Origin of the sequence: Salinicola sp. CR57, from assembly GCF_003206585.1 — a bacterium.
Lineage (GTDB): Bacteria > Pseudomonadota > Gammaproteobacteria > Pseudomonadales > Halomonadaceae > Salinicola > Salinicola lusitanus.
This window is the reverse complement of record NZ_PZJL01000005.1, coordinates 473510-700980: the sequence shown is the minus strand read 5'-3', so window position 1 is coordinate 700980 and position 227471 is coordinate 473510. Positions and strand designations below refer to the sequence as shown.

Annotated in this window: 219 protein-coding genes and 5 tRNA genes (2 of these 224 running past the window's edge); 134 read left to right on the top strand and 90 right to left on the bottom strand. The window is 64.2% G+C overall.

From position 1 onward, the window contains the following. The 4 genes from DOM56_RS09950 to tssJ form a co-directional block, all read right to left on the bottom strand. Positions 1-773: the 5' end (the start) of a type VI secretion protein IcmF/TssM N-terminal domain-containing protein gene (locus tag DOM56_RS09950; protein ID WP_110708605.1), read on the bottom strand. The gene continues 3208 nt to the left of window position 1, outside the view; 773 of the gene's 3981 nt are visible here — the first part of the coding sequence; the start codon lies at positions 771-773; its stop codon lies beyond the left edge, outside the window. Positions 774-788: 15 nt separating this feature from the next. Beyond that, complete coding sequence (gene icmH / locus DOM56_RS09945; protein WP_110598239.1) at positions 789-1502, bottom strand: type IVB secretion system protein IcmH/DotU; 714 nt, start codon at positions 1500-1502, stop codon at positions 789-791. Then, the gene (gene tssK / locus DOM56_RS09940) at positions 1499-2845 is read right to left on the bottom strand and encodes a type VI secretion system baseplate subunit TssK (RefSeq protein ID WP_110598240.1); all 1347 of its coding nucleotides are present in this window, start codon (positions 2843-2845) and stop codon (positions 1499-1501) included. Before tssK ends, icmH begins: the two co-directional genes overlap by 4 nt. 93 nt (positions 2846-2938) lie before the next feature. Further along, entirely contained in the window at positions 2939-3481 is a 543-nt protein-coding gene (gene tssJ / locus DOM56_RS09935) for a type VI secretion system lipoprotein TssJ (protein WP_280951291.1), read from the bottom strand. Positions 3482-3669: 188 nt separating this feature from the next. Between tssJ and DOM56_RS09930 the strand changes: the two genes are divergently transcribed. From DOM56_RS09930 to DOM56_RS09850, 17 genes are all read left to right on the top strand, one after another. Then, on the top strand, positions 3670-4152 hold the full coding sequence (locus DOM56_RS09930; protein ID WP_110708603.1) for a copper resistance protein NlpE N-terminal domain-containing protein: 483 nt from the start codon (positions 3670-3672) through the stop codon (positions 4150-4152). Between the two features lie 289 nt (positions 4153-4441). After that, positions 4442-5197 carry a hypothetical protein gene (locus DOM56_RS09925; protein ID WP_110708602.1) on the top strand — a complete coding sequence of 252 codons (756 nt, stop codon included), beginning with the start codon at positions 4442-4444 and terminating at the stop codon, positions 5195-5197. Positions 5198-5268: 71 nt separating this feature from the next. Beyond that, entirely contained in the window at positions 5269-5802 is a 534-nt protein-coding gene (tssB, locus tag DOM56_RS09920; protein WP_110598244.1) for a type VI secretion system contractile sheath small subunit, read from the top strand. A 12-nt stretch (positions 5803-5814) separates the two neighbouring features. Then, complete coding sequence (gene tssC, locus DOM56_RS09915; RefSeq protein ID WP_110598245.1) at positions 5815-7314, top strand: type VI secretion system contractile sheath large subunit; 1500 nt, start codon at positions 5815-5817, stop codon at positions 7312-7314. Between the two features lie 122 nt (positions 7315-7436). After that, positions 7437-7919, top strand: coding sequence for a type VI secretion system baseplate subunit TssE (gene tssE, locus DOM56_RS09910; RefSeq protein ID WP_110598246.1), 483 nt, complete (start codon positions 7437-7439; stop codon positions 7917-7919). Then, positions 7919-9754: a type VI secretion system baseplate subunit TssF gene (gene tssF / locus DOM56_RS09905; RefSeq protein WP_110708601.1), complete on the top strand. Its 1836-nt coding sequence runs from the start codon at positions 7919-7921 to the stop codon at positions 9752-9754. The genes tssE and tssF overlap by 1 nt, the downstream gene beginning before the upstream one ends. Next, the gene (gene tssG, locus DOM56_RS09900; RefSeq protein ID WP_110598248.1) at positions 9718-10794 is read left to right on the top strand and encodes a type VI secretion system baseplate subunit TssG; all 1077 of its coding nucleotides are present in this window, start codon (positions 9718-9720) and stop codon (positions 10792-10794) included. Before tssF ends, tssG begins: the two co-directional genes overlap by 37 nt. Then, a complete protein-coding gene (tssH, locus tag DOM56_RS09895) occupies positions 10791-13466 on the top strand; it encodes a type VI secretion system ATPase TssH (protein WP_110708600.1) in 2676 nt (891 codons plus the stop codon). Before tssG ends, tssH begins: the two co-directional genes overlap by 4 nt. A 195-nt stretch (positions 13467-13661) precedes the next feature. Next, complete coding sequence (locus DOM56_RS09890) at positions 13662-14528, top strand: MaoC family dehydratase N-terminal domain-containing protein (protein ID WP_110708599.1); 867 nt, start codon at positions 13662-13664, stop codon at positions 14526-14528. Further along, positions 14525-15694 carry an acyl-CoA dehydrogenase family protein gene (locus tag DOM56_RS09885; RefSeq protein WP_110708598.1) on the top strand — a complete coding sequence of 390 codons (1170 nt, stop codon included), beginning with the start codon at positions 14525-14527 and terminating at the stop codon, positions 15692-15694. Before DOM56_RS09890 ends, DOM56_RS09885 begins: the two co-directional genes overlap by 4 nt. 8 nt (positions 15695-15702) lie before the next feature. Next, positions 15703-16101 carry a VOC family protein gene (locus DOM56_RS09880; protein WP_110708597.1) on the top strand — a complete coding sequence of 133 codons (399 nt, stop codon included), beginning with the start codon at positions 15703-15705 and terminating at the stop codon, positions 16099-16101. Continuing rightward, positions 16094-17458: an MmgE/PrpD family protein gene (locus DOM56_RS09875; RefSeq protein WP_110708596.1), complete on the top strand. Its 1365-nt coding sequence runs from the start codon at positions 16094-16096 to the stop codon at positions 17456-17458. Before DOM56_RS09880 ends, DOM56_RS09875 begins: the two co-directional genes overlap by 8 nt. Before the next feature lie 49 nt (positions 17459-17507). Then, entirely contained in the window at positions 17508-18707 is a 1200-nt protein-coding gene (locus tag DOM56_RS09870; RefSeq protein WP_110708595.1) for a CaiB/BaiF CoA-transferase family protein, read from the top strand. A 93-nt stretch (positions 18708-18800) separates the two neighbouring features. Further along, positions 18801-19625, top strand: a complete 825-nt coding sequence (locus tag DOM56_RS09865) for a CoA ester lyase (protein ID WP_110708594.1) — start codon at positions 18801-18803, stop codon at positions 19623-19625. Between the two features lie 530 nt (positions 19626-20155). Continuing rightward, positions 20156-21133 (top strand): TRAP transporter substrate-binding protein, encoded by a 978-nt coding sequence (locus tag DOM56_RS09860; protein WP_198655747.1) that lies wholly within the window; start codon positions 20156-20158, stop codon positions 21131-21133. 11 nt (positions 21134-21144) lie between these two features. Next, positions 21145-21786, top strand: coding sequence for a TRAP transporter small permease (locus tag DOM56_RS09855; RefSeq protein ID WP_110708592.1), 642 nt, complete (start codon positions 21145-21147; stop codon positions 21784-21786). Then, on the top strand, positions 21783-23066 hold the full coding sequence (locus tag DOM56_RS09850; protein WP_110708591.1) for a TRAP transporter large permease: 1284 nt from the start codon (positions 21783-21785) through the stop codon (positions 23064-23066). The genes DOM56_RS09855 and DOM56_RS09850 overlap by 4 nt, the downstream gene beginning before the upstream one ends. A 121-nt stretch (positions 23067-23187) precedes the next feature. Here DOM56_RS09850 and DOM56_RS09845 read toward each other — a convergent pair whose 3' ends face one another. Further along, positions 23188-24903, bottom strand: a complete 1716-nt coding sequence (locus DOM56_RS09845) for a bifunctional protein-serine/threonine kinase/phosphatase (protein ID WP_110708590.1) — start codon at positions 24901-24903, stop codon at positions 23188-23190. A gap of 200 nt (positions 24904-25103) precedes the next feature. On the opposite strand from DOM56_RS09845, the gene ppa reads away from it, so the two are divergent. Continuing rightward, on the top strand, positions 25104-25634 hold the full coding sequence (ppa, locus tag DOM56_RS09840) for an inorganic diphosphatase (RefSeq protein ID WP_110598259.1): 531 nt from the start codon (positions 25104-25106) through the stop codon (positions 25632-25634). Between the two features lie 109 nt (positions 25635-25743). Here the strand turns inward: ppa and DOM56_RS09835 are convergent, their stop codons facing one another. Beyond that, entirely contained in the window at positions 25744-26775 is a 1032-nt protein-coding gene (locus DOM56_RS09835; protein ID WP_110708589.1) for a DUF2333 family protein, read from the bottom strand. 288 nt (positions 26776-27063) lie between these two features. Between DOM56_RS09835 and dsbD the strand changes: the two genes are divergently transcribed. The 8 genes from dsbD (at position 27064) to purH (ending at position 35866) form a co-directional block, all read left to right on the top strand. Further along, the gene (dsbD, locus tag DOM56_RS09830; protein ID WP_110708588.1) at positions 27064-29070 is read left to right on the top strand and encodes a protein-disulfide reductase DsbD; all 2007 of its coding nucleotides are present in this window, start codon (positions 27064-27066) and stop codon (positions 29068-29070) included. A gap of 217 nt (positions 29071-29287) precedes the next feature. Beyond that, positions 29288-29731, top strand: coding sequence for a type II 3-dehydroquinate dehydratase (gene aroQ, locus DOM56_RS09825; RefSeq protein ID WP_110598262.1), 444 nt, complete (start codon positions 29288-29290; stop codon positions 29729-29731). Between the two features lie 80 nt (positions 29732-29811). Continuing rightward, a complete protein-coding gene (gene accB / locus DOM56_RS09820; RefSeq protein WP_110708587.1) occupies positions 29812-30279 on the top strand; it encodes an acetyl-CoA carboxylase biotin carboxyl carrier protein in 468 nt (155 codons plus the stop codon). Between the two features lie 21 nt (positions 30280-30300). Then, positions 30301-31644 (top strand): acetyl-CoA carboxylase biotin carboxylase subunit, encoded by a 1344-nt coding sequence (gene accC / locus DOM56_RS09815; protein WP_110708586.1) that lies wholly within the window; start codon positions 30301-30303, stop codon positions 31642-31644. Positions 31645-31726: 82 nt separating this feature from the next. Continuing rightward, positions 31727-32626 (top strand): 50S ribosomal protein L11 methyltransferase, encoded by a 900-nt coding sequence (prmA, locus tag DOM56_RS09810; RefSeq protein ID WP_110708585.1) that lies wholly within the window; start codon positions 31727-31729, stop codon positions 32624-32626. Positions 32627-32814: 188 nt separating this feature from the next. Continuing rightward, complete coding sequence (gene dusB, locus DOM56_RS09805; RefSeq protein ID WP_110708584.1) at positions 32815-33849, top strand: tRNA dihydrouridine synthase DusB; 1035 nt, start codon at positions 32815-32817, stop codon at positions 33847-33849. A gap of 59 nt (positions 33850-33908) precedes the next feature. Next, positions 33909-34154, top strand: coding sequence for a DNA-binding transcriptional regulator Fis (gene fis, locus DOM56_RS09800; RefSeq protein ID WP_110708583.1), 246 nt, complete (start codon positions 33909-33911; stop codon positions 34152-34154). 110 nt (positions 34155-34264) lie between these two features. Beyond that, complete coding sequence (gene purH, locus DOM56_RS09795; RefSeq protein WP_110708582.1) at positions 34265-35866, top strand: bifunctional phosphoribosylaminoimidazolecarboxamide formyltransferase/IMP cyclohydrolase; 1602 nt, start codon at positions 34265-34267, stop codon at positions 35864-35866. 95 nt (positions 35867-35961) lie between these two features. Here purH and DOM56_RS09790 read toward each other — a convergent pair whose 3' ends face one another. The 5 genes from DOM56_RS09790 to DOM56_RS09770 all read right to left on the bottom strand — a co-directional run bounded on the left by DOM56_RS09790 (position 35962) and on the right by DOM56_RS09770 (position 40682). Next, positions 35962-37431, bottom strand: a complete 1470-nt coding sequence (locus DOM56_RS09790; protein WP_110708581.1) for an NAD-dependent succinate-semialdehyde dehydrogenase — start codon at positions 37429-37431, stop codon at positions 35962-35964. Between the two features lie 254 nt (positions 37432-37685). Then, positions 37686-38138: a hypothetical protein gene (locus DOM56_RS09785; protein WP_110708580.1), complete on the bottom strand. Its 453-nt coding sequence runs from the start codon at positions 38136-38138 to the stop codon at positions 37686-37688. 68 nt (positions 38139-38206) lie between these two features. Next, positions 38207-38764: a GTP cyclohydrolase I FolE gene (folE, locus tag DOM56_RS09780; protein WP_110598270.1), complete on the bottom strand. Its 558-nt coding sequence runs from the start codon at positions 38762-38764 to the stop codon at positions 38207-38209. Between the two features lie 135 nt (positions 38765-38899). Beyond that, positions 38900-39886, bottom strand: coding sequence for a serine/threonine protein kinase (locus DOM56_RS09775; RefSeq protein ID WP_110708660.1), 987 nt, complete (start codon positions 39884-39886; stop codon positions 38900-38902). 40 nt (positions 39887-39926) lie between these two features. Continuing rightward, entirely contained in the window at positions 39927-40682 is a 756-nt protein-coding gene (locus DOM56_RS09770; protein WP_232822239.1) for a ComF family protein, read from the bottom strand. A 140-nt stretch (positions 40683-40822) separates the two neighbouring features. Between DOM56_RS09770 and DOM56_RS09765 the strand changes: the two genes are divergently transcribed. Continuing rightward, positions 40823-40907: transfer RNA gene (locus tag DOM56_RS09765), tRNA-Leu, on the top strand. A 137-nt stretch (positions 40908-41044) separates the two neighbouring features. On the opposite strand, the gene DOM56_RS09760 is transcribed toward DOM56_RS09765, so the two are convergent. Next, positions 41045-41716, bottom strand: a complete 672-nt coding sequence (locus DOM56_RS09760) for a hypothetical protein (RefSeq protein WP_110708579.1) — start codon at positions 41714-41716, stop codon at positions 41045-41047. A gap of 1004 nt (positions 41717-42720) precedes the next feature. On the opposite strand from DOM56_RS09760, the gene DOM56_RS09755 reads away from it, so the two are divergent. The 4 genes from DOM56_RS09755 to DOM56_RS09740 all read left to right on the top strand — a co-directional run bounded on the left by DOM56_RS09755 (position 42721) and on the right by DOM56_RS09740 (position 45911). Continuing rightward, positions 42721-43473, top strand: coding sequence for an amino acid ABC transporter substrate-binding protein (locus tag DOM56_RS09755; RefSeq protein ID WP_110708578.1), 753 nt, complete (start codon positions 42721-42723; stop codon positions 43471-43473). Positions 43474-43574: 101 nt separating this feature from the next. Next, complete coding sequence (locus DOM56_RS09750; protein ID WP_110598273.1) at positions 43575-44249, top strand: amino acid ABC transporter permease; 675 nt, start codon at positions 43575-43577, stop codon at positions 44247-44249. Continuing rightward, positions 44246-44992, top strand: coding sequence for an amino acid ABC transporter ATP-binding protein (locus tag DOM56_RS09745; RefSeq protein WP_110708577.1), 747 nt, complete (start codon positions 44246-44248; stop codon positions 44990-44992). The genes DOM56_RS09750 and DOM56_RS09745 overlap by 4 nt, the downstream gene beginning before the upstream one ends. 94 nt (positions 44993-45086) lie before the next feature. Next, positions 45087-45911, top strand: a complete 825-nt coding sequence (locus tag DOM56_RS09740) for a DUF1206 domain-containing protein (RefSeq protein WP_110708576.1) — start codon at positions 45087-45089, stop codon at positions 45909-45911. 138 nt (positions 45912-46049) lie between these two features. Here the strand turns inward: DOM56_RS09740 and DOM56_RS09735 are convergent, their stop codons facing one another. From DOM56_RS09735 to DOM56_RS09665, 15 genes are all read right to left on the bottom strand, one after another. Further along, positions 46050-46487, bottom strand: coding sequence for a hypothetical protein (locus DOM56_RS09735; RefSeq protein ID WP_110598276.1), 438 nt, complete (start codon positions 46485-46487; stop codon positions 46050-46052). A gap of 131 nt (positions 46488-46618) precedes the next feature. Further along, complete coding sequence (locus DOM56_RS09730; protein WP_110708575.1) at positions 46619-47224, bottom strand: HupE/UreJ family protein; 606 nt, start codon at positions 47222-47224, stop codon at positions 46619-46621. 32 nt (positions 47225-47256) lie between these two features. Then, a complete protein-coding gene (ureG, locus tag DOM56_RS09725) occupies positions 47257-47919 on the bottom strand; it encodes an urease accessory protein UreG (protein ID WP_110598278.1) in 663 nt (220 codons plus the stop codon). Positions 47920-47942: 23 nt separating this feature from the next. Further along, positions 47943-48626 (bottom strand): urease accessory protein UreF, encoded by a 684-nt coding sequence (locus tag DOM56_RS09720; protein ID WP_110708574.1) that lies wholly within the window; start codon positions 48624-48626, stop codon positions 47943-47945. 6 nt (positions 48627-48632) lie between these two features. Beyond that, entirely contained in the window at positions 48633-49229 is a 597-nt protein-coding gene (gene ureE, locus DOM56_RS09715) for an urease accessory protein UreE (protein ID WP_110708573.1), read from the bottom strand. A 92-nt stretch (positions 49230-49321) separates the two neighbouring features. Next, on the bottom strand, positions 49322-51028 hold the full coding sequence (gene ureC, locus DOM56_RS09710) for an urease subunit alpha (protein ID WP_198655735.1): 1707 nt from the start codon (positions 51026-51028) through the stop codon (positions 49322-49324). Continuing rightward, entirely contained in the window at positions 51028-51387 is a 360-nt protein-coding gene (locus DOM56_RS09705) for an urease subunit beta (RefSeq protein WP_110708572.1), read from the bottom strand. The genes ureC and DOM56_RS09705 overlap by 1 nt, the downstream gene beginning before the upstream one ends. 129 nt (positions 51388-51516) lie before the next feature. Beyond that, the gene (locus DOM56_RS09700; protein ID WP_110708571.1) at positions 51517-51819 is read right to left on the bottom strand and encodes an urease subunit gamma; all 303 of its coding nucleotides are present in this window, start codon (positions 51817-51819) and stop codon (positions 51517-51519) included. Positions 51820-51928: 109 nt separating this feature from the next. Then, positions 51929-52864, bottom strand: a complete 936-nt coding sequence (locus DOM56_RS09695) for an urease accessory protein UreD (RefSeq protein WP_110708570.1) — start codon at positions 52862-52864, stop codon at positions 51929-51931. Further along, positions 52861-53571, bottom strand: a complete 711-nt coding sequence (gene urtE, locus DOM56_RS09690; RefSeq protein WP_110708569.1) for an urea ABC transporter ATP-binding subunit UrtE — start codon at positions 53569-53571, stop codon at positions 52861-52863. The genes DOM56_RS09695 and urtE overlap by 4 nt, the downstream gene beginning before the upstream one ends. Continuing rightward, positions 53571-54428 carry an urea ABC transporter ATP-binding protein UrtD gene (gene urtD, locus DOM56_RS09685; RefSeq protein ID WP_110708568.1) on the bottom strand — a complete coding sequence of 286 codons (858 nt, stop codon included), beginning with the start codon at positions 54426-54428 and terminating at the stop codon, positions 53571-53573. The genes urtE and urtD overlap by 1 nt, the downstream gene beginning before the upstream one ends. Continuing rightward, entirely contained in the window at positions 54425-55516 is a 1092-nt protein-coding gene (gene urtC / locus DOM56_RS09680; RefSeq protein WP_110708567.1) for an urea ABC transporter permease subunit UrtC, read from the bottom strand. Before urtC ends, urtD begins: the two co-directional genes overlap by 4 nt. Continuing rightward, positions 55513-57147: an urea ABC transporter permease subunit UrtB gene (gene urtB, locus DOM56_RS09675; protein ID WP_110708566.1), complete on the bottom strand. Its 1635-nt coding sequence runs from the start codon at positions 57145-57147 to the stop codon at positions 55513-55515. Before urtB ends, urtC begins: the two co-directional genes overlap by 4 nt. 85 nt (positions 57148-57232) lie before the next feature. After that, a complete protein-coding gene (gene urtA, locus DOM56_RS09670) occupies positions 57233-58540 on the bottom strand; it encodes an urea ABC transporter substrate-binding protein (protein WP_110708565.1) in 1308 nt (435 codons plus the stop codon). Between the two features lie 339 nt (positions 58541-58879). Further along, positions 58880-60679: an acyl-CoA dehydrogenase C-terminal domain-containing protein gene (locus tag DOM56_RS09665; RefSeq protein ID WP_110708564.1), complete on the bottom strand. Its 1800-nt coding sequence runs from the start codon at positions 60677-60679 to the stop codon at positions 58880-58882. A 373-nt stretch (positions 60680-61052) separates the two neighbouring features. On the opposite strand from DOM56_RS09665, the gene DOM56_RS09660 reads away from it, so the two are divergent. Next, positions 61053-62684, top strand: coding sequence for a BCCT family transporter (locus DOM56_RS09660; RefSeq protein ID WP_110708563.1), 1632 nt, complete (start codon positions 61053-61055; stop codon positions 62682-62684). Positions 62685-62780: 96 nt separating this feature from the next. Here the strand turns inward: DOM56_RS09660 and DOM56_RS09655 are convergent, their stop codons facing one another. The 4 genes from DOM56_RS09655 to serS form a co-directional block, all read right to left on the bottom strand. Continuing rightward, positions 62781-63506 carry a 3'-5' exonuclease gene (locus tag DOM56_RS09655; protein WP_110708562.1) on the bottom strand — a complete coding sequence of 242 codons (726 nt, stop codon included), beginning with the start codon at positions 63504-63506 and terminating at the stop codon, positions 62781-62783. Next, complete coding sequence (locus tag DOM56_RS09650; RefSeq protein ID WP_110708561.1) at positions 63503-65455, bottom strand: DUF294 nucleotidyltransferase-like domain-containing protein; 1953 nt, start codon at positions 65453-65455, stop codon at positions 63503-63505. The genes DOM56_RS09655 and DOM56_RS09650 overlap by 4 nt, the downstream gene beginning before the upstream one ends. A gap of 180 nt (positions 65456-65635) precedes the next feature. After that, positions 65636-66463 (bottom strand): uroporphyrinogen-III C-methyltransferase, encoded by an 828-nt coding sequence (gene cobA, locus DOM56_RS09645; RefSeq protein WP_348627106.1) that lies wholly within the window; start codon positions 66461-66463, stop codon positions 65636-65638. Positions 66464-67018: 555 nt separating this feature from the next. Continuing rightward, positions 67019-68296: a serine--tRNA ligase gene (gene serS, locus DOM56_RS09640; RefSeq protein ID WP_110708560.1), complete on the bottom strand. Its 1278-nt coding sequence runs from the start codon at positions 68294-68296 to the stop codon at positions 67019-67021. Between the two features lie 318 nt (positions 68297-68614). Between serS and DOM56_RS09635 the strand changes: the two genes are divergently transcribed. The 4 genes from DOM56_RS09635 (at position 68615) to DOM56_RS09620 (ending at position 75037) form a co-directional block, all read left to right on the top strand. Further along, entirely contained in the window at positions 68615-71761 is a 3147-nt protein-coding gene (locus tag DOM56_RS09635; protein WP_110708559.1) for an FAD-binding and (Fe-S)-binding domain-containing protein, read from the top strand. A gap of 131 nt (positions 71762-71892) precedes the next feature. After that, positions 71893-72516 (top strand): LysE family translocator, encoded by a 624-nt coding sequence (locus DOM56_RS09630; protein WP_110708558.1) that lies wholly within the window; start codon positions 71893-71895, stop codon positions 72514-72516. Between the two features lie 190 nt (positions 72517-72706). Then, positions 72707-73150, top strand: coding sequence for a thioredoxin TrxC (gene trxC / locus DOM56_RS09625; RefSeq protein ID WP_110708557.1), 444 nt, complete (start codon positions 72707-72709; stop codon positions 73148-73150). 87 nt (positions 73151-73237) lie between these two features. After that, on the top strand, positions 73238-75037 hold the full coding sequence (locus tag DOM56_RS09620) for a sodium:proton antiporter (protein WP_110708556.1): 1800 nt from the start codon (positions 73238-73240) through the stop codon (positions 75035-75037). Between the two features lie 112 nt (positions 75038-75149). Here the strand turns inward: DOM56_RS09620 and trpC are convergent, their stop codons facing one another. The 5 genes from trpC to DOM56_RS09595 all read right to left on the bottom strand — a co-directional run bounded on the left by trpC (position 75150) and on the right by DOM56_RS09595 (position 78688). Then, positions 75150-75962, bottom strand: coding sequence for an indole-3-glycerol phosphate synthase TrpC (gene trpC, locus DOM56_RS09615; RefSeq protein ID WP_110708555.1), 813 nt, complete (start codon positions 75960-75962; stop codon positions 75150-75152). 34 nt (positions 75963-75996) lie between these two features. After that, positions 75997-77016, bottom strand: coding sequence for an anthranilate phosphoribosyltransferase (gene trpD / locus DOM56_RS09610; RefSeq protein ID WP_110708554.1), 1020 nt, complete (start codon positions 77014-77016; stop codon positions 75997-75999). Between the two features lie 22 nt (positions 77017-77038). Further along, positions 77039-77626, bottom strand: coding sequence for an aminodeoxychorismate/anthranilate synthase component II (locus DOM56_RS09605; protein WP_110708553.1), 588 nt, complete (start codon positions 77624-77626; stop codon positions 77039-77041). 357 nt (positions 77627-77983) lie between these two features. Further along, positions 77984-78298 carry a hypothetical protein gene (locus DOM56_RS09600; RefSeq protein ID WP_157958202.1) on the bottom strand — a complete coding sequence of 105 codons (315 nt, stop codon included), beginning with the start codon at positions 78296-78298 and terminating at the stop codon, positions 77984-77986. A gap of 314 nt (positions 78299-78612) precedes the next feature. Next, a tRNA-Ala gene (locus tag DOM56_RS09595) sits at positions 78613-78688 on the bottom strand. 382 nt (positions 78689-79070) lie between these two features. Here DOM56_RS09595 and DOM56_RS09590 point away from each other — a divergent pair. The 6 genes from DOM56_RS09590 (at position 79071) to DOM56_RS09565 (ending at position 82804) form a co-directional block, all read left to right on the top strand. Continuing rightward, on the top strand, positions 79071-79718 hold the full coding sequence (locus DOM56_RS09590) for a response regulator (protein WP_110598303.1): 648 nt from the start codon (positions 79071-79073) through the stop codon (positions 79716-79718). Between the two features lie 70 nt (positions 79719-79788). Next, positions 79789-81630, top strand: a complete 1842-nt coding sequence (uvrC, locus tag DOM56_RS09585) for an excinuclease ABC subunit UvrC (protein ID WP_110598304.1) — start codon at positions 79789-79791, stop codon at positions 81628-81630. Positions 81631-81691: 61 nt separating this feature from the next. Beyond that, complete coding sequence (pgsA, locus tag DOM56_RS09580) at positions 81692-82240, top strand: CDP-diacylglycerol--glycerol-3-phosphate 3-phosphatidyltransferase (RefSeq protein ID WP_110708551.1); 549 nt, start codon at positions 81692-81694, stop codon at positions 82238-82240. Between the two features lie 63 nt (positions 82241-82303). Continuing rightward, positions 82304-82378: transfer RNA gene (locus DOM56_RS09575), tRNA-Gly, on the top strand. Positions 82379-82541: 163 nt separating this feature from the next. Beyond that, a tRNA-Cys gene (locus DOM56_RS09570) sits at positions 82542-82615 on the top strand. 102 nt (positions 82616-82717) lie between these two features. Beyond that, a tRNA-Leu gene (locus tag DOM56_RS09565) sits at positions 82718-82804 on the top strand. A gap of 6 nt (positions 82805-82810) precedes the next feature. Here the strand turns inward: DOM56_RS09565 and DOM56_RS09560 are convergent. From DOM56_RS09560 to DOM56_RS09465, 18 genes are all read right to left on the bottom strand, one after another. Further along, entirely contained in the window at positions 82811-83842 is a 1032-nt protein-coding gene (locus DOM56_RS09560; protein ID WP_110708550.1) for a site-specific integrase, read from the bottom strand. A 253-nt stretch (positions 83843-84095) separates the two neighbouring features. After that, positions 84096-84326, bottom strand: a complete 231-nt coding sequence (locus DOM56_RS09555) for a hypothetical protein (protein ID WP_110708549.1) — start codon at positions 84324-84326, stop codon at positions 84096-84098. Positions 84327-84537: 211 nt separating this feature from the next. Next, complete coding sequence (locus DOM56_RS09545; RefSeq protein WP_110708547.1) at positions 84538-85191, bottom strand: J domain-containing protein; 654 nt, start codon at positions 85189-85191, stop codon at positions 84538-84540. Further along, positions 85188-85640 (bottom strand): hypothetical protein, encoded by a 453-nt coding sequence (locus DOM56_RS09540; protein WP_110708546.1) that lies wholly within the window; start codon positions 85638-85640, stop codon positions 85188-85190. The genes DOM56_RS09545 and DOM56_RS09540 overlap by 4 nt, the downstream gene beginning before the upstream one ends. After that, positions 85633-86229, bottom strand: coding sequence for a hypothetical protein (locus tag DOM56_RS09535; protein ID WP_157958201.1), 597 nt, complete (start codon positions 86227-86229; stop codon positions 85633-85635). The genes DOM56_RS09540 and DOM56_RS09535 overlap by 8 nt, the downstream gene beginning before the upstream one ends. Continuing rightward, entirely contained in the window at positions 86226-87311 is a 1086-nt protein-coding gene (locus tag DOM56_RS09530; protein WP_110708544.1) for a hypothetical protein, read from the bottom strand. Before DOM56_RS09530 ends, DOM56_RS09535 begins: the two co-directional genes overlap by 4 nt. Before the next feature lie 51 nt (positions 87312-87362). Next, positions 87363-88289, bottom strand: a complete 927-nt coding sequence (locus DOM56_RS09525) for a recombination-associated protein RdgC (RefSeq protein ID WP_110708543.1) — start codon at positions 88287-88289, stop codon at positions 87363-87365. A 2-nt stretch (positions 88290-88291) separates the two neighbouring features. Beyond that, positions 88292-89119, bottom strand: a complete 828-nt coding sequence (locus DOM56_RS09520; protein WP_110708542.1) for a DNA cytosine methyltransferase — start codon at positions 89117-89119, stop codon at positions 88292-88294. A gap of 29 nt (positions 89120-89148) precedes the next feature. After that, positions 89149-89370 carry a hypothetical protein gene (locus DOM56_RS09515; RefSeq protein WP_110708541.1) on the bottom strand — a complete coding sequence of 74 codons (222 nt, stop codon included), beginning with the start codon at positions 89368-89370 and terminating at the stop codon, positions 89149-89151. A gap of 346 nt (positions 89371-89716) precedes the next feature. After that, the gene (locus DOM56_RS09510) at positions 89717-90148 is read right to left on the bottom strand and encodes a hypothetical protein (RefSeq protein WP_110708540.1); all 432 of its coding nucleotides are present in this window, start codon (positions 90146-90148) and stop codon (positions 89717-89719) included. Between the two features lies 1 nt (position 90149). Beyond that, positions 90150-91124 (bottom strand): hypothetical protein, encoded by a 975-nt coding sequence (locus tag DOM56_RS09505; protein WP_110708539.1) that lies wholly within the window; start codon positions 91122-91124, stop codon positions 90150-90152. Further along, positions 91117-91947: a hypothetical protein gene (locus tag DOM56_RS09500; RefSeq protein ID WP_110708538.1), complete on the bottom strand. Its 831-nt coding sequence runs from the start codon at positions 91945-91947 to the stop codon at positions 91117-91119. The genes DOM56_RS09505 and DOM56_RS09500 overlap by 8 nt, the downstream gene beginning before the upstream one ends. Next, positions 91944-92270, bottom strand: coding sequence for a hypothetical protein (locus DOM56_RS09495; RefSeq protein ID WP_110708537.1), 327 nt, complete (start codon positions 92268-92270; stop codon positions 91944-91946). The genes DOM56_RS09500 and DOM56_RS09495 overlap by 4 nt, the downstream gene beginning before the upstream one ends. A gap of 1 nt (position 92271) precedes the next feature. After that, positions 92272-92532, bottom strand: coding sequence for a hypothetical protein (locus tag DOM56_RS09490; protein ID WP_110708536.1), 261 nt, complete (start codon positions 92530-92532; stop codon positions 92272-92274). Continuing rightward, positions 92529-92729: a hypothetical protein gene (locus DOM56_RS09485; protein WP_110708535.1), complete on the bottom strand. Its 201-nt coding sequence runs from the start codon at positions 92727-92729 to the stop codon at positions 92529-92531. The genes DOM56_RS09490 and DOM56_RS09485 overlap by 4 nt, the downstream gene beginning before the upstream one ends. A gap of 426 nt (positions 92730-93155) precedes the next feature. Continuing rightward, positions 93156-93764 carry a hypothetical protein gene (locus DOM56_RS09480; protein WP_110708534.1) on the bottom strand — a complete coding sequence of 203 codons (609 nt, stop codon included), beginning with the start codon at positions 93762-93764 and terminating at the stop codon, positions 93156-93158. Between the two features lie 563 nt (positions 93765-94327). Further along, positions 94328-95191 carry a P63C domain-containing protein gene (locus DOM56_RS09470; protein WP_110708532.1) on the bottom strand — a complete coding sequence of 288 codons (864 nt, stop codon included), beginning with the start codon at positions 95189-95191 and terminating at the stop codon, positions 94328-94330. A 66-nt stretch (positions 95192-95257) separates the two neighbouring features. Then, entirely contained in the window at positions 95258-95950 is a 693-nt protein-coding gene (locus DOM56_RS09465; RefSeq protein WP_110708531.1) for a S24 family peptidase, read from the bottom strand. Positions 95951-96054: 104 nt separating this feature from the next. Between DOM56_RS09465 and DOM56_RS09460 the strand changes: the two genes are divergently transcribed. The 44 genes from DOM56_RS09460 to DOM56_RS19670 all read left to right on the top strand — a co-directional run bounded on the left by DOM56_RS09460 (position 96055) and on the right by DOM56_RS19670 (position 127104). Beyond that, entirely contained in the window at positions 96055-96279 is a 225-nt protein-coding gene (locus DOM56_RS09460) for a YdaS family helix-turn-helix protein (protein WP_157958200.1), read from the top strand. A 32-nt stretch (positions 96280-96311) separates the two neighbouring features. Beyond that, positions 96312-96923, top strand: coding sequence for a hypothetical protein (locus DOM56_RS09455; protein WP_110708530.1), 612 nt, complete (start codon positions 96312-96314; stop codon positions 96921-96923). Positions 96924-96985: 62 nt separating this feature from the next. Beyond that, a complete protein-coding gene (locus tag DOM56_RS09450; RefSeq protein ID WP_110708529.1) occupies positions 96986-97462 on the top strand; it encodes a GIY-YIG nuclease family protein in 477 nt (158 codons plus the stop codon). A gap of 858 nt (positions 97463-98320) precedes the next feature. Continuing rightward, entirely contained in the window at positions 98321-99112 is a 792-nt protein-coding gene (locus tag DOM56_RS09440) for a replication protein P (protein WP_348627105.1), read from the top strand. Next, entirely contained in the window at positions 99109-99348 is a 240-nt protein-coding gene (locus tag DOM56_RS09435) for a hypothetical protein (protein ID WP_110708526.1), read from the top strand. Before DOM56_RS09440 ends, DOM56_RS09435 begins: the two co-directional genes overlap by 4 nt. Further along, entirely contained in the window at positions 99345-99686 is a 342-nt protein-coding gene (locus DOM56_RS09430) for a hypothetical protein (protein WP_110708525.1), read from the top strand. Before DOM56_RS09435 ends, DOM56_RS09430 begins: the two co-directional genes overlap by 4 nt. Beyond that, positions 99683-100138, top strand: coding sequence for a recombination protein NinB (locus tag DOM56_RS09425; protein WP_110708524.1), 456 nt, complete (start codon positions 99683-99685; stop codon positions 100136-100138). The genes DOM56_RS09430 and DOM56_RS09425 overlap by 4 nt, the downstream gene beginning before the upstream one ends. Next, positions 100135-100575 carry a DUF968 domain-containing protein gene (locus tag DOM56_RS09420; protein ID WP_110708523.1) on the top strand — a complete coding sequence of 147 codons (441 nt, stop codon included), beginning with the start codon at positions 100135-100137 and terminating at the stop codon, positions 100573-100575. The genes DOM56_RS09425 and DOM56_RS09420 overlap by 4 nt, the downstream gene beginning before the upstream one ends. Then, positions 100572-100916 (top strand): DUF1064 domain-containing protein, encoded by a 345-nt coding sequence (locus DOM56_RS09415; RefSeq protein WP_110708522.1) that lies wholly within the window; start codon positions 100572-100574, stop codon positions 100914-100916. The genes DOM56_RS09420 and DOM56_RS09415 overlap by 4 nt, the downstream gene beginning before the upstream one ends. Then, entirely contained in the window at positions 100913-101101 is a 189-nt protein-coding gene (locus tag DOM56_RS09410; RefSeq protein ID WP_110708521.1) for a hypothetical protein, read from the top strand. Before DOM56_RS09415 ends, DOM56_RS09410 begins: the two co-directional genes overlap by 4 nt. After that, positions 101098-101829, top strand: a complete 732-nt coding sequence (locus DOM56_RS09405; protein WP_110708520.1) for a hypothetical protein — start codon at positions 101098-101100, stop codon at positions 101827-101829. Before DOM56_RS09410 ends, DOM56_RS09405 begins: the two co-directional genes overlap by 4 nt. 229 nt (positions 101830-102058) lie before the next feature. Then, complete coding sequence (locus DOM56_RS09400; protein WP_110708519.1) at positions 102059-102586, top strand: glycoside hydrolase family 104 protein; 528 nt, start codon at positions 102059-102061, stop codon at positions 102584-102586. Then, positions 102583-102900 carry a hypothetical protein gene (locus DOM56_RS09395; RefSeq protein ID WP_110708518.1) on the top strand — a complete coding sequence of 106 codons (318 nt, stop codon included), beginning with the start codon at positions 102583-102585 and terminating at the stop codon, positions 102898-102900. The genes DOM56_RS09400 and DOM56_RS09395 overlap by 4 nt, the downstream gene beginning before the upstream one ends. A gap of 9 nt (positions 102901-102909) precedes the next feature. Continuing rightward, positions 102910-103248, top strand: a complete 339-nt coding sequence (locus DOM56_RS09390; RefSeq protein ID WP_110708517.1) for a hypothetical protein — start codon at positions 102910-102912, stop codon at positions 103246-103248. Further along, positions 103245-103568, top strand: a complete 324-nt coding sequence (locus DOM56_RS09385) for a hypothetical protein (protein WP_110708516.1) — start codon at positions 103245-103247, stop codon at positions 103566-103568. The genes DOM56_RS09390 and DOM56_RS09385 overlap by 4 nt, the downstream gene beginning before the upstream one ends. Further along, on the top strand, positions 103565-104077 hold the full coding sequence (locus tag DOM56_RS09380) for a hypothetical protein (protein WP_110708515.1): 513 nt from the start codon (positions 103565-103567) through the stop codon (positions 104075-104077). Before DOM56_RS09385 ends, DOM56_RS09380 begins: the two co-directional genes overlap by 4 nt. Positions 104078-104238: 161 nt before the next feature. Further along, positions 104239-104826 carry a terminase small subunit gene (locus DOM56_RS09375; RefSeq protein ID WP_110708514.1) on the top strand — a complete coding sequence of 196 codons (588 nt, stop codon included), beginning with the start codon at positions 104239-104241 and terminating at the stop codon, positions 104824-104826. A gap of 3 nt (positions 104827-104829) precedes the next feature. After that, a complete protein-coding gene (locus DOM56_RS09370) occupies positions 104830-106434 on the top strand; it encodes a TerL protein (protein ID WP_110708513.1) in 1605 nt (534 codons plus the stop codon). A 50-nt stretch (positions 106435-106484) separates the two neighbouring features. Next, a complete protein-coding gene (locus DOM56_RS09365; protein WP_157958198.1) occupies positions 106485-107852 on the top strand; it encodes a phage portal protein in 1368 nt (455 codons plus the stop codon). Next, positions 107785-108720, top strand: coding sequence for a phage minor head protein (locus DOM56_RS09360; RefSeq protein WP_110708511.1), 936 nt, complete (start codon positions 107785-107787; stop codon positions 108718-108720). The genes DOM56_RS09365 and DOM56_RS09360 overlap by 68 nt, the downstream gene beginning before the upstream one ends. 148 nt (positions 108721-108868) lie before the next feature. Continuing rightward, positions 108869-109057, top strand: coding sequence for a hypothetical protein (locus DOM56_RS19675; protein ID WP_232822238.1), 189 nt, complete (start codon positions 108869-108871; stop codon positions 109055-109057). A 73-nt stretch (positions 109058-109130) separates the two neighbouring features. Next, on the top strand, positions 109131-110258 hold the full coding sequence (locus DOM56_RS09355; RefSeq protein WP_110708510.1) for a DUF2213 domain-containing protein: 1128 nt from the start codon (positions 109131-109133) through the stop codon (positions 110256-110258). 3 nt (positions 110259-110261) lie between these two features. Then, positions 110262-110705 carry a hypothetical protein gene (locus DOM56_RS09350; protein WP_110708509.1) on the top strand — a complete coding sequence of 148 codons (444 nt, stop codon included), beginning with the start codon at positions 110262-110264 and terminating at the stop codon, positions 110703-110705. Between the two features lie 9 nt (positions 110706-110714). After that, positions 110715-111794 carry a major capsid protein gene (locus DOM56_RS09345; RefSeq protein ID WP_110708508.1) on the top strand — a complete coding sequence of 360 codons (1080 nt, stop codon included), beginning with the start codon at positions 110715-110717 and terminating at the stop codon, positions 111792-111794. A gap of 64 nt (positions 111795-111858) precedes the next feature. Continuing rightward, complete coding sequence (locus DOM56_RS09340) at positions 111859-112320, top strand: hypothetical protein (RefSeq protein ID WP_232822237.1); 462 nt, start codon at positions 111859-111861, stop codon at positions 112318-112320. A 3-nt stretch (positions 112321-112323) separates the two neighbouring features. Further along, on the top strand, positions 112324-112716 hold the full coding sequence (locus tag DOM56_RS09335) for a hypothetical protein (RefSeq protein ID WP_110708506.1): 393 nt from the start codon (positions 112324-112326) through the stop codon (positions 112714-112716). Continuing rightward, positions 112713-113060 (top strand): hypothetical protein, encoded by a 348-nt coding sequence (locus DOM56_RS09330; RefSeq protein ID WP_110708505.1) that lies wholly within the window; start codon positions 112713-112715, stop codon positions 113058-113060. Before DOM56_RS09335 ends, DOM56_RS09330 begins: the two co-directional genes overlap by 4 nt. Positions 113061-113230: 170 nt before the next feature. Further along, positions 113231-113728 (top strand): KilA-N domain-containing protein, encoded by a 498-nt coding sequence (locus DOM56_RS09325; protein ID WP_110708504.1) that lies wholly within the window; start codon positions 113231-113233, stop codon positions 113726-113728. 8 nt (positions 113729-113736) lie between these two features. Continuing rightward, entirely contained in the window at positions 113737-114099 is a 363-nt protein-coding gene (locus tag DOM56_RS09320) for a hypothetical protein (protein ID WP_110599837.1), read from the top strand. Continuing rightward, positions 114096-114461 carry a hypothetical protein gene (locus DOM56_RS09315; RefSeq protein ID WP_110708503.1) on the top strand — a complete coding sequence of 122 codons (366 nt, stop codon included), beginning with the start codon at positions 114096-114098 and terminating at the stop codon, positions 114459-114461. Before DOM56_RS09320 ends, DOM56_RS09315 begins: the two co-directional genes overlap by 4 nt. Before the next feature lie 13 nt (positions 114462-114474). Continuing rightward, positions 114475-114969, top strand: a complete 495-nt coding sequence (locus tag DOM56_RS09310; protein WP_110708502.1) for a phage tail tube protein — start codon at positions 114475-114477, stop codon at positions 114967-114969. Next, positions 114969-115556, top strand: a complete 588-nt coding sequence (locus DOM56_RS09305; protein WP_110708501.1) for a DUF6246 family protein — start codon at positions 114969-114971, stop codon at positions 115554-115556. The genes DOM56_RS09310 and DOM56_RS09305 overlap by 1 nt, the downstream gene beginning before the upstream one ends. 1 nt (position 115557) lies before the next feature. Then, entirely contained in the window at positions 115558-115773 is a 216-nt protein-coding gene (locus DOM56_RS09300) for a hypothetical protein (protein WP_110708500.1), read from the top strand. A gap of 427 nt (positions 115774-116200) precedes the next feature. After that, a complete protein-coding gene (gene bamE / locus DOM56_RS09290; protein ID WP_157958195.1) occupies positions 116201-116587 on the top strand; it encodes an outer membrane protein assembly factor BamE in 387 nt (128 codons plus the stop codon). Between the two features lie 18 nt (positions 116588-116605). Further along, positions 116606-116980, top strand: a complete 375-nt coding sequence (locus tag DOM56_RS09285) for a hypothetical protein (protein WP_110708497.1) — start codon at positions 116606-116608, stop codon at positions 116978-116980. Positions 116981-117044: 64 nt separating this feature from the next. Beyond that, positions 117045-120197, top strand: coding sequence for a tape measure protein (locus tag DOM56_RS09280; RefSeq protein WP_110708496.1), 3153 nt, complete (start codon positions 117045-117047; stop codon positions 120195-120197). 2 nt (positions 120198-120199) lie between these two features. Beyond that, positions 120200-120790: a hypothetical protein gene (locus DOM56_RS09275; RefSeq protein WP_110708495.1), complete on the top strand. Its 591-nt coding sequence runs from the start codon at positions 120200-120202 to the stop codon at positions 120788-120790. Beyond that, complete coding sequence (locus DOM56_RS09270) at positions 120790-121386, top strand: hypothetical protein (protein ID WP_198655733.1); 597 nt, start codon at positions 120790-120792, stop codon at positions 121384-121386. The genes DOM56_RS09275 and DOM56_RS09270 overlap by 1 nt, the downstream gene beginning before the upstream one ends. 2 nt (positions 121387-121388) lie before the next feature. Continuing rightward, positions 121389-121802: a hypothetical protein gene (locus tag DOM56_RS09265; RefSeq protein ID WP_110708494.1), complete on the top strand. Its 414-nt coding sequence runs from the start codon at positions 121389-121391 to the stop codon at positions 121800-121802. Next, positions 121786-124629: a DUF1983 domain-containing protein gene (locus tag DOM56_RS09260; RefSeq protein WP_110708493.1), complete on the top strand. Its 2844-nt coding sequence runs from the start codon at positions 121786-121788 to the stop codon at positions 124627-124629. The genes DOM56_RS09265 and DOM56_RS09260 overlap by 17 nt, the downstream gene beginning before the upstream one ends. Beyond that, positions 124629-125000, top strand: coding sequence for a hypothetical protein (locus DOM56_RS09255; RefSeq protein ID WP_110708492.1), 372 nt, complete (start codon positions 124629-124631; stop codon positions 124998-125000). Before DOM56_RS09260 ends, DOM56_RS09255 begins: the two co-directional genes overlap by 1 nt. Positions 125001-125038: 38 nt before the next feature. Continuing rightward, positions 125039-125704: a hypothetical protein gene (locus tag DOM56_RS09250; protein ID WP_157958194.1), complete on the top strand. Its 666-nt coding sequence runs from the start codon at positions 125039-125041 to the stop codon at positions 125702-125704. Positions 125705-125709: 5 nt separating this feature from the next. Next, positions 125710-125985 carry a hypothetical protein gene (locus DOM56_RS09245; RefSeq protein WP_157958193.1) on the top strand — a complete coding sequence of 92 codons (276 nt, stop codon included), beginning with the start codon at positions 125710-125712 and terminating at the stop codon, positions 125983-125985. 57 nt (positions 125986-126042) lie between these two features. Further along, complete coding sequence (locus DOM56_RS19670) at positions 126043-127104, top strand: hypothetical protein (RefSeq protein WP_157958192.1); 1062 nt, start codon at positions 126043-126045, stop codon at positions 127102-127104. 1132 nt (positions 127105-128236) lie between these two features. On the opposite strand, the gene DOM56_RS09230 is transcribed toward DOM56_RS19670, so the two are convergent. From DOM56_RS09230 to DOM56_RS09210, 5 genes are all read right to left on the bottom strand, one after another. Then, entirely contained in the window at positions 128237-128551 is a 315-nt protein-coding gene (locus DOM56_RS09230; RefSeq protein ID WP_110708487.1) for a hypothetical protein, read from the bottom strand. Continuing rightward, positions 128548-128724 (bottom strand): hypothetical protein, encoded by a 177-nt coding sequence (locus DOM56_RS19665; RefSeq protein ID WP_157958191.1) that lies wholly within the window; start codon positions 128722-128724, stop codon positions 128548-128550. The genes DOM56_RS09230 and DOM56_RS19665 overlap by 4 nt, the downstream gene beginning before the upstream one ends. 72 nt (positions 128725-128796) lie before the next feature. After that, positions 128797-129258: a thermonuclease family protein gene (locus tag DOM56_RS09225; protein ID WP_110708486.1), complete on the bottom strand. Its 462-nt coding sequence runs from the start codon at positions 129256-129258 to the stop codon at positions 128797-128799. 1068 nt (positions 129259-130326) lie between these two features. Continuing rightward, complete coding sequence (locus DOM56_RS09215; protein ID WP_110708484.1) at positions 130327-130695, bottom strand: hypothetical protein; 369 nt, start codon at positions 130693-130695, stop codon at positions 130327-130329. A 239-nt stretch (positions 130696-130934) separates the two neighbouring features. After that, complete coding sequence (locus DOM56_RS09210) at positions 130935-131807, bottom strand: arylamine N-acetyltransferase (RefSeq protein WP_110708483.1); 873 nt, start codon at positions 131805-131807, stop codon at positions 130935-130937. 492 nt (positions 131808-132299) lie between these two features. Between DOM56_RS09210 and dusA the strand changes: the two genes are divergently transcribed. Then, complete coding sequence (gene dusA, locus DOM56_RS09200; protein ID WP_198655732.1) at positions 132300-133352, top strand: tRNA dihydrouridine(20/20a) synthase DusA; 1053 nt, start codon at positions 132300-132302, stop codon at positions 133350-133352. On the opposite strand, the gene DOM56_RS09195 is transcribed toward dusA, so the two are convergent. From DOM56_RS09195 to DOM56_RS09185, 3 genes are read right to left on the bottom strand one after another with little or no spacing between them, the layout of a single operon-like run. Then, on the bottom strand, positions 133349-134371 hold the full coding sequence (locus tag DOM56_RS09195) for a succinylglutamate desuccinylase/aspartoacylase family protein (RefSeq protein ID WP_110598310.1): 1023 nt from the start codon (positions 134369-134371) through the stop codon (positions 133349-133351). The two genes, dusA and DOM56_RS09195, sit on opposite strands and share 4 nt — an antisense overlap. A gap of 54 nt (positions 134372-134425) precedes the next feature. Further along, a complete protein-coding gene (locus DOM56_RS09190) occupies positions 134426-135028 on the bottom strand; it encodes a YceI family protein (RefSeq protein WP_110708480.1) in 603 nt (200 codons plus the stop codon). A gap of 55 nt (positions 135029-135083) precedes the next feature. Further along, on the bottom strand, positions 135084-135845 hold the full coding sequence (locus DOM56_RS09185; RefSeq protein WP_110708479.1) for a CDP-alcohol phosphatidyltransferase family protein: 762 nt from the start codon (positions 135843-135845) through the stop codon (positions 135084-135086). Positions 135846-136199: 354 nt separating this feature from the next. Between DOM56_RS09185 and DOM56_RS09180 the strand changes: the two genes are divergently transcribed. From DOM56_RS09180 to DOM56_RS09160, 5 genes are all read left to right on the top strand, one after another. After that, positions 136200-137171 (top strand): zinc-binding alcohol dehydrogenase, encoded by a 972-nt coding sequence (locus DOM56_RS09180; protein WP_110708478.1) that lies wholly within the window; start codon positions 136200-136202, stop codon positions 137169-137171. Between the two features lie 120 nt (positions 137172-137291). Continuing rightward, positions 137292-137690 carry a 6-carboxytetrahydropterin synthase gene (locus DOM56_RS09175; RefSeq protein ID WP_110708477.1) on the top strand — a complete coding sequence of 133 codons (399 nt, stop codon included), beginning with the start codon at positions 137292-137294 and terminating at the stop codon, positions 137688-137690. After that, positions 137687-138751, top strand: coding sequence for a glycosyltransferase family 4 protein (locus DOM56_RS09170; RefSeq protein ID WP_110708476.1), 1065 nt, complete (start codon positions 137687-137689; stop codon positions 138749-138751). Before DOM56_RS09175 ends, DOM56_RS09170 begins: the two co-directional genes overlap by 4 nt. Further along, positions 138751-139677: a class I SAM-dependent methyltransferase gene (locus tag DOM56_RS09165; RefSeq protein ID WP_110708475.1), complete on the top strand. Its 927-nt coding sequence runs from the start codon at positions 138751-138753 to the stop codon at positions 139675-139677. The genes DOM56_RS09170 and DOM56_RS09165 overlap by 1 nt, the downstream gene beginning before the upstream one ends. Further along, on the top strand, positions 139674-140660 hold the full coding sequence (locus DOM56_RS09160) for a lysylphosphatidylglycerol synthase transmembrane domain-containing protein (RefSeq protein ID WP_157958190.1): 987 nt from the start codon (positions 139674-139676) through the stop codon (positions 140658-140660). Before DOM56_RS09165 ends, DOM56_RS09160 begins: the two co-directional genes overlap by 4 nt. Positions 140661-140665: 5 nt before the next feature. On the opposite strand, the gene DOM56_RS09155 is transcribed toward DOM56_RS09160, so the two are convergent. Beyond that, the gene (locus tag DOM56_RS09155; RefSeq protein ID WP_232822235.1) at positions 140666-141565 is read right to left on the bottom strand and encodes a RibD family protein; all 900 of its coding nucleotides are present in this window, start codon (positions 141563-141565) and stop codon (positions 140666-140668) included. 181 nt (positions 141566-141746) lie between these two features. On the opposite strand from DOM56_RS09155, the gene ribA reads away from it, so the two are divergent. Then, positions 141747-142886, top strand: coding sequence for a GTP cyclohydrolase II RibA (gene ribA, locus DOM56_RS09150; RefSeq protein ID WP_110708472.1), 1140 nt, complete (start codon positions 141747-141749; stop codon positions 142884-142886). Positions 142887-142889: 3 nt separating this feature from the next. Here the strand turns inward: ribA and DOM56_RS09145 are convergent, their stop codons facing one another. The 4 genes from DOM56_RS09145 to recC are packed head-to-tail and all read right to left on the bottom strand — an operon-like array spanning position 142890 to position 153476. Then, positions 142890-143699: a creatininase family protein gene (locus tag DOM56_RS09145; RefSeq protein ID WP_110708471.1), complete on the bottom strand. Its 810-nt coding sequence runs from the start codon at positions 143697-143699 to the stop codon at positions 142890-142892. After that, the gene (gene recD / locus DOM56_RS09140) at positions 143696-145774 is read right to left on the bottom strand and encodes an exodeoxyribonuclease V subunit alpha (RefSeq protein ID WP_110708470.1); all 2079 of its coding nucleotides are present in this window, start codon (positions 145772-145774) and stop codon (positions 143696-143698) included. Before recD ends, DOM56_RS09145 begins: the two co-directional genes overlap by 4 nt. Further along, the gene (gene recB / locus DOM56_RS09135; protein ID WP_110708469.1) at positions 145771-149730 is read right to left on the bottom strand and encodes an exodeoxyribonuclease V subunit beta; all 3960 of its coding nucleotides are present in this window, start codon (positions 149728-149730) and stop codon (positions 145771-145773) included. Before recB ends, recD begins: the two co-directional genes overlap by 4 nt. After that, a complete protein-coding gene (gene recC, locus DOM56_RS09130; RefSeq protein ID WP_110708468.1) occupies positions 149727-153476 on the bottom strand; it encodes an exodeoxyribonuclease V subunit gamma in 3750 nt (1249 codons plus the stop codon). The genes recB and recC overlap by 4 nt, the downstream gene beginning before the upstream one ends. A gap of 172 nt (positions 153477-153648) precedes the next feature. Between recC and DOM56_RS09125 the strand changes: the two genes are divergently transcribed. The 3 genes from DOM56_RS09125 (at position 153649) to DOM56_RS09115 (ending at position 156379) form a co-directional block, all read left to right on the top strand. After that, positions 153649-154491 (top strand): EamA family transporter, encoded by an 843-nt coding sequence (locus DOM56_RS09125; RefSeq protein ID WP_110598324.1) that lies wholly within the window; start codon positions 153649-153651, stop codon positions 154489-154491. Positions 154492-154631: 140 nt separating this feature from the next. Continuing rightward, complete coding sequence (locus DOM56_RS09120; RefSeq protein WP_110708467.1) at positions 154632-155636, top strand: amidoligase family protein; 1005 nt, start codon at positions 154632-154634, stop codon at positions 155634-155636. Next, positions 155636-156379, top strand: a complete 744-nt coding sequence (locus DOM56_RS09115; RefSeq protein WP_110708466.1) for a type 1 glutamine amidotransferase — start codon at positions 155636-155638, stop codon at positions 156377-156379. The genes DOM56_RS09120 and DOM56_RS09115 overlap by 1 nt, the downstream gene beginning before the upstream one ends. Positions 156380-156415: 36 nt before the next feature. On the opposite strand, the gene DOM56_RS09110 is transcribed toward DOM56_RS09115, so the two are convergent. From DOM56_RS09110 to DOM56_RS09090, 5 genes are all read right to left on the bottom strand, one after another. After that, positions 156416-157738, bottom strand: a complete 1323-nt coding sequence (locus DOM56_RS09110) for an MFS transporter (protein ID WP_110708655.1) — start codon at positions 157736-157738, stop codon at positions 156416-156418. A 130-nt stretch (positions 157739-157868) separates the two neighbouring features. Further along, complete coding sequence (locus tag DOM56_RS09105) at positions 157869-159176, bottom strand: MFS transporter (RefSeq protein WP_110708465.1); 1308 nt, start codon at positions 159174-159176, stop codon at positions 157869-157871. Positions 159177-159387: 211 nt separating this feature from the next. Next, positions 159388-159819 carry an OsmC family protein gene (locus DOM56_RS09100; RefSeq protein WP_110598337.1) on the bottom strand — a complete coding sequence of 144 codons (432 nt, stop codon included), beginning with the start codon at positions 159817-159819 and terminating at the stop codon, positions 159388-159390. 113 nt (positions 159820-159932) lie between these two features. Continuing rightward, on the bottom strand, positions 159933-160436 hold the full coding sequence (gene tpx, locus DOM56_RS09095; RefSeq protein WP_110708464.1) for a thiol peroxidase: 504 nt from the start codon (positions 160434-160436) through the stop codon (positions 159933-159935). 92 nt (positions 160437-160528) lie between these two features. Further along, complete coding sequence (locus DOM56_RS09090) at positions 160529-161134, bottom strand: DUF1415 domain-containing protein (protein ID WP_348627104.1); 606 nt, start codon at positions 161132-161134, stop codon at positions 160529-160531. Between the two features lie 144 nt (positions 161135-161278). Here DOM56_RS09090 and DOM56_RS09085 point away from each other — a divergent pair, with 144 nt between their 5' ends. Continuing rightward, entirely contained in the window at positions 161279-162178 is a 900-nt protein-coding gene (locus DOM56_RS09085; protein ID WP_110708463.1) for an aldo/keto reductase, read from the top strand. Between the two features lie 57 nt (positions 162179-162235). Here the strand turns inward: DOM56_RS09085 and DOM56_RS09080 are convergent, their stop codons facing one another. Beyond that, entirely contained in the window at positions 162236-163078 is an 843-nt protein-coding gene (locus DOM56_RS09080; RefSeq protein ID WP_280951286.1) for a formylglycine-generating enzyme family protein, read from the bottom strand. Positions 163079-163335: 257 nt separating this feature from the next. Between DOM56_RS09080 and DOM56_RS09075 the strand changes: the two genes are divergently transcribed. From DOM56_RS09075 to DOM56_RS09065, 3 genes are all read left to right on the top strand, one after another. Then, on the top strand, positions 163336-164331 hold the full coding sequence (locus DOM56_RS09075) for a LacI family DNA-binding transcriptional regulator (RefSeq protein WP_198655731.1): 996 nt from the start codon (positions 163336-163338) through the stop codon (positions 164329-164331). A 214-nt stretch (positions 164332-164545) separates the two neighbouring features. Next, entirely contained in the window at positions 164546-165904 is a 1359-nt protein-coding gene (locus tag DOM56_RS09070) for a sulfatase (protein WP_110708460.1), read from the top strand. Then, positions 165901-167277 (top strand): sugar porter family MFS transporter, encoded by a 1377-nt coding sequence (locus DOM56_RS09065; protein ID WP_110708459.1) that lies wholly within the window; start codon positions 165901-165903, stop codon positions 167275-167277. Before DOM56_RS09070 ends, DOM56_RS09065 begins: the two co-directional genes overlap by 4 nt. Positions 167278-167309: 32 nt before the next feature. On the opposite strand, the gene nfi is transcribed toward DOM56_RS09065, so the two are convergent. Beyond that, the gene (gene nfi / locus DOM56_RS09060) at positions 167310-168041 is read right to left on the bottom strand and encodes a deoxyribonuclease V (protein ID WP_110708458.1); all 732 of its coding nucleotides are present in this window, start codon (positions 168039-168041) and stop codon (positions 167310-167312) included. Between the two features lie 194 nt (positions 168042-168235). On the opposite strand from nfi, the gene DOM56_RS09055 reads away from it, so the two are divergent. The 3 genes from DOM56_RS09055 (at position 168236) to DOM56_RS09045 (ending at position 174402) form a co-directional block, all read left to right on the top strand. Then, positions 168236-169474 carry an exonuclease SbcCD subunit D C-terminal domain-containing protein gene (locus DOM56_RS09055; RefSeq protein WP_110708457.1) on the top strand — a complete coding sequence of 413 codons (1239 nt, stop codon included), beginning with the start codon at positions 168236-168238 and terminating at the stop codon, positions 169472-169474. After that, the gene (locus DOM56_RS09050) at positions 169471-172770 is read left to right on the top strand and encodes an AAA family ATPase (protein WP_110708456.1); all 3300 of its coding nucleotides are present in this window, start codon (positions 169471-169473) and stop codon (positions 172768-172770) included. Before DOM56_RS09055 ends, DOM56_RS09050 begins: the two co-directional genes overlap by 4 nt. Before the next feature lie 336 nt (positions 172771-173106). Beyond that, positions 173107-174402 (top strand): citrate:proton symporter, encoded by a 1296-nt coding sequence (locus tag DOM56_RS09045; protein ID WP_110708455.1) that lies wholly within the window; start codon positions 173107-173109, stop codon positions 174400-174402. Positions 174403-174408: 6 nt separating this feature from the next. Here the strand turns inward: DOM56_RS09045 and DOM56_RS09040 are convergent, their stop codons facing one another. After that, on the bottom strand, positions 174409-175599 hold the full coding sequence (locus DOM56_RS09040) for an ROK family transcriptional regulator (protein ID WP_110708454.1): 1191 nt from the start codon (positions 175597-175599) through the stop codon (positions 174409-174411). Between the two features lie 187 nt (positions 175600-175786). Here DOM56_RS09040 and DOM56_RS09035 point away from each other — a divergent pair, with 187 nt between their 5' ends. The 4 genes from DOM56_RS09035 (at position 175787) to DOM56_RS09020 (ending at position 181107) form a co-directional block, all read left to right on the top strand. Next, a complete protein-coding gene (locus DOM56_RS09035) occupies positions 175787-176521 on the top strand; it encodes an SDR family oxidoreductase (RefSeq protein WP_110708453.1) in 735 nt (244 codons plus the stop codon). Further along, the gene (locus DOM56_RS09030; RefSeq protein ID WP_280951289.1) at positions 176521-177975 is read left to right on the top strand and encodes a sugar porter family MFS transporter; all 1455 of its coding nucleotides are present in this window, start codon (positions 176521-176523) and stop codon (positions 177973-177975) included. Before DOM56_RS09035 ends, DOM56_RS09030 begins: the two co-directional genes overlap by 1 nt. Positions 177976-178054: 79 nt before the next feature. After that, positions 178055-179473 carry an MFS transporter gene (locus tag DOM56_RS09025; RefSeq protein WP_110708452.1) on the top strand — a complete coding sequence of 473 codons (1419 nt, stop codon included), beginning with the start codon at positions 178055-178057 and terminating at the stop codon, positions 179471-179473. 23 nt (positions 179474-179496) lie between these two features. Continuing rightward, positions 179497-181107, top strand: a complete 1611-nt coding sequence (locus tag DOM56_RS09020) for a glycoside hydrolase family 43 protein (RefSeq protein ID WP_110708451.1) — start codon at positions 179497-179499, stop codon at positions 181105-181107. A 63-nt stretch (positions 181108-181170) separates the two neighbouring features. Here the strand turns inward: DOM56_RS09020 and wrbA are convergent, their stop codons facing one another. Next, positions 181171-181776: an NAD(P)H:quinone oxidoreductase gene (gene wrbA / locus DOM56_RS09015; RefSeq protein ID WP_110708450.1), complete on the bottom strand. Its 606-nt coding sequence runs from the start codon at positions 181774-181776 to the stop codon at positions 181171-181173. A gap of 259 nt (positions 181777-182035) precedes the next feature. Between wrbA and argE the strand changes: the two genes are divergently transcribed. Both argE and DOM56_RS09005 read left to right on the top strand, forming a co-directional pair. Next, a complete protein-coding gene (argE, locus tag DOM56_RS09010; RefSeq protein ID WP_110708449.1) occupies positions 182036-183196 on the top strand; it encodes an acetylornithine deacetylase in 1161 nt (386 codons plus the stop codon). A 43-nt stretch (positions 183197-183239) separates the two neighbouring features. Next, positions 183240-183668 (top strand): gamma-glutamylcyclotransferase family protein, encoded by a 429-nt coding sequence (locus tag DOM56_RS09005; RefSeq protein WP_110708448.1) that lies wholly within the window; start codon positions 183240-183242, stop codon positions 183666-183668. A gap of 36 nt (positions 183669-183704) precedes the next feature. On the opposite strand, the gene DOM56_RS09000 is transcribed toward DOM56_RS09005, so the two are convergent. After that, entirely contained in the window at positions 183705-184460 is a 756-nt protein-coding gene (locus tag DOM56_RS09000) for a FadR/GntR family transcriptional regulator (RefSeq protein ID WP_110708447.1), read from the bottom strand. Positions 184461-184764: 304 nt separating this feature from the next. On the opposite strand from DOM56_RS09000, the gene DOM56_RS08995 reads away from it, so the two are divergent. From DOM56_RS08995 to DOM56_RS08950, 10 genes are all read left to right on the top strand, one after another. Then, positions 184765-185505, top strand: coding sequence for an SDR family oxidoreductase (locus tag DOM56_RS08995; protein ID WP_110708446.1), 741 nt, complete (start codon positions 184765-184767; stop codon positions 185503-185505). 83 nt (positions 185506-185588) lie between these two features. Then, the gene (locus DOM56_RS08990; RefSeq protein WP_110708445.1) at positions 185589-186431 is read left to right on the top strand and encodes an ureidoglycolate lyase; all 843 of its coding nucleotides are present in this window, start codon (positions 185589-185591) and stop codon (positions 186429-186431) included. A 102-nt stretch (positions 186432-186533) separates the two neighbouring features. Continuing rightward, complete coding sequence (locus tag DOM56_RS08985) at positions 186534-187577, top strand: zinc-binding alcohol dehydrogenase family protein (protein WP_110708444.1); 1044 nt, start codon at positions 186534-186536, stop codon at positions 187575-187577. Next, positions 187574-189235 (top strand): altronate dehydratase family protein, encoded by a 1662-nt coding sequence (locus tag DOM56_RS08980; protein ID WP_110708443.1) that lies wholly within the window; start codon positions 187574-187576, stop codon positions 189233-189235. The genes DOM56_RS08985 and DOM56_RS08980 overlap by 4 nt, the downstream gene beginning before the upstream one ends. Beyond that, positions 189232-190362 (top strand): mannitol dehydrogenase, encoded by a 1131-nt coding sequence (locus DOM56_RS08975; RefSeq protein ID WP_110708442.1) that lies wholly within the window; start codon positions 189232-189234, stop codon positions 190360-190362. Before DOM56_RS08980 ends, DOM56_RS08975 begins: the two co-directional genes overlap by 4 nt. Positions 190363-190436: 74 nt before the next feature. Then, positions 190437-191432, top strand: coding sequence for a C4-dicarboxylate TRAP transporter substrate-binding protein (locus tag DOM56_RS08970; RefSeq protein ID WP_110708653.1), 996 nt, complete (start codon positions 190437-190439; stop codon positions 191430-191432). 180 nt (positions 191433-191612) lie between these two features. Further along, a complete protein-coding gene (locus tag DOM56_RS08965; protein ID WP_110708441.1) occupies positions 191613-192146 on the top strand; it encodes a TRAP transporter small permease in 534 nt (177 codons plus the stop codon). A gap of 5 nt (positions 192147-192151) precedes the next feature. Then, positions 192152-193435 (top strand): TRAP transporter large permease, encoded by a 1284-nt coding sequence (locus tag DOM56_RS08960; protein ID WP_110708440.1) that lies wholly within the window; start codon positions 192152-192154, stop codon positions 193433-193435. A 159-nt stretch (positions 193436-193594) separates the two neighbouring features. Beyond that, on the top strand, positions 193595-194368 hold the full coding sequence (locus DOM56_RS08955) for an FCD domain-containing protein (RefSeq protein ID WP_110708439.1): 774 nt from the start codon (positions 193595-193597) through the stop codon (positions 194366-194368). Between the two features lie 49 nt (positions 194369-194417). Continuing rightward, positions 194418-195206, top strand: a complete 789-nt coding sequence (locus DOM56_RS08950) for an SDR family oxidoreductase (RefSeq protein ID WP_110708438.1) — start codon at positions 194418-194420, stop codon at positions 195204-195206. Positions 195207-195474: 268 nt separating this feature from the next. Here DOM56_RS08950 and DOM56_RS08945 read toward each other — a convergent pair whose 3' ends face one another. Together DOM56_RS08945 and araD1 are read right to left on the bottom strand one after the other, a co-directional pair. Next, complete coding sequence (locus tag DOM56_RS08945; protein WP_110708437.1) at positions 195475-197274, bottom strand: IlvD/Edd family dehydratase; 1800 nt, start codon at positions 197272-197274, stop codon at positions 195475-195477. 55 nt (positions 197275-197329) lie between these two features. Further along, entirely contained in the window at positions 197330-198322 is a 993-nt protein-coding gene (gene araD1 / locus DOM56_RS08940) for an AraD1 family protein (protein WP_110708436.1), read from the bottom strand. 487 nt (positions 198323-198809) lie between these two features. Between araD1 and DOM56_RS08935 the strand changes: the two genes are divergently transcribed. From DOM56_RS08935 to DOM56_RS08915, 5 genes are read left to right on the top strand one after another with little or no spacing between them, the layout of a single operon-like run. Further along, positions 198810-199787, top strand: a complete 978-nt coding sequence (locus tag DOM56_RS08935; protein ID WP_110598367.1) for a tripartite tricarboxylate transporter substrate binding protein — start codon at positions 198810-198812, stop codon at positions 199785-199787. A 28-nt stretch (positions 199788-199815) separates the two neighbouring features. Continuing rightward, complete coding sequence (locus DOM56_RS08930; RefSeq protein WP_110598368.1) at positions 199816-200289, top strand: tripartite tricarboxylate transporter TctB family protein; 474 nt, start codon at positions 199816-199818, stop codon at positions 200287-200289. 14 nt (positions 200290-200303) lie between these two features. Further along, positions 200304-201821, top strand: coding sequence for a tripartite tricarboxylate transporter permease (locus tag DOM56_RS08925; RefSeq protein ID WP_110708435.1), 1518 nt, complete (start codon positions 200304-200306; stop codon positions 201819-201821). Next, on the top strand, positions 201818-202873 hold the full coding sequence (locus tag DOM56_RS08920; protein WP_110708434.1) for an Ldh family oxidoreductase: 1056 nt from the start codon (positions 201818-201820) through the stop codon (positions 202871-202873). The genes DOM56_RS08925 and DOM56_RS08920 overlap by 4 nt, the downstream gene beginning before the upstream one ends. A gap of 43 nt (positions 202874-202916) precedes the next feature. After that, positions 202917-204116, top strand: a complete 1200-nt coding sequence (locus tag DOM56_RS08915) for a fumarylacetoacetate hydrolase family protein (protein WP_110708433.1) — start codon at positions 202917-202919, stop codon at positions 204114-204116. 65 nt (positions 204117-204181) lie between these two features. Here the strand turns inward: DOM56_RS08915 and DOM56_RS08910 are convergent, their stop codons facing one another. Beyond that, on the bottom strand, positions 204182-205111 hold the full coding sequence (locus tag DOM56_RS08910; RefSeq protein WP_198655730.1) for a LysR substrate-binding domain-containing protein: 930 nt from the start codon (positions 205109-205111) through the stop codon (positions 204182-204184). 270 nt (positions 205112-205381) lie between these two features. Between DOM56_RS08910 and DOM56_RS08905 the strand changes: the two genes are divergently transcribed. From DOM56_RS08905 to DOM56_RS08880, 6 genes are all read left to right on the top strand, one after another. Next, positions 205382-206683: an L-fuconate dehydratase gene (locus tag DOM56_RS08905; protein ID WP_110708431.1), complete on the top strand. Its 1302-nt coding sequence runs from the start codon at positions 205382-205384 to the stop codon at positions 206681-206683. 129 nt (positions 206684-206812) lie between these two features. Continuing rightward, positions 206813-207907, top strand: a complete 1095-nt coding sequence (locus DOM56_RS08900) for a TRAP transporter substrate-binding protein (RefSeq protein ID WP_110708430.1) — start codon at positions 206813-206815, stop codon at positions 207905-207907. A 62-nt stretch (positions 207908-207969) separates the two neighbouring features. Further along, entirely contained in the window at positions 207970-208458 is a 489-nt protein-coding gene (locus DOM56_RS08895; protein ID WP_110708429.1) for a TRAP transporter small permease, read from the top strand. After that, positions 208455-209711 carry a TRAP transporter large permease gene (locus DOM56_RS08890; RefSeq protein WP_110708428.1) on the top strand — a complete coding sequence of 419 codons (1257 nt, stop codon included), beginning with the start codon at positions 208455-208457 and terminating at the stop codon, positions 209709-209711. The genes DOM56_RS08895 and DOM56_RS08890 overlap by 4 nt, the downstream gene beginning before the upstream one ends. A gap of 56 nt (positions 209712-209767) precedes the next feature. Continuing rightward, on the top strand, positions 209768-211195 hold the full coding sequence (locus DOM56_RS08885; protein ID WP_110708427.1) for an FAD-binding oxidoreductase: 1428 nt from the start codon (positions 209768-209770) through the stop codon (positions 211193-211195). A gap of 40 nt (positions 211196-211235) precedes the next feature. After that, the gene (locus DOM56_RS08880) at positions 211236-212159 is read left to right on the top strand and encodes an NAD(P)-dependent oxidoreductase (protein ID WP_110708426.1); all 924 of its coding nucleotides are present in this window, start codon (positions 211236-211238) and stop codon (positions 212157-212159) included. A 36-nt stretch (positions 212160-212195) separates the two neighbouring features. On the opposite strand, the gene DOM56_RS08875 is transcribed toward DOM56_RS08880, so the two are convergent. Then, positions 212196-213176 (bottom strand): GntR family transcriptional regulator, encoded by a 981-nt coding sequence (locus DOM56_RS08875; protein ID WP_110598960.1) that lies wholly within the window; start codon positions 213174-213176, stop codon positions 212196-212198. Between the two features lie 258 nt (positions 213177-213434). Further along, the gene (locus tag DOM56_RS08870; protein WP_110708425.1) at positions 213435-215159 is read right to left on the bottom strand and encodes a DEAD/DEAH box helicase; all 1725 of its coding nucleotides are present in this window, start codon (positions 215157-215159) and stop codon (positions 213435-213437) included. Positions 215160-215632: 473 nt separating this feature from the next. Here DOM56_RS08870 and DOM56_RS08865 point away from each other — a divergent pair, with 473 nt between their 5' ends. Then, positions 215633-216100, top strand: a complete 468-nt coding sequence (locus DOM56_RS08865; protein ID WP_110708424.1) for a YaiI/YqxD family protein — start codon at positions 215633-215635, stop codon at positions 216098-216100. 50 nt (positions 216101-216150) lie between these two features. On the opposite strand, the gene DOM56_RS08860 is transcribed toward DOM56_RS08865, so the two are convergent. Together DOM56_RS08860 and DOM56_RS08855 are read right to left on the bottom strand one after the other, a co-directional pair. Continuing rightward, complete coding sequence (locus DOM56_RS08860) at positions 216151-217155, bottom strand: glutathione S-transferase family protein (protein WP_110708423.1); 1005 nt, start codon at positions 217153-217155, stop codon at positions 216151-216153. Positions 217156-217253: 98 nt separating this feature from the next. Continuing rightward, positions 217254-218180 carry a LysR family transcriptional regulator gene (locus DOM56_RS08855; protein ID WP_110708422.1) on the bottom strand — a complete coding sequence of 309 codons (927 nt, stop codon included), beginning with the start codon at positions 218178-218180 and terminating at the stop codon, positions 217254-217256. 455 nt (positions 218181-218635) lie between these two features. Here DOM56_RS08855 and DOM56_RS08850 point away from each other — a divergent pair, with 455 nt between their 5' ends. Beyond that, the gene (locus DOM56_RS08850) at positions 218636-220309 is read left to right on the top strand and encodes a peptidoglycan DD-metalloendopeptidase family protein (RefSeq protein WP_110708421.1); all 1674 of its coding nucleotides are present in this window, start codon (positions 218636-218638) and stop codon (positions 220307-220309) included. 325 nt (positions 220310-220634) lie between these two features. Further along, complete coding sequence (locus tag DOM56_RS08845) at positions 220635-222050, top strand: PhoH family protein (protein ID WP_110708420.1); 1416 nt, start codon at positions 220635-220637, stop codon at positions 222048-222050. 80 nt (positions 222051-222130) lie between these two features. Here DOM56_RS08845 and DOM56_RS08840 read toward each other — a convergent pair whose 3' ends face one another. The 3 genes from DOM56_RS08840 to DOM56_RS08830 all read right to left on the bottom strand — a co-directional run bounded on the left by DOM56_RS08840 (position 222131) and on the right by DOM56_RS08830 (position 223783). Continuing rightward, positions 222131-222373: a hypothetical protein gene (locus DOM56_RS08840; protein WP_110708419.1), complete on the bottom strand. Its 243-nt coding sequence runs from the start codon at positions 222371-222373 to the stop codon at positions 222131-222133. A gap of 103 nt (positions 222374-222476) precedes the next feature. Next, positions 222477-223106, bottom strand: coding sequence for a DUF938 domain-containing protein (locus tag DOM56_RS08835; RefSeq protein ID WP_110708418.1), 630 nt, complete (start codon positions 223104-223106; stop codon positions 222477-222479). Between the two features lie 11 nt (positions 223107-223117). Next, positions 223118-223783, bottom strand: a complete 666-nt coding sequence (locus DOM56_RS08830; protein WP_110708417.1) for an alpha/beta fold hydrolase — start codon at positions 223781-223783, stop codon at positions 223118-223120. Positions 223784-223970: 187 nt separating this feature from the next. Here DOM56_RS08830 and DOM56_RS08825 point away from each other — a divergent pair, with 187 nt between their 5' ends. Further along, positions 223971-225650: a sulfatase gene (locus DOM56_RS08825; RefSeq protein ID WP_110708416.1), complete on the top strand. Its 1680-nt coding sequence runs from the start codon at positions 223971-223973 to the stop codon at positions 225648-225650. On the opposite strand, the gene DOM56_RS08820 is transcribed toward DOM56_RS08825, so the two are convergent. The 3 genes from DOM56_RS08820 to purU all read right to left on the bottom strand — a co-directional run. Next, positions 225607-226608, bottom strand: a complete 1002-nt coding sequence (locus DOM56_RS08820) for a TerC family protein (protein ID WP_110598389.1) — start codon at positions 226606-226608, stop codon at positions 225607-225609. The genes DOM56_RS08825 and DOM56_RS08820 overlap by 44 nt on opposite strands. Positions 226609-226851: 243 nt before the next feature. Continuing rightward, entirely contained in the window at positions 226852-227169 is a 318-nt protein-coding gene (locus tag DOM56_RS08815) for a hypothetical protein (RefSeq protein WP_110708415.1), read from the bottom strand. 115 nt (positions 227170-227284) lie between these two features. Continuing rightward, positions 227285-227471: the final stretch of a formyltetrahydrofolate deformylase gene (gene purU, locus DOM56_RS08810; RefSeq protein WP_110708414.1), read on the bottom strand. It continues 680 nt past the right edge of the window; only the last 187 of its 867 coding nucleotides appear in the window; the start codon falls outside the window, past its right edge; the stop codon is at positions 227285-227287.

Genomic DNA, 227471 nt, shown 5'->3' with positions numbered 1-227471 from the left:
AGGTCCGTCTTGCTGAAGAAGAGGTAGACGGGGGGATTGATCCCCAGGCAACGACGATACTCCACCACCCGACTCACCAGCTGCTCGGCAAGGGCATGAGCCTCCTGCCGAGACTGTTCGAGCAGCTCGGGCAGGCTGACGACCAGCACCAGCCCGTTGATCGCCGGCTTGCGACGCTGCTTGCGCAGGGTCTTGAGGAAGTCGGCGAACTCGCTGGCCGGCCGATCCTCGACCAGGTAGCGCCCGGCGGTATCGACCATCACCGCCTCGCGACTGAAGTACCAGTCGCAGTGCTGTGTCCCGCTGACCGCGGAGAGATTGCTGCCACCGGCCATGGTCGCCGCCAGCGACGAACGGGTCAGCAGAGAGGTCTTGCCCGAGGCTGCCATGCCGATCACCAGATACCACGGCAGTTCGTAGAGCGACGCCTTGCCGCCATCCACCGAACGCGCCGCGCGCTGCATCGCCATGGCGTGCTTGAGGCGGTCGCTGAGGATCTGGTAGTCGCCGGATTCGCTTTCGGCCGCTTCGCGATGCACCTCGAGCTCGACCAGGTTCTCGATACTGCGCTCGGCGCGGATGCGATGATATTGACGCATGACCACGACCAGCAGCCACACTGCGGTCACCAGCGCCATGGCAATGAAGATGAGCTCGCGCTCTTGCGTCAGCAGCGGCAGGATCAGGACGCAAAGTGCCAGCCCCATCAGCAGCAGCACGATGGAGAGCGGCCAGAAGCCTTTCAGCGAGCGCAGGAATCGAAGAAAACGCATCGTCAGACTCGCTTGTCAGCGGGTGGAATTGAAAAGCTGCCGAATCTGCTCGATCAGCGAATCGGTCTCGCTGCCCAGCCACCAGCGCAGTCCGCCGTAGACGATCAGGCAGACCAGCACGATCCCCAGCAGATAGACCCACAACGGGATCTCGTAGCGCAACAGCTGGCCAACCTGATCCGGCAGCTTCCAGCTTTCGTTGCGCTCGTCGCTCTGCTGTCGATAACGGGCGATGTCCTGCCCCAGCGTGTTGGCGATGTAACGCAGCTGGTCCCGGTTCTCCAGGCTGTACTTGCCTTCGAAACCGAGCGCGAGACAGAGGTGGTAGACCTCGAGCACGTCCAGGTTGGCGCGCACGTCGCTGCGCAGACTGTCGAGACGGTCATAGAAGCCTTCGCCAGCGAGATGCACACCGAAATAGCGGTACTGGAACGGATGCAGCTCGACATGCTCGCGAATGTTGCCCACCCCGCCCTTGAGCACGCTCTCGTCGAGGAAGGCGCAGAGTGCGTACTGGGCGTCCTTCACCGCATCGGCGCTGTAATTCTCGGCCCTGGCCTTCTCCTCGAATTCGCGCAACCACTGATCGACACGTTCGAGAAAGCGCTCGACGCTTTCGGCCTGCTGACCGCGGCGCACCATCAGGACCATGGAGATGAAGTCGCGCGACAGTGTCTTGAGCGTTTGGGGCTCGGCGATCTCGGAGGGATGAGCAAGGGCTTCGGTCATTTCATTACCGCCATCAGTTCAATGCTGAGATTCTTGAATCCGCTGGGGACGTAAAAGGCGATCGCCTGGGCGTCCATCATCCGTTCGTAAACGGCGCCATGGGGTTCGAGCGCGAAATAGTGGTTGTCCAGCCGCACCGGGATCGCGCTGGGCATGCGGGAGGCGTGCGTCAAGGTACCGCCCGGCATCGCGGTGTTGACCACCACCTCGATATCCTCCGGCGATCCGACCTTGAAGGCGCGAGGCACCAGTTCGAGGATCTGCGCGCCGGGCATGTCGGCGTGGACGCTGATGTAGAAGTCGGCGTTCTTGAGCCGAGCGTCATTGAGCCGCCCGACATAGTAGGAAGGTCGCGTCTGCTCGAGGGGGATCGGAATGTACTGGTTGGGCACCACGATCTCGAGCAACTCCCGCACCACGCTTTCCAGCCCCAGCAAGGCCGGCGCCGGATCACGATGATCGTAGTCCGGGATGTCCCCCAGCTTGTGGGACATGGAGAACGTCATCAGGCTGGCGGCGAATTCGGCCAGAAAGCGATAGAGCGTTTCGGGATGCAGCCGCGGATGCGCCAGCAGGTGCGCCAGCTGCGGGTAGGCACGATTGATGGTGTAAAGCAGCCAGAACAGGGTGACATCGCTGGAGCCGAACTCCGCCACCTGGTCGGCACGCTCGCGGCGACGGCCGGAGAGCGCCTCGCTTCGCGCCTGCAGCATGCCGATCAGGCGATTGGCGATATCGAAAGGCAGCGCGACGGAATCGATATGCAGTGCCGGCGGCATGAAGCGTTCGCTTTCGAGATTGAAGCCACCGGCAGCGTTGCGCTTGAGCAGCGCGATCGGGCAGTGGGTGAAACCATCCAGGCTGTCCCCTTCCATCAACAGGGTGGCGTTGAGTTCGAGCGTGCCCAGCTCGTTCTCCAGCGAGCCCTCGTTGAGATCGGGTCGCGTCTCGAAGCGCTGGACATAACGGCGCCCGCCGTGGCGCGGGGCGTCCTGGTCGAGATAACTTGGCGACCACGGCTCGAGCGTGCGCAATGCAGCGAATATCCTGACCTCTCCATTGCGCGCCAGCTCGTCGAGACTTCGCCCTGGCGGAAGCGGGTCGTGCTGAGGCGCATCAAGCAAGGTACCGTCGGGGAAGACCAGCTTGAGGCGGCTCAACCGCAATGTGCCCTGCTCGAGCGCACCCTCGTCAAAGGCGATCTCCTGCACACCCCACTGGAACGGGTGCTGGACCTGGCGCGACTCGGCCTGCTGGCGCTGATGGAATTCGTCCTGGTACTGAAAATGCTGGGGCAGAAGGAACATCCCTTCCGACCACATGATGCGGTTGTGTTTGCTCACGTCCCTGTCCCGTGCCTCTGAATACTGACGCCCGCCGCGCGGCCGTCCTCCGAATCACAAGCCCCGTTGGCTGCCGGCCCGACGCCGGATGGATTACCGACCGAGCAGATCGTGACCACGCTCGACTTCGACGCGATCATCGAGGAGGCGCAGCCGGACACCTTCCGAGGCGCTCAACAGGCCGTCGTTCCTGAGCTCTTCGGCGTCGAAGACAACGTGCCAATTGTCACCGACGACATTTCGGAAAAAGGCGGCAACACCGACGAACTGGGTATTGGGCGCCAAGGCGGCGACGTCCACCTCTTGCTCACCCGGCAGCAGAGTCACTTCGCGCTGGGACAACAGAGTGTTTCCCAGCACGCTCTCGCCCTCGCTCCAAAGCTGCCTTGGCGAGGCCGTGGCGAAGGGAGCCTGCTCGCTCAGCTGGTAAATTCTGACGACGACGGACAAGGGCTCACCATTGACATCCGGGTTGACCGATTCGTCGCTATCGATGGTGACTCGCACCCGCTCCTGGTTGCCGAACAGATCCCCCGCCCAGGTATCACCGAAGCGGTTACCGACACGATCGGCCACACCACAACCCGCCAGCAGAGCCATGCATAAACCCACTACCACAACGCGTACGGACGCCATCATTGCCGTCTCATTCACTCTATTATTTAGTCCCGAGAAAGCTCACGAAGTCTGAATACCAAAGAAGATTCGGCATCAATTTGTCTCGTGCGCCACACACCCTACCAGATTTAATGGCTATAATAAGCGTCGAATTTAACATTAGCTTACTCAGAAACATTTATTTACAAAAAGTTTGAGATCGACACATGAAAGTACAGTCTGTCAAATGGGCTCCGGTAGCGGCTTGCCTATTGTTGAGTGCTTGCGCAGCCGGCCCTCAATCCAAGGTCAATTATGTCAAGGCTACCGAACGCTTCGAAGGCACCCTGCCCTGCAATGACTGCCGCGGGATCAATACCGACCTGATATTGCAGCGTGACGCCATTACCGGAGCCCCTCAGGGCTTCTACCTGCACGAGGTCAAGATCGACGCGCCCGGAGGAGAGAGAGTCAATTCAACTTGGGGAAAATGGTATAAAAATCAAGATATTAATGATTTCAAACGGCAGCTTTATGTGCTCAGGCCAGAGGTGGGCGAGGTGCGCGCCTACGTCAGAATGGACAACGGCAATCTGCAGCCGCTGACAAATCAGGGCATGCCGGCAATCGACGACGAAGGCAAGAGCGTGGCCCTCGAACTGTTGACCCCGGATCTATCCCCCGCGACGGAGATGGATAAGGACAATTGAATCACGACTCGTGCTAGAGTGACGAGATAACCTTTAATTACACGAGATGTAAGAGATCGCCTACAACATTAATAGCAGATAACCTCGGAGCACCGTCTCGATTCTCCGATACAATACTTTGCGATTTCTGTTACCGGGTAGAATCTTGATCGTTAATCTATTGAGTCTTTCGGCGTCCTCGGCACAATGGGTCGCGAGCCGATGTTCAATGGAATGACACGACTGGCCTCGATAACCCAATCGATGCCAAGTCCATCTCGACGATATGACGTCGCACCGGGAATCGATCATGACGCAGTCCTTCGATGTTGATAGCTTCATCCGCTCGCGCAAACAGACGCGAGTGGTGTCGGATTTGCTCAAGGCGCAGGCAGCGGACTATCTCACGACCTTGGCGCCACTGGTGCGACCCCAACCGCTGTTCGGCGAGTACCTGCAGGGGGCGCCCCGCGGTAGCGGCCGGGAGACTCAGCATCACTTCAAGGAGTTCCGCACCCTGTTCGACAAGCATGCGGCGCAGCGTCCGTTCAACCTGATGAACGAGCTCGAGGTACCGCTCAACATCATCAACTCCACGCCTGAGCTTTTCCCACTCGAGTACGACCATGACCTGCCGGGCGGCAGCACGGTGCGCGTGACCAGCCCTGCACGCTGGGTGGTGGGTTATTCGTCATTCGACTTGAGCCGCTTTCGTCAGGTCGTCCGCGACCCCAATCGCAGCGGCTCGGAGCTGCACCGTTTCGTGGTGCACTACCTGATGCTGTTTCACTGCTTCAGCCGCGCCGCCGGCCTGGGTCGCCTTTTCAGGGGGCTGCGCTTCCCGGTCGGCTTCCAGCAACTGGACGATTTCGGCGAGCTACCTTTCTGCGTGATCAGCTCGCCGGTCGCCTCGACCCTGCCGGCAGACGACGTGATCCGCCACAGCACCGAAATCTCCGGAAGTCGCAGCTTCGAGGAGCTGATCTCCGAAGATGCGATCAATGCCATGCAGGACGATCTGCGGGAGCAACTGATATCCGCCGTCAGGGAGGCGCCGTCCGCCTGACCGCGAGGCGCAAACCGGGCACGACCCATTCGAACCCCAACGAAGCCGCCATCTCAAGGGAGGATCCTTTCATGGCCAAGAACGAGAGTACTCAACACAAGCTGTCGCGCGTCAGGGCACCGCGAGTTCACCTGACCTACGACGTCGAGATCGGCGACAGCATCGAGAAGAAAGAACTGCCGTTCGTGGTCGGCGTCATGGGTGACTATTCGGGCAACCCGCTCGAGCCACTGCCGCGACTGAAGGATCGCAAGTTCGTCAATGTCGACCGCGACAACTTCGACAGCGTCATGAAGGGCGTCAAGCCGCGCTTGAGCTATCGCGTCGACAACACTCTCGCCAATGACGGCTCACAGTTGCCGGTCGAGCTCAACTTCAAGCGCATGGAGGATTTCGAACCGCAGGAAGTCGTGCGCCAGGTCGAGCCGCTGCGCAAGCTGCTGGAGGTCCGCAACAAGCTGGCCGATCTGCGCAACAAGATGGGTGGCAACGACAAGCTCGAAGAGCTGTTGATGGACGTGCTGCAGAACACCGACAAACTCCAGGCCCTGGGTGAAGAGCTGGGTCGTGAAGCCGCTGCGAAACCGCAGAGCGACAAGGAATAACGGGAGTCTTCCATGGCCGACAATCAGACCGACAACACGTCACAGACCGAAACCCAGGAAGTCTTCGCACCGGAGACTTCACTGCTGGACAGCATCATCTCCGAGAGCCGCGTGGCTCGCTCGGAGACCGAGCGCACCCGTACCCGTGACCTGATCGACGAGCTGGTCAATCAGGTGCTGGAGGGAGAAGTCACCCCGAGCAAGGACCTGATCGCGGTGCTCGACTCGCGTATCGCCGAGATCGACTCGCTGCTCTCGGATCAGTTGAACGAGGTCATGCACGCCAGCGAATTCCAGCAGCTAGAAGCGTCCTGGCGCGGCCTCAAGTATCTGACGGATCAGTCCGAGACCAGCACCAACATGAAGATCCACATGTTGAACGCGTCCAAGAAGGACCTGGTCAAGGATCTCAAGTCGGCCTCCGAGTTCGACCAGAGCGCGCTGTTCAAGAAGGTCTACGAGGAAGAGTACGGCACCTTCGGCGGCGCCCCGTTCGGCATGATGATCGGCGACTACGAGTTCGGCCGCCATCCGCAGGACATGTACCTGCTGGAGCAGGTTTCCCATGTGGCGGCGGCGGCGCATGCGCCTTTCATCTCTTCGGCCTCGCCGGAGCTGTTCGGCTGGGATTCGTTCACCGACATGACCGGGCCGCGGGATCTTTCCAAGATCTTCGATACCGTCGAGTACGCCAAGTGGAAGTCCTTCCGCAATTCGGAAGATGCCCGCTACGTGGGCCTGACGCTACCCCACGTGCTCGGCCGCCTGCCCTACGGCGAGGAAACCACGCCGGTGGAAGAGTTCAACTTCACCGAGAGCGTCGACGGCCGCGACCACAACAAGTACCTGTGGATGAACGCCGCCTACACCATGGGCGCGAGGGTCACCGATGCGTTCTCCAAGTATGGCTGGTGCGTTGCAATTCGTGGCGTCGAGGGCGGCGGCCTGGTCGAGGACCTGCCGACCCACACCTTCCAGACCGATGACGGCGAGGTGGCATTGAAGTGCCCCACCGAGATCTCGATCACCGACCGCCGCGAGAAGGAGCTCTCCGACCTGGGCTTCATTCCGCTGGTGCACTGCAAGGGCACCGACTACGCCGCCTTCTTCGGCACCCAGTCCGCCCAGTTGCCCAAGCAGTACAACACCGACGTGGCCAACGCCAATGCGCGGCTCTCCTCGCAGTTGCAGTACATCTTCGCCACCTCGCGCATCGCTCATTTCATGAAGGCGATCATGCGCGACAAGGTCGGCAGCTTCGCCTCGCGCCAGAACGTGGAGGATTACCTCAACGAATGGCTGTCTCAGTACGTGCTGCTGGACGACAACGCCGGCCAGGAAGCCAAGGCCAAGTACCCACTGCGTGAAGCGCGCGTGGAAGTCGCCGAGGTCCCCGGCAAGCCCGGCGCCTACAAGGCGGTCACCTTCCTGCGGCCGCACTACCAGCTCGATGAGCTGACCGCGTCGCTGCGTCTGGTGTCGGAGCTGCCGCAATCCACTCGCGGCTCCTGATCCGCACGACCGAAGGCGGGCATCGGTCAAGTACCGATGCCCGCTGGCGAATCCGAGGCGATATCCGGGAGGCACGGCGCGCAGGACGGCGCCGCCACGATCCATCGTGAGATGAGGATGAGATGAGCGAACCCTTACAGATGGTTCCGACCCTGCTCGACCGTCTACTCGACGATGAGCCGCAGCACTCGACCGAAGCGCAACCCGGCCATCGCTGCTCGCTGGCTGACTACAAGAGCTCGGTGGTGCGCGATCTCGAACTCCTGGTCAACACCCGCCGGGAACTGGTGGCCGACGGGCTGGATGGCTGGCCGTCACTGCAGGGCACCCTGCTCGACTACGGCCTGCCGGACTTCATCAGCCGTGGCGTCCGCAGCACCGAGGATCGCCGGCTGATCCAGCGCCAGCTCGAACGCACCATCGAACAGGGCGACAAGCGCTTCAGCAGCGTGCGCGTGCAACTGCTCAACCAGGACAGCCACGACCGTATTCTCCAGTTCCGCATCGAAGCCGTGCTGTCGCTGAGCGAAGCGAGCCAGCGCGTGGCCTTCGATGCCGTACTGCAAGTCAACACTCGCCAATACAAGGTGCAGAACCTGATCTGATGCTCGACGACCTGCTGCCCTACTACGAGAAGGAACTCTCCCACCTGCGTTTTCTGGGTCAGGAGTTCGCTCAACGGTATCCGAAAATCGCCTCGCGACTGCTGCTCGAGGGGGACTACTGCGAGGATCCCCACGCCGAGCGGATGATCGAGTCCTTCGCCTTCCTCAGCGCCCGGGTTCACAAGAAACTCGACGACGACTTTCCCGAGATCGTCGAGGCGTTTCTCGACGTGCTCTACCCGCACTACCTGCGTCCGACACCGGCACTGTCGATCGTCGAGTTCGACCCGGGGGCACAGACCTCCCTGACCGGCGCGTATCACCTGCCCCGACATACGGCGCTGCACTCACGCCCGGTGGAGGACTCCTTCTGCCGCTTTCGCACCTGCTACCCGGTGGATGTCTGGCCGGTGGCGGTGAGCGGCGCCGAGCTGACCCGGCTGGAGCGCTCGTCGTTCAATGCCCATGGCAACGACAACGTCGCCAAGCTGACCTTGTCGCTCGAGAGTCTCGGCAACACCGATTTCGGCAAGCTGGGCATGGATCGCCTGAGATTCTTCCTCGATGGGGAAGGCACACTCATGCACCCGCTCTACGAGCTGCTGTTCAACAACGTGGCGCGCATCTCGGTCAGCTTCGTCGATGCCGGGCAGCAGCGCGAGATCGGGTTGGCACCGGATGCCATCGCTCCGGTCGGCTTCGGTCACGACGAAGGGCTGATCGACTACTCCGAGCGATCGTTCCTGGGCTACCGCCTGCTTCACGAGTACTTCACCTTTCCCGAGAAATTCCTGTTCTTCGACCTGAACGGCCTGGCCCGCCCCCTTGCCGGCAAGCCGGTGACCCAGGTCCAGATTCACTTCCTGTTCCGCGACTACGATCAGCACGAGCGTCTCGCCCGGCTGGCGCAGACCGTGGGGCGCCACAATTTCCGTCTCGGCTGCACCCCGGTGGTCAACCTGTTCCCGCAGCAGGCCGAGCCGATCAAGCTCAGCCACACGCGCCATGAATATCCGGTGGTGCCGGACGTGCGCCACTCCCGCTCCACCGAGATCGTCTCGATCGACGAGGTCACGCGGGTCATTCGCACCGCGATGCAGGACGAGGTCGCGCCCTGCCTGCCCTTCTTCGAGCCGCGGGACAGTGAAAAGCAGGCCCGCCAGAGCTACTGGATCGCGCGGCGGGTCGCCTCGGAAAACGCCCGCGACCCGGGCACCGAAATGCGCCTTAGGGTGGTCGATCGCGAACTGGAGATGCTCGACGCCAGCAGCGACACCCTGAGCCTCAAGCTCACCTGCAGCAATCGCGACCTTCCGCAGTTGATGACCTTTGGCCACCCGCAGGGGGATTTCACCCTCAAGCGCGAACAGGTGGTGCAGCAGATCCGCTGCCTGCGCAAGCCGACGGCCCCGGTACGCCCGCCCATGGGCAAGGGCCTGATCTGGCGCCTGGTCTCGCACCTGTCGCTCAACCATCTTTCGCTGGTCTCCGACGGCCGCGAAGCGCTGATGGAGCTGCTGACGCTCTACAACTATCGCCAGGCCTCGGCGATCCGCAAGCAGATCAACGGCATCGCCTCGATCGCGAGCGAACCGGTGATGACGCGCATCGGTCATCCGCGCCCCGCCTTCGTGCGCGGCACCGGCATCACCCTGGAGCTCGACGAAAGCCAGTTCACCGGTAGCGGTATCTACCTGTTCGGCACGGTGCTGGACCACTTCTTCGGCCAGTACTGCAGCCTCAACAGCTTCACCCAACTCACCCTGCGCTCTCGTCAGCGCGAACAGCGAGTCGCCCAATGGAAGCCGAGAACCGGTACTCAGCCCCTGGTCTGATCGATCAGGCCCGCGCCGAGCCCTGGCGATTCGGGTTCTTCCAGCTCGTGCGCCTGCTGCGGCTGCACTACAGCCGCACCGGGCGTATCGATCCCGAAAACCGCCCCCATCAGGACCCGTTGCGGTTTCGCTCGCTGCTGTCGCTGAACTTCCCGCCCAGCGAGATCAGCGACCTCTCCTTCGAGAGCGACAAGGTCCGTTCCGCCAGCGGCGATCCGCTGAGCGAGATCCAGGTCACGTTCATGGGGCTGGTGGGGCCGTCCGGCGTCCTGCCGCGCCCCTATACCGAACTGCTGATCAACCGCCACATCGAGAAGCGCGACGATGCCGCCCACGCGTTCATGGATTTCTTCTCGCACCGCATGACGGCGCTGTTCTACGAGGCGTGGCAGAAGTACCGCTTCCATATCGAATACGAGCGCAAGGGCAGCGCGGACTTCGAGGAGTGGCTGCTGCACCTGGTGGGTTTCACGCCCACCACGCTGGAGAAGAGTCTCGCCCGCGACGACGCGCCCGGCTCGCTGCGTCGTGACCTGTTCAGCTGGTTTTCCGGGCTGTGGTCGCAGCGGCCACGCAATCCGAGCAACCTGCAGTCGATCCTGGAATACACCTTCCAGCTGCCCTGCCGGGTCGACTCGTTCGCTGGCCGCTGGATACGCCTCGATCCGGCGCAGTACACCCGCCTCGGCCAGGCCAACGCCAGGCTCGGAGAGAGCGCCGTGGCCGGCACCCGGGTGCGTGACTATCAATCCGCCTTTCGCGTCTCGTTCGGGCCGCTGAGCCTGAGCGCCTACCGTTCGCTACTGCCGGACACCGAAGCGCACCGGAAGCTGATCAAGCTGGTGCGTTTCTACGCCGGCATCGAACTCGACTTCGAGATCGAGTTGATTCTCGACAGGCACAGCATTCCCGCCCCCCAACTGGGTGCGGGCGGCAGTATCAACCTGGGGCGGCTGGGTTGGCTCCAACCCGCCGACCGACCGGCCGCCTCCCACGGCCATGCACTCTTCGACATTCCCTACGACGGAGCCACGGCGTGAGTCTCAAATCCCTTTTCGACAAGCTCAACGATCCCTGCCGCGAAGCCACCGAAGGCGCAGCGGCACTGTGCCTGGCCGAGCGCCAGTACGATGTCGATATCGAGCACCTGCTGCTCAAGCTGCTCGACAGCGACGACAACGACTTCCTGCGCATCGCCCGGCACTACGACGTGTCGCTCGATCGCCTGGCGACGCAGCTCGAGGAGACGGTCTCGACCTTCAAGACCGGCAATACTCGAACGCCCGCCCTGTCGCCGCGCATCACCCGGCTGATCGAGCGCGCCTGGGTGATCGCCTCGATCGATCACGGCGAGGCCCAGATTCGCGGTGGCCACCTGCTGCTGGCGCTGCTCAAGGACGACGAACTGCGCCGGGTATTGCTGGATGGTGCCCGTGAGCTCGAGCGGATCAACGTCGACGACCTGCAGGCACATCTCGATGACCTGATCGGCGGCAGCAGCGAAGATCAGCACGTGCGCCCGCTCGGCGAGGGGACGAACGCCAGTGGCCCGAGCCAGAGCGCCGGCCACTCCTCGGACACCCAGGCCGGCGGCGGGCGCCCCGGCAAGAGCAAGACCCCGGCGCTCGACCAGTACACCATCGACCTGACCGGCAATGCCCGCGCCGGTCGCATCGATCCGGTGCTCGGCCGCGAGGAGGAGGTGCGCCAGATGGTGGACATCCTCACCCGACGCCGCCAGAACAACCCGATCCTCACCGGCGAAGCGGGTGTCGGCAAGACCGCCGTGGTGGAAGGTCTGGCACTGCGCATCGTCAACGGCGATGTGCCACCGCCGCTCAAGAACGTCGAGCTGCGCACCCTCGACCTGGGGCTCCTGCAAGCCGGCGCCGGGGTCAAGGGCGAGTTCGAGAGCCGACTCAAGAACGTGATCGAGGAGACCAAGCGCAGCCTGCATCCGATCATCCTGTTCATCGACGAGGCCCATACCCTGATCGGCAGCGGCGGACAGGCCGGCCAGGGCGATGCCGCCAACCTGCTCAAGCCGGCGCTGGCGCGCGGCGAACTGCGCACCATCGCCGCCACCACCTGGGCGGAGTACAAGAAGTACTTCGAGAAGGACGCGGCGCTGGCCCGTCGCTTTCAGGTGGTCAAGGTCGAGGAGCCGGCCGAGCCGGTGGCCATCAACATGCTGCGCGGCCTGAACGAACGGATGCAGGATCATCACAAGGTGACCATTCTCGACGATGCCATCGTCCAGGCCGTTCGCCTGTCGCACCGCTATATCACCGGCCGCCAACTGCCGGACAAGGCCGTCAGCGTGCTCGACACCGCCTGCGCCCGGGTCGCCCTGGCGCAGTCCTCGCAGCCGGCGGCGCTGGAGGACGCCCATCGTCGCGTCGACAACCTCAACAGCGAGATCGCCGTTCTCCAGCGCGAACAGCGCGAAGGCAGCGATCATGCGGAAACCCTCGCCGCGCTCGACGAACAGCTCACCGCGACCCGCAGCGAGATCGACGATCTCAGCGCACGCTGGGAGCGCGAGCAGGAGATCGTGACGCACCTCAAAGGCTTGGAGGCGGAGCGCGAATCCATCGAGACCGGCCAGCAGGATGGCGATGGCGACGCGCTGAGCCGGCAGATCGGCGAGGTCCGGCGAGAGCTGGCCGCGATTCAGGGCGAGCACTCGCTGGTGCACGGCCATGTCGACGGCAACGTGATCGCCGAGGTGATCTCCAACTGGACCGGCATTCCACTCGGCAAGATGATGCGTGACGAGATCGCCACCGTGCAGCGCCTGCCCGAACTGCTCGGCGAGCGCGTGCTGGGCCAGGATCACGCACTCGCCGAGATCGGCAAGCGCATCGCGATCTCGCGGGCGCGGATGGAGGACCCCAACAAGCCGATCGGGGTCTTCCTGCTGCTCGGCCCCAGCGGCGTCGGCAAGACCGAAACCGCGCTATCGCTGGCCGACACCCTCTACGGTGGCGAGCGCAACGTCATCACCATCAACATGTCCGAGTACCAGGAAGCGCACACCGTCTCCAGCCTCAAGGGCTCGCCCCCCGGCTACGTCGGCTACGGCGAGGGCGGCGTGCTGACCGAAGCGGTGCGCCGCAAGCCCTACAGCGTGGTGCTGCTGGACGAAGTGGAGAAAGCCCACCCGGACGTGCTGGAGCTGTTCTTCCAGGTGTTCGACAAGGGCGTGCTGGACGATGGCGAAGGTCGCGAGATCAATTTCCGCAACACGGTGATCCTGCTCACCTCCAACGTCGGCACCGACGACATCATGCAGCAGTGCCTGGGCGTCGAGTCCCTGCCCGCGCCGGATGCGATCGTCGAAAGCCTGCGCGATCAGCTCAACGGCGTGTTCAAGCCGGCGTTCCTGGGCCGGTTGAACATCATCCCCTACTACCCGGTACAGAAAGAGATTCTGCACAACATCGTGCGGCTCAAGCTCGACCGCATCAAGCACCGCTTCGAATACAACCATCGCGCCGAGTTCGAGTACGACCCAGCGATCATCGAAGCCGTCGCCGAGCGCTGCACCGACAGTGACAGCGGCGCACGCAATATCGACAACATCCTCTCCGGCAGCCTGATGCCGACCGTCGCCGCCCAGGTGTTGGACAAGATGGCCAATGGCGAGACAATCGAGAAACTGACGGTCAGCCTCGACGACCAGGGGGAATTCGCCTACGCGCTGAGCTGAGTCGGCAGCGTAGCAAGACGATAGCGTCCCCGGCGGCCGAGCGTGCCGTCGGGGACGTTTGCCATTCGGCGCGCGACGGTCATCCACCAAAGTCGTATTCAGCGAAACCAAAGCCCCCTGCCACGAAAGACAGATTTCCCCCGATATCGAGTCCGGCCATGCTGGCGATACCTTCCCAGATTGGTAAATCGCGTCATGCCCGACAATCTGCCTCAAGACACGCTCCAGCGGTGGCTCGGCAACCGCGAGCAGAGCACGGATCGTCTCGATAGCGCCCTGGTTGCCAGGGTCGCGGCGACGTTCAGCAAACCCTGCCCAGAACCAGGCGAGCCCCTGCCCCCCTTGTGGCACTGGGCGTTTTTCCAGAATCCGCTCCCCGGCGCGCAGCTCGGCGGTGACGGTCATCCGACTCGTGGCGGTTTCCTGCCGCCGGCGGACGACCGCAACCGGATGTGGGCCGGTGGCCGCGTCGAGTTTCTCAATCCGTTGAAAGTGGGTATCGAAGCACAGCGCGTCTCCACCGTGACCGATATTCAGGAGAAGCATGGCCGCACCGGCTCGCTGCTGTTCGTGACGGTACAGCACGACTACTCCCAGGCTGGCGAGCTCGCCATTCGCGAAGCCCAGGATATCGTCTACCGCCAGCCTTCCCCGCCGAAACTGTCGCTCGACGAGCCGATGCCGGAAGCCGACTGGTCGCAGACCCTCGACCCCGACCCGGTGCTGCTGTTCCGCTACTCGGCGGTCACCTTCAATGGTCACCGGATCCATTACGACTGGCCGTATGTCACCGGGACCGAGGGTTATCCGGGGCTGGTAGTCCATGGCCCGCTGATCGCGACGCTGCAACTGCAGGCGTTCTGCGACGCCAATCCTCAACTGTGCCCGACGCGCATGCAGTATCGCGGTCTGCGTCCGCTGATCGCCGACAAGCCGTTTCGGACCACCGGCCGGATCACCGACCACGGCACGGCCGAGCTGACCGCCGGCAACGACGACGGGCCGGCCCATCGCGCCACGGTTGAATTCCACGACATTGAAGACCAGGAGTCTCGAGCATGAGCCTCAACCCCATCGACCACGAGGCGCTGGAAGCGATCCGCGACGGCGTTCGCAGTCTGTGCCAGCAATATGATGGCGAGTATTGGCGCGACATCGACAAGGCCCAGGGCTTCCCGGAGCAGTTCGTCACCGAACTGACCGAAGCCGGCTGGCTCGGTGCGATGATCCCCGAGGCGTTCGGCGGCTCGGGTCTGGGTCTGGCGGAAGCCAGCGTGATTCTGGAGGAGGTCAACCGCTGCGGCGGTAATGCTGGCTTCGTTCACGGCCAGATGTACAACATGGCGACGCTGCTCAAGCATGGCAGCGAGGCGCAGAAAGCCGCCATCCTGCCCCGGCTGGCCAGCGGCGAGCTTCGCCTGCAGTCGATGGGCGTCACCGAGCCCACCACCGGCACCGACACCACCAAGATCAAGACCACGGCCGTCAAGCGCGGCGACAAGTACGTGATCAACGGCCAGAAGGTGTGGATCTCGCGGATTCAACACTCTGACCTGATGATTCTGCTGGCGCGCACGACGCCGCTGGCCGAGGTCAAGCGCAAGTCCGAGGGCATGTCGATCTTCCTGGTCGACCTGCATCAGGCAATCGCCAATGGCATGACGGTCCAGCCGATCGACAACATGGTCGGCCACGAGACCAATGAGCTGTTCTTCGACAATCTCGAGCTGCCGGCGGATAGCCTGATCGGCGAGGAGGGCAAGGGCTTCCGCTACATTCTCGACGGCCTCAACGCCGAGCGGACCCTGATCGCGGCGGAGTGCATTGGCGACGGCCGCTGGTTCATCGACAAGGCCAGCCGTTACGCCAACGAGCGCGTTGTGTTCGATCGCCCGATCGGTCAGAACCAGGGAGTGCAGTTCCCCATCGCCGAGGCCCATATCGAGGTGGAAGCCGCCGATCTGATGCGCTGGCGTGCCTGTCAGGAATTCGATGCCGGTCTGCCGGCCGGGGCCAGCGCCAACATGGCGAAGTACCTGGCGGCCAAGGCCTCGTGGGAGGCGGCCAATGTCTGCCTACAGACCCACGGCGGCTTCGGCTTCGCCACCGAGTACGACGTCGAGCGCAAGTTTCGCGAGACTCGCCTCTATCAGGTCGCTCCGATCTCCACCAACCTCATCCTCTCCTACGTCGCCGAGCACTTGCTCGACCTGCCACGCTCGTTCTGAGGTTACCCATGAAGATCTCACAGCTGGATCATCTGGTGCTGACGGTCGCCGATATCGATGCGACCTGCGATTTCTACGGTCGTGCGCTGGGGATGAAGCGGATCGCCTTCGGCAACGGGCGTAGCGCGCTCGTCTTCGGCCAGCAGAAGATCAACCTGCACCGTCACGGCCAGGAATTCGAACCCAAGGCGCACCGCCCCGTGCCGGGTTCGGCGGATCTCTGTTTCCTCAGCGACACACCGCTGGAGCAGGTGATCAACCACCTCAAGACCGAACAGATCACGATCATCGAAGGTCCGGTGGATCGGACCGGCGCCACCGGCCCGATCCGTTCCGTCTACGTTCGCGACCCTGACGGTAACCTGATCGAGATCGCCAATCGCATGGAGGAGCCTGGCAATGAATGACCTGACCCATGATCGAACGCGAGAACTGGCAGGCTTTCTGGCCGAGCTTAGTTACGCCCACATCCCGCAAGAGGTCGTCGAGCGCTGCCAGGCCTACTACCTGGACTGGCTGGGCTCGGCGTTGGCCGGCAAGAACCACGCACCGATCCCGCTATTCGAGCAGTACAGCCAACTCATGGGGCCGAGTGATGGCGGCTGCCAGCAGTTGACCGACCGGCGCATGACGTCGCCGCACTTCGCCGCCCTCGTCAACGCGGCCGCCTCGCATGTGGTCGAGCAGGACGATCTGCACAACAGCTCGGTGCTTCACCCGGCGACCGTGGTCTTTCCTGCCGCCCTCGCCACCGCCCAGGATCTGGGCAGCAGCGGCGAGGCGCTGATCACCGCCGCCGTGGCCGGTTACGAAGCGGGCATTCGGATCGGCGAGTTTCTGGGTCGCTCCCACTACCGTGTCTTCCATACCACCGGCACCGCCGGGACGCTGGCCGCCGCCGTGGCCGCAGGCAAGCTCATGGAACTCGACACCGACGGTTTCGTGAACCTGCTCGGCAACGCCGGCACCCAGGCGGCGGGGCTATGGGAATTTCTGCGCGACGCCGCTGATTCCAAGCAGTTGCACACGGCCAAGGCAGCCTCCGATGGTCTCCTTGCCGCCTACATGACCCACAGCGGCCTGACCGGTGCCAGGCACATTCTCGACGGCCCCCAGGGAATGGCTGCCGGGATGTCGACCGATGCCGATCCCAGCCGGCTGACGGATCGTCTCGGCGAGCGCTGGGCGCTGGTCGAGACGTCGTTCAAATTCCATGCTTCCTGCCGACATACGCATCCGGCGGCGGACGCCCTGCTGGCATTGATGCAGCGAGAAGCGCTGACCCACGACGCCATCGAGACCGTCACGGCGAGAGTCCATCAGGCGGCGATCGACGTGCTCGGACCGGTGGTCGACCCGCGCACCATTCATCAGGCCAAGTTTTCGATGGGGAGCGTGCTGGGGTTAATCGCGGTTCATGGCGATGCCAGCCTGGCCAGCTTCCGGGATCACGCCCTGCAGGACGAGGCGGTGGCCAGTTTCCGCCAGCGTGTGTCGATGGTACTGGACCCGGAGGTGGATGAGTCTTACCCCCAACGTTGGCTGGGTCGGGTCGAGGTCACGACCCGCGACGGCCGCCGCTTGAGCGCGGCCATCGATGAACCCAAGGGCGATCCGGGCAACACCCTGAGCCGGGACGAGCTGGAGGCGAAGTTCCGCCGCCTCGTGACCTTCTCGGGTGCCGCCAACGATGAAGAAGTCGTCAGGCTGATCGCCCACGCCTGGCACCTGCCCTCGGTGGCACGCCTCGAGCCACTGCTGTGAGCCGGCGACCCGCCGGCATCGCATCTCCATTTCGCGAACAGGATCCCTCATGACTGCTCAACCGCCTCGTCCGCTGGATGGCATTACCGTCGTCAGCCTGGAACACGCCATCGCCGCGCCCTTCTGTACCCGCCAGCTCGCCGACCAAGGGGCTCGGGTGATCAAGGTCGAACGCCCCGGTGTCGGCGATTTCGCCCGCAGCTACGATGAACGGGTTCACGGCCTGTCGTCGCACTTCGTCTGGACCAACCGGTCGAAGGAGAGCCTGACGCTCAACCTCAAGCACGAGGCTGCCGCGCCGATTCTCGACGATCTGCTCGGCGAGGCGGACGTGCTGGTGCAGAACCTGGCGCCCGGCGCCGCTGCCCGAATGGGGCTCGGCTTTGATGCATTGCACGCGCGCTTCCCCAAGCTGATCGTGTGCGACATCTCCGGCTACGGTGAAGGCGGCCCCTACGAGACCAAGAAGGCGTACGACCTGCTGATCCAGAGCGAGGCAGGATTTCTCTCCGTCACCGGCGGCCCGGAACCCGATGCCATGGCCAAGGCGGGCTGTTCGGTCGCCGATATCGCCGCCGGCATGTACGCCTACAGCAACATCCTTGCCGCACTGCTGCTTCGCGGGCGAACCGGCGAGGGCTCGCACATCGATGTCTCGATGCTGGAGAGCCTGGTCGAGTGGATGGGTTATCCGATGTACTACGCCTTCGACGGCGCAACACCACCGCCTCGCGCCGGCGCGTCCCACTCCACGATCTACCCCTATGGCCCCTTCCCGACCGGCGACGGCGGCACGGTCATGCTGGGTCTGCAGAACGAGCGGGAGTGGCAGCTGTTCTGCGAGAAGGTGATGGAACAGCCCGCGCTGGCCACGGACGAACGCTTCGATGCCAACTTCAAGCGCTCGGCAAATCGCGACGCCCTGCGCGAGCTGATCGACACGGTCTTCTCCGAACTCACGGCAGAGCAGGTGATCGCCCGTCTCGATCAGGCCCAGATTGCCAATGCCCACGTCAACGACATGGCCGGTGTGTGGAACCATCCGCAGTTGGCCGCGAGAGATCGCTGGCGCGACGTGATCACCCCTGGCGGGCAGGTGCCGGCAGCGTTGCCGCCCGGACGCAATGCAGCGTACGAGCCACGCATGGACGCGGTCCCCGCATTGGGCGAACACAACGCAACTATCCTCAAGCAGTTGGGCTACGCCGACGAGCAGGTGAACGCCCTGCGCCAGGCCGGTACGATCTGACGGGTACCCGCTCGGAGACCGGCTGACACCCGCCATCCATCGCTCACGCAGCCATTCATCCACCACGCATTCGCCACCGCAAGGAACCGGCTCATGACCTTGACCACCCCACCTCGCTCGGCCCTGTTCGTCCCGGCCAATCGCCCCGAGCGCATTCCCAAGGCGCTGGCCAGCGGCGCCGACATCGTTATCGTCGATCTGGAGGATGCGGTCGCGCCAGCAGCGAAACCGATGGCACGTCAGGCGCTGGGTGACTTTCTCGAGACGGCATCGCCGGGCGCCGTCTGGGTGCGGATCAATGCCGCGGACACCGATGATTTTCTCGAGGATCTCGCGTTATGCCGTGACCGGCCGGGCATCGCCGGGCTCGTCGTTCCCAAAGCGGAAAGCACCAGGAGTCTGGCCCAGGTGAAAGCACTCGGTTACCCGATGATTCCGCTGATCGAGAGCGCCAAGGGCCTGGACCATCTGGAAAAGCTGGCGCGGGTCGAGGGTGTCGTCCAGTTGAGCTTCGGCGCACTGGATCTCAGCCTGGATCTTGGCATCGAGCCGGGTAGCGAAGGGGGAAACTGGATGCTGGACCAGGCACGCTATCAGATCATCCTGCAGTCGCGCCTGGCCGGGCTCGCGGCCCCCATCGAGACCGTGCATCCCGAATTTCGCGACATGGGCGTCATCCAGCATGCCGCCAGGCGTGCCGTCGAGATGGGCTTTGCCGGCATGCTCTGTATTCACCCGAGCCAGGTCACGGTGGTCAACGACACGTTTCTGCCTACCGCCGACCAGTTGGCATGGGCGAAGCGCGTGATCGCAGCGGCCGAGCAGGACGCTGGAGCCGGGCAGATAGACGGCCAGATGATCGACGCGCCGGTCATGGCCCGCGCCCGACGGCTCGTCGCCAGTGCCGACCGGGGCTGAAAGACCCCAACCGAAACAGTTGGCGGCGCGTATCACCACCGCGCCGCCAGCTCATGCAATACCGCTGTCCTGGCGGCGATGATCCACGTTAACTTCTGTGACCTCGAGCTTGACTGCCGTGGCAACCTGACGGAATAGCCGCGATCCTGCGACGATGATTGAGCATGAAATTTCGTCGATGACGAGCCATGAACTGCACTTCAAAGAATTCATAAAAATAACATTACTATTTGAATTTAATACTATTTTTGTTTTTGACATCATATCAAAACCGGCATTCTCCAACTTTCCAGCTTCGACTTTTTAAACTTTTTAAACCAGAGAAAGGCGTTATCTTTATCGCCCTAATGGTCCCGAGTCCCGCCGAAGGTTGAATATACGAATCGAGATAATTATCCGCATACTCCGCCTGGCATCGCCAATAAGGCGTTATTACAGACGCCAAGACGACAGAACAAACCCAGGAGTGAAATGCCATGTCCCTCATCAATCCAAAAACAGTATTTGGCGCGATCGGAGTTGCCATCCTGATGGGTGGCGTTGCGACTGCTCAGGCGCAGGATCCCATCGTCATCAAGTTCTCCCACGTCGTGGCCGAGAACACGCCCAAGGGCCAGGGCGCGAAGATGTTCGCCGAGGAAGTGAAGGAGAAGCTCGGCGACCGGGTCAAGGTCGAGGTCTATCCCAACTCATCGCTCTACGGCGATGGCAAGGAGATGGAAGCATTGCTGCTCGGCGACGTGCAGATGCTGGCCCCCTCGCTCGCCAAGTTCGAGCAGTACAGCCCCAGCCTGCAGCTCTACGACCTTCCGTTCCTGTTCGACGACATCAATGCCGTCGACCGCTTCCAGCATTCCGACGCCGGCCAGGGCCTGCTCGACTCGATGCAGGATCGCAACATCCAGGGGCTGGCCTACTGGCACAACGGCATGAAGCAGCTCTCTGCCAACAAGCCGCTGCGCGAACCCAAGGATGCCCGCGGCCTCAAGTTCCGCGTACAGGCTTCCGACGTGCTCGACGAGCAGTTCAAGGTGCTCCGCGCCGTTCCCCGCAAGATGAGCTTCGGCGAGGTGTACCAGGCGCTACAGACCGGCGTGGTCAACGGTCAGGAGAATACCTGGTCGAACATCTATAGCCAGAAGATGCACGAAGTGCAGCCCTACATCACCGAGTCCAACCACGGCATCATCGACTACATGGTGATCACCAACGCCGACTTCTGGAACGGACTGCCGGACGATATCCGCAGCCAGCTGGAAGAGATTCTCGCCGACGTCACCAAGAAGGTGAACCAGCAGGCCTACGACCTCAACCAGCAAGCCAAGCAGGCGATCATCGACGCCGGCACCAGCGAGATCATCCAGTTGACGCCGGAAGAGCGCGAAGACTGGCGCGAAGCGGTTCGTCCGGTATGGAAGATGTTCCAGGACGACATCGGTGAAGACCTGATCGAGGCTGCCCAAGGCGCCAATCAGTCCGATACCGCCCAATCTGAAACTTCCCAGTAACCGAGCCGACCATGACACGTTTCCTGCGTGCCTGGGCGCATCTGGAGGAGGGCCTGGTGGCCTTCCTCCTCGCCCTCATGACCTTGGTGACCTTCAGCTACGTGATGGTCAATAACCTCTATACCGTCTTCTATGATGCAGCGGACCTGTTTCCGTTCGCGGAAACGCCGCTCTTCGCGATTGGCGATTTCATCATCGACCTGGCCCAAGAGATGACCTGGAGCATCGCCCTGACCAAAGCGTGCTTCGCCTGGCTGATCTTCCTGGGGATCGCCTACATCGTGCGCATCGGCGCCAACATCGGCGTCGATCTGATCGTCAGACTGCTGCCGGAGCGTGCGCGACGTGGCGTTGGCATCATCACCTGCCTGATCTGTATCGCCTACACCGCGCTGTTCGCCATCTCCAGTTATAGCTGGGTCATGGCGCTGATGCGGGCCGGCATCGGTGCCGAGGATCTCGACCAGTACGGGGTTCTGCAGTGGCACATCACGATCATCGTGCCGATCGGTTTCACGCTGGTGCTGATCCGCCTGATCGAGGTGCTGATACGGATGTTGCGTGGCCAGCAGATCACCATGGAACTAAGCAACGAGTCCACCGACGCCCTGAAGCTCCAGGACGAGGCCGGCACTGAGGAGAAGCCGACATGACCATCGCCTTTCTGTTCGTGGTGCTCTTCGGCCTGCTCTTCCTCAACGTGCCGATCGCGTTCTCTCTGGGCATTGCCAGCTCGCTGACCATCATGCTGTTCAGCCAGGATTCGCTCAGCTCGCTGGCCATCAAGCTGTTCGAGACCTCCGAACATTACACCCTGCTGGCGATCCCGTTCTTCATCCTCGCCGGCGCCTTCATGACCAGCGGCGGCGTGGCGAAACGCCTGATCAATTTCGCCAATGCCTGCGTCGGCCATATCCGCGGCGGCCTGGCAATCGCCTCGGTGCTCGCCTGCGTGATGTTCGCGGCCCTTTCGGGTTCGTCCCCGGCCACGGTCGCTGCCGTCGGTTCTGTGGTCATCGCGGGAATGGCGCGATCCGGCTACACCAAGGACTTCGCCACCGGCATCGTCTGCAACGCCGGCACCCTGGGCATCCTGATCCCCCCCTCGATCGTGATGGTGGTCTACGCCACGGTCACCGAAAGCTCCGTCGGCAAGATCTTCGTCGCGGGCATCGTGCCCGGCCTGTTGCTGGGCCTGATCCTGATGGTCGCGATCTACATCGTCGCGCGGATCAAGAAGATGCCGGCGCTGCCGCGGCCGTCGGTCAGCGAGTTCCTCGCCACCGCCCGCAAGGCGAGCTGGGGACTGCTGACCATCGTGATCGTGCTGGGCGGTATCTACGGCGGGTTCTTCACGCCCACCGAAGCCGCTGCCGTGGCCGCGGTCTATGCCGGTTTCGTCGCGCTGTTCGTCTATCGCGACATCACCCTCAGGCAGTGTCCCGGCGTGCTGCTCGATGCCGCCAAGCTCTCGGTGGTGCTGATGTTCATCATCGCCAACGCGATGCTGTTCGCTCATGTCCTGACCACGGAGCAGATCCCGCAGACCATCACGGCATGGGTCGTCGAGCAGGGTTTCTCGCCGATCACCTTCCTGCTGGTGGTGAATATCGTGCTGCTGGTGGCGGGGTCGTTCATGGAACCGTCGGCGATCATCCTGATCCTGGCCCCGATCCTGTTTCCGGTCGCCACCCAACTGGGCATCGACCCGATCCACTTCGGCATCATCATGGTGGTCAACATGGAGATCGGCCTGGTGACGCCACCGGTAGGCCTGAACCTGTTCGTGGCGTCGGCCGTCACCGGCATGCCGCTGACCCGCACGATCCGGGCCGCAACGCCGTGGCTGTTCCTGCTGCTGGGCTTCCTGCTGCTGGTGACCTACGTGCCCTTCCTCTCGCTCGGCCTGCCGAACTGGCTGGGAATGCCGTAGCGGCCCAGACGAGCCATCACAGCATGCCATTGTCGAGGGCGCCGTCACGGCGCCCTCTCTCTTTGCGGGGAGCCGCACTCCCCGCGCGTTCCGACCTCGTTGCCCGACCCATCGAGAGCGACTACTTCAGCCACCAGGACAGGATCAGCAGCAGCAGCAGCACGGTGGCGATGGCCTGCCACACGTTAGCCGGCTCCCGCCACGGCCGCCGCCCCTCTTCGTCGCCTTTCGGTGCGGGACGGAGATGGTAGGCAAGCTCCGTGATCCGGCGGAACCTCAGCGCCCGCAGCGGATCGAGCGAGCGGCGCAGCGCATCGTCGAGATCGCCGCTGATCGCCGGGTTGCTCAACTGTGCGCGCCGGTAGGTCATCTGCTCCAGGTCGGTATGGCTGCGCAGATGATTGGGCAGGAGGGTATAGGGCAGGTGGCCGGTGAGCATCCAGTAGATGGTGGAAGCCAATGAATACTGGTCGCTGCGCCGACCGACCTCGGTGTCCAGCGCATACTCCGGCGCGCTGTGTTCGGTCAGCCCGACCTGACGCGCGAGTTGACGTGCCTCGCCCTGGGCGTCGCCCTCGCGCTTGTGACAGGCTCCGAAATCGGTCAGCAGCAGGTTGCCATGCCGGTCGATCAGGATGTTGTCGGGATGAATGTGCTGGTGCAGCACGTCGTGGCGATGTAGCGCCTGAACCGACTTGACCAATTGCCGTGCAATCTCGAGACGCTGCTCGAGACTGGCCTGGGGATGTCGTCCCAGCCACTCGGTCAGCGTCTCCCCATCGACGTAGCTCATCAGATAGTAGAGATAACGTCGTGGCCGGGCCGGCTCCATCACCTTGACCACGAACGGCGAGTTGACCCTTTCGACGACCCACTGCTGCAAGCCGAAGTGCTCGAGATAGACGTTGCGCGTGGAGAGCTCGGGGCTGGGCGCCTTCATCACCATGTCGCGTCCGCTGCGCACGTCGCGCACCCGGTAGAGTCGTGCCTTGGCGGTTCGGGAGAGCACATCGACGACCTCCAGGCCGTCGAGCCGTTCGCCCTTGGCCAGCTCCGGCGGCACCGGCAGATGATGATAGGCGCGCGGCGGCTCGTCCGGCTCGTCGTCCGAGAGCCGGTCGACACGCACCAGTTGGAAACAGAACTGGTTGGCGTTGTAGCCACGCTCGATCGCCCGCTGGTTGGCCGCCTCGGCAAGCCGCTCGCAGGCGGCGTCCAGATCGCTGACATCGGCCCGGATCAGTTGCACGTACTCCGACGGTACCAGGGTGCCGCGGACCGCCTGGGTCATGAACAGGAACAGATCGCCCTGCTTGAGCGAAAAGGTCGAGTAGTCGATGTCCACGTGGCCATCCATCCCCAGCGCCCGGGAGGGATAGCGATACCCGCCCAGGTCGGTGACGTGATCCCGTGTCAGTTGCTCGAACTCCGCCCCCCGAATGCGGTAGACCAGGGTATCGCCCATGTGGAACAGGTGAGCGTCGTGCTGATGAAAGATCATCGCCGACAGCGAGCAGATGTAACTGCCTCCTTCGATATAGCCGCTCTGGCTGTGACACCAACTGTTCAGGGCACGCAGTACGCGGGTCGCGGAGGTCTTGATGTCCCAGTGCTCAGGGGTCGAGTAGTAGTCGGCGAGGAACCCCCGCACACTGAGATCGCCGGCCTGCTTGGCGATCGAGTTGCGCCAGGTGGAGTCGCTGATCAGCGCACAGCCACCCTTGGAGACCAGTTGCTCGCCCTGGGGAACCTGAACCGACATCGAGCTACGATGACGATGCAGATCCGGTGCGACGAAGGCCTGACCGTAGGTCAACGACAGTGAGCTTTTCGACAACGGCTTTCTCCCGGTTGATCGACGAAGGGCGATGGATGCTCCTGTCCCGGGACCGACACCTCCGGTGACATCGGCGTCTCCACGTCGAGGTTTTCGGATGGCGGTTCTTGGCCCGGGTTGGTAATCGGCCTAGCCTATTCGTATAATTCCCCGGATTTTCGCCCGCTGGTGTTCAACCTGCAAACCGCAAGGACTCAACGATGAGTTTCGACAAGATTCCCGCCGGAAAGGATCTCCCCAACGACGTGTACGTGGCGATCGAGATTCCCGCCAACCACGCACCGATCAAGTATGAAATCGACAAGGAGATGGACGCATTGGTGGTCGACCGCTTCATGGCCACCCCGATGTTCTATCCGGCCAACTACGGTTTCATCCCGAACACGCTGGCCGATGATGGCGACCCCCTCGACGCGCTGGTGGTCACGCCCTACCCGGTCCAGCCCGGCAGCGTGATCCGCGCCCGCCCGGTGGGTGTGCTCAACATGTCGGACGAAGCCGGCGAGGACGCCAAGCTGGTGTGCGTGCCCCACGAGAAACTGAGCGCGCTCTACGACGACGTTCATGAGGTCACCGATCTGCCGGAGCTGCTGCGTCAGCAGATCGCCCACTTCTTCGAGAACTACAAGGATCTCGAGAAGGGCAAGTGGGTCAAGATCGACTCATGGGACGGCGCCGACGCCGCCCGCAAGGCGATCGAGAAAGCCGTCAGCGCCTACGAGAACGAGTAAGCGTCACGCCCTCGGGCCTCTCCGTTAGCGGCACTGACGAAAAACGCCGCTCCGGCATCCATCCCGGGGCGGCGTTTGACGTTGTGGCGCAGGCTCCGAGACCCGGCGATCAGAGCTGATTGCGGATCTTCTCGACGAGCTGGGAAGCCCGCACCGTGTAGTTGGCCATCATCAGCGAGTGGTTGGCGAACAGTCCAAATCCGGAGCCGTTGAGGATCACCGGGCTCCAGACGCGGGCCTGAGAGCTCTCCAGCTCCGCGACCAGCTGGTCGAAATCGCCACCGACGCCGCTGCTTTCGATCACGTCGGCATAGTCGATCCTGGCGGCCTGCAGCAGTTGCGCCAGCGCCCAGGTGGTGCCGCGCGCCTCGAAGAACACATTGTCGATTCGAAGCCAGGGCGTGCTGTCGGTCTGCTGGTCGCCACTCGGCGACTGGCCGACGTTGGCGGCCAGGTGCTGGGTCTGGGTCTGCAACCGCTGCTGGACCTGGCCCAGCCAATCGGCCAGCGCGGCGGAATCGGGCGCTGCCGCCGGCTCGGTCGAGGCGGCCGCGTCCTGGGTCGGGGCACCCGGCCCGGCACTGTTTTCCAGTGCGGTGAAGGCTTCGCCCAGGTTGTTGCGCGCCGACTTCAGCAGGGTCTCGGACGCCGGCCAGCGCCAGCTGTCCAGATCGCCGCCAAGCGACTCGTTGGCCTGGTTCAACGGCGCACTGCCGACGCTCAACGCGCCGCCCAGCATGGCGACCGCGTCGCGAACCTGCCGCGTGACGCCCTTCTCCCAGTTGGGCATGTTGTCGAGCCACAATCCCGGGGGCATGACATCATTGCGCAGGTAGCCGCCAGGCTTGTGGAGCAGCGTGTCGAGAATCGAGATATTGGTGGCCAATAAGGCCTCCCCCGGCGGTACCGGTTGCTGCTCTCCGCCGGTATCGACGCTCTGGGGGAAGCCACGCTGCATCTCTACCGCCTGTCTCGGGTCCGTGGGCGCGGGCGTCCAGCTCCACCAGATACCGAGCACGATACAGACCAGCAGGTAGATGACGACCAGCGCCACCAGCGGTTTCCAGATCCAGCCGTACTGGGGCGTCTCGAGAACCTCGGTACGCGACAGCGGCGCCTTGTTCCTGCGAAATAGAGCCATGGACGATCCTTGTCATTTCGGGAGGTTGGAAATCATGTCGAGAAAGGCCGCCTGCGGCAGCCAGGCCCGACCGGAACGGGGTTGGGAGATGATATGACTCTATCCTATCATGCTCCCCGTGACGCGCAGCCCGCCTTTCGCTGCATGCCGGGCCTGGCCCACCGGCGCGATCGATGGCACTTTTCCGTTACTAAGCGATCGAAAGACGCGTCGTTTCACGCGGCTTTGTCGTCAACGCCCAGCCCGTCAGGGCCAAGCCTCATTCGTCGTCGGGATACCCATTAGAGCATGTCGCGTTTCTACCGGTTGGTTTTGCTGTTTTGCTGTTGTCTGTCGGCACCGCTGGGCGCCGCCCACGCCGATCTCCTTCAACGGGAGCGACAGCCCTTGTTCGCCCAGGGCAACGCGCAGTTTCTGGCCGTCGATCAGGCGTTTCACGCTTACGCCTGGCATGACGATGAACGCGTCTATGTCGGCATCCGCAATGAACCCGGCCACTATCTCTATCGCCACCGCTTTGCGCTGGAGAGCCGCCAGCCCGGCGTGACGCTGGGCACGCTCGAGCTGCCGCCGGGAGAGTTCAAGCACGACCCGTATCTGGGCGATGTGCATGTCTTCCACGACCAGGTCGAGATCAGCGCGCCGCTATCGAAGGTCGAGGATGCCGCCGATACCCGAGGCTCGATCCCCGTCACCCTCACCTTCCAGGGCTGCGCCGACGCCGGACTCTGTTACCCCCCCGAACACTGGACGCTGGAGGCCAAGGCCGGCCCACCGCCAGCGGCATATACCGACGCGACCCGTGATGCCATGTCGTCCCCGATCGAACAGGCCGCCGGCAATCCGTTCTCGGCATCCGGCGATGACGCTCCGCTGGCCAACCCGGCCCGCCCCCCCGATAGCGTCCGGACGATCCCGGGCCCGATGCCTTCCGCCGGCGACACGCCGACGCTCGCCCATGCCAGTGCCGACGGCCGGTTCCGGTCACTGCTCGACGCGGGCATCGGCCTGAGTGCGCTGGGTCTCTTCTTCCTCGCCGGTCTGGGGCTGACCTTCACCCCCTGCGTGCTACCCATGCTGCCGATCCTGACCGCCATCATCGTGGGCCAGAACGCCCGACGCGGGCGCGCACTGGCACTGTCGGCGAGCTACGTTGCCGGCATGGCCGTGACCTTCACCCTGCTCGGCACCCTGATGGGCATGTTCGGCGCCTCGCTCAACCTGCAGGCCCGGCTCCAGTCGGGCTGGGTCCTGATTCCTTTCGCGTTGCTGTTCGCGCTGTTCGCGATCGCGATGTTCGGCGCTTTCGACCTGCGCCTGCCCAGCGCGATCGGCCAGCGGGTCGACGCCTGGCAGAACCGGCTCCAGCGTAGCGGCCCGGCGGGCCTGGCAGCGGCCGGCGCCCTGTCGGTACTGGTAGTGTCGCCGTGCGTTTCCGCACCCTTGGCCGGCGCGCTGGTCTTCATCTCGACCACCGGCGAGACGCTGGGCGGCGCGTTGGCGCTGCTGTCACTCGCGCTGGGGATGGGCGTACCGCTGATTCTGGTCGGTACCTTCGGTGGACAATGGTTGCCGCGTACCGGCGCCTGGATGCAGGGCGTCAAGGCAGTGTTCGGCGTGATGCTGCTCGGCGTCGCCATCTGGCTGATCGAACGCTTGCTGCCGGGCCCTGTCGGCCTGCTGCTGTGGGGTGCGTTGACGCTGGGATGCGCCTTGGCACTCGGCGCACTGGACATGAGAACCACTGCCGGCTGGCCACGGGCACGCCAGGCGGCGGGCTGGGCGCTGCTGGTCTGGGGCACGGCGATGATATGGGGCGCTGCCCAGGGCGGCGGTGACCCGTTGCAGCCCCTGGCCGGAACGGATGCCCAGGCGGCTGACGACGTGACGCGCCCCGCCTTCCAGACCGTCGACGATCTCGATCAGCTCGATGCGGCGCTGGCGTCGGCCCGCGCCCAGGGGCGCCCGGTCATGGTCGACGTCAGCGCCGACTGGTGCGTCTCGTGCAAGGTGATGGAGCAGCGGGTATTCCCCGCGCCAGCGGTGGCCGAACGCCTGGCCGACTTCACCCTGCTCCGCGCCGATGTGACCCGGGATGTCGCCGCCAGCCGAGACCTGCTCGACCGCTACGGCCTGTTCGGCCCACCGGGGCTGCTGTTCTTCGCCGGCGGCCAGGAGCTCCACGACGCTCGCGTCCAGGGCGAGATCGATGCCCCGGCACTGGCCAGTCACCTGGAAGCGGTACAGCAACGGGTGCGGGACAATGGGCCTGCCGACACGCCGCGAGACTCTTGACCGGTGGCAAGTCGCTCGCGGCCCGTGATCCGTGATCCGTGATCCGTGATCCGTGATCATGCATTAGCGAACATCGTTCGGCGGTCAGGGTGGACACTCTCAGTCTTTTTCGGCAAACTTCGACACCAACGAAAAACGGTGCGCCGAAGACGCTATCTTGCAGCAAAGTGACGCGATCTCGGCAATTCACGAACGGGTTAACAGCGCAAGGACTGTCATGGCTAGACTCCTGGTTCTCAATGGTCCCAACCTGAATCTGCTCGGCACTCGCGAGCCGTCGGTATATGGCACGACCACGCTGGAGGATATCCGGGTGCGCCTGACCGAGCGGGCCCTGAGCGCTGGCCATCAACTCGAGTGGCTGCAATCCAACGCCGAACACGAGCTGGTCGAGCGCGTACATCGCGCCCGGCAGGAGAACATCGATTTCATCCTGCTCAACCCGGCCGCTTTCACGCACACCAGCGTGGCGTTGCGCGATGCGCTGACCGGCGTCGATATTCCGTTCATCGAACTGCACCTCTCCAACGTGCACGCACGCGAGCCTTTCCGCGCCCACTCCTATTTCACCGATGTCGCCCGAGGCGTCATTGCCGGATTTGGTGCCGAGAGCTACACCCTCGCGTTGGAAGCCGCACTCTCGCAGTTGGGTCGCAACTGACGCCCTTCACGCCCGTGAACACTCGCTGAAACGACACCGTCACCGTCAACTTTCACATTCAACCAACCCGAGACATCGCCATGGATATACGCAAGGTCAAGAAACTCATCGAACTCCTGGAAGAGTCCAACATCAGCGAAATCGAAATCCAGGAAGGCGAGGAGTCGGTTCGCATCAGCCGTCATCCCAATGGCTTCGGTGCCATGCAGCAGCCGATGTACATGCCGCAGTCCATGGCACCGGCGGCCCAAGGGCCCGGCCCGGCGGCCACGCCGGCCCCGGACCCTGCAGAGCCGGGCCCCGTGCAACCCACGGGCCACGCCGTGACCTCCCCCATGGTCGGAACCTTCTATCGGTCGCCGGCACCGGGCGCCAAGGCGTTCGTCGAAGTCGGCCAGAGCGTCAAGAAGGGCGATACCGTTTGTATCGTCGAAGCGATGAAGATGATGAACCAGATCGAAGCCGACAAGGATGGCGTGATCGAAGCGATCCTGGTCGAGGATGGCGAGCCGGTCGAGTTCGACCAGCCGATGATCATCATCAACTAAGGCCACACGAGCGAAACCATCATGTTGGACAAGGTACTCATCGCCAACCGCGGCGAGATCGCCCTCCGTGTCCTGCGCGCCTGCAAGGAACTGGGGATCAAGACCGTCGCGGTTCATTCCAAGGCCGACCGGGAACTGATGCATGTGCGCCTGGCAGACGAGGCCGTCTGTATCGGCCCCGCCGCCTCGGCTCAGTCCTATCTCAATATTCCCGCCCTGATCAGTGCAGCGGAAGTCACCGACTCGAGCGCCATCCACCCCGGTTACGGCTTTCTGTCCGAGAACGCCAACTTTGCCGAGCAGGTCGAGCGCTCCGGCTTCACCTTCGTCGGGCCGCGGGCGGAAACCATCCGCCTCATGGGTGACAAGGTCAGCGCGATCAATGCCATGAAGGCCGCCGGCGTACCGACGGTGCCAGGCTCCGATGGCCCGCTGCCGGACGACGACGCCGAGATTCGCCGCATCGCCGGTCGTATCGGCTACCCGGTGATCATCAAGGCCGCTGCTGGCGGCGGTGGCCGCGGCATGCGCGTCGTGCGTAACGACGACGAGGTCGCCAAGGCAGCCAGCGTGACCCGTTCGGAGGCGGCGGCGGCGTTCGGCGACGGCACTGTCTACATGGAGAAGTTCCTCGAGAACCCCCGCCACGTCGAGGTACAGGTGCTGGCCGACGGCCAGGGCAATGCCATCCACCTCTACGACCGTGACTGCTCCCTTCAGCGTCGTCACCAGAAGGTGCTCGAGGAAGCGCCTGCACCGCACCTGGATCCCGAGGCGCGCGCCAAGGTGCTGAAGTCGTGCACCGATGCCTGTATCGAGATCAACTACCGTGGCGCGGGGACGTTCGAGTTCCTCTATGAGAACGGCGAGTTCTTCTTCATCGAGATGAACACCCGGGTTCAGGTGGAGCATCCGGTGACGGAGATGGTCACAGGCGTCGATATCGTCAAGGAGCAGTTGCGTATCGCCTGCGGTCAGCCGCTGTCGATCAAGCAGTCCGATGTCGAGCTGCGCGGCCATGCGTTCGAGTGTCGCATCAATGCCGAGGACTCACGCACCTTCATGCCCTCCCCCGGCAAGATCGACCTCTATCACCCGCCCGGCGGCCTGGGCGTGCGCATGGACTCTCACATCTATACCGGCTATAGCGTGCCGCCCTACTACGATTCGCTGATCGGCAAGCTGATCACCTGGGGCGCGGATCGGGATATCGCCCTGGTCAGGATGCGAAACGCACTCGATGAACTGCTGGTCGAAGGCATCAAGACCAATATCGACCTGCAGAAGGACCTGGTTCGCGATAGCGCCTTCCAGCGCGGGGGTGTCAACATCCACTATCTGGAGAAAAAGCTCGGGCTGAGTTGAACCCGAGTCATCCCGGCGGGGCGGTCTATCCAGCGATAGCCCGCCCCGTTTTCGTCACCACCATCATTCCGGAGAGCGACCCATGGCGTGGCTACAACTCAAGGCATCCATTGTCCCCGAGCAGGCCGAGTGGCTGGAAGAGCTGCTGCTAGCCGAGGGTGCCAGCGCGATCACCCTGCAGGATGCTCACGACGAGCCGCTCTTCGAGCCCGACCGAGGAACCACGCCGCTATGGCGCGAGACCGTGCTGACCGGCCTCTACGACGATCTTCCCGGCGTCGAGGCGATGATCGAGCGTGTCCAGCGAGCCTGGTCCGAGGGATCTCCCGACGACCCCGCCCCGCAGATCGAGTACGAGCTGTTGGCCGATCGCGACTGGGAGCGTGAGTGGATGGATGGCTTCGAGCCCCTGCAAATGGGTCACCGGTTGTGGATCGTGCCCAGTTGGCACCAGGCCCCGGATCCCGAGGCCGTCAACCTGCTGCTCGATCCCGGCCTCGCTTTCGGCACCGGTACGCACCCCACCACGGCGCTCTGCCTCGGCTGGCTCGACGCTCAGGATTTCGCACAGCGACAGGTGCTGGATTACGGCTGCGGTTCCGGCATTCTGGCGATCGCCGCGCTCAAGCTCGGTGCCGACACCGCCGTCGGTGTCGATATCGACCCGCAGGCGCTGCAGGCGAGCCGGGACAACGCCGAACGCAACCAAATCGATGAGTCCCGCCTGATCCTGGACTATCCGGAAAGGATCGGACAGGGCCAGTTCGACGTGGTCGTCGCCAACATCCTCGCCGGCCCCCTGGTCGACATGGCGGCAACGATCGCCGAGCGGGTCAAATCCGGTGGCCACCTGGCCCTCTCCGGCATTCTGGCCACCCAGGCGGATACCGTGCTGGACGCCTACCGGGCCCAGGGCCTGTCGATGGACGAGCCCCGCGAGCGGGAAGGCTGGGTTCTGCTCACTGGACATCGCGCGGCCTGAACGCCGCTCGTCCGGTCCGTCGCAGGCCGCTCGCTGCCCGATTTCATGCCCGGGCGGCCTGACCTGAACGCCGTTCATACACTCCCGGCGCGCTTTGCGGCTTAGGTCGTGAGTCGGCAAACAGCGCTTCAACAAACCCGGGGTGACCGGTATCATAGCCTCCCCGTTTTGCCTGAGCCCCTGTAACGATGCGTGATTCCGTGTCACCGCAGACCGATCGCCCGTTACCCCGCATCGGCCATCACACGCTACCCAATCGCGTGATCCTGGCCCCCATGGCCGGGGTGACCGACCGCCCTTTTCGCCAGCTTTGTCGCGAACTGGGCGCAGGTCTCGTGGTGTCCGAAATGGTCACCGCCGACAGCCGGCTCTGGCATACCCGGAAATCCCGGCAGCGCATGATCCATCGCGGCGAGCCGGGGCCGAGATCGGTGCAGATCGCCGGCGGCGACCCGCAGATGCTTGCCGAAGCAGCACGGCTCAATGCCGAAGCCGGCGCCGAAATCATCGACATCAACATGGGTTGCCCGGCCAAGAAGGTCTGCAACAAGGCGGCGGGATCCGCGCTGCTGCGGGACGAACGCCTGGTAGCCGATATCCTCGGGGCCGTGGTCGCGGCGGTGGACATCCCGGTCACGCTGAAGATTCGCACCGGCTGGTGTGCCGAGACCCGCAATGCGGAGCGCGTCGCCAGCCTCGCCGAGGACGCCGGCATCGCGGCCCTGGCCGTCCATGGCCGGACCCGCGAGCAGCGCTATACCGGCGCCGCGGAGTACGACACCATTGCCGCGATCAAGCAGCGCGTATCGATACCGGTCTTCGCCAACGGCGACGTGACCACACCGCAGCGCGCTGCCGAAGTGCTCGCCTACACCGGTGCCGATGCCGTGATGGTCGGGCGCGGTGCCCAGGGCAATCCGTGGCTGTTTCGGGAGATCGAGCACTACCTGCGTACCGGCCGTGAGCACGCTCCACCGAGCGCGGACGAGATCGCCAGCACCATGGGGCGCCACCTGCGTGCGCTGCACGAGCACTATGGCGACTATCTCGGCGTCCGGGTGGCTCGCAAGCACGTCGGCTGGTATCTCGCCTCGCACGATCCCAGCCGGGCATACCGCTCCCGTTTCAATCGTCTCGAGCAGGTCGAACAACAATTCGAGTTTCTTCATGAACTCTTTCGCGGTGACGCCGCCGCGATCGGTAACGGAATCCACGCAGCATGAATAGCCGGCAACCTTTAGCTCTCGATGGTGAGTCAACCTCGGAGGCCGACTCCCTCCAGATGCCCGACGCGCTATCTCACACGACTCTTCGAGAGTGCGTCGAGCGTGTCATGGAGCGCTACTTCTCCCATCTTGAGGGTGAATCCGTATCCAACCTCTACGGGATGGTGCTGGCGGAGGTCGAGGCACCGCTCCTCGAAGTCGTGATGCGCAACGTCGAAGGCAATCAGACCCGAGCCGCCGAGCTGCTCGGTCTCAATCGCGGCACGTTGCGCAAGAAGCTCAAGCAGTACGATCTGATGTAAATTCTCTCTCGCTTCGCCCGAGCGAAGCGCCACCTGGACGCGCGACGCCGCCGCCGACTCGAGAGTCTCCTGGCTGCGCTTGCCGTCTCATCGCACAAGAGTGGACTGGCATGTCTCAACCCCCTGCTTCTACCGCCCCCCGCGCCGTCCGTCGCGCCCTGCTCAGCGTGTCCGACAAGACCGGCCTCGTCGAATTCGCTCGCGAGCTGACCTCGCTCGGCGTCGAGCTGCTGTCGACCGGCGGTACCTATCGCCTGCTGCACGAGAATGGTATCGCGGTCATCGAAGTCTCCGAGCACACCGGCTTTCCGGAGATCATGGATGGGCGCGTCAAGACGCTGCATCCCAAGATTCACGGCGGCATTCTCGGACGTCGCGGCCAGGATGACGCGGTCATGGCGGAGCACGGCATCGACCCGATCGACATGGTGGTCGTCAACCTCTACCCCTTCACGCAGACGGTTGCCAATCCGGACTGCACCCTGGAGGACGCCGTCGAGAACATCGACATCGGCGGACCGACGATGGTTCGGGCTTGCGCCAAGAACCACGAGCACACCACGATCGTGGTCAGCGCCGAGGACTATTCGCGGGTGCTGAAGGACATGGCCAGCCACGACGGCGGCGTCAGCCACAAGACCCGCTTCGACCTGGCGATCAAGGCGTTCGAGCACACCGCCGCCTACGACGCCGCCATCGCCAACTATTTCGGCCAGCGGGTGGGCAGCGGCGAGCCCGACTTCCCGCGCACGCTGTCGATGCAGTTCACCAAGAAGCAGGGCATGCGCTACGGCGAGAACCCGCATCAGAAGGCGGCCTTCTACGTCGAGCCGGAGAGCAGCGAGGCCAGCATCGCCACCGCCAGCCAGCTCCAGGGCAAGGCGCTCTCCTTCAACAATGTCGCCGATACCGACGCCGCGCTGGAGTGCGTCAAGTCGTTCACCAAACCAGCCTGCGTGATCGTCAAGCACGCCAACCCGTGCGGCGTGGCGGTGGTTCCGGAAGACGAGGGTGGTATCCGCAAGGCCTACGACCTGGCCTTCGAGACCGACAGCGAATCCGCTTTCGGCGGCATCATCGCCTTCAACCGGGAGCTGGATGGCGATACCGCCAGCGCCATCGTCGCCCGCCAGTTCGTCGAGGTGATCATCGCACCGCGCATCTCTGCCGAGGCCCGCGAGGCAGTCGCCAGCAAGACCAATGTGCGCCTGCTCGAGTGCGGGGAGCTGCCCGCGAAGACTGGCGACGGATGGGACTACAAGCGCGTCAACGGCGGTCTCCTGGTACAGAGCCGCGATACCGGCATGATCGGTGCGGATGACCTCAAGGTCGTCACCCGGCGCGCCCCCACCGAACAGGAGCTGAATGACCTGGTGTTCGCCTGGAAAGTCGCCAAGTTCGTCAAGTCCAATGCGATCGTCTACGCCAGGAACCGCCAGACCGTGGGCGTTGGCGCCGGCCAGATGAGCCGCGTCAATTCAGCGCGTATCGCGGCCATCAAGGCCGAGCAGGCGGGCCTGGCAGTGACCGGCTCGGTCATGGCATCGGATGCGTTCTTCCCCTTCCGCGACGGCCTGGACAACGCCGCCGCCGCCGGCATCACTGCCGTCATCCAGCCCGGTGGATCGATGCGCGACGAGGAAGTGATTGCCGCGGCCAACGAGGCAGGCATCGCGATGGTGTTCACCGGTATGCGCCACTTCCGGCACTGAGCCGCGAACCGCGGAAAACAGCCTGACCGCAAAAAGAAGAACGCCAGCGACATTGTCGCTGGCGTTCTTCGTTCGAAGCTGGAAAAGCTCGAAGCTCAGTCTGGCTGTTCGCCCAGATCGATGCAGAGATACTTTGTCTCGAGATACTCGTCGAGCCCGTACTTGGAGCCTTCGCGGCCCAGCCCGGATGCCTTGACGCCGCCGAAAGGCGCGCTAGCGTTGGAGATCAGCCCGGTGTTGATGCCGACCATGCCGTACTCGAGCGCCTCGGCGACCCGCCATACGCGCCCCAGATCCTTCGAGTAGAAATAGGACGCCAGCCCGAACTGGGTGTCGTTGGCTAGCCGCACGGCCTCCTCCTCGGTCTCGAACGGGAACACCGCCGCCAGCGGGCCGAACGTCTCCTCGCGCGCCACCTTCATCTCCGGCGTGGCGTGGCTGATCAGCGTGGGCGAGAAGAAGCGCCCGCCGAGGGAGTGTTCGTGGCCGCCGAGCAGCAACTGGGCGCCTTTGTCAGTGGCATCCTTGACGTGCTCACTCACTTTGGCCACCGCATCCTCATCGATCAGCGGCCCGATATTGATCCCTTCCTCGAAACCGTCTCCGACCTTCAGTTCACTGTTCATCGCCGCCGCGAGCTTCTCGCTGAAGGCGTTGATCACGCTGGACTGGACCAGGAAGCGGTTGGTGCAGACGCAGGTCTGGCCGGCATTGCGGAACTTGGAGGCGATGGCGCCTTCGACCGCGGCGTCCAGGTCGGCGTCCTCGAACACCAGGAACGGTGCATTGCCGCCGAGCTCCAGCGAAATCTTCTGGATATGCTGGGCAGCACCGGCCATCAATGAACTCCCGACCTCGGTGGAGCCGGTAAAGGTGACCTTGCGCACCACGGACGACTCGGTCATTGCCTTGGCGATCTCGCTGGCCTTGCCCGGCACGACGTTGAAGACGCCACGCGGCACACCGGCCTGTTCGGCCAACGCGGCCAGCGCTGTCGCCGAGAACGGGGTCTGGCTGGCAGGCTTGATCACGATGGTGCAGCCGGCCGCCAGCGCGGCGGCGGCCTTGCGGGTGATCATCGACGAGGGGAAGTTCCACGGCGTGATGGCGCCGACGACGCCCACCGGCTGCTTGGTGACAACGATCCGCTGCCGGGTGTTGGCGGCTGGAATGGTGTCGCCATAGATACGGCGAGCCTCTTCGGCGAACCAGCGCATGAAGCTCGCAGCGTAGACGATCTCGCCCGCCGCCTCCTTGACCGGCTTGCCCTGCTCGGCGGTCATGATCGCAGCCAGCTCATCCTTGTGCTCGAGCATCAGCTCGTACCACTTCATCAGGATATCGGCACGCTCCAGCGCCGTGTGATTGCGCCAGCCCGGCAGTGCCGCCTCGGCGGCCTCGATGGCGCGCTCGGTCTCAGCTCTCCCCAGGCGCGGCATGCGCCCGAGAATCTCGCCGTTGGCAGGATTGTCGACATCGATCTGCTCGCCGCTGTCGGCAGCGACCCAGTTGCCGTCGATGTAGGCAAAGGGCCTGAACAGCGCACTCTCTTTAACGGATTGCATGATTCACTCCTTCCTGGATGTGCTTGCCGATAGCGGGCACGCCCCCTATCCGCCCGACCGTCGCCACGGAACGGCGTGCCACGCGGTCGGTCCTGGCTGGCGCCGGTGAAAACGAGCCAGCCGCCACGGTTGTACTGGACAGGATGGCGCGTTAACGGCACTCGTGCCAGTCACATTCACGCCCTCTCGTTGCCGAGCGTCGGGGCGAGCCGTGCCAACGCCGGATGCCAGTCACCAACGCGAAGCGAGCGCGCTCACCACCACTGGGACCACAGTGTCACGCCTACGGCCACCACGATGGCGATACCGTTCAGCCACTGCCCGGTCAGGCGCTGGGGTTCGCGATGCACGTGGCGCAGGCCCAGCCACGCCAGCACGATCGCCACCGCTTCCACCACCGGCGCATAGCGCCCCGCACTCGCGCCGGCGACGGCCACCACGAAAGCGGCCAGCGCCCAGTGCGAAAGCACCTTGCGCCGGGTCTTGCCGTCAACGCCACGGATGGTGCTGGCGCGTCGCTGGGCCTCGGGGTGATTGAACACCTGAATGGCCCGACCGTCGCGGAGTTCGAAGCGCACCGGCGTTCCGGCGCTCGGCAGGCCACGACCGCGCCATTGGGAGAAGTCGAAGGGGTAGCGCTTGCCATCGCTGGACTCGATCTCTCCGAGCTGCGCTTCATCGTCGAAATGGGAAAGACGACCGTCCATCCTGCTGTCCTTGCTATCCATAAGGAACCGGTTGCCGGGAGCCCGCCCGGGCTCAGGCAGTCCATTTCTCAGCGGCCGTTGACCAGCATCAGGAACTCCTGGCGCGTGGTCTGATTCTTGCGAAAGCTACCCAACATCACCGAGGTCTTCATGCTGGAGTTCTGCTTTTCGACCCCTCGCATCATCATGCACATGTGCTGGGCCTCGATCACCACGCCGACACCGCGCGCCTGGGTCACCTGCATCACCGCTTCCGCGATCTGTCGGGTCAGATGTTCCTGAATCTGCAGGCGACGCGCGTACATGTCGACGATTCGCGCGAATTTCGACAGCCCCAGCACTTTGCCCTGGGGCAGGTAGGCAATATGGCACTTGCCGATGAAAGGCAGCACGTGATGCTCGCACATCGAGTACATCTCGATGTCCTTCACCAGCACCATTTCGTCCGTGTCGGACGCGAAAACGGCACCGTTGACCAATTCATCCAGCGATTGACTATAACCCTGGGTCAAGAACTGCATCGCCTTGGCGGCACGCATCGGGGTGTCGCGCAGGCCTTCACGCTGGGGGTCTTCCCCCAGCTTTTCCAGAATACCGTGATAATGGCCTGCCAGTTGCTCTGTCATGTTGCTGCCTTGTCTATCGTTATCATCGATCGAACGCGCTCGCCGCCGCGACCGCCCCCGGCCTCACTCTCGGTGAGGGCCGATTCTAGCGAAACTGCACCGACACCACTATCTCGGCACCGACTAATGACCGGTTCAGGCGAGCCAGCGCGGCGAATCGAGTGTCACACGCTGCTGCTCCAGATGGCGGATGTGCTGATCCCAGTATCCGCTCTCGGCAACGTAGGGAAACGCCCGGGGAAAGGCGGGATCCTCCCAGCGCGCCGTCACCCAGGCGCTGTGGCGAATCAGGCGCAGCGTGCGCAGGGTCTCGATCCAGTCGAGCTGGCGCCGATCGAACTCCCGGCTCATCTCGTAGCCTTCGATGATCTCGGACAGTTGCATCTGCCACTCCCCCGGCGACTGAGCGGTCAGCAGCATCCAGAGATCCTGCACCGCCGGTGCCATCAGACAGTCGTCGAAGTCGACCAGAGCGAACCGTTCGTCCCGGCCCAGCATGTTGCCGAGGTGGCAATCGCCGTGAACGCGCTGGAGCGCGCTATCGGGCCAGGCGTGGTCCGTCATCAGCGGTACCAGGGCGTCGATGACCTGGCCATAGAGGCGCCGCTGGCGTGTATCCAGCCAGCGAGCCTCGAGGACACAGCGCCGGCTTTCGTCGACCATGGCGTTCAGGTCGAGCCGACGCCGGTGGCGGAAGGGTTCGCGGGCACCGATCTCGTGGACCTGACCAATCAGCTCGCCGAGCGCAAATAGATGGGAAGGATTATCGAGCTCCGGCGCCTGGCCGACCACATGCGCAAACAGCGCGAAGCGAAAACCCTCGAAATAGTGCAGCGTCTTGCCCTCGGCGCTCTCCCAGGGGGCGCCGACCGAGACCGACGCCGCCGCGAGCGCCAGGAGGAAAGCGTGCTCTTCGAGAATCTGCTCATCGCTCCAGCGCGCTGGCCGGTAGAATTTCACCACCCAGCGCCGGCGGTCGTCATCGGTCAGCGAATAGACCCGGTTCTCGTAGCTGTTGAGGGCGAACGGCTCGCCGGGCAACCAGAGCCCGAGAGACTCGACGGCCTCGACCACGAGCTGTGGCGTCAGCCTCTCGAACGGATGCAGGGAATCAGCGCTCATACGAACCTCGGCTAGCAGCGGCAGGCTTGCGCGCATGCTATCAGATTCGCGCCGACGGGGTACGTGCGAAAGCCAGCGCCGTGATCCTCTCGGCACCGGCATCTCGACAGGCACTGGCCAGCGAATCTAGCGTGGCGCCGGTCGTCATGACATCGTCGACGATCGTGACCGCGGCCGGCAACGATCGATTGATGACGAACGCGCGCGTCACGTTGCGTCGCCGGGAGAGTCGATCCAATCCCCGCTGAGAGGGCACCTCCCGAATCCGCTCGGCCGCGATGACCGGTAGCGCCAATCGTGCCGCCAGGCGTCCGGTCAACCAGGCGGTGTGGTCGAACCCTCGCTGCCGCGTGCGCTCATGCTGACCCGGCACACCGATCATGGCGCTTCCCAGCTCGGGAGCTCGATCCAGCGATGCCAGCATCAGTTGTACCAACACCTCCCCTGCCCGCGGGTCCGCCGCGAACTTGTAGCGCCGGACCAGACGCGTCACCCGCGACTCGTAACGCAGCGGCACCCATGACGAGGTCTGCTGCGGCCGACGTTTCAGGCATCGCCCACACTGGCGCGGACGAAGCGTCCCGGCGTGCGCGTTCGGCAGCGGCTCGGCGCAGAGTTCACAGGCGCCCTGATTCCAGGGCATGTCAGAGAAGCAGTCGGAGCACCAGGGCAGCCCCTCTTCGGCGGCGGCACTGCAGAAGGCGCAATACCCCGGCAGCGCTCTCTTCAATTGCGCGCCGATCCCGCCCAGTGACTTGCGGGTCAGCGGCCACATGATTTCCAGACATCGCAGCATCGACGTTTCCTCGCCCCGTTCAATCAACCTGTCGACCGCGGCGAAGAAAACTGAAGTGATCGGCGGACGCCGAGCGATGCTCAGGGCGCAACGATTGACATCGATCAAGGCGACAGTACAATGAGCGCGCCTGTCAGAATGCGGATGTGGTGGAATTGGTAGACACGCTAGATTTAGGTTCTAGTGCCGAAAGGTGTGGGAGTTCGAGTCTCCCCATCCGCACCATCGAATACCCTCAAAATCAATAGCTTATATTTTCCAAACGGGTTCTATCCGATCCCGGCTCGGCCAGGATGGCGCGGTGAACACATACGCCGTTGCGGCAGCGCGCGATCGGTCGCCCTCGAAGTACCAGCAACGACTCAGCCGTCGAGTCGACGGACCCACTGCCTGACGCGCCACCGCTGAAGCCGACTGGCGTAGCGTTTGGTATCGACCGAGACGGGAGCCAGCGTGCAGGCCTTGTCGTCCGTCATGTGAAGACGGAAGCGACGCTCGGCTCCGATCGGATGGTCTTCACTGCCGTAGATCGCGACGACACGAATATCGAGAAAGTGAAAAACGATATCGTCCGTGGGGCGATTGTGCTCGAGCGTCAGGTCGTGGGTCCTGCACAAGCGCTGCAAGATGGTCTCGAAGGTGCCGACGTGGCTGAAGCTTCCGCACGACATGGGGCCCTGGCTCGACTCCAACCTATCCCCTCCTTCACCGGAGTCCGTACCCGATGGGCCTGGCGACGCCTGGTCATCCGAGTGATGATCGCCTTCACAGTCGATCATGTCCTGGGTCAATGATCCTCGACTGGTGTGTAGCGTCGCGATGATGTGTTCGAGAAAGATCGGCTCGGAACTCATGTTGCTGATCAGGCACAGCGACGTCAGATCGTTGCCATGGCCGCGATTGATGATGATGCGAGGACGCCGGGTCCGGGCAAAGTTCCGATAGAGGATCTGGGCGTAGAAGAACCACACGAACAGCGTCAATATGCTGGTGACGGCGGTTATCGCCTTGCTGTGTTCCGACAACCACTCCATGGTCGGGATCGGCTCCTGCCTGCTGGGATCGCAAAGGCGACAATGTAGGCGAGAAACCTGGCCGGCGATATAACCCAGTTTGTGGCGCCAGCGCCGGCGATTTGACCAGTGAGCCAGAAACACGAAAGGCGGGCCTCTCGGCCCGCCTTTAAGTCAACCGCCGAACCCAGGCATCCTGCCCTGTCTTCGTCATCCTGACGGAGCGAGTTCACGGTAATGCTTGAGCCCTGTCTTCATCTTCCTGAATCCAACGGGCTGACAGTCGTCCTTGACTGCGACTCCGACTTACCTCTGCATCCTTCCACCCATCCTTGGGTGCGGTAAGTCAGCTAACGAACTCAAAGTTATACAAGAGTTGTCGACCCGTCAAGCTTTTTCAAATAGAGCCCATTCCGGGTGAAGGTGATGATTCTGGAAGCGGGCATGCGGAAGGGCCCCGCATGGCGTCCTGCGGGCCACGCAGCGAAAGAAACAATCGGCTGATATCGAGGGGGGGAAACCGACGGAAGGACGCCGGCTTCCCCGAGACACTTACCCCCTGCGCCATGAACCCCAACGCCGGAGGCGAAAGAGGCCGCATGACATCGCTGACGGTCATGCGCCGAAACTTTCCGCGCTCCTGAGCCTGTCGGCTCGTTCCCTGGCCCCTGCCACTAACCAACGCGAAGCGCACATCCCTTGGTCACGTCCCTGCGGCAGCCTTCACAGAAAGAATCGCGCAAATGTTAGATCAATACAGTACAAACGGCAAAGCCAAGTATAGATTGATCTCGTTCACCGAGCGGGATCCAGCTCACTGCGCCTTCCACGAACGCGCCATCCGTCGATGGGTGCGGTTCCCGGAATCCAGCGATAGCGTAAAACAAAAGGATATATAAATTATTTTTCTTATTACCAATTTCGAAACTGGGCTATCCTGTTGCCAAATCCGGCGCGTGCAAAGCCGGCTCCCCTCACCACTTTCTCCGGGAATCTTTTCGCTCATGACAATACGATCGATTTCAATGGCGTCTCTTCGGCTGGCCACACTGTCTCTCGCGCTGGGGCTAACCGGTGCAACCCTGGCACAGGCGGATACCTTGAGAGTGGGCATGTCGGGAGGCTACTACCCTTTCACCTACGTCGAGCACGATCAACTCAAGGGGTTCGAGGTCGATCTCATGAATGCGATCGGCGAGATCACCGGCGACGACGTCGAGTTCGTCACGGCCAGCTTTTCCGGTCTGGCGGGCATGCTGGACTCCAACCGCATCGATACCATCGCCAACCAGATCACCATTACGCCGGAGCGCCAGAAGAAGTATCTTTTTAGCCAGCCCTACGTCTACGACGGCGCCCAGGTGGTGGTTCGCAAGGGCAACGACGCCATCCATGGGGTGGAGGATCTCAAGGGCAAGACGGTGGCGGTGAACCTCGGTTCCAACTATGAGCAGTTGCTGAACGAACTGCCATACGCCGATGAGATCAACATCAAGACGTACGACTCCAACATCGAACAGGACGTCGCCCTGGGCCGCGCCGATGCCTTCGTCATGGACCGTGTCAGCGCTACCCAGGTGATCAAGGACAAGCCGTTGCCGCTGCAACTGGCCGGACAGCCCTTCTCTCGGATCGAGAACGCCTATCCGTTCCGCGACGACGCGGACGGCGAGGCTCTCCAGAAACGTATCAACGACGCACTCGCGCAACTGCGTGATAGCGGCCAGCTGAGAGACATTTCAGAGAAGTGGTTCGGCAGCGACATTACCCAGCCCTGATCAATGCTCACAGTGATGGCCCATGACGCCGACAGGCGTCATGGGCCTTTCCGTTATCCGAGCTCGCCAAACGCGGAGCGCCCAGCCCTGAGCCAAACGTCATGCACGCACTCGATATCGACTACATGCTGGGCCTGGTGCCCATTCTTCTCAGTTACCTGCCACTGACGCTGGAGATGGCGGCGGCCGGCATGGCCTGTGCGCTGGTGCTCGCCTGCCTACTGGCGGTCATCCGGGTCAGTCGCGTGCCGGGCCTCAACGCCTTCGCACTGCTGTTCATCTCGTTTTTCCGCGGTACGCCGCTGCTGGTGCAACTGTTCCTGTTCTATTACGGGCTACCACAGGTCTTGACGTTCCTCGTCGCGATCAACGGCGTTACCGCCACCATTCTCGGACTGACGCTCCACTTTTCGGCCTACATGGCGGAGTCGATCCGTGCCGCCATCGTGGGGATCGATCGTAGCCAGACCGAAGCCGCGCTATCGATCGGCATGACCCGGGCGCAACTGATGCGTCGCATCGTGTTGCCCCAGGCGACCCGGGTGGCAACGCCGACGTTGATGAACTATTTCATCGACATGATCAAGTCGACCTCGCTGGCCTTCACGCTCGGCGTCACCGAGCTGATGGGTGCCACCCAGAAGGAAGCCGCTGGCAGCTTTCTCTACTTCGAGGCCTTTCTGGTCGTGGCAGTCATCTACTGGATCGTGGTCGAGGCACTTTCCTGGGTCCAGAAATGGCTGGAACAACGACTCAACCGGGCGTATCAGCGATGATAGAACTCAAGGGCATCCGCAAGCAGTTTGGCAGTCACATCGTCTTCGACGATGTCGATCTTCAGCTCGAGCGTGGCGAGATCATCGTGATCGTCGGTCCCTCGGGTACCGGCAAGTCCACGCTGCTGCGCTGCATCAATTTCCTGGAGACGCCCGATGCCGGCCAACTGACCGTCGGCGATCTCAGGCTCGATGCCACGACCGCGACGCGTGACCAGATCCTCGCCCTGCGGCGGCGTACCGCCTTCGTATTCCAGAACTATGCTCTCTTCGCCAACAAGACCGCCCTCCAGAACATTGCCGAAGGCATGATCGTGGTCGATGGCATCGCCAAGCGCGAGGCGTACGCCAGGGCAAGGGAGATTCTCGGACGCATCGGGCTGGCCGACAAGGCCGACGCCTACCCCGCCGCGCTCTCCGGCGGACAGCAGCAGCGCGTGGGCATCGGCCGGGCCATGGCCGCCAATGCCGAGGTCATCCTGTTCGACGAACCGACATCCTCGCTGGACCCGCAGTGGGTGGAAGAAGTGCTCGGGCTGATGAAACAGCTTGCGGCCGAGCACCAGACAATGATCGTCGTCACTCACGAGATGCAGTTCGCTCGCGAGGTCGCCGATCGGGTAGTGTTCATGGATCAGGGCGGCATCATCGAGCAGGCGCCTCCCTCGGAGCTGTTCAGCCACCCCAAGGACGAGCGCACCCAGCAGTTCCTGCGCAAGATCCTGGCGGCAAACAAGAGCTGACCGACCCGCCCCGGGCAACGATTTCCCCTCTGGCGACGTGTCGCGAAATCGCTTTCTCTTCTAGGCTAGTATCCGGCCAATCACAAGGAACAGCATGAAGCGAAACCACGTTAGCCTACGGGATGGATTGCGACACACGGCTTCGGCAGGCTATGTCGCCAAGGGCATGATCTACCTCACCATCGGCTGGCTGGCGCTACTGACGGCGATAGGCTTGGGGGGCAGCGAGAGCGGCGCCTCGGACGTCATTCGCAAGATCGCGCTGTGGCCGTTCGGGCGTGCGCTACTGGCGCTGCTGGGGCTGGGACTCGTCGCCTATGTGTTGTGGCGCCTGGCTCAGGCGATCTGGGACACGGAGCGCAAGGGCAACGACTGGCAGGGATGGATACAACGTCTGGGGTTCGCGGTCAGCGGCGGCTTGTATGCCACGCTGGCCTGGCAGTGTGCCACTCTGGTCTTTCAGAGCCTGGCCCAGGCCCAGGGCGGCGGGACCTCCGAGAGTACCGAACGGGTCCTGGGCATTCCCGGCGGCCGCTGGTTACTGGTCATGCTCGGCGTCGTCTTCATCGGCGTCGGCATCCACCAGATGGTGCGCGCCTGGCGGCGTTCCTATCGCAAGAACTGGCACCTGGACAGCCGGCCCAACCCACCACTGCCGCTGCTCGAGGCGATCGCGCGTCTCGGTCTCGCGGCCCGAGGCGTCACATTCCTCCTGATAGGCAGTCTGATCGCTCTGGCGGCCTGGCGCCTGTCGCCCAGTGATGCCCAAGGCCTGGGCGCCGCACTGAACCTGCTGGCTCACCAACCCTTCGGCGACTGGCTTCTGGGCGGTGCCGCGGTCGGCCTGATGGCGTACGGTGGCTACTGCTTCATCAATGCCGGCTATCGTCGGGTCAGGCACCCACTGAGCGGAACCTGACCAACCCGCCGCCGGACCGAGGGCCGGCGAGCCACCAACAGCGACGCATAAAAAAGACCGCCGTGGCGGTCTCAAACGATCGATAAACCTATCTCGAGAGAACGAGACGGGGGTCATCGCACGAACTCTGGTTCCCGCTTATTGAGCTGGCCCCGTATTGAGAGGTTGGCGATTGACAGAGTCCTTGCCAGCGGCGCCATCCTGATCGCTGCCACTCAAGGGGGCACTGTTGTCCATCGTCGGAGACATGGGGGCAGCGTCGCCTCGACGGGGCATGCCTTTCACCATCCCGTCACGATTGGCGCTGTCCTTGCTCGCCATTCCCATCTGATCGCTGCTGCTGTTGGGTGCACTGTCATCCATGGAAGAACCATGGGCGGACTTATGCGGTGATGACGGCATGCCGTTCACCATCGCATCGCGATTGGTGCTGTCCTTGCTTGCCATTCCCATCTGATCGCTGCTGCTGTTGGGCGCGCTATCGTCCATGGCGGTCTGGGCCATGGCTGCACCGCTCAACACGGCCAACATCAAACCGGTAGCGATACCGAAACGGTGACGGATGGAGATTTTCATAAGGGGCTCCTGCGGGTTTCCATGATCGAACGCGGCGTCGCGCTCCTGGGTCTTCCCTAACATGACGGTTGTGGCCGTCTATCCCTGTATACGCCGCTGTTCTGGAAACGGATGCAGTGCCCCTTGCGCTCTCACCCCAACAACAGCGCCCCACCCGCAGCGGCAATGACGGCACCGATACCGCGAAGCCAGCGGCTGTCACGCTGCATCAGCCAGTTGCCGACCAGACGGCCGACCAGCGTGATAGCGACGCTGGCGATGACGAAGCCAACGGCGTAGAGCAGTGCCGATGCCCCGGGCGCCAGCTCGCTGCCGTGAGCATGTCCATGCAGCAGAATGAAGGCAAAGACCAGGGTGCCACCAACCGTGGTGGGCAGCTTGACCAGACAGGCCAGCATCACGCCCGCCAGCAGGACGCTGGAGGCGATGCCGAATTCGACGCCGAGCAGCGGCACGCCGGCCCAGGCCAGTCCCGCCCCCGCGATCATGCCCAGGGCAATCAGCAGCGGCATGGCACGGCACAACGCCGGGGACTGGCGGCAGCTCCACAAGCCGATTGCCAGCATGGCGAGCAGATGGTCGAGCCCCGTCAACGGATGCATCAGCCCGGCCAGGAAGCTGCCGCCATGGGTATGCGGTAGCGCGCCGGGATGCGCCATGGCCGCCGAGCCGACCAGCAGCAAGAGCGGTGCGGAGAGCCAGGCCAGGCTACGAGCCGGGGGAGTGGATGCCGTCATGACGAATCTCCTTGCAGGTAACGGATGAGAGATCAGTTGGCTGTCAGCAGTTGCTGGTCCTGGATGGCACGTCGTTCTTCTCCGCGCCGCTCCGGCAACATTCCACGGTCGAGGATGAAACGAACGATGGTCTCGACACCGACCCCGTCATGCAGGTTGGTGAAGACGAAGGGACGCTCGCCACGCATCTTCTTGGCATCGCGCTCCATCACTTCGAGGGAGGCATGGACGTAGTCGGCGATGTCGATCTTGTTGATGATCAGCAGATCCGACTTGGTGATTCCGGGGCCGCCCTTGCGCGGGATCTTGTCGCCAGCCGAGACGTCGATGACGTAGAGCGTCAGATCCGAGAGCTCGGGACTGAAAGTGGCAGCCAGGTTATCGCCACCGGACTCCACCAACACCAGCTCCAGATCGGGATGGAGGGCGTGCAGGTCGTCGATCGCCGCGAGATTCATCGAGGCATCCTCGCGGATCGCCGTGTGGGGACAGCCGCCGGTTTCCACGCCGATGATACGGTCGGCGGCCAGTGCATCGTGACGCAGCAGGAAGTCGGCATCCTCCCGGGTATAGATGTCGTTGGTCACCACCGCGATATCGTAGTGTTCCCGCAGCGCCAGACAGAGCTGCTTGAGAAGTGCCGTCTTGCCGGAACCCACCGGCCCGCCGACCCCCACGCGTAGACAATGCTTCATCGCTTTCCTCTCCTTCCAATATCTCAACTGCGAAACAGACGCGAATACTGTGTTTCATGCAGCGCACTCGCCAGGGCCAGCCCCGGCAGGATGGGACCTAGTGCCTCGTCGTGCAGCCGGTTGGCGGTCTCGACGGCGCTCACCAGTTCGGGTCGCAGCCGCTCGACCAGCCGCTGTGCCGCGGTCTGGCCCAGCGGCAGCGCCTTGCAGGCGGCGGCCAGCTGGTTCTCGAGCCAGGCCCATGCGAAGCCGAGCTGGGCATCCTCGATGCCGACTCCTCGCCGATGGGCCACCCAGGCAAACAGGGTGACGTACGCCGGGCGCCGGGGCAGCCAGCCATCTTCGGGCAGCAGCTCAAGATCACCCAGCAGACGCGCGAGCGCCTGCCCCAGACGCACGTCCTCGTCCGCCAGTTCCTGGGTTTCCCGATTGGCCCGAAGCCAGTCGTTCCAGACCTGCAGCGTCTCGCGATCGCCGGTTTTCCAGGCGCCCTGCAACCTGCCCAGCACCGGCAACTCGCAACATGTCAGGCCATCGTCGAGAACACCCGACAACCACTCGCCGAGGCTCTCCTCGTCACATACCCAGCCAAGCTCGAAGGCACTCTCCAACCCCTGTGACCAAGCGAAGGCGCCGATCGGCAGCGCCGGGCTGATCAGTTGCATCAGCCCCAGCAGGGCCAGCGGGTCGCGCGTCGACTCGGCCATCAAGTCTCAACGCTCCTGCTTGTGGCCATGGCGGTACGAGAGATGCTGCTGGAAGTCATAGACCTGGCCGAGGTTCCCGACAGCGTCGTGATCGTGGGGATGGTCGTGGCCGTGGGAATGACCGTGAGCATGGGAGTGGGCGTGTCCATGGCGAGCCCCCTCGCCCTCGGCATACGCGCCCGGCTCGGGGTCGAACGGCGCCTGATGATGCTCGAGCGTTGCTCCCAATCTTACCGCCAGGGTTTCCAGCACATGATCCGGCGGAAAACGCACCCAGCCGCACTCGCCGGCCGTGCCGATCGCCAATTGAACGTGACGATTGCCCAGGTGATAGCAGAGCCTCGCCAATGCCAGCCCGAGCGGCACCTTCGCCGTCACCACCGGTTCCGCGGCAGCGAGGACTTCGATCACCTCGCCGCTTTCGGCACGCAGTAACGCCCCGTCGCGCAGCACCGGGCCGCGATCGAGGAAAATGCCGATCTCGTGGCCCCGGTCGCTGGTCGCCTTGAGTCGGCCGCGCATTCGCAGCTCGAACGGCAACGTCACGCTGTCGATGGCGATAGCGTCGGACGTCGCCTCCAGCCGTTCAATCAATTTCCACATGTCTATCTGCCTCGTGATGGCCGCTACCGGACTCGAGATGACCTCGACATAGATAACCGAAAACGAGCCCGGCCGGCGGATGAATAGTCGAATCAAAAAAGATGATAACGCTGGGCCAGCGGTAACTCGAAGGCCGGCTCACAGGTCAAGAGTTCGCCGTCGGCGCGCACCTCGTAGGTTTGCGGATCGACCTCCAGATGCGGACAGGCGTCGTTGAGCTTCATGTCCGACTTGCGAACGCCCCGTACGTTCCTGACCGCCGACAGCATGCTCTCCAGACCCAGGCGCTCCTTGATCCCGGCATCCAGCGCGGCCTGGCTGACGAAGCTGAAGCGGGTCGCGCTGGCCGCCTTGCCAAAGGCGCCGAACATCGGCCGATAATGCACCGGCTGCGGTGTGGGGATCGACGCGTTGGCATCGCCCATCGGCGCCGCCGCGATCATGCCGCCCTTGACGATCAACGCCGGTTTGACGCCGAAGAACGCCGGGCTCCACAGCACCAGGTCGGCCAGTTTGCCGACTTCCACCGAGCCGACCTCGTGGGCGATGCCGTGGGTCAATGCCGGGTTGATGGTGTACTTGGCGATATAGCGGCGGGCGCGAAAGTTGTCCGCGCCCAGCGCCGCATCTTCCGGCAGCAGGCCGCGCTGCACCTTCATCTTGTGTGCGGTCTGCCAGGTACGGCAGACCACCTCTCCCACCCGCCCCATTGCCTGGGAGTCCGACGAGATCATCGAGATCACGCCCATGTCGTGAAGGATATCCTCGGCGGCGATGGTCTCGCGACGAATGCGGGAATCGGCAAACGCCACGTCTTCCGGAATGTTCGGATCGAGATGGTGACACACCATCAGCATGTCGAGATGCTCGTCGATGGTATTGACCGTGTAAGGCCGGGTCGGATTGGTCGACGACGGCAACACGTAATCCTTCGAGCAGGCGGTGATGATGTCGGGGGCGTGACCGCCGCCGGCACCTTCGGTGTGATAGGTGTGAATGCCGCGCTCCTTGAACGCGGCGATCGTATCCTCGACGAAGCCGGACTCGTTGAGCGTATCGGTATGAATCGCGACCTGGATGTCGTAGCGCTCCGCCACGCTCAGGCAGTTGTCGATCGAGGCTGGCGTCGTGCCCCAGTCCTCATGCAACTTGAGCCCGATCGCTCCAGCGACGATCTGCGCTTCCAGCGCCTCCGGCAGGCTGGCGTTGCCCTTGCCGAGCAGGCCGATGTTCATCGGCAGGGTGTCGATCGCCTGCAACATCCTGGCGAGATGCCACTCGCCGGGGGTACAGGTGGTGGCATTGGTGCCAGTCGCCGGACCGGTACCGCCGCCGAGCATGGTGGTGACGCCGCTCATCAAGGCTTCTTCGACCTGCTGCGGACAGATGAAGTGGATGTGCGCGTCGATACCGCCGGCGGTGAGAATCTTGCCCTCCCCCGCGATGATCTCTGTGCCCGGCCCGATGACGATGTCGACGCCAGGCTGGACGTCCGGATTGCCGGCCTTGCCGATGGCGGCGATCCGGCCTTGCTGCAGGCCGACATCCGCCTTCACCACCCCCCACCAGTCGAGGATCAGCGCATTGGTGATGACGGTATCCATGACACTGTCATCCACGCGCTGGCTCTGGCCCATCCCGTCCCGGATGACCTTGCCACCGCCGAACTTGACCTCGTCGCCGTAGACCGTCGCGTCGCGCTCGACCTCGATCCACAGTTCGGTGTCGCCCAGGCGCACGCGATCGCCGACGGTGGGGCCGTACATGTCCGCGTACGCCTGCCGGGTAATCGTCACCATCAGTTCGTTCCCCCTTGATCGCCATTGTCATCAGGCGCCCCTGGCGCGGCGGTGGGCAGCGCCCCCATCACCTCGCCGCGGAAACCGTAGATCCGACGCGCGCCGGCATAGGGCACCAGGGTCACCTCGCGACTCTGGCCCGGCTCGAAGCGAATCGCCGAACCGGCCGGCACGTCGAGACGATAGCCACGCGCGATGGTGCGGTCGAAAACCAGCGCCGGGTTGGTCTCCGCGAAGTGGTAGTGGGAGCCGACCTGAACCGGCCGGTCACCGGTATTGGCCACCGCCAGCGTGATCGTCTCGAGACCCGCATTGAGCTCGATCTCGCCATCCTGAATCTGCGTTTCACCGGGAATCATCGATTTTCCCTTGTTGTCGATTGTTCTTCGCCGGGACGGCACCCGGACGGCTCATGGCAAGGCCGTCGACGTTGGCCGACCGGCAGCATGCGAAACCGCGCCGACACTGCCCAGCCCGGAAGCGCCGCGTCAGACGATGGGATCGTGAACCGTGACGAGTTTGGTGCCGTCCGGGAATGTCGCTTCGACCTGCACCTCGTGAATCATGTCGGCCACCCCGTCCATGACGTCTTCCCGCGTCAGTATTTCGCGCCCATATCCCATCAGGTCGGCCACGCTCCTGCCATCCCGCGCGCCTTCCAGAATCTCGAAACTGATCAGCGCCATCGCTTCCGGATAGTTGAGCTTGAGCCCACGGGCGCGCCGCCGCTCGGCCAGTTGGGCGGCACTGAACAGCATCAGCTTGTCTTTGTCTCTCGGGGTCAATTCCATCGCGACGGCTCCCTGGCTCTTGCGCGTTGTTCAAAGTTCGGTCTTTCGGCCCTGCCGCCGGGCAAGCGCCGGCTTCGATGTGCCGCGAACGGGTCTATCCACGGGGTCGTCACGTCCGCCAGATGCGCGGCTCGCAGACGCCCCGACCGGCCAGCAAGGGTCGAAGCACGTGCCAGGCAGCGCAGCACAGATCCCAGGCTTCGTTGCGGGAGCTGTCCAGGTAGCGCAGCAGCAGCACGCCGTGACGTTGCGTCACCGCCCAGTTCGAGCGTGTCGGCAACGCCGCTCTGAGGGCACCGACCGCTCCGCCGGCATCCTCCAATCCCGCCGCCCACAGCGTGGCCTGGACCGTCGCGCCGCCCTGCCCCCAACGCCCGACGAATCGCCGGTGCGCCGGATCCAGCGGCTGGCGCTCGAGCCACAGCGGCAGGCCATCCCGGCTCAGTCGAAAGCGCTGTTCGATGCGGCCGCTCTCGAACGGCAGCTGGCTCGCCGGGCGCCCCAACGCCATGATTTCCCACCCCAGGCAGCGGGCGTTGCCCTGCAAGGCGATCTCGGTGAGCTGCTCGCCTCGCGAGCCATCGAACCCGATGGTCTCTTGGGGCAGCCACTCGAGAAGACCATCGTCCTCGACGGCGAATCGATTGGTCTGCGACCAGGCGACGGCGTGGCTGTCCGCGCGGTAGAGCTTGGTCGCCGCCGGCGTGGTGAGCACGGCATGGGCAGAAGGCTCGACCCGGATGTCGACCGTCAACGCATCGCCGCTGACCAGCCCCCCTGGCGGATGCAGCAGATAGACGTGACAGGGGTCGACTCGGCCGACCTGGTGCGGCTCCGGGTAGAACGGCCGCTGGACCCTTAGCGGCCCGTGGTGACGTGCCTGGACCAAGCGCGTTCGTGTCGCGCCTTCCCGACCATGGGGGCGCGACGCGAACGCCAACGACAGCGAGGCATCCCAGCGGCGCCCGGCATCGAAACGGTGCCCGGAATCCGCCGGCGCCGGTGATACCGTCCGTTGCAACGGTCTGGTGATCTCGGCCGTCATACCGTTAGATGTCGCTTGATCAGGTCGTCGCTCAATGATCCGATATCTCCCTCGGCCACCTTCTGTCCCCGATCCATGATCACGAAGCCATCGGCGTAGCGACGCGCGAACGGCAATTTCTGCTCGACCAACAGCACCGTCAGGCCATCCTCGCGATTCAGCTTGCGAATGACCTCCCCGATCTGAGCGACGATGTTGGGCTGGATACCCTCGCCCGGCTCGTCGAGGATCAGCAGACGGGGGTCGAGCACCAGCGCTCGTCCGATCGCCAGTTGCTGCTGCTGCCCGCCGGAAAGATCACCACCTCGACGATAGCGCATCTCCTTGAGCACCGGAAATAGCTCGTAGATGCGCTCGGGAATCTTGCCGACCCTTTTTTCCCCGTCACGAACGCGCCGCGATGGCAGCCCGATCTTGAGATTCTCCTCCACGCTCAGGGTGGCGAATATCTGGCGCCCCTGGGGCACATAGCCGATGCCCAGGCCCGCGCGAGCCTCGGGGCGGCGCTTGAGCAGATCCTCGCCGTCGAAGCGAATGCTGCCACCACGGGCGGCAACCTCGCCCATGATCGTCTTCAACAGCGTCGTCTTGCCGACCCCGTTGCGCCCCATCACGCAGGTACAGCGACCCGCGGGCACGTCCAGGGTGAGATCGCGCAGTATATGACTCTCGCCATAGTACTGGTTCAGATTTTCCACGCTCAGCATCAGGCCGACTCCTCGTCACCGCCGAGATAGACCTCGATCACCCGCAAATCGTTCGACACCTCATCCATGGTGCCCTCGGCCAGGACACTCCCCTGATGCAGCACCGTGACCTGCCGCGCGATCGAACGCACAAAGCCCATGTCGTGCTCGACCACGACCACCGACTGCTGGCCGGCGAGGCGCGTCAGCAGCTCGGCGGTGCGGTGCATTTCCGGCTCGGTCATGCCGGCCACGGGCTCGTCCACCAGCAGCAGGCGCGGTCGCTGCATCAGCAGCATGCCGATCTCGAGCCACTGTTTCTGGCCATGGGAGAGAACGCCGGCAAGACGATAACGCTCCTCGCTCAGCCCGATCGTCTCGAGCACCTCGTCGATCCGCGCCTGCCCTTCGTGGTCGAGCCGCGCCAGCAGCGTTTTCCAGACTCGCCGCTCACCCGCCATCGCCAGCTCCAGGTTCTCGGTCACGTCGAGCGCCTCGAACACCGTCGGTTTCTGGAACTTGCGGCCGATGCCGAGATTGGCGATCTGCGGCTCGTCCAGGGCCAGCAGGTTGTGGCGGCTGCCGAACCAGACCTGGCCGGTGTCGGGACGTGTCTTGCCGGTGATGATGTCCATCATCGTCGTCTTGCCGGCCCCGTTCGGGCCGATGATGCAGCGCAGCTCGCCATCGTCGATGGTCAGATTCAAGCCGTTGATGGCCTGGAAGCCATCGAAACTGACGCTGACCTCCTCAAGATAGAGGATCGGTCCGTGACGCACGTCCACCGGCGACTGGGCCGGGGCCATGAAGTCGAACACCCGGTCTGGCCGGGCCAGCTCGCGCAACCTGCCGAAGCGGGCACTCTCCACACCGCTCATGCGCTTGCCTCCCTCTGCCCAGGCTGCACCGCTGCGTGCCGCCGGCCCCGCCACTTCGCGATCACTCCGGCGATACCCTGTGGCAACACCATCGTCACCAGCACGAACAGCGCGCCGAGAATGAACAGCCAGGCGTCCGGCATCGCCCCCGTCAGCACCGTCTTCAGATAGTTGACCACCAGCGCACCGAGCAGGGCGCCGTAGAGCGTCGCGCGACCGCCCAGGGCAACCCACACCACGACCTCGATGGAGAACAGCGGCGCGAAGGTGCTGGGGTTGATGATGCCGACCTGCGGCACATAGAGCGCCCCGGCAACGCCGGCGATCATCGCCGACACCACGAACAGCGCCAGCTTGACGTGATCGACCCGATAGCCGATGAAACGCACCCGCGCTTCGGCATCCCGCGTCGCCACGCTGACCCGGCCCAGCCGCGAGACGGTGATCGCCCGGCACAGCCAGAACGCCAGCAACACGGCAATACCGGAGGCCAGGAACAGCGCCACGGTCATGCCTTCGCTGCTCAGGGAAAAGCCCAGCAACTCGTAGAAGCGCGTGAGGCCGGTACTGCCGCCAAGCCCCATCTCGTTGCGATTGAACGCGAGCATCAGCGCGAACGTCAGCGCCTGGGTAATGATCGAGAAGTAGACGCCGGTGACCCGGGAGCGAAACGCCAGCCAGCCGAACACCAGCGCCAGCAGACCCGGAGCCAGCAGGACCATGAGTGCCGCTACCGGAAAGTAGGTCATCATCGCCTGCCAGCCCGGCAATACCGAGGTCTGAGCGTTGAGGTAGAGCCCCATGGCGTAACCGCCCAGGGCGAAGAAGGCGCCATGGCCGAGGCTCAGAATACCGAGATAGCCCCAGATCAGGTCCACGGCGAGTGCCAGCAGCATGTAGGTGAAATACTTGCCCAGCAGTGCGACGGTCGCCCCGCTGACGTGCAGCGCGTTCGACGTCGGCAGGGCGTTGAGAATCAGCACGAGCAGCATGCCGACGATCAGCACCAGGCTGGTCACCAGCGTCGAGCGGGAGAGGAACGCCTGGCGCGACCGATCGCGGCCAGGCAAGGTGGCTTGGGTCGTCATGAGGTCCGCCCCTTGGGTGCGAAGATGCCCTGCGGGCGCTTCTGGATGAACAGGATCACGCCGACCAGCACGATGATCTTGGCCAGCACCGCGCCGACCCAGGGCTGCAGCACCTGGTTGATCACGCCCAGCGACATGCCCGCCACCAGCGTTCCCCACAGATTGCCGACGCCGCCGAAGACGACGACTAGGAAGGAGTCGACGATATAGCTCTGGCCCAGGTTGGGACCTACGTTGGTCAGCTGCGACAGCGCCACGCCGGCGAGCCCTGCGACGCCCGCGCCGAGGCCGAACGTGAGCATGTCGACGCGCGTGGCGCGCACGCCCATCGCCCTCGCCATGGCACGGTTCTGGGTAACCGCGCGCACCTCCAGCCCGAGGCGGGTGAAGCGCATCAACGCCCACAGCGCGGCGAACACGGCCAGGCAGAACAGCAGCACGCCAAGCCGGTTGAGCGTAAAGGCGAGCGCCTCGTTGATCTGCCAGGCGCCCTGCAGCCACTCGGGCGAGGTCACTCGACGGTTGAGCGGCGAAAACACGCTGCGCACCAGCTGCTGCAGGATCAGGCTGAGGCCGAATGTCGCCAGCAGCGTCTCCAGCGGGCGGCCCTTCAGAAAGCGGATCACGGTGCGCTCGATCACCACGCCGAACGCCCCGGCGACCAGAAACCCGCCGGGTATGGCGAGCGCCAGCGCCAACCCGGGCTGGCCGGGCAGCGCCTGCTGGATCAGCCAGGTGGTGTAGGCGCCGATCATGATCAGCTCGCCGTGGGCCATGTTGATCACGCCCATGACACCGAAGGTGATTGCCAGGCCGATGGCCGCCAGCACCAGAATCGAACCGGCACTCAGGCCGAAGAACAGCGTCTGCGCGCGGTCGTACCAGGCGCGCTTGCTCTCTATGCCGCCAAGCACCGATTGCGCCTCGGCCGCCAGGGGCGAGTCGCCCGCAGCGATCGGCACCAGCGTATTGCGCACCCGCGTATCGAGATTGCCGTGCAGCGTATCGAGCGCCTCGGCATCGCCGTTCTGCACGTCGTAGAGCGCCAGCGCGACATCGAGCGGCTGGCGAACGGCGTCGCTCTCCTCCTCATCGCGCATCCGGCGAACACTGGCGACATTGTCCGCGGTGATCTCTCCGATCAACCGCCGCGCCGCCGAGAGGCGCGACGCTTCATCGCCCGCGCTCAGCGACAGCGATGCGATCAGCCCCTCGAGCTGGGCACGCAGATCGTTGTTGATCTTGAAGATATCGACCGTACGTCGGGTGCCGGTGCCGGCATCCTCGAAGGTAATCGCGTCGATGATCGGCCATTCGCGGCCGCTATCGTCGGTGACGATATAAAAGCGATCGCCACGACGCTCCTTGCCGAGACGGCCATCCAGCAGCGCCTGCAACCAGCGCGCCTTCTGCTCGACGTCACTCTCGGCGATCGCCTTCGCGGCCGCCCCCTTGACTTGGAAATTACCGGTATCCAGCGCTTCAAGCAGCGCTCGCGGCTCACTGGAGGTCGCGGCGAAAGCGCCTTGACTGATGATGCTCAGGCTCCATGCCATCAGCAGGCACAGCAGCACGGTGATCGTCGGCCTGCGCGTCGGGACGCGGCCGTCATGTTCTACGGTGGCTCTCATGGGATCGTCCTCGGACGCGTTCTATCGCCGGGCCAAACGAGCGACACCGATGCCCAGGCGGACACCGGTGTCGAACCGGTCTGATTTAGTCGGCGCCGGGACCGTCCTGGCACTGCATGCTTTCGACATCGAGCTTGCCGCAGCGCAGCGGCGCCCGCCAGTCGCTGATCAGGTTCTTGGATTCCGGCAGATAGTCGGACCAGGCATCCCCGGCAACGGTCGTCGGCGTTCGCCAGACCACGCTGAACTGGCCGTCATCCTGAATCTCGCCGATCATCACCGGCTTGGTGATGTGGTGGTTGGGCATCATGGTCGACGCACCGCCGGACAGGTTGGGCACGGTGACGCCGATGATCGAATCCTTGACCGCGTCGACATCGGTGGTCCCCGCTTGCTCGACGGCCTGTAGCCACATGTTGAAGCCGATGAAGTGCGCTTCCATCGGATCGTTGGTCACCGCCTGGTCGTTGCCGGTGTAAGCGACCCAGTCATCGATGAAGTCGTAGTTGGCATCGCTATCGACGCTCATGAAGTAGTTCCACGCCGCCATGTGGCCGACCAGCGGCGCGGTGTCGATACCGGTCAACTCCTGCTCGCCGACGGAGAATGCCACCACCGGAATGTCTCCCGCCGAGATACCCTGGTTGGCAAGTTCGTTGTAGAACGGCACGTTGGCGTCGCCATTGATGGTCGACACCACCGCAGTCTTCTTGCCCTGGCTGCCGAAATCCTTGACCTGGGAGACGATCGACTGCCAATCGCTGAAACCGAACGGCGTGTAGTTGATCATGATGTCGTCGGCAGCGACGCCATTGGCCTTGAGATACGCTTCCAGAATCTTGTTGGTGGTGCGCGGATAGACGTAGTCGGTTCCCAGCAGCGCCCAACGCTCGACGCCTTGACTCATCAGGTAATCGACAGCCGGGATCGCCTGCTGGTTGGGTGCCGCGCCGGTGTAGAAGATGTTCTCGGAGGACTCTTCGCCCTCGTACTGCACCGGATAGAACAGCAGCCCGTTGAGTTCCTCGACCACCGGCAGCACCGCCTTGCGGGACGCCGACGTCCAGTTGCCGAAAATGACGTCGACGCGATCATCGCCAGTCAGCATGTCGCGCGCCTGCTCGGCATAGAGCGACCAGTCCGAGGCCGGATCCATGACCACCGGTTCGAGCTTGCGACCCAGCAGCCCACCGGCCTCGTTCTGCTTGTCGATCAGCATCAGCATCTCGTCTTTCAGCGTCGACTCGCTGATCGCCATGGTGCCGGAGAGCGAGTGCAGGATGCCGACCCGGATCGGGCCCTCGTCCTGGGCCACCGCGGCGGTACCGAAACCGGCCAGCCCCAGCGCGATGCTGGAACCGGCAATCAATTTGCGAAGGGATGTTGTTGTCATCGGATTCTCCTGGTCATGATCCCCTGATGATCGGGAATGCTCGCCCGTGACGGCGTAGCCATCGATCGGAAAACCCCATGCATTTTTCGTGCCCTAAACTTTCACCACCTCAACCTTGTATACAAAAACCAGAAAAAAGAGCGAGAACTTCGGTCAACGGCAACGATTTGGTGCAAAAAAAGATCGAAGAACCAGAGGCGATTTCCGCAAAAGGCGCGCCAGCCACCCTGGAAAGCCTCGACTCGCACCATCGTCGCGCATGAAACTCGCACGCGAGCAGATGTCGCTCTGCGCTGGTGCAGCCTGGCCCGATATCCGAGGTCAGCCATCCATGTGACGTCAGAACCAGTCCCGTTCCAACGCCATCAGCCCCGAAGGCCCCGCCGCTATCTGACGCTCCAACGCCTCGGAATGGGGTAACTGGCGAGTCAGAAAATGCTGCCCCACGATCAACTTCGCCCGATAGAAATCCTCACCGGACGGCCCTTGCTGGGTCAGGCCGCGCTGCGCCGCGCAGGCCGCCTTCCACCACAGCCAGCTGTAGACCGCGTAGCCCAACAGGTGCAGGTAATCATTGGCGGCCGCCCCAGCCGCCGCCGCGTCCTTGCTGGCGGCATCGATCACGGCCTCGGTGACCCGCTCGAGCCGGATCAACTCACGCTCGAGCGCCTCCCGGAACGGATGCACGTCAGGCGTGTCGATATCATCGTCCTCGAGATCCGCCCTGATCCGATCGACAAGACGCTCCACATAAGCCCCCCGGTTGCGCGTCAGCTTGCGGCCGATCAGATCCATGGCCTGGATGCCGTTGGTGCCCTCGTAGATCATCGCGATTCGCGCATCACGCACGTACTGCTCGGCGCCCCATTCGACGCAGTAACCGCTGCCGCCATAGATCTGCTGCGCCTCGACCGTGGCCGCAAAGCCCCGGTCGGTCAGAAACGCCTTGGCCACCGGGGTAAGCAGCGCGACCAGCTCGTCGGCCGCCTCGCGAACCTCGCGATCGGCGTGATACTTGGCGCGGTCGAGCTCGCGGGCGACACAGGCGGCGAACAGCCGCCCGCCCTCGTTCCAGGCACGGGCGTTGAGGGCCATGCGTCGCACATCGGGATGAACCAGAATCGGATCGGCGGCCTGGTCGGGCTCGGCGGCGCCACCTGGCGCACGGCTCTGGCGACGCTCGCGGGCAAAGGCGATGGCGCTCTGGTAGGCGACGTCGCCCAGGCCCAGACCCTGTATGCCAATCGAGAGCCGCTCGTAATTCATCATCGTGAACATCGCCGCCAGCCCCTGGTGGGGTTCACCGATCAGCACGCCTTCGGCGCCCTCGAAATGCATCACGCAGGTCGCGCTGCCGTTGATGCCCATCTTGTGCTCGAGGCCACCGCAGACAACGCCGTTCGCCTCTCCCAGCGAACCGTCTTCCAGCACCCGGCGCTTGGGAACCAGGAACAGCGAGATGCCCTTGGCGCCCGGCGGCGCATCCGGCAATTTGGCCAGCACCAGGTGGACGATATTGTCGGTCAGATCGTGCTCACCGCCGGTGATCCAGATCTTGCTGCCGGTCACCGAGTAACGGCCATCATCGCTCGGCACTGCCCGCGTTTTGATCAAGCCGAGATCGGTGCCGCAGTGCGGTTCGGTCAGGCACATGGTGCCCAGCCACTCACCGGCGTAGAGCCGCGGAAGATAGCGGGTCTTGACCGCGTCGTTGGCGTAAGCGTCGAGCAACAGGCCGGCACCGTTATTGAGCGTCAGGTATAACGCAAAGCCGGTATTGCTGGCGTAGAGCAGTTCGTCGAAGGACTGGGTCAGCAGTTTGGGCAGGCCCTGTCCACCATGGGCAGGATTGCCGCCGAGCCCGCACCATCCGCCCCGCGCCAGCTCCGCGAAGGCCTGGCGAAAACCGCCCGGTGTGGTCACCGCGCCATCCGACATCACGCAGCCTTCGTGGTCTCCACGCTGATTGAGCGGGAACAGCTCCGCTTCGACCAGACGAGCCGCTTCCTCGAGGACGGCATCGGCGAGTTCGGCATTGAAATCGGCGGTCGCCGACATGGCCCGCCACTCCTGCTCGGCCTGGAACACCTCTTCACGGACAAACCGCATGTCCATGAGCGGCGCGCGATAGTCTGCCATTCGACCCCCTCAAAAATTCAAACATTCGTTTAAATATGCCTGCGACTGTAAGCGATAATACCGGCGCGTTTCACTCTGACCTTGGTCTACTCTTCGCGTCGTCGCCAGAACAGAATCAGCAAGGAAAAGCGGCTACTGTCGCGAGACCCGCGATGGGAAACTTGCGGATTCTCGCCGAGACGGTTGGAAGCACCAACTTGATTCAGGATAATTGGGAAACTTGCGTGTTCCCGCGGATACGCCAGACTATGTGCTCTGCCTCGACCGGGTGGCACAGCCTGGCAAGACGCCCGGACGACGCAAGGGAGCGCAAGGGAATCGTCGCCACGCGAGGGCGACCTCGAACTGACTCATCAAACAATGGAGACGGCTAGTGGCTCAAGACGCCAATAATCAGCCGGATGCGCCGCAGGAAGGCATACCGGCTCCCGAGGGTCCCGCCAATCTCATCGACACCGATTATGTGATTGGCCAGGACAATATTCAGACCAGCAAGTTTGGTCTCAACGTCGATCTGCACGGCAAGGTCTTTTCGGTCTCGTCCCTGCTGATTCTGTTCTTCGTCATCATCACTCTGGCATTGCCGGAGCAGATGGGCCCGATCTTCAACGGTGCGAAGAGCTTCCTGACCGATCATCTGAGCTGGCTGTTCCTGTTCGCCGCCAACATCTTCGTGCTGCTGTCGGTGGTGCTGATCTTCACCCCGCTGGGCAAGGTCAGGATCGGCGGGCTGCACGCAAAACCCGATTTCAGCTATGCCGGCTGGTTCGCCATGCTGTTCGCGGCGGGCATGGGTATCGGGCTGATGTTCTACGGCGTCTCCGAGCCCATGACCCACTTCGACACGTCCATAGCCGGCGACTCCTGGGCGCCGCTGGGGGGTGCTCAGGGTGACCAGGCCGCAGCGCAATCGCTGGCCATGGCTGCCACGATTTTCCATTGGGGCCTGCACCCGTGGGGGATTTACGCGGTTGTCGCCCTGTCGCTGGCGCTGTTCTCCTTCAACAAGGGCCTGCCGCTGACCATGCGCTCGATCTTCTACCCCATTCTGGGTGAGCGGATCTGGGGCTGGCCGGGGCACATCATCGATATCCTGGCCGTATTCGCGACCTTGTTCGGTCTCGCGACATCCTTGGGCCTCGGTGCATCGCAGGCATCGGCCGGCCTCAACTATCTCTTCGGTACGCCCAACAACGATGTCACGATGGTGCTGCTGATCATCGGCATCACACTGGTCGCACTGATGTCGGTCATGCTGGGTGTCGACAAGGGCGTGCAACGCCTGTCCCAGATCAACATGGCGCTCGCGTTCCTGCTACTGCTGTTCGTGATCTTCGTCGGACCGACCCTGCTGATCGCCACCGGTTTCGTCGAGAACATGGGGTCGTACCTCAAGAACCTGCCGGCGCTTTCCAACCCGTTCGGTCGTGAAGACAGCAACTTCGTGCATGGCTGGACGGCCTTCTACTGGGCCTGGTGGATCTCCTGGTCACCGTTCGTCGGCATGTTCATCGCTCGTGTCAGCCGCGGTCGCACGGTGCGTGAATTCCTGATCGCCGTACTGCTGGTGCCGACCATCGTCTCCGTGCTGTGGATGACCGCCTTCGGCGATACCGCCATCAATCAGCTGGTCAGCGACGGCTTCCAAGGCGTCAAGAACGCCGAATTGCCGCTGCAGCTGTTCACCATGCTGGGCCAGTTGCCGTTGACCTCCATCACGTCGTTCGTCGGCATCATCCTGGTCATGGTGTTCTTCATCACCTCGTCCGACTCCGGTTCGCTGGTCATCGACTCGATCACTGCCGGCGGCAAGGTCGACGCACCGACGCCGCAGCGCGTGTTCTGGGCCTTGATCGAGGGTGCGATCGCCATTGCGCTGCTGCTGGGTGGCGGCTTGACGGCGCTGCAGGCGGCGGTCATCACTACCGGCCTGCCGTTCACGATCGTCCTGCTGGCAGCGTGCTACGCCATTATCCAGGGCTTGCGGTCCGAGCCTCGCGGCTGACAACCTCTTCCCGGAAAATGGATCACGAAAAAGGGCGGCTCAGAGAGCCGCCCTTTTTTTGCATCCGCCGCCAGGATCGTCGCCCCCGGGTCCGGGTCAGCGCCACAGCGCACCGACCGGGGTCTCCCAGTCGTAATGATAAAGAATCTGCGCCTGCAAGAGCTCCGCCGTCGCCAGCGAATCGACCAGCGCATGGTGCCCGGTGTACGCCGGGAGATGATAGCGCTGGCGACTTTCGTGCAACCGAATCGACGCCATCGGCCGTCCCGCCCAGCGACGCAGCCTTGCCCACCACGACTGGCGGTGAATCCGCGCTTCCAGCGACATGGTATCGATCATCGGCATCAGCAGACCCTCACCCAACCGCTCGCGTACCGCCGCGTCTAGGAACGTTCGCTCCAACTGGCGATAGTGCACGACGACCAGCCGGCCGGCGAGAGAGGCCAGCAGCTCATCGATGATCGCCGCGAAATCGGGGGCGCCCGCCACCTCGGCATGGGTGATGTGGTGAAAGGCCACCGATTCGTCGCTGAGCTTGCGGCGCGGCGACAGCACCCAGTAGCGGCCGTCCGCCGGGCGGATTCGGGACAGGGTGAACGGCATCACCCCGACGCTGACGATATCGTGGCGGCTGCTATCCAGGCCAGTGGTCTCGAAGTCCATCGCGACCAGCGGCGCCTGGCCGATCGGAGTATCCGGGTCGAGCGTCCCCCGGGTGAAGAAATCGGCCAACCGGGATTCGCGAGCCTGCTGCGCGCGGGAGGCCATGTAGTCCGGCCAGGTCGGCTGAGACGGCCTTCTTGCGCCGGCACGGAAGGTCATCGGCGGCTCCGCTGCTCTTCGGAGCCACCGCTCGCCCTGGAGGAGCCCGACCGGGACGGCATGGTGTATCGGAAGGAGAGGAATTTCTGAGCGTTGCTGATCGCCTCGAAGGCATCCTTCAGATGGTGCCGTTCCCGGCTGCCGATGTTTTCGGGGTCGACGCTGTTGTCGGGCTCGACGCCCCGCTCGATCGCATCGGCCTGATGGCGAATACGGACCATCGACATGAACTCGAAGGCGTAACGCAGACGCTCGGTGACGCCATCGGCTAGCAGTTTGGTCTGGGCGATGTCATCGAGACGGGCAAAGCTGTTCTGCGCCTTGGAGCCGCAGGCCAGCGCATGCACGCGCACCAGATCGGTCAGCGGCGCGGTCCCCCGGCGCTTGAGGTTGATCGACTTGCGGTGTTCGCCATCCTGCTCCATGACGAACTGCCGGAAGAATCCCAGCGGCGGCGTGCGATTCTTGGCGTTGCGCGCCAATGCGGCCAGGAAGACCGGCCGCTGCGGTGCCAACTCGGCGATCAGGTCCTGCAACGCTTCGACCATGGGCGTCTCGCCATGCACCGGCGCCAGGTCGAAGAAGATGGAGCTGTGCAGCAGCCGCTCGCCGTTGGGTTCGTCCATCCACTCGGTGAAATAGCGTTTCCACACCTGCAGCGGCTTTCGCCAGCGCGGATTGGTCGCCATCACGTCGCCCTTGCAGTACGGATAGCCGCAGGCGTCCAGGCCGTCGCAGACGAAGCTCGCCAGCGCCTCGAAATACTCTCCATGCTGCTCGGGGTCGTAGTCGTCATGAAGAACCAGCGCGTTGTCCTGATCGGCATTGATGGTGGGCTCCTCCCGCGCCATCGATCCCAGCACCATGAAGCAGTAGGGTACCGGTGCCGGGCCCAGCTCGGCCTCCGCCAACTCGATCAGGCGCTGCGTGAACGCCCGTCCTATCGTCGCCAGCGCCCGGCAGACCATCTCGGAGTTGGCGCCGTCGGCGACCATGCGCACGAACCCCGTGCCCACCTCCGGCGCCAGCCGTGCCAACTGCTCGGGCGTGTTCTGAACGAAGATGTTGTTGACCAGGAACAGGCTGCTGTGGGTCTCGTGGCGAACGATATCGGAGAGGTGCAATACGCCGACCGGCTGACGACGGTGCAGTACCGGCAGGTGGTGAACCTGATTGCGCAACATGCACAGCATCGCCTCGTAGACCGATTCATCGGACTGGATGACGATGACTCTCCGCGACATGACCTCGCCCACCGGGGTCTGGGCCGACTTGCCCTCCGCCAGCACCCGGGTGCAGAAATCGCGGTCGGTCAGAATGCCGTTGAGCTGCCAGTGCCGGCCGTCGGGGCCGGTGAAGGTATAGGCGGAATGAGTTTCGGTGACATCGACCACCAGCACGCAGGTGACGTTGGCATCGCGCATCTGCCGGGCCGCCTGCTGCAGGGACATGGAAGCTTCGACCATCTGCGGCTGCCGGCTGATCAGCTTGCGCACCCGGGTCGTCATCAGGCCGCTGTCGTCGCGCTGCTGCTCCACCGTCACCTTGAGACGCTGGCCACCGGTCTCGACGAACTCGGCGAAGTCGTCGTCCTCCTCGCAGATCGCCTCGAACACATCGCCGGGGATGAAATAGATCAGCGTGTCCTCGATGGCGCTGACCGGGTAGCGCACCCGACGGTTGCTGCGCAGCAGATCCGAGTAGCCGAAGATGTCGCCTTCGCTCAGGCGATTGAACAGCCGGCCGCTGCGCTGGTACATCTCCACCGCCCCGCTGCGGATGTACCACAGCGCTTCGACCGGCTGATCCTTGACCAGCAGCTCGCTGCCGGCCTGGAAATAGCGGATTTCGACCTCTCCGGCGATGCGGTCGAGCAGCGCATCGGGAAGATCGTCGAACGGCGCGAACTGCGCCATGTGGCCACGGATATCCAACTGCTCAACGTTCATGCGCCTCTCCCGTCGCGAGCTCTCATTGTCGAAGCGCCGCAAGATGGCGTCAACGACGGTTTGGCCGCTATCCGGTTGATCTATCGATGGAAACGTCGCAAGTGTCGCCCGAGAGGGAGAAAAGACCAGCCATCGCGCCTCGTGAACCCCGAGTGCCGAGGTCGCCGCCGGCGGCCGGCTTCAGGCGCTGTCGGCCCGGGAGAGCGGTGTGGGGTGCTTGCCCTCGACCCAGCCCAGGCTGCCACTATCGGTCGGCTTGAACCAGTCGAGACGCGAGGCCAACTCGACCACACTGCCGACGACGATCAGCGTTGGCGGTCGCGGCTGATGCCCGGCGAGGCTATCCGGCAGCCGTGCCAGCGTGCCCAGATGCACGCGCTGATTGGCGGTGGTGCCCTGCTCGATCAGCGCCAGAGGGGTGTCCGCTTCCAGCCCATGTGCCACCAGCCGTTCGCGAATCAGCGCCAGCGCACCCAAGCCCATGTAGAAGACCAGGGTCTGACCGCTGCGGGCCAGCGCCGGCCAGTCGAGATCGCAACTGCCGTTCTTGAGATGGCCGGTGACGAAACGCACCGATTGGGCATGGTCGCGATGGGTCAGCGGCAGACCGGCATAGGCCGCACAGCCGGAAGCGGCGGTAATCCCCGGCACGACATCGAATTCGATCCCGGCGGCGACCAGCGCCTCGAGCTCTTCCCCGCCACGACCGAAGATGAACGGATCGCCGCCCTTCAGCCGAACCACCCGATTACCCGCCCTGGCCCAATCGACCAGCGCCTGGTTGATGCCCTCCTGGGGCACACTGTGTCGAGACCGCGCCTTGCCGACGTAGAAACGCCTGGCATCGGGCCTGGCCAGGGCCAGGATCTCCTGGCTGACCAGCCGATCATGGATGACGATATCCGCCTGCTGCAGCTGCCTCAGGGCTTTCAGCGTCAGCAGCTCCGGATCCCCAGGGCCAGCCCCGACCAGCGAGACGTGGCCGCGCCGCCAGCTCCCCGCAGCCAACCCTGCCGCGTTCTCGGCCGCGTCCCGAGTGGTTACCCGAGGCGGCAGGCGCACGCTGCAAAGCGTCGGATGCGACGGTACGAAGACCGCTACACCGGCCTCCCGCGCCCGCGTGGCCACCTGATGATCGCGCGCGGCGTCGCCACTGGCCACGAGCCATAGCTGGCCAGCCCGCGGCAGCGGCTCGTCGTTGCGCTCCGCCCAGCCCTGGCTCTGGCAAAGCGCTGCCAGTGCTGGCATCGTCGAGCCGGCGTGCACGGTCACCCGCGGCATCAGCCCGGCGACACGCTGAGCCAGCGCCAGCGCCTCGCTGCCGCCACCGATCAGGTGCACGTCGAGCTGCGACGGGTCGTACTGCAGAGTCAGGGAGTCGGTCACGAATCGAGCCGTCATTGGAGTGGGAAGGGGCGGACTTAGATCGAAAAGCCGAAAAACACATCACGCTTATAGCGAAAGTGTAAGAGCACGACACCGGCAAACGAAGGAACGCTTTTTTTTAGGGTTATAACCAAACGTGCCCTGGCCGCCCTTCACCGACCAGGACACGTGCCCCATCTACTCGACGTTGAGACGCGTCAAGCCACCCATGTAGGGCGACAGCGCTGCCGGCACGTCCACACTGCCGTCGGCGTTCTGGTAGTTTTCCAGCACCGCCAGCAGGCAGCGCCCTACCGCCAGTCCGGAGCCATTCAGGGTATGTACCAGCTGCGGCTTCTTCTGTCCGGGGCTGCGGAAGCGCGCCTGCATCCGCCGCGCCTGGAAATCCTCGCAGTTGGAGACCGAGGAGATCTCGCGATAGGTCTGCTGGCTCGGCAACCACACTTCAAGATCGTAGGTCTTGGTCGCGCTGGCGCCCATGTCGCCAGTACACAGGGTCACCACACGATACGGCAGCTCCAGCGCCTGCAGGATCGCCTCGGCGTGGCCGCGCATCGCCTCCAGCGCCTCGTAGCTGGTCTCGGGGTCGACCACCTGCACCATTTCGACCTTGTCGAATTGATGCTGGCGAATCATCCCGCGCGTATCCCGGCCGTAGGCACCCGCCTCGCTCCGGAAGCACGGCGTGTGGGCGGTCAGCTTCAGCGGCAGCGCATCGTGTTCGAGGATCTCGTCGCGGACGAAGTTGGTCAGCGGCACCTCGGCGGTGGGGATCAGGTAGTAGTCGCTGTCGCCGAGCTTGAACAGATCCTCGCCGAACTTGGGCAACTGGCCCGTTCCAGTCAGCGTCTCGGCGTTGACCATGTAGGGCACGTAGCACTCTTCGTAGCCGTGGTCCCGGGTCTGGGTGTCGAGCATGAACTGCGCCAGCGCCCGATGCAGCCGGGCGATCGGCCCGCGCATCACGGCGAAACGCGAGCCGGTCAGCTTGGTCGCCAGCTCGAAGTCGAGATAACCGAATCGGGCCCCGAGATCGACGTGATCACGCACCTCGAAATCGAACTCGCGCGGGGCGCCCCAGCGGTGCAGCTCGACATTGTCGCTCTCGTCCGCGCCCTGCGGCACGTCTTCATGGGGCAGGTTGGGCAGCCCCGCGACAAGATCCTCCCAGGCCTGCTGCACCTCGCCGAGCTCGCGCTTGGCGGCATCGAGATCGTCGCCGAGCTGGCCCACCTCCGCCAGCAGCGGCTGGATGTCCTCGCCGGCGGCCTTGGCCTTGCCGATCGACTTGGAACGCACGTTACGCTCGTTCTGCAACTGCTCGGTCCGCGTCTGCAGCTCGCGACGGCGGGACTCGAGCGACTCGAGCTGCGCGATGTCGAGAGTGAAGCCCCGCAGGGCCAGGCGCTGGGCGACTAACTGCGGATCGCTGCGCAACAGCTTGGGATCGAGCATGACGAAATTCCGTTGGTTGAAATCGAAGACCGTGACGACAGGAATCGACCGAAGACGCACGACGACAGACGAACGTGTTGATGGTCATTCTTTGCGAGAGGAATATTGTAGGGAAAACCCCTCCCCGGCACCATGCGCCTCCAGGGATTCGTGTCACATCGCCGCTTGGCACGCTAAACTGTTGCCCCCCGAGCGCCCGTGGCGCCATGAACCGGTTCCCGCCATGCCCGCGGTGCCGGCAATCGACAACCCATCGGATGGATCGCCATCCGATGAAGGCCGCCTGACCGGCCCGACGTGATGGCTTGATACATGACAATGATGACACGCCTTGACCCGACCAGCGCGGAACTGACGTTGCCCGAGCGCTATCGCCGATTCCTCGCCGAGCTGGCGACGACCGACTTCGGCGGCGATATCGCCGACGATGCCGCCAACCGCACCGTACTGGCCACCGACAACTCGATCTATCAGCGTCTGCCGATGGCAGTCCTTTATCCCCGCGATGCCGCCGATCTGCAGCGGATCGCCCGGCTCATGGCCCAGGAGGCGTATCGCGACATCGCGCTCGCGCCCCGTGGGGGCGGCACCGGCACCAACGGCCAGTCGCTGACCGACGGCCTGGTGGTGGATGTCTCCCGCCACATGAACCGGATCGTCGAGATCGACGTCGAGAACCGCCGCGTGCGCGTCCAGGCCGGGGTGGTCAAGGATCAGCTCAACGCCGCACTCAAGCCCCACGGGCTGTTCTTCGCCCCGGAGCTCTCCACCTCCAACCGCGCCACCATCGGCGGCATGATCTCCACCGACGCCAGCGGCCAGGGCAGCTGCGAGTACGGCAAGACCCGCGACCACGTCCTCGCGCTCGATGTCGTGGTACCCGGTGGCGAACGGTTCGAGAGTCGACCGCTGGACGCCGCCGAGCTGACTAGCGCATGCCAGCGTCAGGACCGGATCGGCGAGATCCATCGCGCGGTCAGCGGCATCGCCGACGCCGAACGCGAGCGGATCGATGCCATCTTCCCGCCGCTCAATCGCTGCCTGACCGGCTACGACCTGGCCCATCTGGTCGACGACCAAGGGCACTTCGACCTCAACAGCGTGCTGTGCGGATCGGAAGGTTCGTTGGCGCTGCTCAACGAGGCCACGCTCAATGTCCTGCCGCTTCCCCGGCACTCGACCCTGGTCAACGTGCGCTACGCGGGTTTCATGGAGGCGCTGCGCGATGCCAAGGCGCTGATGTCGGAAGGCGATCCGACCTCGATCGAGACCATCGACGACCACGTGCTGACGCTGGCGATGGAGGATTTCGTCTGGGATAGCGTGGCGGAATTCTTCCCTGTCGCCGTCGCTGACAGCGGCGAGCGCGGGACGCCGATTCGTGGCATCAACCTGGTCGAGTTCAACGATGACGATCCGGCCCGGCTGGCCGAGCGGGTACGCGCCTTCACCGATCACCTGGGCGCGGACACCAGCGTCGAGCGGCTCGGCTACACCCTGGCCGAGGGCCGTGCGCAGATCGGCCGGGTCTATGCCATGCGCAAACGGGCGGTGGGACTGCTCGGCAACGCCCGCGGCGAACAGCGTCCGATCCCGTTCGTGGAGGACACGGCGGTACCGCCGGAATGCCTGGCCGACTATATCGGCGAGTTCCGCCAATTGCTGGACGCACGCGGCCTGGCGTACGGGATGTTTGGCCATGTCGATGCCGGCGTGCTCCATGTTCGCCCGGCCATCGACATGAAGGATCCGGATCAGGCGCGCCTGATCCGCGAGATCTCCGACGAGGTGGCGGCACTCACCCAGCGTTACGGCGGGCTGCTGTGGGGCGAGCACGGCAAGGGGGTCCGGTCCGAGTACTCGCCGCGCTTCTTCGGCGAGCTCTATCCGGCGCTACAGCGGGTCAAGGCCGCCTTCGATCCTTACAACCAGTTCAATCCGGGCAAGATCGCGACCCCGCTGGCGGAAGGCACTACCGGCATCGTCGATGGTCACGACCCCGGGCTTCTGACCATCGACGGGGTGACCACCCGCGGCGAGCTGGACCGCCAGATCGACGAGCGGGTGTGGCAAGAGAACGCCAGCGCGGTCTACTGCAACGGCAACGGTGCCTGCTACAACTACGATCCCGACGATGCCATGTGCCCGTCGTGGAAGGCGACCCGCGAGCGGGTGCACTCGCCGAAGGGCCGCGCCAGCCTGATGCGCGAGTGGCTACGCCGCCAGGGCGAAGCCGGGGTGGACGTGACCGAGGTGAGCCGGGCCCAGCGCCGTAGCGGCCTCGGCGCCTGGCTGCTGGCCCAGCCCGGCAAGATCGGGCGGGCGATCGCCCGGCAGCGTGGCGAGACCGACTTCTCCCACCAGGTCTACGACGCCATGGCGGGCTGCCTGGCGTGCAAGTCCTGCGCCGGCCAGTGCCCGATCAAGGTCGACGTGCCCGACTTCCGTGCCCGCTTTCTCGAAAGCTATCACAGCCGCTACGGTCGACCGCTGCGCGACTACCTGATCGGCGGGCTCGAGTTCGTGGTGCCGCACCTTCGCTCGGTGGCGCCGCTCTACAACGCGCTGCTCGGCAACCGGCTGGTCGACCGCTTCCTGGCCAAGGGCGTCGGCATCGTCGACAGCCCGAGACTCTCCCGCGCCAGACTCGACAAGACGCTCGACGCCTGGGGCATTGCCGAAGCCACGCCGCTGACGCTGGGCCGGCTGACGGCGCACCAGAAAAGCCGCAGCGTGGTGCTGGTGCAGGACGCCTTCACCAGCCATTTCGAGTCACGGCTGGTGATGGATGTCGTCGAACTGCTGGCACGCCTCGACATCCGTGTCTTCGTGGCCCCGTTCGGGCCCAACGGCAAGCCGCTGCACGTGCAGGGATTTCTCGGCCGCTTCGAGCGGGTCGCCGAGCGGCAGACCGACCGGCTCCGGGCGCTGTCGCGCTTCGGCGTACCGCTGGTGGGCATCGATCCGGCGATGACGCTCACCTATCGCCAGGAGTACGTCAAGACACTCGGCCCGCAGGCGGTGCCGGAGGTGCTGTTGCTGCAGGAGTGGTTGCTATCGCTGGGGCGATCGGTCCTGCCGCAGGGCTTTAACAGCCAGCGCATCGATCAGGCCGATCCCGGCTACCGCCTGCTGAGTCACTGCACCGAGAAGACCAACGCTCCAAGTAGCCCCAGGGGCTGGCAGCAGCTGTTCGAGCGCTTCGGCCTCTCGCTGGAGCTGGTCGACACCGGCTGCTGCGGCATGTCCGGCACCTATGGCCATGAGGCGCGTCATCGCCAGACCTCGGAGACGATCTACGACCTCTCGTGGCGCGAGCCGGTCGAGAACCAAGCCAACACCGGCCGGCTGCTGGCGACGGGCTACTCCTGTCGCAGCCAGGTCAAGCGGCTCTCCGATCAGGCGTTGCCCCATCCACTGCAGGCTTTGCTGAAGCGCGTCAGGATCGCCGGCGCCGCCTCGTGACGACGAGACCGGGCGGATAAGCCATTGGCGAATGCGTGCGGGCATTGATCTCGTGCCATACTTGGCCGACTCATGCCCGGTCGCTTCACGTTCTGGCCCGTCGCTTCCCGTTCTAGATAGGAGCGCGCTTCATGTCGAGCAGTTGGATCCTGATCAATTTCATCGCCATCTGGACAGTGGCTGCCGTCACCCCGGGGCCTAATTTCTTCCTGACGCTACAGACCGGGATCGTCCACGGGCGCCGGGCGGCGATGATTGCCGTCGCCGGGCTCGCCTCGGGTACTTTCGCCTGGGGGCTGTTCGGCTACTTCGGCATTGCGCTGCTGTTTGCGCTGGCGCCGTGGCTCTATCTCACGCTCAAGCTGTTCGGTGGCGCCTACCTACTGTTTCTCGGCGGCCGCCTGATTCTGCATAGCTTCCGCGGCCCAGGCGATGACACGCCCCATAGGCATCTCGTGCTACCCGACGGCCAGGTCTATCGCCGGGGGCTGCTCACCGGCGCGTCGAACCCGAAGACGGCACTGTTCGTGAGCAGCCTGTTCGCTTCGACGCTGCCGGCCCATGCCCCGATGTGGATGGGCGTCGTCTGTATCGCCGCGATGCTGACGATCTCCGTGTGCTGGTACAGCTTGATCGCACTCGCCTCCACCACGCCGCGCCTGCGGGCCCTGTATCGGCGCACACGGCACTGGATCGAGCGTTGCGCTGGCGCCGTCTTCATCGGCTATGGCGGCCGACTGATCACGCTGCGCTGAGGTTGCGGCACCTGAGTGCAGCGGGGTTGTCGATCTGGCCATTGCGATGACGCCCCAAATCAGCGGCCACGAGACCGTCTGAAGCGGTACCCTGCAACCGCATGACTCAACGGCCGCCGACCACCCGAGCCGCCGCGCTCCGCTTCCTCCAGGTTCGACGGCAAACCTTTCATCCGGAGCCCGTTACATCATGTCCGACACGCTTCACCTCGTCTGCCCCCATTGCCATGCCGTCAATCGCGTCGCCAACGTGCGCCTGACGGAAGCTCCCCGCTGCGGACAGTGCCACAACGCGCTGTTCACCGGCGAGCCACTGGCGCTGGACTCCGCCAACTTCGACCGCCACCTGTCGCGCAGCGATCTGCCACTGCTGGTCGATTTCTGGGCCGACTGGTGCGGCCCCTGCAAGGCGATGGCGCCGGGGTTCGCCAAGGCCGCGGGCGAGCTCGAGCCCCACCTGCGCCTAGCCAAGCTGGATACCGAAGCGGCCACCGATATTGCATCGCGCTTCGGCATCCGCAGCATCCCGACGCTGATCCTATTCCGCGACGGCCACGAGATCGCACGCCAGGCGGGCGCCATGGGGCGGGCGGACATCGTCGCCTGGGCCCGGCGACAACTCGCCACACCCTGATCCCCCCTCCGGCTCACGATTCGGCATTGCATCCATGCAGTGCCGCCGCTAGTCTGCGCGCCTTTTGCCACGCACCGGAGAGACCCCATGGAAAACGCCGCCCTTGCCCTGACCGGCATCGGCCTGCTGGCGCTGGGCTGCCAATGGCTCGCCTGGCAGATCCGGGTGCCGGCCATCCTCCCGCTGCTGATCGCCGGTATCGCCGCCGGGCCGATCACCGGCGTGCTCGACCCCGATGCGGTGCTCGGCGACCTGCTGTTTCCGCTGGTCTCCCTGGCGGTCGCGGTGATCCTGTTCGAGGGCGCATTGACCCTCGACTTCCGGGAACTGCGGGGCCACGGCCGCACCGTCAGCCGGCTGGTGACCTGGGGTGCGTTGATCACCGCACTGCTGGCCATCGTGGCCGCGCACCTGATCCTCGGACTCTCCTGGGAGATGGCCAGCGTCCTGGGCGCGCTACTGGTCGTGACCGGACCGACGGTGGTCCTGCCGCTGCTGCAGTCGCTGCGCGCCCGTGAGCACGTCAGCCAGATCCTGCGCTGGGAAGGCATTCTGATCGACCCGATCGGCGCCATCGGCGCGGTCCTCGTCTACGAGTTCGTCGCGCTGGGACTCTCCAACGGCGCAGCGACCCACACCTTGGTGAGCTTTGCCCAGACCGCAGTGATCGGCTTCGGCCTGGGAACGGCGGGCGGCTATCTATGGGGCAGCGTGCTGCGCCACTACTGGCTGCCGCAGCGCCTGCACAGCTTCGGCACCCTGATGATCATGCTGACGCTGTTCACCGCCTCGAACCTGCTGTTCCACGAGTCCGGCCTGCTGACCGTCACCGTCATGGGCGTATGGATGGCCAATATGCGCGGGGTGCCGACGCAGCCGATCCTGGAGTTCAAGGAGACGCTGTCGATCCTGCTCATCTCGGGACTGTTCATCCTGCTGGCCGCGCGGCTTAGCCTGGCGCAGTTGGGCCTCCTGTCGTGGGAGGCGTGGGCATTCCTGGCCGTGCTGGTGTGGGTCGCGCGACCGCTGGCGGTGTGGGTCTGTACCTGGGGGAGTTCGCTCAACTGGCGGGAGAAGGCACTGCTGGCCTGGCTCTCCCCCCGCGGCATCGTCGCCGCGGCGGTGGCCTCGCTGTTCGCGATCCGGCTCGAGGCGCTGGAAGTGCCGGGTGCGGAGCTGCTGGTCCCGATCACCTTTCTGGTGATCATCAGTACCGTCGTGGTGCAGAGCTTGTTCTCGCGCCCGCTGGCACGGTTTCTGAAGGTGGACGCGCCGACGGCGTCGGGCTTCCTGATCATCGGCGCCAACCCAGTGGCGCGAGCCTTTGGCAGCGCGCTGCAGGAAGCCGGCTTCGCGGTGCGACTGTGCGACCATAACTGGGATGCGATTCAGGAGGCGCGGATGGCCAGCCTCCCTACCTACTACGGCAACCCGCTGTCGGAGCATGCCGCCCAGCATCTGGGGCTGACGGGCATCGGTCATCTACTGCCGCTGTCGCCCTACCGCGAGCTCAACAATCTCGCCGCGCTGCACTTCGAACATACTCTCGGTCACGGCAACGTCTTTCGACTGGCGGTGGAATCCTCCCGCAACGCCCGTCGCCACCATCAGCAGGCACTGGCCCACCTGCCGCTGCTGTTCGACGGCCACACCACCTTCACCCGCCTCTCCAGCCTGATCGGCCAGGGCGCGGTGATGCGCCACGCCAAGATCAGCGACAACTTCGACATCGAGGATTACCGTGGCATCCATCAGGACCGGCTGTTGACGCTGTTCACGCTCTCCGCCAGCGGCCGCATCCGCATCGCCACCTCGGCCAAGCCGCTCAATCCGAAAGCGGGCGACACCCTGATCAGCCTGATCTTCCCCGACTCGCCCGAGTTCTGATCGCTCCCGACCGGTGGCGGCCCGCGGCCGGCCATTGGTTCCCTCCAAGCAAAGCGCCGTTCCCCGGGCTCGGGAAGCGGCGCTCGAATGCCGGCGACGATGACGTCAGCGGCTAGAAAAACATCCGGCGCAGCGCGCTACCGGGCTCTTCCTCGCGCATGAACGCCTCGCCCACCAGAAAGGCGTTGACGTCGAACTCCCGCATCCGTTCGACATCGTCACGGCTGTGGATGCCGGACTCGGTGACGACCGTGACGCCCTGGGGAATCCGCTTCAGCAGTTCGAAGGTGGTATTCAGCGAGGTCTCGAACGTACGCAGATCGCGGTTGTTGATACCCACCAGCGGCAGATCCAGCATCAGCGCTCGCTCGAGCTCGAAGATGTCGTGCACCTCCACCAGCACGTCCATGCCCAGCGCCGTTGCCTGCTGATGGAGATCCTTGAGCTGCCCATCGCTCAGCGCCGCCACGATCAACAGGATACAGTCGGCACCGATGCCTCGGGCTTCCGCGACCTGATAGCTGTCGATGATGAAATCCTTGCGGATCACCGGCAGCTCGCAGGCCTCGCGCACGGCAATCAAGTGATCCTCGTGACCCTGAAAATAGTCGGCGTCCGTCAGTACCGACAGGCAGCTCGCGCCTGCCGCGGCATAGTCGACCGCGATCTCCGCGGGTCGAAAGTCTTCGCGAATGACACCCTTGGAGGGCGACGCCTTCTTGATCTCGGCGATGACGGCGGGGTCACCGCCCTCGATACAGGCATCGAGGGCGGCCACGAAACCTCGTGGCGGCGCCTGGGATTTCGCCCGCTCCAGCCACGCCTGCTCGCTGACGACAGGTCGGCGCTCGGCAATCTCCTCGCGCTTGCGCGCCAGTATCTTGGCCAGGATGGTCGGCAGTTCACTATCGGCGACATCGGTCATGTAGCGGTTCCTGTTGGAATTGTTGGGCGAGAGCTCACTCGGCGAAGACACGAGTGAAATCGGAAAGCTCCTTGAGCTTCTCCAGCGGCAGTTTGGAAGCCTGGGCGTCCTGGGCCATCAACACGCCCTCTTTCAGCGAATCGGCGATGCCAGCGGCAAACAGCGCCGCCCCCGCGTTGAGCGCGACGATATCGCCGGCCACGCCCTTGCCCACCAGCGCCTCCTTGACCAGCTTGAGGCTGTCTTCGGCGGTCACGACCTTCAGCGATTCGAGCGATTGACGCTCGATGCCCAGCGACTCGGGAGTGATCGTGTATTCGTGGATCTCGCCATCGCGAAGTTCGGCCACCCGAGTCGGCGCCGCTACCGAGATTTCGTCCAGACCATCCTCGGCATGAACGACCAGCACGTGCCGGCTGCCCAGCTTGCGTAGCGATTGCGCCACCAGCGGCACGAGATGGGGCGCGTAGACACCCAGCAGCTGGTTGGGCGCGCCCGCCGGGTTGGTCAAAGGCCCCAGAATGTTGAAGACCGTGCGCACCCCCATCTCCCGGCGCGGGCCGATGGCATGACGCATCGCCTGGTGGTGACGCGGCGCGAACATGAATCCGACGCCCACCTGCTCGATACAGCGGGCGATGGTCGCGGCGTCGAGGTCGAGATAGATCCCTGCGACGTCAAACAGATCCGCGCTGCCGGCTGAAGACGAGACGCCGCGGTTGCCGTGCTTGGCGACGTGGCCGCCAGCAGCCGCGACGACGAAACTCGATGCGGTGGAGACGTTGAAGAGGTTGGCACCATCGCCGCCGGTGCCGACGATATCGACGACATTGTCACAGCCGATCGATACCGGCTGCATCAGCTCGCGCATGACCTGCGCCGCCGCCGTGATCTCATCGGCGGTTTCACCTTTCATCGCCAGGCCGATCAGGAAGCCGCCGATCTGCGCTTCGGTGGCCTCCCCCGTCATGATCGCCTGCATGATGGCGTGAGTGTCCTCGTAGCTGAGGTCCTGGCGACGCATGACCGCGCCAATGGCATCCCGCATTTGCATGTTGGCTCCTCGCCTGTTCCAGTTAGCCGCGTCGTTTGAGGAAATTCGCCAGCAGCTCGTGTCCTTGGCGAGATAGAATCGATTCGGGGTGAAACTGCACCCCTTCGATATCCAGCGTCTTGTGCTTCAATCCCATGATCAGTCCTGGCGTCGGATCGTCGTCGCCGACCCAGGCGGTGACTTCGAGACAGTCGGGCAGCGTCGCGGCATCCACCACCAGCGAGTGATACCGGGTCACCTCGAGCGGGTCCTCGAGGCCCTCGAAAACCCCTTCCCCGCGGTGCCGAACGCGGGACGTCTTGCCATGCATCACCTGTGGCGCGCGTACCACATCACCCCCGTAGACCTGACCGATGGCCTGGTGCCCCAGGCAGACGCCCAGTATCGGGATCCTGCCGGCGAAGTGGCGGATCGCCTCCATTGCTATTCCGGCTTCATTGGGCGTGCACGGACCGGGCGACACCACGAGATGAGTCGGCTCACGCTGTTCGAGACCGGCAATATCCGTCTCGTCGTTGCGCACGGTCACGACATTCGCCCCCAACTCTCCCAAGTACTGGACGATGTTGAAGGTGAAGCTGTCGTAATTGTCGATCATGAGGACTGACATGGTGCAAGCTCCTGATATTCATACTAGATCGAGTAAAGGCCGTGATTGCTTACCCAGGTGATTACCCAAGTCGATCATTCCACCTATGCCAAACCCCACGAAGCGCAGCAGACAAACGAAAAATGCCGCCCCGAGGGACGGCATTTTCTACAGACGTCGGCATGCCGCCCTTGGATCAAAGGCGCCACCACCACTGGTTCGGTCTGTGCGTCGGATTCATGTTCATGGGCCGTATAGTGCCGTGGAGCGCCAATCACTGTCAACGCCGCCCTGCCGGGCATCGCGGCCGGGTATCTACCGCCCCTTCTGAGCCGCGACATCTCATCCAGAGGCGTGGTTCGGCGTCCGGATAGCGGGTTACTCCTCGTGGACGCCCGTATCGAGATCCATCAACAAGTCGTCGATGTCGGGGAAGATGGGCTCGACCGCCGACTGGCCCGACCGCCTTGGGCCTAGGTGGACTCGCAGGAACTGCCAGAAAACCAGGCCATAGCGGTCCATGTAGTGGCCGACTCGGGACTGCATCGGTACACCCTCGCCCCTGGCGAGACGTTCGGCCAGAAAAGGAACGAGCCGCACCTGGAGTCCTTCGAAAGCCTCCATGTCCGACGAGGCCTCGACCACCAGACCAGGCAGCGCGGGCACCAGCGCCTCCCAGCGTTGTCGGGACATTGCCGCCGGCCGGATCACAACATCGAAAACGAACTCTCGCATACTCCCCCCAAAACCATCGCGGCCAATCAGAAACGGTCACCGGCACCCGCTGGCCACCTAGCACATTGTGCGAGAGGCACGCGACATCAAATGGATAAGGAGCCGTCATCAAGCGGACCAATTCATTCCCGAGGAGGACAAGAGACGGCAATCAGTCGCAACCCCGGTCAGGACGCAGGGGTCAGAGCCGGAATCGGGCAGGGAATATCGCGGTTTCAGGCATGAAAAAGCCGCTTTCACTAAACGTGACAAGCGGCTTCTCATGGAAAATATGGTGGAGCCTAGCGGGATCGAACCGCTGACCTCAACACTGCCAGTGTTGCGCTCTCCCAGCTGAGCTAAGGCCCCAAAAACTTGCTGCCCTGATGGACGCGACGCACTATAAAAGCCCCCTTCCCTCAGGTCAAGCCCTGCTCATCAAGAGGCAACCGTGTCGATGTCGTGGCGACCGCCTTGGAAGCGGGTCGGCGCAAGACTTTGTCGGTCGCAAATTCACCGCCGAACATGGAGTATTTGGTCCAAGAACATGTCACACTACTTGACAGCGCGGAAGTGGAACTTCCCTTCGTAAACGGAGAGGTTCCGATGATAAAGATATTGGCGTTGCTCAGGCTTTCGCCGGCTCGCTGAATGAGAGCGCAACACCAATCATAAACAAGGCTCGCCGCCGGCCGCTGGCACAGCAGTCGACGGCAGGGCCTTCAGGGGCAGCGGGAATCCAGGAGTCATCTTGATCAGGGTATTAGTAGCCGACGATCACCATCTGGTTCGCACGAGTATCGCGCGCGTCATGGCCAGCGAACCCGACATCGAGGTCGTTGCCGAAGCCGACAGCGGAGAAAGTGCGCTACAGAGCTGCCGGGAACATGCGCCGGATATTGCGATGATCGACATTCGAATGCCGGGAATCGGCGGTCTGGAGACCATTCTGAAACTCCTCAAGACCCAGCCCGACACCCGGATCATCGTACTGACAGGGCATGTCGAGGAGAGCACGGCGCAACGCTTGATAGATTCCGGCGTAACCGGCTTCATCAGCAAGGGCACCGAACTGGATCTGATGATCGAGGCCGTACGTCGGGTCGCGGAGGGGAAGCGCTTCATCAGCCCGGACATCGCCCAACGCGTGGTGCTGGCCCGCAGCGAGGGCCGCCAGAGCCCGTTCGACCAGCTCTCCCATCGCGAACTGCAGATCGCGACCATGATCATTCACTGTCACAAGGTCAGCCGTATCTCGGAGCAGCTCTGCCTGAGCCCCAAGACGGTGAATACTTACCGCTACCGGATATTCGACAAGCTGAAAGTGCAGTCCGATGTGGAGTTGACACACCTCGGCCTTCGGCATGGCCTGCTGGACGGTTTCGAACCCAAATCGTGAAGACAAATCGAGTGCGCTGGAAATGCACGGAGCCCACCGTGCTCGTGCGGGACTTTGATATACTCGGGGCATGAGCGAACTCTCGATCGATACCCCATCGCGCTTCGACGCCAAGCACTTCCTGAAATCGGTCTCGGAGTCGCCGGGCGTCTATCGCATGCTCGACGAACAGGCCAACGTGCTCTACGTCGGCAAGGCCAAGCGCCTGAAGCCGCGACTCGCCAGTTACTTCCGCGGCGCCTTGAATACCAAGACCCAGGCGCTCGTAGCACGCATTCAGGACATCCAGATCACGGTCACACGCAGCGAGACCGAAGCCCTGCTGCTGGAGCAGACCCTGATCAAGGAGCTGCGGCCGCCCTACAACATTCTGCTGCGCGACGATAAGTCCTACCCTTACGTCTTCGTTACCGATCGGCACGCCTACCCCGCGCTCGAATTCAAGCGCGTCCGCCAGAAGCGACGCGACGGCCGTTATCTCGGCCCCTACCCGAGCTCGACTGCGGTACGCGAGAGCCTCTCGCTGATGCAGAAGATATTTCGCATCCGCAACTGCGAGGACAGCGTGTTCGCACACCGGCACCGACCGTGCCTGCAATACCAGATCAAACGTTGCAGCGCCCCCTGTGTCGATTACATCAGCGAAGCCGACTATCGCCAGGATATCGAGCACGCCGTGATGTGCCTCGAGGGTCGCAGCGAGCAGGTGACCCAGCAGCTTACCGCAAGCATGGAGCGTGCCAGCGATGCGCTCGACTTCGAGGAAGCGGCACGCTTGCGCGACCAGATCCAGCAACTTCGCCGACTGCAGGAGAAGCAGTTCGTCGATAATGCCGATGGCGATGCCGACATTTTTGCCCTGGCCGAACAGCCCGGCGGGCTCTGTATCAGCGTCCTGTCGATTCGCCAGGGTCGCATGATGGGCGCGCGTCATCACCAGCCCGACAATGGCCTGGATCTGGGGGCCGAGGAGCTGCTCAGCGAGTTCGTCAGCCAGTTCTATCTCGGCCAATCCAAGGAGATCCCGCTCGAGATCATCGCCTCGCACCCGTTGACCGATAGCGAGCTGCTGCAATCGGCATTGAGCGAACACGCCGGTCGGCGCATTCGGGTCGCGTCTCAAGTACGCGGCCACCGCGCCCAGTGGCGACGACTGGCCATCACCAACGCCGAGCAGCACTTGGCGACCCAGCTCGCCAACCGCAGCCAGTTGGGCAAGCGTTTCGAGTCGCTGCGCCAGGCGCTGGATGTACCGGTCGCCCCCGCCCGGCTCGAGTGTTTCGATATCAGCCACAGCCACGGCGAAGCGACCGTGGCTTCCTGCGTCGTGTTCGACCAGAATGGTCCGGCCAAATCCGACTACCGACGCTTCAACATCGAAGGGGTAGCCGCAGGCGACGATTACGCGGCGATGCGCCAGGCCCTGACCCGACGCTTCAAGCGACTGCAGAAAGGTGAAGGCAAGCTGCCCGACATCCTGATCGTCGATGGCGGTAAGGGCCAGTTGAACATGGCCCGGGAGGTGTTGGCCGAACTGGAAGTCGTCGATGTCGCGCTGATCGGCGTCGCCAAGGGAACGACCCGGAAGGCCGGCCTGGAGACACTGTTCATCGAGACGGTGGACCGCACCCTCAACCTCGATACCAGTTCACCGGCACTCCACCTGATCCAGCACATTCGCGACGAGGCCCACCGCTTCGCGATTACCGGCCACCGTCAGCGCCGTGACAAGCAGCGTCGTACCTCCTCGCTGCAGGATATTCCCGGCGTCGGCCCGAAACGTCGCCGAGAGCTGTTACGCTTCTTCGGCGGCCTGCAAGGCGTGCGCAAGGCAACCCGAGACGATCTTTCCCGCGTTCCGGGCATCAACGAGCAGATGGCAGCCACCATACATCAGGCGCTCCATGGATGAGCGCACATAGCAGGCGTAAAATGCCCGACTCTCATCTCCCAGTAAGGACGCTAGCGGCACGATGAACATTCCCAATATGCTCACCCTGGCAAGAATCGTGTTCATCCCGCTAATGGTGGTGTTGTTCTACTTGCCTTACGCCTGGAGCCTGCTGGTGACAGCAGCCCTGTTCGGGCTGGCGGCCATCACCGACTGGCTGGACGGTTACCTCGCCAGGCGCTGGGACCAGAGCACGCCGTTCGGCGCTTTTCTGGATCCCGTCGCGGACAAGGTCATGGTCGCCGTCGCCCTGGCGCTGCTGATCGAGCGCTACGAGGCGTTCTGGCTGACGCTGCCGGCACTGGTCATCATCGGCCGCGAGATCGTGATATCCGCGCTGCGCGAGTGGATGGCGGAGATCGGGCAGCGCAAGCGGGTAGCCGTCTCCTGGATCGGCAAGTCGAAGACCACGCTGCAGATGATCTCGCTACTGCTGCTTCTGGGCTTCCCGCCGCTCACCCCGATTGCCAACATCGGCATCGTGCTGCTCTATGCAGCGGCCAGTCTGACCCTGTGGTCGATGATCCAGTATCTCAGGGCGGCGTGGCCGGAACTCACCCGCTCGCTATAAGCGAAAAGTGACATAAGCGTTTGACAGGTACGCACTTATCCTTATAATGCGACGGCGTGTTCAGCGGGAATAGCTCAGTGGTAGAGCATCGCCTTGCCAAGGCGAGGGTCGGGAGTTCGAATCTCCTTTCCCGCTCCAAACACGAAGTGTCATGGAAACGGTAAGCGAAGGTCGGGAGCTGAAACGCCAGCCCGGTCAATCTTCTTTCCCGCTCCAAACACGAATATCGATCCTGCCGATTCGACGCGAATTGTCATGGTAATGACAGTTCGGAAGACATCTCTGCAGTGAATCGACTAAAGGCTGGATGGCAGAGTGGTTATGCAGCGGACTGCAACTCCGTGTACGCCGGTTCGATTCCGACTCCAGCCTCCACTTCTTCTCGGCGGTGAATCCTTCATGATTCGATCGCCATACTCGGCCACCGGCGCCCTGCCTGAGCAAAGGCCTCCGGAATAAAGTAGCCGAATGCGTCCAGCCCGGATGGCGAAATTGGTAGACGCAAGGGACTTAAAATCCCTCGGTGGCAACACCGTGTCGGTTCGAGCCCGACTCCGGGCACCATATCTATCAATGGTTTACGGGTTTTAGTCCCTCGGCAATGATGCTCCTGGTCGCAGTTTGGTCGCGGAAGGTTGGCAGCTTGCCAGCCACCTGATCCAGCCTTGAGTCGAACATGTGGGCGTATCGACTCGTCACGATCAGACTGCTATGGCCCAGCAAATCCCTCAGTGTTGTCATTGCCTCACCTGCCTCGGCCAGCATCGATGCGTAGCTGTGACGTAGATCGTGAAACCTCACTCCCGGCTTACCGATCGCTATCCTCGCCGCTTCAAATGCCTTCCTCAGCCGATGTGGCGTCGTCACGAACGGCACTGAATCTGTGAGGGCCGCGCCGTCGCCTGGAAGCGGGATCACCCTTGCCTTGCCGCTTTTGGTCTGGCCCGGTTTCAAGATGATGCGGTTTCCATGGATGTTGCTCTGATCGAGCGCCAGTATCTCGCCGCGCCTCATGCCGGTTACCGCTGCCAGAGCGATTATTTTCTTCTCCTCGGCATACTCCTCGGGAACTGCGGATAGCAACTCGCGAAGCTCATCGACTGTGCAGAAGACCTGCCTCGCGTTCTTCGGTGTCGGCTTCCTCAGCTTTCCGTCCAGCGGTTCATCCAGCCAATCCCACTCCCGAAACGCCAGCGAGAGCACACGCTTCACAACCTGGGTTCGATTGTTGATCGTCGACTGACTCTTGCCGGCTTTCCTAAGCTGGCGCTGCATTCTGCGTGCTGCGTCCAGCGTCTCGATCCCCAGCACCGCATCCGGCGCATGCTCGCCAAACCACTCGGCCACGTTGTTGATGTTGCTGGCCTGGCTACTGGTGTCGTACTCATCGATCCAGCGCATCAGCCCATCGGCGAACGTATAGCGCGGCTTTCGCCCCATCTTGCCGTGATATAACGCATCGCCTATCTCTGTCCGGCGCTTGCTGGCGAACTGCTCTGCTTCCTCCTCTGTTCTAAACGTCGTTTGATTTCTGTCGGATCCATTCGTCTCAGTGACGACCCACCTTTCGCGGGACGCACGATAGCGGACGGTGACGCCCATTGTTGATTCTCCCCTTCGGAGGGGCTGCGCTTGCAGCGGTCAATGTATGCCTGCACCGCGTCAGGCTCAAATCGGATGTTACGCCCCAAGGCGACGTAGCCGATCGACTCCTTCACGGCATAGACCTTGCTGGCGCTGATGCCGAGCCGTCGACTGACGTCCCGGGGCGTGAGTAGATCGGCGTTCATCCCATACTCCAGGCGTAAAAAAGCCGCTCTAGGCGGCGTGTGATTATCGATAAGTGACCAGGGCGCTATTCGCCGGTTTCCCGCGGCAGTGCCCACACATACTGCCGCTGGCTCCGGTCGGCCTGCTTGACCAACCCTTTCTGCTCAAGCGACTTCATGGCGCTAAGTACTTTCGGCGTGGCCACAGTTTTCAATTTCTGATCCCGGCGAACCGCGTTCTTAACGACGTAGGTTGGCATCTCGCCACCCCATTTCTTCACTGCATCCAGGCAGTGCTGTTCGAGTGGTGTCAGCATCACTCCCTCCTCGGGCGCCCTCGCGGCCCCACCGGTGTCTCGATCGCTATGCGTATCGCGTCGTCGCGGCTGTGGCCGGCCTTTTGGAGCAGGTGGACACGGCTCTTGAGCGTGCCCAACGCCATGCCGTGTCGGTGAGCAATAGCCCGCAGGCTGTTCGGGTTTTGCTTATGGTGCTTCCGGCCGACTGGCCGGTCGTATTTTCCGATCTTCATTGCTCCCTCCCCAGCTCTGCCTCCGCCTGGCGCCACGCCTCTTGCACTGCGTGGAAAGCATCGGCATTTCCGCCTCTATCCGGATGGGTCTCGCGCAGCTTCCGCCGGTACGCCGCCTGTACTTCAATCAGGTGCTGGCTGTCGGTGTCGAGAACCGTGCGCCAGTGCGGTCTCCCCATCGCCTCCGGGCTTGCCAGCTGCGCGAACCCGGTAAACGCCGCGCGCATCAGGCCAGCGTCGTGTCGCTCGATGGTGCGCAGTGACTCGATCACGTCCGCGATGGCCGCCAGGTTGTCGGCGATCCTGGTATAGACGTCGCAAGGGATGCACTGCTGCTGGCCATCCAGTTCAAAGTAGACCGCGGCGCCCGGGTCTTTCGGCTCACGCTGGCCAGAGCGCGGCAGACCGTCATTCCGAAGCGCCAGGTCTGAGCTGATGATGATCGTGTCCGGAGGCACCCGGTAGGGATGGCCCGCCCGGGTATATCGATCCAGGGCAGAAAGCACGCGGGTTCGGCCCTCGGCCAGTGTCAGCTCCTTGAGGCCCCAGCCGTTCGAGTTGCGCTTTCCAAAGCGGCCGGGTTTGCGGTCGCTCGGTGGCGTTCGAGGCTTTCCCGGCGGCCAGCAGAGCGGCGAGGCGGTGATGGTCATGACTCATCTCCCGCTGCTACCACGTCGGCTTTACCTGCCTGCGCCTTCATCACGCCTGAGACAGCCCGGGCGCCGAATGCGCGATCTTCGTTGTCGTGCTCGTTAGCGTATGACTCGCATATCCTGACCGCTTGCCGAAGCCCTTGCGCAAATCCTCCGGCCGCCACCCGCGCCTTTAACTGGGCTAGGCTGGTTTCGGGGGCGTCAGCGCCTGGATCTTCCAGCAAAGCTTCGATATCGAATTCGCCCCAGGCGGCGATATCACCATTCAGGTGGTAGCCAGCGACGCCATCTGAGTCCTGGATTATGCCGCGCAGTTCCTCAGCGAGCGCCGCATATCTCACCATCAACGCATCGCGTTCGAGTTCCGCTGTATCGGCCCGTTTCCGGTGCTTCTCGATGGCCTTGCACGCGGCCAGATACGCCGCTTCGGTCGGGTATTTATTCATGGCTACCTCCCGCTACGATACTCTCATACGCATCGAGCACCGATGTGACGCCTTCGCAGAACGCGATGTAGTCGGGGTGCGGGTCGTCAGGCGGGTTGGGCGGGCCAGGCATTGCAGCACGGCACGCGGCATGAACGGCCTCATGAGCCACCCGCGCCTTGAGCTGGGCTAAGCTCGTTGCAGGGCTGTCATTGCGCACTCTCTGCAAATTCTCGACCCAATCATCGTCAGCCATGGCAACTTCGTCCGTGGCGTCCATGAACCGATCAAGATGAGCGTCCAATGCATCGGCACGTTCTTGCTCTCCAATCGCCGCACTCTCAATCGCAGCCGACCGCTGCTGCCGATCGTTCTTGAGCCGCCAAGTCAGATCGTGAATGCGCAGCGTCAACTGCTCGATCTTCCTCTCTTGCTGATCGGCGACGGTCGCCAGCGTGTGCTTCTCGGCTTCCAGTTCGTCGTTACGCCTAGCCAGCGCCTCGAACGCTTCGTCTTCCTCGGGCGTGACCGGTAGTTGATTCGCCATGGCGGGCTCCAAAACAGAAACGCCGGCGGGCGCCGGCGTGTGGTGAGATGTGGTTGTGGTCATGCGGCCACCGCCTCGCCCGCTTTGCAGGCGGGCACGATCTTGCTGAGGCTGTCCTCCATACTCCCATCGGATGGGCGGAAGCGGCCCAACTCATCCCAGGTGAACTTGCCGGCGTCGATAGGGTTGCTGGTGTAGCCGCTCGCGCCAGCGCCATGGTAAGCACCGTGGCCCTTGTGCCAGATCAGGTAGAGCTGCTCGCCTGCGGGGAAGAGGATGTGCTTGAGCTTCTCGGCGCGTCGGAAGTCCATTGCCTTTACGGCCTTGGCCAGCTCCTGCTCAAGGCGCTTCCTGCGGCGGCCTTCGTTCCGCTTCCTCCGCAGATCGCCAGGGCTGTTGACGTAGATGCAAAAGCTGGTCTCGTTGGTGACGCCGTACTTGCCAGTGACCACCCACCACATGTTGTTGATGTTGTAGTGAGCAATGCCAACTACCATCCGTCCGGAATAATCAGTCGTGTAGACGCGCGACCCGTGCCGGATGGTTGCACCGTCGGCCGAACGATTGTTCCCACACCGATCCTCTCCGCCACGTCGACCGATCTCGTGATCGTAGTGCCAGCAGTTTCGGGTTTCCTGATTAACCCACTCCATCGCGGTCAATGCACCCGGCCCGCGCTTCGCGTTGCGACCATCGCGCGGAGAGTCGTTGAACTCGTATCCGGAGAAGACGTTGCAAAGGTAATCACGCAGTCGGCGCCGGGTTCGCTCCATCTCCAGCCATAGCAGGTACGGCATCCGCTTTTCTTTGTCGAACTCGTATCGGCCTTGTCCGTCTTCCCGGTCGATGTTGGCCACGTCCTGCCACATCTCGAATTTGATGCAGCGGCCCGATAGTTCTAGTTGTCCCTGCAGATTGCCCTTTCGGCAGGTCCGATGGCTGTCTGCGATGGCGGCAAATTGCTCTGCCTTATCCCATGGCCCTACTGTCCAGCCCAGGCGATTCAACTGCTGGATGATTCGTTTAAAGACCTGCACCTTGAACAGGCGCCCCCACTCCCCCCAAACAGAACCGTTTGGCTCTTCCCAGATATTCAGGCTGGCGTCGCCGAATCTGACGGTTCCTTCTCGATTGATCTGTGCCATAGCTCCCCCTATGAATTGGTCGTCGCCGGGCTGGCGGGGCCGGCGGTATCGTTACGGTGTCGGTGCGTGTGGCTCGGCCTCCCCGCCCAGCCACTCGATCAGCTGGTCGGTGAAGGTGCCGAGGGCGGCGGTCATCAGTGCGAAGTCGGTTTCGAGGCTGGCCACCGGGTCGTCGCCGTCGTCGGTCTGGCTGGCTTCGTCGAGTAGAGCGTCGTCGAACTGCAGGGACTTGAGCGCGAGGTCGTCATGCAGCACGGCGCGAAGCTGGCCTTCGCTGCCAATGCTCAGCTTGCTGGCCTGGCGGCCACCCTCGAGCAGGCTCTGCATCTCTGCGCTGTCGAGGTCGACCGAGCGGGCGCCGATGACGCCTTCATCCTCGGCGGCGCGTAGCTCGACGCGATCACCCAGCAGCAGGCTGGCGGGGCGTTGGCCGGGATCGGATAGCCAGGCCGTCATGCCACGCCCGAGCGGTGTCTTCGTGGCCAGCGGTGTGACTTTGAGCGAGCCCAGCGTCTGGCGGAGCAGGTCGAGCACCTCCTCGGCGCGCTTGCGGCTGGAGGCGTTGATGCCGATCAGGTTGCGGGTGGTGTCCCACCAGAGCTCGACCCGCTGTGACCGGGTGAACGCCTGGGGTAGCAGCTCCTCGAGCACCTGCTCCTTGAGCAGCTGGCGTTCCCGACGGGAGAGCGGCTGGCCTTCGGCAAGCTCGCGGGCCTCGGCGCGCTCGCTGACTTCCTCGTTGACCACGGCGGCGGGTAGCAATCGCTCCTGGCGCAGCATGGCAATCAAGCGGTGGCCTTGGATCTCGTGGATGCGGACTTCACTGCGCTTGCCGGCGGGAGTGGTCCAGCCGACGCGGCGCGCCTCTCGTGGCGACACGGGCCGGAAGGCGAATTCGGCCAGGGCGGCTTCCAGGTCTTCCAGCGCGATCGCCTCGGCGTTGTGCTGGCGGAAGAGGTGAAGGTGTTTGAACCACATGGTTAGGACTCCTCGCTGGGGTGGCCGGCGCATGTGCCGGCCAGGCATGAAACGTCGAGATAGGAGAGGATGAACGTCACCGCCGCTTCCGCGTTGATCGCGTTGCCGTAGGCGCGCAGTTGGTCCACTCGGCCGGGATAGCTTGCAACCAGCGGCTCAACTCCGGGTTCAAGCCGCCGACGTTTGCCGTCTTTGCCGACCACTTCGATCGAGGAAGGCTGTGCATCCTCGCCGCATCCACGAGCGTTACGCCGCTGTGGTGCTTGCTGTCGGGGTTCTTGCGCCCTGCTGTGAGGTTGCGACCCCCGCGGGAATCGTTGACGGTCGGCGTCGGCCACGAAGTACAGCCGCTGTCGTCCATTGTCCGAGCCCACCCCCGCAGAGCAGAGATCGATAGACCCGACGGCGTAGTTCGCCGCTTCCATGTCAGCGTGAACAACATCGAGCCAACCGAGGCCGTCTTGGCTCGCAACCTGTTCTCCAAATACGACGCCAGGCCGGCGCTCGCTGATGAGGTGATACCAGGCTGGCCAAAGGTGCCGCTCGTCAGTAAATCCAGATCGGCGGCCTGCCGCGCTGAAAGGTTGGCAGGGACAAGAACCGGTCCAAACGGGTCGGTCGTCTCGCCATCCGGCGCGGCGAAGGGCGAGGGACCAGACGCCAATGCCGGCGAAGAAGTGGCACTGGGTGTAGCCATGCAGGTCGCTGGGATAGACATCTCGAATATCTCTCTCGTCTACGTCGCCGGGTGCGATGTGGCCGGCCTCGATGAGGTTTCGCAGCCACTGCGCGGCATATGGGTCGATCTCGTTGTAATAGGCGCGTGGCATGCGACCTCCAGAATCAAGAAGGCCGCCAATCAGGCGGCCTCATCGGATAGTTGGTAGGCGGTCACGTCACCGCCGAATAGATCATTCGCCGCCGGCATCAAGTAGCCCCGGCTGGCTAACGATTCGACGGTTCTGTGATGCACCTTGGAGCCGTCAAAAAGTCGCCACCCCCCCCCTCGAAAGAAATTGACCTTCTGCCCTGTGGTGCGCATGCAATCCAGCAGGCGCTTTTGTGGCTCGGTGAAATGCATGGCATCCTCCAGAACGAAAACGACCGCACTCGGCGGTCAATCAAATTGGGTCGGCGTCAGCCGTTCGGGTCATCCGCGATTGACTGCTCAACATCCGTCCACCAATTGAGCACGCGGCGGCGAAGCCACGGCGCTAAGCACACGCCGAGCACGATGATGGAGATGTAGGCCATGGCGGCCTCCTTGAATTCGATGGCCCCGTCTCGTGGGGCATACGGCACCGCCCACACCTACCGCTAAGGCGCGGTCGACTCGTCCCAGCGATTGCAATCGCGGGATGGAGCCTAGAGATGGTGTGTCGGATGCTGTCGGTGTTACACGCCACCGCCGACTGGGCGTCGATGAATCAGGCGGCGGCGAGCTTGCGGCGGCGCTGCACGCGCTCGCCGGTGGCAACCCTGATGCGCGTGCCGTTGCGGCGGGCGCGCTCGCGGATGTTGTGGGGCATGGCCGCGATGCGGCGGTAGATGGTGTCCTTGTGGACGGGATTCCCGAGCGCCGTGAGCTTGTCGGCTATCTGGCGTGGCGTCATCAGCTCGCACTCGAGCATGTCGACGATCTTACGATCCAGCTTTGACCAGTCCGGCGATCGCCAATGGCGGCGGCACGCCGAAACACCGATTCGCTGAGCCGCGCCTCGGACGCTTTTCACGCTTCTGCCCAACTCGGCGGCGATTTCGGCGTACTGCCGGTTGTCACGAATGATTGCGGTCTCGACCAGGTCAAGCTCCTCTCGCGTCCACGGGCGGTAGTTATCGCGGGGTTTGCATGTGGCCATGTCACGCTCCCGAATCGAAAGCAACGTGGCGAACGGCTCCGTCGAAGATCGCTTGAACCGCGGTTTCGGCGGACTGCCAATCGAGCCCAGCGTCGATGAGATCCGCGCGAGCGGCGTCCCAGTTCGACTCGCCGCCACTCGCCGCCGTGGCAGCCCATTCCTCTTCGTCAGCCCAGGATGTTTCGGCCTCTGTCCGTTCGTCCTGGCTGATTGCAGGTTCGCGAGGCCAGGGCGCAGCCAGATTCGGCTCGGGTGTCGGATCTGGCTCCTTGCGCGCGGCTTGCGCTTCCTGCTCGGCTCTGAAGCGCCGCAACTCTTCCAACTCGGCGCGCTCTGCCTCCTGGCGCTCATGCTCTTCGCGCAGCCGGCGACGTTCGGCTTCGACGGCAGCCTGCTCGGCGGCGAGCTGCTCGCGCTGCACAGCGGCATCGTGCATGGCGCTGATCTCATTGATGACCCGGGCCCGCTCGTCTTCCGCTTCCTGGGTCACGTCGAAATAGTCGCCGGTGTCTATGCCCTGCGCCTGATCATAGAGTTCGGCCAGAGCCGAAGAGTCGAGCCCTTGGGCCGTGTCGAGATAGCTTGTGATCTCGCGAGCAATCCGCTGGCGCAGCCGAGCAATCCGCTCTTGCTTCTTGCGCTGCTCGGCTTCATCGACGATCTGCTTCGCGTCGCGGTGCGGCTGCTCGAGCTTCTCGATTTCGGCGATGAGCGATTTTCCGTAGTTGTTCACTCGCTCGATGAATTCGCGGTGCGGCTTCGTGATCGCCAGTCGCGCCTTGTCTGTTCCGGTACGGTAGCCGGTCAGCTCCTTGATCGAGGCCTTGCCGGATTTGTAGCCCTCGGCGGACGTGTAGTCCGGCACGTTGCCATGCTTGGCGCGCAGCTCGGCCAGCGCCTGATCCACGCGCGTCAACTCGATCAACTCGTTGCCATAGGGCTCCTGCTGTTTCATTTTTTCGGCGGTATCAGCCATGGTTGCTCTCCTGTGGTTGCTGTTCTTCGTTCTGAGCGAGCGTTGCCTCCTTCCTCTCGCGCATCACTCGGTCGACGCCGTACTGCTTGGCAGCCTCGAGCTGCTTCCGCGCTACGTCGACCGTCTGTTCATCCAGCCGCGCGATGCTGGCCCGATCGCCAAGCTGGGCCAGCGCCTTGCCGCCGACCATCTCGATGCTGCGCGGGTGCGGGATCTTGTTCCGGAGCATGTCCGACTGCCGCTCGACCCACGCCTTGAACTCCTGGCGAAGCTGATCAAGTTCGGCATCGAAGTTGTCCGACCTCTCCAGCCGCTCCTCAGTCCTGCGAGCCTCGACGTAGCCTTGGTCGTCGTAGAGACCCGAGAAGATGTCCGCAGAGAAGCCGAGAAGCGAAAGGCACTTCTTCATGGCGTCCGACGTGGATTTCTTCGGCGCCTCGCCGTCTGTCACCCATTTGCCCATGCTCGACTTATAGAACGCGCGGGTGTGGCCGTACTGAGTGACCTCCCCGCGCTGGCCGCCATGCATGAACCAAAGCAGTAGCCTGACCGTGTGCGTCTGTTCGTGCGCTACCAGAGCGCCGTTGTCGTCGAAGTACGGCTGACCCTGGTCGAAGCGCTCCTCCTCGATGGTGTAACCCCAGCCGATCCCCATTGGCCCGAACTCACGGGTCGCCATGCGGATCATGTGGATGGTGTCGATCGATGTGATCTGCTGACCGTTGACGTTGGCACGCTTCGTCGCTGACTCAGGCGTTGTCTTAACGCGGTCCCATAGCGCCATATGGTCGACGCCACGCGATTGTTCCGGGGTATCGCTCATGCCGCGTCCCTCCGCTCCAACTTCCTCCGCGCTACCTCTCTGCACATGCCGCTGATCTCGTCGTAGACGACGCGGCGCAGCGCACAAGCGGCGTGCTTGATCTCTTCTTGGCTCTCGGCCAGAGCCAGGTCGGTGACGAGCTTCGTTATCTCGTCCTCGTCGATCCGGCTGATCGCCTCGCCGCGGTTGCAGTTCATGAACCCGTCGCCACCGCGTAGCACGTCGATCAGGTCGTCGGTCTGCCGGCCAAGTGCCAGGTCATACCTCGTCCGGTCGTCAATCCGGCGCTCGTAGTCAGCGAGGTCTCGTTCGACTGTGCTCATCTCAATGAACCCCCTTCATCCGCGCCTCGCACTGGGCGATAAGCGGGTTGATTTGTTCCTCGGCTGTGGACCGGCCCTTGGTCGGCGCGTAGATAACGGCGCAGCCAAGAGCGGCACGAACCAGAATGATGTGAGACGTACCGCTGCAGCCCTCGGCGTCCAGCGCGTGCCGGGCGGCGCAGATCAGATAGTCTCGAGAGAATCGGTAGTCATCGCCGGCTCTGGCATACTGGCCGGCCAGGGTGGTGATCTCGCTGATCACGACGCCACCCCCAGCTGCTCAGCAGCAAAACGCTCGTGGCGCCGGCGGTAGAAGTCGGCCAGCCGCGCTCGGTTGATGTTGTCGGTAGGCAGGCGACAGCCGATGACGGGCTTGTCGCTGTCAACTACCGGCTTGCCGGCATAGCGGCGCTGCGCCCGGTACTCGTTGACCGCGGCGCGTCGATCGATGGCGTTCATGTCGCCTCCTGGAATAGAAAAGCCCGGCTGGGTGCCGGGCGAAGGGTTGCCGCTGGGACGCGGCGGGTGTGATCGGTGCGTAAAAAAGCCGCCCGGAGGCGGCAAGTACGCTGGGAACTTCTGGAAGCCCTCGACTTACGTCCATGACGCGGAACCAGCGGCGTCATCACTGGATCAAGGGCTTTCAGAATGCCCGCAGATATAGCGCTGCGGGCGCCGCTGGTGCTTCTCAGGATTTCAACGGCCAGTGGCGCCACCGGCGGCGGACGTACTACGCCGTCCGTTACTCCCAGCATTCAGGCTTAGATAGCGCTGCGCTTGCGTTCTGCCTCCACACCGATGAACGCACTCCCCGGCGGGGCGGTGCAGGAAATGCGCTCATCGGTGCCGCCTGTATTCCGGCCCAGGCGGAGGCTCATGGCCGCACTACGCAGCGGATCGCGATTCTTCCAGGTAGTCCTCGGCACGCTGCTTGATGGCTCGCTCAACAGCGGCATCGAACTCGCTACCCGTGATCTCCATAAACGGCACTCCATCTGGCTCGACCGATGCCGCGAAGTAGATGGCGCCTTCCTCATAGTCAGCGGCCATTTGCGCGCCCCCGAATACGAGGTCGAGCTGGCGACGACCGGCGATGAGCCATTGATCGTCACTGCTCATCTTCGGGCACTGACCGACAATCTCGTCCCACCGCTTATGCATAGCGCGCAACTTCTCGCGACTCTCAGCGTTCGCCTTGCCCTTCAAAGCGGTCGGCGTTCGCAGGCTGCTGTGATACGGATACTGACGCTCAGGCTTTCGCCATAGTTCGGCATCTTCGCGGCTCGGGTAGTTGTTCAGTTTCAGCCCTGCGACGTGGACACCATCCCGAAACACCACCACTCCGTCGAACTCGTCTTCCAGCGGTTTAATTGCCGCCGACAAAGCCTTGCGCTTCCTGACGTGCGCCAGCATTGCCCCGATCGGTGTGCCGTGAATCGCCAGATCGTGGCCTTCCGGATACGGCTGATCCAGTTTGAAGTATCGTTTGCTCATCACCCTCTCCTTGCTGGTTGTCATTCGTGAAGGGTGGCCGGAATCCAACCGGCTGATCGACTACGCGGTGCTCGCGTCGACCCGCACAATATGGTTGCCAGTGGCATTGCCAGCACCAGGCGTTCAGTTAACGAGCGCATCAGCCTGCGCATTCACCCTTCCGAATGCCGCCTCGCTAGAAGCGGCAAGCTGACCGGTATTTCGACAGCCCCGGTCGGCGTAATCCCCTCGGCCCTCGCGCTCTCCACGCTACGTGCTGTTGGGGCTACCTGGTTTTTAAAGAGCGTGGCCGTCCTGGCCGTTTGGGCGCTGTCCGTTGCGTCCATATTGAGGTACATATCCGCGCCTCTTGGAACCTATTAAAGTACCGTTTAGGTACATCGTCAACCATAGAAAAGAACTTTTTTGGTACATGCGAAACCGAAGATGGCTAAGCAGTTGAATGGGCTAGAGATTCGCTTCGATAAAATCCGCCCAAGGCGGATCGGTAGGAGGGATCAGGGTGGTGGACAAAGAAAAGCCCGCCGAGTGGCGGGTCTCTAGTAATTTGGGTGAAAGGCTGCCTACCGAGCTTTCGGCAGGTTCATTGTGAACTGGACGACATCATGGCCGTAATGCTGAGCCACCTTTTCTCTGAGCTCACGGATGTCGTGGCAGCTCTTCGCTAGACCTACAACCTCCCAGCACCTAGACACCAAAGCTCTAACTCCAATATTTTCAGTTAGTTGCCGATGCCAATGTATACCTCTCTCTGGACGATTCTCACGCAGGTATTTGGCCACATCCTGATCCAGGGTGTCATAGATGAGTTCGATAACCAGCTTCCCCCACCACTGCGGACGACTATGTAGCGGTCCAGTCCATCCCGTAAGACGCCCGAATTCCTGCCATAGCTCGTCGGGGAAAGTCTTCTCCCACGCTCTTAACTCATCCGCAATGAACGCACGCAGCTTTAGCTGGAGAGCATTTGCATCGCGCTCGTATTGATATCCTGTAGCTTCATCAACCAATGCGTCGAGACCGATGCGTGTCAAGCCCGAGCTGATGACCGCGCATTTTATGGCTATTGACCTCTGACGCTCCGTCATTTCAACGTTCTCATACAAGGCCTGGACGTAGCCTCGTATGATGAGTTCGAAATTCGAAGTGGATAAACCATAACCCTTGAACTGAGTTCCAGGTATTGAAAACTCCACGAGTTCGGCCAGGATTAAGTCTTTGTTTATATAGGGTTTTAGGCTATTTACCCCTATAAATTTGGCCAGGTCTCCGCTATCTGCATCAGCTATCGACTTGACGACCGATCGAAGACTGATGACTCGGTCACCAGTATCCAAAACGTAGCAATCCACTGAGCTATCGCCGAGAGATAGTTCACCTCTAAATTTGGCAAAAGGCGATGGTGGCTGTTGAATTTGTTCTGTCATCGAGTTCCCCTTTATCTCTAGAGTGGTGCTAAACCGCCCCGCCGCGCCATACGGCGTGGCCGATGATCATCCCGCCTTCGGCGTTCGCATCCACATAGTGGCGACCACCACGCCGATGATCTCGCAGTTGCCGTTGATCTTGACCCATTGCTCAGGCCAGCTTGGGTTTCGGGCCTTCAGCATCTTCCCGCCGCCTGGCTCCTCTACGTACTGCTTGAACGTCGCCTCGTTTGATTCAGTAAGCACCGCCACAACGTCATCACCGTCGAACGGGATCACCTCGGGGTCGACGTAGATGATCAAGTTGGGCTCGTAGCGCGGCGCCATCGACTGCCCTTTCACGCGCAGCGCGAATGTCCGATCGGAGCTCCCCGGTGGGCGCGGCACCATCTCGTCACTGACAGCCTCGACGTTACAGACCTCAGTCCACGCCCCCGCCTGTACCCAAGAGATGACCGGCACATACCCATCCATGCGCGGCGCGGGCGCAACATTCGACTCAAACTGCGCAGGGTGATGAGCAACGTTCGAGTCGCCGCGGCCGGAATGATCGGTGTCTAGCCAGCCTTTCGGCTTATCGAAGCATTCCTCAATGTGCCTGGCCAGCCGGTCCCCGATGTTCTTGGTCGGGTTTCTGCCCATGAACCGCGATGCCTGGGTCGGCTCACGGTCGATGCGCGAGGCAAAACTACCAGTTCCGCCAACTTGATCAGCTAACGTTCTGGCGTTCTCAAGGCGAATTTCTGAGATCTCTTTCATGAGCTCTATTTGAGCCCACTTGTACTTATTAGGTACAGAACCTTGACGGTACATTTGGAGTGGATGACAATGTACCTCGGAGGTACCTAACGATGCCTGAATCAATGAACGACTCCCTTAAGCAGTACTGGCAATCCATGTCGCCCGAAAAGCGCGACGTAGTGGCGGCCAAGGCCGAAACCACTACTGCCTACCTGCGGCAAGTCTTGGCCTGTGGACGCACACCTGGCGCAGCCATGGCCAAGAGCATCGAGGTTGCTACGGATGGCGAGGTTTCCCGGCGAATGCTGCGCCCGGATCTGTATGCCGACCTGCAGCCCGCCGCCTAACCACGAATCCAGATTACCCAAAGGTCTACACCATGCCCATGTCTGACCTGAGACACCCCAGCCGTGACGCTTTGTTGCGTGATGCCCTGGGCCAACTTCGCGAACAGCGCGGCGTAAGCGTTGAGAAGTTTGCTCGCACGCTGAATGCCATTGCCCATGCCACCTGCCCGGCGAAGACGGCTGACCTGCCATGTCTCGACTCGTTCACGACCATCGACGAGCAGTACGACCACGCGGTCATGAGCTGGAACAAGCGCGTTCAACGCTGGGCGACCGGCGCCGTCGAGTTCCCTGCGTGGCTCGAGGAGCCGTGGGCGACAGCGCTTGAGGAATTGGGTGACGAGGAGGCCCGAATTGCTCTTGCCCGCCGCCACGGATTCATGGGCGTTCGCCGTCCAGCCGTGGGCGATGCCCCTGCCTGCGCATTCGCTGCGCTCGGATCCGTTGGACGAGAAACCGGCGATGTCATGGGTGTGGTGAGCGAGATGCTGCAGGACGGTGTGCTGGACGAGAGAGACCGCCAATACGGCGAACAGGCGCTGACGGATATCGACGATGCCGTCGCGGCACTGATGAGCATGCACGCCTTGATTCAAGAGCGCGTGATGGGAGCAAGGCCGGCCCTGAGGTCGGTCAACCAGTAACGAAAAAGCCCCGGGAGGCGACCAACCAACCCCGGGGCTTTCGTATTACTCACGAGGTGATCATGACACAAACAGCTGAAGTCTACCAGTTCCCCAATCAGACCAACCCGGCGGAGTTCTTCCGCAACGCTGGCTGGGTTTACGTCCTAGGCAACAGTTACATGCCGGAGGTTTTCAAGATTGGCATGACCACTGGCAGCGTGCAGACGCGAATGGCGCAGCTTTACACCACGGGGGTCCCGCTGCCGTTCGACTGCATGTTTGCCGAGTGGTTTGCCGACTGTTGGAAGGCCGAGCGATACATCCACGCGGCTCTTGAAGATCATCGCGCAGAGTCTGGCCGGGAGTTTTTCGCTACCGACCTACGCACTATCGAACACGCTTTCATGGCCTATTCGGCGATCGGTGAAAGCACTCCCGAGTCAATTTTCGACCTTTACGTGATGCGCCGCAGGAATGCCGAATCATCAGAAACGGTGAATGGAGACCTCATCGCTCGCAACGCTCGTCATCGAAAGATCGAAGGAGCGCCGTTCTGATGAGTCTTGCGACCGTTCACCACCTACCCGTCACGCCACAAAGGAGGGCTCCGCGTGTGAACTCCTGGCGCTGGAATGAGCTCGAGGACGAGGCGCTGGAACCCCTGCCAGCAGAGATAGAGCGTCTCTACCTTCGCGGCATACGCAAATACATGGATTACGCCACCGGCATCACCGGCCGAAAGCGTCGAGTCTCGACTGAAGGGTTTCGCGAGCTTCTCGAATACCACCCGCCCGCGGGTAGCAGGGAGAAAGCACGCATCTACAGCAGGCAGCAGATCACCCGGATGCTCGACAAACTGGAAGAGGCTGGGCTCATTGAGCGCTTGCATCGCGGAAAAGGCGTGAAGGCGGCGATGGAATTTCGCCTCCCCCTGGCTTGCCAAGACCTCGATCAACAGCGAGCCGAGAGCGAGCACGGGGGAGCGAGCCGAGAAAACCCGCATCAATACTGGGCTGAATCGGGTAACAGCGAGCAAGGAGCGAGCACGGAGGAGCGGTCCACTTCCGGTTATCCGGTAACCCCTACCCCCTCACTACGTTCGGGGGTGGTTGATCCGGAGCCGAAGAAATCCTCGCCCAAATCCGCCCTGGAATACACCGAGGAATTCGAACAGGCCTGGAACCTGTACCCGAAACGTTCTGGCTCAAACCCGAAGCGCGAGGCGTTCAAGTCCTGGCGAGCTCGCTTGGCCGAGGGCGTTCGTGCTGACGACATGATCGCCGGCGTCCAGCGCTACGCCGCTCACGTCAGCGCCAAGGGCAGCAACGCCACCGAGTTCGTCATGCAGGGCAAGCGCTTTTTCGGCCCCTCCGCCGAGTTCGAAAACGACTGGTTCACCCCGGCGCCGAGCGCCAATGGATACGGCGCCCAAGGAGGCAACCATGCAAACCGCCAAGGATTTGACCAGCAGCGCAGCGAGCGGGATCGAATCGCGCAACGCCTCGCAGACCCGAACGACTCAGGGTGGATCGACGGCCTCTTCGATGAAGAAGAGCCAACTGGAGGCGCTGGTGAACCGGATCTTCACCCGGCTCGAGGCGATCTTCCCCAGGACATGGCGGACGGCGTTCAGCACGGAAAACATGCTGACTCTGGCGAAGCGCGAGGTTGCTACATCGATGGCGAAGTGGTCGGTACTTCCGACCAATCAGGCCGCGGACATGGCAATCGAGAGGATCAAGGCCGAGGGCGGCGAGTGGCCGCCGAGCGTTGCGCGCCTGGTCAAAAGCCTGCAGCCGAGACCGGAGGATTTTGGAATGCCTGAGTCCGACGTCGCGTTCACCGAAGCGATCCAGCATGCCCAGCAGCCGGGACAGCATGAATGGTCACATCCGGCCGTGCGCGTGGCTGGTGCCGCTGCTGGCTGGTTCGACCTAGCCAACGCCACGGGAGAGCGCGCCATCAACGTCATCCGGTCCCGCTTTAGCAAGGAATACCTGGCGATCGTCAACCGCGTGATGGCCGGCGGAGAGGTCGAGCCGCGCACGCTGATCTCACATGACGGGCAACTGACACCGGCGGAGCTGGCCGAGCGCAACGGTCGAGAGCAGATGGCTGCCGAAGCTGAAAAGGAGTTCGGCCGCAGCATGACCGGGGAGCAAGGCGTTTCCGCGCTGCGCAACCTACTGGGGAGGAAGACCGCATGACCATACTGACATTCCCACAGCACAACCGCGTCGACCTGATGCAGCTCACCCTGGGCGTTCTCGGCAACGGCCCGGCCAGCGCGGAAGACATCAGCGAGATCCTGGCGAAGAAGGGTTATCACGGCTTCAGCGCCGAGGGCGTCGAACAGGCGATCGATGGTTTGCGCCGAAACGGCTACTCGGTCGAAACCGATGGCCAGGCCTACTGGCTGGGCGACGGAGGTGCTGCGGCATGAGCATCATTCAGAAGATCCACGATCGGTTCACTGGCGTTCTCGCGAGAGACTGCAATGGCCGCCCCATCAGAGCCGGAGACTTTGTGTTTCCCAGGTCTGCATCAGACACGAAGCAAAGCTTCAGGTTTGGGATGGAAGTGCTTGGGAAAACTCCGGCCTATTCATCAATCCTTGGTGAGGTCGAGGTGCTTGGTTGCGACGGAAACACCGGCCAAGCGTTCGGGCAACAGCTCAAAAAGGAGCCGCCATTCGAAGGTGATGTTGGCTGGGAAGAGTTGCATCGGCAATCGGGGTGGAAGCCAAGCGCCATTGACCAACCGATCGAGGTGCCGGCATGAGCAAGGAGCACGTCTACACCGTAGCGACCATCCGCGACCTGCAGGGCGCCATTGCAATGATTACGAACATGGCAGGACGTGGCTTGCAGCGCGGAGCCGTCGAGATCGCGCTGCGCCGTCCGGGCAAGCGTCGATCGCTCGATCAAAACGCCAAGCTTTGGCCCATGCTGACCGACATCGCCCACCAAGTGCAGTGGCCGATCAATGGCCGCATGGACTACCTGCCGCCCGAGGATTGGAAGGACATCCTGACCGCTGGTCTCGATAGCGAGCAGCGCGTCGCCCAGGGCATCAACGGCGGCTTCGTGCTGATCGGGAAGCGGACAAGCAAGATGCGCAAAAAGGAGTTCGCCGACCTGATCGAGCTGATCTATGCCTTCGGCGCCGAGCACGGCGTGGCGTGGAGCGAGCCGGCGCTGCGGGCCTATGAGCAATACCGGGAGGCGGCATGAAGCGCACCGCCCTCAAACGCAAAACAGCTCTCACCGCTCGCCAGCCGATGCGCCGCCAATGTACGGCGCCTCGCCGGCGGGAGAGCCAGCCGAAGCCGCGAAAGGCCGCCACGCAATTCAGGTCGCCGATCTATCTGCGATGGGTCCGCTCGATGCCCTGCTGCGTCTGCCTACAGGACGCCACCGACGCGCACCACGTGATCGGCTTGGGCTGGGGCTTGTCCGGCATGGGCATGACAGCGCCCGACTCGTTCGCCATGCCGGCCTGCCGTGAATGCCACGGAGATATCCATCGAGACCCGGAGTTGCAGCGGCACCAGTCGGACTGGCTACTGCAGATCATCGGATACGGCTTGCGTCAGTTCCCGGCCGGCCCTATCCACGACGCGCTACTTGGGGCGCAGGCATTCATTCAAGCGAAGCAGGAGACAGCATGAACCGTGACCTTGCCCTGGGCCGAATGAAAGCCGGCAAGATGAATCAGACAGAGGCAGCCTACGCCGCCCTTCTGGAAACCCAGAAGCAGTCTGGGGAAATCGTCTGGTACAGCTTCGAAGGCATGACCTTCAAACTCGCCGACAACACGCGGTACACGCCGGATTTCAGCGTCATGCGCACCGATGGATTGATCGAGTGTCACGAAGTGAAAGGTTTCTGGAGAGACGACGCGCGCGTGAAGATCAAGGTTGCCGCCGAGTTGTTCCCGTTCCGATTCATCGCCGTCAAGAAGCAGGCCAAAAAGCATGGCGGTGGGTGGGCTCGGGAGGTATTCGAATGAAATGGACCAAGCTCAGCAGCTACTGCATCACCAGCGGGCCATACAAGATCGCGAAATGCAGCGTCAGCAGGCAGGACGTATTCCTACTGTCGATCAGCGGTGCAGATCTGTCCTGGCACTTCGATGCGGATGAAGCGAAGACGGCAGCAGCAGAACACAAAGCGGATCAGGAGAAGGCAGCATGATGATCGATAGCAACCCGCGTGTGGCATGGGCCGAGGCATTCGAGACTGGCATCCGCACCCAGGCGATGGTCAGCATGCTCGAGGCTCAGACCGACGCGCACACGAAGAAGAGCGGCAGACGCCACACGTACTCCGATGTCGCAATGAATGACCGCGGCGAAGACGTGGTGCTCAACTACACCCGAGACCAGGTTTCAGCGTCTGAGACCAGGAGCCGGAGAGGCGGTGCCGGCGCAGCGCATGGGGAAGACGCCTTCCCGATCTGGCAGGCGGTGAAGCGTCTCGAGGAATCGAGCCCGGCGCTGGCCGCTGTCGGCCACTGGTTGTCCCTCAACGACACCGGCGCGGCGAACGAGTACCTGGACGACGTCGCGGATACGATTCTGGTCCGGTACCAGATGGCGATCGGCATGGAAACGTGGAACGGGTACCGCCGCGCACGCCGCGAGCGCGTCGAGGCGCTGATTCAGGCCCGAATGATGCAGGACCGCGACAACGTGGATGGTTCACGGCCGCCGCTGCAGCCCCGGGCAATCTGCCAGTCGATCTATGGTATGTGGGGCGTGCGGATCATTTCCGACAACTGGAAACAGGATGGCTGGGACAAGACGTGGTCATTGCTCGGCGACATCGTTTCACAGCTTGAGTCAGAAGCCATGGAGCCAATCATGACAGCTACGCGCGATGCCAACCGAGATATGCGCAATTTTATTGTGCGAGCTGCTTGACGAAATAAGGGTCAAAATGTAGTCTCCTCGCTAAGCTGTTCGAGCTACGCGCTTAGCAGCTCCCTAACTTCAAAGGTCGCCCTCGGGCGGCCTTTTTGCGTTGGGCCGGCAGCAACACCTACGGCTACCCTCCTATCGCCTTCGGCTGCCTGGCCACCCTATTCGAGCGGCCACCACGTTCGATCGTTTGCCGCCTCCCCTTCGGCGGCCTTTTATTCTGGAGCACCGCATGCCTCGCATCACCGCAGACAGAGCCGGTGGCGTGAACGTGTGCGCCATGCTGGATACCTTGGCCTATTCGGAGATCGGTCCCGAGATGCTGGCCGATAGCGACGACGGCTACGACGTACTGGTCGGGTCGCTACCCGGTCGCATGCTGACGTTCGGGAGTTATGCCGATCACCCCGACGTTTACCACGCCGCCACCGACAGCACGGCCGCAGGCCGCTACCAGATTCTGTCGCGATATTGGCCTCACTACCGCGCCAAGCTCGACCTCCCGGATTTCGGGCCGCTCAGCCAGGACCTGTATGCCATCCAACAGTTTCGCGAGCAGCGCGCCCTGCCCCTGATACAGGCCGGTCGTTTCATTGATGCCGTCGCGGCTATCCGAAACATCTGGGCGTCTCTGCCCGGGGCCGGCTACGACCAGCACGAGCACGACATCGACACGCTCGCCCGGGCCTATGAAGCCGCAGGCGGTAGATTCTCTGGCCGGAGCCGCGACTGGTACGACGAAGTGGAGAAGCGCCTATGACTCCCGAGCTCATCCTCGCCGCCCTGCAGATCACCCTCTCTGCCATTGCTGCGGTGCTGTACGGTCGACAATTCAAGCGCCACGGCCCTGTGCCGTTCGAACGAGCACGACTGCGAGAGTGGTTACGCAGCATCACCTGGTTGTCGATCGCCGCAGTCTCATGCGGCATGGCTGCCTGGCGTGTCGCGGCCCTGAATCTCGACATTCCTCCCGAATACAGGGCCGCCGGCGGTACGGTGGCCCAGATGCTTTACCAGATCATCGTTCTGATCGCTTACGGCGTACTCAAGGACCCGCGCGACACCGAAAAATAGGGGTCGCCCATGTCCGATCTACTCGCCCAGCTGTGGGCGCTGACGACGCTGCCGTTCTCTGACCCGCGCGTCGCCGCCGCGGTGCCAGCTTTCATCATCTCGTGGCTCATCGGCAACCGGAACACGGCGCTGGTATGCGCCATCATCGCGTTCTGCACCATCAAGCTCGTCATCTGGGCGTCTGGCATTCCGCTCGACGGCCAATACCAGATCCCTGTCGAGGGCGCAGCCGGCATCGGTGCCGGAATGGCGCTGATGGGCGTCCACGGCATGCAGGCGCGCGTCCGCCAGGTCGACGTCCCAACGGTCATCAAGGCCATTATCAAAGCGATCAAGGGGAAGCCATGAAGCGCTTGTTTCGAAGCTACCCCGTTCCGATCTGGGTGGTCGCCGTACTGGTGGCGATTGCCGGCGCTGGCTGGGCAGGATGGTCGAGCGAGTCGAACAATGCCGATCGACTGGCGAGGATCGCCACGGGTTCCATGGCCGCTGTTTCGATCACGATGCAGGGGCGTCAGTACGAAGCGGAGAAGGCTGGACAGCTCGAAGCAAAGGTCGACGAGGCCAACGGCCGCCTAGGCCCCATGCAGCGAAAGATCAACGACCTGCAGGAAGACGTCGAGCGCCTGCGTACGAACTGGACAAGTGAGTTGGGGGTGAAGCCATGACGTGGTCAGACATCGGCGACATCATTGGCAAGGCCGCTCCAGCGGTTGGTTCCGCTCTATACGGCTCGGCGGGTGGCGCCATTGGCTCTGCCCTCGCCTCCCTGCTGGGTACTGACGCAACCCCAGAAGCCGTGGGCGATGCGCTCAAGCGTAACCCTGAGCTGGCCTTGAAGGCGCAGGAACTCGAAGCCGAAATGCGAAAAGCTGCCCTGGCTGACCGAGCCGATGCCCGTGGCCTTCAGCGAGCTGCGCTCGTCGCCGGAAAAGGAGAGTTCCAGAACTGGTTGGCCAGCGGGATCATTCTTGGCGGCTTCCTGCTGTTCGCCGCCATCCTGTTCGCCCCGGAGGGGAGTGTCGATCCGCAGGTGCGGACGTGGGCCTTCCCGTTCATCCAGGCGCTGGTGACCACTGTCATCGGGTACTACTTCGGCTCAACGAACTGGTCGGCGAAGAATAGCCGGCTGACGGTTGAATCAAAGCCGACGCTTTATGACCGGATCGGGAAGTAGAGAGGGCTGTGCCATGTTCCAGTTACTGCTGATACTGATTGTTGCCGCGGCGCTCATGATGCCCAAGCAGCCCAGGCGCGGCAGATACCAGCCTGGTCGCCAGAGGGGCCGCCACCGGTACGCGCGTATCACTCCACCCAAAGCACCAAGACGGTAATGATATGACCAAGACTGCCACGGAGGCTGTCGAGCTGACAGCCCGGCAGTCTCGTTTCGTCGAAGAGTACCTGATCGATCTGAACGCCAAGCAGGCGGCGATCCGTGCTGGCTACGCCGAGCGCAGCGCCGAGGTGACGGCTTCTCGACTGCTAAGCAATGCTAAGGTGGCGGCTGCCATTCGGGAGCGCATGAGCGCCCGTTCTGAGCGAACCAAGATAGACGCCGATTACGTGCTTCATCGTCTGGTCGAGATCGACCAGATGGATGTGCTCGACATTCTGGCGGAAGACGGGTCTATCAAGCCCATCTCCGAATGGCCATCATCCTGGCGCCGGTACGTTGCCGGCATGGACATAGCCGAGCTTTGGGAAGGTCACGGCGAAGACCGAGAGCAAGTCGGCCTGCTCAAGAAGATTAAGTGGCCCGACAAGGTGAAGAACCTGGAATTGCTCGGCAAGCACGTCGAGGTTCAGGCGTGGCGCGAACGTCGTGAGATCACCGGAAAAGATGGCGGTCCGATCCAGTCCGTCAGCTTCGAAGCGAAAGACCCGCAGGAAGCCGCTCAGGCCTACCGTGACCTTATGGGGTGAACAATGCCGCTACCGTTCGCCTTCGACTTCCGCAGCCCGGACTATCGCCAGGTATTCGAGTGGCGTGCCGAACGCCTCGGCCGGATACGTGGCAATCCAGATGTTATTCCGGCCTTGATGGCCTACTACCGGGAAAACCCGGCTCAGATGATCATCGATTGGGGTATGACATTCGATCCTCGAAACCCTGAGCGCGGCCTGCCCTCAAGCATCCCGTTTCTGCTGTTCCCTCGCCAGGAGGAATGGGTGCAGTGGTTCATGGAGCGCTGGCGCAACCAGGAGCCGGGGATCACCGAGAAAACACGAGACATGGGAATGTCTTGGCTGACGATCGCGCTGGCATCGGTGGTCTGCCTGACCCATCACGGCATGGCCGTCGGTTTCGGGTCGCGCAAAGAGGAGTACGTCGACAAGATCGGCTCTCCCAAATCGCTCTTCGAGAAGGCGCGAATGTTCGTCTCGATGCTTCCGGTCGAGTTTCGCGGTGGCTGGGATCGCAAGAAGCACGCCGCGCACATGCGAATCCAGTTCCCTGGCACCGGCTCGGTCATGACTGGCGAGTCTGGCGATGGTATCGGCCGCGGCGACCGCTCAGGGTTCTACATCGTCGACGAATCAGCGTTCCTCGAGCGGCCTCATCTGGTCGAGGCGTCGCTATCGGCGACCACCAACTGCCGGCAGGACATCTCAACGCCAAATGGCATGGGCAACCCGTTTGCTCAGCGCCGATTCAGCGGCAAGATTCCCGTGTTCACGTTCCACTGGCGCGATGATCCCCGAAAGGACGATGCGTGGTACGCCAACCAGGTCGAGAAGCTTGATCCGGTGACCGTCGCCCAGGAAATCGACATCAACTACAGCGCGTCTGTCGAGGGCGTGCTGATTCCCTCTGCGTGGGTACAGGCTGCGGTCGATGCCCACAAGAAGCTCGGCATCGAGCCAACAGGCGAGAACGTCTGCGCGCTCGACGTTGCCGATGAGGGCAAGGACAAGAACGCCTTCACCGGGCGCCGCGGCATCCTGCTGAGCATGGCCGAAGAGTGGTCAGGCAAAGGCAGCGACATCTTCGGCACGGTTCAGAAAGCTTTCGGCTTCACCGAGGCGTTTGGCGCTGAGTCGTTTCGCTATGACGCGGATGGTCTCGGTGCGGGGGTGCGGGGCGATGCGCGAGTCATTAACGAGCTGCGCGCCGAGCATGGGCAAAGCCAGCTCGATGCCATCCCGTTTCGTGGGTCCGGTGGCGTGCTCGAGCCCGAGAAAGAGATGGTGCCGAAGCGCAAGAACAAGGACTTCTTCGCCAACCTGAAGGCGCAAGGGTGGTGGGCGCTGCGCATCCGCTTCCAGAAGACCTACCGGGCCGTGATCGAAGGCATGGATTACGACCGGGACGAGATCATATCGATCGATGGCGAGCTTGCTAGGCGGACTCCGAGCCTTCTGATGGAGTTGTCCCAGCCCACATACCACATCAATGGCACCGGCAAGGTGGTCGTCGATAAGGCGCCCGACGGTACCAAGTCGCCCAACCTGGGCGACGGAGTGATGATCAGCTACGCCCCGCAGGAGGTTCGTCAAGGCCTCGTGCTCTCACGACACAGACGACGATAGAGGTTCCCCCGATGGGCTTTGTGCCATACCAAAATATGCGCCGGGGCCCCATGTTCGGCGGCGCCCTGCCGACGATGAGCAACGACGCCAAGCGCGCCACGGCGTGGGCCGACTACGGCTACCCCGAGGTGCTGGAGTTCGACAGCTTCCATTCGATGTTCAAGCGCAACGGCATCGCGCGGGCAGGCGTCATGCGCCATGTCGAGAAGACGTGGGAGACGAACCCGTGGATCGTCGAGGGCATGGAGGGCGACAAGCCGCACAAGGAGACAAAGCGCGAGCGTGAGATCGCCCGCGTGCTCAAGCAGCTTTCGTTCTGGAACCGGCTGCAGGCCGCCGACTGGCGTGGCCGTGTTGGCCGCTACTCGGCGCTGTATCTCGTGTTTGATGACGGCATTCACCCGAGCCGGCCCGTCACCCAACCGGTCAAGCTGCTCAAGATGCAGCCGCTGTTCGAGGCGCAGCTCGAGCCGCTGGAGTTTGAACAGGATGCGACGTCGCCAGAGTACGGGAATCCGGTCAGCTACCAGTTCACGCCCCAGGCAGTGCATGCCGGGCGCGACGAGCGACAGAGTCTCACCATCCACGCCGACCGCGTGCACATCATCGCCGAGGGCGCGGACGACGACACGATCTACGGCATTCCGGCGAACGAGGCTGGCTTCAATGACCTGCTGACCATCGAGAAGATCGTGGGCGCCGGCGGCGAAGGGTTCTGGAAGACGGCTCGGGGCGCGTTCTCCCTTCACTCGACGGGCAAGGACGGGATCGATGTCCAAGGCCTGGCGCAGATGTTCGGCGTCGAGGTCGACCAGGTCGCGGACAAGCTGAACGAGACCGCCGCCGATCTCAGCGCTGGCATGGACAAGCTGCTGATGCTGGGCGACATGGAGGCCAAGGCGCTCGCCTACTCACTGCCCTCGCCCGAGCACTTCTTCGCCGTGGCCATGCAGTCCTACGCCGCCGGCGTTTCGTGTCCGATGCCGGTGCTGCTGGGCCAGCAGATCGCCCAGCGCTCCAGCGACGAGAACAGCCGCGAGTGGGCGCAGACGAACATGACCCGGCGCCGCCGGTTCGCGATCCCGACTGTCGAGAAGCTCGTCTCCAAGCTCATGCGGTTCGGCGCCCTGCCGGCGTTCGAGTTCTACATCGGATGGGACGACCTGACCGATGCGACGTTCGAAGAGAAGCTCGGCAACGCGAAGACCATGAGCGAGGTCAACAAGGCGGCACTGGGTACCGGCGAGCCGCCGGCCTTCACTGCTGAAGAGATCCGGGACGTGGCGGGCTACGAGGGATCGCCGGACACCGACGATCTGGACGACGACGACGTGCCGGAGGGTGACGACGATGGCGAGGCAGCCGACGCTACCACGCAACAAGGCACAGCCGACGCAGACGGAGCGGCAGCGGCGTAGAGCGTTCCAGCAGATCCGGACTGCGCTGGCCGGCATTCAGCGCGGCGTGCTGCAGCGATTTGAGCAGATCGGCTATCGCGAGGTGGCGGCCAACGCCCAGGGAGACGACCGGACCTACGAATACCTGCTCGATCAGTTCGTGCTCGACGACATGAACAGCTACATCGCCGAGCTCATCAACGAGATGGTCATGCGGGCGATCAATGGTGAGCCTATCGTGATCGGCCAGGCCGAGCTTGCCTACCAGCAGAGCACCGCCTCGTCCGTGGTCAGCCTGGCCGCCCAGACGGAGGCATTCCGGCGCACGGTCGAAGAGACGCTCATCTCGGCGCCCTACCGCACCCGGGTGGCGCTGGTCCGGGCCCGCGTATTCGAGGAGATGCGCGGCTTCAGCGATCAGCTGCGAACCGAGCTCGCCCGAACGCTGGCTGATGGCATGGCTCGTGGCCAGTCTCCGCGAGAGATTGCTCGAACTGTTCGCGAGCGCATCGGCGTGCGGGCACTGGAAGACGGCAGTACCACCGGAGCGCGGGCCAGGGCCGAGCGCATTGCTAGAACCGAGATCAACGTCGCCCACCGGCGGGCGATATGGGAAGAGGACGCCCAGACCAACGCCGAGGGCATCCGTACCCGGCTGCTGTGGTTCTCGGCGCTGTCGGCCACCACCCGCCCTACTCACGCCAGCAGGCACGGGCGGATCTACACCCGACAGGAAGTCGCGGATTTCTACGCCCGCGACGGCAACGCCATCAACTGCAAGTGCACTCAGGTGGCGACCCTCGTCGACGACAACGGCAAGCCGCTATCCGGCGCCCTGCCCGGCAAGCTACAGTTGCAGGGTCGGAAGTTCTTCAAGGCGGCGGCATGATGAGACGAACACGCATCGAAACACCGGAAACGCTAGATGAGGCCATCAATAACGTGGCGCTGGCGACCCGGAATCTCGGGATGGCAATCTACTTTGCCCTGCCAAGGCCGCTGAGGGCCGTCTTGGTGCCGCGCAGATTACGGAAGCCGTGACCGAGCAAACCCACATGATCGTCCTGGTGCAGAGCCAGTTCGAATACCGCCGCATCGTCGAGCGCCGCAACATGATGGACGTCGACGGCCGCATCCGACTGCGCCCCATACCTGAGCTGCACGAAGGCGAGGTTCTGGCCGGCAAGCCCGGCGAGAGCATCTACCGCATCATCAAACACGAATAGCCGCCCGCTGAGGCGGCTTTCTTCTTCCTGGCCCTGCCCTAACCGGCGGGGCTTTTTCGTTTCTGGAGGACGCATGACCACCAAACATGCCCACATCGTGACGCGTGTGAATGCGTCGCAGATCAAGAAAGAGACCATCAACGGCGAGGACCACTACCGCATCCCGTCGGCCACCCTGCCCGATGACTGCGTGATGAACGGCGGCCTCTACAGCGCTGCCGAGATCGAAGCCAGCTACAAGGGGCTCGAAGGCACGCCGGCGCCGCTCGGTCACCCCAAGGTCGGTAACCAGTTTGTGCCAGCCCGCTCCCCTCACGCGCTCAACAAGCACTGGATCGGGGCGTGGAACGAGAACGTTCGGCGCGAAGGCGGCCGGGTGCTGCTCGACAAGGTGGTGAACATCCGCGTTGCCAACCAGACCGCCGAAGGCCGGGGGTTGATCCAGGCCATCGAGAAGCAGGAGCCCATCCACACCAGCACCGGCCTCGAACTCGAGATCAAGGTCGCGAACGGCGAGAGCAAGGGTAAGCGCTACACCTGGTCGGCTCACAACATGCAGTTCGACCACGACGCCATCCTGATCGGCGAGCCCGGTGCGGCGACTCCAGAGGACGGCGTTGGCATGTTCGTGAACGCCGCCGGGGACGAGGCCGAAGTGCTGCAGGCGAACGTCGAGTTCAGCGACGACGACGAGTACGAGATCACCGCCGCAGCCGAGCACATTCTCCGCATTGCCGATCGCGCCGAGAAGCGCGAACAGAACAAGGGCCGTCTCGACAAGCTCGTGACGGCCATCAAGAGCGCTTTCGGGGGCGCGCAGTCTGAAAGCTCCCAGACCACCACCGCAAATGCGAAAGCCCCGGAGGGCGATATGTCACTGACGAAAGAAGACGTCATCAGCGCCGTGAACGAAGCGATGAAAACTCGCGACGAGCAGATCACCTCGCTGGTCAACGGCCAGAAGGAACAGGGCGAAACCATCAAGGCGCTGAAGGCCAATTCCGATGCCGCCGCCAAGGCCGAAAGCGCCAAGCTCGACGAGCAGCTGAAGGCCAACGGCTGGAACGATGCCGAGCTCGAAGGCATGACCGCCAACGCGAAGCAGAAGGTCGTGAACAGCCTGCAGCCGCGCGATGGCTTCCACATCAACGCTGGCTTCGGCGGCGGCAAGGCCGAAGACACCAACACCCTGCCGGAGTAATCCATGAGCAACTACACCAAGTTCGGCAAGGGCGTGATCTTCTGCGCACCTGCCCAAATGCTCGACCAGCCGCTGCGCAAGGAGTCGCCGGTAGCTGCCGAAACCCTGCCCGGCACCGTCGTGCATCTGGACGCCAACGGCAAGTTCGCGGCGGGCACCGGCAACGTGAACTACGTGCTGGATCGCGATCACCTTGGCCAAGCGCCGGTGGACAACGCCTATTCGGCGGATGACCTCGCGACCGCGTTCTACTGCGGCCCGGGCTTGATCCTGAACGTGCTGGCCGATGGTGAGCAGGAGATCGTCGAAGACGCCCCGCTGTTCCCCACCGCGGGCGGCACACTGACGATCACCGACCCCGCCGACGGCACGGCCGCAATCGGCAATGCCGCCGAAACCATCACCACCGGTACCGGCTCCGAGCTGGTCGCGGTCAAGTTCATCTAAGGGGCCACGATGACTACCTATGTTTTCGACAAAAAGAGCGTGGCAGCGAATCGGAGCCTGCGGGGGCAGTACGAATACCTCCAGGCCCACCGCGCGCTGCACGCGAACACCGAGCGCGGCTTCGCCGGCATCCCAGTGCCGGGCATGGTCGGCAATGCGTCGACCCCGGTGCCGTATCCGGTCTATGCCGAGATGGACGCGCAGACCAAGGCAATCATGCTGGACCCGAATGTCGAGGTGCTGCTCAACGACCTGATGCCGCTGGCACGGCCGCTGAACATCGGCAAGATGATCCACCAGTACCGCCAGGCCGGTTCCGGCGGCGCGGTCACTTCCAGCATATCCGGACTCGAGCCGATCCCGAACGATCAGACCTCGTACAAGTACGATGGCGCGCTCGTGCCGGTTCACCAGTCTGGCTACTACCGCGAATGGCGGGAGCTGGCTGGCCAGCAGTCCGAAGGCTGGAACGATCTGCTCGACGACCAGGCCGGTTCTACCCGGACCGTGCGTGAGCGCATGGCTGGCTCATGCCTGGACGGCGTCGTCGATGCCAACGGCAATCCGCTCGAGTTCAAGGGCGTGAAGTCCTACGGCATTCGCAACAGCGCGAACACGGCCAAGGCGACCATCGGGATCGACCTGACCAGTCGCACCACAACGCCCAACGATGTGCGCGAGGAGTTTGTCCGCCTGCGCAATATCTTGCGTCGTGACAATCGCGTGGCCGGCAATTTGACCGTGTACGTCTCCCCTGAGATTGCGGCTACGTTAGACCGCTATTTCATCATGATCGATGGGAGCGGTCAGTCAGTGGCAACCAGCCGCACTTTGCGCGCCGAGCTGGAGAGCCTCGAAGGCATCGGCGCGATCAAGGAGCTGTCCGGCCTTGAAGGTAACGAGCTGATCATGGGCGTCCTGTCTCAGGAGTACATCGTGCCCCTGCTGGGCCAAGGGGTGTCGAATCTCGCCCTGCCGCGCCAGACGCCGTTCGCTCGCCACCAGTTCATCGTCTGGTCGGCGATGGGCCTGGAGATCCGGGCGGACATCAACGGCCGCACGGCCTGGCTCTACGCCGCGTCTGCATGATCACTGGGGAGCTTCGGCTCCCCTTCTTCCTTCCGAATCACAGGTACCCGCCATGAAAGTTCGCGTGACGAAATCCAACATGTATCACAACGGCCAACGCTGCGCCGTTGGTGACGTGATCACCCTCAAGGGCGACAAGATTCCTACCGTGTTCGCCGGCAAGGTCGAGCAGATCAACGAGAAAGGCCTCACCACGGACCAGGACGCCGATGGCGACCTCGCAGCCCTGCAAGCCGAGAACGCCGATCTGAAGGCACGCAACGAGGCGCTGGAGGCCGAGAACGCCGACCTCAAGGCCAGCGTGACCGCCACGGTCGAGAACCGCCCCGACGACGCCGATCCCGGCACCCAGGTCGCCAGCCAGAAGCCGGCCGCCCAGGACACCAGCGCCGAGGCTGACGCGAAGCGCAAGGCCTGGCTGATCGACGAGATCGAGAAGCTGACCGGCGAGCGCCCGGGCCCGAACAGCAAGCTCGACACGCTGGAAGCGAAGTTCGAGAAAGCCAAGCTCTCCGAGAAGGACTGACCCATGGCCGCCACGATCACCGTCGATGACGTCAGGGGCTACGGCATCACCGGCGCCAACGCGATGCTCACCGACTTCATTGCGGTGGTCGATGGCGCCGATGCCTGCCTCGACAAGAACAAGGTGCCTGAGATCACGCAGCGGATCCTCAAGATCAACGCTGTCGGGCACCTGGCCACCCTTGCCGCCGGCGGGCAGATTCGGAGCCAGTCGGCACCTTCTGGCGCGTCGCGTTCTTTCGCCACGCCCAGTGGCGCGGGCATCGACTCGACCAACTGGGGCTCTGCGTTGCGCTCGCTAGACACGGCTGGATGCGTTACCCGTCTATTGCAGTCCGACAAGGCGCGGCCATTCATTGCCGTGGCCGGACCTGGGCGGCGCCGGGGGTGCGCATGAGCCAAACGAGCGCCTGGAGTTACCAGAACGTCTCTACCCTCTGGCTACAAACCGGCGAGCGCGACCCGTACACCCGCGAGCCGGTCTATGACGGCCCGCATGTCATCGCCTGCACGTTCGAGAACATGGGCGAAACGCAGACTGACGACAACGGCCAGCAGTTCGTGCCGCGCGACACCGTGTGGCATGAGAACCCCATGAAGATTAAAGCCGGCGACCGGATCGTGATTGGCGCCGCGCTCGAGGATGAGGCGCCGCCGGCCACCGCCAAAACGATCAAAAAGGTCGGCGGCTGGGACATGTCGTTCTTCGGCGAGGATCCCGACTTCGTGCTCTTCACCTGATCCCTACCTTCAACAAGCTGCACCCGACGCCCCGGCACATGCTGGGGCGTTTTCGTATGCGCCTCGCACGGCGCGAATCCAGAGTCCTCAGCAGGATGGGTCCGGTGAGCGCGGTTAGCTCTGGGGCCGCTGTCTCTGTGCGACGGGCTCATCCTACTGAGGTATCTGATATGACCAACATCATCCCCTTCCCCTACCAGGGCCAGGCGATCCGCTTTACGCACGACGGCTGGATCAACGCGACCGACATCTCCAAGCGTCACGGCAAGCGCCTGGACCACTGGCTAGAGAACGCCGAGACGAAACGCTACATGGATTCGCTGGCTCGGCATCTAAATACCCCTGATTCCGGGTATTTGATTCGCGCCAAGCGAGGGCGCGGCGGCGGCACCTGGCTACACCCAAAACTGGCTGTGGCATTTGCTCGCTGGATCGACGTTGACTTTGGCGTGTGGGCGGACATGCAGATCGAGGCGCTGATCCACGGCGAGCCCGACGCGCGGCGCCACTTAGAAGTCGCCCAAGAGCGGCTCGAAGAGCAGAACACGCGAGGCAGCAACGCCGGCCGGGAGCTTGCCCACCATCGGTGGAAAAAGCCGCCGCTCGAGGCTGAGGTGCAGCACTGGCGGGATCAGCTTCAGATGGTCCTGTCGATCGACGCAGCGTGAGGTGATCTATGCCCATCCGAGGCGGCCGGGACGTCCGGCGCAATTTCTCGCGCACCGTGGGCCGGATTGCCGGCCCTCTGACCGAGCGGGTCGTCACCGAGATCCTGATCATCGGCGAGGGCTATGCGGTCAACCTGACGCCGGTCGATACGTCCAACCTGATCAACAGCCGCTATCGCCAGGTCATCAGCACGACCACCGGCACAAAGGGAATGGTCGCCTACACCGCCGCCTACGCCGCGGCGGTGCACGACGGCGGATCGAAGAACTGGCAGAAGGCCGCTGCAGAGGATGAGTTCCTGAAAAAGGGATTCGAGCGTGACGGCCGCGCCGATATTGAGGCCCACATCAAGCGGAGCTATCGCCGATGAACGCACTGCGCGTGCTCCACGAACATCTCGCCGCGGGCGAGCAACTGACCGGCCTGGCGCCGGTTTTTTTCCGCCTGTACCCGGAGAACACCGAGGCCGGCGCCGCGGACTCGATCCTCTTCCGGCCTGACGGTGGCGCCACGGCGACGGAACTGATGCAGCAGCCTGGCGTCACGATGGCGCTGTGCACCGAGCGCCCCGATACCGGTTACGAGCGGGCCGTGGCCATCCGCGACTACCTGCTGGCCAACCACACCGCCACCGGCGTGTGCAATTTCCAGATCCTGGCCGACGTCGTCGGCCCCTCCACGCTCGAATCCGGGCGATCACTCTACGAACTCAACGTCCGCGTTTGGACTTGAAGGAGCCGACACCATGGCACTGCAACCGATTCAGAAATACATGGGCCGCGAAGCGCTGGTCGAGATCGCACTGACCGATCCCGAAGCCAGCACCGATCCGGGCGAATGGCTCACGCTGGGCGCGATGCGCGGCAAGGAATGGGGTGCCGAGTGGCAGACCACTGACGCCACGACCGACGACAGCCCGAATATGACCCAGGAGAACCTGGTCACCTACAAGCAGTCCGACATCAGTTTCGACGGCTTGGCCACCAAGGACACCACGAAAAACGTCGATGCGCTCGAGGACTTCGTGAACGACCCTGCCGGCAACGGTAGCGCCACCGGCTACCCGACCATCTGGCTGCGCATCAGCGTGCCGCGCGGCGATAGCCAGCTGCGTACCTACACCGGCACCGCTCTGCTGACCAGCTTCCGTAATAACGCTCCGCACGATGACGTGGCGAGTTGGACGATGGAAGGCAACAGCTTCGCCTACACCATCAGCACCGAGAGCGCGGGCGCCTAATGGCCAACGTCCACTCGGGCGAGATCGGCATCACCTGGGGCGAGCGGGACTACCTGTTCCGCCCTTCCCTCGCCGCCATCGGCTCACTCGGCAATCCTGCCGAGCTGGGCCGGCTGCTGGCGCGCGTGCAGCGCGAGGGGATGGACGGCTATGTCTGTGCCCTGGCGGTCCTGTCGGCCTGCTACGCGGGGGAGCCTTCCGATCTCGACCGCCTCATCGGCTACTACCGTGATCACCGGGGCCGGCTCCGCTACGTCTTGGGGAGCATGCCACCGGCAGAGATCCATATCCTAGGCGTCCGGCTGGCCGTCAGCGGCATCGTCGGCGAGCCACGGCGCAGGGCGAAGGCCAGCGGGAAGGCCTCGGCCGAGTTCTCGCCAGCGGAGTTCGTCGGCGCCGCCCAGGCGCATCTCGGCGTCTCGGCTCCCGAGGCCTGGGCCATGACCATGATCGAGTTCCAGCGCGCGATGGATGCCAAGCACCCGCCGAAGGACGACGAGCACGAGCAGATGACGCCGGAAGAGGCCGAGGCGCTATGTTCACGCGTGACCAGCATCCGGTCGAAGATCAAACCCAAGGAGAAGTGACATGAGTGAACAGCGAGAAGACCACGACGCCATCGTTGAACGAATCGTTGCAGTGCTTCGCAATCCCGGCGGTCTGATTGAACAGTTTGAAGGAAAGCTCGAAGCATTGGCTGATGAAGTATCTTCGGCAAAGGCGGTGGCGAGCGATTCCGAAGCCAAAACGGAATATCGACTATCCAAGATTGAAGAAAGGCTTGCACAGCTCGCGGGTGATTAAGAGATCGCCCCGCCGAGATGGCGGGGCAAAGCTTACGTGGCTGGGTATAGTTCGCGAGCTTTCTCGAACGCTAGATCCTCCAGCTTTGCGAGCGTCAGGGACCTCCAGTCATCTGGAAGATCTACTACCAAATTCAGATCCGCCTTATCGGGGCCGTCCAAGCTAACTCGAAGCTCCTTGCGCTTCGGGGTGATATGGAGGTTCCCGACCGTCCATTTATTACGATCGGTCATTATTTTTCTCCCTGCGTGAGTGAGCCATCGAGCGTGCCATAACACTCGGCAAGCTGCGCACTGGCGATGCATCCATGGGAGATGGCTTACGACCATCGAGGTCCGTCCACCACCAGACCTACCAACGCGCAGCCATAGCCGATACCCTGCTGTGACAGCCGCCCCAGAGCGGCGTCTACTACGTGAGGGATCAGGTGAAACGACTCGTGATGATCGCGGCCGTCGCGATACTCATGACGGGCTGCGCGTCCGTCGGAAATGATCGGCTGGCCGGAGAGAGCCAGCAAACCATCAGCCAAAAACTAGAGGTCGGCAAGACGACCAAGGCGGACGTAATTCAGATACTCGGGAATCCAACGAGCAAGATGCTGGACGCCAAGGGCGACGAGCAGTGGATGTACGTGCACTCGCGCGCGTCGTCTGACGCGGTCAACTACATCCCGTTCATGGGTCTGTTTGGAACCTCGACATCGGGAACCACAAAGCAGTTGACGGTGATCTTCGACAAGAGCGGCGTCGTTTCCAATTACCTGATGAACGAGAACGATTCGGGCATCAAGACGGGTGTATTCAGCGATTGAGGAATTGGTGGGCTGCTCATGAACGATAGCAAGCGCTGGATCGACCGCGAAGCTGTGCTCGCGCTGGCCAAGAAGAACAGCGAGGAGAAGCTCTCAGCAGCCCAGCGCGGAGAGGACGTCTACGCCCTGAGTGAAAGACACTCGCAGGAAATCCACGATATCCACACGGCCGGGATGACTGACTCTGAAAAGGTGGAATTCCTGAACATCTATTCGGAAGCCGTAGAGTCGCACACCGAAGAGATGCTGAAGGAGTCGAGACGCCTTGAGGGCGTGATCGCTGATGCCGAACAAAAGCATACCAAGGACGTGAAAGCCGGCGAGACTCTCGGCAAGGTGATCGCCTTCGTCGTCATCGCCGGCTTCGTGTGGCTGATTCTGCAAAAACTCTGACGCCCCACCCTTAAGCACTCAGAACCCCGCCTCGGCGGGGTTTTTTATTGCCTGGAGAAAATGAATGGACGGATCGGTCGGCACCATCTGGTATGAAGTGGATGGGCGCACCGAGGGGCTGCTGCGCGCCCAGCGCGACGTTGACAGCTCCTCCAAGCGAATCGAGCGCTCCCTGGGACGGGGCGATAAGGCCAGCCGCCGCTTGGGTGCCAGCTTCGATGCCACCGCTACTTCCGGCTTTCGCCTCAAGGGCATCGTCAGCGCTATCACGGCCGCTCTCTCGGTGCGCCAGATCATTAGCTATGCCGACGCCTGGACGCGCACGCAGAACCAACTGCGCCAGGTGACCAGCGGCACGCGCGAGCTGACTGCCGTCAACCGCGAACTGCTGGCCGTGGCCAATCGCTCGGCGATCAACATCGAGGATACCGCCGAGCTCTACACCAAGGTGGCGCGGGCCACTCGCGGGCTCGGCTATGAGCAGGAAAACCTGACTCGCTTCGTCGATCTGACGTCTAAGAGCTTGCGCGCCAATGGTGCCAGCGCCCAGGGCGCCTCAGCGCTGATCCTGCAACTCTCGCAATCGTTCAACGCCGGCATCCTGCAGGGGCAGGAATTCAACACGATCATGGATCAGGCGCCGCTGCTGCTGGATGCGCTGCGCGTCTCGACCGGCAAGAGCACCATCGAACTGAAGAAGCTGGGCGCCGAGGGCAAGCTCTCGACCAACCAACTGATCAAAGCGGTTCTCTCCTACTCGAAGACCATCGACAAAGAGGCGGGCCAGGCCACCAACTCGTTCTCCGACAGCCTGACCATCGCCCGCAACAACATGATCAGCTTCATGGGCTCGTCGGAGAGCGCCCAAGGCGTTATCGGCAATCTGGGGCAGAGTGTTGTCACCCTCTCCAATCACGTTGATGGGCTGGCGGCATCGGCGGTAGCGATCGCTGGCGTGATCGCCGGGCGCTACGCTAATGCCCTGGGTGCCGGGGCCATTGCCCATCTAGCACTCGCCGGCGCTGCGGTGCGTCAGGCTGCAGCCGATAGGGAGGCGGCAAAGGCATCTGTGCAGTCAGCGCTCGCCTATCACGAAAAGGCAGCGGCAGCCGCGGCTGCTACCAGGTCGACTATTGCCGAGATCGAAGCGGACCGCGCCTATTACGCCGCTGCGCTGGCCAGCGCCAAGACCACTGGGCAACAGGTAGCGATCAAGCGCCAGTTGCTCGAGATCGACAATGCTCTGGCGGCGGCCAAGGGACGCCTGGCTACGGCGCAGAATGCCGAGAATGGCGCAGCGGCAATGGTGGCCTCGCAGCAGGCCAAAGCCAATAAGGCCATCAAAGCTACAAGTGTGGTGGCCAGGGGCGCCACGTTCGCCGTGAGCGGTCTGCGAACTGCTCTTGCACTGCTGGGCGGCCCGGTGGGCATTCTGATCGCCGTTGGCTCGGCCCTGGTGCTGTTCCGTGACGACATCGAGAAGCTGCACGCCCCCACTCAGCGCGCCAAGACTGCAGTCGAGGGTCTCACCGAGGCTTTCGACAAGAATAGCCGGGCCGCGCTGCAAAACGGTCTGAGCCAGATGCAGACCAAGATGATCGGCCTGCAGCAGGCGGCTCGCGACGCTCGTGACGAGATCGATAGCATCAACGACCGGTACAACGTGCCGGGGCCACTGCGCAATTCAAGCTCTGCCGATGATGCTGCTGGTAAGGCCAGAAAGTCCCAGTTCCAGAAGCTGCGGGGCATCAACGAAGAGATACAGATTACCCAGAAGGCGACAGAGTCACTCAACGAAAGCTTGAAGGCACTGGGAGATGATGAGGGCCCGGACGCTGGTGGTGGAACCGGCACTGATGGTGACGTCGGCGCGGCCGAGAAGACCTTCCAGCGGATCAAGCAGCAGCTCGAAAGCGAGCGCGAGACTATCGAGCGCGAGTACGCCGAGCGCAACAAGATCATCCTGGAGCACACCTCAAAGGGCAGTGCGCAGCAGCAAAGCCTGCTGAAGCGCAGCGGTGACCTGCGCGCGCGGGAGATGCAGTCGCTGAACGACCGTCTCGCCGGCATCAACGCCACCGGCATCCAGCAGATCAACCAGCAGTACGACGAGCAGCATCGCGAGATTCTGGACATCACCGAAGCTGGCAGCGACGAGCAGATGCAGGCGCTGATCAAGAACCAGTCTGCGCGCCAGAAGGCCCTGAAGGAGTACCACGACCAGGAGTTGGGAGATCTGCGCAGCGCCACCGCGCGGGTCGAGGCCGAGTACGCCAAGCGGCGCCAGAAAGTCATCGACAACACGCGCATGGGTGGCCAGGAGCAGCGCGACATGCTGCTGAGGGTCGAGCAGCAGAAGCAGGTCGACATGCTGAATGCCCAGGCTCAGGAGTTGGCCTCGGTCCAGAACCACCAGCAGGCGATGAAAGACGCCGAGCTGGCGTATCAGACCGCCCGCATCCAGCAGCTCACCGGATTCACCCAGCAGGTCTCGGCGAAGCTGGCCGAGTTCCAGCAGAACGCAGCCCAGCCGATGAAGTTCCTGGGCGACTCGCTGGCCGAGTCGTTCGTCAACCTGGATGACACTGTCAGCTCGACCTTCGTCAACGCCATGAGCCGCGGCGAGGGGCTGAACGACATTCTTGCCGAGATCGGGCGAACCGTAGTCGCCAGCCTGTTGCAGTCGTTCATCAAGCTCGGCGTGCAGATGGCGATCAATGCGGCGATGGGTAGCGCCTACCAGTCCGCGGCGGCGGCTACGGCCGCTGCCACCGGGGCGACTATCGCGGCCTCCTACGCGCCGGCGGCGGCGATGGTCTCTCTGGCCACCATGGGCGGAAACGCCATACCGGCTGCGGCCGCCCTCTCGTCGACGACCGCCCTCGCCTCCGGCCTGGCTGTTGCCGGAGGTCGACAGTACGGCGGCAACGTCAACGCTGGCAGCGCGTACCGAGTCACGGAGGACGGTAAGCCGGAGATGTACAGCGACGGCACACGCTCCTATCTGCTCCCCGGGCGCAACGGCACCGTGACGTCCAACCGCGATATGCAGTCAGGTGGCGGCGGCGTGCCGAGCGTCACCGTGCAGCTCTACGGCCAGGGCGCAGAAAACGCCCGTGTCAGTCAGTCGGAAGGGCCGAACCGCGAGCAAATCATCCAGATCATGCTCGAGGACGCCTACGAGAACGGGCCCGTTCGCCGGGCCTACGGAGTCTAAGCATGGCAACAATCGACTGGCCCGCCGAGTTGGCGCCGCAATCCAGCGAGTTCGGCGTGGCCTACAACGACATGGCGTTCACCAGCATCTTCTCGAACGCCCAGCAGATCGTCAGCTTCCCGGGCGACTACTGGCAGCTTTCGATGACACTGCCGCCGCTGGGCCGCGACAAGGAGCGGCTTCTGGCTGCTACGTTGGGGCGGCTGCGTGGGCGTACCGGTTGGTTTCGCTTCCGAGACCGCCGCTACCGGCACACGCTCGGCGACGTCGGCAACCCGATCGTGGACGGCGCCAACCAGACCGGCATTCGCCTGCAAACGCGCCTCTGGAAAGCGTCCCGCTTGGTGCTGCGCGCCGGCGACTACATCACCGTCGCCGACCAGATGTTCCAGATGCCAGAAGACGTGGAGAGCGATGCCAATGGCGACGCCCTGCTGCCGCTCAACATGTGGATCCGGGAAGCGCCGGCCAGCGCCGCGCCGATCGAGTACGCCTCGCCGTACTGCGTCATGCGGCTGGCGAGCAGCGGCAACCCAATCCGCCGCCAGGTCGGCCAAGCCGGCATCACCCTGCAAGCCCGCGAGGCATTCTGATGGACGCGTTCCCCTACTCCGAATCCATGATCGAGATGATGGCCAGGCCGCAGGTGCGACTCCTCTACGCCGCCGAGCTCGAGTTCAAGGACGGCCCGGCGCGGGCGCACACCGGCACCGGGCTGCTGGTCATCAACGGCCAGACGTATACCGGCATCGGGACGCTGGGCAAAGTCGGCGAGGTGGCAGACCAGGGCGGCTCGTCCAGCCCGGGCAGCGTCACGCTCACCCTCTCCGGCTGGGACAACGATGTCGCCAAGGACACGCTCCAGGATCGATGCAGGGACCGCCCCGGGCGGCTTTACCTGGTTGCCCTGGGCGAAGACGGCGAGCTGGTCGCCGACGTTCTGTTCGACGGTCTGATGGACGCCGCCGACCTGTCCTACGGCGGCAACGCCGACGAGAACGCCATCAGCGTGAAGCTGACCGACCAGATGGTGCTCTGGCAACGCAAAGGCACCGAAGTCTGGTCGGACAACAGCCACCGCGCGCGGCACGGCGGCGACCGGCTGCTGTACGCCGTCGCCCAGCTCGCCAACTGGGCCATCTACTGGGGAGCCAAGAAGGATTCTCCCGGCTTCAGCTATCCGAGGTAGCGATGCGACATCACGACTGGCCCACGCGGCTACAGCAGACCATCAAGGGCGCCTCCGGGCGCCCTTTTTCGTGGGGCGAGCTGGATTGCTGCCTTTTCGTCTCTGACTGCTGCATCGCTGTGTGCGGCGTCGACCCGTCCGGCCCGTATCGCGGCAAGTACCGATCCCGCCGGGGCGCTTTCGCCGCCGTGAAGCGTGGCCACGGCAGCATCGAGGCCGTGCTGGACAGCCACTTCGACCGCATCGGGCCCGCGCTCGCCGGACGCGGCGACGTCTGCCTGTTCGAGTCGCCCGACGGCCTATGCGTTGGCGTGCTGTTCGCCGGCGAGATATGGGCCATGACGCCTAACGGCGTATCGATCACCCGCGCCCGCCCCACCGCTTACTGGAGAGTCGACGATGTCAAAAGCGGTTGATGCCGTCTCGAAGGTGTTTTCGGCCGTCTTCAAGCCGATCAGCAAGATCCTGGCGCCGGGCATCGACAAGCCCAAGGCTGCGAGCGACACCGGCAACACCAAGCAGACGATCCGGAGCGGCAAAGAGCCCGCTCACTTCATCTACGGCCGTACCGCCACCGGCGGCGTGCTGTTCTGGGCTCAGGAGGAGCCGGGCGACGGCGCCAAGCGCGAGAAGCTGCACCTTGCCTACCTGCTCGCCGAGGGCGAGATCGACGGCATTGAGCAGATCTACGTCAACCAGGAGCCCGTGAGCCAATACGGCAATCTCGTCGACTGGGAGTTGCACGTCGATCGCTCGACGCCTGACCCCTTCATGCTTGCCAACTGCCCTGACTGGAAAGACAGCCAGGTCGGCCGTGGCGTCAGTTGGGTGCGCGTTACGCTGACGTTCGACAAGGACAAGTTCGCAACCGGCATTCCCGATCTGCTTTTCGTCGTGCGCGGCAACCGCAACATCTACGACCCTCGCACCGGCCAGACCGGCTACAGCGACAACGCCGTGCTGTGCACCCTCGACTATGTTCGCAACCGCCTGGGCGTCACTGATCAGTTCATCGTCTGGGACGCATGGTCCGCGGCGGCCAACATCGCCGACGAGAGCGTCGCCGACCCGGACGGCGTCTACCGCAAGCGCTACGCCATCGGTGGCGTCTACAAAGCCGATCAGCGCAAGGATGAGACGCTCGCCAGCCTGGAAGAGAACTTCGGCGGCACCACCCGGCGTGTCGGCGGATACTGGGGCGTCGAGGTCGGCGCCTACTACGGGCCGGCCGTGGCCACGATCACCGAAGACATGGTGGTGGGCAGCGTCACCGGGCGCACGGAGGTCAGCCGCCGCGACGCGATCAACAGCGTCGCCGGTAAATGGAACTCCCCCACCGATCTATGGGAAGAAACCAGCTACCCCACCGTGACCGTGGATGAGTGGGTGGCCGAGGACGGCGGCGAGAACACTGACACCCTCGATACGCCCTTTTCGCCCAACACCCACCAGAGCCAGCGCCTGGCCAACATCAAGCTGCGCCGGCAGCGCGCCGGCGGTCAGCTCGAGATCCCGCTCAATCACGCCGGTTACCAATTCCGCCCCGGTCGAGTGATCAACGTGGATCTCCCGACGATCAACGTTAGCGGCGAATTTAAAGTGCTTGAGTGGCGCTTCTCCGCGAAGGAAGGCGTGCGTGTCGTCGTGCGCCAGGAATTGCCCGAGTTCTACGACGATGCCGTGGGCGAGCCATTCGATTACCTGTCGATCATCCAGACGCCTACCGGTGGCATCGGATCGCCGACCAATCTGCGTTACACCGTCGAGACTATCGGCGAGGTCGTGCAAGGCCGGCTGACCTGGGACCCGGTCAATGCCGCGATCGACTACAACGTCGTGATCCTGCGCGGCACCGAGGTGGTCCAGGCAGCCAAGACGCCCAGCGGCGCTACGACCTGCACCCTGTCCGGACTTGGCGCCGGGGACTACACCGCCAACGTCAATGCGCGTGGCCTGCAATCAACGTCCGGCCCGGCGACGATCGCATTCAGCGTGCTCAATCCTCCGCAGCCCGCTCGGGTTATCACCCAGGTCGACCGCACCAACGTGCTGCTGGTGCCGGTGCTCGCCGACGGCGACAGCCTGGGCGGCGGGACATGGGAATACCGCTGGGGTGTGACCAACGTATTCAGCGATGCCGAATATCTCGGCCGTGGCGATACGATCACCCACACCGGGCGCTCGCCTGGCCAGGAGCTCTACTACTGGGTCCGGGGCATCAACGCCTATGGTGCCAGTGATTGGTTCGCCGTCTCAGTGACGACCAGCGAGAACTTCGATGACGTCATCTCGGCGGTCAACGACGACATCTACCGCCCCGGCGGCCTGGCCGATCAATTCCAGAACGGCCTGGACGAGAGCTACGAGGCAATCACGGAAGCGCAGCAGTCCATCGACGATCTGAAGGCGCAAGTTGACGCGCTTGACCCGGAGGACCAGGGCGCCCGAATCGATGAGTTGCAGCAGATCATCGAGCGCGAAGAGCGGATGCAGGCAATCCGGTATTTGGGGCTGCGGGCCCAGGCAATGAACGGCGCGGCGCAGCAGGATACAGACCGCATCGTCGAGGCCAATGGTCGCCTCGCGATCTCGCAGCGCGTCGACACGCTCTCGACTGACTTCAGCGGCAACAAGGCGACAGTCGACAACCGACTGACCGCGCTCAGCCAGGCCGATAGCGCGCTGGCGCAGAGCGTCGATCAATACCGTGCGGAAGCCGACGGCAATATCGCTCAAGTCGATCAGCGCGTGTCGGCGATCGTTGATCCGGAGACCGGCATCATCGCTCAGGCCGTAACCACTGTGACCGTCAATGGACACAAGGCGCTGCTCGGCATTCAGGTCGACGGAGAGCTTGCCGAGATCATCGCCATCGCCGATCAGTTCGCGATCCTCAACCCGGTTTCCGGGGAGCTGGTGACGGCCTTCGTCGTGTCCGATGGGCGGGTCGTGATTCCCGAGGCGCTGATCGACTCCCTGGTCGTGACCAAGCTGCGGTCCTCTAACGGCAACCTGGTGTTTGATGGCGACAAGCTGAAAGCGGCTTACATCGATGTCGCCAACCTGATCGCCCAACGCGTCCGCTCTCCGGTCACCGTGGATGGTCGTCCTGCGTTTGCCTTCAACTCCGATGGCTCGTTCGAACTGAATGCCGAGGATAACGGCAGCTTCAGCATCAAAGGGCCTTTGGCCACGGTCAGGGATTCGAACGGAGCGCTGCGCGTGCGTATGGGGGTGTGGTGATGCCGGTAGGACTTCAGACCTGGAACGCCAATGGCCTCGCACTGGATCTCACCACCCGATTGCCGAAAGTGCTGGGGCGGGTCTACTTCCCCAGCTTTTCGCTCACAGGATCCGGCGGCATTCCCTCGGGGCTGAACGGTAGCCTGACTGACGCCCGCTTGGGCCAGGGCCAACTGTTCTATTTCTTCACCCCTAGTGGTAATGCCAAGGCGTTCTATGACGGCTGGGCAGCGCTGGGGCCGGATGTGACGCTCTCGGGTACCACGCTTAGCTGGCAATGGGACGCCGACACCGTGCGCGCCTGGAATGGTGCCACCGTCGGCTACGGCGAACAGGCCGGGGATAGCTACCTGAACTATGGGATTTTCTGATGCCAGCCGGATTCCAGGTTTTCACCCACGATGGGAACGTGCTGCAGATCGATGATGAATCGATCGTCTACAGCCTGAGGCGCGCTGGCAAGCTGACATGTTCGCAGAACACGTTCGGGCTCAATGACTACGTCGGGATGCTGGATATCACCGGTTACAGCAACCCCATCGCGGCAATTCAGAGCTCGACGGCGTGCGCGGCGGAGATCGTCAGGCCAAAGGGTGAGTTCCTACCCTACGGCAGCAATGGCCGGACCTATCTAAAACTAACGTGTAATAGTGTAAATGCGCAGATACAGTATTACATATTCGATCAGTGGGTTGCTCCACGGGGGAATAGCGGCGTGGAGGTCTACGACAGTAGCGGCAACGTCGTCTTCCATAGCGACTGGTATCTGATGGATGTCGTCGACTTCCTCAATGTGCCAGCGGGCAATCCGACGCGATCCAATACCTACACCGCCGGAACCGTAGGCAGCAATCGGGCCATCGCCAAAACACTCAATAGGGTCTGGAATCAAGCAGGACAAGGCGGGGCGCCATCTACCCATAAAGAAGCAGTCAAGATTTCCGGCGGAAATGCCGTTGTGTCTTATGTGTTCTCCGGAGATTACGGGAACTCGGCGGGTTTTAGCCTGCTGCAGAAAATCGACAACAAGCTGATCGTCATCGACACGAGTCGGCTACCTGCGAACTACGGATGATCATAATGAAAAAGACAATCGGCATGGCTGCTCTGCTGCTGCTAGGAGGGTGCGCGAGCAGCGGCTATCACGACGTCCCCGTCACACTCACCCAGGTTCAGCGCTGCGATATCGACGGCGCGCTCGGTAATGAGGGCTACTGCCACCTCACTGGGATCACCCCCGACGGGCAAGTATTCACAGGCCCGATTTTCACCATGGGTGAAATCGGCGATCACGTCAGGCTGCGCTGCGGCGATCACTGGCGCTGCCTGCCAACAGCGGCCGTAATCATCCGCTGATCGAATCATTCAGTTATAAACCGCCTTTGAGGCGGTTTTTTTATGCCTGGAGGAAACATGGCAACAGCATCGAATCAGGATCAGCTCAATGAGGTGGTCAACCTGCTTATTCAAGAGGTTGATTCAGAGAGGCTGAAGTACACCGACCTAGCTAAAGCTTTAATGGCGCTGGATAATATCGCGCAGGGGGAAAGTCTTGGTCTCGCGGCCGGTGCTGATACGCTGGATCAGATTGGAGTGGGAGAAGCGGCGGCGGTACGCGTTGCATTGTCTCTCAAATCGCTATCGCTTTACTCGACCATCGAAGCCGCCGTCAATGCAGGGCAGTTGGGGAATGCTGCGAGTGTTCGCGCCGGGATTGGTTTTTCTAGCGCAGCGCTCACGGAAATTAACAAGCAGGGATGGGGGCTTAATAGCGGCATACAGATCAACAATTTAGACGATACAACCTATCCTACAGGAGTATATTTTTATAACGTCTCTAACGGGACAACTACAGGTACACCTCCCCCAGGTGAAACGTCTGGAATGGTTCTGATCGGAGCTAACGGATCACCAGGTGGATATAAATCGCAAATAGCGATCGGTCGCGGATCTGGAAAAATTTGTTGGAGATATGCTACATCAGGTGGCTACGGAGAATGGAGCTACGCCTATTCGACCAATAACACCACAATTGATTCTAATGGATTTCTAAAATCAGCTTCTCCAATATTTAGGCTAGCAAATGAGGCGGAGTATGCTTTCGGAGACGGCTTCATCGCAGATGGGTGTGGCGCATATAATAGTGAAGCCGAGGGTGTGACAGCATCGCACGATAACATCGGCTTCTACACCGTCAGCGGCTCGCTTGGCTTCGCCGATGATGGATGGACGATCGAGATCCCGCAGGACGTCAATGGGAACCGGCTCTGCTTCGTCGAGACCGAAACGGCCGACGATGGCACTATCACTGTGCGCACCTTCGGCCGACGGTTCGACTACGAGACCGCGATGATTGTGGCTGGTGATCCGGTCGACATCCCCGACGGGCGGTGGATCGACCTGAGGTTGAAGATGCCTGCGACAGAACCGGTGGACGATTCTGGCGCTAGCGATGAAGTATCGACCGAGGGGTAGAGGATAGGAGCGCCCGGAATTATCGGGACTCGATTATCGCCGGTTCTATTAGCGGTTATGAAAGGCCGCAATGGCGCCGGAGACCTGCCATGCCGCGTCGCTGAAGTACTATGCAATGCGGCGACGGGGAGAATGGATGATCTAGCTTGCGGAGACGGCCCGGGAAGCACGCGCGGTGACGTGGGAAAGTCTGACGCTCAGGATCTAAATTCGATTCAGAAACTCCTCGCCGAACCTCGAACGCAGGAATGGATATTGATCCTGAACCAACACCTCAACTTGCCTGCGTGCTTTTCTTGGGATCCTAGCAGACCTCGTTGCGTGCACGCGGCTCGACATTACGCTATAGGTGAAAGGACTTAATCCTAAGTGACTCTCTACAGCTGTCATAACTGCTTTTGAGTTTTTTGAAATATCCTTAAATGGAATATAAAGGATGTTTTCAGTGCCGAAAATTGACTCCCAGTTTGGGATGTAGCTCCGATAGTCACCTCTATGCATTATAGGGGTGCCATCCACCAAAGATAACCAATCTATCCCTATCCTCTTGTTTTTGTACTTTCGACTTGCGGCCATTCTTAATTGCGACAGTGCTCGTTGGTATGGATCTCGTATAATGTATATTATTTTTGGTGTTCTGCAGAATTCCTTTAGATAAGAAATACCATGAGCTGGCAGTGCGCAATATTCAGGAGTTATATCGCCACAGATTCTTTCAATCCCGGACTTATGTGAGTAGAAGCGCTTGTACCATTCGTCTGAAAACATTAACTTCGGATCAACTAGTTCCGATAATAATGCCAAATATGAGTGGTTTGGCGCTCCTTCAGTACGTAGATGCTCCTTGAGCGCTTTTTTCACCCCCATCCGTACGTGCCACCGCGTCCACTTTCTATGTTCGGGTATGAACCTGTGGTTAAAGAAGTGAGTTTCTTTGAATGGCCCCATGTGTATGTCGGGGCGTTGGTCTAACATCGAGTGAAGCCATGTGGTGCCGGCCTTCTGTGCTCCGATGCATAAAAAATCGGGGTTACTCATTTAATTGCCTTACCGTCGATAGATCCCTGTAGCCGTAGAGTGACAGGACAAGCTCGTCGTTTCCATAGTGGGCGTGTTCTGGGAGCACTTGACCTTAGAGTGGATGCATCCGAGCCTCTCCACTGATAAGGTCCATCCGTCGCGGGCCCCACTCAGCTTCCACCGCCGCCGGGCGCCAGAACAGGAAGCGTATCTGCGCCCGGCCCGGGTCAATCAGCACGTGCGCGTGCGTGCCGATTGACAGCATGTCGTCATCGTCGAGCTGATCGATTCGGCAGCGCCCGCTGTAGACGAACTGCGCGTGTGTCGCGTGATACTCGATCCACTGATCGTGGGGCGGTGTGCCCTCGTTCCAGTCCCGGTTCCGGCGATTCTCTGCCCAGCGCTCAAGCGCCGCTCGATAGTTCACGGCTCGTCACCGAACAACGAATCGGTATCACCGCCACACCACCGGCAATGGACCGGAGTGCCGTCAACACTCAACACGAACCCGGTGATATCGCCGACGCTGTCGGCGCTTTCCCTGGCGAGGCAATGCCGGCATTCGACCGCAATGGTTTCAGGTGGGGAATTCTGGCGCATAACGCTTTCCCAATACTGTATATCCAGACAGTATCAGGCATTGCTGGGTCGCCGTCGAATAGATGAATTCAGCTATTTGAGGGGATATGCGTCTTTTTGCGCATCACCGCACCACTGCTTGCCATGGGTACCTGGACGGTACGGCAACGCCCACCCTTCCTTGAGCAGATCGTCATTGAGCGATTGGCCATTGAGCAGAACGACGCCCAGGGCTCGATTGAATGAATCCTCTCCCTCCCGGTCGACCTCAATGGTCCCCGCCTCATCAATCCGGTCGCGCACATAGTTCTCGGCGCGCGCGGCCATCTCTCTCTCCGTCACCCTTTCTTCGTCGGTATCGCAGCGCGAGCGCTTTTCTGGAGTGTTGACGCCGATCAGCCGCACGTCGAACACGTCCCAGCCAGGCACGTTGCCGTCGACGCGGACGCGGATCGTGTCGCCGTCCACGACATCGGTGACGTGAACTGGGGTGGCTGCTGAAGCTGAGAACGACAGAAGAATCAACGCAATTGATGCAGGACCACGTAGTCGCAATGGTGCTCTCCAACTGCGGTAACCTTCGCCCTAAATCGAGCAGGGATCTCTTTGCCCTCACGTCGCTCAACAATGTGCGACATGTCGACGATATCGAACTCCGTTCCCACCTTCGCCTTACCACCGCATCGCTCAACTTCTTCGATGGGCGCTCGACTCTCCATTCCCTAATGCACTACGTGATGCATATCGCCACCTCCGAACGTTACCTGCCAAGCGTGGTCGCTTGGCGCGTGACGCTCTGTGGTCGCAGTTTGGTCGCATAGAACATGCTGCCATGGCACTGATTGGAAATATAGCGAGAGCCTAAGTGTTTGATATTGCTGTAGACCGCATTGCAAGCGCAGCCCGTGCATAGTTCAAAACGAACTTAAAATCCCTCGGTGGCAACACCGTGTCGGTTCGAGCCCGACTCCGGGCACCATCTTCCGATTTGCTACCGACCATCAATCAATAATCATCTCCCCTCATTTCCACCTGTTTCGACTCTCTCGCACGATACCCCGAGCCAGATCGGTACCTCGGTAATGCAGCCGGGCTGTCGGTTTTCTGCCATGAGGATGAGCCCAGAAAACACCTTCTGGTGGGCGTGACGGGACGAAATGTGGAAGAAAAAGCGACCCGGTGGCACACGGAAAGAGACGCCATATGCACCAGGTCGAAGTCGTCGCAGGGAAGCGACACAAACCCATAGCGGATACGAATCGACATCCGCCCGGTTACCGGCACTGAACTCGCGCCCCAGACCGTCTGGTGACTGTTCTATCGGCCAGCATCCCGATGACTTGAACTCGACGCCCCGGACTTGGCGCCGCGCGCCTCGAAATCGCCGCGCATGGCCCGAACGTCCCGATCCGCAAGTCGCCTCCATCCGAGGACATCGCAACCAAATTCCGCCGTCCGGCACATCCGCTCGACGGCGCGTTGAAGCCGGACCGGCGGGACAGAAAAAACCCCGGCCAGGGGGAATGGCCAGGGCGGTTGGAGACGACGAGAAGCCTCTCAAAGGCGCCCCGAACTCTCGAGGCGCGAGACAGAATGCTCTGCGATTGCGATCCTGCTCGACGCTCAGTCGATGCTGGCAAACGTCATTTCGACATGGCCGCGCCCCGTTGGCTGGCCAACACTCTGCAGCGCCTGGGCGGCAGCAACGCTCTGCCCGCCACCGATCAGGTCTTCATTACCTGCCGGGACATCGGTAGCGTGCATGGTGCTGACGGAGACATAGGTCAAGGCCTCGTCTGCGGCCGCGCTGTGGCCACCATTGACCGGATTGACACGATACTGGGTCGGCAGCGCCTGGAACTCGGAAGTTTGCTGTACGTTCAGTGCCTGGTGCTGGCTGGCAAAAGCTTCTTCGGCTTGAGCGCTATTGGCCTGAGCGGCAGCGGGCAGCGCGATGGCCAGTGCGATGGCGGCAAGAATGGCAGTTTTCATGATTCGTTCTCCAATGACTTTTTTCGTTTTCTTTCTTCGGTTGGCCACTTGGCCCTGACCGTTGATGACATTATGAGAACGAGACAGTTAGCGTGCGAATCGAAAGCCTCGAAAGCGACTATCGCCAGAATCGATAGGTCAAGCCATGAGCACCGCGCACGGGGGCACTGGCCTCTCGCGCGGCTGGCGTGATGGCTCTTCCAGAGACGACGCCTGGCACGGGTACGCTCCCATCTTGCTCATGGAGACGCGGCTTCGTCCTGGCTCTGTGCTGAAGCGACGATGCGCTCCAGTACCGGAATCCAGCAGGATTCGACATTCAATCCGAATCGTTCGCCAAGGGCGTCGATCATCTCCTCGACCGAGAGGTAGCGCTCTTCGACCTCTCCCGTCACCCGTGCCACCTTCAACCGATTGCTCGCCAAGGTATAACGCGCTTCGGGTGTGGTCATCGCTACCATCAACCGACTGCGAAAGTGTGATGTCGGGTAGCGGGACACGTAGTGGTTGGCCATCTGGTAATCGATGGACTCCCAGGGAAAATCGAGAATCTCGTACAGGGCCTGCCAGGCGTGATCATGATGTGACTCGACCATGAAGCCGCTCATCGTCTTGCGCAGCCGATAAGCGCCGTAGGCATACTGCTGGGAACGCTCCGGCTGCCAAAGGAGCGGCTCATTGGGCATGAAACTGCCGAAACCGACATCCACCAACCACAGGGCGTCGTCCACCACCACTTTCAAGGATGCGTGTGTCGCTGCCGGGGCGGGGCCCTCCAGCTCGTGGCCGACCCACACCCGGGCCAGATGGGTTTCCACCGAATACCCCAGCGCTTGCAGCACACGCTGCAGCAGGTTGGCGTGTTCGAAACAGTAGCCTCCCCGTTGCTGGCGAAGCATCTTGTCATCGACGGCGTTCGGATCGAGTGATATCTCCCGCCCCAGCAATACATCGATAGCCTCGAAGGGAATGGAAGCCATGTGATGGGCAATGATGGAACGCAGCGTCCCCAGCGTGGGGGGCAAGGCACCCGAGAGTCCAATGCGCTTCAAATAGGCTGACAGATCGACGCTGGCCATCGCCTGGCCGGAGAGTGGAACGATAGCTGACATGATGGAGCTCCTCTGAACGACGAGCGCAGCGTAATTCCTCGACTTTACTTGAGGTCAAGCCCGTGATGGCCCGTTGGACGCCCGCTCGAGAAATCCTTCCAAGAGAGCCTGGCGGATACCGCAATGAACGACGATACCCGTGCTCCCTGATCGCTGTGTCACCCGAGCCCGGCCTTGGCTGGATCCACCTATGTCGGAGCACCGCATCGAGAAGGACGGCGCGCTGAGCTCCAGCTCGCGGCGCTTGGCCCACTCCTCGGCCATCGTCTTGCGCGGGAAGCTCCGCGACTCTGTATAATCCCCGCTCCCTCGGCGGGCGATGCGGATCCGAGCCAGGTATGAGAAACTGCCGCCCTTCTTTTGCGGCTTGACGATGGTGGCCACAGCCTCCTCCCGGAATGTGACAAATCCGGATGCCTCGCGGTGCCAGATTTGTGACGACACGACCCGCAAAACGCGCCAAAACCACTGTAAATATTACCAGCTATGGCCATGACCGAAAACGCCACAAACCGCGGAAACGCTACAACCACGCGATCCGCGCTGGACAGGACTTTCTCCGTCGCGCCGATGATGGACTGGACCACCCGGGACTACCGTGCCTTCGCCCGCTGTCTGACCCGCCGCGCACTGCTGTATACGGAGATGGTCACCACCGGCGCGATTCTGCATGGCTCGCCGCGGGAGCGTTTCCTGGGTTACGACGCCGTAGAGCATCCGCTGGCGCTGCAATTGGGTGGCAGCGATCCCGGTGAACTGGCCGAATGCGCGGCCATCGCCGAAGCGTGGGGCTACGACGAGGTCAATCTCAACGTGGGCTGTCCGAGCGATCGGGTGCAGAACAACCTGATCGGCGCCTGCCTGATGGGTTATCCCGACAAGGTGGCCGAAGCCGTCGCCGCCATGCGTCGCGCGGTATCGATTCCCGTCACGGTGAAGTGTCGCATCGGGATCGACGACCAGGACGAAGATGCCGATCTCGAGCGCTTCATCGATCGGGTCGCCGACGCCGGCTGCGATACCTTCATCGTGCACGCCCGCAAGGCGTGGCTCCAGGGGCTCTCCCCCAAGGAAAATCGCGACGTCCCGCCGCTCAACTATCCCCGCATTTACCGACTCAAGGCACAGCACCCCGAACTGCACATCGGGATCAATGGCGGTATCAAGACGCTGGAGGCCTGCAGGGGGCATCTCGACGCTGGCGCAGATAGCGTGATGATCGGCCGGGAGGCCTACCAGAATCCGTGGCTGCTGGCCGATGTCGACAGCACCCTCTACGGTGTCGAGCCGCCGGCCACCAGCCGCCACGAGGCGGCGCGGGCCTTTCGTCCCTACGTGATGGAACGGCTGGCCGAAGGCGTCAAGCTCAACCACATCACCCGGCACCTGCTGGGGCTGTTCCAGGGCTGTGCCGGCGGCAGGCGCTTCCGGCGCTATCTTTCGGAAAGCGCCCACAAGGAGGGTGCCGGTATCAGCATCTACGATGACGCCATCGGCCTGGTCGACGAGCGTCGGCTGGCCGAGCCGGCCCGGGAGCGCGCCTAGAAGCCGGTCGTCTCGTAACGCGACTGGAAGCTCTCCACCGCGTTCTCGACATCGTCGATCTCCTGGTAGCGGGCGACGTGAAACAGCGCCTCGCCCTCGTTGACCAGCGGCAGGTTGCTCATGCCGATGACGATGCCATCGGCATTGGCCACGACCGGCGCCTCATCGTTGCCGAAGGGATCGGCCACCACGCCCAGCGACTGATGCTTGGCGACCCGCGCGCCCAGTCTGACGCGCGGCCTCAGAATGCCATCGATGGGCGCCCTGGCCCAGCTCGAACCGTTGGCCACTTCGGCGGGGGGCGGCGTGCGTCGGCGGCTGTCGGCCGGCAGCATGCCGATCAGGCGCATCACACGCCGGATCCCCCTCACGCCAGGCGCGATCGCCCACTCGTCGAAGCGCAGCGCCTCGCCAGCCTCGTAGGTGAGCACGGGCACGCCACGATTCTGGGCGTATTCGCGCAGGCTCCCCTCGCGAAGCTCTGCATTGAGGATCACCGGTACGCCGAACGCCTCGGCCATGGCCTGGGTTTCGCGGTTCTGGCGCAGTTGGGAACGAATCTGGGGCAAGTTGGTACGGTGAATGGCACCGGTGTGCAAGTCGATGATGTGAGTGGCCCGATCGACCATCTCCTCCCGCATCAGTGCGGCGATGCGAGAGCCCAGCGATCCGCCCTCACTTCCCGGGAAGCAGCGATTGAGGTCGCGCCGGTCCGGCAGGTAGCGCGACTGCTGGACGAAGCCGAAGACATTGACGACGGGTACGGCGATCAGCGTCCCGCGCAATCGCGATAGGTTCGGCAGCCGTAACAGCCGGCGCACGATCTCGACGCCGTTGAGCTCGTCGCCGTGAATCGCGCCGCAGACCAGCAACACCGGGCCAGGCTGGCGACCGTGAACTACCTCTACCGGAATATGCATCGGGGCGTGGGTATAGAGCTTGGCCACCGGGACATCGACCTGCCGGCGCGTGCCCGGTTCGATTCGCTCGCCGACGAGGGTGAAGGCTTCCTGCGCCATGACAATCCTTGACAATGGTTGGGTCGGTAGTGACGAGATCGTGAAACCCTCACGTCAGCGGGAGGGGGCATCCCGCTGGATCGCTTCCAGCTCGAAGATCAGCGTCACATGATCACCGACCATACCGTTGTCGACGCCGTAATCCATCCCCCAGTCACTGCGATCGAGAGCGCCACGGACCGACAATCCCAGCGTGGGCCGCCTGTGCCCGAACGGATAGACAGCGTCCCGGTTCAACGTGACGTCCAGCGTGACCGGCTCGGTACGTCCCAGCAGCGTGAGCTTGCCATTCAGCGTACCGGTCGTCGGGGAGGAGGGCTCGAAATCCGTGGCCACGAAATGTATCCGCGGATGACTGCCCGCGTCCAGAAAGTCGCGCCCCCGCAGATGCTCGTCGCGAGCACCGAGATTGGTGAAGACGCTGGTGGACTGGATCGTGACCTCTGCCGAGATCAACCTCTGCGCCTCCCGGTCATAGACGAAAGTGCCCTCGCCCTCCAGGAACTGTCCAAGCAGGTTCTCGTAACCCAGATGATCCACCATGAACGCGATGGAGAAGTGTTCGGGATCGATATCGAAGCGCTGCGGCTCGGCGCTTGCCGGCGGCGACGCCAGCAGCACCAGCGCGGGGAGAAGATTCAGCCAAGCGCGTCTCATGACGGCCTCCTTGCGGGGAAATCGACCCAAATATCGCGCGAAACGGCGATGCCGCTCACAGCTCGATGTCGCCGGCAGGACGACGACGCCAGAGCCAGACGATGTCACGGCCGAACGAGAGGACCAGCAGTAGTGCCGCTATCAGCGTGAAAGCGGTCGCCCACGCCGGTTCGACGAAGGGAAGCAGGCAGACCATCAGCGTCGACACCTGCCAGACGCAGACCGTCTTGCGGAAATAGCTCTCGGGCAGGGCGCGATTGAGCCACGGCGAGTAGAACCCGGCGACCAGAAATACGTAGCGGGCCAGCCCGATGACCAGGATCCAGGCCCCCACCTTGTCCAGGGCGATCAACGCCACGCACAGCACGACGATGAAAAACGCGTCCAGCTCCATGTCGAATCGCGCGCCGAAGGCGCTCGACGACCCGGTTCGCCGCGCCACCCAGCCATCGATCCCATCGAGGGCCAGTGCCAGCAGCGACAACGCCGCGATCCCTTCGGCGTGGCGCTGGATGAAATCTGGATAGACCACGACGCCAGCGACGACCGCGATCAGCACCGCTCGGAGCAGGGTGACACGGTTCGCCCAGCCGAGCCCCTGCCGCGAGGCTGGCCAGGCCCAGAGCACCGCCGTGGCGATCGCCAGATAAATGCCGCCGGCCGTGAGGCGCAGGCCCGAGGGCGCCGAGAAAGCCCAGTGCACCCACTCGGTGAGCAGGCCGACCATGGCGAGCCCCGCGGCCATCTCGACCCAGCCGCGCAGGGATCTGCCCCGCCGAGAAACCGCTGCCGAGATACGTGTCGATGAGTGTCGCATCGGCGACCTCCTCCCTGATGATGGCTCGCACCCCGACCTGTCGTGACGCCGGATCGCGATGCCCTTCCTAACCGATACGCTACCGGTACAAGTTTGGATGCAGTTTGACCGATTTGCGAGAGTGACGGGTCACCGTGGCGGTCGACGGGGCCGGCAACGCCCAGAGCTGACCGACTTCCAGGCCGCCCACTTCGCCCCGGCAGTCTCCCGACGGCGCCATCGGAGCGAGTAAATCTTGTTCATAGCTTAATTTTTGTACACCATTTGTACAATTCCAACTCGTCACACTCTGCCATACTGTCAGCAGGACGACGAGCCGCCACCCCGATCTGCCCTCAAGGAACGGATACCGCAATGACGACGCCTTACGCTCACGCCTTCTGGTCTCTCGGCAACGGTAACGGCGAAATTCGCCAGGCCGAGCTGAGTGTCAGCGGCGACTTGATGATCCGCACCTGTTACTCCGCCATCAGCCGGGGCAGCGAGACGCTGGTCTTCAATGGCCAGGTACCGGCGAGTGAATACCAGCGGATGCGGGCGCCCTTTCAAAGCGGCGAGTTCCCCGGCCCGGTTAAGTACGGCTACTCCAATGTTGGCGTCGTCGAGCAGGGCGCGCATGACTGGCACGGGCGATACGTCTACTGCCTTCACCCCCACCAGACCCACTACCGGGTCGGCGTCGACGACGTCGTGCCGCTGCCGCCCGGCGTGCCCCCGCAGCGCGCGGTACTCGGCGCCAACATGGAAACGGCTCTCAACGCCCTGTGGGACGCGGCGCCAGGAATCGGCGACCGGATCAGCGTCGTCGGCGCCGGCGTCGTCGGTGCCCTGGTGGCCTGGCTCTGCGCCCGATTGCCCGGGACCCGCGTCCAGTTGATCGATATCGACGAGCGCAAGCGCTTCCTCGGCGAGGCGCTGGGAGTGGACTTCCACACCCCTGAAACCGCCGAGGCCGAACAGGATCTGGTCGTGCACGCCAGCGCGTCGAATGCCGGTCTGCAGAGTGCCCTCTCGCTGGCGGGGTTCGAGGCCACCGTACTGGAAATGAGCTGGTACGGCAGCCGCGAGGTCAACCTGCCGCTCGGCGAGGCGTTTCACGCCCGCCGTCTGACGCTGCGCTCCAGCCAGGTCGGCAGCGTATCGCCCGGACACCGCCCTCGCTGGAATCATCAGCGGCGACTGGCACTGGCGCTGGCGCTACTCGATCACGACTGTCTGGACGTGCTGATCAGCGGAGAAAGCCATTTCCGGGATCTCCCCGAAACGCTCAAGCGACTGAGTCAGCGTGACGACGATACGCTCTGCCAGCGCATCCGCTACGGCTGACCCGACGTACCTCATGATGCCGGCCCGGTATCGCACGCTTCGCCGGGCAGGTTCGCCAGGGACAGCAAGACGCAAATTCGGCAACGGCCCCATACGGCCACTTCAGCAAGGAGCGAGAGGATGTTCAGCCTGACCGTTCGCGATCACATGATGATCGCCCACAGCTTCAACAGCGAGACCTTCGGCCCGGCGCAGAAGCTTCACGGTGCGACTTACGTGGTCGACGCCACCTTCAAGCGTCCCGAACTCGACCAGGACGATCTCGTCGTCGATATCGGTCTGGCCAGCGAAACGCTGAAACGAGTGCTCGGTGAATTCACCCTGGGCAACCTCGACGAGATCGGCGAATTCAAGGGCCGCAACACCACCACCGAATTCATGGCCAAGGTCGTATTCGACCGACTCTCCCACGCCATTCGCGAGGGTGAGCTGGGTGACGGCGCCCGCCATCTCACTGCCCTGACCGTGACCCTGCACGAGTCCCACGTGGCCTGGGCGAGTTACGAAGGGGGGTTATGAGCGACTTCACGCTGATCGTCGCCGGCGACCCCGGCCAGTTGACCGGTGGCTACGTCTACGATGCGCGCATCGTCGAGGCGCTGCGCGCCACCGGCTGGACCATCGACGTGATCGGGCTCGAGGGGCGCTTTCCCGAGCCGGACGCCGTCGCCGCCCACGCCCTGGACAGCGCCTTGACCGCACTGGCGGACGGCAGTCGGGCCGTGATCGACGGGCTTACCATGGGCGGGCTACCGGCCATCGTCGAGCGTCACGCTTCGCGGCTATCCATCACCGCACTGGTGCACCATCCCCTCGCCGACGAAACCGGCCTGGGCGCACCGGAGCAGCAGCGCTTCCGCGTCAGCGAGACCCGCGCCCTGGCCGCAGCGGGGAGCGTCATCGTCACCAGCGTCTTCACCGCTCGTCGGCTTCGCGACTTTCAGGTGCCGGCCGACAAGATCGCGGTCATCGAGCCTGGCGTCGAGCCCGGCCCCCTGGCGAGCGGCGACGGCAGCGGTACGCCTCGCCTGCTGTGCATTGCGACGGTGACGCCGCGCAAGGGCCAGGATCTGCTGGTCGAAGCGCTGGCAGGCTTGACCGCGCTGCCGTGGCAGTGCGATCTGATCGGCGCGCTGGACCGAGCCGACACCTACGTCGCCAAGGTGCGCGAGATCATCGACGAACACCAGTTGGGCGAACGTATCCGGCTACTGGGCTCGCAGCCCACCGAGCGCCTGTCCGAGCATTACCGGCAAGCCGATCTCTTCGTGCTGCCCTCGCACTACGAAGGCTACGGCATGGTGGTCACCGAAGCGCTCGCCCATGGCCTGCCGGTCGTCACCACGACGGGCGGCGCCCTGGCCCATACGCTGCCCGACGGCGCCGGTATCAAGGTGGCACCGGGGGACGTGGTGGCGCTGCGTGACGCGCTCGAACGCATGCTGGAAGATCCGGAGACCTACCAGCGCTGCCGGGAGGGGGCCAGGGCGTGTCGCGATACCCTGACCGACTGGCACGCTGCCGCCGCCGCCTTCGGTCAGGCCCTGAAGCGCTCGGACACGAGAGAGGCAACGCGCTGATGCCGACCTCGACGCCCCCCGCCACCGACGCGCTGTTCAGCGATCAATGGCTGACGCTGAGGGAGCCCACCGATCACAGGGCACGCGACGCCCAGCTCACCCACGCCGCAGACCAGTGGCTGGTGCGCCGCGCCGCAACGAACCCGGCGCAGGACACCCGGTCGTTCGAGACACGGCGCACCGTGGTCGACCTCGGCTGCGGCAGCGGCTCCAATCTGCGCTATCTGGCCCCGCGCCTGCAGGGCGCCCAGCAGTGGCGGCTGATCGATCACGACGCCGGGCTGCTCGCCCAGGCCCGACAGCGCTGCGAGTCGCTGGCGAGTGCCGACGGCCAGCCGATCCATCTCGAGACCGATCAACTGAGCCTGACGGCGGCCTGGCAACACGGCCTGGAAGACGCCGATCTAGTCACCGCCTCGGCGCTGTTCGACCTGCTGACGGTCGACGCCCTCGAGGCAATGGCTGATGCCTGCCAGCGTAGCGGCTGTGCGGTGCTGTTCGCGCTCAGTATCGATGGCCTGATCCGTTTCCACGATGCCAGTGGCAGCGCGCTCTACGACGACGACGATCGCTTCATGCTCGCCGCGCTCCAGGCCCACCAGCATCGCGACAAGGGGGGTGGCCCGGCGGTAGGCGGTGAGGCCCCCCGCAGACTTCGCGAGAGCTTCCACCGTCGCGGCTACCATATCCGTGAAGCCGCCTCCCCCTGGCGACTCGGGCCGGAGTCGCAGCCTCTCGCCGAAGCGCTGATGGCGGGCTGGCGCCAGTCGCTTCACGAGCAACTGCCACAGCAGCGGGACCGAGTCGACCAGTGGCATGGCCGCCATCTCGACGACCTGCGGCGTGGCCGGGTGACCTTGACCGTGGGTCACCGGGACCTGCTGGCGACCCCGGCCGATGCAACGCACCCGGGAGCGCGAGCGTGAATCGGTGGCTGTCGCCGTGGCTGCGGCTGGCCGTGACGCTGGCGCTGCTGGGCATACTGGCGTGGAGACTGGATACCGGCCAGTTGCTGGAGAGACTCACGGCGCTGTCGCCGGCCTGGATTGCGCTTGCGGTCCTGCTTGGCCTCCCCCAGATCGCGATCTCGGCCTGGCGCTGGCGAATGACCGCGCATCGGGTCGGCATCGCGCTACAGTGGCCCACGGCCATCCGCGAGTACTACCTGGCCACCTTCCTGAATCAGGTCCTGCCGGGTGGCGTCCTGGGGGACGCGGCTCGAGCCTGGCGCCACGGCAACGCCCCGACGAACGCCGGTGACGGCCAGTCATCGCCCTCAGGACCGGCGGTGCGCGCCGTAATCATCGAGCGCGCCTCCGGCCAGGTGGCGCTGCTGCTGGTGGCGGTCGCCGCCATCTCGCTCTCGCCGGCGCTACGCCACGGGATCGCTCGGGCATGGCAACCCTGGACGACGACCCTGGCCTGGCTGCTGCTGGCGGCACTGCTGCTGGTCGGCGTCATCGTCGGCGTCTCGAAGCGACGACCCGGGACGGCTCTGGCAACCTTCGGCCGGGACGTCAGGCGGGCGTTGCTGACGGCGTCGGTATGGCCCGCCCAACTGGTCAGCTCGCTGCTGGTCATCGCCACCTACGTCGCGGTCTTTCTCTGCGCCGCCCAGGCCCTCGGCCTCCAGCGGCCGGTCTCACAGCTGCTGCCGCTGATCCCGCCCCTGCTGATGGCCATGGCGATCCCCTTGACCGTCGCCGGTTGGGGGCTTCGGGAAGGAGCCGCCGCGTTGATCTGGCCCCTGGCCGGCCTGCCGGCCCAGGAGGGCGTCGCGCTGTCGGTGGCCTACGGCCTGCTCGTGCTCGCCGCCAGCCTGCCGGGATTGGGAGTGCTGCTGTGGGACCGTCGGGCGAGCCAGGCAGTCTCGCCTCGCCGCAAGCTGGCATCGGAGGGGCATCCCTGATGAGATCAGGACTCCGCTGGCGTTCGATCACGCAGGTCGAGATCGAACAGCATGTCCCGGCCGAGGCAGAAATGGCGACAGGCTGGCCGCAGTGCCACGTCCAGCGTCTCGATCTCCGGCAGCGTCAGCGCCGGGCGGCCGGATCCGATCAGCATGGGGGCGACGACACTGTGCAGGCGGTCGAGACAGTCCGCCTCGAGAAAGCGGGAAATCGTCAGCCCGCCACCTTCGATCAGGATCCGACGATGGCCTTGCTCGGCCAGCAGCGCCAGAACCCTCGCGGGGTCGAAGCCCGCCGCCTCCGGCGGCAACGACTTGACGCCGACATGCGCCGCGAGCCCGTGGCCCTCGACGCCCTCGTTGACGAGATGCCAGGTCGGCGCCGCCGGCTGGCGGAAGACGTGGCGATCGGCCGGTACCCGCCCTCGCGGGTCGAGCACCACCCGCAGCGGGTTGTCGCCCTCGACATGACGCACGGTCAACTGCGGGTCGTCGGCGTCGACCGTACCGGCACCGACGACGACCGCGTCGACCAGCGCCCGCATTCGATGCAGGTGGACCAGGCTCGGCTTTCCGGTCACGTAATGGGAAGCCCCGGTGACCGTCGCGATACGGCCATCCAGGCTCTGGCCCAACTGGGCGATGACGCACGGCCCCCGGCGCACCGAGGTCGTGCACCACGGCAACCAGATCGACAGCAGTTGCCCGGCCTCCTCGTCGACCGGGTGGCTGCAGCGCCAGCCGCCGTCGGCGTCGACTTCCAGGCGATGATGCCCATCGACGACGGTCCCGTCGAACGTGTCGTCACGGGTCAGGGCCGCCACCTGGCGAAGCCAGCGCCAGGCCAGGACGACGGATACGGTGGATTCAACGGCGTGGGCGGGATTATCGGACGAGGCAGTCACGGTCATTCCTTGGCCAGACGGCATCACAGCGTAGCAAAGATCGCCCTTGGCGCGGAGAGCGTTCGGCGGTGGGCGCCATCATTTCGGCTTACCCGCCGCCCCCACCCGGGGCCTCGGGTGCCGATCACGGAGAGCGATCACAGATGAGACTGATCATGGACGACAGGATAAGGAGACGATCATGCGACAGGTAGAGCGCGCGATATTCGATCTGCGACGCGGCCTCCCGGTGCTCGTGCGGGCCGCCAGCGGCGACGTGGTGGTCCACCCGCTCGAGGGCTGCGACGACGAGGCACTGACGGCACTGCCGGCGCTCGCCGGCAACCCGGCCGCCCTGGCGCTGACCCGCCATCGCCTGGCGCGGCTGGGCATCGACTTCGGCCCCCGCGTGGGGCTGGTGCCGGTCGTTCCCGGCGACGGCGCCCCCGCCATCGTCGCCTGGGCCAGCGACGAGACGCAGCGGCTGCCCGTGGATCGTCAGCCCGTCGCCGCTGCCCCGGCAAGCGAGGCGGCGCTGGATCTGATGCGAATCGGCCTGCTGATCCCCGCGGCCGTAGTCGCCGAGGTCAGCCAGGCACAGCGCGCCCAGGTCGAGGCGCTGGTCGCAGAGGGTACGGTTCTGGCGGTCGCCGCCGAGCAGATCGACGCCTACGCCGAAAGCCGGTCACGCTTCCTCAAACGCACCAGCGACGCGGAGATCCCGCTGTCCCACGCCGAACGCGCGAAATTCGTCATGTTCCGGGAGGCGGACGGCATGCGCGAGCATATCGCGATCGTGATCGGCGATCGCGCCGAATGGAGCGATGCGGTGCCGGTGCGTCTTCATTCGGCCTGCCTCACCGGCGATCTGTTCGGCAGTTTGCGCTGCGACTGCGGCGAGCAGCTGCGCGAGAGCGTGCGCACCATCGACGAACGCGGCGGCGGCGTGCTGCTCTATCTCGCCCAGGAGGGCCGGGGCATCGGGCTAGCCAACAAGTTGCGCGCCTACACCCTGCAGGATGGCGGCCTGGATACGGTCGACGCCGACCAGGTACTCGGGTTCGGCGAGGACGAGCGAACCTACGAAGTCGCGCTGGAGATGCTCGAGCAGCTCGAGATCGCGCGGATCGAACTGTTGACCAACAACCCCGAGAAGATCGCCGCCATGGACCAGGGCGGCGTCGAGGTGGTCAACCGTCGCGGCATCTACGGCAAACTGACCAAGCAGAACCGACGCTACCTGGACGCCAAGGCCAAGCGCGCCGGCCACTGGCTGGAAGAGGTCCTCGACGACGGCGAGGACGAATCTGCCACGCCTTTCAGGCGTCCGGTGGCGCGCTGAGCGTCACCTCGACGCCGGATGGGCGTGGCGCAAGGTGGTGAGATCGAATGTCCCCGCCTCCTCGATCACCTGCGCCAGCCGGGCGGCGAAATGATCGACCAGCCAACGACCGGTCTCGGCGTCGGCCAGGGTTGCGTTGCCGGTCACCCCGCTGGCGTGGAGATCCTGCGCCAGCCAGGCGTAGCCGGCGTCACCCTCCGGCCCCAGGGTCGATCCGGCCTGCTCGCGGATTCGCCCCTCGGAGACCGCATCGGCCAGCCGGGCGACGCGAACCTTGTCCGGGGCGAGATATAGCATCATCGATGTCTCCAGCGCACCGCCATGCAGACCATGGCGGAGCTCCTCGGCGGGAAGCGCCTGCGCCGGGGGCGCAAAGCGGAAGTAGTTGGCCTTGACCACCAGCATGGCGTGCCTCGCGCGCAGTTTGAGCGCGGCCAGGTCGATGACCGCCTTGTTGCCGCCGTGGCTGTTGAACAGCACCAGACGGCGAATGCCGGCGCGGCTCACCGCCTCGCCCAGCGCCTCGATGACCGCGATCGCCGTCTCCGGCAGCAGGCTCAACGTGCCCGTGAATCCGGCGTGTTCCAGACTCGAGCCCAGCGCCAGCGGCGGCAGCAGGATCACGTTCCGATCCGGCGCGAGTCTTGTCGTCGCCGCCTCGAGCAGGCCCAGCCCGATGTCCAGGTCGGTGGAGAGCGGCAGATGCGCACCGTGCTGCTCGATCGCCGCCAGCGGCAGCACCGCCACCGTCCCCGCGTCGACCAGTTCGGCCATCTCCGTCGTGGTCAGCTCCTGCCACTGGTAGACACTCATGTTTCACTCCCTGACGAACCGCTTGACGTCGATGGCGCCGGCGAGCCCAGCAGCCGCTCCGCGATCGCGCTATCCCTGACCACCCGCCGGGCGATCGCCTCGCGTAACGTCCGCTCGTGGTTGCCGCCCTGCGCCAGGGTCAGTCGCGAGCGGGCTCGCGTGATGCCAGTGTAGATCAGCTCCCGGGTGACGATCGGATTGGCCCGCGCCGGCAGTGCGAACAGGACGTGCTCGAACTCCGATCCCTGGGATTTGTGCACGGTCATCGCGAATGCCGTCGCCGCGGCATCGAGCCGCGACGGCAGTACCTGGCGGATACCGTCGCCCTGCGGGAAACAGACCCGCAGTCGGCCGGCGTCATCGGCCAACGTCAGCCCCAGATCGCCGTTGTAGAGACCCAACTGGGGGTCATTGTGGGTCACCATCACCGGGCGCCCGGCGAACCACCCTTCGGTGCGCGATATCCAGCCCTGCTGCCATAACGCCCGGGCGATACGTTCGTTCAGCCCCTCGACACCCCAGGGCCCGCGGCGCAGGGCGCACAGCACCTGGAAGTGGCCCTGCAGGGCAAGAATCGATGCCACGTCCGCCCCGCCACGCAGCGCCTCGAACAGCGGCCGGTAGCCGGTCACCACGGCCCGCTCGAATGCCGCCGTATCGATGTCCAGCGTCTCCACATCCTCGAAACCCGCCGCCAGCAGCCGCGTGAACTCGCGGCCGTCGCCGGCGTTGGCGGCCCTGGCGAGGGCCCCGATACCACTGTCCGCCCGGAAGCGGAAGCTCCGGCGCAGCATGGCCACGTGATCGGCCAGCGGATTGGTCACGGCGGCCACGGGCAACGGCTCGCCCGCGATCGCCTGAAGATAGTCGCGCGTCGCCTCGGAGTAACCGGCGTCGCCGGCCCCCGCGCACAGATCGCCCAGCACCGAACCCGCCTCCACCGAAGCCAGTTGATCCTTGTCGCCGAGCAGGATCAGGCGGGCCTTCGCCGGCATCGCGTCGAGCAGCGCCGCCATCATCTCGAGATCGACCATCGAGGCCTCGTCCACCACCAGCAGGTCGAGGCTCAGCGGTGCCTCGCGATGATGGCGAAAGTGGCGCGTGTCCGGGCGCGCCCCCAGCAGCCGGTGGAGCGTCTGCGCCTCCTGGGGTATGGCGGCGCGCACGGCATCGGCGACCTCCAGCCGGCCGACCGCCCCCGCGATCGATTCCGATAGCCGGGCGGCCGCCTTGCCGGTGGGCGCGGCCAGCCGTATTCGGAGCGGCTCGCCGTCATCCGACAACGACTGCTCCTGCAGCAGCGCCAGCAGTCGAGTCACGGTGGTGGTCTTGCCGGTCCCGGGCCCGCCGGAGATGATCGTCAGCCGCTGCCGCAATGCGAGGGCGCACGCCACGCGCTGCCAGTCGGGTTCGCCCTCCTCGCGCCGATTGCCGGCGAACAGGGCCTGCAGCCGCCCGGCCAGCTCCTCGGCAACCGCCAGTGGTGGCCCCAGGCGCTGGCGCAGCCGCGCCGCCACCCCGCTCTCGGCCTGCCAGTATCGGCGCAGGTAGACCCGGTCGCCGTCCACGACCAGCGGCGTGGCGAGCCCCTCTGCCGCCGTCGTCTCGGCAACGGTGGAAGATTCGATCAACGCGGCAAGCCACTGCGCCGGCGTGACCGGGTCGAGCAGGGATTCCGGCAGCACCACCGCCTCCGCCGACGCGTGCTCGTCCGCGTTCTCCAGAGGCGGCAACGACAGCGCGGAGCGCGGCGCGTCCAGCACCCGGGCCAGCGACAGGCAGACATGGCCCCGGCCCACCTGATGGCTGACCAGCGCCGCAGCCAGGCCGACCAGCGGATCGGCGGCGGGATCGCGTTCGAGCAGGAAGAGCGCGAAGTGGCGGTCGAGCTGGCGCAGCCAGCCCAGCGCCACCCACAGCGACAGCGCCGCCAACAGGGTTTCGCGGGTGAGCGCATTGGCGGTTGGCGACGCCGCGGTATCGTCACCATCCAGCGCCAGCGAGAACTGGCCCTCGCCCGGCGAGCCGGGGCGCGCGTTCCGATTCGAAGGCGTGGTCGACGGTCGGCGGTTCATGCCGGAATCTCCTTGGATTGTCGCAGCAACGCGCCGGCCGGCCAGGCGTCACCCTGGAGCCACGCGTCCAGCGCCTCGATCAGCGCCCGCGACGGGCGCCGGTGGAATACCCCGGGTGCGACTTCGGACGCCATGCCAGACTCGAACGCGTCTTGGGCCACCATGGCAGACTCAGGCGCGTCTTCGGGCGCCTTGGAGAGTGGCGCATCTTCGGGCGCCTTGGAGAGTGGCGCCATGGAGAGCGGCGCCTTGGAGGACGACGCCTCGGAAAGTCCCCGCAGGAAGACGTAGCAGGCGCCGCCCATGTGCCGGTCGTAATCGTAATCCTCCAGCCGCGACGCGAGCAGGCGGTGTAGCGCCAGCACGTAGAGCACGTACTGCAGGTCGTAGCGGTGATCCACCATCGCCGCGGCCAGGCGCTCGCCCTGGTAGTCGTCCGGCGTATCGCCCAGATGATTGGATTTCCAGTCGAGGACGTACCAGCGCCCTCCCGACTCGAAGACAAGGTCGATATAGCCCTTGAGCATGCCGTTGAGCTTGCGCGGCGCGAGCCGGGGACGCCGGCCGGGCAGCGGCTCGAGTCGCGAGACGAGGCGGTCCAGCGGCTCGCTCCAGGCCGCCGATGCCGGCAGCCAGAATTCGAGCTCGGGCCGCCATGACTCGAGGCGATCGAGGCGCACCGAGTGGCCGTCGACGGTCATCAACGGCAAGCGCAGCCGCTCCAGCAGTAGCGCCTGCAACAGCGGCGCCCACTCGGCCTCGAACCCGCTGGTCGCCAGACGGCGGTCGATCTCCCGGCGCAGCGCCACGACATAGCCGGGCTCGTCCAGGCGATCGAAGTCGAGCGTTTCCAGCAAGCCGTGCAGGAAGGTTCCCGGGCGTGGCCCCCGCGGGAAATCGAACAGCGCACGGATACTGGGCCGCGGTACCGGATCCCGCTCGCGGCTGACCTCGATGTCCAGCGTCGCCGGCAGGTCCTCGCTGGCCGCGACCGCATCCTCGCCCTCGCCATCGCCGGTGTCGTCGCCGTTCCACGCCTCCTCCTCCTCGCCCACGGTGCGACGGGCATCCGCTATCAGCGAGGTGTAGGAGGCGATCCACCAGTCATCGTCGATCTCGCCGTCGAAGATCCGCGCCGGTTTGGTCTCCGGGGCGGCCATCGCCGCTCGCAGCCGGTGATCCGGCGGTTCGGGCAGCGGCTCGACCGCCAGCCAGCCGTCGCGCTGGCCCTGCCGCAGCCGATCCAGCAGCGCCACACCATCGTCCGCCTGCGCGCTGCCCAGCAACCGGCCCAGCGCGGTCTCGTGCAGGCAGCCGCCCTGGCCCCGCCCGCGACCGACATGGGCGACCCCCAGGCGACAGGCGTAGGCGGCACGGGTCAAGGCGACATAGAGCAGGCGGACATCCTCGTCGAGGCGCGCCAGCTCGGCCTCTCGCTTGTGGTCGTCATCGGGCGCGGCCACCAGCACGCTGCCCTCGCCCCCGGGCGGCCTCAACGCCAGCAGTCCGGTCCGACGATCCGGCTCCGCCGGCCGGTGGGAGCAGACGAACGGCAGCAGGACGATGGGATACTCGAGGCCCTTGGACTTGTGCACCGTGACCACCCGGACCAGATCCTCGTCGCTCTCCAGCCGCTGGCTGAGCGCCTGGCTGTCCAAGGTCGCGACGCCCTCCTGCAGCGCCCGGTGCCACCAGCGCAGCAGCGCCTGTTCACCGTCGAGCCGCTGCTGGGCGTTCTGGGCCAGCTCACCGAGATGGAGCAGATCGGTCAACGCCCGCTCGCCGTCGACGCGCTGGGCGAGCCGTTCGGCGACGCGGAAATCCTGCATCACCCTGCGCAACATGGGCAGCACGCCGCGCCGTTGCCACTGGCGATGGTAGTCGCCGAAGCGCTCGACCTCGCGCTCCCACGCCAGCTCGTCGGCCAGCAGCGCTTCCAGGGCCCGCGGCGAATCGTTGAGCAACTGGGTCGCGAGTGCCGCCTTGAGCCGGGCATCCTGGCGCGGCTGGGCCACCGCCTCGAACAGCTGCAACAGCTCGAACGCCTGCGGGGTGTCGAACACGCTCGACTTCTCGCTGAGGTAGACGCTACGGATCCCGCCGTCGGCGAGCGCCCGTCGCACCTTGAGCGCTTCCGGCCCATTACGCACCAGGATGGCGATATCGGCCGGCTGGACCGCACGCTCGCCGGTGGCGCCGGCGAAGCGCCACTCGCCCTCCAGCAGCCGCTGGACCTCGGCCCGGGTCGCCGATGCCATCGTCGCCTGATAATCGCCCTGGCTGTAGCGCTCGGTATCCGGCCACCACACCCCCAGCGCGGCCACCGGCCCACCGTCTCGGTCGACCAGCCGCGTCGACTTGGGCTGGGAGTCGATCGCCACGAACGGTATCTCGTCGCTGCCGAACGGCTGGGGGTGACGCTGGAACAACGCGTTGGTGGCCTCGACCATGGCCTGTGTCGAACGGAAGTTGCGCATCAGCGTGAAGCGGCTCGGCGTGGCCCGACGCGCGCGCAGGTAGGTGTGGATGTCGGCACCGCGAAAGGCGTAGATCGCCTGCTTGGGATCCCCGATCATCAGCAGTGCGGTGGTGGCCGGGTCGCTCTCCGGCGCCCGATAGATCCGCGAGAAGATCCGGTACTGGACCGGATCGGTATCCTGGAACTCGTCGATCAGCGCCACCGGCAGTTCCTGGCGGATGCGCGCGGCAAGCCGCAGCGCGGCATCGCCACCGTTACTGCCCGGCGCCAGGGCGGCGTCGAGATCGTTGAGCAGGTCCGAGAACTCCCACAGTCCGCGGCGCCGCTTCTCCTCCGCGAACGCTGTCGCGATCCGATCGCGGGCGTGCACCAGCACCTGGGAGGCAATCGCATCGAATGGCGTGCCGGCCTCGGCGAGCCGATCCAGCCAGCCGAAGAACGGATGCTCGGGCACCGCCGCGTTCTTCTTCGTCGCGCCCGCCAGCTTCTCCTGGCTGAGCCAGAAACGCCCGCTGCTGTCGGTGATGTCGTCCGCCTTGTCGAAGGTCTCCTGTTCGAGCCAGCTCCGGAAACCGGCAACGCGAGCCTCGAGCTCTTCCGGCTTGTAGCTGTTCTTCTTCAGCGCGTCGGCGTCGAACGCCGCCTGCAGCGTCTGGCGGATCGCATCCTCATCCCAGTGCGCGTGCAGGGCGGACTCGATCTCCTGGCGGCGCTCCATCTCACGCTCGAAGCCGTCCAGCAGTGCCGCCAGCGATGCCGGTGCCGATACCGCCACGCCATTCACCCACAGCGGCTGTGGCTCGCCATCCTTCAGCAATGGCCGCAACGCGGTCGCCAGGGCATCCGGTCCGCTCCAGCGCGAGCGGATCTGACGCTGCCAGCGCTCGTCGAGCGGATAGAACTCGCAGCGCCAGTAATCTTCCACCGTTCGGGCCAGCAGCGTCTGTCCGTCCTGCAGCAGTTCGGCGGAGAACCGCGCCCCGGCGTCGAAGGCGTGGCGGGTCAGCATCCGCTGGCAGAAGCCGTGAATGGTGAAGATCGCTGCCTCGTCCATCAGGCGCGCGGCCTGGTCCAGCCGCTTGGCTCCACCGCGGCAGGCGGTCTCTCCGGCTGCCACCAGCGGTGCCAGCAAGGTTGCCAACACCGAGTCGGCGCGGTCCTCGGGGCTGACCAGCAGCCAGTCGCGGGCCTGCTTGAGGCGCGCGCGGATACGCCCACGCAGCTCGGCGGTGGCGGCCTCGGTGAAGGTCACCACCAGAATCTCCGGCGGCGTCAACGGACGCGGGAAATCCACCGTCTCGCGGCCCGGTAGCGGCCCCAGCACCAGCCGAACGTAGAGTGCCGCCAGGGTGAAGGTCTTGCCGGTGCCGGCACTGGCCTCGATCAGATGCCGCCCGGTCAACGGCAGGCCGTCGAGCGCCAGCGGGACGACCCTCTCGTCCATCGCGGCATCGGCGCGGTCGCGGCTGTCGGTCATGAGTCGCCCCTCGAGAGATGAATGCGCTGCGAGGCCTGGCGCATCGCCTCCAGCAGCGGCTGGTAGTGGCGGACGCTCTCGGCCACGCCGCCGGCCGCCTCGAACGCCTCGAAGTCGCGCCAGAGCTGACCCAGACCACCCTCTCGCTGGACCAGCGCCGCGACCTGGTAGTTGCCCGCCTCATAGTCTGCGGCGAGATGCTCCCGCAATGCCGGTTCGGGCGCCTCTCCCGCGGCCAGGGCTTGCAGCGTCTCGGCACGGCACTGGTCCCACAGCGTGCGGACCAGCTCCCCCGAGGCCGGCAGCGGCTTGCACCAGGCCCGCCACCAGCTCGCCAACCACGCTGTCAGTCGCCGCCTCGCCTCGAGCCGTTCCAGCGGCGGGAAATCGAGACAGCGATCCTCGAAGATCGCCGTCCAGTGACACGACATCTCGCCAGCCGCATTGACCAGCAGCCAGCGCAGATAGCCGGCATGGAGTCGATGCGGCTTGCCGAGCTTCTTCCACGGGCCGTCGCCCTCGGGCTTGAAGTGACCGAAATGACTGGTTTCCAGCGTCATCAATTGGCAGCCGCCCTGCGCGTCCGTGAACAGTCCGTCGACGCGCGCCTCCAGCGCCAGCGACGGCACGTCGTCGGCAGCCGCTGCCTCGAAACGCAGCAGTGGCGGCTCCCGCTCGCTGGCGGTCGCGGTCAATCGTCGCCAGGTCTCCAGTTGCGTCTCCAGCCGTTTCAGCGTCGGCTCGATGGTGGCCAGGCCGAAGCCGGCCGCCGGCAGCCGCCCCGTCAGACGCAGCCGGTCCGCCATCTGCACCAGCGGTTCGCCACGGCGCCCGGCCTCCAGCAGTTCGCGTTTGACGGTGTGGTCCTCCAGCGCATCGAGGACGAAAGGCTCGCTATCCTCGTCGGGGACCTCGGCATCCTGGAATCGCACGCCCAGACGGCCGAGATAGACGCTCCAGGGCCGGCGCAGCAGTCGCTGCAGGTCGGCCAGCCCCAGCGCTTCGCCCGGCGGCTGGGGCGGAGCCGGCTCGGTGACGTTCTGCCCGGTGTCCCGTTCGGCATCGTCGCGGGTGTCGTGCAATGGCGCCCAGCTGGCATCGAAGGTGTAGCGTGGATCGTCGGCCTGGAAGTAGCGACGCGAAAACGGTTGCAGCGGGTGGGCCTCGATCAGCCGTGCCGCCAGCGCCGTCTCGTCGTCCACCGCCGGGCCATCCCCCGGATGGCCGGCCGGACGCCAGCCCTGCTCGAGCGTATCCAGCAGCTCGCCGATCAGCACCGAGGGCGGTCGTGGCGTGTTGTCGCGCTGGTCGAAGCCGACCCAGGAGAGTGTCAGCCGCTCGCGGGCGGAGAGCAGCGCCTCGAGCAGCAGGTAGCGGTCATCGTCGCGGCGCGAACGATCCCCCGGGCGCGGGCGCTGTGCCATCAGGTCGAAGTCCTGGGGCTGGCGGGTTCGCGGATAGGCGCCGTCGTTCATCCCCAGCAGGTAGACCTGCCGGAACGGGATGGCACGCATCGGCATCAGCGTGGCGAAATTGACCTTGCCGGCCAGGAAGCGCTGGGCCAGGCCACCGTCGTCGAGCTCGGCCCTGAGGGCGTCACGCACCACCGCCAGGCCGATCGGCTGCGAGAACGAGGCCAGCTCGCAGCTCTGCTGCCAGCGGCCCAGCGCCTGGTCCACCCGCGCCAGCACATCGTGCTCGTCCAGTGCGGTCGGCGCGAACAGCGCCTCCATCAGCGATCGCAGTCGCATCAGCCAGTCGCCCGGCGTGGCGGCCCCGCTCAGGGCCCCGCTCAGGGCCTCGCACTGGGCGGCCACGACCTGCATCAGCTCGGCGAGCCGGCCCGCCAGGTCCGCCTCCAACCCGCCCACCTCGTCGTAGGGCACGATGGCATCGAACTGCCAGGCGCTGTCGGCAGACGTCCCGTTCGGTACTTGCGAGCCAGAGGATCGCCCCGGCGGCAGCGGGCCGGTGGAGGGCAAAGCTCCGGTTGAATAGCCCAGCAGCATGCGTTCCAGCCCGAACGCCCAACTGTTCTCATGCAGCGCCGGGAACCCGAGCGCCTGGCGATGCGCGCCCGAGAGCCCCCAGCGCACGCCGCTCTCCGAAAGCCACCGCCGCAGGCGCGGCAGTTCGGCTTCGTCGATGGCGAAACGGGCCCGAAACGCCGGCACATCGAGCGCATCGAGCAGTTCGCTCACCCCCAGCCGCCGCTCGGGCAGTTCCAGCAGCGCCAGGATCAGCACCATCATTGGATGCGCTTCACTGGCAACCTGGTCGGCGATGGTGAAAGGGATATGGCGCGGATCGTCGGCGGGCAGCCGGCCGAAGACCGCTTCGATATAGGGGGCGTAGACGTCGATCTCCGGCACCATCACCAGGATGTCCCGCGGTCGCAGCGGCGCCCCCCGGGCGCTGGCCTCCTCGAACGCAGCCAGCAGCCGGTCGTGCAGCACTTCCACCTCGCGCAGCGGCGAGTGCACGCTGAACAGCGACAGCGAGGCGTCGTTCGCCGCGATCGTGCGTTTACCGCTCTCCCGGGCGCGCTCCCCAGGATGTCTGAGATCGAGGATGTCCTGCTGCAACTGGTTGAGTAGCGGCGCTCGTGCGGCATCCGCTTCATCGTCCGCCGCCGGGTCGCGAAAGAGATCGGTCTCGACGTCGAAACCACCATCCTGGCTCTCGAACTCGTAGAGACCGATGATGAAGTCGCGCCCCTGGGCACCCCAGGCGGCCAGCAGCGGGTTGGCCTGGAGATGCAGCGCCTCCTCGTCCAGCGCTTCGAGCCAGGGCGCTTCGGGGTGGCGGGCCTGCTGGCGCGCCACCGCCCCGGCGGAGAGCCGCCCGGCGCGCTTGATCGCCTCGCGGTCGGAGACGATGTCCCCCCAGTAGTGGCGGCAGGGGTTGGTGATCATCAGAAAGACATCGATGACACCGGAGAGCGCATGCAGCGCCTCCAGCGTCTGCGACGGCAGCGCCGAGATACCGAAGACGAAGATCCTCGGCGGCAATCCCTTCGGGCAGCTCCGCAGTCGCCTGGCGGCGTGCAGGAAACGGCCGTGCAGGTTGGCGCGGTGAAACGCCCGCTCGTCCGGCCCGGCGTCATCGATCAGCGCCCGCCACAGCGCCGGCTGCCAGCGCTGATCGGCGGGCAGGTCCCGAGGCGACTCCTCCCCCGCTTCCCAGGCCGCCAGCCAGTCCGGCCGGTAGTTGAGGTACTGGTCGAACAGGTCCGCCAGACGGACCGCCAGTTGCCAGCGCTTGCGCTCCGCCTGCTCGACCGCCAGGCGCTGCGCACCCGCCGTCAAGCGGTCCCCGTTACCGGGTTCGGCCCGCGCATCGTCTGGCACCGCGCCATCCGGCCCGGCGCCCAGGTAGTGGGCGAGCGGCGCGAAAACGACCGGCGCCGCGGCGACCGCGCCCTCCAGCAGTCGGAAGATGCGCCAGGCCAGCGGTCGCTTGTCGAACGGCGAGTGCAGCGGAATCGACTGCCCCTCGCCCTCCCCTCCGGCCTGTTCGAGCACCGCGCGATAGGCACGCCAGACGAAGCTCGAGGGCAGCGGGAAATCCACCGAAGCGGCGATGCCATCGGCTTCGGCCAGCGACAGGCGCAACCACTGGGCCATGCCGTTGGACTGCACCAGGAAGGTCTCCGGGGTCAGTGGCGGCAGCCGATGGCGCTTGATCAGCGCCAGTGCCAGGTCGTGCAGGTCTTCGAGATGATTGGCATGCAGGACGCTGAACATCCGTTCTCCGGGATTCACGGGGCGACGGGGACCGATGAGCACCGATCCATGGTCGTGCCATCCTACCGTGGCGCAGGGCGACGATCACCTGAAGCCTGTGGCAAGATGTGACAATCGAATGACGAGCGTACCGTCATTGCCCTCGCCTACTCGCTGTGATTAAGGATTCGCGTTGACGACGCCCGTCTTCCTCGCCGTGCTGGCCGGCGCCCTGATGCATGCCAGTTGGAATGCGCTGGTCAAGGTCGGACTGGACCGGCTGCTGAGCATCTCGCTGATTCAGGCCGCCTGCGCCGTGATCGCCCTCGCCGGCGTCGCCTTCGTGCCGCTGCCGCGAGCGGAAGCCTGGCCGTGGCTGGCGGTATCGGCGGTTCTGCATATCGGCTACAACATCTTCCTGGCCCGCGCCTACCGGGTCGGCGATCTCGGCCAGATCTACCCGATCGCCAGGGGCTGCGCGCCCCTGCTGGTGACGCTGATCGGTGTCTTCGCGCTCAGCGAGAACCCCTCGTGGATCGGCTATACGGGGATCGCGGTGCTGGTCCTCGGCATCCTGTGCATGGCCTTTCGAGGCGGCAAGGGGCCACGCCTGGAACGCGCCTCGCTGGTCAACGCCCTGACGACCTCCGCCTTCATCGCCGGCTACACCCTGGCCGATGGCAGCGGCGCTCGCGCCAACGGCGACGCGATCGGCTACGTGATCTGGCTGTTCCTGCTCGACGGCTTCGGCATGCTGCTGGCGCTGGTGGCCATGCGCGGCGTTCGAGCGCTACCCGAACTGAGCCGTCACTGGCGGGTCGGTCTGATCGGCGGCGCGCTCTCCCTCGGCGCCTACGGCATCACCATCTGGGCCATGACCCAGGCACCGATCGCGCTGGTCGCGGCCTTGCGCGAGACCAGCGTGCTGTTCGCCATCGCCATCGGCGTGATCTGGCTGAAGGAGCCGTTGCGTCGCGAGCGGCTGCTCGCCGGCGGGCTGATCCTCGGGGGCGTCATCCTGACCCACTGGGGATGAATGTCATCCCCCGCCAGGACTGCTAGGCTTAACCCACTGAATCACCGCTCTGCCAACGCCGTTGCCGAGTTTTCCGGCGCGCATCCGACGCTCATCCAGACGACAGCCTGAGGGCGACAGCAATCGGCAAGGAGCCTATCGTGACTCTCACCGCGCCAACGTACACCACCAATGCCGACGGTCAGCCGCGTCGGGTCGGTGTCGAGATCGAGTTCGCCGGTATCGGCCCCATCCAGGCAGCACGTCTGGTCGAGATGACGTTCGGCGGTCGAGTCGAGCAGCATAGCGCTCATCGCCTCCAGGTCACCGGGACCCCATGGGGCGTCTTCCATGTCGAACTGGACAGCAAGTACGTTCACCCCGACGAGCGCTTGCTCGACCGCGCCCGCGCCGTCGATGGCCAGCCGCCCGGGATCGGCGAGCACCTGCGTGCCAGCCTGCACAGCCGCACCCGCGAATGGCTCGGCGACATGGTGGCGGGTCTGGTGCCGACGGAGATCGTCTGCCCGCCGATTCCCTGGCACGAACTGGAGCGCCTGGACGAGCTGTTCGCGGCGCTGCGCCGGCATGGGGCGGAAGGCACCGATGCCAGCCTGCTGTATGGCTTCGGTCTCCACCTCAACCCGGAAATCCCCTCTCCCGACGTCGAGAGCGTGGTGGCCTACCTGCGCGCCTATCTGATACTCGCCGACTGGCTGCGCGACGAGATCGTCGTGGACGTGACGCGGGACATGCTGCCGCACACCCGGCCGTTCCACAGCGACTACACCCGCCGAATACTGGCACCGGACTACGCCCCCACGCTGCAGACGCTGATCGACGACTACCTGGTCGCCAATCCGACCCGCAACCGGGAGCTGGATCTGCTGCCGCTGTTCGCCTGGCTGATGCCCGACCACCCCAACGCGCTGCTCAGGGAGACGCTGGTCAAACCCCGGCCGACCTATCACTACCGCCTTCCCAATGCCTCGCTCTCCGATCCCGAGTGGGGCGTGAGCATCGAATGGAATCGCTGGGCCGAAGTCGAGCGCCTGGCCGCCGATCCGGACCGGCTGGCGGAGCGCAGCGCCGCCTACCGCGTCCACCTCGCCCAGCCGACCCTGAGCCGCTGGCTGGACTCGCTGCGCCACTGGATGCGCCATTGATGGGCTGGACGCGCGCCCGCTCCGATCGCACGCGGCGAGCCGGGTCTTCCCGGAGCACCCGCCGGCCGCTGATCGGTATCACGACCTCGGATCACAAGAGCTTCCTGGCCTGGTGGTGCGACTGGGTCTCGGTCTGGCGCGCCGGGGGCAGGCCGCTGCGGATTTCGCCCGCCCGCCCGCTGCAACGGCCGGTGGACGGCCTGATCATCGGCGGAGGCGACGATATCGGCGCCCAGCGCTACGGCGGCGAGATGCAACTCGACGTGCGTATCGACCCCGCCCGCGACGAACTCGAACTCGAACTGCTGGCCCGCTATCTACCGGAGCGGATACCGATCCTGGGTATCTGCCGTGGCGCCCAGATCATCAACATCCACTGCGGTGGCAGCCTGATCGAGGACATCCAGACGACCTATCGTCACATCAAGAACCGGCGCATGGTGCTGCCGCGCAAGCGCATCGAGATCGAACCGTTCAGCCAGTTGGCCGACATTCTCAACCGCCGCTACTGCCATGTGAACAGCCTTCACCATCAGGCGGTGGATCGGCCTGGGGAGGGCCTGAAGGTGGTCGCCCATGACCGCGACGAGCTGGTGCAGGCGATCGAGAGCGACCGCCACCCCTTTCTCATCGGCGTGCAGTGGCATCCTGAGTTCCTGCTGTTCAGCCGCTCGCAACAGCGGCTGATCCGGGCGCTGGTGGATGCGGCCCTGGAGAGAAAGTCGGTGACAGTGGAGAATTGATCGTGCTGTAGAAACGTCGGGAGCCGCAGCGAAGTGTCAGCACGGCATGACCGCCAGCCGGCGCCCGGCAGGCGTGCGCAGCAGAAACAGGCCGATGAGGATACCCATGACCGATAGCGCGGCGACATAGATCGCCGGCGACATCGGGTACCAGCGCATCAGCGTGGTGACGATGATCGGTGTGAAGCCGCCGAATACCGCATAGGCAACGTTGTAGGAGAACGACAGCCCGCTGAACCGGACCGCCGCCGGGAACGCCTTGACCGCCACCGCCGGGATGGCGCCGGTGATTCCCACCGCGAAGCCGGCCAGGGCGTAGAGCGGCATCAACTGATCGGGGCGCTGGCCGACGACACTCATCATCAGCCAGTAGCTCGCGCCCAGCAGTGCGCTCCAGCCGATCAGGGTCGCGCCGCTGCCGAAACGGTCGGCGCACCAGCCGGCGACCACGCAGCCTACGATCAGACACAGGATCGCCACCACGTTGGCCAGCGAGGCGTCCAGCCCGGCGTACTGCGCCGCCAGCAGCGGCGGCGTCATCAACATTATCACGACGATGGCCGCGGTCAGGATCCAACTGACAGCCATGGCCAGTAACACACCGCCCAGGTGATCGCGAAGTACCGCCTTGACCGGCAGCTCGGCGGCCAGCGCCCGGCGCTCGCGCATCTCGGCGAAGACCGGGGTCTCGCGCAGCCAGCGACGCAGGTAGACCGCGATCAATCCTAAGCCCCCGCCGATCACGAACGGGATTCGCCACGCCCCCTCGGCCAGCTCGGCGGCCGAGTAGTGCGATTTCATCGCCGCCGACACCAGCGAACCGATCAGGATGCCCGCCGCCAGGCCCGCCGACAGCGTACCGCAGGCAAGCCCGACATGACGACGCTGGACATGCTCGGTGACGAACACCCAGGCGCCGGGCACCTCGCCACCCACGGCCGCCCCCTGGAGCATGCGCAACAGGACCAGCAGCAGCGGCGCCAGATAGCCGATGGCGTGGTAGGTCGGCAGGCAGCCGATCGCCAGCGTCGGCAGTGCCATCAGCAAGATCGACAGCGTGAACATCCGCTTGCGCCCCAGCAGGTCTCCGAAGTGGGCCATCACGATGCCGCCCAGGGGGCGCACCAGATAGCCGGCGGCGAAGATGCCGAAGGTCTGGGTCTGGCGCAGCCACTCCGGCATGTCCGGCGGGAAGAACAGTTGCCCGATCACCGTGGCGAAGTAGACAAAGATGATGAAGTCGTAGAACTCCAGTGCGCCCCCGAGCGCGGAGAGCGACAGCGTCTTGACGTCGCCTCGCGATAGAGGCCGGTTGGCGCTCGCGCCGGTAACATTGTCGGATAACGGTGTATGGGCCACGGTCTCTTCCACGAAAGACGCCACCCGCGGGTGGCGCCGTCTTGACTATCGGTCGACAGGCAGTCGTCACGGCCACCGGGTTTCCGGCCCCAAGGGCCGCCGCCCGGTCAGGCGCGGGACCGCCGCGAAATCAGTTCTGCATCAACGCCAGGCGCTGCCCGCTTGGCGCGCGCAGCAGGAACAGGCCAATCACCACGCCGAGCGTCGCCAGCGCGGCGATATAGTAGGCCGGCGCGGCGGGATGACTTGCCATCAACGTCGACACCACCACCGGGGTAAAACCACCGAAGATCGCGTAGGCGACGTTGTAGGAGAACGACAGGCCCGAGAATCGCACCGCTGCCGGGAATGACTTGACCGCAATGGTGGGTACCACGCCGACGATGCCGACGCCGAACCCGGCCAGGCAGTAGAGCGGCGTCAGTTGATCGGGACGGGTCGGCACCGTATGCATCATCATCCAGTAGCCGACGCCCAGCAGCAGGCTCCAAACGATGATCGTGATCCCGCTGCCGAGGCGATCGCAGCACCAGCCCGAGACCACGCAGCCGATGATCACGCAGACGATGGCCCAGACATTGGCCAGCGAGGCGTCGATGCCGTAGAGCGTCTGCAGCAGGCTCGGCGTCATCAGCACCACCACCACCACCGCGCCGGTGAGAATCCAGGTCACCGCCATCGACAGTACGACGCTGTCCAGATGGCGGCTGAGCACGCGCTTGACCGGCAGACCGTCGGAGAGCGCTTTCTTGGCGCGCATCTCGGCGAACACCGGCGTCTCTTCCAGGTAACGGCGCAGATAGACTGCCAGGAAACCGAAGACGCCACCGATCAGGAATGGCACCCGCCAGCCGTAGGCGTTCATCTCCTCCGGCGTGTAGTACGACTTCAGGAACGCCGAGATCACCGACCCGATCAGGATGCCGGCAACCAGCCCTGAAGCCAGCGTGCCACAGGCCAGACCCACGTCCTTGCGCGAGACGTGCTCGGTCACGAACACCCAGGCGCCGGGGACCTCGCCGCCCACCGCCGCGCCCTGCAGGATACGCATCAGCACCAGCAGCAGTGGCGCCAGGTAGCCGATGGTGTCGTAGGTCGGCAGGCAGCCGATCAGCAGCGTCGGCACCGACATCAGGAAGATCGACAGCGTGAACATCCGCTTGCGGCCCAGCAGGTCACCGAAGTGCGCCATGATGATGCCGCCCAGCGGCCGCGCCAGATAGCCGGCGGCGAAGATGCCGTAGGTCTGGACCATGCGCAGCCACTCCGGCATGTCGGGCGGGAAGAACAGGTGCCCGATCACCGTGGCAAAGTAGACGAAGATGATGAAATCGTAGAACTCCAGCGCGCCACCCAGGGCGGATAGCGACAGGACCTTGATGTCACCGCGTGACAAGGGACGCGACGGAGCCGCATCGTATTGTGGTGCGTTAGCCATGGCCGTGTTCTTTTTCTGAGGCGTTGAAACGTGCAGTTGTCCGGTAGCCAACGTGCGTCACGGATGCTCGACAGAGGATGCCGCCCGGCGCATGAAGGGGCCACGACATTACCAGACTTTGCCAGTTCCGTCAGCGGCACGCCGGGGCGCGAGCCGCACCCCGGCGCAAAAAAAACCGGCCTCGAGGGCCGGTTCTTCCCATCGCCGACGCTCAGCTTTCCAGCTTGGCGTCCAGCGAGATCTTGGCATTCAGCAATTTGGAGATCGGGCACCCTTCCTTGGCCTTCTGGGCGGCGCTGTCGAAGGTCGCCTGATCGGCACCCGGGATCTTGGCCACGGTCTTGAGCTGGACTTCGGTGATGGTGAAGCCGCTGTCGTCCTGCTCCATGATCACGGTCGCGTCGGTCTTGATGCTATCGGGCTCGATGCCCTCCTCGCCCAGCATCATCGACAGCGCCATCGAGAAACAGCTGGCATGGGCGGAGGCGATCAGCTCTTCGGGGTTGGTACCCGGCTGGCCCTCGAAACGGGTATTGAAACCATAGGGATTCTGCTTGAGCGCGCCACTCTCGGTGGACACGACGCCCTTGCCCTTCTTCAGGCTACCCTTCCATTCGGCGGATCCAGATTTCTTGATCGTCATCGTCAGCTCCTTCTGGTTTGATGTGACGTTTCGATGCAATCGACCATCACAGTGGATGGGCGACGATCAGTGTAGACCACATTGCTCGAAGGTCATCCCCGCCGTCTCACCCTTCACCCCTTCAGGGCCGCCAGCGCTGCATCGTAGTCGGGCTCGTTCTTGATCTCGCTGACCAGTTCGGCGTGCACGACCCTGTCCTGCTCGTCCAGCACGATCACCGCGCGGGCGCACAGTCCGGCCATGGCCCCACTCTGCAGCGCGACACCGTAGCTTTCGCGGAACTCGGGATGGCGGAAGCTGGAGAGCGTGACGACGCGATCCAGGCCCTCGGCGCCGCAGAATCGGCTCTGCGCAAACGGCAGGTCCGCCGACACCACCAGTACCACGGTGTTGTCGAGCCCGCTGGCGTACTCGTTGAACTTGCGAGTGGACATTGCGCAGGTCTTGGTATCGACGCTGGGAATGATGTTGAGCACCTTGGATCGGCCGGAGAAGTCCTCCAGCGACACCTCCTCGAGCTCGGCATTGGTCAGGGTAAAGTCGGGGGCTCTGTCGCCAACGGTGGGGAAGTCACCGCCAACCTCGACGGCCACGCCGCCTCGCGTCACGCTCTGCATGATGTCTCTCCGAAGGGAACGATTCAAAGACGGTACGATGGAAAACCGTGAGCGCGATATCGGACGACATCGGCGCCACCGATCAGCATAGCCTATTCGCCGGGCTCACCGGACGATCGGTCCAGCAACTCTCGGGATCTCGCCAGGGCTGGAGAGCCCGGGGCTCGCAACAGCGCCATGTTGCGCTCGGGAATGCCCTCTGGGTCGGCATGGTGCGCGATCGCCTGCTCGAGCTCGGCTTCCCGCAGGATGTGCAGCATCGGCAAGGGGGAACGGTTGGTGGCGTTGGCAGGATCGGTCGCCTCGACGCCCTCAAACACATAGTCCGGGTGGAAACTGGCCAACTGATAGATGCCGACATAGCCCTGATCTTCCAGCAGCCGCTCGGCCAACTCGAGCCAGTCCAGATAGTCGTCGAAGTCACCCATACCCTCAGGCGCGATCAGCAGTGTGGTGGCAATATCAGCGTCCGCATCGAGACGCCGGCACTCGGCCACCAGCTCGTGGAGCAGCCCTTCCAGGTCGCTGGCCTCGGCCACGGCGTAGCGAATGGCGTTCCGACGCATCTCGCGCCCAGCGAAAGGACAGATATCGTGGGCAACGACGAAGGATTCGACCCAGGCCCGGGTCCGATTGAGCGCAGACGGTTCGATGGCGATTCTCCTGAAACCGGTTGACGATGACCGCGAGACATTCACCCGTATCGCGAAGGCGTTAACAGGAAGCCAACGGAGGGGTCACATCAGTCGAGCAACGTTACACGGTTGTCGACAAAGGGGTTTGCGAAACTCGCGAGTGGCGACCAGCATAACAGTAGTGCCTCAACCGACAGGGAGTTTTCCATGCCACGGCAGACACCACGGATCGAATTGCCCGAATGCCGGAACGCCCCATCGGTCGCCTTGCCGGCGATCGGCCAGGGAACCTGGTACATGGGCGAGAATCGGGTGCCGCGCCAGCAGGAGGTGGCGGCGCTGCGCCACGGCCTGGACTTGGGCCTGACGCTGATCGATACGGCGGAGATGTATGGCGACGGCGGTGCCGAGAAGGTCGTCGGCGAGGCGATACGCGATCGTCGCGACGACGCCTTCGTGGTCTCCAAGGTCTACCCCTGGAACGCCGGCCGGGACAGCGCCATCGCCGCCTGCGAAGGCAGCCTCGAGCGACTGGGGATCGAATCGCTCGATCTCTACCTGCTGCACTGGCCCGGCAGTATTCCCCTGGAAGAGACCTTCGAGGCGTTCGAGCGGCTGCGCGATCAGGGCAAGATTCGCCGGTTCGGCGTTTCCAACTTCGATGCTGGCAATCTCAGGGCCATGGAGGCGCTGCCGGCCGCCGGCGACTGCGCGACCAACCAGGTGCTCTACCACCTCGGTTCCCGCGGCATCGAGGTCGACGTGATTCCCTGGATGCAGGATCACCATATCCCGGTCATGGCCTACTGTCCGCTTGCTCAGGGCGGCCGACTGCGCGCCAAGCTGCTCTCCTCCACGGTGGTCAACGAGATCGCCGACAAGCATGGCGCCAGCGCCGCCCAGATCCTGCTGGCCTGGACCATTCGCCCCGTCGGCGGCCACCGCGAGGGGCCAAGATCCGTCGTCGCCATTCCCAAGGCGTCGACCCTGGCCCACGTCGACGCCAATGCTGACGCCTTGAACATCGCCCTCGACGACGACGATCTCACCCGGCTTGATGACGCCTTCCCGGCGCCCCGGGAGCCGGTATCGCTGGATATCGTCTAGCCGCGCGCCGAGGACGCATGCGCCAGGTGCCGCCACTGGCAGGCCGGACGCCGCCGATCAAAGGGAGAGCGCGCAGCGAAAGCCGATGTTGCCCGAGGAGGAGTCCGGCGTGTTGCGGGTACGCGCCGCCACCCTGTAGCGGTTGCAGTAGGAGGCATGACACAGATAGGAGCCGCCGCGCATGACCCGGCTCTGGCCACTTGCCGGCCCGACAGGGTCGGTCGGCACGGGCGTGGGGTGATCGACGCCAAACCAGTCGGCGCACCACTCCCAGACGTTGCCGCTGGCGTTGAAGATACCGTAGCCGTTGGGCGCAAACGCATCGACCGGGCAGGTGCCCATGAAGCCATCTTCACCGGTATTGCATGTCGGGAACTCGCCCTGCCAGATATTGCAGCGGTGCTGCCCGCCGGGCGTCAGCTCATTCCCCCAGGGGTAGCGCTGCTGGTGCAGGCCGCCTCGCGCCATGAACTCCCACTCGGCCTCGCTCGGCAGGCGCTTGCCGGCCCAGCGGCAGTACGCCAGGGCGTCATTGTGCGAGACGTGGACCACCGGATGGTCGCCCCGCCCCGCCAGTGAACTCCCCTGCCCCTCGGGCCGATGCCAGCAGGCGTCCCTGATCGCCAGCCACCAGGGGGTGCCCGGCACGCTGCCCACCACCTGCTCGGGATCGGGCTGGGCGACCAAGCCCTCGAACACGAACGACCAGCCGAAGTGCTCCGCATCCGTGAGATACCCCGTGACCCGCACGAACTCGGCGAAGACGTCGTTGCTGACAGCACAGGCGTCGATCAAGAACGGCGCGAGGCCGACCTCCCTAATGGGCCCCTCGCCATCCTGCGGGAAGCCGTCCGCCTCATCGGTACCCATCAGAAATCGTCCCCCCGGCAGGGAGCACATGCCGCTCGTGTCGACAGCGGATCGACGCGGCACGACAGCGGTTGCCGTGCGCTCCATGGTCCCCTGCGGGCGCGAGGCTGCGCAGCAGGGTGAAGAAGGCCTCGAGGTCATGATGGTTTCCAGGCAGATAGGCTTGCAACGGTACACAGGGTACGCCACGACCGTACAATGGCGTCAGGAAATCCGCCACTGCACATCGACGCGGTGATGGCGTCAAGCGCCGAGACACCCATTCACACTCCATGGAAGGCAGGGACATGAAACGAGTGACCTTGAGCCAAGTCGCCGCCCACGCCGGCGTCTCGCGTGCCACGGCGTCGCTGGTGGTTCGCGGTGAGGGGCGTATCAGCGCCGAGACCCGGGCCCATGTCCAGCAGGTCATGCAGAACCTGGGCTATGTCTATCACCGTGGCGCGGCGGCCCTGCGCGAGCAGCGCAGCGGCGTCGTCGGCCTGCTGGTCACGCAGCTCTCCAACCCCTTTCACGCCGCCATGGCGGTACATTTCGAGCAGACCCTGGCCGAGGCGGGCTATCTGACCATGCTCGCCAATACCTTCGACAGCCCCGAACGCGAGCGCTCCCTGATTCGGTCGATGCGCGAGATGCCGGTCGATGCGCTCGTGCATGTACCGACGTCGGCGGACCGTTGCGAGGACGCAGCGCGGTTGCCGAACGGCTACTGGCCCAACCTGGCACTCACGCGTCGGCCACATGCCGATACCGCCTGGATCGGGCAGAACGACACGCGCGGTGGCGCGCTCGCCGCCGAACACCTGAGTCAGGTCCACGACTGTCGTCGCCTGGTCTATCTGGGGGGGCCGGAAGGCGCCTCGGTACGTTCGGAAAGGATGCAGGGCGTCGAACAGGCCATCGAGGCGGCTGGCGGACACCTGGTGGCCAGCATGACGGGGCATGCCAGTGTCCAGGGCGGCCTACAGCTGGCCGAACGCTGGCTGGATAGCGATATCTCCACCGATGGCGTGATCTGCCACAGCGACATCATCGCCTTCGCCCTGATTGCGGCCTGTCGTCAGCGATACGGCCATATCCCCTGGCCCATCATCGGCTTCGACGGCCTGGAAGAGTCCGCTCTCTATGACCCACCGCTGACCACCGTCACGGTCGGCCCCGAGGAGATGGGAGCGCTGGCCGCCCGGCGCATCCTGGCGCTGCTCGACAAGCGGGAGATACCGCAGGAGCAGCGTCTCGACCCGGTGCTGGTGGTGCGAGCGTCCTGCGGCTGCCACGTTTAAAACGACACGCCAGGCAAAGAACTGACTCCCAGGCTCAGGCGATCATCTCCGCTGTCACTCTGCGATAACCGGCCAGATCGTGAGGGTGCGAGCGAGCTTACTGCGACCGTCACGTTGACAACGATACGCCAGACAAAAGTCTAATTGCGAGATTCCCCATGACTCCATAGCGTGCCAGGTAGATCGATCTACCAACCACTGATTGGAGCGTCTCATGACAGCGCCTGACGGCACACGCCCGGACATCGTTCTGATTCACTGCCACGACCTGGGCCGCTGGCTCTCCTGTTACGGCATGTCCTCCGTACCGAGCCCTTGTCTAGAGCGCTTCGCGCAACACGCGACGGTGTTCGACAACGCCCACGCGGCCGCCCCGCTCTGCTCGCCGGCTCGGGGCGCGCTCTTCACCGGCCTGTCACCGCACCGCAACGGCATCCAGGGCCTGGCGCACGATGCCTGGCGGTATCGCGAAAATGTCCTGACGGCGCCGGAGCACCTGCGCGCGCAGGGCTATCGCTCCACCCTCATCGGGCTACAGCACGAGCACGTCGATCCGGATGTGCTGGGGTACGACGAGGTCGCAGGGGCCGGTTTTCTCCCCCGTGCTCACCAGGTCGTGGACGCGGCCCGAAGCTGGCTCTCCGCCCAGCCACCGCGCGAGGCGCGTGCCCCACTGTTTGCGGCGATCGGAGTGTGGGAGGTGCATCGCCCATGGCCGGAAACCGATTACACCCCGGCGGACCCTGCCACGGTCGAGGTGCCGGCCTTCTTGCCGGACACGCCCGAGACACGCCAGGATATCGCGGCATTCCACGGTTCGATCCAGCAGCTGGATCAGGCCATGGGGCGGCTGTTCGAAGCGCTGGACGCGAGCCTCGATCCCGCCAATACCCTGATCATCTTCACCACCGATCACGGCACGGCATTCCCACGCGCCAAGAGCACCCTGTATGACGCCGGCACCGGGGTCAGTCTGCTGGTGCGCACGCCTGGCGCCTGGGGCGAGGCGCCGGCCCGGGTCGACGGCATCGCCAGCCATGTCGACATCCTGCCTACCCTGCTCGAGGTGGCCGGCGGCCCGGCCAATCCGTCACTGGAAGGGCGCTCGCTGCTGCCCCTGCTCGTGGCCGACGACACCACGGCCGCAGAGGAGCGGATGATCTTCACCGAGAAGACCTATCACGACAATTACGACCCCAAGCGCGCCGTACGCACCCGGGACTTCGCCCTGATCCGCAACTTCACCCCGGGGCCGAAGCTGGCGCTGTCGCTGGATCTGGAGCACAGCTCGACCCGCCAGGGGATGGGTGATGCCCACCTGGAAGCGCGCGACATGATCGAGCTGTACGACCGTCGCACCGACCCCTACGAGCTCAACAATGTGTTCGATCAGCCCGCCTATGCAGAGGTACAGGCCCGGCTTTCGAAGGCCCTGGAGGCGTGGATGAACGATACCCGGGACCCGCTGCTCGAGGGCCCGATAGCGCCCCCCGCACGCCGCACGCGCACCCTGGACGCCCTGCCGCCGCTCGCCGCGAGCGCCAAGCCACCCGCCTCGGGAGCCTCCTCATGAGCGACTCGACGACACTGCCCGGCACCGCCGGGGCACGCTCTCCCCTCGTGATCTTCGGCCTGGGGGCGCTGGCCGAACTGCTCTTTGGCTACGACCTGGGCATCATCGGCGTGGCACTGCTCTCGATCGAACAGGACTTTGCCCTGGATACGATCACCCGGGGGCTGGTGGTCAGCTCCATTCTGTTCGGTGCCACCCTCGGGGTCGGCGTGGCGGGCTGGTTGTCCGACCGTCTCGGGCGCAAGCCGGCGCTGATACTCACCGGCGTGATTTTTGCCCTCAGCGGCGTGGTCGCCGCGCTCGCCCCCAACGTCGAGTCGCTGATCGCGGCGCGCATGATCATGGGGCTGGGCGTGGGCGCCTCGGCAGTGGTGGTCTCGGTCTACTTGGTGGAGGTGGCACCGACCCACTTGCGCGGGCGAGTCGGTGCCATGGGCCAGCTGATGGTGGTCTCGGGCATCCTGCTGGCCTATCTGGTGGGCTACGCCCTGCAGCCCTTCCATGCCTGGCGCTGGATGATCGGTCTCTCCGCCATCCCGGCCATTGCCCTGCTCATCGGGCTGGCCTTCATGCCCGAAACGCCACGCTGGCTGGTCATGCGCGACCGCCTCGAGGCGGCGCGCCGGGCGCTCACGATGCTGGGTCGGGCGTCACACGAGGTCGATACCGAACTCGATGAGCTGGTCAGAGCCCATCGTGCCGGCACCATCAACGGCACCGCCAAGAGTTCGGTGATCAAACAGATGCTGGCGCCCAGGCTACGTTCGGCCTCGCTGGCCGCCGCCGCCGTGGCGATTCTGGTTCAGTTCATCGGCGTCAATTCGATCATCTACTACGCCCCGACGACGCTCTCCCGCGCCGGTTTCGGCGACGCTGCCGCGGTGACCGCCAACCTCGGCATTGGCGTGGTCAATCTGGTATTCACGATCATCGGCGTGCTGATCATGGACCGCTTCTCGCGCAAGCGCCTGATGGGAATGGGCGCCCTCGTCATGCTCTGCACCATGGGGCTGCTGGGGCTCTATGCCGCGCTGCAGCCGGCACCGTCCATGACGGGTGCCTGGATCAACCTGCTGGGCATGATGCTCTTCTTTGCGGCCTTTGCGCTCTCCTGGGGGGTCTGCGTGCGGGTGGTGATTTCGGAGCTTTTCCCCTCGTCGATTCGCGGCACGGCGGCCGGGCTGATTCTGGTGCTCAACTGGCTGGCCAATTTCGTCGTGGGGCAGGCCTTCCCCTCCCTGCTGGATTACAGCGCCTCGCTGAGTTTCTTCCTGTTTGCCGGCGTCGGCGTCCTGGCGTGGCTGTTCGTCACCTTCTATCTGCCGGAAACCGGCAGCGGTCGGAGCCTGGAGGAGATACAGGAGAAGGCGTGATGCCGGGGCCGGTGCAGGGCCGGCCCCTCGACTCACAGCGACAGCTGCCCGCTGACCGCTACCTCGCCCTTCCTCGATGCCAGCCGATCCGCCAGCCGGGTCGGCTCCGGCAGCTTGGTCCGACCCAGGCAGCGCACCACCCAGTCGACCGCGGTGGGCAAAGAGAGCCGGTGCCCCGGCGATACGAACAGCGGCTTCACCCCCTCCCGCGAGCGCAGCACCGCGCCGATGGTGACCCGACCGCGCGCATCGACACTGACGTCGCTCGGATCCTCTTCGCGCCGCCGGTCGGTCAGCGGCGTCCACTCCCCCTTGGCCGACGGCACCTCGCCGAACTGGCCGCACAGCCGGCTCTTGCCCACGCCGATGGTCGGCAGATCGAGCCACAGCCCCAGGTGCGAAGCGATTCCCAGACGACGCGGATGGGCGATGCCCTGGCCGTCGACCATGATCAGATCCGGGCGCTGCGACAACTGCTCGAACGCTCCCAGCGCCGCCGGTATCTCGCGAAACGACAGCAGCCCCGGCACATAGGGCATGCGCGTCGGCTCGCGATGCACCACCTGCTCCACCAGCGCAAGCGAAGGCCACTCCAGCAGCACCAGCGCCGCGCGGGTGGTCTCCCCGCCATCTTCGAAGCCGATATCCATACCGGCGATCAGGCCCACCTCGCCCAGCGTATCCTCGCGCCTGACGCTCGGTGCCAGCCGTTTCTGCAGGGCGATCGCCGCCTCCGGCGTCAGATTCCAGTCATGTAGTGCCATCGCCGTCTTGCCCTCCCGTGCTGTCGACGTCCAGAAGCCTAGTCACGGCGTCCACGTCTCTCCAATGCAGCGCACCTTCGATCTTTCCCATGGCCGTTCTTTTCCGCTGCCGATCTTCTCCGAGACGGTCGTCGCGTTACACTTGGCGTCGCTTTTTCCGCTTAACTCTCTCAGACGTCACAAGGCGCCACATCGTGAAATTCTTCCACACCGCCGACTGGCACCTGGGCCAGTCCTTCCATGGCCAGGAACGTCATGTCGAACAGCGCGCCTTTCTCGACTGGCTGCTGGCGACACTCGCCGAGCGCCAGCCCGATGCGCTGCTGGTCGCCGGTGACATCTTCGATGTGGTCAATCCCTCGCTGCGGGCCCAGGAACTGCTCTACGACTTCATCGTCGCCGCCCACGCCGCCCTGCCGACGCTGGAGATCGTGATGATCGCCGGCAATCACGACAGCGGTTCGCGCATCGAACTGCCGGCGCCGCTGATGAAGCGGCTCAAGACCCATGCCCTGGGGAGGGTGCACTGGCTCGAGGATGGCAGTCTCGACAGCGAGCACCTGCTGGTGCCGCTGCCCGACGCCAGCGGAGAGATTCGCGCCTGGTGCCTGGCGCTGCCCTTCCTGCGCCCGGCCGAGGTCACCGGCGGCGATATCGACGACTACCGCGACGGCATCGCCCGCGTGCACCGCGAGCTGGTCGAAGCCGCCGAGGCCCGCCGCGAACCGGGCCAGGCGCTGGTGGCGATGAGCCATGCCCATCTGCAGGGCGCCGCCGTCTCCGAGGCGAGCGAACGGCCGATCGTGATCGGCGGCGAGGAGGCGATCTCCGCCGCGCTCTTTCCGCCCTCGATCGCCTACGTGGCGCTGGGTCATCTCCACCGGCCACAGCAGGTCGGCGAGCCGCGCATCCGCTACAGCGGTTCGCCGCTGCCGCTGGATTTCAGCGAGAGCCACTATCCGCACCAGGTGCTCGAAGTGAGCCTGAGCGGGGCCGAACTCGACTCCATCGAGAGCCTGCCGATACCCCGCCACGTGGCACTGGAACGCATCGGCCCGGGCAGCGTCGAGACAGTCGAGGCCGAGCTGTCGGCGTGGCAGCCCGAACCCACCATCGGGGAGGCGCTGCCGCGGGAGCGCTGGCCGTGGCTGGAGGTACGCGTGGCGCTCGAGACGCCGCAGCCCGACCTGCGCGCCCGGATCGAGGCGGCGATCGCCGACAAGCCGCTGCGGCTCTTGCGCATTCATAGCCACTACCCCAACGCCGGGGGCGACGCCGCGGACAGCGTCGCGGTCGATCTCGACAGCCTCACCCCTCAGGAGATCTTCGCCCGCCGCTGGCAGGCCGAGTATGGCGAGACGCCGCCGGAAGCGGTGGCGCGGGATTTCGCCACCCTGGTACAGGAGGTACAGGACGCGGAGCCCGACACATGAAGATACTCGCCATCCGGCTGGAGAACCTGGCCTCGCTGGCCGGACGCCACGAGCTCGACTTCACCACCGCCCCGCTCGCCGACCAGGGGCTGTTCGCCATCACCGGCCCTACCGGCGCCGGCAAGAGCACCCTGCTCGATGCGCTCTGCCTGGCGCTCTACGGCAGCACGCCGCGACTGCGCCAGGCGCCGGTGCGCGACTCCCAGATCGCCGATGTGGGCCGCGACACCCTGACCACCGCCGATGCCCGTACCCTGCTGCGCCGCGGCTGCGCCAGCGGCTTCGCCGAGGTCGATTTCGTTGGCCGCGACGGCCGCCGCTACCGCGCCCGCTGGGGCGTGCGTCGGGCCCGCGACAAGCTCGACGGCAGCCTGCAGAAGGTCGAGCAGTCGCTCACCGATCTCGACGCCAACCAGCTACTGACGGCGCAGAAGCGCGAATTCGACCGCCTGCTTCCGGAGCGCCTGGGACTCAATTTCGACCAGTTCACCCGTGCCGTGCTGCTCGCCCAGAGCGAGTTCGCCGCCTTTCTCAAGGCCGACGACAACGCCCGCAGCGAGCTGCTGGAGCGGCTCACCGATACCCAGCACTACTCCGCCATCTCGCGCGCCGCCTTCCAGCGCACGCGCACGGCCAGAGGCGCACTAGAGGCGATCGAGGCACGCCTCGCCGACGCCCTGCCGGCGGACACCGAGGTCCGCGCAGACCTGGAGCGCGAAGCCGCAGCGCAGCAGCAGGCGCTGGCAGCGCTGCAGGCCCGGCGCGAGCGGCTGCAGGCCGAGGGCACCGAGCTCGAACGCCAGGCCCGGCTGAGCGCCGACTGGCAGCAGGCCGAGACGACGCTGCAGTCGGCCGAGGCGGCGATCGCCGCCACTCAGGCCGAGCGCCACACCCTCGCCCAGCTCGACGCCATTGCCCCCTGGCGCGAGCGTGCACAGCAGCGACGCAGCCTGGCCGAGACCCTGGCCCGGCGTGAACAGCAGCTGGCCGAAGCCCGCGCCGCGCTAGAGCGCTGTGACGGCGAACGCCGGACCCTCGCACCCGAGCTGGAGGCGGCCAGCGCCGCCCGCGAGCGCACCGCCGCCGCGCTGCGCGACGCCCAGCCCGAGCTGGCCCAGGCGCGCGAGCTCGAGAGCGAGCGCGCGCGGCTCCAGCAGCAGTGCGACCAGCAGCGCGCGGAGCAAGCGCAACTCACCGCCGCCGCCGCCGAGAGCGCACAGCAGCAGACGCAGCTGCAGCAGCAGATGGCCGAGCAGGCACAGCAGATCGAGGCCCAGCAGCAGCACCTCGCCGCGCTGCTGGAGACAGCGACGACAGAGACTGCCGCCGCCGACCTGCGCGCCGCTCTCAACCGCAGTCGTGACGGCGCCCAGGCGCGACTAGACGCCCTGGACGGTCTGACCCAGGCGTGGCGCGAACGCGAACGTCTGGATCACGAGCAGGCGACGCTGCAGCAACAGCTCACCGAGAGCCGCGAGCGGCTGACCCAGCTCGAACAGGCGGGTCATCAGGCCAAGCGCGACCTCACCGCCGCCGAGCAGCGCCAGGCCCAGATCGGCGAACAGATCGAGAGCGCCCGCGCCGCGCGCAGCGACGAGGTCGCGCGGCTACGCCAGCAGCTGCGTGAAGAGACACCGTGCCCGGTGTGTGGCGCCACCGATCACCCCTACCGCGAGACGCCGCCGGCACATCCGGGGGAAGCGCTGGTCGCCAGCATCGAAGCCCAGGAGCGCCAACAGCTCGACCAGGAGGCCCAGCGCGTGGCGGCCGCCCGCGAGCAGCATCAGGAGCTGAGCGTCGAGTGGCGCAGCTGCCGTCAGACGCTGCTGGCTGCCGAGCAGCGCCAGCAAGCGCTAGCGCCGGCCCGCGAGGCCGCCGCCAGAGCCCTGGCTGACCACCCGCTGAGCACCGAGCTGAGCATCGCCGAGCAACCCGGCGAGTGGCTGCAGCACCAGCGCGAGCAGACGCTGAGTGAGCGCCAGCAGGCCAGCGAGCGGCTGCAGCGGCTCGACACCATCGAGCGCACTCTGGACCCGCTCGAACGTCAGCACCAGAGCCTGGCCCTGGAACTGGGCAAGCGGGAGACACGCCAGGCCCTCGACCAGACGCGCCTGGAAAGCCTCGCCGCCGCCCTGCCGGAGCTGGAGCAGGCGCTGACGCGTACGCATCAGGCACTCGGCGCGGCGCTGGGCGAGCACGCTTCGGCCGGGGCCTGGCAGGCTGCACTGGAAGATCAGCGCCAGCAGGCGCAGCAGCAGTGGGAAGCGCGCCAGGCGCAGTGGCAGACCCTGGAGAATACCCACACGCGGCTGACCCAGCAGATCGCCGATCTGACCCAGCGCCAGCAGGAGGAACAAACCACCCATGCCGAGCTCGAGCGCGCCTGGCAGGCGTGGCGGCGCACCCAGCCCGAGCTCGACGAAGCGCGGCTGGAGACCCTGCTGGGCTACACCGAAACCGCGCATCGCCAGCTGCGCGAGGCCTGCGAACGGCGCGAGCGCGAACGCGACGCGGCCCGGGTTGCCGTCGAGGAGCGCCGCCGCGCCCTGATCGAGCAGCGCCGTCTGCTACTGCCCGAGACCCCCGAGGCGCGGCTGCTCGACGCCGAACACGAAGATGCGCTGAGCGCGCGCCACGCTGCCCAGCGCGAGCGCCTGCAAGCACTGGAGAGCGAATGGCAGGCCCAGCAGCAGCGCCGCGACACCGCCCAGCAGCGGCTCGCCGAGGATGACCGCCGGCGCCAGGTACAGCAGGAGGGGGCCCGCCAGCGCGAAGCCGCGGCGCAGGAGGTGCAGCGCTGGGAGCGGATCAACGGCCTGATCGGCAGCGCCGACGGCAAGCGCTTCCGGCGCATCGCCCAGGCCTACAACCTCGACCACCTGTTGACCCACGCCAACCAGCACCTGCGCGCCCTGACGCCGCGCTACCGCCTGGAACGCGGCGGCAGCGAGCTGGGCATTCTGGTGATCGATGGCGACATGGCCGACGAGCGGCGCTCGGTGCACTCGCTCTCTGGCGGCGAGACCTTCCTGGTGTCGCTGGCGCTGGCGCTGGGCCTGGCCTCGATGGCCTCACACCAGTTGGCGATCGAGTCGCTGTTCATCGACGAGGGCTTCGGCAGCCTCGACCCGGCGTCGCTGGCGCTGGCGATGGATGCCCTCGATGGCCTGCAGGCCCAGGGCCGCCGCGTCGGCGTGATCTCCCACGTGCAGGAGATGCACGAGCGGATCCCGCTCCAGATTCGAGTGGAACCCAGGGGCAACGGTGCCAGTCAACTCGTGATTCGGCGCGCATGAACGCCGTTTCTCGGGCGACACGACCGGCCATCACACGATTAGACTTTGGTCTATAAATCGATGGCGAACGAAAGCCAAGAACCTTTCCGATCGGAAAGGTTCATGGCATCTCGAAGAGATCACCCAACGCTGAATTCCTCAGGAATTACAACGACGATTGCCGATAATTTTCGCCATGCCGGATCCCGATAGAAATCATAAAACCCTTACAAATCAGTAATTTTTACATTTTTGTAAGAGTTGCCTAGAAGAAAAGGCTCTGCCTACCATCCCGCCGCATCGTCATTTCATGCCGCACCATTTCCGGTCAGGCATGCCATCTTGCGGAGGTGATTCTTGCTCACGATCATTGGCCTTGGCATCATCATCGCCATTGTGGCGCTACTGTTGACCGAGCGGGTCACGCCGATAATCGCGCTGTCGATGGTGCCGTTGATTGGCGCGCTGATCGCCGGCTTCGGGCCGGCCGACATTGCCGGTTTCTTCGAGTCGGGACTGCAGGATGTCGCCAATGTGGCGGTGATGTTCATCTTCGCCATCCTCTTCTTCGGCGTACTGCAGGATGTCGGCCTGTTCGACCCCTTGATCAACCGCGTGGTGGCACTCACTCGCGGCAACGTGATCGCCGTCGCCATGGGCACCGGCGTGATCGGCACCATTGCCCATCTCGATGGCTCCGGCGCCTCCACCTTCCTGATCTCCATCCCCGCGCTGCTGCCGCTCTACCAGCGCCTGCGCATGAGTCCCTACCTGCTGTTGCTGATCGTCTCGGCGAGCATCGGCATCATGAACCTCGTCCCCTGGGCGGGCCCGATCGGCCGCGCTGCCGCCGTCACCGGCATCAGCCCCACCGAGCTGTGGCGTGCCATGCTGCCGGTACAGATCGCCGGCTTCGTCATCCTGATGATCTTCGCCGCGCTCCTCGGCCTGCGCGAGCAGGGCCGGATCAAGCGGTTACCCGCCCAGGACGCTCAGGCCTCGCCGGACAACGTCGTGGCCGATGCCGAGAACGGCAAGGCACTGCCGCCCCGGTTCTGGCTCAACCTGGCCATCGCCGTGGTCACCATCGGCGTGCTGGCCTCAGGCATCATGCCGCCTGCCTACATGTTCATGCTGGCCCTCGGTGTCGTGCTGCTGGCCAACTACCCCAAGCCCAAAGCGCAGATGGAGCGCATCAAGGCGCACGCGCCCGGCGCCTTGCTGATGGCGTCGATCATCAGTGCCGCTGGCGCCTTTCTGGGGATCCTCTCGGGTACCGGCATGCTCGAGTCGATCGCCACCGACCTGGCCCATGTCCTGCCCCACGCCATGGTGCCCTATCTGCATCTGGTGATCGGTGTCTTCGGCGTACCGCTGGACATGCTGACCAGCACCGATGCCTACTACTTCGCGCTGCTGCCGGTGGTCGAGCAGGTCGCGTCGACCCAGGGCGTCGCCGCCGACAGCGTGGTCTACGCCATGACGATCGGCAACAACGTCGGCAAGATGATCAGCCCGTTCTCTCCCGCCATGTGGCTGGCGCTCGGCCTGGCCGGCGCGGAGATGGGCCGCCATATCCGCTACTCCTTCTTCCTGCTGTGGCTCTTCAGCCTGGTGATGCTGGCCTTCGCTTACCTGCTCGGGCTGCTCTAGCCCGGCTCAGACCTCGATCGCCGCCCGGGCCATGACCTGGGCGGCGGCGCCTCTGGCGGCCACGTAGGTGCTGTCGCCGATCACCTTGACGGGCACCGTCTGGGATTGCCGGAGCAGATCGTTCTGGTGAGCAGCGAAGTAGGCAAGCGCCGGCCCGGTCAAGCTCTCACCCAGTTTCATCAGCGACCCTCCCAGAATCAGCATCGACGGATTGAGCGTGTGATGCAGGTTGAGCATTAGCAGGCCGAGCGCTTCGCCGGCTCGTTTCATCACGGCCTGGACCTCGCCATCCCCGGCCCGGGTCAGGACCGCGTGGCTGAGACTGGAGTCGATGTCGACGTGCAACGCCTCGCGTAGCGCCCACCCACTGACCAGCGTCTCCGCACAACCGTGATTGCCGCAGTGGCAGAGCGCGCCTCCCGGCTGTATCACGGTATGCCCGATCTCCCCGACCAGCCCCTGGTGGCCCCGCGGCACCAGCGGGAAGTGCTCGCCGCTGACCACGCCGCAGCCGATGCCGCTGCCGGCGCTGATGTAGGCGATCGACTCAGGGGGCACGCCCTCGAAGAAATAGAACTCGCCGAAGGCGGCGGCATTGGCCTCGTTGTCCAGCAGCCATACCCCATCCGGCAGATCCGGTTGCTCGCGCAGCAGCGCCAGGAAGTCGATATCCACCCAGCCCAGATTGGGTGCCAGGCTGAGAATCGGCGCCTTGGGCGAGACGGGCCCCGGCACCGCGACCCCTAGCCCGAGGCAGCGACGGTCCGCGATGTCGGGCGCCTGACGCAGTTGCACCAGCAGCGCCGCCAGCCGCTTCGCGGTCGTGGCAGGGTCGGTGGGCGGCTCCTCCTGGTGAATGCTCGCCAGGACAACTCCAAGCAGATTGCACGCGACCAGCCGCAGCCCCTTCACCCCGACCTCCGCCCCCAGCATGTAGTGGCGCTCGCCATCCAGGTAGAGCGCCCGCCCCGGCCGCCCGCCGCCACGCGAGTGGAGTTCCCCCTCGCGAAGCCACCCCCGCTCGACCAGCGCCTGCACCACGCTGCCCACCGTGGCCTTGGTCAAGCCGGTTCGCAGCGCGATATCCGCCCGCGACAACCCGGGGCTGCGGCGCACGGTGCTCAGGATCGTGCTGCGGTTGAGGCTCTTGAGGTAGTTGAGATCGCCGGAGGTGTGCGGCGTGAACGCATTGTGCATTGGCTGGTGGCAACGTCGGGTGGCGGTGGATGCCGCGACTATACCAAAGCCGGTCGGCTCCCACCGAAGGTGCCCCTCTCGTCACGACCTAAGTCTTAACACCAATGACCAATGGCAGCGGGTCCGCCGAGCGCGCATGCTGCCGCAACACTTAGTTAACAGTATTTACTAACCACTGAGAGACATCATGCCGTCAGCCATCTACCCCAGTCTCGCCAGCAAGCACGTCGTCGTCACCGGCGGCGGTTCCGGCATCGGGGCCGGCCTGGTACGCGCCTTCGCCGCGCAGCAAGCCCAGGTTCATTTCATCGATATCCTCGATGACGCCGAGGCGCTGGCGGACGAGCTGGGCGAACGCGTCCATTTTCATCGCTGCGACCTCACCGATGCCGAGGCGTTGATCGCGACGCTGGCCGGCATCGGCGAGATCGATGTGCTGGTCAACAACGCCGCCAACGACGACCGCCATCGGCTCGAGGATGTCACGCCCGAGTACTGGGACGACCGCATGAACGTCAATCTGCGCCACCTGGCGCTGGCCGCCCGCGAGGTCGCTCCTGCCATGCGCCGCCGTGGGCAGGGCGTGATCGTCAACCTAGGCTCGATCAGCTGGCACCTGGGCCAGCCTGGCATGCTGCTCTACGAAACCGCCAAGGCCGGCATCGAGGGAATGACCCGGGCCCTGGCGAGCGAGCTGGGCAGCGACGGAATCCGCGTCAACTGCGTGATTCCCGGCAACGTCAAGACACCGCGTCAGTCCCGCTGGTACGGCCCCGAGGACGAAGCCCAGATCGTCGCCGAGCAGAAGCTCAAGGTGCGGATCCATCCCCATCACGTGGCCGCCATGGTGCTGTTCCTCGCCTCGGATGACGCGGCGGCCTGCACCGCGCACAACTACTGGGTCGACGCCGGCTGGCTCTGATCGCGAGCCCTCCAGCACCCTCCTCGACACACCAACGGAGCTTCACAATGCCAACTCAAGTTGCTTCACAACGCCCTGTCGTGGTTCTGCTCACCTGTTGCGTCGCCGCCATCGGCGGCTTCCTGTTCGGCTTCGACAGCGGCGTCATCAACGGTACCGTCGATGGCCTCCAGCAGGCCTTCCAGTCGCAGAGCGTCGGTACCGGATTCAATGTCGCCTCGATGCTGCTCGGCTGCGCCGTCGGCGCTTTCTTCGCCGGCCGCCTGGCGGACCGGTTCGGCCGCCGCACGCTGCTGCTGGTATCCGCCGTCTTCTTCATCATCAGCGCCTGGGGCTCCGGCATCGCCGGGGGATCGCTGGAGTTCGTGATCTATCGCGTCCTGGGCGGCCTGGCGGTGGGCGCCGCCAGCGTGATGTCGCCGGCCTACATCAGCGAGATCGCCCCGTCCCACCTGCGCGGCCGGCTGGCGACCATCCAACAGGTGGCGATCATCGGCGGGCTGTTCTTCTCGTTTCTCAACAACTACATCCTGGCCAATGTCGCCGGCAGCTCCACCGCACCGCTGTGGTTCGGCTTCGAGGCGTGGCGCTGCATGTTCTGGATGGAGCTGATCCCGGCGGGCATCTTCCTGATCGCGCTGATGTTCATTCCGGAAAGCCCCCGCTTTCTGGTCAGCGCCGGACGCCACGACAAGGCCGAGCGGGTCCTCCGCCTGGTCTACGACGAAGCCGGTACCCACAAGCGTCTGGCCGATATCCGCGCCTCGCTCTCCAGTCGTCACCAGCCGCGACTCTCCGATCTGATCAACCCGCAGACCGGCAAGGTGCTGAAACTGGTCTGGATCGGCATCGGCCTGGCGGTGTTCCAGCAGCTGGTGGGGATCAACGTGGTGTTCTACTACGGCGCCGTGCTGTGGCAGGCGGTCGGTTTTTCCGAGAGCGATGCGCTGATGATCAACGTGATCAGTGGGGCCGTCAGCATCGCCGCCTGCCTGGTCACCATCGGCCTGATCGATCGGATCGGACGCAAGCCGCTGCTGTGGGGCGGCTCCGTGGGCATGACGGTCACCCTGGCACTGCTGGTCTACGCCTTCTCGACTGCCGACATGGTCAATGGCAGCTTGGCGCTCTCCCCGGGCAACGGCGTGCTCGCGCTCATCGCCGCCAACGTCTACGTCTTCTTCTTCAATGTCTCCTGGGGCCCGGTGATGTGGGTCATGCTCGGCGAGATGTTCCCCAACCAGGTACGCGGCTCGGGCCTGGCCATCGCCGGTCTGTTCCAGTGGGTCGCCAACTTCGCCATCACCATGACCTTCCCGATCATGCTGGCGTCGATCGGCCTGACCGGTGCCTACGGCTTCTACGCCCTCTGCGCGTTGATCTCGGCCATCTTCGTCGCCCGCTTCGTCCGCGAAACCAACGGCAAGGAGCTCGAGGAGATGGCCTACGAGTAAGGCGACGACTCACGCAAAGAGGATGGTCGTCGCGGCCCGGTCGAGAGCCGCAACGACCATCGCAGGGAGCGAGGTGACAATGACGAGCGAGACAAGCACGCTGGCGACAAGCGCCCCAGAGACAAGCAACACAGAGACACCCCCAGGGTCAGCCCACGATCCTGCTGCCGCCGTGCCGCTGATGGAGCGGATCGGCTACGGCTGCGGGGACCTGGCCAGCAATTTCATCTGGCAGGCGATGAGCATCTTCATCGTCTACTACTACACCGACGTGATCGGCGTCGCCGCCGGTATCATCGGCTCGATCATGCTGTTTTCGCGGGTGTTCGACGGCGTCTCGGACATCGCCATGGGCTACGTGATCGACAAGACCACATCGCGACACGGCAAGGCCAGGCCCTGGCTGCTGTGGCTGGCGGTGCCGTTCGCGGTCTCGGCGGTACTGCTGTTCGCGGTGCCCGATGTCTCGCCGTTCTGGCAGACGGTCTACATCGCGGTGACCTACAACCTGGTATGCCTGGTCTATACCGGCCTCAACGTGCCCTACGGCACGCTCAACTCGCTGATCACCCAGGACCAGTATCAGCGCTCGCTGCTCAACGTCTTTCGCATGAGCCTGGCGCTGATCGGCGTGCTGCTGGTCAGCAACCTGACGCTGCCGGTCGCCACGCTGTTCGGCGGCGGCCAGACGGGATGGATCGTCACCTTCGCGATCTTCGGCACCATCGGCACGGGACTGTTCCTGTTCACCTTCAAGAGCACCCGCGAGCGGGTCCAGCCGGCCGACGAGAAACGACGCCAGGCGCCGGTCCCCCTGAAGCAGAGCCTGCGCACCCTCGGCAAGAACCGCTACTGGGCGCTGGCCACGCTGTTCATCCTGATCACCTATATCTTCAACGCGCTCAACTCCGGGGCGGTCGTCTACTACGCCCAGTACCTGCTCGACGATACCTGGCTGGTGGGCGTCATCACCACCGCCTACATCGTTTTCATCCTGGCAGGCATGGCCTTCGTGGCGCCGATCACCAAGCGCTACGGCAAGCGCAACGCGATCATCGTCGGCGAGCTGATCACTCTGGTCGGCTACGGCGTCATGCTGATCGACCTCGGCAACGTCTACCTGATCGTCGCCGGCACCATCATCCGCGGGCTCGGCAAGGCACCGATCAACGGCAGCATGTTCGCGCTGCTCGGCGACACCATCGAGTACGGGGAGTGGAAGACCGGGATTCGTAACGAGGGCATGGTCTACAGCGGCGGCAGCATGGGCATCAAGATCGGTAGCGGGCTGGGTACCGCACTGCTGGGATGGATACTGGCCTTCGGCGGCTATGTCGGCGGTGGCGGCGAGCAGAGCGACACCGCACTGTTGGCGATCCAGACGCTGTTCGTCTATCTGCCGATGGGCCTTTGTGCGCTGATGATCGTATTGATGCTGTTCTACGACCTCGACAAGCGCTATCCGGCCATCGTCGCCGATCTCGCCGCCAAACGCTGAACCCCGTCGCGACAGGAGACCGCATGTCCCTCATTGCCAACCCCATCCTGCCCGGCTTTCATCCGGACCCGTCGATACTCCGGGTCGACGACGACTACTATATCGCCACCTCGACCTTCGAATGGTTTCCCGGCGTCGCCCTCCATCACTCCCGGGATCTGACCCAGTGGCGCCAGTTGCCCTCGCCCCTCGACCGGCGCTCGCAGCTGGACATGATCGGCGACATCGATTCCGGCGGCGTGTGGGCACCGTGCCTGAGCTACGCGCATGGCCGCTTCCATCTGATCTACACCGACGTCAAGAGTCGCCGGGGCGCGTTCAAGGATACCCACAACTACCTGGTCAGCGCCGAGCGAATCGAGGGGCCCTGGTCGGAACCGATTCCTCTCAACAGCAGTGGCTTCGACCCTTCGCTGTTCCACGACGATGACGGCAGCAGTTGGCTGCTCAACATGATCTGGGATTTCCGCAAGGGCCGAAACGCCTTCGCCGGTATCGCCCTGCAGCGCTACGACATCGAACGCCAAAGACTCACCGGGCCCGTGCACAATATCTTTCGGGGGACGTCTTTGGGCGTCACCGAAGCCCCGCATCTCTATCGGCGAAACGGCTATTACTACCTGGTCACCGCCGAGGGCGGTACCGGTTACGGTCATGCCATGACGGTGGCCCGCTCGCGTGAGTTGACCGGTCCTTACGAGGTCGACCCGACCAACCCGGTGCTCACCTCGAATCCGGAGGCGACCGATCAGTTGCAGAAAGCCGGCCATGGCAGTCTGGTGGAAACCGCCGAAGGCGAGTGGTACTGCGCCCACCTCTGCGCCCGTCCGGTCGTCGCCGGGCGCTGCATGCTGGGGCGCGAAACCGCCCTGCAGCGCTGCGTCTGGACGGAGGACGACTGGCTTCGCATCGAGGGCGGACCCTATCCCAGCCACCGGGTGGCCGGCCCGGATCTCGCCTGGCAGCCGCCCCCGGCCGAGCCGGATCACGACACCTTCGAAGGCCCTGGCCTCCACCGCTACTGGCAGAGTCTGCGCCAGCCATTCGACGACACCTGGCTGTCGCTGACCGAGCGCCCTGGCTGTCTGCGGCTCAAGGGCGGCGAGTCGATGCAGTCGACTCACCGCCAGAGCCTGCTGGCCAGGCGCCTGACCCACTTTGAGCTGGAGGTGGAGACACGCCTCTCCTTCGACCCCGAGCATTTCCAGCAGATGGCGGGGCTAATCCTCTACTACGACACCAAGGATTACGTCTACCTGAGGGTGACCCGGGAGGAGGCGCTGGGCCGTTGCCTCGGTATCGTCGTCTCGCGCCACGGGGTCTACGATGAGCTGCTGACCGCCGAGATCCCCCTGATGGCGGGTGACGTGCGCCTGATGGCGCGCCTGGAGCGCGAAAGGCTGCGTTTCTTCCATGCGCCGGGCGATGCGCAGGGCGATCCGGACCGACACGCCGACGCCATCGATTGGCAGCCGATCGGCGAACCACTCGACATCTCCCATCTCTGCGACGACGATCCGGACTACATCCGCTTCACCGGTACCTTCGTCGGCCTCTGCGCCCAGGATCTCTCCGGGGCCGGCCTCGCGGCGGATTTTCACGAGTTCGACTATCGCCCAGGAAAAAGCCGCTGATCTCGATGAGATCAGCGGCTCTCGTTGGTCGGCCCGGGTGCGACGGGTCTTAGCCGGCCGGCCTCAGTCGGCGAGCTTGGCCGCCAGCTCGGCGACGTGCTTGCCCTGGAAGCGGGCGATCGCCAGCTCGTTCTCGCTGGGTTTGCGGCTGCCGTCGGGGTTGGCCAGCGTGGTCGCGCCATAGGGCGTGCCGCCGGTGATCTCGTTCATGTTGGAGAGCTCGGCGCAGCTATAGGGCACGCCAGCGATCACCATGCCGTGATGCATCAGCGTGGTATGGATCGAAGTCAGCGTAGTCTCCTGGCCACCGTGCTGGGTCGCGGTGGAGACGAAGGCGCTGCCGACCTTGCCGATCAGCTTGCCTTGGGCCCACAGGCCGCCGGTCATGTCCCAGAAGTTGCGCATCTGCGAGGCCATGTTGCCGAACCGGGTCGGCGTGCCGACGATGATCGCGTCGTAGTCGGCCAGCGCGTCGGGGCTCTCGATCAGCGGCGCATCCTGATCGGTCTTGTAACCCGACTGCTCGGCCACCTCCTCGGGGACCAGCTCGGCCACCCGGCGCACGTCCACCTGGGTCCCACCGACGCTTTCGGCGCCGTCCGCCACCGCCTTGGCCATGGTCTCGATATGGCCGTAGCTCGAGTAATACAACACCAGCACTTTGCTCATGGGAACACTCCTTGAGGAACAGGGGTTTCGCGACGAAACGCCTTTCAGGCTAGCCCGCGTCAGGGAGCGATGCCACGGCCGGGACGTTGCATTTTTTACGCCGTGAGCAGCGAAACGATCGAACGCCAGGCCTCCCAAGCCGAGTGCCATGGCTCCGGTCGCCGCACCGCTTGGGGAATTTGTTGCCGAGGAAGGATAGCCGCTATTCTGTGGGCCCACCCACCGAACCGTGGTCCACGCTGGTGGACCGGAGCATGCGATGACCACCTCCCGCGACCTGCTGGCCTCCCTGATCGGCTTCGATACCGTCTCCCGACACTCGAATCTCGAGCTGATCGATTTCGTCGAACGCTATCTCGCCGCTCACCGCGTGCCGGCCCAGCGCATCACCAACGTCGATGGCAGCAAGTCCAACCTGCTGGCACGCATCGGTCCGGCGGTGGAGGGCGGCGTGGTGCTTTCCGGTCATACCGACGTGGTGCCGGTCGACGGTCAACCGTGGACCAGCGACCCGTTCACCCTGACGGAGAAGCAGGACGGCCGGCTCTACGGCCGCGGCAGCTGCGACATGAAGGGTTTTCTCTCCTGCGCCCTGGCGCAGGTGCCCGCCTGGCAGGCCCTCGATCTCGCGCGACCGATCTATCTGGCCTTCTCCTACGATGAGGAGATCGGCTGTCTCGGCGCGCCGGCAATGATCGAACGACTGATGGCGGATGAGCCGTTGCCCGGCGCGGTGATCATCGGCGAGCCCACCTCGATGCAACCGATCGTGGCGCAGAAGGGAATCACCACCCTGCGCACCACGGTGACCGGCAGGGAGTCGCACTCCAGCCAGATCAACCAGGGGATGTCGGCGATCCATGTGGCCGCCAGGCTGGTGACGAAGATCGAGGCGATCATGCAGGAGCTGGTCGACGAAGGGGCGCTGGAACACGTCTTCAACGTCCAGCACTCGAGCCTGCATGTCGGGCTGATCGAAGGCGGTACCGCGATCAACATCATGGCGCGGCACTGCCAGTTCGACTGGGAGATCCGCCATTTGCCCAGCGATGGCTTCGAAGCGCTCTTCGCCCGTTTCGAGCGCTACGCCAAGGCGCTGGAAGCCGAGCTGCGAGCGCGCGCACCGGAGCTCAGCATCGTCACCGAGCAACTGGTCGATACCGTGCCGGCGCTGGCCGATCGCGACAACGCCCCCGCCCTCGCCCTCTGCCGCGAGTGTCTCGACGATCCGAGCGCCGACACCGGCGGCGTCGCCTACGCCACCGAGGGTGGACAGTTCCAGCGCGCCGGCCTGCCGACCATCGTGTGCGGCCCGGGAAGCATCGAACAGGCCCACCAGCCCGACGAATATATCGAGATCGACCAGCTCGAGGCCGGCGATCGCTTCATGCAACGGCTGGGCGAGCGGATGGCGCGTTGAGCGCTGCCGTCACTCGTTCGTGCCGGACAAGGAGACCGGATTCATGCACACCCCTGCCCTCGCCGTCCGCCGCACCGCACTGGTGGCCGTCTACGGCACGCTGAAACGCGGGCTGCGCAACCACCACTGGCTGGACGGTGCCGACTTCGTCGGCGAGGACGTCATCACCACGGCGACGCTCTATGATATCGGCCCCTATCCGGGAGCCAAGGCCGAGCCTTCCCGAGGGGTGGAGATCGAAGTGTTTCGCGTCGACGCGGCCGGCCTGAAACGCCTCGATCGCCTGGAGGACTACCGGGTAAGACGACCGCAATCCGGCGACTACGATCGCGCCGTCCATGCCACCGCATTCGGCCCGGCCTGGCTCTACCTCTACAACCGTGACGTGGCCGGCTGCCCGGTGATTCGCCAGGGCGGCTGGCCGGTGACCGCATCGCCGGAGGACCGTCTCAATAGCACCGGGTCCCCGTGAAACGGGGGGAACTATACTGACTCGTCCGCCAGCCGGTCAGGCATCGAAGAACACTCTCAGCACATGGTCCATGTGCACTTCCATCGCCTTCCTCGCCGCATCGGGATCGCGACTCTCGATCGCTGCCAGGATGCGCTGGTGATCATCCTGCGACTGGCGAGGCATGTCGGTCTCCATGAACAGTTCCTGGAGACGGCGAAACATCTTGCCGTACTGGTGACCGAGCAGATGCTTGAGGGTCATGGCATAGGCCGCGTTGCCCGACGCCTCGGCGATACGGATATGCAGAAGCCGATCGCCGGCCTGGTTGCGGCCACCGAGCCGGTTGTCCTCGACATTGCGCGCATAGGCGGCGCGCATCGCGGCGAGGTCCTCGTCGCTGGCATTCAGCGCCGCCAGCGCCGCCGTCTCGGGCTCGAGATAGCGTCTCGCCTGCAACAGCGAGAACGGCGGAATTTCCTGGTCCAGATCGAGTTCGATCTCGCTGGCGAATTCCGGGTCCAGCGCCCACCCTTCCTGGCGCCGGGCCGCGCTCATCACCGAGCTGCCCACCTCCTCGTGGCGCTCCAGTACCAGCACGCCGTGGCCGACGCGCACCTCCACCTGGCCGATGACCTCCAGCGCGATCAGCGCCTCCCGCACCGACGCCCGACTGACCCCCAACTGCTGCGCCAGGTCGCGCTCCGGCGGCAACAGGGTGCCCGGCGGGAACTCCCCCTGGCGGATCAGCACCAGCAACTGGTCGGCAATCTGGCGATAGAGCCGCTGTGCGCGAATGGTCTGGATCGGCATCCATCGATCTCCCGGTTTCATGAGCAGGATGAGCTTGACCCTGCGTGAAGCATTGACGGCCTGCGTCTTCCCGAGTCTCAACGTCGCAGCGGCGAACGCTGCCACTTCTCAGGCAGAGCATAGACATTGGTCGCAAATGACAACGCTACCAGCGGCTTTCGGCGGCTTATTAGACGTTTGGCGATTTGCGGGGCGTTTCCGCAAAGGATAATACTCGGACCAATGGTCAGGCCTTTAGACATTAGAACCGACACAGGCCCTGGAATCAAAAAGTCGACTCGATCACACCACAGGAACCAGCGCCATGCGACTCGCCCACAAAACCGCCTTGATTACCGCTGCCGGCCAGGGGATCGGCCGTGCCACCGTCGAGCGTTTTATGGCCGAGGGCGCCCGCGTGATCGCCACCGACATCGACCCCGCCAAGCTGGAAGGATTGACCGGCGCCCAGTGCCACGCGCTGGACGTCACCGATGCCGAAGCCGTGCGAAAGTTGATCGAGTCGCTGCCGCCGCTGGAGATCCTGTTCAACTGCGCCGGTACGGTGCCGAGCGGCTCGATCCTCGAGTGCGACGACGCCCAGTGGCGCTTCACCCAGCGTCTCAACGTCGACTCCATGTTCTACACCATCCGCGCCGCCCTGCCAGCGATGCTGGACAACGGCGGCGGCAGCATCATCAACATGTCGTCGCTCGCCTCCAGCGCCAAGGGGGTGGTCAACCGCTTCGCCTACGGCACCACCAAGGCCGCGGTGATCGGGCTGACCAAATCCGTCGCCGCCGACTACATGACCCGCGGCATCCGCTGCAACGCGATCTGCCCCGGCACCGTCGACTCCCCTTCCCTGCGGGAGCGGGTCGCCGAGCAGGCGCGCCGGCAAGGCCGCACCAACGACGAGGTGTTTGCCGAGTTCATCGCCCGCCAGCCCATGGGTCGGCTGGGCAAGGTGGAAGAGATCGCCGCGCTGGCGACGCACCTGGCCAGCGACGAGGCCGGCTTCATCACCGGCACGGTTCAGATGATCGATGGTGGCTGGTCGAATTGATCGCCCCCCTCGTAGCTCGTAGCTCGTAGCTCGTAGCTCCCGAATAGACTCTACTCGCTGATGCATACAGAAAAGGAAATTGCATGAAACTGCTACGCCACGGCCCCAAGGGTCAGGAAAAGCCCGGTCTGGTCGATGCCGACGGGGTCGTTCGCGATCTCTCCGGCCAGATCGACGATATCGCAGGCGACGTGCTCTCCGACTCGGGTCTGGCTCGGCTGGCACAGATCGACACCGCCAGCCTGCCGGAAGTCTCCGCCGATACGCGACTCGGCCCCTGCGTCGGCCGGGTCGGCAAGTTCATCTGCATCGGGCTGAACTACTCCGATCACGCCGCCGAGACCGGCGCCGAAGTGCCCGCCGAGCCGGTGGTGTTCAACAAGTGGACCAGCGCCATCTGCGGCCCCAATGACGACGTCGAGATCCCCCGCGGCTCCGAGAAGACCGACTGGGAAGTGGAGCTGGGCGTGGTGATCGGCAAGGGTGGGCGCTATATCGACGAAGCCGATGCCATGAGCCACGTCGCCGGCTTCTGCGTGGTCAACGACGTCTCCGAGCGCGAGTATCAGCTCGAGCGCAGCGGCACCTGGGACAAGGGCAAGGGCTGCGACACCTTCGGCCCGCTCGGCCCGTGGCTGGTCACTCGCGACGAAATCAGCGACCCGCAGAACCTCGACATGTGGCTCGAGGTCGACGGCAAGCGCTACCAGGATGGCTCGACCCAGACCATGGTGTTCCAGGTGCCGCACCTGGTCGCCTATCTCAGCCGCTTCATGAGCCTGCAGCCGGGCGACGTGATCTCCACCGGCACGCCCCCGGGCGTCGGCATGGGTCAGAACCCGAAAGTCTTCCTCAAACCGGGCCAGACCATGCGCCTGGGCATCGAGGGGCTGGGCGAACAGCAGCAGCGCTGCGTCGAAAGCTGAGCGCCCCGCGCGCGGCGCCGCCTTCCATGATTCTGGAGGGCGGTCTGCACGCCAATTGGCCTGACCTTTAGGCCGAAACCCCTCATCTGCAGGAGAATCCGCATGCAAGTCGTCGTCTGCTCGCGCCCCGGCGAGATGGCGTTGGTCGAGCGCCCGACGCCGCCTCTGGCGCCGGGCGAAGCGCGTGTCGCCATCCGCCGTATCGGTATCTGCGGTACCGATATCCACGCCTTCGGCGGCAATCAGCCCTACCTCGACTACCCCCGCGTGCTCGGCCACGAGCTGGGCGGCGAGGTGGTCGCGGTGGCCGCTGACGTCGACCCGGCGCTGGTTGGCCAGGCGGTCTACGTCATCCCCTATCTGCACTGCGGCGAGTGCCGCGCCTGCCGCCAGGGCCGCACCAACTGCTGCCAGGCGCTCGAGGTGATCGGCGTGCATCGCGACGGTGGCATGGCGGAGGCACTCAACGTCCCAGCATCCCATCTGGTGCCGGTGCCCGGACTGTCGGCCGAGGCGCTGGCCCTGGTCGAGTGCCAGGCCATCGGCGCCCACGCCGTGCGCCGCGCCCAGGTCGCCGCCGACGAGCTGGTGGTGGTGGTCGGCGCCGGGCCGATCGGTATCGGCGTGCTGCAGATCGCCAGGAGTCGCGGCGCCCGGGTGGCGATGGTCGATACCAATCGCGACCGCCTGGCCCTGTGCCGCGACGAACTGGGTGCCGATGCCGTCTGGCACGCCGTCGAGGACGACGTGACCGCCGAGATCGAGAGGTTCAACGACGGTGCGCTGGCCGATGTGGTGTTCGACGCCACCGGCAACCCGGCGGCGATGAACCGGGGCTTCGACTTCGTCGGCCACGGCGGGCGCTACGTCCTGGTCAGCGTGGTCAAGGCCGAGATCCGCTTCAGCGACCCGGAGTTCCACAAGAAGGAGCTCACACTGCTGGGCAGCCGCAACGCCACGCGCGAGGATTTCGAGACCGTCACCCATCTGATGGCCAGTGGCGATCTCCTCACCGAGCCGTTGATTACCCACCGCGGCCGACTCGAGGAACTGCCGACGTTGATGCCCCAGTGGTGCGCGCCCGACAGTGGCGTGGTCAAGGCGATGGTGACGCTGGATGCCGAACCCGGGAGGGTCGAATCATGAGCGATACACGTCTGGAGACCATCGGCACCGACAGCCCGCCCCGGATCACCCTGCGCATCCATCCCGACGACAACGTGGCGGTGGCGCTGACCGACCTGCCCGCCGGCCGCCGGGTCGTGGTCGACGACCGCGATATCGCCCTCGCCGACAATGTCCGCCACAAGCACAAGTTCACGCTCGAGGCGCTTTCACCGGGCGATATCGTCACCCTGTACGGCGTCACCGTGGGCAAGGCGACGCAAGCCATTCCCCTGGGCGGTGTCATCAGCGTGGACAACCTTGCCCATGCCACGGAGAGCGATGACGTCCAGCCCGCCAGCAAGCCCTGGACGCCGCCGGACGTGGCGCGCTTTCAGGGCACGACCTTCGACGGCTTCCATCGCCCCGACGGCAGCGTCGGCACCGCCAATGTCTGGCTGGTGATCCCGCTGGTGTTCTGCGAGAACCGCAATATCGAGGTACTGCGCCAGTGTGTCGCCGATGCCCTGGGCGACGACCCTTATCGCGATTACAAGCGCATGGCGCGACAGATTCTGGACGGGAGGCTCGATGACTCGCTCGGCGACCCTTTCGAATCGCAGGCGCCAAGGCGCTTTCCCAATGTCGACGGCGTGCGCTTTTTGACCCATACCCTGGGTTGCGGCGGCACCGACGACGATGCCGAGGCGCTGTGTCAGTTGCTGGCCGGCTATGTCTGCCACCCCAACGTGGCCGGGGCGACGGTGCTGAGTCTCGGCTGTCAGAAGGCGCAGATCCCGATGCTCAAGGCGGCGGTGGCCCGGCGCGACCCGCAGCAACTGCGAACGGTGGACTATTTCGATCAGCAGTCGTCACCCAGCGAGGAGGCCCTGATCCGCAACGCGCTGCAGTCGATCTTCGACGGCTTGGCGGCCGCCGATCGCATTCAGCGCCAGCCGGCGCCGCTGGCCAAGCTCACCCTCGGGGTCGAGTGCGGCGGCTCCGACGGCTTCTCCGGGATCTCCGCCAATCCGCTGGTGGGCGGCGTGGTCGATCGCCTGGTGGCGCTGGGCGGCAGCGGCATTCTCGCCGAATTCCCGGAGCTTTGCGGGGTCGAGCACGAGCTGGTTGCCCGCTGCACCGACACGGATGTCGCCGGACGCTTCCGCGATCTGATGCAGGCCTATCAGCGCCACGCTGCGGCGGTGGGCGCCGATTTCTCGATGAATCCCTCGCCGGGCAACATCCGCGACGGCCTGATCACCGACGCGATGAAATCCGCCGGCGCGGCCAAGAAAGGCGGCGATGGCCCGGTGGTCGACGTGCTCGACTACACCGAGCCCCACCGGCGCCCCGGGCTCAGCCTGCTCTGCACGCCGGGCAACGATGTCGAATCGACCACCGCCCTGGCCGGCTCCGGCGCCAGTCTGATCCTCTTCACCACCGGGCTCGGCACGCCCACCGGCAATCCGGTGGCGCCGGTGCTCAAGATCGCCAGCAACAGCGAGCTGGCGGCGCGCATGCGCGACATCATCGACTTCGACGCCGGCCCCATCGTGCGCGGCGAACGCAGCATCGACGAACTGGCGGAAGCACTGCTGACACTGTGCATCGAGGTCGCCTCGGGGCGTCACCAGTCACACGCCCAGCGCCTCTCCCAGCACGACTTCATTCCCTGGAAGCGCGGGGTGTCGCTATGACGACCACCAGCCACTCGAACGACTACCGCGACGCCGGTATCGTCCAGTTTGGCACCGGACGTTTCCTGCTCGCCCATGTCGACGCGCTGGTCTCGGAATCGCTGGAGCGCGGAGAGAGCAACGAGCGCATCGTGGTGGTACAGAGTTCGACCCGGGAGGAAGGCAAGCGCAAAGCGCGCCTGCTGGCCGAGCAGCGCCGCTATCCGGTGCGGATTCGTGGCCGCCGTGACGGCGCGACCATCGATCGCGAGCAGGTGGTCGACAGCGTCGCCGGCTGCCTGATCGCCGCCGAACAGTGGGATGCGCTCAAGCGCCATGTGGTCGAGCACGCCCGTATCATCGTCTCCAACACCGCCGACAACGGTTACGAAGTTGGCGACGACTCGAGCCTTGCCAGCGTGCCGGCGAGCTTCCCCGGCAAATTGACGCAGCTGCTGCGGGCGCGCTTCGAGGCCGGCAACGACGGCCTGACGATCCTGCCCTGTGAGCTGATCGAGCACAACGCCAGCCGCTTGAAATCGCTGGTAACGGCGATGGCCCGCCGCGACGGCGGCTGCTTCCGCGATAGCGAGGCATTCATCGACTGGCTCGACCACCGCTGCGTCTGGGCCGACACGCTGGTGGATCGCATCGTCTCGGCACCGCTGGAGCCACTGGGTGCCATCGCCGAACCCTACGCGCTCTGGGCCATCCAGCGCCGACCCGGCCTGGCGATTCCCTGCCACCACCCGGATGTCCAGATCGTCGACGATCTGGGGCCGCAGTCGGTGTGCAAGCTGCACATCCTCAATCTCGCCCACACCTATCTGGTCGACCGCTGGCAGCGTGCCGACCGGCCGGTGGAGTTCGTGCGCGAGGCGATGGCGCGCCCCGAGCTCGGCGAGCCGCTGCGCGCGCTGCTCGACGATGAGGTGCTGCCGACGCTGGCCGCCGCGCTGCCGCTGGACGAACTCGAACGCTACCGCGACGTCACCCTGGAGCGCTTCGCCAACCCCTTTCTCGACCACCGCCTGGCGGATATCGCCCAGTACCACGCGAGCAAGCTGGAACGCCGCCTGCGCCCGGTGGCGGAGAAGGCGCGCCTGCAGGGGCGTCCCATACCCAGGCTCGACGAGGCCCTGTCATGACGAAAGCGCCCCTTGCCGAAGACACACGACCGATCCACCACGACCGACTGATCGACAACACCCGGAGCACGCTCATGTTGACTCAACGATTCTTCCGATTGACCGCCTCGCTCGCCCTGGCGGGCCTTTCCACCGTAGCCCTGACGGGCGTCGCCCAGGCGGCCACCGAGATCCGCGTCGCCTACGGCAACCAGCCGGGCGAGCCGGTCGACGTGGCGGTCAAGGCCTGGGCGAAAGAGGTCGCGGAAGCGAGTGATGGCGAGTTGACGCTGAAGGCGTTTCCCGCCAGCCAGCTCGGCGGCGAAACCGAAGTAATGGAACAGGCCCGCTTCGGCTCGCCGCTGATCACCATCACCGCCTACTCCAACTTCATCAGTTCGGTACCGGACCTCGCCGTGCTGGACGCGCCCTATCTGGCCACGGATTTCGACAGCAAGCTCAAGGTGTTCGATTCCGACTGGTTCGCCGAGCAGGAGAAGAAGGTCGAGGAAGCCGGCTATCACATCGTGATTCCCAACACCGTCTACGGCGTGCGCCAACTGCTATCCCGCGAGCCGGTGGCAACGCCGGAAGACCTGGCCGGGGTCAAGATCCGGGTTCAGAACTCGCCGATGTACGTCGCCGCGATCAAGGCGATGGGCGCGGTGCCCACGCCGATGTCACTGGGAGACGTCTACCCCTCCCTGGCCCAGGGCCTGGTCGACGGCGTCGAGAATCCGCTGCCGGTGCTCTATGGCGGCAAGTTCTATGAAGTGGTCAAGAACCTCAACCTCACCTCGCACATGCATACCGTCGCGCCCTTCGTCACCGGCGAGGCGTTCTGGCAGCAGTTGAGCCCCGAGGACCAGAAGATCCTCACCGAGACCGGTCAGGAGATGGCCCAGAACCTGCGCACCCTGGTCGAGGAGCAGACCGAGAAGTCGCTTCAGCAACTCGAGGATGCCGGTGTCCAGGTCCACGAGGTGGATACCGCCCCGTTCCGCGAGCGCGCTCAGGAAGAGATTCCCAAGGCGTTCCCGCAGTGGAGCGAAGGGCTATATCAACGGGTGAGTCAGATCATCAACGACTAGTATCGATGCCTGCGCGAGCGAATCGCGGCGTTGCGCGGGGCTCGAAGCCCTCGCCTAACACCCCGTTATGTCTCGACTTCTGCGCCCCGCGCGCCTTGCGCTTCATCTCGCTCGGCAATCGATCCTGCTCTGATCAACGCTACAACGTGGCTATCGCTCACGTCCCAAGGGTTGAAATCCATGCAAACGCTTTTCAAGGCGCTCGACCGCCTGATGCGGCTCGATGAGGTCATCGCCAGCCTGGCGCTGTTCGGGCTGTTCGTGGTGGCGATCGCCAACGTCTTCATGCGCTATCTGTTCTCCTCTCCGCTGGCCTGGAGCGAGGAGATCCTGCAGTTGCTGATGGTGTGGGCGACCTTTCTTGGCGCCAGCGCCCTGGTGCGTCGCAACGAGCACGTCCTGATCGGCCTGCTGGGCGACAAGCTGCCGCCCCGCCTGCGCCGCTGGAATACCCGGATCTTCAATGTCGGCATCGTCATGCTGTGTGCCCTGGCGATGCTCTACTGGGGGCTGGAACTGCTGCCCTTCTCGCGTTTTCGCAGCACCCCGATGCTGCAGATCCCCTACACCTGGATCCATGTCGCCATCCCCATCAGCGCCGCCATGATGCTCTACCACGGGCTGGTGCGCCTGATCACCGATGATCGTGGCGTGGCGTCATCGGACGCGATCGCCGACGTCGAAACCGCCGATGTCTTGAACACCAAGGAGTGATATCGATGGCCGTTGGCATTGCGCTCGTCGCGCTCTTCATCCTGTTCTGCCTGGGCACGCCGGTGGCCTTCGCGCTGTTCGCGTCGAGCCTGGCCTATTTCCTGATCGGTGCCGACCAGCCCATGGTGACGCTGATCCAGCGCCTCGCCGGCGGTCTGGAGTCGATCTCGCTACTGGCGATTCCGTTCTTCATCATGGCCGGGGTGTTCATGAACCACTCCGGCATCACCGAGCGCCTGCTCAAGCTGGCCGAGCTGATGACCCGCCGCCTGCACGGCGGGCTGGCCCAGGCCAACGTGCTGCTGAGCACCTTCATGGGCGGGCTCTCCGGTTCCAACATCGCCGACGCGGCGATGAACGCCAAGCTGCTGGTGCCGAGCATGACCAGGGCCGGCTACCCCAAGGCGTTCTCCAGTGCGATCACCGCCTCGTCGTCGCTGATCACCTCGACCATACCGCCGGGCATCGCGCTGATCGTCTACGGCTACGTCAACAACGTCTCGATCGGCCGGCTGTTCCTGGCCGGCGTCGTCCCCGGCGTGCTGATGGCGGTCGCCATGATGGTGCTGGTGTCGATCCAGTGCCGGCGGCTCGGCTACCAGAAACCGCGCCGCGAACGCGTATCGCGTCACGAATGGATCAGCGTGACCCGCGCCGGCATCATCGCCCTGCTGCTGCCGGTGGTGGTGATCGGCGGCATCCGCATCGGGGTGTTCACGCCCACCGAGGCGGGCGCCATGGCGGTGCTCTACGCGCTGATCGTGGGGCTGTTCGTCTACCGCCAGATGGGGCTCGGCAGCGTCGCCGTGGCCACCCGCGAATCGCTGATGGCCTCGGTCAACGTGCTCTTCATCATTGCCGTGGCGTCGGGCTTCGCCCGCGTGCTCACCTGGGAGCAGATTCCGCAGCAGATCGCGCTGATGCTCTCTTCAGGCGTCGGCAGCGCGGTCGCCTTCCTGCTGATCGCCAACCTGCTGCTGCTGGTGCTGGGGATGTTCCTCGAGGGCAACGCCATCCTGATCGTGCTGTCGCCGCTGCTGGCGCCGGTCGCCGCCCAGTTCGGCATCGACCCGGTACACTTCGGCATCGTCTTCATCCTCAACGCCTCGATCGGCACGATCACGCCGCCGCTGGGGACGGTGATGTTCACCACCTGCTCGATCACCGGCGTCTCGATCGGCGCCTTCATTCGCGCCATCGTGCCCTACTGGCTGCTGCTGGTGGCGCTGCTGCTGGTGGTCACCTTCGTCCCCGCGATCTCGCTGACACTGCCCAACTGGGTATTTTGAGCGCCGCTGAAAGCCAGGAGAGGAAGCTGCCGGATAAGACCATGGCCGTATGTCGGCCATTGTCAGTCGCTTCGCCGTCGATCAGGCGGGTAAGATGGCGTTGCGCCGAAATATGTTGAACATATTTCCCCATGACACCGTGAGTCGAGACTTTCCTTCGTGTCGGACAAGCCAACGCCCCCCGCCGCCAAGCGCATCAGCGTCTCCGAAGCGCTGGTACGCGAGATCTTCGCCGGTAGCTACCAGCCCGGCGACTTCGTGCCCAAGGAGATCGATCTCTGCGAACGGTTCGCGCTCAATCGTTCGGCCGTGCGCAGCGATCTGCGTCAACTGGTGGACGCCGGCATCATCGAGCGCATTTCCGGATACGGTTCTCGCGTTCGCCCCTACGCCGAATGGAATATCCTCGATCCCCAGGTCACCGATTGGATGGTCCGTTTCGCCACTCCCATTCCGGGTATCCAGCGCGAGATCCTGGCGTTCCGATTCGACGTCGAGCCCTACGTGGCGATGACCGCGGCCAAGCGCGCCACGGCGAGGGACCTGGTGGCGATCGAGGAGGCCTTCGAGGGCATGGGCCAGCATCTGCGCCAGCCCGTGGATACCGGTCGCCGCGCCCGCCTGCATAGCGACTGCGACGTGGCTTTCCACGTCGCCATCTTCAAGGCGACTCACAACATCGTCTGGACCCAGCTCTCGCACATCCTGAAGCCCTCGATTCACCTGCTGGTGGAGACCTCCAACGTCAGCGCCAGTGACCCGGAGGAGAGCCTGGAACGCCATCGCGAGCTGATGGAGTGTATTCGCACCCGTCGCCCACGGGACGCCTTCTTCGCCTCTGTGGCCGTATTGGAAGGCACCGCCGCCGCGCTTGGCATCGAGATGCCGGACACGCTACTGGGAGAGATACCCGAAGCGCTGGGCGACGGATAACTCGGTACTGCCCGCGCAATTTACCCTCACCGCATGATCAGGAGGTTCCATGGATCTAGGCATCAACGGCCGCTGGGCCATCGTCTGCGCCGCCAGCCAGGGGTTGGGCAAGGGGTGCGCCATCGCCTTGGCGAGAGAAGGCGTCAATCTGGTCATCAATTCGCGCCGCCAGGAGGCCCTCGAGGCGGTGGCGGAGGAGCTGCGCCGGATGAACGCGGCGATCGAGGTACGCGCGATCGCGGGCGGTATCGGCGACCCAGCCACTCGGCAGGCCCTGCTTTCCGCCGTGCCCCAGGTCGATATCCTGATCAACAACAACGGTGGACCGCCCCCGGGCGATTTCCGCGACTGGTCGCGGGACGACTGGATCGCCGCGCTGGATGCCAACATGCTCGCACCCATCGCGCTGATCCAGGCCTGCGTCGACGGCATGGCGGAGCGCGGTTTCGGTCGCATCGTCAATATCACCTCGTCGGCGGTGAAAGCGCCGATCGACGTGCTCGGGCTATCCAACGGCGCTCGCAGCGGCCTGACCGGATTCGTCGCCGGCACGGCCCGCCAGTCACGCCTCGCCAGCCGCAATGTCACCATCAACAACCTGTTGCCAGGGAGCTTCGACACCCAGCGTCTGCGCGGCAATATCGAGCGAGCGGCCAGCAAGGCCGGACGCGACGCCGAGGAGGTCGCCGGTGACCGGGCGGCAGCGATCCCCGCCGGCCGCTTCGGCAACCCCGAGGAGTTCGGTGACGTCTGCGCCTTCCTCTGCAGCCAGCAAGCCGCCTACATGACCGGCCAGAACGTGCTGCTCGATGGTGGCGCCTATCCGGGGACTTTTTAGGGCGCCCGAGGCCGCGCCTGTCCGGGGGCTTACTACGGCGCCCGAAGCCGCGCTGTTGTTTCAGGCGCCCGAAGCCGCGCCATCACCCTGAACAACGCGCTCGAAGCCGTGCCGCTGTTTCAGGCGCCCGAAGCCGCGCCCGCTGTCTCAGCGCTCGTTAACGGCGATCCAGAATGAAAGACGCCGGGCTTGAAAGCCCGGCGTGTTCAGTTGCGAGGATGATTCGGCACACAGAATCCAGCAGCACGGAGGGTTCAGTGCAACAGGTTCAATGATTATCCCGCGGTAGGTCCCAGGCGATGGCGCGGTACCTGGTGGCCGGTGCCAGCGTCATGCCGCGATCCAGCGGCTCGACCATCGAGCGTTGGATCTCCTGCCACGGCGTCTGGTGATCACGGTACGGATAACCGCCCTGCGCCTCCAGCCGCTGCCGACGCGCGGCCAGCTCGTCGTCGCCGATCAGCAGGTTGGCCTCGCCCCGCTTGAGGTCGATACGAACCCGATCACCGGTTTCCAGCAGCGCCAGGTCGCCACCGGTCGCCGCTTCCGGCGAGGCGTTGAGGATCGACGGCGAACCGGAAGTACCGGACTGACGCCCGTCACCGAGGCACGGCAATGATTCGATGCCGCGCTTGATCAGCGCCTCCGGCGGTTGCATGTTGACCACTTCCGCCCCGCCCGGATGCCCCACCGGCCCCGCGCCGCGCATCACCAGAATGGTGTTCTCGTCGATCTCAAGAGCGGGATCGTCGATGCGCGCATGGTAATCCTCGGAGCCGTCAAACACGGCGACCTTGCCTTCGAAGGCCTCCGGGTCGTCCGGATTGGAGAGATAGCGGCGTCGGAAATCGTTCGAGATCACACTGGTCTTCATCAGCGCCGAGTCGAACAGATTGCCCTTCAAATTGAGAAAGCCCGCCGACTCCACCAGCGGATCGGCATAGCGGCGAATCACATCTTCGTCCTGGGTCTCTCGGCCGAAGCAGTTGGCTTGCAGCGAGCGGCCGTTGACCGTCAGCGCCTCGCCGTGGAGTCGCCCTGCCGCCAGCAGTTCATGAACCACCGCCGGCACGCCACCCGCCCGGAAGAACTCCTCGCCGAGATAGGCACCCGCCGGCATCACATTGGCCAGCAGCGGAATGTCGTGGCCCAACCGTTGCCAGTCGTCGTTGGTGAGTTCGATGCCGGCGTGACGGGCGATCGCGTTGATATGCACCGGCGCATTGCTGGAGCCGCCCAGCGCCGAGCAGACCACGATGGCGTTCTCGAACGCTTGCCGAGTGAGAATGTCGCTCGGGCGCAGATCTTCCCATACCATCTCGACGATACGCGCGCCGGTGGCGTAGGCGACCATCGGCCGCTCCTTGTAGGGTGCGGGGATCATCGCCGAGCCGGGCAGACTCATGCCCAGCGCCTCGGCCATCGAATTCATGGTCGAAGCCGTACCCATGGTGTTGCAGTGCCCCACCGAGGGCGCCGAATCGGCGATTCGTGCCAGAAATTCCGGGTAGTCGATCTCCCCCGTCGCCAGGCGCTTGCGCAGCTCCCACACGATCGTGCCGGAACCGACCCGATCCCTGCCGCGCCAGCCATTGAGCATCGGCCCGCCGGAAAGCACGATCGCGGGAATGTCCGCCGTGGCCGCGGCCATCAGGCACGCCGGCGTGGTCTTGTCGCAGCCGGTGGTCAGCAGCACGCCGTCGAGCGGATAACCGTGAAGCACCTCGACCAGCCCGAGATAGGCCAGATTGCGATCCAGCGCCGCCGTGGGTCGGCGAACGTTTTCGTGAATCGGATGCAGCGGAAATTCGAACGGTACGCCACCGGCGGCGCGAATGCCCGCCTTCACCCTCTCGACCAGCTGAATGTGATGGCGGTTGCACGGCGTCAGATCGGAACCCGACTGGGCGATGCCGATGATCGGCTTGCCGGAGGAAAGCTCCTCAAGCGTGATGCCGTAATTCATGTAACGCTCGAGGCATAGCGCCGTGGTACCGGCATGGTCGGGATTGTCGAACCACCAGCGCGAACGCAGGCGCTCGGGGGTCATTGGGGGGCGTTCGCTCATGATGGTCTCCCCGGGGGGTGTCGAGAGGTTGTCGAGACGGATTCGAAGGGCACGATCACAGTGCCTTCGCCGCGGCGTAGCCGAAATCCGCTTCACTGCCGAGCGTGTTGCGCAGGGGGCGGCCCAGCGCCGGCAGATCGATCTCGTAACGATCGCCCGGCTCGACCACGATCTTGTCGGCGAAGCTCAGCGTCGCGGTGCCGAAGAAATGCACGTGGACGTCGCCGGGACGACGGAAGTTGCGGTACTTGAAGTGGTGATGTTCCAGATTGGCGAGACTGTGAGCCATGTTCGCCTCGCCGGTGAGGAACGGCTTCTCCCACAGCGTGTGCCCGTCGCGCACGATGCGGCTGGTGCCTTCGAGATTCGAAGGCAGCTCGCCCACGAACAGTTCCGGACCGAAACTGCAGGCGCGCAGCTTGGAGTGCGCCAGCCACAGATAGTTGAAACGCTCGGTGACATGGTCGGAGAACTCGTTGCCGATCGCGTAACCCACCCGCCACGGCTGCCCGTTCTCGCCAACCACGTAGAGACCGGCCAGCTCAGGCTCTTCACCGGCGTCCTGGGCGAACGCCGGCGAGGGAAGATCGGCTTCCGGCGCGACGACGCAGTCGCCATCGCCCTTGTAGAACCACTCCGGCTGCGGCCCCAACTCGCCCGCCTTCGGCTTGCCGGCTTCCACACCCATGCGGAACATGCGCATCGAGTCGGTCAGCTCGCTCTCGTCGATCTTCTCCGACGCGTGCATGGCAGAGCGAGTATCGGCACTGCCAAGGTGGGTCAACCCGGTACCGGTCACCAGACAATGAGCGGGGTCCGGATGCGTCAGCGGTGGTAGCAGGCGGCGCTCCTTGATGAGCTGAGCGTAGTCGAGACGTGTCTCGGTCAGCGCCGCGTCGACCACGGCGGCCAACGGCTTGCCCTCATTGACCGCTCGCATGGCCAGGCCATGAACACCCTCGTCGCTTTCGACGACCTGGACCTCATGTTCGTCGACGACCATTGCCACGGTCAGGCGGTCATCGTTCAGGCACTGAATCAGGCGCATCGGCACTCTCCTTGCATCGATCATCGGTCACTGTTGTCGTCAACGTCCCGGCGGCGCCCCAGGCAGCAAACCGCGCATAGTCGCTGCGCGGGCCTTATGCCATTGCGGCACAGCGACCACCATTTATCATCATCGGCATATGTTGAACATATAAAAAATAAGTACAACATAGACTTTCGGAGCAAATACGTTGGCCACCAACCGGCGTAATCTGCATTTCAAAGGAGCTCGGTCGCTGACCTCACGCTGTCGGTTTTTTGATCGATGATGTTGAAAACGGAGATAAAATAGAGCTAGTTGGATCATGTTCTGTTGCCGTCCATGGGTTCATCTGACGGCACCGATTGATGGCCATTATACCAATGTCTAGCCAATACGTTTATTGCACTCAATGGTCATAAACAATAGTTTCAATGAGCGACAAACCAATTACGTGGCGGTAAAAAAACCAAAACGCCAACAACCCCCCTCCCCAAGGAGACACGCCATGAAGACATCCATCAACAAGCGTCATCTCGCTGGATTACTGGGATTGTCCCTGCTGCTGCCGCTGCCGGCGCTGGCCGACTATCCCGAAAAGCCGATCACGCTGATCGTCCCTTGGGCGGCTGGCGGCGGCACCGATGCAACTGCGCGGACCATCGCCGCCGCGCTGGAGGAAGAGCTGGGGCAGACCGTCAACGTGGTCAACCGAACCGGCGGTAGCGGCGTGGTGGGACACACTGCCATGGCCATGGCCAAGCCCGATGGCTACACGCTTGGCCTGATCACCGGCGAGATCAACATGATGCACTGGCAAGGGCTGACGCAGCTGACCTACAAGGACTACACCCCCATTGCCCAGATCAACTACGACTACGCCGGCATTCAGGTGGCCGCGGATGGCCCCTTCGACTCGGTCCAGTCGCTGGTCGACAAGATCGGGGCCGAGCCCGCGCGAACTTACACCGCGTCCGGCACCGGCCAGGGCGGCGTGTGGCACCTGGCCTTCGCCGGCTTCCTGCTGGACCAGGGTATGGAAGCCGACCGTGTCTCCTGGATTCCCAGCCAGGGCGCCGCGCCGGCGATGACCGAGATGGCGGCGGGCAGCATCGACATCGTGCCCAGCTCGGTTCCCGAAGGCCGCTCGATGATCGAGGCCGGCAAGGCCAAGAGCCTGGCGATCATGGCGCCGGAGCGGCTCGCGAGCTTCCCCGACGTCCCCACGCTGAAGGAGGCGATCGGTAGCGATTACACCATCGGTGAGTGGCGCGGCATCGCCGGCCCCAAGGGAATGGACCCGGACGTCGTGAAGACCCTGGAGACGGCAATCGAGGCCGCCTACAACAGTGACACCTACCAGAACTTCATGGCCAAGCAGGGCTTTGGCACCGAGTGGCGCGGGGCGGACGATTTCGGACAGTTCATGGCCGAGCAGGACGAACGCTTCGGCAAGATCGTCGAGCAGGTGGGACTGGCCAAGTGATCCAGCGCCCCGAACGGGAGATGACTTCATGAGAGACTTCCTGCTCGGGCTGGCATTCGTGATCGGCGGCGGCGTGGTCATCGCCGTCGCCCAGACCTACCCAACCATGCCGACACTCCAGTTCGGCCCCTCGCTGTTTCCCTCGCTGATCGGCGGGGGCATGGTGATCGGCGGACTGGTGCTGGCACTGACCCGGGTAGGCCAACTCAGGATCGCGTTCGCCGGCCCCCGTGCCCAGACACCACGATACGATTACCGCGGCCTGCTGATCTCGCTGCTGCCCTGTGCGCTGATCGTCTTCTATATCCTCGCCAGCGAGTGGCTGGGCGCGCCCTTGTGCATGGCGGTGAGCATGCTGATTCTGATGCTGCTGCGCGGCGCCAGACCTTGGCTCTCGCTGATCGTGTCGCTGGTCGTCGCGACGGCGATCTACCTGCTGTTCTCACGCTATCTGCTGATTCCGCTGCCGGAAGGCACCCTGCTGTCTCAAATCCTACCCTAGCCTGGTGATTGCCCATGGACTCCTTTCTGCAAGGCCTGGCAATGGTGTTCAACGTCCAGACGATGCTGGTCATCGTCGCGGCGGCCGTCTTCGGACTCTTCGTGGGCGCCATTCCCGGCCTGACCGCCACCATGGCGGTAGCGCTGCTGGTGCCGATCACGTTCTACATGGATGCCACCCCGGCCATTGCCGCCATCGTGGCCACCTCGGCCATGGCGATCTTCGCCGGTGACATACCCGGCACCTATCTCAACATTCCCGGCACCCCGGCTTCCGCCGCTTATGTCGGCGAGTCCTATCGTCTCGCCCAGAAGGGCCGCGCTCGGGAAACGCTGGGTACCAACCTGGTCTGCTCCGTCATCGGCGGGCTGTTCGGCACCTTGGTGCTGGTGTTCGTCTCCCCCTCGCTGGCCGAAATGGCGCTCAATTTCAGCTCGTTCGAATACTTCTGGCTCGCCCTGCTGGGCCTGAGCAGCTCGATCTTCATCGCCATCGGTTCCCGGGTCAAAGCGTTCCTGTCGTTGACCGTCGGCCTGCTGCTCTCCACGGTCGGCCTGGACATGATGAGTGGCGCGCCGCGCTTCACCTTCGGCGTCCCCGACCTGATGGCCGGCATCAATTTCATCCCGGTGATGATCGGCATGTTCGCGCTCAACGAGATCATGATGTTCTACGGCTCGCGGGCCGAGGCACGCAGCGTCCCGGTGATGGCCAAGGACAGCGTGTTCGCCGGCGCGCCAAAGCACGTCAAGACCTACTGGCGCAACGTCCTTCGCGGCAGTTCGCTGGGCACGCTCATCGGTGCGCTGCCCGGCGCGGGTGCGGATATCGCGGCGTGGATCGCGTATGCGCTGGGCAAGAGCCGCTCCAAGGAGAAGGAGAAATATGGCACCGGCCATATCGAAGGCATCGTCGATGCCAGCTCCGCCAACAACTCCGGCATCAGCGGTGCCTGGGTACCGGCGCTGGTGTTCGGCATCCCCGGCGACACCATCACCGCCATCGTCATCGGCGTGCTCTACATGAAGGGCATGAATCCGGGGCCGACGATCTTCATGAACGGCGGCGGCCAGGTCTATGCGCTGTTCACTGTGTTCTTCGTCGCCAACCTGATCATGCTGCCGATCGGCTACCTCGCCATCCGCGCCTCCAAGGTGTTCATCCTGACTCCACGCAAGCTGCTGATGCCGGTGATTCTCAGCTTCTGCATCGTCGGCGCCTTCGCCATCAACAATTCGATCACCGATATCTGGATCATGCTGATCATCGGGATGGTGGCCTTCGTGCTGGCCCGCAATGACTTCCCCATGGCACCGGCGATCCTGGGCCTGGTGCTCGGCGGCACGCTGGAGAACAGCTTCATGAGTTCGATGCTGAAATCCAACGGCGATCTACTGGCCTTCTTCGAACGGCCGATCAGCGCCGCCCTCGGCGCGCTGGTCATCCTGATCTGGCTGCTGCCCTCGTTGATCCGGCTGGTCCGCCGGCTGCGCAGCTCGCCACAATCCAGTCACAAGCCGAGGTCCTCATGACACGCTACGATGCAGCCGACCTGCGCACCACCCTGGCCACGCTCTTCACCGAGAACGGCGCCTCGCCGGAAGTGGCGGAAACCACCGCACGGATTCTGGTCGAGGGCGACCTGCTCGGTCACCATACCCATGGCGTGAAGCTGGCCAACGGTTATCTCAAGGACCTCAAGGCGGGACATGCCAGCGGCGACCAAACCCGGCTTGAGGTCCAGGAGAACAGCCCGGTCGCGGCGCTGTTCGACGGCCACTACCTGCTGGGACCGTACCTGGTGCAACGGGCGCTGGATCACTGCCGCGACGCCGCCGCCACCTTCGGGATCGGCATGGTCAGTCTCAAGCGCTCGCATCACATCGCATGCCTGGCGGCGTACCTCCAGCCGCTGGTCGAGGCCAATCTGGTTCCGCTGATATTGACCTCGGACCCGGCGGTCGCCTCGGTCGCACCGTTCGGCGGCCTGGATCGGGTCTACACGCCGAACCCGTTGGCCATCGGTATCCCGGGACGCGAGCAGCCGCTTCTGATCGACGTCAGCATGTCGACCATCACCAACGGCACCGTGGCCAAGACTCGTGCCGCCGGCGACAAGCTCGACCACCCGGCGATTCTCACTGGTCACGGCGAGATCAGCGACGACCCCGAGGACTATTTCGCCTCCCCGGAGGGGAGCATTCTGCCCCTGGGCGAACTCGCCTTCGGTCACAAGGGGTTCGCGCTGGGGCTGATGGTCGAAGCCTTGACCTCGGCCCTTTCCGGCTATGGCCGCAAGGACGCCCCGGAAGGCTGGGGCGCGTCGGTGATGGTCATGGTGATCGATCCGGCCCGTTTCGGTGGCGTGGAACCCTTCCTCGACGAGACCGACCATCTCGCCAGACGCTGCCTCGGCAGCCGGCCACGCGATCCCGATCGACCGGTCCGCCTGCCGGGTCAGTCCGGCCTCGCCCGTCGCCGGGACTATCTGGACAACGGCATTCCACTGCCATCGGACGTGGTGGAGGCCATGCGCGAGGCCGTGGCAGACTCGTCGCTATCGGGCAGTACCGCGTTCGGCTGATGCCACCCCACTTTCTCTCGACTCGACAGGAGCTCATCGCTACATGGCCCCATTCAACGATCCCGACTCCGTTTCCCCGCAGCGCCAGGCCGGACATTGCCTGCCCGACGATGCCGATCGCGCTCTGCTGGTGGGTCGCGTCTGGCTGGAGAGCGCCGTCGGCCGGTCCGGACCGGCGCCGGTGGCGCTGCGCGGCGATACGCTGGTCGATCTCTCCCGCCACGTGGCCACCATGGCCGACCTGCTGGAACGCGAAGACGCGACCTGGCTCGTGCGTGAAGCGCCGGGCGATAGCATCGGCACGCTCGACGAGATCCTGGCCAATAGCGTGGCCGATACGCCGAAGCCCCCCTACCTGCTGGCCCCCTGCGACGTGCAGGCGATCAAGGCCTGCGGCGTGACGTTCGCCGTCAGCCTGCTGGAACGGGTCATCGAGGAGCAGGCCGGTGGCGACCTCAAGCGTGCCGCCGAACTGCGCGAGGAGATCCAGGCGCTGATCGGTGGCGACCTGTCGCGGATCGAGCCCGGCTCGGCGGAAGCGATGGCGCTCAAGACCGAATTGCAGGCACGTGGCGGCTGGTCGCAGTACATGGAAGTGGGGATCGGCCCCGACGCCGAGGTGTTCTCCAAGGCGCAGCCGCTGTCGGCCGTCGGCCATGGTGCGCGGGTCGGCCTGCACCCCGCGTCCCAATGGAACAATCCGGAGCCGGAGATCGTGCTGGCGGTGGACGCCGAGGGCCAGGTCCGCGGCGCGACCCTGGGCAATGACGTCAACCTGCGAGACATCGAGGGCCGCAGTGCCCTGCTGCTGGGCAAGGCGAAGGACAACAACGCCTCCTGCTCGATCGGCCCCTTCATTCGCCTGTTCGATGAGCACTTCGGCATCGACGATGTCCGCAACGCCCGGGTCTCGCTGCGCATCGAGGGGGCGGACGACGACTTCGTGCTGGAGGGCGAGAGCGACATGCGCGAGATCAGCCGCGATCCGCTCGACCTGGTCGCGCAGACCTACGGTGCGCACCATCAGTATCCCGACGGCTTCATGCTGTTCCTCGGCACCATGTTCTCGCCGATCCAGGATCGGGATGGCGAGGGCCAGGGCTTCACCCACCACGTGGGCGACCGGGTGACGATCTCGACGTCCAGGCTGGGCGCGCTGACCAATGTCGTCGATCGCAGCGATCGGCTCCCCCCCTGGACGTTCGGTATTCGCGCGCTACTGGCCCACCTCGGCCAGCGCTGACATCGATCGCGAACGCACCACCCATCGCGAGAACGCAGCGAGTGCCGCCGCCGAGCCGGCGGCGCTCAGGCGTCGTCGCGCATCAACAGGATATCGATGAACTCGCCGACCACGTCCGATATCTCTTCCCCTTTGCGGGTCAGAACACCGTAATAGCCCAGCGGCTCGCCGATCACCAGCGGCAGCGCGGTGAATTTACCCGCCGAGATCGCGGTCTTGAGCACCGACGTCGGCAGCAGCGCAATGGCGTCCGATGAGCTCACCAGTTGCAGCGTCGTCTGTGTCGACGTGGTTTCCACCACGTTGCGGGGTGATGACACGCCGGCTTCGGCCAGAGCGACTTCGAACAGGCCCCGCATCGGGCTGCTCATGGGGTGCAGGACCCAGGGCCAGCGCACGATCTCGCCGAGACCGGGAAGACGTTGGCACAGCGGATGCTCCGCCCTGACCACGATCGAGACGGGCTCCGCCTGCAGGGGCATGAAGTCGAACAGATGATGCTGGGCATGCTCCGTGACTCGCCCAAGCACCACGTCCAGGCGCTTGTACTCCAGGTCCGCCAGCAGCCGGTCGCTGGAGTTCTCGAACAGGCTCACCGCCAGCTGTGGGCGTCGCGCCTTGATCGAGGTGATCGCCTTGGGCAGCAACAGCGGTGCCGCACCCGGCACCGAGCCGATGACGAGCTTGCCGTAGCCCCCCTCCCGCAGCGATACCAGATCGTCGATCAGGCGGTCGGTGTCGTTGAGGATGCTGCGGGCGTAGCGCACCAGCAATCGCCCGGCGTCGGTGATCTCCATGTGGCGAGGCTGACGGTAGAAAAGCGTCATGCCGAAGAAGGTCTCGATGTCCTTCAGCATCTTGCTGGCCGCAGGCTGACTCATGTTCATATGGCGAGACGTGGCGTGAAGATTGCGACTTTCGTCTAGCGTGACGAGCAGTACGAGATGCTTGATTCGCAACCAGCCCTTGACGTGAATACGACTATCGTTGGACATCAATACCACCCCGCATAATCCTTTGGTCAAAAACAATAACCCTCGGTTATCGGGGTTGCAAAAAAAACGATTAGCCATCGATCGCGAGCGCCGATTAGGCTACCGAATGACCCATGAAAGATGGCTCGTACTTTCGACGAATATTCCCAAATGACGTTTTTTATTTTTGAAAAATAGAAGACAAAAAAACAGGGTGACTTTCCGGTATTGAAAGTCGCCGTGGCTACCCACTCTCCATCCCATACTCTCCAGGCAAGGAATCTTCTCGGCATGCCCACGATTCAACGCGTCGAAGTTCAGGACATTCGTTTTCCGACCTCCCGCGAGCTGGACGGGTCGGATGCGATGAACGCCGCGCCGGACTATTCAGCCACCTATGTCATTCTGCACACCGATGCCGATGACGGCATTACCGGCCACGGCCTGACCTTCACCATCGGCCGCGGCAACGAGATATGCGTGACCGCCGTCGAATCGCTGGCAACGCGCCTGGAGGGGCGTTCGCTGTCGGACATCACCGCCGACATGGGCGCTTACTGGCGGGAACTCACCAGCGGGGACAGCCAGTTGCGCTGGCTGGGGCCGGAGAAAGGCGTCATTCATCTGGCCTGCTCGGCGATGATCAACGCGATCTGGGATCTGTGGGCCAAGCGGGAAGGCAAGCCAGTGTGGAAGCTGCTGGCCGACATGACGCCAGAGGAGCTGGTCCGCTGTCTCGATTTCCGCTTCGTGACCGATGCGCTGACGCCGGAAGAAGCGATCGGCCTGCTCCGCCGCCAGGCGCCGACCAAGGCCCAACGCGAGGCCCGCCTGCGCGAGCACGGCTACCCCGGCTACACCACCTCGGCCGGCTGGCTGGGCTACTCCGAGGAGAAGATGCGGTCGCTGTGCCGACAGGCGATCAGCGATGGCTGGGAGCACTTCAAGCAGAAGGTCGGCGGCGACATCGAGGAGGATCGACGGCGGGCCCGCATCCTGCGCGAGGAGATCGGCGAAGAGCGGCTGTTGATGATGGACGCCAATCAGATGTGGGACGTCGACGAGGCGATCGCCAACATGCGTCGGCTGGCCGAGTTCCGGCCACACTGGATCGAGGAGCCGACCAGCCCGGACGACGTGCTCGGTCACGCCGAGATTCGTCATCGGCTGTCGCCGATCGGTGTCGCTACCGGCGAGCACTGCCATAACCGGGTGATGTTCAAGCAGCTCTTCCAGGCGGACGCCATCGATTTCTGCCAGCTGGATGCCGCCCGCCTGGGTGGACTCAACGAGGTGATCGTGGTGCTGCTGATGGCCGCGAAGTATGACATCCCGGTCTGCCCCCACGGCGGTGGCGTGGGTCTGTGCGAATACACCCAGCACATCTCCATGTTCGACTACATCGCCGTTTCCGGTTCGCTCGAGGGCCGCCTGCTCGAGTACGTCGACCATCTGCACGACCATTTCATCGACCCGGTGAGGATCGATCGCGGGCACTATCAGCTACCCGATGCCGCCGGCTACAGCGTCACCATGAAAGCCAGCTCGCTCGATGCCCACCGGTTTCCCGGCGGCAGCGCCTGGCAGCAGTAGCCTCGTGCGCCGGACGCCCGCCACCCAGAGCATTCGGACGTCGCCAACGCGGGCGTCGCCATGCCGCAAGTCACTCACGCGATTCATGCCACTCACGCAATAAGCATCAACAACGTTATGGAGCCGAAGATGACAACAATCACATCCTTCCCCCACACGACACGCCCTAGACGGACCCGTTCCCGGTTGACGACGCTGATGGTGGCGACGGTCCTCGGTCTGACCAGCCTTTCTGCCGTGGCGGCGACCGAGATGCCGCCAATCCCGGAAGTCACCGGTGATGTCGTCGAGGGCGACGGCAACGACTACAACCTCAAGTTCAACATCGGCCTGACCCAGTCCAGCGCGCAGTATCGGGGCCTGGAGTATTTCAAGAAGATCGTCGAGCAGCGCAGCGACGGTCATATCCAGGTGCAGACGTTCCATAGCGCGCAGCTGGGCGACGACCTGCAGTCGGTCAGCGCGCTGCAGGCCGGCACGCTGGAGATGACGGCGCCGTCGACCTCCCCCATGGTCAGCATGTTCCCGCAGTTTGCCGTCTTCGACCTGCCGTTCCTGTTCCCGACACCGGAAATCGCCGACAAGGTACTGGACGGGGATATCGGTCAGCAGATGCTGAAGGACGCCTCGACGAAGGGACTGGTGGCGATCGGCTGGGCCGAGAACGGCTATCGCCAGTTGACCAACAGCAAGCTGGCGGTGACTTCCCCCTCGGACCTGGATGGCTTGAAGGTCAGGACCATGCAGAACCCGATCCATCTGGATATCTGGCGCACGCTCGGCGCCAACCCGACCCCGATGTCCTTCGCCGAACTGTTCACCGCGCTTGAGCAGGGTGTCGTCGACGGCCAGGAGAACCCGTGGATCACCATCGAATCCTCCAAGTTCAATGAAGTGCAGCAGTACGCGACCGAGACCAACCACGTCTACACGCCGTTCATCACCCTGGTGTCCGAGCGCTTCTGGAACCGGCTGCCGGAGAGCTATCAGCAGCTGCTGCGCGAGGCGGCCAAGCAGATGGGCGACTACGAGCGCCAGGTCAGCCGAACGCTCAATGACCAGATCAAGCAGGAGTTGAAGGAACAGGGCATGCAGATCACCGAACTGACGCCCGAGCAGATCGCGACCTTCCAGGAAGATCTGGCACCGGTCTACGACGACTGGCGTGACAAGATCGGCGGCGACTTGATCGACCGTATTCGCGCTGAGTCCCAGGCTCAGTAAGTACCGGTTCGCCGCAGGCGCCGACTCGCGCCTGCGGCGAGTGCGTGATCACGGAGGTCATGATGAGTGCCGACTCGCCTTCCGCCCGGGGTCTCCTGGGCTGGCTACGCCAAACGCTGGAAATCGCTGCCGGGCTACTGGTGCTGGGCGTGGTGTTCTGCGTCACGGCCAACGTCTTTGGCCGCTTCGTTCTCAACTATTCCTACACCTGGGCCGAGGAACTCTCCCGGGTGCTGTTCATCTGGCTGGTGCTGCTCGGCGCTGGCGTTGGCAGTCTCGGCAACGAGCACGTGGCGGTCACCTTCTTCCGCGACAAGGCGCCCGCCGGGCTGCGCAAGGCCGCCGTGCTGCTGAGCATCGCCATCGTCTACATCGTCTGCATCTGCATCCTGCTGGGCTTCAATGACGTCATCTCGGGCTACACCAGCGCCACGCCGATGCTGGGCATACCCCAGACGTTCCTGTACAGCGCCATGCCGGTGATGGCGATCCTGACGATCATCGCCAACACCATCGCCCTATTCTCCCTGTTCCGGAGCAAGACATCATGATCCTGTGGAGCATTCTGATAGGGCTGGCCATCTGTATCGTCATCGGCATGCCGATCTCGTTCGGTCTCGCGGCCATCAGCCTGTTCATCTTCTTCGAGTCCGGCTACGCGCTCTCGCCGATCGTGGCCCAGGCGGTCAACGGCCTGGACTCCTTTCCGCTGCTGGCCATCCCGCTGTTCATCCTGGTCGGGGAAGTCATGAGCGCCGGCGGCATCGCGACCCGCCTGGTGCGACTGGCCAGCGCCCTGGTCGGGTTCGTGGCCGGCGGCCTGGGCCAGGTCGCGGTGCTGACATCGATGTTCTTCGGCGGCATCAGCGGCTCGGCCGTGGCCGACGCATCCGCCGTCGGCAGCATGATGATCGAGCCGATGAAGCAGCATCGCTACAGTGCACCGCTGGCGACGGCGATCGTGGTGGCCGCCTCGGTCGTCGGCATCATCATCCCGCCCTCGATCCCGATGATCCTGTTCGGCGTGGTCACCAACACCTCGATCTCGCAGCTGTTCATGGCGGGTATCGTACCGGGCATCCTGATCACGCTGGGGCTGGCGGTCACCACCTACGTCCAGTCGCGCAAGAACGGTCGTGGCCAGCCCTTCTCGGTGCCCGAGCTGTTCGCGGCGTTGAAGGAAGCGCTGCTGGCACTGCTGCTGCCGGTGATCATCGTCGGCGGGATCCTGTCGGGCGTCTTCACCCCGACGGAGAGCGCGGCGATCGCGCTGGTCTACGCCTTCGCGGTCTCTTTCTTCATCTACCGTAGCCTGACGCTGAAACGTTTCTTCGAGCTCTGTATCGCCACCGGCAAACTGACCGGCGTGGTGATGCTGCTGCTGGCCTTCGCCAGCGTTCTCGCCTGGCTGCTCACCGCCAACATGATCCCGCAGCAACTCGTGGTCAGCCTGTCCGCGATCACCGAGAACAAGCTCCTGCTGCTGCTGATCCTGTCGGGTTTCCTGCTGGTCGTCGGCTTCTTCATGGATCTGACGCCGGCGATGGTGATCCTGGCGCCGCTGATGACGCCGGTGGTGGTCAAGCTGGGCATCGACCCGGTCTATTTCGGGGTGCTGATGTCGTTCATCCTGGGGATCGGCCTTATCACGCCTCCCGTGGGTACGGTGCTCTACGTCGGCTGCGGCGTCGGCAAGGTCGGCATGGAGAGCCTGGTCAAGAGCCTGCTCCCCTTCTACTTCACCTTGATCGGCCTGCTGGTGCTGTTCCTGCTCTTTCCTCAGGTCGTCCTCTGGTATCGCTGATGCCAGCCGGTTTCGACGACGATGAGTGGCTTCGATAACGTTTCGAGAGGTGATGCATGACCATTCAAGCCACGCTGATCGACGAGCTGGCCGTGATGCTGGGCCAGGGGGGGTTGCTGACCGACATCGATGACATGGCGCGCTATTGCGTCGACTGGCCGGGTTACCGTGGTGGCGCCCCCCTGGCAGTGGCGCGGCCGGCGACGACGCGCCAGGTGGCCGACGTGGTGCGCTACTGCCATCGACACGACATCCCGCTGGTGCCCCAGGGGGGGCACAGCGGCCTGGTGGGCGGCGCCCTGCCCGATGGCGAGCGGCCGGAACTGGTCGTCAGTCTCGAGCGGATGACGGCGATCCGCGACGTCGATCCGATCAATTTCACCATGAGCGTGGATGGCGGATGCGTGCTGCAGTCGGTCAAGGATGCCGCCGAGGCGGTGGATTGCGATTTTCCGCTCTCGCTGGGTGCCCAGGGCAGCTGCCAGATCGGCGGCAACGTCTCGACCAACGCCGGCGGCCTCAACGTGCTGCGTTACGGCATGATGCGACAGCTGGTCCTGGGGCTGGAGGTCGTGCTGCCGGATGGTCGGATCTACAACGGCATGAAAGCGCTGCACAAGGACAACACGGGCTACGATCTCAAGCAGCTGTTCATCGGTGCGGAGGGCACGCTCGGCATCGTGACCGGGGCGGTCCTCAAGCTGTTTCCCCGCCCTCAGGTCAGTCGCAGCGCGCTGCTGGCCTGCCCCAGCGTGGCTGCCGTACTCGAACTCTATGCGCTGGCGCGACGCAGTTGCTGCGACCTGCTGACCGCCTTCGAGCTGGTGCCGCGCACCTGCCTCGAACTCGCCATGGAGGCCGCCCCCGACCTGCGTGACCCGCTGGATGCACCGGCGCCTTACTACGTCCTGATGGAAGCCAGCGCCAGCGGACCGGCGGATCTGGACAGCATGATCGAGAGCCTGTTCGAGCGCGGGCTCGAGACCGGCCGGCTGACCGATGGCGTGCTGGCCACCAGTGAGGCGCAGGCCGGCAATCTCTGGCGCATTCGCGAAGCCATGCTGGAAGGCCAGCGCAATCGTGGCGAGCACCTGCGCACCGATGTCTCGCTGCCGATCTCCTCGTTGAACACCTTCCACGAGCGCGCCGCCGAGGAGATCGGGACATTGTGCCCGCAAGCGACGATCATCGCCTACGGCCATATCGGTGACGGCAATCTGCACTTCAACATCCTGCCGCCTCCAGAGCTCGGCCCCGACGAGCGCTCATCGCTACTGCATGAGCTGGAGGAGCGTCTGTTCGAGATCGTCGCCGACTTCGATGGCAGCATCAGCGCCGAGCATGGCATCGGCCGCTTCAAGCAGACCGCCTTCCTGGAGACGCTGTCCGAGCCCGAATACGACATCATGCGTGGCCTGAAGCGGCTTCTGGACCCCCGTTACCTGATCTCCCCTGGCCGGATTCTGCCCCGCCCCGTCGAATGACCCGGCCCCGCCCGCGCACTCTTCTTTCAGGAAGCGACTCATGCAAGATTCCCCTGTCGATAAAGATCGTCACCTCGAGGATGTCCAGACCGTCGGCTTCCTCGGAACCGGCATCATGGGGGCCCCCATGGCGGCCCGCCTGGCGGATGTCGGCCATCACGTCCGGGCTTGGAACCGCACGCCCGACAAGCTGGCACCGCTGCAGGCCGCCGGCGTGGTCGCGGCTCGATCCCCCGAGGCGGCCGTCCACGACGCCGATGTGGTCATCGTGATGCTGAGCGCGGGCCCCGTCTGCGACGAGATCCTGTTGAGCGAAACCGGCATCATCACCGCGACGCGGCCCGGCAGTTGCCTGATCGTGATGAGCTCGATCCCGGTGGATACCGCCAAGGGACAGGCGGACGCCGCCAACCTCCACGGCGTCGACTATCTCGACGCACCGGTCTCCGGCGGGGAACGCGGCGCCATCGAGGGCACGCTGGCGATCATGGTCGGTGGCGAGGCATCCGTTTTCGAACGTCATCGCCCGCTGCTGGCAACCCTCGGTCGTCCCACCCATGTCGGGCCCGCCGGGAGCGGCCAGCTCGCCAAGCTCGCCAACCAGATGATCGTGGCCAACACCATCGCCACCGTGGCCGAGGCGCTGCTGCTGGTGGAGCGTGGCGGGGCCGATCCCGCGCAGGTGCGTCAGGCGTTGATGGGCGGTTTCGCCGACTCGACCATTCTCGATGTCCATGGTCGGCGCATGCTGGAGGAGAGTTTCCTGCCCGGCGGTGCCGCGAAGTGGCAACACAAGGACACCCAGACGGCAATGGCGCAGATGGCTCGCCTGTCGCTCGACCTTCCCATGAGCCGTCAGGCCGATGCGCTGTTCGGCGACATGTTGGCAAACGGCGATGGCGAGCTGGATCACAGTGCGCTGATCCGGGAGTTGCGCCGACGAAACGGCATGCCGGTCGATTGAGCTCACGATACGACGAGCAGCCGGCGATCTGCCCGGTTAGCGCTGGCTCAACCAGCGCAGATACCCAGGTTCCCTCAGTTCGCCGGCATGCCGGAAGTTGGCCAGGCGTTCCTGGACCAGTGCCTCGGAGTCCCTGATGTGCCGGTGAAGTGCGTCGCTGGCCTGCGCGGCGCGCCGCTGCTGCATCGCTTCGAAGACCTGCCGATGCGCAGCGAAGAAAGGGTCGCCCGGCGGCAGTTCGATCTCGCCTCCCAGCAGATGCTTGCTGATCAGCAGGATCGGCCGGGTGCGCTGAAGCATGGTCAGGATCTCGGCGTTACCGCCCTGCTCCAGCGCCTCGTGATGCAGGTCGTTCTCCAGCGCATCGAGCTGGCTGGCCTCTATTCGAGGGTAGCTGGCCTGGGCTTGATCCAGGCGATCCAGATAGCGCTGAATCGCCTTGTCCGGGATTCGCTCGCAGGCCCGCGCAATCATGAACGGCTCCAGTTGACGCCGCGCATCGTAGAGTTGATGCAGTCGATCGTCGTCCAGCGGCACCACGTTCCAGCTACTGTACTTGACCTTCTCGACGACACCGAGGGACTGCAGTTGCAGCAGAATGCGGTAGGTCGTGGCGCGGCTGACACCCAGTGACTTGGCCAGTTGCAGCTCGTTGAGCTCGAGTCGGCCTTTCATCGAGCAAAGGACGACGTCGTGCTCGACCCGCTCCGCCAGCGCGCGCCAGGAGTCCGTTCGCTTGACGGAGGCGCGGCCGCCCGCGGCCCGGAAATCGGCCGCCGTCAGCGAGCGGCGCACGATACTCCCCGGTGCCCGCCCCACCAGGAACCCGCGGCCGTCGAAACGGCTGATGGCGCCCTCGTCGTGCAGCCGCCCCAGGGTCTGGCGAACCGGCGAACGGCTCATCCCGAAGATATCGGCGATATTGCCCTCGAGCAGCACCAGGCCAGGCTCCAGATGGCCACTGGCCATGCTGCGCAGCAGGGCCTCGTAGAGTTGATCCTTGAGCGTCTTGGTCATCGAACTGATCCCGCCACGTTTTCGGTGGACCTGAATCGGGAACGTGCCACGATTCAGCAAGAACGAGTATTGCATACAAAGACCGTCACCGACTGTCAGACCTAGGTCCTGCCTCGAACCTGGTTGACAACATCGGCTTTCGGCCCCCTGGGAGACCGCGTCTTGATGGCGGCACCAACAAAAACGCCGCCCACGAAGTGGGCGGCGTTTCGACACCAGCGGAGCAACAGGCTCGGCTAGCGGTACAGCGTCTACCGATCAGGCGCGCGAGCGGCGAACCGGTGCCTCGCCATCGGTGCGGCGACGCGGTGCACGCTCGGGCGCACCCTGGTCTTCCGAGATTTCCAGCGAACGTCCACCGACCCGGGCGCGTGACATCTTGGCCAGAATCGAGGACGGCAGTCCGCTCGGCAGCTCGACCACGGAGAAGGCGTTGCGAATATCGATGCGGCCGATGCGACCACCCTCGATGCCCCCTTCGTTGGCGAGTGCGCCGACCAGTTGTCCCGGCTTGACGCCATCCTTGTGACCGACGGAGACCCGGTAGCGAGTCATGCCTTCGCGCGGCGCGCTTTCGCGACGGCGCGGGGCACCGCGCTCACCACGGCTACCGCCATCGCGGCCACCGTCGCGACCGCTGTCACGGCGCGAGGGTGAACTGGTGATGCGGCCGATCGGCGCTTCGCCGGCACGCGCCAGCGTTGCCAGTGCCGCCGCCAGATCGATCGGATCGTGACCCTCTTCGACCAGCTTCTCGATCAGCGCACGCTGATGATCGCTACCGGCCTCGAGCATCTCGCGCAGACGCGCACTGAACTGCGTGTCGCGATGAGCGCGAATGGCGGCCTCGTCGGGCAGCGGCATCTCGGTCATGGCCTGACCGGTCGCCTGCTCGACCCAGCGCACCTTGCGGGTCTCGCGGCCGCCGGCGAACGTGATGGCGACACCGTTGCGGCCAGCACGGCCGGTACGGCCGATACGGTGAATGTAGGCCTCGGAATCCTGCGGCAGATCGTAGTTGATCACGTGAGTGATCCGCGGAACGTCCAGACCACGCGCCGCCACGTCGGTGGCCACCAGCACATCGACCTTGCCCCGCTTGAGACGCGTCACGGTACGCTCACGCAGGCTCTGGTCGAGATCGCCGGAGAGGCCGGCAGCGTTGACGCCGCGAGCAGTCAGCTGCTCCACCAGCGTGGTACAGGCGGCACGGGTGCGCACGAACACGATGGCGGCGTCGACCGTCTCGACTTCGAAGATACGCGCCAGAGCTTCCAGCTTGCTGGGGCCTTCGACCCGCACCACGCGCTGTTCGATGTTCTCGCCAGTGCTGACCTTGGATTCGATCGCGACCTTGACCGGGTCGACCAGGTAGCGGTTGACGATACGCTCGATCTCGCTCGGCAGCGTGGCCGAGAAGAAGACGCGCTGGGCGTTCTTGGGCGTATCGGCGACCACGCGCTTGACGTCGTCGATGAAGCCCATGCGCAGCATCTCGTCGGCTTCGTCGAGCACCAGCGCCGACAGGCCGTCCAACTTGAGGCTGCCACGGTCGAGGTGATCGATGATCCGCCCCGGTGTCCCCACGACGACCTGGGCGCCACGCTTCAACGCCGACAGCTGCTCGCGGTAATCCTGGCCACCGCAAAGCGTCGCGATTTCCAGGCCTTTCAGATTCTGGCCGTACTTGGAGAAGGATACGGCAACTTGCTGCGCCAGCTCACGGGTCGGCGCCAGCACCAGGACTTGCGGTTCACGCCGGCCGAGATCGAGACGGCTCAGTAAAGGCAGCGCGAACGCCGCGGTCTTGCCGGTGCCGGTCTGCGCCTGGCCCAGCATGTCGCGACCTTCCAGCAGCGCAGGGATAGTCTGCGACTGGATCGGCGACGGGATTTCATAGCCCAACGTTTCGAGGGCGGTCAGTACTTCCGGCAACAGAGCCAGATCGCCAAAGCTAGGCGAAGCAGTAACAGTCGAGGTCATTTCACACCTTGGAGTGGCCGGTGGGCACCGGCGAAAATGTCATGGCATTGGTGGCGTGATCACCACTGAATGCCGGTCGCACCAGGCATTGCGCTTCTCGCCAGCGGATTCGAAAGCGATAGCGTATGTGGCGACCTTGATGCGCCCGGTTGCGTAATACATCAACCGATTGAGGCGCTCCATCGTTGCATCCGGACGCGAAAAACGGCGTGGCCGTGCGTCATGTACGAGATACGTCCGGTGCTGGGCATCGACTCACGGGTCGATGGCGTCGATTACAGACATATCGGCAGGATGGTGGGGTCAACACATGCGAGGAGGCGCTACTATACCATCGGCGTAGACGTTTCACCACCGGAACGTAAAAATCCTACCGAAAACCCCAATGGATAGACGTGGCCTCGGATGAAGCCTGGCGGCGAAAACCGTAGACTGCGCGCCACTTCTTCCTCATCCAGCCGAGCGTCATCGCCATGCCGACACCCAAGCCCACTCTCTGGATCGACGCCGACGCCTGCCCGCGCGTTGCCCGTGACATCATCATTCGTGCCGCCGAGCGCACCCAGACCCTAACCTGGATGGTGGCCAATCATGCGTTGCCGTTGCCGTCTTCGCCTTGGGTCAAGTCGCGCACCGTGGCGCATGGCTTCGATGCCGCGGACAACGAGATCGTCGATGCCGTCACCAAGGGCGACCTCGTCGTTACCAGCGACCTTCCTCTGGCACAGGAGGTCATCGAGCGTGGGGCGATGGTCATGACCACTCGCGGCGAGAACCTGACGCTCGACAACATCAAGTCGCGCGTGCAGATGCGCGACTTCATGGAGACGCTGCGCGCCAGCGGGGAACACACCCAGGGGCCCAACGCCTATACCGATGGTGATCGCCGGACGTTCGCCAACGCGCTGGACCGCTGGCTGCAACGCCACGCTCGAGTCTAGCGGGTTCGTCACCATCAACGGGACGACCCCGGATCCGGCAGAGAGCCCCTTCATTCGCCGCCGCGGACTCCGCGCCCCGTCAGCCGGTCGCGATCATGCGGCGCATCCAGCGCCAGTGAAGGTCCCACGGGCACGATGCGGGTCGGGTTGATCGTCGGATGGCTGTAATAGTAGTGGCGCTTGATATGGTCGAAGTCGACCGTGTCCCGAATGCCCGGCCACTGGTAGAGCTCCCGCAGGTAATTCGACAGATTCGGAAAATCCGCGATGCGCTGCCGGTTGCACTTGAAGTGGCCATGGTAGACCGCATCGAAGCGAACCAGCGTGGTGAACAGCCGGATGTCGGCTTCCGTCAGCCACTCGCCCGCCAGGTAGCGCTGCCCGGCGAGACGCGACTCCAATCGATCGAGGCAGTCGAACAACGCCGCGAAGTGCTTTTCGTAGACGCCCTGCTCGGTGGCGAAGCCAGCCTTGTAGACACCGTTGTTGACGTGGTCGTAGACATCGGCATTGACGGCATCGATGACATCGCGCAGATCGTTGGGATAGAAATCCAGGCGATTGCCGGTCAGGCCGTCGAACGCCGTATTCAGCATCCGCACGATCTCCGCGGACTCGTTGTTGACGATCCGCCGCTCTTGCCGATCCCACAACGCCGGAACCGTCACCCGCCCCGTATAGTTCGAGTCGGGCAAGGTATAGAGCTGATGATGGTAGTCGACATGATTGACGCTATCGCCGCTGGACCCTTCATCGACTCGATAGGACCAGCCCTGATCCAGCATCAGAGGACTGGTGTGGGAGACACCGACCAGCGCCTCCAATCCCTTGAGCTTGCGCATGATCAGGGCGCGATGTGCCCACGGACACGCCAGCGACACGTAGATGTGGTAACGCCCGGCCTCCGCCGCCAGCCCTCGTTGGCCATCCGGGCCGGATGCGCCGGTCGGCGTGATCCAATCGCGCAGCTTGGCGGACTCGCGAACGAACTCCCCGCCATGGCTTTCGGTGTCGTACCAGCGATCCTGCCATTTTCCGTCGACCAGCAATCCCATGACGCTCTCCTGTTGATTCGGTGTCCCAAGACATGCCGAGAGCAGCATAGATCCCGGCCGTTGAAGATCCAGCGCAATAACTCGGCCCAGTCATTCGTCTACATCGATGAATGGGGTACCGAAGGCAACGATTCGCGGGGACAGGTGGCCGCCACGCTCGCCATCAGCTCGTCAGCCAGGGCGCGCGTGGCTGGACCGGCACCATCGATATCCCGGTAGATCATCTGGAGCGATACCCGCCTCACGCCACCCGCCCGCAGCGGCAGCGCCTTCAGCCGGCCCTGCTGCAACGCCATGTGGATGCGTGGCTCGGGCACCCAGGCAAACCCCAACCCGCGCTCTAGCATGTCGATAGTGGTAGACAGATGGCTCAGCGTCCATCGCTGCTCGGCCTTCAACCAACCGGCATCCAGTCGATGGCGGACAGCGGAGTCCCGCGTCACCAGTTGCCGATATCGCTCCAGATCCCGCAGATCCAGCTCGCGCTGCAATCGGTGCAGTGGATGCTCCGGATGGGCGACCGCGATGAAAGCCACGTCGACGACCGGCTGTCCCAGGAAACCCTGAGCGTCGATTGCCGAGATGGCGAGATCCGCCCGCCCCTCGTACAACATCTCTACAGCGCCGTTAAGAACGGTTTCGTGCAATTGGACGCGAACGTGGGGAAAAGCCTCCGAGAACCGAGTCAATGTCTCCGCCAGGGGATCCGTCGGGAATATCTGATCCACGGCCAGGGAAATTTCCGCCTCCAGCCCGCCCGCGAGACGCTCGGCAACGTCTTCCAGCGAGGCCGCGTTCTCGATCAGTTGTCGCGCCCGCCTCAGTAGCAGCCGGCCGGCTTCGGTGAGCACGACCTGGCGGCCCTTTGGCTCGAACAGCACCACGCCCAGCTGTTCCTCGATCTTGTGAATCGCGTGATTGAGCGTCGAGGGACTTCGATGAACGACATCGGCCGCCTTGGCAAATCCACCATGATCGGCTACCGCCGCCAGCATCTGCCACTGTAGCAACGTCACTTTTGGCATGACTTCTCCCCGTTGGCTCGCACATCCAGTGTCCGAGGAATGATCTCCACACCTGGGCTCTCTACATTTCCACATTTGCCATTCGTGTGAGAAATCGCCGTTCACCCTCCGACTTTTCCCGCGCCAATTCGTCGTGAGAATCGACGCCACTGATGCAATCTTATCGGCCAATAAAAGCAGTACAAAAGTTTTACGATAAAATATTTTCCAATAAAACAAGACTTTTAACGGCACCATATCGGTGCAACAACGTGCACCATCACCTTACACAAGCTTACGCTCGAGGTCTTGACACGACCTCCGGAGACTCACGGTGCCGATGCCTCTATCGTCCACGCCACGGGGCCCCGGATACTGTACTTAAATACAGACTAGGCAATTAATACTACCTTGGGGTATTGTTCCCCGGCCTTTATTTAAATTTGTCATCCTTTTTTACCCGGGCCTTCATCTTCATGTTGCGAATATTCCATTCGCTGCCCCGCACGCACAAAGTATTATTGCTGCCGGTCGCCGCCATGGTCACCGTGCTGGGTACGCAAAAGATTATCGGCGTTTTCGGTGAGACCGAAGATGCACAAAAGCAGCTTCCTCTGGCGACGACGACCACGATTTCCCAGTCGATCGTCAATTCCGCGGCGCAAAAAGAGGCGGGCTCCGCTGCCTTCTCTCTTGGTGATCTGTCGAAAGAGATTCCGCTGGCGCAACTCAAGCCTTTGGAGGTAATGCGCCTCGATCTGGTATCCGAAGCGCACGCCGACGACACGCCCCAGCAGCCAGCCCAGGCGATCTCTCCGATCATCAAACCGACGGTCGAACCCAGCGTCAAGAAGCTGGCGGCTCAACTCCCTGTAGGTGATGCCTACTCGGCGACCGACGAAGACGATGACAGCATTGGAGGCACCTCTTACGAGGATTGGTCCTTCGACAATTCCCTCGACCCATCCGGCAATACGGAGTTGGGCGACGAGATCGCCTCCCGCGAGACCTACGTTCCGGAATGGCAGAGCTACACCATCCAGAATGGCGACTCCTTCGCACTCACCGCCGAGCGGACGCTGGGCCTGGCGTACAGCGACGTCATGCAGATCCTCAACACGGTGCCGGACAAGAAGGTCCTCACGCGCTGGCGGGTCGGCCACAGTTTCGACTACAAGCTCGACGAGCATGGCCAGTTGCTGGCGTTACGGGTCATGAAAGACCCCCGCGAGGGCTACCTGATCCAGCGTGACGACGAGACGGCCGACTTCGCCTACTCGCCGATCGAGAAGACCGGCGAAGCCGCCCAACGGATGTTCAGCGGCACGGTCAACGGCTCTTTCGCACTCTCGGCTCAGTCGACGGGGCTATCCAGCGCCGAAGTGTCGGAACTGACCAGCGTGCTTTCGAAGAAACTCGACTTCCGTCGTAACGCCCGTGCGGGCGACCAGTTCCGGGTCTTGGTCGAGTCCGACATGATCGACGGCCACTCCATGGACTCCAAGGTGCTGGCCGCCGAGTACGAAGGGCAGCGCATGAATCTGACGGTAGTCCGCAACAGCGCTGATGATCACTTCTACACCCCGGATGGCAACAGTCTCGACCCCGCGTTCGACCGTTACCCTTTCCAGGGTCACTATCGCATCAGCTCACCGTTCAACTTGCGCCGTCATCACCCGGTCACGGGCCGCATCAGTCCGCACAAAGGCACCGACTTCGCCATGCGCACGGGTACGCCCATCGACGCCCCGGCGGATGGCATCGTCGAACGGGTGGTCAATCACCCGATCGCGGGTCGCTATGTCGTGATTCGCCATGACAACGGCTACGTGACCCGTTATCTGCACCTCAGCAAGGCACTGGTCAAGCCCGGCGAACACGTCAAGATGGGTGAAAAGATCGCGCTCTCGGGCAGCACCGGTCGAGTCACGGGCCCCCACCTGCACTATGAGGTACTCGTGAACAACCACCAGGTCGATGCCATGCGCGTGAAGCTGCCGGAGGCCCAGAGCCTCCGAGGCGATGCCCTGGCTGCCTTCAAGCGCGAATCGGAAAACCTGCTGGCGAAGCTGGATCAGAGCGGCGACAACGAACCGGCAATCGCCCAGGTCTCCGTCAAGAAGAACGACGACGGCGACGATAACATCTAGTCTACGTCATCGTCGTTCAAGGCCCCGCCATGGCGGGGCTTTTTTGTGGCCGCAATTCCCGTAACGATCGCCGGACCGAGATGGCCGACACCGCCTCGGTGAAAGCCGCAACCGCCTTTTGCACCCGACGCCTAAAATTGGGGGTAGCGCTTTTGATCACATCAGGCCATTCTGGTGGTGACTTCATCCGTCAGAGAGGTAAAGCCGACACAGTCTTTACAGCCAAGCGATAGTGGCACTGGCGGAGTGAATCGGAGCGACACCGTTCTGTCACCGCACTCTGTCAGGGTCGAGTAGCCTTGAACTCACAGGAGTGCTTTTGCCGATGGTGCGAATCGACAAGAAAGCGAACAGGCTCTACGTACTGGACACCAATGTCCTGATCCACGACCCAGCAGCCCTTTATCACTTCGAGGAGCACGATGTCGTCATCCCCATGACGGTGCTCGAGGAACTGGACAAACACAAGAATGGCATGCGCGAGATCGCGCGCACGGCAAGACAGATCAGCCGGACCCTCTCCGACCTCACCGCCCACGTCACACCGGAAGAAATTCAGCAAGGCATTCCCATCCCGCGCGTCACCGGTGGTCCCGCCGGCCGCCTGCGCTTTCTGTGCTATCAGGATCTGGCGCCGCTGGAGACACTGGAAAACTCCCCCGACAACCGCATCCTGGCCGAGACCTGCCGGCTACGCGACGAAAGACCCGATGCCTCCGTCACGCTGGTGACCAAGGACATCAACCTGCGGGTCAAGGCCACGGCACTGAACGTACCGGTCGAGGACTACCTCAACGACAAGGCGTTCGATGACCTCGACGCCATGATCGAGGGGGCCAAGGTCTACGCCGATGCCGGCCGCGACGGGCGCAGCCTATGGGAATCGCTGGACGTCGAGGTCATGGTCGAACGCACCGATGGCCACACGCTCTACCACCTGGAAGGCAGCATTCCCGAAGATTGGCACGTGGGCATGCTGGTATCGGACAGCGACAACGGCGCCGAATTCGAGGCCATCGTCCGCAGCCATGGTCCGCGCAAGGCCAGCCTGCAACTGCTGACCAACTACCGCCATCACGGCGGCGTCTGGGGTGTAAATGCCCACGACAGCCGCCAGAACTTCGCCCTCAACCTGCTGATGGATCCGACCATCGACTTTCTCACCCTGGCGGGCAGTGCCGGCACCGGCAAGACCTTCATGACGCTGGCCGCCGCCCTGCAGCAGACGCTGGATGGCAAGCAGTTCGAACGCATCGTCTTTACCCGGGCGCCGATCCCGATGGGAGAAGACATCGGCTTCCTGCCGGGCACCGAGGAAGAGAAAATGTCGCCGTGGATGGGCGCCTTCCACGACAACATGGATAACCTGCTGCGCGATGAGCGCGAGGGCTCCTCGAGCTGGAACGATGGCGCGACCCGCCAGCTGATCGGCTCCCGCGTACAGATCCGCTCTCCTACCTTCATGCGCGGGCGAACGCTCAACGATACCTTCCTGATCATCGACGAGGCCCAAAACTTCACGCCCAAGCAGCTCAAGTCATTGGTGACGCGCGCTGGACGCAATACCAAGATCGTCTGTCTGGGCAACGTGGGCCAGATCGACACGCCCTACCTGACGGCCAACACCTGCGGCATGGCAGCGGTCGTGGAACGCTTCCGCGACTGGCCCCATGCCGGCCATATCACGCTGAGAAGCGTCGAGCGCTCCCGACTCGCCCTGGCGGCAGAGGAGCTGCTGTAGCGCTCTTTCGCCCCTCGTCCCACCAACGCAAAACACCCCGGCCATGGCCGGGGTGTCGTCGTCTAGACACGGACGAACTGCTATCGATCGTCGTCAGTGGACGGCTTCTTGTTGTTCATCACGTCCTCGATCAGTTGCTCGGACTCGCTGCGCGGGGTCTCCGCCATGATGCGCTCGGCCTCTTCCCAGGCACAGACTTCCGTGTTGCAGGAGGTGCAGTAGACCAGGTCATCCGCGGATTTGGCCTGAGAGACCTTCATCATGTGGTTGCCGCAGTTGGGGCAACCCTTGGGCATACGAAACTCTACGGAGAAGTCTGACACGGCATCACTCCTTGTCGGCCGTTGAAGGTCTGCCTCCAGTGTAGTCGAGTTGCGGCGTATTGCGGCGACATCTCCCGCTTTCGGACCTGGATCGCCTCGGGCGTCAGCGCCGCCAGACGACACAGAGGTTGTTCGCCGGCAATTCGTGAACGGCTTCGCGCTGCAGGCCGCTGTCCCCAGCCAACCTCTCCACCGCTTCAAGATCGCGAAGCCCCCAGCGTGGGTCACGCGCCCGCAGATCGTCATCGAACGCCGCATTACTGGGCGCAGTATGCTCGCCATGACGCCGAAAAGGGCCGTAGACGACCAGCACGCCGCCCGCAGGAAGCTGGCGCCCTGCTGCAGCGAACAGCGCCTCGCTGGCCGCCCAGGGCGAGATATGCAGCAGGTTGATACAGACCATGGCCGCTAGATCCGGCAACACCGGCCAGTGCCCGGTGACGTCCAGGTGAACCGGCGCCGCCAGGTTATCCAGCGCCTCGCTCTCCCGCCAGGCAGCGATCGAGGCCAGCGCGGTCTCGCTGGAATCCGTCGGCTGCCAGCAAAGGGGCGCCAGGTGACGGGCAAAATAGACCGCATGCTCGCCACTGCCGCTGGCGATCTCCAGTACCCGCCCCTCGCCCGGCAGTGTCGAGCGCAGTACCGCGAGAATCGGCTCGCGATTGCGTCGGGCGGCAGGGCTGGAGAGACGCCGGTCGTTTTCCCCCTGATCCAGACTATCCATGCTGTTCATGACGCCCCCGTCTATTGAAATGTCGCGGCCAACCACTCGGCGATGTCGCGCGCCTGCTCGGGACACAGGCTATGCCCCATCTCGTAGGTGCGGTAGTTGACCGGGTAACCCAGAGACTCGACCTTCTCGGCGCCCTCGCGTCCCAGGGATTCGGGCACGACCGGATCGGCCGAGCCATGGTGCACTTCGATGGGCAGGCGGCGATTGGCCTCTGCCAGATCGATGCTGTCGGCGGTGGCGAAGTAGGTCGACAGCGCCAGTAACCCGGCCAGCGGTCGGGCGCAGGAAAGCGCCGCCTCGTAGGCCACCGCGCCCCCCTGCGAGAAGCCGGCGATCACGATTCGCCGGCTGTCGATCCCGTCGGCGACCTGGTCCTCGACCAGCCCGTGGACCCGCTCGGCGGAAGCCCGCAACTGCTCGACATCGACCCGGCGGCCGAGATTCATCTCGAGAATGTCGTACCATGCCGACATCGTCATTCCCCCGTTGACCGTTACCGGCAGTTGCGGGGCATGGGGCAGCACGAAACGCACGGCCAGCGACTCCGGCAACGCCAGCGCCGGCACCAGCGGCTCGAAGTCATGACCATCGGCCCCCAACCCATGAAGCAGGATGACACAGGCATCGGCCTTTTTTCCGTTCGATGGTTCAATGATCAACTCGCGCGCAGCTGTCATGTTGGATCGTCCTCGTCGCCTGGTTGGCCCGGTTAGGGTTCGAAATTCTGACCACTCAGTTTAACGTGCCATCCAAAACCTTGCGCGCTGCGTAGGTTGATGAACGGATTCGCTTCACGCCCACCCGACGAACGCAGGTCAAAGCCATGCCGACTCCGAATCGCCCGACCCGACTCAAGGACGAGCCATGACGTTCTCTCTTCCCCAGGCGCCTCGCTGGCACCTGGTGCTGGCCCTCTCGTTGCTCAACATCCTGCTGCTGACACCGGAACTCCCTTGGGCAGGGTTTCCACCGCGACACTGGATCGCGCTCGAGGTACCGCTCATCGTCGGTCTGCTCGCCCTGCTGCCCCCCTCGCGCTGGCGGCGCTGGCTATCCGGACTGGTCGTCCTGTTCGCGCTGGCGATCGTCTTCGGTGCCGCCGGCGACGCCCTGACACAGACCATGCAGGGTCGATCGCTGAATCTCTATACCGACATCAAGCTGATCCCCATCCTGATCGAGCTGATCGTCACCAATCTCGGCCTGCCACTGGCCGTCGCAGGCTTGTCGGCCGCCGGCCTCGTTGCATTCGCCACCGGCCTCTTGCTGGCACGCCTGCTGCGCGGTTTCCACGCCCGCAATACGCCACGCGCGCTGGCGCTACTGCTGATCCTGACGGGCGGTATCGGCCTGGCGGTCGTCAATGCCGTATCCATGGGCAACGCTCCGGCCGGAATTGCCAGGCTCGGCCATCCCGCCGCCAGCTTCGTCATGTTCGAATGGCAGCGAGCCCAGGAGACACGCCAGGCGATGGCGACGTTCGGACGCCAGTTGTACGACGACGGCCACGCCTATGCGACGCCCGACGGCCAGGCGCTTCTCGGCTTGGCCAACACCGATGTCATTCTGGGCTTCATCGAGTCCTACGGCGTCGCAGCCATCGAGCGCGAGCCGTTCAACACCGAGCTTCGCCCACGCCTGGAGACGATAGAGCATCAACTCGGCGCCGCCGGCCTGTCGGTCGTCACCGGGCGCGTCACCGCCGCCACGCTCGGCGGCCAGTCCTGGCTCAATCACGCCACTTTCGCCAGCGGCCTGCCGGTCACGTCTCAACTGCGGTTCGAGCTGATGATCAACAGCCCCCACTCGACCCTGATCGACGATTTCAAGGCGACCGGGCACACCACCATCGCCATCATGCCTGGCATCACCCGGGATTGGCCCGAAGGTGGCCTCTACGGCTACGACGAAATCCACACTGCCGAGAGCATGGGCTATCAAGGCCCCTCGATGGGCTGGGCCAGCATGCCGGACCAGTTCACCTGGCAGCGGGTCGAGGATTATGCGCTGTCACGCCACCAAGGGCCGAGCTTTACCGAACTGGCGACGCTATCCAGCCACGCCCCGTGGTCGCCGGTCATCGACGTGATCGAGGATTGGTCCACGGTCGGCGACGGCCGGGTTTTCGATCGCTGGAAAGGCGCAGGCGATGACTACGCCTCGCTGTGGCAGGACACCGAGGCGATGCGCCGGAACTACGCTCCGGCCATCGACTACTCGCTGCAGGCCGCCGCTGGCTTCGCCCGGCGCTACCTGGGCGGGAACCTGCCCGGCGGCGATCGTGCCCTGATGATGATCCTCGGCGACCACCAGGCCGCACCGGCCATCATCGGCAGCAATCCCGGCAAGGATGTGCCGCTGCATGTGATCAGCGACGATCCGGCGCTGCTAAGGGGATTCCTCGATAACGGCTTTCGGCCCGGCATGTTCCCGCCCGGGCCGGAAGCCGCGATTCCCATGGCGGGAATGCGGGATCTACTGCATCGGATCTACGGCGATGTCACTCCTGGTGAGACGTCGCCGACTTCAGGTTCCGGCTCTTGATCAGACTGGCGACGGTGGTGACCACCAGGGTGCCGAGAATGATCGACATGGAGAGCCAGATCGGGATTTCCGGCACCAGATGCAGCGGCTGGCCATCGTTGATGAACGGCAGGCTGTTGGTATGCATCGCCTCGATGATCAGCTTGACGCCGATGAAGGCCAGGATGAACGACAATCCCAGGCTGAGATAGACCAGCCGGGTCAGCAGGCCGCCGAGCAGGAAGTAGAGCTGGAGCAGTCCCAGCAGGGCAAAGGCGTTGGTGGTGAAGACGATATAGGGCTCCTTGGTCAGCCCGTAGATCGCCGGAATCGAGTCCAGTGCAAACAGCACATCGGTCATTCCCAGCGCCACCACCACCATGAACAGCGGGGTCACCAGACGCTTGCCGTTCTTGACCGTCAGTAGGCGATCGCGGTCGAACTCGTCGGTGGCCGGTAGACGCTGCTGGATCCAGCGCACGATGGCATTGGGTTCGTACTCCTCGTTCTCGTCATGGCCGCCCGCACCCTCACGCACCAGCTGTATCGCCGTGTAGAGCAGGAAAAAGCCGAAAAGATAGAAAACCCAGCTGAACTGCGCGATGGCAGCGGCACCGACCGCGATGAAGATGCCGCGCAGGATCAGCGCAATCACGATGCCGATCAACAGCGCCTTCTGCTGGTAGGCGCGCGGTACCGCGAACTTGGACATGATGATCAGGAAGACGAACAGGTTATCGACCGACAGACTCTTCTCGGTGATGAAACCCGCAAAATACTCGGCGCCATGCTGCGCGCCCCAGACCCACCATAGACCGCCACCGAAGATTATCGCCAGCGCGATGAAGAAGACCGACCACCAGGCCGCTTCCTTGAAGGTGGGATCGTGAGGCTTACGCACATGGGCGTAAAAATCGAAGATGAAGAGTGCGGCGATGCCGGCGACAGTCGCCAGCCAGACCCAGACGGGTACGTGCATAGAGGAACCTCCGGTAGACGGTGAACGTCACCGAAAGTCTCTCCCGCTGCCTGCGGCTACGTAAGCGGCCGTGGCAACCGATGATTCCGGGGCAATGTGGCCCGTGCTGACGAAATCATCGACCGGCGGCGCCTGACGCGCCGGCGGCGGAATACTCCCCTTCCGTGCTGAGCGCATTGTGTCTGCAAGCAGCGGACGACACAAGTCCGTCGACGTCGATTCCTGTCGAAAACCGCGTCAAGCTCAGGGGGTAGACGAAGTACTGTCGGACGAGCGTTCGTACTGAAGCGTTCCCTTCATCAGCTCCGCCCGTGATGGCGCTTTTTCGGGATCGCCGTCGTCCACGTCGTCACCGGATCGCGTCTCTTCGCCACTCATCTCATACTGCGCGGAGGCACCCTGGTTCTGGCCCTCCTGGGTGTCGGCTTGCATCTCCGGGCTTCGATGGGCGTCATCGGATGGCGGTGAATCATCAGATTGCGCCATGGCGACGCCGCTAGAACCGACGCCGCCAACGACACATAGGATGGCGAGACGACCCGCCAGTGAAGATAGCCGCATGACTGACTCCTTCCGTCGAATGATGACACTCCCCGGTGGTAGCGGGGAAGCTTCCCGCTTCCTCGCGCCTATGGGTATAGAAGGTATCGCGCGACACGGCAAACGGGCGGCCGGATCACCCCGTCAGTACCACGGTTCTTCCGGCGTGCAGGAAGACGCGCTTTTGCAGGTGATAGCGCACCGCCCGCGCCAGGGTCAGACACTCGATGTCGCGTCCGCGCGCCACCAGATCCTCGGGGTAGTGGGCATGGTCGACCGCCTCGACACCCTGGGCGATGATCGGCCCCTCGTCGAGATCGTCG

What these genes read in the sequence shown, in the direction of transcription:
- icmH (WP_110598239.1), bottom strand. Translation starts at nt 1,502, where the DNA reads ATGACCGAAGCCCTTGCTCATCCCTCCGAGATCGCCGAGCCCCAAACG.
- tssJ (WP_280951291.1), bottom strand. Translation starts at nt 3,481, where the DNA reads ATGGCGTCCGTACGCGTTGTGGTAGTGGGTTTATGCATGGCTCTGCTG.
- DOM56_RS09930 (WP_110708603.1), top strand. Translation starts at nt 3,670, where the DNA reads ATGAAAGTACAGTCTGTCAAATGGGCTCCGGTAGCGGCTTGCCTATTG.
- DOM56_RS09925 (WP_110708602.1), top strand. Translation starts at nt 4,442, where the DNA reads ATGACGCAGTCCTTCGATGTTGATAGCTTCATCCGCTCGCGCAAACAG.
- tssB (WP_110598244.1), top strand. Translation starts at nt 5,269, where the DNA reads ATGGCCAAGAACGAGAGTACTCAACACAAGCTGTCGCGCGTCAGGGCA.
- tssC (WP_110598245.1), top strand. Translation starts at nt 5,815, where the DNA reads ATGGCCGACAATCAGACCGACAACACGTCACAGACCGAAACCCAGGAA.
- tssE (WP_110598246.1), top strand. Translation starts at nt 7,437, where the DNA reads ATGAGCGAACCCTTACAGATGGTTCCGACCCTGCTCGACCGTCTACTC.
- tssF (WP_110708601.1), top strand. Translation starts at nt 7,919, where the DNA reads ATGCTCGACGACCTGCTGCCCTACTACGAGAAGGAACTCTCCCACCTG.
- tssG (WP_110598248.1), top strand. Translation starts at nt 9,718, where the DNA reads ATGGAAGCCGAGAACCGGTACTCAGCCCCTGGTCTGATCGATCAGGCC.
- DOM56_RS09890 (WP_110708599.1), top strand. Translation starts at nt 13,662, where the DNA reads ATGCCCGACAATCTGCCTCAAGACACGCTCCAGCGGTGGCTCGGCAAC.
- DOM56_RS09885 (WP_110708598.1), top strand. Translation starts at nt 14,525, where the DNA reads ATGAGCCTCAACCCCATCGACCACGAGGCGCTGGAAGCGATCCGCGAC.
- DOM56_RS09880 (WP_110708597.1), top strand. Translation starts at nt 15,703, where the DNA reads ATGAAGATCTCACAGCTGGATCATCTGGTGCTGACGGTCGCCGATATC.
- DOM56_RS09875 (WP_110708596.1), top strand. Translation starts at nt 16,094, where the DNA reads ATGAATGACCTGACCCATGATCGAACGCGAGAACTGGCAGGCTTTCTG.
- DOM56_RS09870 (WP_110708595.1), top strand. Translation starts at nt 17,508, where the DNA reads ATGACTGCTCAACCGCCTCGTCCGCTGGATGGCATTACCGTCGTCAGC.
- DOM56_RS09865 (WP_110708594.1), top strand. Translation starts at nt 18,801, where the DNA reads ATGACCTTGACCACCCCACCTCGCTCGGCCCTGTTCGTCCCGGCCAAT.
- DOM56_RS09860 (WP_198655747.1), top strand. Translation starts at nt 20,156, where the DNA reads ATGGGTGGCGTTGCGACTGCTCAGGCGCAGGATCCCATCGTCATCAAG.
- DOM56_RS09855 (WP_110708592.1), top strand. Translation starts at nt 21,145, where the DNA reads ATGACACGTTTCCTGCGTGCCTGGGCGCATCTGGAGGAGGGCCTGGTG.
- DOM56_RS09850 (WP_110708591.1), top strand. Translation starts at nt 21,783, where the DNA reads ATGACCATCGCCTTTCTGTTCGTGGTGCTCTTCGGCCTGCTCTTCCTC.
- ppa (WP_110598259.1), top strand. Translation starts at nt 25,104, where the DNA reads ATGAGTTTCGACAAGATTCCCGCCGGAAAGGATCTCCCCAACGACGTG.
- DOM56_RS09835 (WP_110708589.1), bottom strand. Translation starts at nt 26,775, where the DNA reads ATGGCTCTATTTCGCAGGAACAAGGCGCCGCTGTCGCGTACCGAGGTT.
- dsbD (WP_110708588.1), top strand. Translation starts at nt 27,064, where the DNA reads ATGTCGCGTTTCTACCGGTTGGTTTTGCTGTTTTGCTGTTGTCTGTCG.
- aroQ (WP_110598262.1), top strand. Translation starts at nt 29,288, where the DNA reads ATGGCTAGACTCCTGGTTCTCAATGGTCCCAACCTGAATCTGCTCGGC.
- accB (WP_110708587.1), top strand. Translation starts at nt 29,812, where the DNA reads ATGGATATACGCAAGGTCAAGAAACTCATCGAACTCCTGGAAGAGTCC.
- accC (WP_110708586.1), top strand. Translation starts at nt 30,301, where the DNA reads ATGTTGGACAAGGTACTCATCGCCAACCGCGGCGAGATCGCCCTCCGT.
- prmA (WP_110708585.1), top strand. Translation starts at nt 31,727, where the DNA reads ATGGCGTGGCTACAACTCAAGGCATCCATTGTCCCCGAGCAGGCCGAG.
- dusB (WP_110708584.1), top strand. Translation starts at nt 32,815, where the DNA reads ATGCGTGATTCCGTGTCACCGCAGACCGATCGCCCGTTACCCCGCATC.
- fis (WP_110708583.1), top strand. Translation starts at nt 33,909, where the DNA reads ATGCCCGACGCGCTATCTCACACGACTCTTCGAGAGTGCGTCGAGCGT.
- purH (WP_110708582.1), top strand. Translation starts at nt 34,265, where the DNA reads ATGTCTCAACCCCCTGCTTCTACCGCCCCCCGCGCCGTCCGTCGCGCC.
- DOM56_RS09790 (WP_110708581.1), bottom strand. Translation starts at nt 37,431, where the DNA reads ATGCAATCCGTTAAAGAGAGTGCGCTGTTCAGGCCCTTTGCCTACATC.
- DOM56_RS09785 (WP_110708580.1), bottom strand. Translation starts at nt 38,138, where the DNA reads ATGGACGGTCGTCTTTCCCATTTCGACGATGAAGCGCAGCTCGGAGAG.
- folE (WP_110598270.1), bottom strand. Translation starts at nt 38,764, where the DNA reads ATGACAGAGCAACTGGCAGGCCATTATCACGGTATTCTGGAAAAGCTG.
- DOM56_RS09775 (WP_110708660.1), bottom strand. Translation starts at nt 39,886, where the DNA reads ATGAGCGCTGATTCCCTGCATCCGTTCGAGAGGCTGACGCCACAGCTC.
- DOM56_RS09770 (WP_232822239.1), bottom strand. Translation starts at nt 40,682, where the DNA reads ATGCTGCGATGTCTGGAAATCATGTGGCCGCTGACCCGCAAGTCACTG.
- DOM56_RS09760 (WP_110708579.1), bottom strand. Translation starts at nt 41,716, where the DNA reads ATGGAGTGGTTGTCGGAACACAGCAAGGCGATAACCGCCGTCACCAGC.
- DOM56_RS09755 (WP_110708578.1), top strand. Translation starts at nt 42,721, where the DNA reads ATGGCGTCTCTTCGGCTGGCCACACTGTCTCTCGCGCTGGGGCTAACC.
- DOM56_RS09750 (WP_110598273.1), top strand. Translation starts at nt 43,575, where the DNA reads ATGCACGCACTCGATATCGACTACATGCTGGGCCTGGTGCCCATTCTT.
- DOM56_RS09745 (WP_110708577.1), top strand. Translation starts at nt 44,246, where the DNA reads ATGATAGAACTCAAGGGCATCCGCAAGCAGTTTGGCAGTCACATCGTC.
- DOM56_RS09740 (WP_110708576.1), top strand. Translation starts at nt 45,087, where the DNA reads ATGAAGCGAAACCACGTTAGCCTACGGGATGGATTGCGACACACGGCT.
- DOM56_RS09735 (WP_110598276.1), bottom strand. Translation starts at nt 46,487, where the DNA reads ATGAAAATCTCCATCCGTCACCGTTTCGGTATCGCTACCGGTTTGATG.
- DOM56_RS09730 (WP_110708575.1), bottom strand. Translation starts at nt 47,224, where the DNA reads ATGACGGCATCCACTCCCCCGGCTCGTAGCCTGGCCTGGCTCTCCGCA.
- ureG (WP_110598278.1), bottom strand. Translation starts at nt 47,919, where the DNA reads ATGAAGCATTGTCTACGCGTGGGGGTCGGCGGGCCGGTGGGTTCCGGC.
- DOM56_RS09720 (WP_110708574.1), bottom strand. Translation starts at nt 48,626, where the DNA reads ATGGCCGAGTCGACGCGCGACCCGCTGGCCCTGCTGGGGCTGATGCAA.
- ureE (WP_110708573.1), bottom strand. Translation starts at nt 49,229, where the DNA reads ATGTGGAAATTGATTGAACGGCTGGAGGCGACGTCCGACGCTATCGCC.
- ureC (WP_198655735.1), bottom strand. Translation starts at nt 51,028, where the DNA reads ATGGTGACGATTACCCGGCAGGCGTACGCGGACATGTACGGCCCCACC.
- DOM56_RS09705 (WP_110708572.1), bottom strand. Translation starts at nt 51,387, where the DNA reads ATGATTCCCGGTGAAACGCAGATTCAGGATGGCGAGATCGAGCTCAAT.
- DOM56_RS09700 (WP_110708571.1), bottom strand. Translation starts at nt 51,819, where the DNA reads ATGGAATTGACCCCGAGAGACAAAGACAAGCTGATGCTGTTCAGTGCC.
- DOM56_RS09695 (WP_110708570.1), bottom strand. Translation starts at nt 52,864, where the DNA reads ATGACGGCCGAGATCACCAGACCGTTGCAACGGACGGTATCACCGGCG.
- urtE (WP_110708569.1), bottom strand. Translation starts at nt 53,571, where the DNA reads ATGCTGAGCGTGGAAAATCTGAACCAGTACTATGGCGAGAGTCATATA.
- urtD (WP_110708568.1), bottom strand. Translation starts at nt 54,428, where the DNA reads ATGAGCGGTGTGGAGAGTGCCCGCTTCGGCAGGTTGCGCGAGCTGGCC.
- urtC (WP_110708567.1), bottom strand. Translation starts at nt 55,516, where the DNA reads ATGACGACCCAAGCCACCTTGCCTGGCCGCGATCGGTCGCGCCAGGCG.
- urtB (WP_110708566.1), bottom strand. Translation starts at nt 57,147, where the DNA reads ATGAGAGCCACCGTAGAACATGACGGCCGCGTCCCGACGCGCAGGCCG.
- urtA (WP_110708565.1), bottom strand. Translation starts at nt 58,540, where the DNA reads ATGACAACAACATCCCTTCGCAAATTGATTGCCGGTTCCAGCATCGCG.
- DOM56_RS09665 (WP_110708564.1), bottom strand. Translation starts at nt 60,679, where the DNA reads ATGGCAGACTATCGCGCGCCGCTCATGGACATGCGGTTTGTCCGTGAA.
- DOM56_RS09655 (WP_110708562.1), bottom strand. Translation starts at nt 63,506, where the DNA reads ATGACCTTCCGTGCCGGCGCAAGAAGGCCGTCTCAGCCGACCTGGCCG.
- DOM56_RS09650 (WP_110708561.1), bottom strand. Translation starts at nt 65,455, where the DNA reads ATGAACGTTGAGCAGTTGGATATCCGTGGCCACATGGCGCAGTTCGCG.
- serS (WP_110708560.1), bottom strand. Translation starts at nt 68,296, where the DNA reads ATGCTCGATCCCAAGCTGTTGCGCAGCGATCCGCAGTTAGTCGCCCAG.
- DOM56_RS09635 (WP_110708559.1), top strand. Translation starts at nt 68,615, where the DNA reads ATGATGACACGCCTTGACCCGACCAGCGCGGAACTGACGTTGCCCGAG.
- DOM56_RS09630 (WP_110708558.1), top strand. Translation starts at nt 71,893, where the DNA reads ATGTCGAGCAGTTGGATCCTGATCAATTTCATCGCCATCTGGACAGTG.
- trxC (WP_110708557.1), top strand. Translation starts at nt 72,707, where the DNA reads ATGTCCGACACGCTTCACCTCGTCTGCCCCCATTGCCATGCCGTCAAT.
- DOM56_RS09620 (WP_110708556.1), top strand. Translation starts at nt 73,238, where the DNA reads ATGGAAAACGCCGCCCTTGCCCTGACCGGCATCGGCCTGCTGGCGCTG.
- trpC (WP_110708555.1), bottom strand. Translation starts at nt 75,962, where the DNA reads ATGACCGATGTCGCCGATAGTGAACTGCCGACCATCCTGGCCAAGATA.
- trpD (WP_110708554.1), bottom strand. Translation starts at nt 77,016, where the DNA reads ATGCAAATGCGGGATGCCATTGGCGCGGTCATGCGTCGCCAGGACCTC.
- DOM56_RS09605 (WP_110708553.1), bottom strand. Translation starts at nt 77,626, where the DNA reads ATGTCAGTCCTCATGATCGACAATTACGACAGCTTCACCTTCAACATC.
- DOM56_RS09600 (WP_157958202.1), bottom strand. Translation starts at nt 78,298, where the DNA reads ATGTCCCGACAACGCTGGGAGGCGCTGGTGCCCGCGCTGCCTGGTCTG.
- uvrC (WP_110598304.1), top strand. Translation starts at nt 79,789, where the DNA reads ATGAGCGAACTCTCGATCGATACCCCATCGCGCTTCGACGCCAAGCAC.
- pgsA (WP_110708551.1), top strand. Translation starts at nt 81,692, where the DNA reads ATGAACATTCCCAATATGCTCACCCTGGCAAGAATCGTGTTCATCCCG.
- DOM56_RS09560 (WP_110708550.1), bottom strand. Translation starts at nt 83,842, where the DNA reads ATGGGCGTCACCGTCCGCTATCGTGCGTCCCGCGAAAGGTGGGTCGTC.
- DOM56_RS09555 (WP_110708549.1), bottom strand. Translation starts at nt 84,326, where the DNA reads ATGCTGACACCACTCGAACAGCACTGCCTGGATGCAGTGAAGAAATGG.
- DOM56_RS09545 (WP_110708547.1), bottom strand. Translation starts at nt 85,191, where the DNA reads ATGACCATCACCGCCTCGCCGCTCTGCTGGCCGCCGGGAAAGCCTCGA.
- DOM56_RS09540 (WP_110708546.1), bottom strand. Translation starts at nt 85,640, where the DNA reads ATGAATAAATACCCGACCGAAGCGGCGTATCTGGCCGCGTGCAAGGCC.
- DOM56_RS09535 (WP_157958201.1), bottom strand. Translation starts at nt 86,229, where the DNA reads ATGACCACAACCACATCTCACCACACGCCGGCGCCCGCCGGCGTTTCT.
- DOM56_RS09530 (WP_110708544.1), bottom strand. Translation starts at nt 87,311, where the DNA reads ATGGCACAGATCAATCGAGAAGGAACCGTCAGATTCGGCGACGCCAGC.
- DOM56_RS09525 (WP_110708543.1), bottom strand. Translation starts at nt 88,289, where the DNA reads ATGTGGTTCAAACACCTTCACCTCTTCCGCCAGCACAACGCCGAGGCG.
- DOM56_RS09520 (WP_110708542.1), bottom strand. Translation starts at nt 89,119, where the DNA reads ATGCCACGCGCCTATTACAACGAGATCGACCCATATGCCGCGCAGTGG.
- DOM56_RS09515 (WP_110708541.1), bottom strand. Translation starts at nt 89,370, where the DNA reads ATGCATTTCACCGAGCCACAAAAGCGCCTGCTGGATTGCATGCGCACC.
- DOM56_RS09510 (WP_110708540.1), bottom strand. Translation starts at nt 90,148, where the DNA reads ATGGCCACATGCAAACCCCGCGATAACTACCGCCCGTGGACGCGAGAG.
- DOM56_RS09505 (WP_110708539.1), bottom strand. Translation starts at nt 91,124, where the DNA reads ATGGCTGATACCGCCGAAAAAATGAAACAGCAGGAGCCCTATGGCAAC.
- DOM56_RS09500 (WP_110708538.1), bottom strand. Translation starts at nt 91,947, where the DNA reads ATGAGCGATACCCCGGAACAATCGCGTGGCGTCGACCATATGGCGCTA.
- DOM56_RS09495 (WP_110708537.1), bottom strand. Translation starts at nt 92,270, where the DNA reads ATGAGCACAGTCGAACGAGACCTCGCTGACTACGAGCGCCGGATTGAC.
- DOM56_RS09485 (WP_110708535.1), bottom strand. Translation starts at nt 92,729, where the DNA reads ATGAACGCCATCGATCGACGCGCCGCGGTCAACGAGTACCGGGCGCAG.
- DOM56_RS09480 (WP_110708534.1), bottom strand. Translation starts at nt 93,764, where the DNA reads ATGAGCAAACGATACTTCAAACTGGATCAGCCGTATCCGGAAGGCCAC.
- DOM56_RS09470 (WP_110708532.1), bottom strand. Translation starts at nt 95,191, where the DNA reads ATGACAGAACAAATTCAACAGCCACCATCGCCTTTTGCCAAATTTAGA.
- DOM56_RS09465 (WP_110708531.1), bottom strand. Translation starts at nt 95,950, where the DNA reads ATGAAAGAGATCTCAGAAATTCGCCTTGAGAACGCCAGAACGTTAGCT.
- DOM56_RS09460 (WP_157958200.1), top strand. Translation starts at nt 96,055, where the DNA reads ATGAACGACTCCCTTAAGCAGTACTGGCAATCCATGTCGCCCGAAAAG.
- DOM56_RS09455 (WP_110708530.1), top strand. Translation starts at nt 96,312, where the DNA reads ATGCCCATGTCTGACCTGAGACACCCCAGCCGTGACGCTTTGTTGCGT.
- DOM56_RS09450 (WP_110708529.1), top strand. Translation starts at nt 96,986, where the DNA reads ATGACACAAACAGCTGAAGTCTACCAGTTCCCCAATCAGACCAACCCG.
- DOM56_RS09440 (WP_348627105.1), top strand. Translation starts at nt 98,321, where the DNA reads ATGGATACGGCGCCCAAGGAGGCAACCATGCAAACCGCCAAGGATTTG.
- DOM56_RS09435 (WP_110708526.1), top strand. Translation starts at nt 99,109, where the DNA reads ATGACCATACTGACATTCCCACAGCACAACCGCGTCGACCTGATGCAG.
- DOM56_RS09430 (WP_110708525.1), top strand. Translation starts at nt 99,345, where the DNA reads ATGAGCATCATTCAGAAGATCCACGATCGGTTCACTGGCGTTCTCGCG.
- DOM56_RS09425 (WP_110708524.1), top strand. Translation starts at nt 99,683, where the DNA reads ATGAGCAAGGAGCACGTCTACACCGTAGCGACCATCCGCGACCTGCAG.
- DOM56_RS09420 (WP_110708523.1), top strand. Translation starts at nt 100,135, where the DNA reads ATGAAGCGCACCGCCCTCAAACGCAAAACAGCTCTCACCGCTCGCCAG.
- DOM56_RS09415 (WP_110708522.1), top strand. Translation starts at nt 100,572, where the DNA reads ATGAACCGTGACCTTGCCCTGGGCCGAATGAAAGCCGGCAAGATGAAT.
- DOM56_RS09410 (WP_110708521.1), top strand. Translation starts at nt 100,913, where the DNA reads ATGAAATGGACCAAGCTCAGCAGCTACTGCATCACCAGCGGGCCATAC.
- DOM56_RS09405 (WP_110708520.1), top strand. Translation starts at nt 101,098, where the DNA reads ATGATGATCGATAGCAACCCGCGTGTGGCATGGGCCGAGGCATTCGAG.
- DOM56_RS09400 (WP_110708519.1), top strand. Translation starts at nt 102,059, where the DNA reads ATGCCTCGCATCACCGCAGACAGAGCCGGTGGCGTGAACGTGTGCGCC.
- DOM56_RS09395 (WP_110708518.1), top strand. Translation starts at nt 102,583, where the DNA reads ATGACTCCCGAGCTCATCCTCGCCGCCCTGCAGATCACCCTCTCTGCC.
- DOM56_RS09390 (WP_110708517.1), top strand. Translation starts at nt 102,910, where the DNA reads ATGTCCGATCTACTCGCCCAGCTGTGGGCGCTGACGACGCTGCCGTTC.
- DOM56_RS09385 (WP_110708516.1), top strand. Translation starts at nt 103,245, where the DNA reads ATGAAGCGCTTGTTTCGAAGCTACCCCGTTCCGATCTGGGTGGTCGCC.
- DOM56_RS09380 (WP_110708515.1), top strand. Translation starts at nt 103,565, where the DNA reads ATGACGTGGTCAGACATCGGCGACATCATTGGCAAGGCCGCTCCAGCG.
- DOM56_RS09375 (WP_110708514.1), top strand. Translation starts at nt 104,239, where the DNA reads ATGACCAAGACTGCCACGGAGGCTGTCGAGCTGACAGCCCGGCAGTCT.
- DOM56_RS09370 (WP_110708513.1), top strand. Translation starts at nt 104,830, where the DNA reads ATGCCGCTACCGTTCGCCTTCGACTTCCGCAGCCCGGACTATCGCCAG.
- DOM56_RS09365 (WP_157958198.1), top strand. Translation starts at nt 106,485, where the DNA reads ATGTTCGGCGGCGCCCTGCCGACGATGAGCAACGACGCCAAGCGCGCC.
- DOM56_RS09360 (WP_110708511.1), top strand. Translation starts at nt 107,785, where the DNA reads ATGGCGAGGCAGCCGACGCTACCACGCAACAAGGCACAGCCGACGCAG.
- DOM56_RS09355 (WP_110708510.1), top strand. Translation starts at nt 109,131, where the DNA reads ATGACCACCAAACATGCCCACATCGTGACGCGTGTGAATGCGTCGCAG.
- DOM56_RS09350 (WP_110708509.1), top strand. Translation starts at nt 110,262, where the DNA reads ATGAGCAACTACACCAAGTTCGGCAAGGGCGTGATCTTCTGCGCACCT.
- DOM56_RS09345 (WP_110708508.1), top strand. Translation starts at nt 110,715, where the DNA reads ATGACTACCTATGTTTTCGACAAAAAGAGCGTGGCAGCGAATCGGAGC.
- DOM56_RS09335 (WP_110708506.1), top strand. Translation starts at nt 112,324, where the DNA reads ATGGCCGCCACGATCACCGTCGATGACGTCAGGGGCTACGGCATCACC.
- DOM56_RS09330 (WP_110708505.1), top strand. Translation starts at nt 112,713, where the DNA reads ATGAGCCAAACGAGCGCCTGGAGTTACCAGAACGTCTCTACCCTCTGG.
- DOM56_RS09325 (WP_110708504.1), top strand. Translation starts at nt 113,231, where the DNA reads ATGACCAACATCATCCCCTTCCCCTACCAGGGCCAGGCGATCCGCTTT.
- DOM56_RS09320 (WP_110599837.1), top strand. Translation starts at nt 113,737, where the DNA reads ATGCCCATCCGAGGCGGCCGGGACGTCCGGCGCAATTTCTCGCGCACC.
- DOM56_RS09315 (WP_110708503.1), top strand. Translation starts at nt 114,096, where the DNA reads ATGAACGCACTGCGCGTGCTCCACGAACATCTCGCCGCGGGCGAGCAA.
- DOM56_RS09310 (WP_110708502.1), top strand. Translation starts at nt 114,475, where the DNA reads ATGGCACTGCAACCGATTCAGAAATACATGGGCCGCGAAGCGCTGGTC.
- DOM56_RS09305 (WP_110708501.1), top strand. Translation starts at nt 114,969, where the DNA reads ATGGCCAACGTCCACTCGGGCGAGATCGGCATCACCTGGGGCGAGCGG.
- DOM56_RS09300 (WP_110708500.1), top strand. Translation starts at nt 115,558, where the DNA reads ATGAGTGAACAGCGAGAAGACCACGACGCCATCGTTGAACGAATCGTT.
- DOM56_RS09285 (WP_110708497.1), top strand. Translation starts at nt 116,606, where the DNA reads ATGAACGATAGCAAGCGCTGGATCGACCGCGAAGCTGTGCTCGCGCTG.
- DOM56_RS09280 (WP_110708496.1), top strand. Translation starts at nt 117,045, where the DNA reads ATGGACGGATCGGTCGGCACCATCTGGTATGAAGTGGATGGGCGCACC.
- DOM56_RS09275 (WP_110708495.1), top strand. Translation starts at nt 120,200, where the DNA reads ATGGCAACAATCGACTGGCCCGCCGAGTTGGCGCCGCAATCCAGCGAG.
- DOM56_RS09270 (WP_198655733.1), top strand. Translation starts at nt 120,790, where the DNA reads ATGGACGCGTTCCCCTACTCCGAATCCATGATCGAGATGATGGCCAGG.
- DOM56_RS09265 (WP_110708494.1), top strand. Translation starts at nt 121,389, where the DNA reads ATGCGACATCACGACTGGCCCACGCGGCTACAGCAGACCATCAAGGGC.
- DOM56_RS09260 (WP_110708493.1), top strand. Translation starts at nt 121,786, where the DNA reads ATGTCAAAAGCGGTTGATGCCGTCTCGAAGGTGTTTTCGGCCGTCTTC.
- DOM56_RS09255 (WP_110708492.1), top strand. Translation starts at nt 124,629, where the DNA reads ATGCCGGTAGGACTTCAGACCTGGAACGCCAATGGCCTCGCACTGGAT.
- DOM56_RS09245 (WP_157958193.1), top strand. Translation starts at nt 125,710, where the DNA reads ATGAAAAAGACAATCGGCATGGCTGCTCTGCTGCTGCTAGGAGGGTGC.
- DOM56_RS19670 (WP_157958192.1), top strand. Translation starts at nt 126,043, where the DNA reads ATGGCAACAGCATCGAATCAGGATCAGCTCAATGAGGTGGTCAACCTG.
- DOM56_RS19665 (WP_157958191.1), bottom strand. Translation starts at nt 128,724, where the DNA reads ATGCGCCAGAATTCCCCACCTGAAACCATTGCGGTCGAATGCCGGCAT.
- DOM56_RS09215 (WP_110708484.1), bottom strand. Translation starts at nt 130,695, where the DNA reads ATGAAAACTGCCATTCTTGCCGCCATCGCACTGGCCATCGCGCTGCCC.
- DOM56_RS09210 (WP_110708483.1), bottom strand. Translation starts at nt 131,807, where the DNA reads ATGTCAGCTATCGTTCCACTCTCCGGCCAGGCGATGGCCAGCGTCGAT.
- dusA (WP_198655732.1), top strand. Translation starts at nt 132,300, where the DNA reads ATGACCGAAAACGCCACAAACCGCGGAAACGCTACAACCACGCGATCC.
- DOM56_RS09195 (WP_110598310.1), bottom strand. Translation starts at nt 134,371, where the DNA reads ATGGCGCAGGAAGCCTTCACCCTCGTCGGCGAGCGAATCGAACCGGGC.
- DOM56_RS09190 (WP_110708480.1), bottom strand. Translation starts at nt 135,028, where the DNA reads ATGAGACGCGCTTGGCTGAATCTTCTCCCCGCGCTGGTGCTGCTGGCG.
- DOM56_RS09185 (WP_110708479.1), bottom strand. Translation starts at nt 135,845, where the DNA reads ATGCGACACTCATCGACACGTATCTCGGCAGCGGTTTCTCGGCGGGGC.
- DOM56_RS09180 (WP_110708478.1), top strand. Translation starts at nt 136,200, where the DNA reads ATGACGACGCCTTACGCTCACGCCTTCTGGTCTCTCGGCAACGGTAAC.
- DOM56_RS09175 (WP_110708477.1), top strand. Translation starts at nt 137,292, where the DNA reads ATGTTCAGCCTGACCGTTCGCGATCACATGATGATCGCCCACAGCTTC.
- DOM56_RS09170 (WP_110708476.1), top strand. Translation starts at nt 137,687, where the DNA reads ATGAGCGACTTCACGCTGATCGTCGCCGGCGACCCCGGCCAGTTGACC.
- DOM56_RS09165 (WP_110708475.1), top strand. Translation starts at nt 138,751, where the DNA reads ATGCCGACCTCGACGCCCCCCGCCACCGACGCGCTGTTCAGCGATCAA.
- ribA (WP_110708472.1), top strand. Translation starts at nt 141,747, where the DNA reads ATGCGACAGGTAGAGCGCGCGATATTCGATCTGCGACGCGGCCTCCCG.
- DOM56_RS09145 (WP_110708471.1), bottom strand. Translation starts at nt 143,699, where the DNA reads ATGAGTGTCTACCAGTGGCAGGAGCTGACCACGACGGAGATGGCCGAA.
- recD (WP_110708470.1), bottom strand. Translation starts at nt 145,774, where the DNA reads ATGAACCGCCGACCGTCGACCACGCCTTCGAATCGGAACGCGCGCCCC.
- recB (WP_110708469.1), bottom strand. Translation starts at nt 149,730, where the DNA reads ATGACCGACAGCCGCGACCGCGCCGATGCCGCGATGGACGAGAGGGTC.
- recC (WP_110708468.1), bottom strand. Translation starts at nt 153,476, where the DNA reads ATGTTCAGCGTCCTGCATGCCAATCATCTCGAAGACCTGCACGACCTG.
- DOM56_RS09115 (WP_110708466.1), top strand. Translation starts at nt 155,636, where the DNA reads ATGGGCTGGACGCGCGCCCGCTCCGATCGCACGCGGCGAGCCGGGTCT.
- DOM56_RS09105 (WP_110708465.1), bottom strand. Translation starts at nt 159,176, where the DNA reads ATGGCTAACGCACCACAATACGATGCGGCTCCGTCGCGTCCCTTGTCA.
- DOM56_RS09100 (WP_110598337.1), bottom strand. Translation starts at nt 159,819, where the DNA reads ATGACGATCAAGAAATCTGGATCCGCCGAATGGAAGGGTAGCCTGAAG.
- tpx (WP_110708464.1), bottom strand. Translation starts at nt 160,436, where the DNA reads ATGCAGAGCGTGACGCGAGGCGGCGTGGCCGTCGAGGTTGGCGGTGAC.
- DOM56_RS09085 (WP_110708463.1), top strand. Translation starts at nt 161,279, where the DNA reads ATGCCACGGCAGACACCACGGATCGAATTGCCCGAATGCCGGAACGCC.
- DOM56_RS09080 (WP_280951286.1), bottom strand. Translation starts at nt 163,078, where the DNA reads ATGTGCTCCCTGCCGGGGGGACGATTTCTGATGGGTACCGATGAGGCG.
- DOM56_RS09075 (WP_198655731.1), top strand. Translation starts at nt 163,336, where the DNA reads ATGAAACGAGTGACCTTGAGCCAAGTCGCCGCCCACGCCGGCGTCTCG.
- DOM56_RS09070 (WP_110708460.1), top strand. Translation starts at nt 164,546, where the DNA reads ATGACAGCGCCTGACGGCACACGCCCGGACATCGTTCTGATTCACTGC.
- DOM56_RS09065 (WP_110708459.1), top strand. Translation starts at nt 165,901, where the DNA reads ATGAGCGACTCGACGACACTGCCCGGCACCGCCGGGGCACGCTCTCCC.
- nfi (WP_110708458.1), bottom strand. Translation starts at nt 168,041, where the DNA reads ATGGCACTACATGACTGGAATCTGACGCCGGAGGCGGCGATCGCCCTG.
- DOM56_RS09050 (WP_110708456.1), top strand. Translation starts at nt 169,471, where the DNA reads ATGAAGATACTCGCCATCCGGCTGGAGAACCTGGCCTCGCTGGCCGGA.
- DOM56_RS09040 (WP_110708454.1), bottom strand. Translation starts at nt 175,599, where the DNA reads ATGCACAATGCGTTCACGCCGCACACCTCCGGCGATCTCAACTACCTC.
- DOM56_RS09035 (WP_110708453.1), top strand. Translation starts at nt 175,787, where the DNA reads ATGCCGTCAGCCATCTACCCCAGTCTCGCCAGCAAGCACGTCGTCGTC.
- DOM56_RS09025 (WP_110708452.1), top strand. Translation starts at nt 178,055, where the DNA reads ATGACGAGCGAGACAAGCACGCTGGCGACAAGCGCCCCAGAGACAAGC.
- DOM56_RS09020 (WP_110708451.1), top strand. Translation starts at nt 179,497, where the DNA reads ATGTCCCTCATTGCCAACCCCATCCTGCCCGGCTTTCATCCGGACCCG.
- wrbA (WP_110708450.1), bottom strand. Translation starts at nt 181,776, where the DNA reads ATGAGCAAAGTGCTGGTGTTGTATTACTCGAGCTACGGCCATATCGAG.
- argE (WP_110708449.1), top strand. Translation starts at nt 182,036, where the DNA reads ATGACCACCTCCCGCGACCTGCTGGCCTCCCTGATCGGCTTCGATACC.
- DOM56_RS09005 (WP_110708448.1), top strand. Translation starts at nt 183,240, where the DNA reads ATGCACACCCCTGCCCTCGCCGTCCGCCGCACCGCACTGGTGGCCGTC.
- DOM56_RS09000 (WP_110708447.1), bottom strand. Translation starts at nt 184,460, where the DNA reads ATGCCGATCCAGACCATTCGCGCACAGCGGCTCTATCGCCAGATTGCC.
- DOM56_RS08995 (WP_110708446.1), top strand. Translation starts at nt 184,765, where the DNA reads ATGCGACTCGCCCACAAAACCGCCTTGATTACCGCTGCCGGCCAGGGG.
- DOM56_RS08990 (WP_110708445.1), top strand. Translation starts at nt 185,589, where the DNA reads ATGAAACTGCTACGCCACGGCCCCAAGGGTCAGGAAAAGCCCGGTCTG.
- DOM56_RS08985 (WP_110708444.1), top strand. Translation starts at nt 186,534, where the DNA reads ATGCAAGTCGTCGTCTGCTCGCGCCCCGGCGAGATGGCGTTGGTCGAG.
- DOM56_RS08980 (WP_110708443.1), top strand. Translation starts at nt 187,574, where the DNA reads ATGAGCGATACACGTCTGGAGACCATCGGCACCGACAGCCCGCCCCGG.
- DOM56_RS08975 (WP_110708442.1), top strand. Translation starts at nt 189,232, where the DNA reads ATGACGACCACCAGCCACTCGAACGACTACCGCGACGCCGGTATCGTC.
- DOM56_RS08970 (WP_110708653.1), top strand. Translation starts at nt 190,437, where the DNA reads ATGTTGACTCAACGATTCTTCCGATTGACCGCCTCGCTCGCCCTGGCG.
- DOM56_RS08965 (WP_110708441.1), top strand. Translation starts at nt 191,613, where the DNA reads ATGCAAACGCTTTTCAAGGCGCTCGACCGCCTGATGCGGCTCGATGAG.
- DOM56_RS08960 (WP_110708440.1), top strand. Translation starts at nt 192,152, where the DNA reads ATGGCCGTTGGCATTGCGCTCGTCGCGCTCTTCATCCTGTTCTGCCTG.
- DOM56_RS08950 (WP_110708438.1), top strand. Translation starts at nt 194,418, where the DNA reads ATGGATCTAGGCATCAACGGCCGCTGGGCCATCGTCTGCGCCGCCAGC.
- DOM56_RS08945 (WP_110708437.1), bottom strand. Translation starts at nt 197,274, where the DNA reads ATGAGCGAACGCCCCCCAATGACCCCCGAGCGCCTGCGTTCGCGCTGG.
- araD1 (WP_110708436.1), bottom strand. Translation starts at nt 198,322, where the DNA reads ATGCGCCTGATTCAGTGCCTGAACGATGACCGCCTGACCGTGGCAATG.
- DOM56_RS08935 (WP_110598367.1), top strand. Translation starts at nt 198,810, where the DNA reads ATGAAGACATCCATCAACAAGCGTCATCTCGCTGGATTACTGGGATTG.
- DOM56_RS08930 (WP_110598368.1), top strand. Translation starts at nt 199,816, where the DNA reads ATGAGAGACTTCCTGCTCGGGCTGGCATTCGTGATCGGCGGCGGCGTG.
- DOM56_RS08925 (WP_110708435.1), top strand. Translation starts at nt 200,304, where the DNA reads ATGGACTCCTTTCTGCAAGGCCTGGCAATGGTGTTCAACGTCCAGACG.
- DOM56_RS08920 (WP_110708434.1), top strand. Translation starts at nt 201,818, where the DNA reads ATGACACGCTACGATGCAGCCGACCTGCGCACCACCCTGGCCACGCTC.
- DOM56_RS08915 (WP_110708433.1), top strand. Translation starts at nt 202,917, where the DNA reads ATGGCCCCATTCAACGATCCCGACTCCGTTTCCCCGCAGCGCCAGGCC.
- DOM56_RS08910 (WP_198655730.1), bottom strand. Translation starts at nt 205,111, where the DNA reads ATGTCCAACGATAGTCGTATTCACGTCAAGGGCTGGTTGCGAATCAAG.
- DOM56_RS08905 (WP_110708431.1), top strand. Translation starts at nt 205,382, where the DNA reads ATGCCCACGATTCAACGCGTCGAAGTTCAGGACATTCGTTTTCCGACC.
- DOM56_RS08900 (WP_110708430.1), top strand. Translation starts at nt 206,813, where the DNA reads ATGACAACAATCACATCCTTCCCCCACACGACACGCCCTAGACGGACC.
- DOM56_RS08895 (WP_110708429.1), top strand. Translation starts at nt 207,970, where the DNA reads ATGAGTGCCGACTCGCCTTCCGCCCGGGGTCTCCTGGGCTGGCTACGC.
- DOM56_RS08890 (WP_110708428.1), top strand. Translation starts at nt 208,455, where the DNA reads ATGATCCTGTGGAGCATTCTGATAGGGCTGGCCATCTGTATCGTCATC.
- DOM56_RS08885 (WP_110708427.1), top strand. Translation starts at nt 209,768, where the DNA reads ATGACCATTCAAGCCACGCTGATCGACGAGCTGGCCGTGATGCTGGGC.
- DOM56_RS08880 (WP_110708426.1), top strand. Translation starts at nt 211,236, where the DNA reads ATGCAAGATTCCCCTGTCGATAAAGATCGTCACCTCGAGGATGTCCAG.
- DOM56_RS08875 (WP_110598960.1), bottom strand. Translation starts at nt 213,176, where the DNA reads ATGACCAAGACGCTCAAGGATCAACTCTACGAGGCCCTGCTGCGCAGC.
- DOM56_RS08870 (WP_110708425.1), bottom strand. Translation starts at nt 215,159, where the DNA reads ATGACCTCGACTGTTACTGCTTCGCCTAGCTTTGGCGATCTGGCTCTG.
- DOM56_RS08865 (WP_110708424.1), top strand. Translation starts at nt 215,633, where the DNA reads ATGCCGACACCCAAGCCCACTCTCTGGATCGACGCCGACGCCTGCCCG.
- DOM56_RS08860 (WP_110708423.1), bottom strand. Translation starts at nt 217,155, where the DNA reads ATGGGATTGCTGGTCGACGGAAAATGGCAGGATCGCTGGTACGACACC.
- DOM56_RS08855 (WP_110708422.1), bottom strand. Translation starts at nt 218,180, where the DNA reads ATGCCAAAAGTGACGTTGCTACAGTGGCAGATGCTGGCGGCGGTAGCC.
- DOM56_RS08850 (WP_110708421.1), top strand. Translation starts at nt 218,636, where the DNA reads ATGTTGCGAATATTCCATTCGCTGCCCCGCACGCACAAAGTATTATTG.
- DOM56_RS08845 (WP_110708420.1), top strand. Translation starts at nt 220,635, where the DNA reads ATGGTGCGAATCGACAAGAAAGCGAACAGGCTCTACGTACTGGACACC.
- DOM56_RS08835 (WP_110708418.1), bottom strand. Translation starts at nt 223,106, where the DNA reads ATGAACAGCATGGATAGTCTGGATCAGGGGGAAAACGACCGGCGTCTC.
- DOM56_RS08830 (WP_110708417.1), bottom strand. Translation starts at nt 223,783, where the DNA reads ATGACAGCTGCGCGCGAGTTGATCATTGAACCATCGAACGGAAAAAAG.
- DOM56_RS08825 (WP_110708416.1), top strand. Translation starts at nt 223,971, where the DNA reads ATGACGTTCTCTCTTCCCCAGGCGCCTCGCTGGCACCTGGTGCTGGCC.
- DOM56_RS08820 (WP_110598389.1), bottom strand. Translation starts at nt 226,608, where the DNA reads ATGCACGTACCCGTCTGGGTCTGGCTGGCGACTGTCGCCGGCATCGCC.
- DOM56_RS08815 (WP_110708415.1), bottom strand. Translation starts at nt 227,169, where the DNA reads ATGCGGCTATCTTCACTGGCGGGTCGTCTCGCCATCCTATGTGTCGTT.